We start from the raw sequence: 230,686 nt of genomic DNA, 5'->3' as shown, positions 1-230,686 counted from the left end.
CGGTGGCCAGCGCAAGCAGACCAGCCGGCACATCGGCACCGAGTTCAACCGCCCGGACGGCACCCCGTACAGCCCCGACTTCAAGGCACTCGGCCAGTCGTTCGGACTCGAATCGTTCCGGGTGGAGGACCCGGCCGACCTCGAGAGCACGTACCGGAAGGCCTTCGACTCGAAAGCGCCTGCGCTGATCGAAATCCCGACCGATCGTGATGCGGCGGGACCCTGGGTTCCCGGCTGGTGGGACTTCCCCGTTCCCGCGTACATCGAGGACGAGCGTCAGGACGAGTACTGGGCGACCCGAGCCAAGGAACAGCACCTGTGAGAACGTCCGGACACGATCAGATCGACGCGTATTCACCGCTGCGCGAGGGCGCGGTGGTCGATGTGGGCGACTCCGACACGGTCACGGCCGATGTCGTGGTCGTCGGATCCGGGATGGGTGGTTCGACGCTGGCGTGGGCGCTCCGCGATCGGGACGTCGATGTCCTGGTCGTCGAGCGCGGACGATTCCTCCCCCGCGAGGTGGAGAACTCACAGGCCGCGGAAATGTTCCTCGAGGGCCGGTACAAGACCGCGGAACCGTGGTTCGACGGCAGAAACGGTGAACCGTTCCAGCCGGGCGTGTACTACTGGGTGGGAGGCAACACCAAGTTCTACGGCGGCAGCCTCCCCCGCTTCCGAGTCACGGATTTCGAGGAGACACAGCACTGCGACGGCATCTCACCGAGGTGGCCGTTCAGCTACGCCGATCTCGAACCGTTCTACGCCGAGGCGGAGCGTCTCTATCAGGTGCACGGCATCGACGGCGAGGATCCGACGGAACCGCCGCGGTCGTCTCCGTACCCGTTGCCACCGCTGCCGCACGAGCAGACGATCGAGCGTTTCGCGTCCTCGCTTCGCCAGCAGGGCCTGCACCCGTTCCACACGCCGAACGGCATGAACCTGACCACACAGGAGCATCGCCGGCAGTCGACGGCGTCGGACGGCACCCCGTCGCAGACCGATCACAAGAGTGAGGCGGAGAACCGGGCGTTGCGGCCCGCTCTCCAGTCGGAGCGGGTGCGTCTGCTCACCGAAGCGAAGGTGACGCGTCTGCTCACGGACGCGAAGGGCACGCGAATCATCGCCGCGGAGGCCGAGTTCCGTGGTCGCACGATCCGGATCACGGCCAACCAGTTCGTGGTCTCGGCAGGGGCGGTCAACACCGCGGCGCTGTTGCTCCGCTCGGCCGACGAACGGAATCCGGACGGACTCGGCAACTCGTCGGGGCTGCTGGGCCGGAACTACATGGTGCACAACAGCACGTTCTTCATGGGCGTCAACCCCTTCCGGACGAATACGACTGCGTGGCAGAAGACGCTGGGAATCAACGACTGGTACGTCGCGGGCCCGAACAACGAGTACCCGCTCGGCAATCTGCAGATGCTCGGCAAACTGCAGGCCGCGCACGTGAAGGGGGCGCGGCCCTGGGCTCCGATGTGGGCGCTGAAGGCGGTGGTGGATCGCAGCCTCGACATCTACCTCACCACCGAGGATCTGCCGACGCGGAACAACCGGGTCCGGATCGACGGCGACCGGATCATCGTCGACTGGACTCCCAACAACACTGCACCGCACAGTGAACTGGTTCGCCGCGTCTCCGCGGCGGTCCGCAAGGCGGGGTATCCGATCATCCTCACCGAACGGATGGGCATCGCGACGAATTCGCACATGTGCGGAACCGCGGTCGCGGGTACCGATCCGGCGGCGAGTGTCCTCGACCCGAACTGTCGCAGTCACGACGTCGACAATCTGTGGGTCGTGGACGGGTCGTTCTTCCCGTCGTCGGCGGCGCTCAATCCCGCGCTGACCATCGCGGCCAACGCGCTGCGAGTGGCGCCGGAGATCGCTTCTGCCGCAGTGTGATGTGATCCGATCACGGTTCGCCCGGCCTCGTTCTCAGAGGCCGGGCGATCGCGTGATCACCTCGAGCCACTCTCACCTCACGCGGGCGAGCGGAGACTCCTCGGTCGCACGGGTTTCCCCGGTCGCACTCGCGACCAGCCCGGCGAGGACGGCGCCGACGAGGACGACGTAGAAGGCCTGCAGGAGTCCGAACTGCTCCCCGAGCAGCCCGAGGAGCGGCGGCCCGACCAGAAATGCCATGTAGCCGAGCGTCGACACCGCGCTGACGCATCGCGCGGCGTCGGCACCCGAGTCGGCCGCCGCGGACAGCGCGAGCGGAAATCCGAGAGCGACACCGGCACCCCACAACACGCAGCCGAGCGCGGCGAGAACCAGGTTCCCGGCCAGGATCACGATCAGGACCCCCGCCACCGCGAGCGCCGCGGACCAGCGGACGGTCGCAGAGCGGCCGTACCGGTCGACGACGCGCCCGCCGAGCAGGCGGCCCGACGTCATCGCGGCCACGAACACGACGTAGGACGCGGCGCCGGTGGCCGATCCGACGCCGTACCCGTCGACGATTCCCAGTGGCAGCCAATCGTTGGCGCTGCCTTCCGCGAACGCCATGCCGAGCGCGATCAGGCCGAGGAGAACGATCCGGGTGTCCCGCCAGATGGTCAGGCCGGACGTGCCGGATCGTCGACGCGTGCGCCCGACCTCTCGTCCGGTAGCCGGAGGGAGTAGTGCCACGACGCTCACGCTCGACACGATGACCACGACGGCCAGCACCCCGAGATGTACCGGCACCGGAACGTCGAGCAGTTCGGCGATCGCCCCGAGGCCGGCGCCGGCGAGCGTTCCGAGACTGAACGCACCGTGCAGCGACGGCAGAAAGCTGCGTCCCATACGCTTCTCGATCGCTGCGCCCTCGACGTTGAGCGCCACCTCGCACATGCCGAATCCCGCACCGGTGAACGCGAGTCCCAGACCGACCAGGGCCGCGATCGCGACACCCGAACCGAGTCCCACCGTGAACAGGCCGAGGCTCGCGACGGTGGCCGCGGCCGTAATGACGTGACGGGCGCCGACTCGGGCGACGACGGGACCGGCGAGCAGCAGTCCCGCCATCGATCCGATCGACAGTCCGAGGATGATCAGCCCCATGTCGCCCGTGCCGACTCCGAGGGAGGAGCGAATGGCCGGAGTGCGGGTCACCCAGGACGCATAGGTGATCCCCGTCCCGACGAAGATGACGAAAGTTGCTGTTTTCCAGCCACGCTCGCCCCGCTTCAACGGCGGACTCTCGGTAGGCACAGCTGTCTCCTGTTCGTGTCGGGGGATGGTTAATCGTATCACCCGCTTATGACACGAAAGGCGGTCCGGCACCTCGGGAGAGGTACCGGACCGCAGAACCGGAAGAGCAAGACCTACCCGGTCGCGACCTCGTGCCTGGTCGTCTCCGACGACGGCTTGTGGTAGCGCGGCACCAGGCGCATCAGCGCGGGGCCGCCGATCGCGATCAGCGCGAGGAGGATGGCCGGCAGCAGCGGCATCCATTCGATACCGAGGTTGTCGACGACGACGGTGATCGCGGCAGGCCCCACGAGCATGCCCACGTAGCCGATTGCGTTGACCAGTCCGATGTTCCGCCCGGCGTTCTCGGGATCGCGTCGCCCGGCCGCCGACAGCATGAGCGGCGCCATGCACGCCAGGCCGAGTCCCAGCAGCACGAAGCCGGTGAGGGCGAGCGGAGCCGAGCCGCCCAGCATCGCGAGAAGCGCACCGGCGGCGCCGATGACACCGCTCGCACCGACGATGAGTCGCGCACCGAAGTACTCGGCCAGCTTGTCGCCGAACAACCGGCCGACGAACTGAGCTCCCGAGTAGAGCGTGACAGCCGTCGCTGCCAGGCCTGCCGTGGTGCCGACCGCGCGGCGAACGAATTCCTGACCCCAGTCCAGGACCGCGCCCTCGCTCAACATCGATCCGAGCAGAAGCACACCGAATCCGATCATCACGAGGAGCGTCGCGGTGGTGGCCGAACGCTTTCCCGGGTGCGCGGGGTCGGCGGCGCCCGGAATCTCGTCCTGTTCCGGAGGCAGCAACTCGTCGAGAGACAGAAGCCATTTGCCGAAGACGACACCGAGTACCGACAGGACCACGCCGATCGAGATGTAGGCGACGGCCGGGCTGTCGGTGAAGTGCCGGGCCAAAGCGCTGCCGACCAGGCCGAGCACGAAGCCACCTGCCGGGTAGGCGGCGTGGAACGCAGACATGATGGGTCGCCCGTAGTACCGCTCGACCTGCACACCGTGGGTGTTGAACGCCGTGTCGAAGGCACCGCGGAGCAGTCCGATGAGCACGCCGATCACCATCGCTCCGACCAGTCCGTCGAGGAACGCGAGTGGGATGTAACAGAGGGGGTAGACGACCATCGTGGGCATGGCCGTGTTTCTCGGACCGTACCGATCGATGAAGGGGCCGATGGCGAAGCAGCCGACGGCGGCGCCGATGCCGATCGACAGCGCGAGGAGGCCGAACTGGGAGTCGCCGTCGTCGCCTTCCCATCCGAGGTGACTACGCAACGAGGTGGTGCTCGTCGACCACATCAACATCACGGCGCCCAGCTGGAAGAAGCCGAAGAATGTCGCGATTCGCGCCTTACGCACGCGTGTATGGTCGAGCACGGGAGCGGTGCCTGCTCCATGTGTTGCCATGATTTCGTCCTTGCGGTAGGTCTCGGACCGCCGCGGACGCCTACGGGGGTAGGCGTCCGTTCAGCGAGTAGCGAGTGCGTGAACTTTCGATCAACGCCGACTGGATGGCCGGAATCTTGGTGAAAACACTACGAAGGTGACGCGCCGCACAACAGGTACAGACCGTGTACCTCCTGCGCGCAGACTGCACAGAATGAGAACCCGGCGACAGTGTCATGGTCGCGAGCTCCGCCGAGCCACGACCGACGACCCTTCGAGCAGATCCAGCCCCTTCACCGCGAGCAGCAGGCTTTGGCGGGTGGCGGCGTCGTCCAGGGACTTGCCCAGAATCGCGGCGATGCGGTCGAGCCGGTTGTACAAGGTCCGGCGCTGGATGAAGAGTTTCTCCGCCGCTTCGGTCTTGCGGCCGTCGACGGCGAGGAATGCTCGCAGTGTCGGCAGAAGCGGGGTCGTGGACTGCGCGTCCTTCGTGAGCAGTGGGCCGAGCTCGTCCTCGACGAAGCTGGCGAGCTCGGGCCCCTGCGCCAACGTCACGAGCAGACGTTCGACGCCGAGGTCGTCGAAATGCAGCATGGGTGAGGCAGGGAGGGAGCGCGACACCGCGGCGGCACTCTTCGCCTGCGTGACCGCGACCTGCAGCATCGATGCGGGCACCGTGCGGCTCATGCCGCCGCCGTGCTCCATTGTCCCGAGCAGGCCCGCGAGCTCGGCGCGGGTCCGGCCGGACTCCGCCGCCACGGCCACGACGTAGTCGCCCATGTCGGCGCTGATCGCACCCGTGTCGATCTGACGGCCGGCGCGCGGACCGGACGAGTCGTCGCGGGCATCCTTGTTCGCGATGACGACGACGATCTGTCCCGACCCCAGCTGGTACCCGAGTCTTCCTGCCTGGTCGACGAATTCGGCGCCGGAGAGATCGCCGATCAGCAGTCGCGTGATCAGTGCCGTGCTCCGCTGATCGTCCCTCGCTTCGCGGCTCCGGTCGGTCAGCAGCGAGATCGCGACGGACGCGGCGGCACGCTCGGTCGCGAAGCCCGCGGTGGACCGTTCGGTCGCGGGCCGGTCGGTGAAGACGTGAATCCAGCCCCACGGCTGACCGCGCATCAGCACCGGCCTGCGGACGCATCCACTGTCGTCGCTGTGGAGGCCCCGCGCGTGCCGGTCCCAGTCCTCGATGCCGGCCTCTTCGTCGAATTCGCCGACGTACGCCATCACGCGATGTGCGATGTTCTCGAGTACCACCGTGCCGTCGGTGAGTTCGGCCAGCGTCTGCACGATGGAGAGGTAGTCGGCGCCGTCCAGGAGCAGGTTCGAGAACGTGGACTCGACTTCCCGTTCGTGGGTGAGCGCCTGCAGGCGCTTGTCGGTCAGGATCTCGTGCACCTGCGACGAGACGCCGGCGAACGACACCTCGCGGGCAAGGGCGATGATCGGCAGGCCGCAGGCCTGCCCTTCGGCGACTACCGCATCCGGTACGCGGTCGAACATCCGTCCCGACTCCTCGATGACGAGAGCGGCGGCCCCGGCATGAGCGGCTGCGCGGACGAACACCTGCTGAAGGGCGTCCGTGCTGCCCATTCCGAGCCCGGCGGTCAGGAGTAATTCTCCACCCCGGAGGAAGCGGGCGATATCCGAGATCTCCGACGAATGCACCCAGCGGACCTCACGGTCGAGGCTGTCCGATCCGGTCAGGACACGGGCTCCCGCGTCTTTCAGGAGATCGATGTCGAGAGCGTCGGCGACGGTGAAGACCATGCTCAATGGTACACAGAACGTGCATGAACCGACGCAAATAGTTCCCACAATGCAACTGTCGGAAACGTGTGTGGCACCGCGATGCTGAGTGGCAACAGATCCAGCCCCTCGCTCATCCGAAGGAAGCATCCCATGTCATTCGTTCTCAAGGCCGCCGTCGGTGAACCAGCGCAGCGGGCGAGCAACCCCGCCGTGGTCGACACCGTCGCCGCCGTCATCGCCGATGTCCGCGCGAACGGCGACGAGGCCGTCCGGAAGTACTCCGAGAAGTTCGACGGCTGGTCCCCCGAATCGTTCCGGCTGAGTGAGGACAGGGTGGCGGAGATCGTGAAGTCCGTTCCCGAGACCGTCCTCGACGATCTGCGATTCGCGCAGCGCCAGATCCGCGACTTCGCCCAGGCGCAGCGGGACTCCATCCAGGACCTCGAGGTCGAGACCCTGCCGGGGGTGTTCCTCGGGCACCGCAACGTCCCGATCGACGCGGCCGCCGCCTACGTACCCGGCGGGCGCTACCCACTGACCGCGTCCGCACACATGACGGTGCTCACCGCGAAGGTCGCAGGTGTCGAACGCGTCGCCGCGACGACGCCCCCGAATGCCGGCGAGCCGCCGCAGATCAGTGTCGCGGCGATGTACCTCGCCGGCGCCGACGAGATCTTCGTTCTCGGCGGAGTACAGGCGGTCGCCGCACTCGCGCTGGGCACCGAGACCATCGACCCGGTGTCCATCCTCACCGGCCCCGGCAACGCCTACGTGGCCGAGGCGAAGCGCCAACTGTTCGGCGAGGTCGGGATCGACCTCTTCGCCGGGCCGACCGAAACGCTCATCGTCGCCGACGACCTGGCCGACCCGTTCACCATCGCCGTCGACCTGCTGAGCCAGGCCGAGCACGGCCCCGATTCGCCGTGCGTGCTGATCACCACGTCGGAGTCCGTGGGACGGGCGGTGATCGACCATATCGACGCCCTGCTCCCCGGCCTGGTCACCAACGCCATCGCCGGCCCCGCGTGGCGTGATCACGGTCAGATCCACGTGGTGGACACGCTCGACGAGGCGTACCGGCTCGCCGACGTCTTCGCGTCGGAGCACGTCCAGATCCTCACCGAGGACCCCCGTCAGGCCCTGACCTCCATGCGGAACTACGGCGCCCTGTTCCTCGGCGAAGGCACGTGTGTTCCCTACGGCGACAAGCTGATCGGAACCAACCACGTTCTCCCGACGCTCGGTGCGGCCCGCTACACGGGCGGTCTGTGGGTGGGCAAGTTCCTCAAGACGCTCACCTACCAGGAGGTGCGCGATCTCGGCAGCAGCGCGAAACTCGGCGAGGTGTGCGGCCGCCTGTCGCGGCTGGAGAAGTTCGAGGGGCACGCCCGCTCCGGCGACCTTCGCGCCGCCAAGTTCGGCAACGCCCCGCTCCCGTGGGGCGACATCCCGACCCGGGTGACGTCGGAACGATGACCCGCACCGAACACGACCTCCTCGGCGACCGCGAGGTCCCCGAGGACGCCTACTACGGCATCCACACTTTGCGGGCGACGGAGAACTTCCCGATCACCGGCATTCCGCTGGCCAGCCATCCCGACCTCGTGTCGGCGCTGGCGTCCGTCAAGCAGGCTGCGGCGCAGACCAACGCGGGCCTCGGCCTGTTGCCGCGGCGCGAGGCGGACGCCATCGTGGCGGCCTGCGAGGAGATCCGGGCCGGCGCCCTGCGCGACCAGTTCGTCGTGGACGTCATCCAGGGCGGTGCAGGCACGTCGACGAACATGAACGCGAACGAGGTGGTGGCCAACCGGGCTCTGGAATTGCTCGGTCACCGGCGCGGTCGCTACGAGTATCTCCATCCGCTCGAGCACGTGAACATGAGCCAGAGCACGAACGACGTCTACCCCACCGCGATCAAGGCCGGCCTGCAAACCGCCCTGACCAGGCTGCGGGCGGCCATGCGGGACTTGGCGGCGGAGTTCGCGGTGAAGTCGACGGAGTTCTCCGACGTCCTCAAGGTCGGCCGCACCCAGTTGCAGGATGCGGTTCCGATGACCCTGGGCCAGGAGATCGCGACGTTCGCTCTCATGATCGACGAGGATTCCCAGCGGCTCGGGGAGGCGGCGACGCTCATCTCCGAGATCAATCTGGGCGGAACGGCGATCGGGACCGGTCTCAACGCGCACCACGAGTACGCGTGGCGGGTGCGCGAACATCTTGCCGCGATCACCGGGATCGAGGTGACGACGGCGTCCGACCTGATCGAAGCCACGCAGGACGTCGGGGCGTTCGTCCAGCTGTCCGGGGTGCTCAAACGTACCGCGGTGAAGCTGTCCAAGATCTGCAACGACCTTCGGCTCCTGTCGTCGGGCCCGCGTGCCGGTTTCGGTGAGATCACGTTGCCGCCCGTGCAGGCAGGATCGTCAATCATGCCGGGCAAGGTGAACCCGGTGATCCCGGAGGTGGTGAACCAGATCGCCTTCCGGGTGGTCGGCAACGACCTGACGGTGACGATGGCGGCCGAGGGTGGGCAGCTTCAGCTCAATGCCTTCGAGCCGGTGATCGCGCACAGCCTGTTCGAGACGATCGAACTGCTCACTCGTGGATGCACCGTCCTGCGTGAACGCTGCGTGGTCGGTATCGGCGCGAACATCGACCATCTGAAGAACATGGTGGACGCGTCCATCGGCGTGGTCACGGCCCTCAACCCGCACATCGGGTACACCGCGGCCACCGCGATCGCCGCCGACGCACTCGCGACCGGGCGCACCGTCGCCGCGCTCGTGCTCGAGCGGGGTCTGCTCAGCCGCGAGCAACTCGACGACGTGCTGCGGCCGGAGAACCTCACTCGACCGCTCGTGCCCTGACGGCCGCGGGCAGCTCATCCCCCGCCGGGATGAGTTGCTCGTGCGGGGTTGACATCCCCGACACTGCCGCTAACCTCTAGTTATACGTATAACCATTCACCGACTGCCGGTTCGCGTCGACCCGCCCGGCAGATCCGTGACACCACTCTCTACGACCGAGGAGCAGGACCCATGAGAGACGCATCCGTGGGGGAGCCCACAGGCCCGAGCAAACACAGCTACGACGTCGTCGTCGTCGGCAGCGGAATGGGCGGCGGAACGCTCGCCTACGCGCTCGCGGACTCGGGAGTCGATGTGCTTCTGATCGAGCGCGGCGACTTCCTGCCGCAGGAGAAGCAGAACTGGGACCCGCAGGAAGTCTTCGAAGGTCACCGGTATGCGAACGCCGAGCAGTGGTACGACACCGAGGGCAGGCCGTTCAGCCCCGGCACGTACTACTACGTCGGCGGGAACACGAAGCTGTACGGCTCGTCGCTGGTGCGGTTCCGGCGTGAAGACTTCCAGTCGACGCAACACGAGGCCGGCGAATCTCCCGAGTGGCCCTTCTCGTACGACGACTTCGCCCCGTATTACGCACGGGCAGAACAGGTGTACCGGGTCCACGGCGATCACACCGACGACCCGACGCTCCCCCGCGACGAACCGTTCCCCTACCCGGCGATCGGACACGAGCCACCGGTGCAGGAGGCGGCCGACGCACTGCGGCGCCTCGGGTACACGCCGTCGAACATCCCACTGGGCATCGACCTGCGCGACGGCGGAGGATGTATCCGATGTCGGACCTGCGACGGGTTCCCCTGCCGGGTGCTGGCGAAGTCGGACGCGGATGTGTGCTGCGTCCGGCCTGCCATCGCGTCGGGCTCGGTGGAACTGCTGACCAACGCGTACGCCGAGCGCGTGCTCACCGACGAGACCGGGCACCGGGCGACCGGCGTGCAGATCCGGCACCGCGGCACCGAACTCGTCGTCGATGCACGCACCGTGGTGGTGTCCTGTGGCGCCGTCAACTCCGCGGCGCTGCTGCTCCGGTCGGCGAACGCCGCACACCCGGACGGTCTCGCCAACTCCTCCGGTATGGTCGGACGAAACTACATGGTGCACAACAACTCCATCATGGTGGGCGTCAACCCACTGAAGAAGAACACGTCCGAGTTCCAGAAGACGTTGTACATCAACGATTTCTACACGCACGGCACCGCCGACCACCCCTACCCGCTGGGACACGTGCAACTCATCGGCAAGTTGCAGGGCGAGATGATCAAGGGCCAACGGCCGCTGATCCCCAAGTGGGCGCTGAGCCAGGCCACGGCCCGCAGCATGGACTGGTGGCTGTTCACCGAGGATCTGCCCGATCCGGACAACCGCGTCACCCTCACCGACGACGGCAACATCCAGATCGCGTGGACCCCCAACAACACTCGCGCCCACGAGGTACTCGTCCGCGAGGTGCGCAAGATCCTCCGGAAGATCGGCTATCCGTTCGTCTTCAGCCAGGGCACCGGCATCGAGGTCAACTCCCACCAGGCCGGCACCGTGCGGGCCGGAACCGACCCCGCGACCTCCGTGCTCGACGCCGACTGCCGCGCCCACGACGTCGGCAACCTGTACGTCGTCGACTCGTCGTTCTTCCCGTCCCTGCCCGTGATGAACCCTGCCCTGTCCATCGCGGCCAACGCCTTCCGCGTCGCCGAGAGCATCGCCGACCGAGTCGGCAAGACCCGTTCCCACGACACCCCGGCCCAGTCCGCGTCCCTGTGACGCTTCGCCCCCACCACACCCAGAAAGCCTCTTCGATGACAACACAGAAACTCACCGGCGGACAGATGGTCGTCGACTTCCTCATCCGCGAGGGAGTCGAGAAGGTCTTCGCGATCCCCGGACACGGCAACACCGCCCTCCTCGACGCGTTCGTCGACCGAGCCGACGAGATCGAATTGGTGCCGGCCATGCATGAACAGGGCGCCGCCCACATGGCCGACGGCTACTACCGGGCGTCCGGCAAGATCGCCGCGATCTGTACCTCCATCGGACCGGGCGCGACCAACACCCTCACCGGGCTCGCGACCGCGTTCGCCGACTCGATGCCGATGCTCCTGATCACCGGCGCCGTGCACACCTACATGGAGAACCGCGGGGTGCTCCAGGAAATCGACCGCCCGCACGGCAACAACTTCCCCCGCATGGTGGAGCCGGTGGTCAAGCGGTGGTGGCAGCCCAGCCGCCTCGAACAGCTGCCGGTGGCGCTCGCGCAGGCGTTCAACACGATGCACGAGGGCAGGCGCGGACCCGTGCTCGTCGACATCCCGCAGGACCTGCAGGCCGAGTACGGCGACTACACCCCCGACACCGGTGCCCGCCGTCCCGCCACCCGCGCGACCGGCGACCCGGCCGTGATCGCCGAGGCCGCACGCCTGCTCGCCGGTGCGAAACGTCCCGTCATCGTGGCCGGTGGCGGCGTCATCCACGCCGAGGCCGCCGCCGAACTGATGGCCGTCGCCGAGCACCTCGGCGCGCCGGTGACCCATTCGTTCCAGGGCAAGGGCGCGTTCCCCGCCGACCACGACCTCTACGCGTGGCCGTGCGGCGACATGGGGTCGATCCCCGGCAACGGCGTCACGCGCACCGCCGACGTGATCCTCGCCGTCGGCTGCCGGTTCAGCGACCGCATCACGTCGTCGTACCGCCCCGGCGTCACGTTCGACATCCCGAACACCAAGCTCGTGCAGATCGACATCGACGGTTTCGAGATCGGCCGCAACTACCCGGTCGAGGTCGGCGTCGTCGGCGACGCGAAAACGTCCCTCGCCGCGCTGCGCGACGTGCTCGCCGACCTCGGGCCTGCCCTCGACTACCGCAGCACCGACTACTTCGCCGAACTGCAGGACCTCAAGGCGCAGTGGGAAGAGCACCTGCGGCCGATGCGGACCACCGACTACCTGCCGATGACCAACTCGCGGGCGATGGTCGAGATCCGCAAGGCCCTTCCGCGCGAAGGCATTCTGGTCACCGACTCGTCGAACCCCGCGAACCAGGCGTTCAACGAGTTCCCGATCTACGGCCCGAAGACCAACATCGTGGCCGGCGGCTTCTCCGGCATCGGATTCGGTGTGCCCGCCGCGATCGGCGCGCAGATCGGCGCCCCGGACACCCCGGTCCTGGCGATGGTCGGCGACGGCAGCTTCCTCCAGACCGGCACCGAGATCGCGACCGCCGCGATGCTCGGAGTGCCGCTGGTGATCGTCGTGCTCAACAACGGCGGCTGGGAAGCGATCAAGGACCTCCAGATCAGCCTGTTCGGCGAAGAACGCGAAATCATCTCCGGGTGGAAGAACCTCGACGGGACACCGTATTTCGCCGACATCACCCGGTTCGCCCAGTCACTCGGCTGCAGCGCCGAGCGCGTCGAGGACCCGGAGAAGCTGGCCGACGCGATCGAGCGCGCCTTCGCGACGCCGGGCCCGGTGATCATCGAGGCGATGAGCGCCCACGAGCTGCCGTGGACCGAGATGCACCCGACCGGCTGGTGGGACATCACCGTTCCCGCCTACCACGGCGAGGTCCGTGACGACTACGTCGCGCAACGCGGATTCTGATCGGAGACCGGCATGGGAGAGATCAAGCTCGGCCTGAACCTGGAGTTCGCCCGATTCGAGAACGGGTCGTTCGACTGGGCCATGGACCAGGCCGCGGAGATCGGCTACAAGTACGTGGAGCCGATGGTCTACTGGGGCCGCGAGTTGCTGAGCACGGCCGGGTACTTCCACACCCGGTCGATGCTCGACGACCCGCTCATCATGCGGGACGCCGCCGAATCACGCGGGCTGAACATCTCCTCGCTGTCCAGTCATGCGCCGCTGGCCAAGCCGGACGTGAGCGTCGACTATCTCAAGCAGTCGATCCGCTACGCGGCCGAGGTCGGTTCGCCGATGATCATGGTCGACGACGGGCCGCTGCCGACGTGGACCACCGAGGCGGAGAACTACATGCTGATGCGGTACACACTTCAGGAGGCGGCGAAGGTGGCCGAACCGCGCGGCATCAAGATTGCGATCGAAACGCACGGCGAGTACACCGCGACCCCGGAGCGGCTCGAGAAGATCACGACGCTGATCGACAGCCCGGCATTGACGATCAACCTCGATACCGGCAACAGCTATCTCAGTGAGAACGACCCGCACGAGTGGCTCGAGCAGATCATCGGCGGCGTCACGCACCTGCACGCCAAGGACATCGGGATCGAGGACGCGAAGCGGCTGCGCGGCAAGGTCCGCGGCATGCTCGGCTGCGCCTGCGGCGACGGCGTCATCGACTGGGAACGGATCGTCAACACACTGGATAAGGCCGACCACGACGTCGTCCTGTCGGTCGAGTGCGGTGGCCTCGACGCCGCGAAGAAGAGCTACACCTACCTCACCGATCTGATCACCCGCACCCAGGGCAGCTGACAACGGCGTCGCCGGTCCCGCAGGTGATCTCGCGGCACGCCGGGTCCTGAACCGACATTCGAGTCTCCGGTGCGTCGTGTCCATCGTGCCGCCCGACACCCCGTGTGTCGGGCGGCACGCTTCACCCCTACCAGTACTGCGGATGGCGATAGGCGCGATCCGGGAAGAGCGTGTGATGAATACTCCTGCCCGCACCGAGGCACGTCATCGCGTGGTGATCATCGGTTCCGGATTCGGCGGCCTGTTCGCCGCGAAGGCGTTGCGCCGCGCCGACGTCGACGTGCTCGTCGTCGACCGCACCAGCCACCACCTGTTCCAGCCGCTGCTGTACCAGGTGGCGACCGGAATCCTGTCCGAGGGAGAAATCGCACCGTCGACGCGGATGGTGCTGAAGAAGCAGTCGAACGCCTCGGTGATGCTGGGGGACGTCACCGACATCGACCTGACCGCGCGCAGGATCACCTCGACCCACCAGGGCAGAACCACCACCACCACCGAGTACGACAGTCTGATCGTCTCGGCCGGAGCCCGGCAGTCGTACTTCGGTAACGACCACTTCGCCGAACACGCCCCCGGCATGAAGACCATCGACGACGCACTCGAACTCCGCGGCCGGATCCTGGGCGCGTTCGAACGCGCCGAGCTGTCCACCGACCCCGAGGAGCGGGCCCGCCTCCTGACGTTCGTGGTGGTCGGCGCAGGACCCACCGGGGTGGAGATGGCCGGTCAGATAGCGGAACTGGCCCACCGAACCCTCGTCGGCGCGTACCGGAACATCGACACCCGCGACGCCCGGATCGTCCTGCTCGACGCCGCGTCCGCGGTGTTGCCGCCGTTCGGCGACCGGCTCGGGTCCACCGCCGCCGAACGCCTCGAGAAGATCGGTGTCGAGGTGCGGCTCGGGGCGGCCGTCACCGACGTCGACGCGGACGGCGTGACGATCAAGGACGGGCGAGGCGAGACCGTCCGCATCGAATCCGCGTGCAAGGTGTGGTCGGCGGGCGTGGAAGCCAGCCCGCTGGCCAGGCAGCTGGCCGAGCAGTCGGGGGCCGAACTCGACCGCGCCGGGCGGATCGCCGTACACGAGGACCTGACGGTGCCGGGACACCCCGAGGTATTCGTGATCGGAGACATGATGGCGCGCGACCGCCTTCCCGGGATGGCGCAGGTCGCGATCCAGGGTGGCCGCTACGCGGCAAAGCAGATCGCGGCCGGCGCCCGAGGACGTGACTCGTCACCCGACCGCGTTCCCTTCCAATACCGGGACAAGGGGGCGATGGCCACGATCTCGAGGTTCCACGCGGTCGTGAAAGTCGGGGGTATCGAACTCGCGGGACTGTTGGCGTGGATCCTGTGGCTGGCCGTCCACGTCGTCTACGTCGTCGGGTTCCGGAGCCGGCTGTCCACGCTCATGTCGTGGACGTGGACCTTCGTCGGGTCGTGGCGGGGACAGATGACCGTCACCGATCAACAGGTGGCGGCACGCAACGTCATGAGCAAACTCGTTCTCCTCGACCGGGGTGAGGACGACGATGACACCGTTGTCGCCAGAGCGAGCTGACACCCGGGGGACGCGCACGGTCCGGCCGATAAGCTGGGCTCGGTAACCGTGCGACGGAGAGGATCGGCATTCGTGACCACGATGCACGACGTCGCCCGAGCCGCAGGCGTGTCCCAGGCCGCGGTCTCGTACGCGTACAACCAGCCCCACAAACTGTCGGCAGCGCGGCGCGCCCACATATTCCAGGTGGCCGCGGAACTCGGGTATGCCGGCCCCAACCCCGCGGGACGCAATCTCCGCACAGGGCAGGTCGGTGCGCTGGGGCTGATGATCACCGACTCGTTGCGCTACGCATTCGACGACCCGGCCACCTCGCAGTTGCTCAAAGGCATATCGGAGGTCGGTGAACTCGCCGAGGTCGCGCTGACGCTGCTGCCCTGCCCACTCGAGTCGACCCGGGTGGCCGAGGGTTCCGGCGTGCTCGTGCGGGGCGCGGTGGACGGCTTCCTCGCGTATGCGATGCCGGACGGCCATCCCGGAATGCAGACGGCGATGAGCCGCCGGCTGCCGATAGTCGTGATCGACGGCCCCAACCCTGGCGGACTGCCGCGGGTCGGAATCCGGGATCGGCAGGCCGCCAAGGAGATCGCGGAGCACGTTCTGTCGCTCGGGCACCGGCGTGTCGGGTTTCTCGTCGACCGGCTCGTCCCCGACGGCAAGGGTGGGCCCGTCGACGCCGCCCGCACCCGGGCCGCACGAGACCACGTGATGAAGGAACGCCTCGCCGGATACGCGTCCGCCTGCCGCAAATACACGGTGCCGTGGTCGTCCACCGTGGTCGTCGAAGCAGGCGGGTTCGACTACGAACTGTCGCGCACCGCCGTCGAGACGCTGCTCGATGCCGGTCCCGTGACCGCCGTCATCGCCGCCTCCGACCTGCTGGCCCTCGCGGCCATCGACGTCGCACACGAACGTGGTCTCCGGGTGCCGCAGGATCTGTCGGTGGTCGGTTTCGACGACATTCCCGCGGCCCGGGCCGCCGGACTCACGACGGTCCGGCAACCACTCGTCGACAAGGGCCGCGAGGCCGCGCAACTGCTGCTCGACATCATCGGTGGCGGAGCGGGACGGGAAATCACACTCCCCACCGAGCTCGTCGTCCGCGAGAGCGCCGGACCCGTCACTGCGGACCGGTAAGTTACCCTGCTGCACCTCGCAGTTCGGGATTGCCGTCGACGATGGAGTAGAGCGCCTCGGTGATCGCCTTCACCCGCGCGAGTCGCGTCAGTTCCCGCGGTACCACCAGCCAGTAGGTGCGGTGGGCGATGAAGTCGTCGCGGAGAACCGGCACCAGATCCTCGTCCAGCGCCCCGATGTAGCTCGGCAGCGGCGCGATCCCGACTCCGTGCTTCACGGCCTGGTAGTGGCCCGCGATGTTGTTGGTCTGGATCTGGGCCTGGAAGTCGGGAATCAGCGCGTCGAGGATCCGCAGCGGCTCGACGTCCAGGAACGCATCCACGTACCAGATGAGCGTGTGGTGCCGGAGATCCTCGAGTGACGTGATGGGGTCGTGTGCGTCCAGGTAGCGCCGCGACGCGTACAGACGAAGGTCGTAGTCGGCCAGTTTGCGGACCACCACGGACCGCGGCGACGGACGCTCGAGGGTGACCGCGATGTCGAAGTCGCGCCCGGTCAGCAGGTCGTGGGTGGTGGACGTGACGAGTTCGGTGAACAGGTCGGGGTGCTCGGACCGCAGTGCGGCCAACCCCGGCACCAGCACGAACGACCCGAAACCGTCCGGAGTGATGATCCGGACGGTGCCCGTCAGCCCGCCCAGGGACGACGTTTCGTCGAGAGCGGCGAGCACCGCGGATTCCACCGCCTCCGCGTGGGGAACCAGTCGCCGGCCCGCCTCGGTGAGCTGCCACCCCGACACGCCACGATCGAAAAGTCTCGTGCCCGTGTCCTTCTCGAGCCGGGTGATTCTCCGCGAGACGGTCGTGTGATCGACACCGAGTCGCTTCGCCGCATCGGCGAGGCGGCCGGTTCTCGACAACTCCAGGAGGTAACGCATGTTGTCTGCGGTGAACATCGCTCTCATCCTCGTGCAAAAGTGCAGTCCGAAGTGCCATTTTACTCGTTGACGCAGGCATTGTTGCCCAGCAGACTCGTGGGCACCCCACCTTTCCCAGGAGTGAACCCCATGGCCGTTATCTCGCATTGGCTCAACAACAAGTCCTACCCCGGAACGCGTGCCGATACCGCTCCGGTGACGAATCCGGCGACCGGTGCCGTCACCGGTCAGGTCGCCCTGGCCAGCGTCGAGGACGCCCGCGCCGTCATCGACGCCGCCGCCGCCGCGTTCCCCGCCTGGCGCGACACCTCCCTCGCCAAGCGCACCCAGGTGATCTTCACGTTCCGGGAACTGCTCAACGCCCGCAAGGGCGAACTCGCCGAAATCATCACCGCCGAGCACGGCAAGGTCGTCTCCGACGCACTCGGTGAGGTGAGCCGCGGCCAGGAGGTCGTCGAATTCGCCTGCGGCATCGCGCACCTGCTCAAGGGCGGCATGACCGAGAACGCCTCCACCAACATCGACGTCTCCTCCCTCCGCCAACCCGTCGGCCCGGTCGGGATCATCTCCCCGTTCAACTTCCCCGCCATGGTCCCGATGTGGTTCTTCCCCATCGCCATCGCCGCCGGCAACACCGTCGTGTTGAAGCCGTCGGAGAAGGACCCGACCGCCGCGATCTGGATGGCCGAACTCTGGGCCGAAGCCGGCCTGCCCGCCGGCGTGTTCAACGTCCTGCAGGGCGACAAGACCGCCGTCGACGAACTCCTCACCAACCCCGCCATCAAGGCCATCAGCTTCGTCGGCTCCACCCCCATCGCCCAGTACGTCTACGCCACCGGCACCGCCCACGGCAAGCGCGTCCAGGCCCTCGGCGGGGCGAAGAACCACGCCATCGTCCTCCCCGACGCCGACCTGGACCTGGCCGCCGACGCCATGGTCAACGCCGGCTTCGGCTCCGCCGGGGAACGCTGCATGGCCATCAGTGCCCTGGTCGCGGTCGGCGACATCGCCGACGAACTCGTCGCCAAGATCAAGGACCGCACCGACACCCTCAAGATCGGCGACGGCACCCAGGACTCCGACATGGGACCGCTCGTGACCAAGGTGCACCGCGACAAGGTCGCCTCCTACATCGACGCCGGCGAAAACGACGGCGCCACCATCGTCGTCGACGGGCGCACCGTGCAGGCCAATGGCGGCAAGGACGGGTTCTGGCTCGGCCCGACCCTGATCGACCACGTCACCACCGACATGTCCGTCTACACCGACGAAATCTTCGGACCCGTCCTCTCCGTCATCCGCGTCGGGTCCTACGACGACGCCCTGGAACTGGTGAACTCCAGCCCGTTCGGCAACGGCACCGCCATCTTCACCAACGACGGCGGCGCCGCCCGACGATTCCAGAACGAGGTCGAGGTCGGCATGGTCGGCATCAACGTCCCCATCCCCGTCCCGATGGCGTACTACTCCTTCGGTGGCTGGAAGAACTCCCTGTTCGGCGACACCCACGCCCACGGCACCGAAGGCGTCCACTTCTTCACCCGCGGCAAGGTCGTCACCACCCGCTGGCTCGACCCCAGCCACGGCGGCCTCAACCTCGGATTCCCCCAGAACAACTAAGGAACCTCTCCCATGACCGCACACCTCTCACTCCCCCGTTTCGCCAGGATCGGGGCCGGAGCAGTCGACGAGATCGGCTCGGTTGTCGACCAACTTGGCTTGCAGAGACCGGTTCTCGTCACCGACTCCTATCTGACCGGCACCGGCGCGGCCGACCGGATCATGAGCCTCCTCAGGTCCGCGGGCAAGGAGCCGGCACTGTTCTCCGGCACCGTGCCCGACCCCACCACCGATTCTCTGGAGGAGGGGCTGAGGATCGTCGCCGAGCACAACGCGGATTCGGTGATCGGGTTCGGCGGCGGTAGTCCGATGGACACCGCGAAGGCATTGGCAGTGCTGTCCGCGAACGGCGGCGAGATGCGGTCGTACAAGGCACCTCACGTGTACGCCGGGAAGGCGCTGCCGATCATCGCGATACCGACCACCGCCGGAAGCGGCTCGGAGGCGACGCAATTCACCGTCATCAGTGACAGCGCTTCCGACGAGAAGATGCTGTGTCCGGGACTCTCCTTCCTGCCGATCGCCGCGATCGTGGATTTCGAACTCACGATGTCGATGCCGCCGCGGTTGACCGCCGACACCGGAATCGATGCGCTCACCCACGCCATCGAGGCGTACGTCAGCAAGAAGGCCCAGCCGTTCACCGACGGACTCGCGCTGTCCGCGATCCGCACCATCGGCAAGCACATCGGCACCGCGTACGCCGACGGTGAAGACCGCACCGCGAGAGAAGCGATGATGGTCGCGTCCATGCAGGCCGGTATGGCGTTCTCCAACTCGAGCGTGGCGCTGGTGCACGGGATGAGCAGGCCGATCGGTGCGCATTTTCATGTCGCACACGGACTGTCGAATGCCATGTTGCTTCCCGCGATCACGGCGTTCTCCGTGAACGGAGCGGAGAGCCGCTACGCCGACTGCGCGCGAGCGTTCGGCGCTGCACCCGAATCGGCAGGCGATTCCGTCGCCGCGCAGTTCCTCGTCGAGACCCTGAGCACGCTGTGTCACGACCTGAAGGTTCCGACGCCGCTCGCCTACGGGATCGACCGCGACGCCTGGGACGGCCTCATTCCGTTGATGGCAGAGCAGGCGCTGGCGTCCGGATCGCCCGGCAACAATCCGGTCGTCCCCACCGCCGGCCAGATCGAGACGCTGTATTCGGAGGTCTTCAGCTAGCGCTAGAACTCGACGGTGCCCCGGAGGTACCGCCGATACGCCCCGGACAGGTGGACGCGGTCGCCGCGCACCTCGCAGTGAACGGTTCCTCCCCGCGCCGACAGTTGGCGTCCGACAAGGCTGTTTCGGCCCAGGACGTCAGCCCAGTACGGTGCGATCTGCGAGTGCGCGGACCCCGTTACCGGATCCTCCTGCACGCCGGCCGCGGCGCCGAACCATCGCGACACGAAGTCGAGTCCCTCGACGTCGGATGCCGCGGTGACGACGATTCCGCGCACCTTCAGCGGGCTGAAAACGGCGAAGTCGGGTGCCATCGACGCGATGTCGTGTTCGGATTCGGCGACGAACACGAGGTCGGTTGCCTTCAGGCACTCCCGCACCGGAATGCCGAGTGCCGCGACGATCCGGGGATCGGCCGCGGTCGGCACCGGCGGCTCGGCCGGGAAATTCATCACCAGCGTCGCGTCCGGTCCACGGTCGACGTGCAGCCAACCGCTGCGCGTCCAGAACTGGATGCGGTCGGCGTCCGGGTGTACGTCCTCGAAGATCTGCGCGGCGGTCGCGAGGGTGGCATGACCGCACAGGTCCACCTCGACGGCAGGGGTGAACCACCGCAGGTGATACGCCGGATGTTCCGGGTCGTGGGGCCCCGCGTCCGCGGGAAGCCCGGCGGTGTAGAACGCCGTCTCGGACAGGTTGTTTTCTTCGGCGAGTTGCTGAAGCACCGAATCGTCCAGCCAGTCGGTCAGCGGCATGACCGCCGCCGGGTTGCCCTCGAAGGGTCCGGCGGCGAATGCGTCGATCTGATAGATGTCCAGCTTCATAGCGTCCGATGGTGGTGGACGATCCGGCGCCCGTCGAGGGCCATCGCGCACACGCTGGACCGGTCCCGACGTCAGGCTCGCGCGAAGCTCATCGTCTCGCCTTCGACGCCGCGCATCCACAGGTCGTTGCACGCGGCCGCCAGTTCCGGCAGTCCCTCCTCGATGGCGGCGAACACGTTGCCCGGCACCCAGCCGACGTCGCCGTTGAGCAGGAGGTTGTTGCGGCCGTAGAAGATCGCGAGGTCGGTGGCGCCCTGCGCGGCGTGCGCCTCGGAGCCCGGCTCGTACCCGTAGGCGGAGTTGCCGATCTCCCAGGGCTCGAAGTCGAACAGGCAGACGTCGCCGGGAATCGGTGTGACGGTGGGATTTTCCCGCCGCGGCGCCGCGGTGATCCGCGGGATCAGCGTGTATACCTCGTTGCGCGCGTACTTGGCGTGGTACGCGTCGCCGCTCTGCGGGAGCACGTTCCACACCGCGTCGCACGTGAGTGGTGCGTCCTCGTCGAGAAGCCGGGCACGGCAGGTCACGCCGCGCTTGTCCAGGCTGATGGTGATGTAGCGAGCCACGATTCCTCCTTCGGAGCCCGTGAGTACTTCTTAACCGCCCGCGGTTAATAAGTACTCACGGGTGCTTGTCACACTTCGTCGAGTACTTCGGACCAGATCTTCAGGGCGTCCTCGATCTGTTCCGCCGTCACGATGAGCGGTGGAATCATCCGTACCACGTTCATGTGGGCGCCGCAGGTCAACAGCAGCAGCCCCTTCTTCGCGGCCAGCTGCTGCGCCGCAGACGCTTTCGTGCGGTCCGCGCTGCCGTCGGCGGCCGTGAACTCGCTTCCCACGAGCAGTCCGAGACCACGGACGTCGCCGATCCCGTCGATGGCGCGGGCGCGGGCACCGTCGAGCAACTGGACTCCTCGCGCGGCGGCGTTGGCCACGAGGTCTTCCTTCTCGATCACCTCGAGCGTCGCGACCGCGGCCGCGCAGGACACGGCGTTGCCGCCGTACGTTCCCCCCTGCGACCCCGGCCAGCCCTTGGCCATGAGCGCCTCGGACGCCGCGATGCCCGACAGCGGGAAGCCGCTGGCCAGACCCTTGGCGATGGTGATGATGTCGGGCCGGACGTCGAAGTGCTGGTGCCCGAAGAACTTGCCGGTGCGGCCGAAACCGGTCTGGATCTCGTCGATGACGAGCAGGATGCCGTAGCGGTCGGCGCGCTCGCGGAGCCCCTGGAAGAACGCGGTGTTGCCGGGCACGTATCCGCCCTCGCCGAGGACGGGCTCGACGACGAACGCCGCCGTCTCGTTCGGGGCGGTGAGCGTCGCGAAGATGTAGTCGAGTTCCTTCAGCGCGAACGCGGTCGCCTCCTCCTCGGACCAGCCGTAGCGGTAGGCGTTGGGGAACGGTGCCACGTGCACACCGCCCATCAGCGGGCTGAAGCCGGCCGAGAACCGGGTGCCGGACGTGGTCATCGTCGCCGTCGCGACCGTGCGTCCGTGGAATCCGCCGTGGAAGACGATCACGTTGGGGCGGCCGGTCGCCTGCCGCGACAGTCGCAGCGACGCCTCGACGGCCTCGCTCCCCGAGTTCGCGAAGAACAGCGAGTCGAGCCCCGCGGGCAGCACCGACCCCAGCCGATCGACCAGTTCGAGCATCGGCTGGTGCATGACCGTCGTGTACTGGCCGTGGATCAGGGAGCCGATCTGCCTACGCGCGGCCTCCACGACGTGCGGGTGGCAGTGCCCGGTACTGGTGACGCCGATGCCCGCGGTGAAGTCGAGATAGCGCCTGCCGTCGGTGCCGTAGAGGTAGCACCCTTCACCGTGATCGACCGTCACGGGTGTGGCCTGTGCGAGCAGTGGAGATAGCCGAGTCACGAGAACCCTCCCACGCGTAGATGCCGGCGGATGTCGGCAAGTGCATTGTCAGATTGTTGACAATCTGTATAACATGGGGAGCGTCCCTTCGGCAACGGAGAATGGGGAAAAATCATGCTCGAGGAAGCAGCAATCGCATCGGTGCAGACCGGCCTGTTCATCGGCGGCAAGTGGCGCGACAGCGCCCGCACCATGCCGGTCCACGACCCGTCCAACGGACAGATCCTGTGCACGGTCGCCGACGCCGACGCCGCGGAGGCCCGCGAGGCGCTCGACGCGGCGGTGGCGGCGCAACCGTCGTGGGCGGCCACGACACCCCGCGAACGCAGCACCATCCTCATGAACGCACACCGACTTCTGCTCGAGAACGTCGACCGGCTCGCGCTGGTCATGACGCTCGAGATGGGCAAGCCCCTCACCGAGGCTCGGGGTGAAATCGCCTACGCCGCAGAGTTCTTCCGCTGGTTCGCGGAGGAGGCCGTCCGCATCGACGGCGGCTACATGACGGCGCCCGGCGGCGGGTCGCGGTTTCTCGTGACCCGTCAGCCCGTGGGGCCGAGCCTGCTCATCACCCCGTGGAACTTCCCGATGGCGATGGGCACCCGGAAGATCGGGCCCGCGATCGCCGCCGGGTGCACGTCCGTCATCAAGCCGGCGGCCCAGACGCCGCTGTCGATCCTGGCGCTCGCCGACATCCTCACCGAGGCCGGGCTGCCGGACGGCGTCGTCAACGTCGTCACCACGTCCAGCCCCGACGAGGTCATCACTCCCCTCATCCTCGACGGCAGGGCCCGCAAGCTGTCGTTCACCGGTTCCACCAAGGTCGGGAAACATCTGCTCGAACTGTGCGCGCGCACGGTCATGCGCACATCCATGGAACTCGGCGGCAACGCGCCGTTCCTCGTCTTCGACGACGCGAATCTCGACGACGCCGTCGACGGGGCCATGGCGGCGAAGATGCGCAACATCGGCCAGGCCTGCACAGCTGCCAACCGAATCCTCGTGCACAGTTCGGTCGCCGAAGAATTCACACGCAAACTCACACAGCGGATGGAGGCCCTGCCCGTTGGGCGCGGCACGGAGGACGGCGTCGTGGTCGGACCGCTGATCGACGAGGCGGCCGTCGCGAAGGTGAGCAGTCTCGTCGCGGACGCGGTCGAACGCGGCGCCTCGGTGCTCACCGGCGGCGAGGCACTCGACCGCCCGGGCAACTTCTACCCGGCGACAGTCCTGACTGGTGTGCCCGACGACGCGGAGATGTGCCACAACGAGATCTTCGGTCCGGTGGCCGCGATCAGCACGTTCGAGACCGAGGCCGAGGCCGTCGAGCGGGCCAACGACACCCCGTACGGGCTGGTGGCCTACGTGTACACCGACAGCCTCAAGCGCGGCATCCGCGTGTGCGAGGCGCTGGAGTCGGGCATGGTCGGCCTCAACCAGGGTGTGGTGTCGAATCCGGCCGCGCCGTTCGGCGGCGTGAAGGAATCCGGACTCGGGCGCGAAGGCGGAACCACCGGCATCGACGAATTCCTCGAGACGAAGTACATCGGCGTCGCCGTCTAGGAGCTAGAGCCAGGTGTCTTCCGACGACGTCGTGAGGAACGCCTCGAGGTCGTCGCGCCACGGCGCAGGCACCGTCTTGTCCGGTTCGATGCCGGTGTACTGCCCGCGGTAGAACAGCAGCGGTCGCTCCTCCCTGATCTCGCTCAGGGAGGAGACCCGGCCGAACGCGACCCAGTGGTCGCCGCCGTCGTGCACGCTCTCGAGCGAGCAATCGATGTGGGCCAGCGAACCGGTGAGGATCGGTGAGCCCAGCGGCGACTCCGTCCAGTCGATCCCGGCGAACTTGTCCGGGTCGCGGGAACCGAAGCGGGCGCACGTCGACTGTTGTTCTTCCGCGAGCACGTTGACGCAGAAGATGCCACTGCGCTCGATAGCCGCCCACGACCGCGACGTCTTGGTCGGGCAGAACAGCACGAGCGGGGGTTCGAGCGACAGCGCGGCGAACGACTGGCACGCGAACCCCACGGGCACGCCGTCGTCGATCGTCGTGATGATGGTGACGCCGGTGCAGAACTGGCCGAGCACCGTCCGGAACCGTCGCGGATCGATCGCCTCGGCCGCGACGGCCCCGTCCCCGGTCACCTCACTCACGGCTGCATCCCGACGCTGAAGTCGTGACCCCACAGGCTGACGGCCGTGCTCTCCCTCGCGATCCAGCTCTCGTCCTCCACCTGACGTCCCTCGCAACCGAATTCGATGTCGAACCCGCCGGGGGTCTTCATGTAGAACGACAGCATCAGGTCGTTGACGTGACGGCCGAGCGTGGCCGACATCTTGACCTTCTTGCGGAGCGCGCGGTCGAGGCACAATCCGACATCGTCGGAGTTCTCGACCTCGATCATCAGGTGCACGATGCCGCTCGGCGTCGGCATCGGCAGGAACGCGAGACTGTGATGCCGCGGGTTGCAGCCGAAGAACCGCAACCACGCCGGCTTACCGTCCGCGGGCCGCCCGACCAATTGCGGGGGCAGCCGCATCGAATCGCGCAGGCGGAAGCCGAGAACGTCGCGGTAGAAGCGCAGCGACGCCTCGTCGTCCGTGGTCGAGAGGACGACGTGCCCGAGGCCCTGCTCACCGGTGACGAACTTGTGCCCATACGGGCTGACCACGCGCCGGTGCTCCAGCGCCGCGCCGTGAAACGCCTCGAGCGTGTTGCCCGACGGGTCCTCGAACGTGATCAGCTCGTCGACCCTGCGGTCCTGCAGTTGTTCGGCCGTCCCCTCCTTGAACGCGACGCCTGCCGCCGACAGGTTGTCGCGGACCTCCTGCAGCTCCGCGGCATTGGCCGTCTCCCAGCCCGACACCGACAGCCGGTCGTGCTCCCCGGGGAAGATCACGAGGCGCGCCGGGAAGTCGTCCATCCGCAGATACAGGGCGTCCGGGTCGGAGCCCTTGCCCTCGACCATGCCGAGCACCTTGAGACCGTACTCGCGCCACGCGGACATGTCGGTGGCCTCGATGCGCATGTACGCCAGTGAACGAATACTCATCACTTACCCCCGTCCAGAAGGAAATCGGTGGCCAGACGATTGAACTCGTCGAACTTCTCCAGCTGCGCCCAGTGTCCGCACCCGCCGAAGACGTGCAACTGTGCCCGCGGAATCATCTTCAGCGCCACCAGCGCCCCGTCGAGCGGGTTGACCCGGTCTTCGCGACCCCAGATCAGCAGCACGCGCTGGCGCAGCTTGTATGCGTCGCGCCACAGCATTCCCAGCTCGAAATCGGCCGAGGAGAACGACTTTCCCATCGCCTTGGCGGCCGCGAGCGACTCGGGTGTGCTCGCGGCGGCGAAACGTTCGTCGATCAGTTCGTCGGTGATCAACTTCTGGTCGAACACCATGATGCGCAGGAACGCCTCGAGATTCTCGCGAGTGGGTTGGTAGCCGAATTTTCCGAGGTTCTTGACGCCCTCGGTCGGGTCCGGGGCGAACAGGTTGACGCTCAGTCCGCCCGGGCCCATGAGCACCAGCCGGCCCGCGCGGTCCGGGTAGTCCAGCGCGAAACGCACTGCGGCACCGCCACCGAGGGAGTTGCCGAGCAGGTGGACACGCCCGCCGACGCCGAGGGTGTCGAGCAGATCCTTCAACGCGGACGCACTGTGCACGAAGTACTGCGGGTGCTCGGTCGGCTTGTCCGACAACCCGTATCCCGGCTGATCGACTGCGAGCACGTGGAACTTCTCGGCGAGAACCGGGATGTTCCTGGCGAAGTTCGACCACGACGAAGCGCCCGGCCCGCCGCCGTGCAGCAGCACGATCGTGGTGTCGTTGCCGACTCCGGCCTCGTGGTAGTGCAACTTCAGGTGGGGCCGGACCTGGGCGAACTTCGAGGTGGACTCGAACGTGAGGGCCTCTTCGGTAGTCGTCACGTGTTCTCCTAGACCATCGTGTCGGTGATGGGCAGACCGAATTCGCCTGTGCCGTACATGACGTAGGCGCGCTCGGGATCGTTGGCCGCGTGGACGCGTCCGGCGTGCGCGTCCCGCCAGAAACGCTGCAGCGGCGTGCCGTTGGCCAGCGCGGTGGCACCCGAGCTCTCGAACAGTTTGTCGATGGACGAAATGGCGCGGCCCGTGGCGCGCACCTGGTCGCGGCGTGCCCGCAGCCGCAGCTCGAATGGGACTTCCTCACCCGCGACGAGCAGTGCGTATTCGTCGGCGACGTTTCCGGACAGCTGGCGCCAGGCGGCGTCGATGTCGCTCGAGGCCTCGGCGATGCGGACCTTGGCGAACGGGTCGTCCTTCGCTTTCTCACCGGCGAACGCGGCGCGGACCCGCTTGCCCTGATGTTCGACGTGCGCGTCGTAGGCGCCGTAGGCCATCCCGACGATCGGCGCGGAGATGGTGGTGGGATGAATTGTTCCCCAGGGCATCTTGTAGACGGGTGCGGTGTTGCGCTCGAGCCCGGGAGCGGTGAGGTTGCTCATCGCCTTGAAGCTGAGGACGCGGTGCGTCGGAACGAACACGTCCTCGACCACCACGGTGTTGCTGCCGGTTCCGCGAAGTCCCACGACATTCCACACGTCGTCGATTCGGTAGTCCTCGCGCGGGATCAGGAAGCTGACGAAGTCGACGGGGCGTCCGTCCTTGATGACGGGTCCGCCGAGCACCGCCCAGCTGGCGTGATCACAGCCGGACGACCAGGCCCAGGCGCCGTTGACCGTGTATCCGCCGTCGACGACCTGCCCGGCGCCCATCGGCGCGTACGAGGACGAGATGCGGACGTCGGTGTCGTTGCCCCACACGTCTTCCTGAGCCTGTTGCGAGAACAGGGCGAGGTGCCAGTTGTGGACACCGATGATCGACGAGACCCACCCGGTGGAACCGCAAGCGCTCGCGATCTTCCGCACCGCGGAGTAGAACAGCACCGGATCCGCCTGGTAACCACCCCACTGTTCGGGCTGGAGCAACCGGAAGAATCCGGTCTCCTGGAGCGCCTTCATGGAATCGTCGGGAATACGACGTAGATCCTCGGTCTCCTGCGCACGCTCTCGCAGCGTCGGCAGTAGTGCGTCGAGCCGCTGCATCACCTCGTGACTGTCATGGTCACCCACAGGACGCTCCTGTCTCGTTCGATGGTTCACTTATCTTCTGAGACTAGAACACGTTCCCATTTATGTCGAGGTACCGGCAAAGGTGCTGTTTGACGGCCCGGGTCTGGAAGAAAGCCCCCGAAAATCTGGCGGATCGTGTCGAAGTTCTATAACGTGTTCTACTAACAGCATGAAGGGATGTGAGGGCACAATGGCGCAGATTCGCGAGATCGATGTGGGCACGGTCCAGACCCGCTTCGCGCGTGGTTGGCACTGCCTCGGTTTGACCAAGACGTTCAAGGACGGCAAACCGCATTCGATCGAGGCATTCGGCACCAAACTCGTCGTCTTCGCCGACAGCAAGGGCGAACTGAAGGTTCTGGACGCGTATTGCCGGCACATGGGCGGCGACCTGTCGCAGGGCACCGTGAAGGGCGATTCCGTGGCCTGCCCGTTCCACGACTGGCGCTGGGGCGGCAACGGCAAGTGCACCAGCATTCCCTACGCCCGCCGGGTTCCCCCGATCGCCCGCACCCGGGCATGGCTCACCCTCGAGCAGAACGGTCAGCTGTTCGTCTGGAACGACCCGGAGGGCAATCCCCCGCCCGAGAACGTGACCATCCCCCGCATCGAGGGCGCCTACAGCGACGAGTGGACCGACTGGACCTGGAACTCCATGCTGATCGAAGGGTCCAACTGCCGCGAGATCATCGACAACGTGGTCGACATGGCGCACTTCTTCTACATCCATTACGCGTTCCCGACGTACTTCAAGAACGTCTTCGAAGGCCACATCGCGACGCAGTACCTCAACACGAAGGGTCGCCCGGACGTCGGGATGGCGACGCAGTACGGCATGGAATCGCTGCTGCGCTCCGAGGCCGCGTACTACGGGCCGTCCTACATGATCAATCCGCTGTGGAACAGCTACGGCGGGTACGAGGTCGAGAGCGTCCTCATCAACTGCCACTATCCGGTGACGAACAATTCGTTCATGCTCCAGTACGGCGTGACCGTCAAGAAGCCGACCGGCATCGACGACGAAACAGCCGACAAGCTGGCCGCGAAGTTCACCGAGGGCATCGCCGAGGGCTTCCTGCAGGACGTCGAGATCTGGAAGAACAAGACCAAGATCGACAACCCCCTGCTCTGCGACGAAGACGGTCCGGTCTATCAGCTGCGACGCTGGTACGACCAGTTCTACGTCGACGTCGCCGACGTCACCGACAAGATGACGCAGCGTTTCGAGTTCGAGGTCGACACCACCAAGGCCAACGAGGCCTGGCAGCACGAGGTGGAGGAGAACCTGGCCCGTCAGAAGGCCGAACGCGAGGCCGCGGAGCGGTCCGAGAACACGACTGCGGAGCGGTCCGAGAACACGACTGCGGAGCGGTCCGAGAACCGGGAAGCGCAGGTCTGATCATGAGTGCCTCGACCGAATGGGCCAAAGCTCCCGACTTCGCCGGGCAGCCTGCTCGGCTCGAGGCCATTCATGCGCAGACGTTGGCCGACAAGGCCAACTACCTCGACGACGGCATGAACGAAGTCGAGTGCCGTACGTGCGGAACCTGTGTGCTGGTGCGCAAGAACAGCCTCAAGCACACGAGCGTCCAGTGGACGGACGACCCTGCGAAGACGTGCCCGACGTTCCGGGACGCCGTCGGCGAGGGACAGTCCACCGCGCTCCGCGAGGGGTGCCCGCGACTGTGGGACAGCATCAACCACGCGGTGATGGAGGGGCTCATCGACGTGCGAGATCGCGTCGAATAGTCGTCGGTACCGCTGCGACGCGGATGCGTCGCCCAATGTGACATTCGTGCAGTCAGGCTGCACGAATGTCACATTGGGCGCTTAGGCTGGATGTGCCGTCGGATACGGCGGTTCCAGCCGAACCGGAGGCGTGCCATGACAGGCCGAATCGTGCACTTCGAGATCCCCTTCGACGACGGTGACCGCGCACGAGCGTTCTATCGGGACGCATTCGGGTGGGCCATCGCCGAGATCCCCGACATGGACTACAGCATGGTCACCACCGGACCCGTCGGTGAGAGCGGCATGCCCGACGAACCCGGTTACATCAACGGCGGCATGATGCAGCGCGGGGAGGTGACCACTCCCGTGGTCACCGTCGACGTCGAAAGCATCGAATCCGCCCTCGAAAGGATCGAATCCCTCGGTGGCAAAACCGTCACCGGCAGGACCCCCGTCGGGAACATGGGATTCGCCGCCTACTTCACCGACTCCGAGGGCAACGTCGTCGGGCTGTGGGAGACCGCCCGCTGACCCGTGAGTACTTATTAACCGCGGGACGTTAACAAGTACTCACAGGCGCTCGCGTTGCAGTTCGAGCGCGATGTCGATGAGCTGGTCTTCCTGGCCGCCGACGAGCTTGCGCTTCCCGGCGCGGACGAGGAGTTGGGCGGACGAGACGCCGTACCGTTCGGCCTGGCGTTCGGCGTGCTTGAGGAAGCTCGAGTAGACGCCGGCGTACCCCATCATCAGCGCCTGGCGGTCGAGGAGGCATTCGGCGGGCATCGCCGGACGCACCACGTCCTCGGCGGCATCGGCGATCGCGAAGAAGTCGATCCCCGTCTTGACTCCGATCTTGTCGCACACGCCGACGAACGCCTCGACCGGCGCGTTACCCGCACCGGCACCGAATCGTCGTGTGCTGCCGTCGATCTGCTTGGCACCTGCCCGCACGGCGGCGATCGAGTTGGCCACACCGAGTCCGAGGTTCTCGTGACCGTGGAATCCCACCTGGGCGTCCGAGCCGAGCTCCTGCACCAGCGCCTCGACGCGGTCCGACACCTGCTCGAGCACGAGCGCGCCTGCGGAGTCGACGACGTACACGCACTGGCAGCCCGCGTCGGCCATGATGCGGGCCTGCTTGGCGAGCTTTTCCGGTGCGATCGAATGTGCCATCATCAGGAAGCCGACGGTCTCGAGACCGCGGTCGCGGGCCAGCCCGAAGTGCTGGATGGACACGTCCGCCTCGGTGCAGTGCGTCGCGATGCGGCAGATCGAGGCGCCGTTGTCCTGGGCGACGATGATGTCGTCCTTGATGCCCAGCCCGGGCAGCATGAGGAAGGCGATCTTCGCGTTCTTCGCCGTGTCGACGGCGATCGAGATGAGTTCCTGCTCAGGGACCTTGGAGAACCCGTAGTTGAACGAGGACCCACCCAGTCCGTCGCCGTGCGTCACCTCGATGACCGGGACCCCGGCGTGGTCGAGCGCTCCGACGATGGCCCGGACCTCCTCACCGGTGAACTGGTGCCGCTTGTGGTGCGAACCGTCCCGCAGGGAGGTGTCGGTGACTCGAATGTCCCAGCTGCTGCGCATATTTCCCGTCGCTCCGCTCGCCCCGTCGAAATGAACCATAGTGCTCATGCCTCCACGCTCAGGAGCTTCTGGGCGATCTCCTCGCCCACCTTGGTCGCCGCTGCGGTCATGATGTCGAGGTTGCCCGCGTACGGCGGCAGGAAGTCGCCTGCGCCCTCGACCTCGACGAACGTGGTGACCGTCGCCTGCCCGCCCGACACGACGCTCGGGTCGTCGAACTGCGGTTCGTTGAGCAGCCGGTAGCCGGGGACGTACTGCTGGATGTCCGCGACGACGCGGTGGATGGAATCGGTGATGGCGGCACGGTCGGCGTCCTCGGGGATCGCGCAGAAGATCGTGTCGCGCATGATCATCGGCGGGTCGGCCGGGTTGAGGATGATGATGGCCTTGCCGCGCTGCGCTCCGCCGATGGTCTCGATGCCGCGACTGGTCGTCTTGGTGAACTCGTCGATGTTGGCGCGGGTGCCCGGGCCTGCGGAGACGGACGCCACCGACGCGACGATCTCGGCGTACGGCACGTCGACGACGCGGGAGACGGCGTACACGATCGGGATCGTGGCCTGCCCTCCGCACGTGATCATGTTGACGTTGGGGGCGCCGAGGTGTTCGCGCAGGTTCGCCGGCGGGACCACGGCCGGTCCGACGGCGGCGGGTGTCAGGTCGACGGCGCGGATGCCGGCGGCCTCGTACCGCGGTGCGGCCTCCCGGTGCACGTACGCGGACGTGGCCTCGAAGACGAGGTCGGGTTTCTCCGGCTGGTTCAGCAACCAGTCGACGCCCTCGGCCGACGTCTCCAGTCCCAACTTGCGGGCCCGTGCCAGACCTTCGCTCTCGGGGTCGATCCCGATCATCCAGCGGGGTTCGAGCCACTCGGATCGCTGCAGCTTGTAGAGCAGGTCGGTGCTGATGTTTCCGGAACCGACTATCGCCACACTTGCCTTGGTCATGAACAAACTCCTACTTGAACTGCAGGGATACGGATCCGAGCCCACTGAACTCGGCGCGGAAGTGGTCGCCCGGGTGCGCGTCGATGGCGCGGGTGCACGATCCGGGCAGCACGATGTCACCGGCTTTCAACCGGACGCCGAAGCTATCGACCTTCTGCGCGAGCCAGGCGACGGCCGTCACCGGGTTGCCGAGCACGGCGTCGCTGCGTCCCTCGGCCTTGGTCTCGCCGTTACTGGTCAGAACCGCGTCGATGGACTTGATGTCGATGTCCTCGGGCCGCACCCGGTTCTTGCCGAGCACGAACCCGGCGGACGACGCGTTGTCGGCGATCGTGTCGGGCAGCGTGATCTTCCAGTCGGTGATCCGGCTGTCGATCAGCTCGATGGACGGTGCGAACGCCACGGTGGCGTCCAGGACGTCCTGCTCGGTGCAGCCGGCGCCGGGGAGGTCGGCGCCCAGCACGAATGCGACCTCGACCTCGACGCGCGGGAAGCAGAACCGCGCCGTGTCGACGGGCTGGTCCTCGAAGACCTCCATGTCGGCGAGCAGGTGGCCGTAGTCGGGTTCGTCGACGCCCATCATCTGCTGCATGGCGAGGGACGACAGGCCGACCTTGTGCCCGACGACCTTCGCGCCGTCCTGCAGCCGGCGGCGGATGTTGATCAGCTGGATCTCGTAGGCGTCGACGACGTCGATGTCGGGATGGTCCGCGGTCAGGGGGCCGATGGGAGCGCGGCCCCGTTCCGCGGCGTCGAGCTGATTCGCCAACTCGGTGCGTAGTTGGGTCGAGAGCATGGTGTGAGGACCTTCCCTGAAGTTCGTTTGCGTGCGCACGCCCACCGGTTTCCACTGCAACGTGTTTCGTTCTTGTTTGTTGGCGTCAGTAATACTTCCTGGCAGAAAGGATGGACTGACAACCCCATCATTCTATAACGTGTTCTACATGAGCAAGCACGAATACGACATCGTGGTCGTCGGTAGCGGTGCCGGTGGAATGACCGCGGCCCTCACCGCGGCCCACAAGGGACTCAGCGTCGTCATCCTCGAAAAGGCGCCGCACTTCGGCGGCTCCACCGCGCGCTCCGGCGGTGGCGTGTGGATCCCGAACAACGAGGCGCTGATCGCCGCAGGAGTCGAGGACACCACGGACGCCGCGCGGACCTACCTGCACAGCATCATCGGCGACGTCGTCCCGAAGGACCGGATCGACGCCTACATCGACCGCGGCCCCGAGATGCTGTCGTTCGTGCTGAAGAACAGCCCACTGAAACTGCAGTGGGTGCCCGAATACTCCGACTACTACCCCGAGGCCCCCGGCGGACGGCTCGGCGGACGGTCCGTCGAGCCGACACCGTTCGACGGCAGGAAACTCGGCGCCGACCTCGCGAAGCTCGAACCCGACTACGTCAAGGCGCCGTCGAATTTCGTGATCACCCAGGCCGATTACCGCTGGCTGAATCTCCTGATGCGCAACCCACGCGGCCCGCTGCGCGCAGCCCGGGTCGGCCTCCGCTTCCTCGGCGCCAAGCTCACCGGGAAGCGCCTGCTCGTCCGCGGTCAGGCGCTCGTCGCGGGACTGCAGGCCGGACTGAAGGCCGCCGGCGTCCCGATCCTGCTCGGCACCCCGCTCACCGACCTGTATGTGGAGGACGGCGTGGTCAAGGGCGTCAACGCCACGGTCGACGGACAGCCGCAGGTGTTCCGGGCACGCCGCGGCGTGGTGATCGCGTCGGGCGGTTTCGAGCACAACGACGAGGCCCGCAAGAAGTACCAGCGGGCACCGATCGGCACCGAGTGGACCGTCGGCGCGAAGGCCAACACCGGCGACGGCATCTGGGCGGGCGAAAAGCTCGGTGCCGCGCTCGATCTGATGGAAGACGCCTGGTGGGGACCGTCCATCCCGCTCACCGGCGGCCCGTGGTTCGCGCTGTCCGAGCGGAGCCTGCCGGGCTGCATCATGATCAACGGATCCGGCAAGCGCTTCGTCAACGAATCCGCACCGTACGTCGAGGCGACGCACGCGATGTACGGCGGCACGCACGGCCAGGGCGACGGACCGGGCGAGAACGTGCCCTGCTGGCTCGTCCTCGACCAGCGTTACCGCGACCGGTACGCGTTCGCCGGAGTCACCCCGCGGTCCCCGTTCCCCGGTCGCTGGCTGAAGGCCGGTGTCATCGTCAAGGCGGGCACCGTCGCCGAGCTGGCCGGGAAGATCGGCGTGCCGGTCGACGCGCTCACCGAAACGGTCTCGCGTTTCAACACTTTCGCCCGCAACGGCAAGGACGAGGACTTCGGCCGTGGTGAGAGCGGGTACGACCACTACTACGGGGATCCCCGCAACAAGCCCAACCCGAGCCTCGGGGCGCTGGAGAAGGCGCCGTTCTTCGCCGTCAAGATGGTCCCGGGCGACCTCGGCACCAAGGGCGGTCTCCGCACCGACCGCAACGCCCGCGTGCTGCGGGCGGACGGCAGCACCATCGAGAACCTCTATGCGGTGGGCAATGCCAGCGGCCCGGTGATGGGCCACACCTACGCCGGACCCGGCGCGACCATCGGCCCGGCGATGACGTTCGGCTATCTCGCGGTTCTCGATATCCTCGACAAGTCCTCGCAGGCCGATTCCCCGACGTCACTCACCGGAGACACCACCAATGCCCATTGATCCGAACATCGCCATCGGAGCAGAACTGCCCGTTCAGGAGTTCTCCTGGACCAGTTCCGACGTGCAGCACTACCACCTCGCGCTCGGTGCCGGGTCCCGTCCGCTGGACGAGAGGGAGTTGCGGTACCTGACCGACGGGAAGCCGCAGGTGCTCCCCACGTTCGCCACGGTGGCCGCGAATTTTCACGCGACCGAGGCCCCGCGTGTGTCGTTCCCGGGCGTCGAGATCGACCTCGCCAAGGTGGTCCACGGCAGCCAGGAAGTGACCGTGCACCAGCCGATTCCCCCGGAGGGCACGGCCCGCACCACCACCCGCATAGCCGAGGTGTGGGACAAGGGCAAGGCCGCCGTCATCGTGCAGGAGTCGACGACCACCGACCTCGACGGCACTGCCCTGTGGACCGGGCGGTCGTCCATCTTCGCCCGCGGTGAAGGCGGTTTCGGCGGTGAGCGCGGGCCGTCCCAGTCCGTGGAGTTGCCCGACCGGCCTGCCGACGTCGAGGTCGACACCCCCGTCCTTCCGCAGCAGGCGCTGATGTACCGGATGTGCGGCGACCGCAACCCCCTGCATTCCGACCCGAAGTTCGCTTCCGCCGCAGGGTTTCCCGCCCCGATCCTGCACGGCCTGTGCACCTACGGGATGGTGTGCAAAGCGGCCGTCGACGCAGTACTCGACTCGGACGCATCGCAGGTCGCGGGCTTCCGAGTCCGGTTCGCGGGCGTGGTCTTTCCCGGCGAGACGCTGCACACGCGGATCTGGCGGGACGAGGGCAGGCTCCTCATCTCGGCCACGGTTCCCGAGCGTGATCATGCTCCGGCCCTGGCCGACGTGGTGCTGACCCTGGCCCAGGCGTGACAGTTACCGAAATTTGACCGAATGTGCCCAGTTCGGGCGGATATTCGCGAATATCAGGCACGATGCCGCAACACTTTGTACGCTTTCCGTGACCTCATCGAGACGTGTCAACCGATGGTCGGGGCGGTTCCACGGCTCTCCACGAGCAGTAGCGAACAAAGGGGGGACCTCGTGTCCCAGCGCAGACATCTCCGTCCCGTGCGGCGCGCTGCCGTTGCCGGTGCTCTCGCGTTCTGTGCGACCGCCCTCGTCGCTCTCCCCGCGAACGCCGCACCCGTGGCGGGCAGTTCCGACAGCGGCAGCACCGGCGGCAGTTCGATGGGTTCGTCCGTTCTCCCGACGCCCATTCCCACCCCGACCGGGCTGGCTGCGCTCGCGGCCGCGACGACCCAGACGGGCAAGCCCTATCTGTGGGGTGGGACGGGTCCGGACGCGTGGGACTGCTCGGGGCTGGTGCAGTGGGCATTCCGGCAGGCGGGGGTGAATCTGCCACGCACCACGTGGGAGCAGGCCGAGGTCGGCGCACCCATTCCACTGTGGGCGCTGGCTCCCGGCGACATCGTGGTGCTCAACCCGGACGCGTCGCACATCGGTATCTACGCGGGCTTCGGCCAGGTCTTCAATGCGTACGGACGCGGCGTGCCCGTGGGTCTGGCGCCGCTGTCGCAGTTCCACATCTACAGCATCCGCCGGTTCTGACCCTCGGTCGTGGGCGTGCGTCTGCCGACGTACGGCCACACCGCGACGAGGAACAGCACCACCACCGCCACCGGCCCGAAGAGGGACGCCCACGCCGGCCCTTCCGGCAGTGTCGCTGCCAGACCGGCGGCGGCCGCCGTGACGACCGCGCCCAGCAGTAGCGTCGAGATTCCCGGTGCGAGGCCGGCGTACGCGACGAGCAACAGTGCCGTCGCGGCGACCCCCGCGGCGGCGGCCGCGAACGCCGACGCGTCGCCCAGGACGAGCGCGATCAACGCTGCCTGCACCGCGACCACCGCGACCGATCTCATCGGAGTGCCCCCGACGGCCGGCGGGCTCGATCGGCGAGGGCCAGCGCCAGATCCAGTGCGGAATCGTCGTCCCACGCCACCACCGGAACACCGAGCACACCCATGTTCCGGTACATGTTCCGCCGCTCGAGCCGCCACATCCTGCCGGTCATCGCATCGAGTTCGTACTCGAACGGCGGGCCGCGCAGCACGTCGACGGCCACGACGACGTGACCGCGACGCCTCAACTCCAGCAACGACAGCGCGAAGTTGGTGTCCAGCATGGTGGAGAACGCGATGACCACCGCCCGCGGCGGCAACGCGACCCGCGGGACGAGTGTGCCTTCGGCGGCGGCGCCGGCGTCGGAGTCGAGGACGGTGTCGAGGATCCGGTAGAACTGCCTGCGTCCGATGTCGGCGCCGAGCCATCGCAGCCGGAGCCCATGGGCGACGACCCCGGCGCGGTCGCCGCGCTGCAGGGCCGTCTGCACCACCTGCGTGGCCCCGCGCACGGTCCGGTGCAGGCTCTCCGACGCCGGGCCCGGTGCCTGCGGGGTGGTGTCGAGTACGGCGACGACGTCCGCGGCGCGGTCCATGATCCGTTCGGTGACGTGGAGGCGGCCGCGCCGGGCACTCACCGGCCAGTTGACGCTGCGCAACGGATCCCCCGGCGCGTGCGGCCGGATGTCCCCGAACTCGACGCCCGAACCGAATCGGCGGGTGCGGTGCGCGCCGATCCGGTCCGGAAGGGTGGCGTGGGGCAACGGAGTCGGCATCGGCGGCGCCAACGGGAACACTCGCAGTTCCGCGACGGGAACCGGCAGCGAGGCCGTGAGCAGGCCGCCGCCTGCACGTGCCGTGACCGTCAGCGCCGGTTCGTACCGGCCCCACCGGTCGGCCGACACCACATAGTCGCCGTCACCGACCTGCTCGACCGTGTAGCCGTCGGACGGCGTCGGTGCCACTTCGAGTTGCGCCGCACCATCGCACGCCGTCACGTCCACCGAGAAGTGCACGGACTCGGATTCGAAACACCGCAGCATGCGTGCCGACGCCTCGACGCGGACGCCGGTGGCCGGGCGGGGCAACCACATCACCGTGCCGAGCGCTCCCAGCATCGGGGCGGCGAACACGATCAGTTCCCACCACCGCCCCACGACACCCGCCGTCAGCGCCACGGCCGCGCAGGTCGTCAGCGCGAGGGCTGCAGGCGACGCACGCCACGTCAGCCGGTGCTCCGTCATCGTGCCCTCGGCGCGGGGAGACGGCGCAACAGTTCCGCGAGGACGTCGTCGCTGCGGATGCGGCGCACCCACATCTCCGGGCGCAGGCTGATGCGATGCGCGACAGCGGGAACGGCCAGGGCCTTGATGTCCTCGGGTATGACGAAGTCGCGGCCCGAGAGGAGAGCACGCGCCCGAGCGAGCTGCACGAGGTCGAGTTCCGCGCGGGGGCTGGCCCCGACCTCGACCTGCGGGTGATGCCGGGTGGCGTTCGCGAGCGCGACGACATACCCGAGGACGTCGTGATGAACGCTGACCTGCTCGAGCGATTCGCGCATCGCCAGGAGGTCGGCCGCATCGACCACCTGCTCGACGACGACGGCGGCGGATCCCCGGTCGAGCCGTCGGCGCAGCATCTCGTGCTCGTCGGTCTCGGTGAGGTACCCCAGTCGCAGGCGGAGCGCGAACCGGTCCAGCTGCGCCTCGGGCAGCGGGTAGGTTCCCTCGTACTCGATGGGGTTGTCGGTGGCGAGCACGACGAAGGGACGCGGCAGGATCCGGGTGGTGCCGTCGACGCTGACCTGCCCCTCGGCCATCGCCTCGAGCAGTGCGGCCTGGGTCTTGGGCGGGGTGCGGTTGATCTCGTCGGCCAGGAGCAGGTTGGTGAAGATCGGGCCCGGACGAAACTCGAAGCGCCCCGACGGCATGTCGTAGATGGTGGCGCCGAGCAGGTCGGCGGGCAACAGGTCGGGGGTGAACTGGACCCGCGTGAAGTCGAGCCCGAGCGCGGCAGCGAAAGATCGTGCCACCAGGGTCTTTCCGAGTCCGGGCAGATCCTCGATGAGCACGTGCCCGCCGGCGAGTACCGCGAGCAGGATCGACGTGAGTTCGTCGTGCTTGCCGACCACCGCCCGTTCGACCTCCGCCAGCACCGCGTGGGCGCGCGCGGTGGTGACCTCGGCGGGCATCGTCACAGCTGCTCCAGCCGTTGCAGGATCCGGTCGAGCACGTCCCGGCCCGGACCGGGTGCGGCCCTGTCGGAGCGCTGCACGCACTCGGGATCGACCCACTGCCACAAGTCGCCGAAGAACACCTCACCCGCGGCCGCCGTGTCGGCGGGGTCGAGTCCCTGCCGCTGTCCGGTGGACTGCTGGAACTCGCGCGCCAGGAGCGGACGCAGATGGTGATCCCAGTCGCCGCGCGTACCGTCCGCCCAGCTGATCAATGATTCCGTCCGCGCCATCCAGCGGGCCGTCGCCTCGGCCCGTTCCGCCTCCAGGCCCGGCGGCTGGTCGTCGACTTCCCCGGGTGCCATGCGTCGTCGAATCTCGAAGAGCACCAGCGCGGTCACCGCTCCCGCGACCAGCACGGCCGCACTGTACCGGCCGGCCGCCACCAGCGGGACCTCCACGGCCAGCACTGCCCCGACACCGGCTACGGCGACGGCGAGCACGCGTCGATCCCCAGGTCGTCGAGCACGCGCCGGAGCAGATCGGCGGCCTCGTCACGGTGCTGTTCGCCCATCGGATGCAGGCTGAACCGTGCCTCGGAGAACAGCCGCACCAGCGGCGCCGCCGCCTCGAAGCGCAGCGCTCCGAATTGTACTGCGCGAGCGAGCACTTCGGACGGGGTGTCCGACTCCCGCGGTTCGGCGCCCGGCGCCTCGCGCAGCGCATTTTCCATGGCGGCGTAGCTGGCGATGATGGCCTCACGCGGCGGCAGACTCGGTGCCACGACCACGGCGAGACCTTCCTCCGCCGCCCGGGCCAGCGACTGCGAGGCAGCCGGACCGTCGGGGGAACTCGCCGCGGTCCAGCCGCCGACCCGGGCCCGGAGGGGGCGCCGGGCCACGGCGCCGAGGATCAGCACGGTCACCAGTATCGGACCGACAATCGCTGCCGCGGTCCACAATTCCGCCAGGTCCTCGCGGGATTCGTTCACCATGTCGGGCGGTGGGCGTGTGTCGGTGGGCACGGACGCGTCGGTTCGGTCGGCCCCGTCGTCGGTGGTCGGGCTCGCCGTCGACCGCTGACGGTCGAGCGGCTCGTCACCGCCGACGGACCCGAGGAGGAACGCCGCGGTCACGAGAAGCGCGGCGAACGCCGACCATCCGAGAATGTGTCGGCGCGAGACCGAGGACCCGGTGTTTCCGGTGAGCCCGACCGGCGGCGGGTCGGGTGCGGCCCTCGGCCGACCGCTGCGAAAGGCGGACGCGAGCGCCACCGCCGCGACGACGACGGCGATCGCCGAGAGGATGATGAGAGCGCGCGTCGCACCTGCGCCCGGCTCCGACGGTGTCGCGGGGGTGTCGGGCGCGGGGACCACCCGGACGGCAAGGGTGACCGTCACGACGGCCGCCAGCAGGGCGACCGTGTGGACGAGCCTGGTTCGCACGCGACGGTCCGGCATCCTCACTCCCGAGTTGCCCCTCCATCGTGACACGCGGGGACCGGGAAAATCACCCGTTCACGGCGGCGGACAGCGCAGCATGTTCGGGACGTATCCATCCACGAAGGAGAGTTACTTGACCACGTCCCCGGTAACCGGAGCCGAACTGGCGCGATCGCTGGAACCTCTGGGGGTTGCGGTCCCCTCGGCCGTGCCCACGCACTGGTACAACCTTGCAGCCGATCTTCCGGAACCCGTTCCGCCGCATCTGCATCCCGGCACTCGTGAGCCGCTCGGACCGGAAGACCTGGCACCTCTGTTCCCCGCGAGCCTGATCGAGCAGGAGGTCGCGACCGAACGGTACATCGAGATCCCCGAGACGGTCCGCGAGATCTACGGCATGTGGCGGCCGTCGCCGCTGGTGCGCGCACGCAGGCTCGAGCGAGTGCTCGGCACGCCGGCACGGATCTACTACAAGTACGAAGGTGTCAGCCCGGTCGGATCACACAAGCCGAACACGGCTGTGGCACAGGCCTATTACAACGCACTCGAGGGCACCACCAAGCTCACCACCGAGACCGGCGCGGGCCAGTGGGGCGCGTCGCTGTCGTTCGCCGGCGCCCTGCTCGGCCTCGAGGTGGAGGTCTGGCAGGTTCGCGCCTCGTTCGACGCCAAGCCGTACCGCCGACTCCAGATGGAGGCATACGGCGGCATCTGTCATCCGTCTCCGTCCGACCTGACAGAAGCCGGTCGGGCCATCCTGGCCGAGCACCCCGACACCACCGGTTCGCTGGGCATGGCGATCAGCGAGGCCGTCGAGGTGGCCGCCAACGATCCCGGCGCGCACTACTCGCTGGGCAGCGTCCTCAACCACGTCATGCTCCACCAGACCGTGATCGGCCAGGAAGCTCTGGTCCAGTTGGAGGAGGCGGGTGAGCCTGTCGCGCACACGGTATTCGGTTGCGCCGGCGGAGGTTCCAACCTCGCGGGCCTGACGTTCCCGTTCCTGGGTCGCAATCTGCGCGAGGGCACCACCACCCGCCTCGTCGCGTGTGAGCCGGCGGCCTGCCCGTCGCTGACGCAGGGCGAGTACCGCTACGACTTCGGGGACGTCGCAGGCCTGACGCCGCTGTTGAAGATGTACACCCTCGGCAACGACTTCGTTCCGCCCGCCATCCACGCGGGCGGACTGCGGTACCACGGCATGTCGCCGATGGTCTCGCACGCCGTCGCCCTCGGGCTGATGGACGCGACCGCGATCGAACAGGACGACGCACTCGCCGCGGGCCTGCTCTTCGCCCGCGCCGAAGGCATCATCCCCGCGCCGGAATCCACGCACGCCGTGGCCGCTGCCATCGAGCACGCCCGCACGGTCACCGAACCGGAGGTCGTGGTCATCGGACTGTCCGGCAACGGCCAGCTGGACCTCCCCGCGTACAGCCGGTACGTCTGATCGATTCACCGAGGCAGACCCACGTACGGGTCTGCCTCGGTGGTCACCGGCTCAGCGTCGACAGTCTGCTCACAAGCCGGTCGAAGTCGAGCGTGCCGTCGAGCCCGGCGAACACGTCGTCCCGCGACGCGTCGGCGACCAGGGTCAGCGAGGTTCCCCGGTCGTACAGCACGTCGACGACGTTCGCGAACCGCCGCACGGTCTCCGCGCCTGCCTCCCGCAGTCGGGGGACACCGGTGATCACCCAGCACCCGAACCGCTCCGACAGTTCGAGGTAGTCGGCGGGTGCGGTCGGGGTGCCGCACAGCACCGCGAACTCGAACCAGACCGTGCGGTCCCGCACCGCGGCGGCCGTCACCGTGCGGGTCCCGACGGTCAGAGCGACGCGCTCGCACAGGGCCGGGGGCTCGGTCTCGGAAACCCGGACGAAGCGTCCGGAAGCGAACCCGGCGTCCGCCGTGGCCACGGTGCGGTAGTCGACGGGACCGGCCACCCGCACGACGGTCAGATTCTGTTTCAGCACGGCGATCGCCGGCGCGAACAGGTGATGGAACAGCGGATTCGGCAACAGCCCGTCCGGTGGATAGTTCGACGTGGCGACCAGCGTGATTCCGCGGGTGAACAGGACCTTCAGCAGTCGCGCGACCAGCATCGCGTCCCCGACGTCGTGCAGGTGGAACTCGTCGAAGCACAGCAGCCGGACATCCCCGAGTGCCGCGTCGATCGCGAGGTCGATGGACCCCAGCGCGTGCGCGTCGGCGTGGAGTCGGCGGAAGAACGAGTGGAAGTGCACGCGCCGCTTCGGGACCGCGGCCGACCCGTAGAAGCGGTCCATCAACCACGTCTTGCCACGTCCGACGGGCCCCCACAGGTACACGCCGCGAACTCCGGGCCTCCCCTGCTCCAGGCCCTCGGCGGTCTCGTGCAGGACGGCCGCGGCCGCGCGCTGCGCGTCGTCCAACAGAACCTCTACATCCACAGAGGAAACACTACGAATGTAGAGTCTCGGGCGACAAGCTGATGTGAGGAGGAAGACACCGTGCCCGAGCGGCGTGAGCAGATCGCCGACGCGGCCATCGCGATCATCGCGCGCGAGGGCATGCGGGCGCTGACGCATCGGGCCGTCGACCGCGCCCTGGATCTTCCGGGCGGGTCCACGTCCTACTACTTCCGCACCCGGCGTGCCCTGATCGAATCCGCCGTCCGCCGGCTCGCCGAACGCTCGCGGCGGGAATTCGAGACCACGGCGGCCCCGCCGCTCGACCTCGCATCCCTCGCCGAGGGCGTGGCCCGGTCGCTGGACCGGCTGCTGCACACCCGCCACGACGACGTCGTCGCGCGGCACGCTCTGACCGTCGAACTGTCCGGCGATGCCGAACTGCACGCACTCCTCGCGACGTGCCTGTTCTCCCGTGCCCGCGCGACCGAATTGTTCGACGCCCTCGGCGTCACCGACCCCGAGAACGCGGGCGCGGACTTCGTCAGCGTCGTCGAAGGCCTGGTCTTCGACCGTTTCGCAGGAGCCAGGTCACTCGACGGCATCGAGCCCGGCACCGAACGCAGCGTGCGGCAGCTGGCCCGCGCCGTCGAGTCGTATCTGCGCGGTGTGACGGCCTGAACGAAGGTCACCCGGCGCGGTGTGGACGACGAGAATCCCGCATTTCTGCCAAGATCGTGGCGTGAACCCCCAGTACCTCAGCCGTCTCCCCGACAGCGGTTTCGACCGCGTCGACGCACTCCTCGACCCCGTCGACACCGACCTCGCGGACGCCTTTCCGGGTGATCGGCAGGAACCGCAGCCCGTCCACACCGTCTATGTGAGTGCGGCGGACGCCGGACCGGACACCCCGAGGGTGTGGGGCGAGCAGGCTGTCGAACTGCTGGACAGGCACACGAATGCGCTGTCCGAAATCGGAACGACCGGTGCGCTTCCCGACGTCCGCGCGATGCTCGAGCACCGTCCGGTCATGGATCTGCGGATCGATTTCGAGGACGGCTACGGCTGGCGGAGCGACGACGTCGAGGACGCGGCCGCACTGGAGGCGGGGCGCACGCTGCGACTGCTCTCGTCCGACCCGTCCGGCCCGCGGTCGCTGGGCATCCGCGCGAAGGGTCTGGCCCCGCACGAGCGCCGCCGCGGGATCCGGACGCTCGAACTCGTCCTCGAAGGCGCGGGTGGGGTTCCCGACGGCTTCGTGTTCACGGTGCCGAAACTGCGTGCGGCCCAGCAGGTCACCGCCGTCGTCGCGTTGTGCGAGGAACTCGAGCGCGCGTACGGGCTCCCCGACAGGTCGCTGCACTTCGAGTTGCAGATCGAGAGCCCGCAGGCCGTGCTCGGACCCGACGGCACCGTGACCGTCGCGAAGGCCATCCACCTCGCCGACGGACGCTGCACCGGATTGCACTACGGCACTTACGACTACAGCGCGGCCTGCGGAATCGCGTCCCGGTTCCAGTCGCTCGAGCACCCGGTGGCCGACCACGCCAAGTCCGTGATGCTGGTGGCGGCGGCCCAGACCGGGGTGTGGGTGTGCGACGGATCCACCCAGGTCATCCCGCAGGGCAGCGACGAGGAGATCCACGCCGCGCTGGCCCGGCACTACCGGCTCGTCACCCGCTCGCTCGAACGCGGGTACTACCAGGGATGGGACATGCATCCCGGGCACCTGATCACCCGCTGGCTCGCGACGTTCGACTTCTACCGCGCCGCGCTGCCCGCCGCGGCCACCCGCGTGCAGGCGTACCTCGACCGCCAGGGTGGCGGGGTGATGGACGAACCGGCGACCGCACAGGCCCTCGCGACGGTGATCCTGCGGGGACTGGCGTGCGGCGCGTTCGACGAGGACGCCGTCCGCGCGCAGGCCCCGGGATGCACGGTGGACACCCTGCGCGACCTCCTCACCCGGGCGGTGATTCCGGGGAGCTGAGCACCTCGCCGCGCACGAGGACCGCCCGCAACACCCACTTCGACGCCCTACACTTGCCCCACGCCCGATCAGGAGGTAGCCGCACCCGTGAGCCCGAACACCTTGACCCCGCCCGGCTTCCGGAGTCTGCCGGACCTGGCCGTACGCACACTCGGCGGGAAGATCGTCCCGGACAGCGGCACGGCGCGGTTGCGCCTGTGGGGTTCCGTGACCGAGGCCGGTCGGGCAGGCTTGGCATCATGACCCACGGTTTCGACTCCAGCTACCCACGCGACCTGGTCGGATACGGCCAGCACCCGCCCGATCCGCAGTGGCCGGGCGGCGCGAAGATCGCCGTCCAGTTCGTCCTCAACTACGAGGAGGGCGCCGAGAACAACGTGCTCCACGGCGACGAGGCGTCGGAAACGTTCCTGTCCGAGATGGTCGGGGCCCAGCCGTTCCCGAACCGGCACATGAGCATGGAATCGATCTACGAATACGGATCCCGCGCCGGACTGTGGCGCGTGCTCCGGGCATTCGAGCGACGAGGGCTCCCGCTCACGATCTTCGCGGTGGCGAAGGCGATGCAGCGCAACCCCGAGGCCGTCAGTGCCTTTCGCGAACTCGGACACGAGATCGCCTGCCACGGTCTGTGGTGGAAGTCGTACCAGCTCTCCGACGAGGACGCCGAGCGCAAGGACCTGGCCGAGGCGGTGGAGATACTGCGCGACCTCACCGGCGAGGCACCGCTGGGCTGGTACACCGGCCGCGACTCCCCGCTCACCCGGCAGCTGGTCGTCGAGCACGGCGGCTTCGAGTACGACTCCGATTCGTACGCCGACGACCTCCCGTACTGGGTGAAGGTCGATGCCCCCGGGAAGGGCCTCGTCGACCACCTGGTGGTGCCGTACACCCTCGACACCAACGACATGCGGTTCGCGTCGCCCGGCGGTTTCCCGAGCGGCGAGCAGTTCTTCGCGCACCTGCGGGACGCCTTCGACGTCCTGTACGCGGAGGGAACGGCCGGGGCGCCGAAGATGCTGTCCGTGGGCCTGCACTGCCGCATCGTCGGCAGGCCCGCCCGCACCGCGGCGCTGGAGCGTTTCCTCGATCACGTGCAGTCCCACGACGACGTCTGGGTCGCCCGGCGCATCGAGATCGCCCGCCACTGGCGCGACGTACACCCCGCCTGAGGACGGACCCATGCCCCCGCGACGACCGTCGATGCTGGTCACGAACCTGGCCAACCGCGATCCCGGCAGCTCTCAGACCGTGATCCTGGAGGAGTTGCGCCGGGTGATCCTCAGCGGCGGCGCCCCACCCGGCACCCCGATCCCGGTGGACGAGGTGGCCGAGCACTTCGGCGTCAGCCGTATCCCGATCCGGGAGTCGCTGAAGACGCTGATCGGCGAGGGTCTCGTCGACCACCGGGCCAACGCCGGGTACACGGTCGCCCGGCTGACCGTCGACGAACTCGAGGAGCTCTACCTGGTGCGGGGCGTCCTCGAGTCGGCGGCGCACTCCGTGGCGATCACCCTCGCCGACGACGCCGACGACACTCGGGCCAGGCAGGCGTACGCGGCACTCGACCGCTCGGTTCTCGAGGACGACCTGACCGCGTACCACCGGGAGAGCCGCAACTTCCACCTGGCCCTGGCGTCGCCCTGCCGGATGCAGCGACTGCTGCACATGTTCGAATCGGCGTGGAACATCACCGAGCCGGTGCAGCCGATGTCGCAGGTGGGAACGCCGGCGCGGCTGCAACTCCATCTCGGGCACCGGGACATGCTCGCGGCGTTCCTCGCCCGCGACGCCGCGGCGTTGAAGGCGGCCACCGACCGGCACAACGAACAACTCGACACGGTGATCGCCGCCCTCCCCACGGACACCGGAATCTTCCGGGACACGCCCGGGTAAGCCGACCAGCAAGATATATTCTCAGCTCACACCGGCGCCCGGCGAGAATATATCTTCGCCGTCACAGGCAGGAAATATCCGAAAACTACTTTTGCTCCCAGCACTTCGGTGGTGTGCTTTTCACCGAGGCACCCCTTACGTCGACGCAGTCGTGTCCGTACTGCACCAGGGAGCAAAACGATGACTCAGACAGCGCCCTCCAACGAGGGGGAAACCGTCCCCGGTGCACACCTGGCCGGCGCCGGGCTGATCAAGCCCGGCTATCACCCGAGACTCACCAACGACGATCTCGCGCCGCTGAAGACGCAGTCGTGGTCTTCGTACAACATTTTCGCGTTCTGGATGTCCGACGTGCACAGCGTCGGCGGCTACGTCACCGCGGGCAGCCTGTTCGCGCTCGGGCTGACCAGCTGGCAGGTCCTCGTCGCCCTGGTGGTCGGCATCGCGATCGTCAACGTGTTCGCGAACCTGGTGGCCAAGCCCAGCCAGGTCACCGGTGTCCCCTACCCGGTCATGTGCCGCAGCGCCTTCGGTGTTCTGGGCGCCAACGTGCCTGCCATCATCCGTGGACTCATCGCGGTGGCCTGGTACGGAATCCAGACGTACCTGGCGTCGCATGCGTTCGTGATCCTCGGCCTGAAGATCTGGCCGGGTCTGGCGCCCTGGGCGGACGTGCACGAGCACGGATTCCTCGGACTGTCGGCGCTCGGCTGGGCCGGGTTCATGACGATGTGGGTGCTGCAGGCGCTGGTCTTCTGGCGCGGCATGGAGAGCATCCGCAAGTTCATCGACTTCTGCGGTCCCGCGGTCTACGTCGTGATGCTGATGCTCGCGATCTACCTGATCAGTGAGGCCGGATGGTCGAACATCAGCCTGAACCTCGGCGAGGTCAACTACACCGGCTGGTCCGCTGTGCCCGTGGTGCTGGGCGCGATCGCCCTTGTCGTGTCGTACTTCTCGGGCCCGATGCTCAACTTCGGCGACTTCTCCCGATACGGCAAGACGTTCGGCGCGGTCAAGCGCGGCAACTTCCTCGGTCTCCCGGTGAACTTCCTGTTCTTCTCGATCCTCACCGTCGTCACCGCCTCCGCGACCCTGCCCGTGTACGGCCGCCTGATCACCGATCCCGTCGAGACGGTCGCGCAGATGGACAACCTGTTCGCCGTCGTCCTCGGCCTCCTCACCTTCATCGTCGCCACCATCGGTATCAACATCGTCGCCAACTTCGTCTCTCCTGCCTTCGACTTCTCGCACGTCAGCCCGCAGCGCATCAGCTGGCGTACGGGCGGAATGATCGCCGCCGTCGGATCCGTCCTGATCACACCGTGGAACCTGTACAACAACCCCGAGGTGATCCACTACACGCTCGAGACGCTGGGAGCGTTCATCGGACCGCTGTTCGGAATCCTCATCGCGGACTACTACCTGGTGCGCAGGCAGCGGGTGATCCTGGACGACATGTTCACCATGTCCGAGAGCGGAACATACTGGTACAAGAAGGGTTACAACCCGGCTGCGATCATCTCCACCGTCGTCGGAGCTCTGGTCGCGATGATTCCCGTGATCCTCAAAGCCCAGCCGTTCGGACTCGACGTGTGGGGCATGGCGGGTGCGGCCCAGTACTCGTGGTTCCTCGGCATGGGTGTCGGATTCGTCTGCTACCTCGGGTTGTCCGCCGGTGCCCGTCGTGCGAATCGCACGGCCCCGATCGAAGCGTAGGTCGACGAACGTGCACATCAAGATCATCAATCCCAACACCACCCAGTCGATGACCGACAAGATCGGCGACTGCGCGCGCTCCGTCGCGGGGCCTGGGACGCTCGTCGAGGCGGTGAGCCCCCAGATGGGTCCGGCTTCGATCGAGAGTCATTACGACGAAGCACTCAGCGTCCCCGGCCTTCTCGAGGAGATCGCACGTGGTGAGGCGGCCGGGGTGGACGGGTACGTGATCGCCTGCTTCGGCGACCCCGGCCTCGACGCGGCCCGTGAACTGGCCTCCGGGCCCGTCCTCGGGATCGCCGAGGCGGCCATGCACGCCGCGAGTTTCCTCGGCCGCGGGTTCAGCGTCGTCACGACGCTGGGACGAACCCGGGGCCGGGCCTGGGAACTGGCCGAACGGTATGGGATGCAACGCTTCTGCCTCGGTGTGCACGCGTGCGAGATCGCCGTCCTCGACCTCGACCGCGATCCGGATGCGGTGAAGGTGATCACCGAGGCCTGCCGCTTCGCCCTCGACCGGGACGGTTCGGACGCGATCGTGCTGGGGTGCGCGGGCATGGCGGACCTGTGCGCCGTCATCTCGGCGGAGCTGGGGGTGCCGGTGGTCGACGGCGTGGCGGCGGCCACCCTCATGGTGCAGTCCCTCGTGACGCTCGGATTGCGGACCGGCGCGCGCGGAGAATTCGCGGCTCCCCTGCCCAAGAAGTACACCGGACTGCTCGAGGGTTTCGGCCGCTGACGGTCAGAAGGACGGCGGGGTGCTCGTGATGAGGAACCTCGCCGGTTCCGCGGCGTCGTTGAACCACCGGTGCGGCACGGTGGCCGGGTAGTACAGAGTGTCTCCCTTGTCGAGCACGTAACTCTCCTCGACGCCGACTTCCACGCGGACGCTGCCGTCGATGACGTAGATGAACTCCTCGCCGGCGTGTTCGGTGTGCTCGCCGGCCTGCGAACCCGGTTGCGCCGTCACCTCGTTCGGTTCCATCGCGCGCACCCCCGTGGAACAGAACCGGAGCACGGCTCCGTCCGACAGTGCGAAGCGTCTGCCCTCGCGGCTGCGCACCAGACTCGTCGGCGTGCGCGCACCTTGTTCGAGCAGGGCGTGCGCCGTGGTTCCCAGTACCTGGGCCACCCGGTGCAGATTCATGACGCTCGGCACCGAGTGGCCGTTCTCGGCCTGACTCAGGAACGGCTGCGACAGTCCCGTTTTGGCCGCCACGTCGCGCAGCGTCAGCCCCGCGTCATGCCGGGCCGATCTGATCGCGGTGCCGATGGCGACGGCCAGCAGGTGTTGATCCTCGTCCATGAGGCGAACGCTAGCACCGTGTTTCGCGGAATCCGCGACTGATAACACGGACGAAACGAAATTGACCCTGCTTAGTAAAGATTGGCGTGCTCAATAGAACGTGAACTCGAACGCTCCCTTCACTCGGACGGAGATCGACCCATGTCCTTCCACGCAGTCGACCAGCGCCTGCCCTTGGTGCGGCAGGCGGCCTTCGGTCTGCAGCACGTGCTCATCATGTACACCGGCTGCATCACCGTTCCGCTGGTCTTCGGGGCCGCAGTAGGACTCGACAAGTCCACCGTCGCGTTACTGATCAGCGCCGACCTTCTGATCGCCGGGATCATCACGATCATCCAGAGCCTCGGGGTGGGGAAGCTTGCGGGCGCACGGCTGCCGATCGTCTGTGGCGCGACGTTCGCCGGGCTGACTCCGATGATCCTCATCGCCAAGGAATACGGGCTGCAGGCGGTGTACGGCTCGATGCTCGCAGGCGGCGTCGTCGGACTCGCCCTCGCCGTACCCTTCGCGCGGCTGATCCGGTTCTTCCCACCGCTGGTCACCGGCGTCGTCCTCACCGTCGTCGGCATCTCCCTGATCGGCGTCGCCGCCGGTCTCGTCGTCGGAAACGATCCGACGGCAGCCACTTTCGCGGATCCCGGCAACATCATGCTCGCCGGGGTCGTCGTGCTCGTCGCGATCGCATTCCTGTGCCTCGGCCGCGGGATCTGGACCCAGCTCGGCGTGCTCCTCGCCCTCGTGATCGGCACGCTCGTCGCAATTCCGATGGGCCTGATCGACCTGGGCGGCGTCTCCGGCAGCCCCTGGTTCGGCATCACCGCGCCGTTCCACTTCGGGGCACCGGAGTTCCCGATCACGGCAGTGGTGGCGATGAGCATCGTGATGGCCGTGGTGTTCGCGGAGTCGACGGCGAGCATGCTGGCCCTCGGCGAGATCACCGGCAAGCCGCTCACCAAGGGCGACGTGGCTCGCGGACTCGTCGGCGATGCGCTGTCCGGCGTACTCGGCGGCATCTTCAACGCATTCGTCGACACGATCTTCACGCAGAACGTCGGAGCCGTCGCCACCACCCGCATCCACAGCCGGTACGTGACGGCTACCAGCGGTGCCATCCTGATCGTCCTCGGACTCGTCCCGAGGATGGGCACCGTCGTCGCGGCCCTGCCCGCCCCGGTCGTCGGCGGTGTCGGCATCATCCTGTTCTCGACGGTCGCCGTGGTGGGGATGAACACGCTCCGCAAGGTGGATCTCAGCGACCGGATCAACACCACCATCGTCGCGGTGTCGGTGGGCATCGGCCTGCTCCCCGAGTTCGCCGAGGGCATGTTCGAGCATTTCAACTCGTCCGCCCAGATCCTGCTCGGCAGCGGCATCACACTCGCCGCGATCTCCGCGTTCTCCCTGAACCTGCTGTTCAATCACACCCGGATCGGCGCCGCGGCCCGCGCCGCCTCCGCACCCGTCATCGCAGCCGACCCCGTTTCCCCGACCTCCGAGGAGCCGCATGTTGCCGCCCGTGCCTGAGCCGTTCGACGTCCCCGTGATCGACATCTCCTCGTACGTGACCGGCGGGTCCGACTCGGAACGCGCCCGGGTGGCGCGCGAGATCGACTCCGCTTGCGCCACAGTCGGATTCATCCAGATCCTCGGTCACGGCATCCCCGAACCGGTGATCGAGGGACTCGCCGGCGCCGTCGACGACTTCTTCGCGCTGCCCCTGGAGACGAAGAAGACGTATCGCGTGGAGGGCGCGAACCGCGGGTACAGCCCGCCGAAGAGCGAGTCGCTCAGCCTGAGCCTGGGCGTCGAATCGGCCACCCGGATGAACGACTTCTTCGAGGCCTACAACGTCGGGACGGAGGCCCGGTCGTTCCCGGACCTGAACCTTTCCGAGGCCGACTACGGACTGAACGTGTGGCCCGAGGTGCCCTCGTTCACCGACTCCGTCCAGGAGTACTACGCGCACGGCGAGCGCGTCGCCCACACCCTGACGCGGATCTTCGCCGACGCCCTCGGGCTCGATCCGGGTTTCTTCACCGCCCTGACCGACCATTCCATCGACGTCCTCCGCATGAACAACTACGCGCTGCCGGAAGGCAGTGTCACCCTGGACGGCGAGCTGACCGGCATGGGTGAGCACACCGACTTCGGACTGGTCACGGTGCTGTGGGCCGACCGGGTGGCCGGCCTGCAGGTTCTCGGGCGCGACGAGCGCTGGCACGATGTGAGTCCCGCGGAGGGCGCACTGCTCGTCAACCTCGGCGACCTCACCGCCCGGCTCACGAACGACCGGTGGATGTCGACGCTGCACCGGGTGACTCCGCCCGTCGTCGACGGAACGATCAAGCGCCGCCGATCGGCGGCGTTCTTCCACGACGGCAACGTCGACGCGGTGATCGCGACCCTGCCGGGACTGTGCGAACACTCCGACGACGGGTACGCGCCGGTGACGGTCCGTGAGCACATCGAGGCGAAACTGGCGGGTTCCCGTCACGGCAAGAAGAACACCGCCGCGGGGCGGGAGACCGAGCGGGTCCTCGCCGCCGCGGAACGGGCGGCCGCCCGGTGAATCGTGGGCACGTCGTATTGATTCACGGCGCGTGGGCGGGCAGCTGGGTGTGGGACACACTTCTGGAGCCGTTGCGCAACAGCGGGTACGAGCCGCACCCGCTCGATCTTCCCGGCGTGGGGAGCTGGCCGGACGGCGCGCGAACCGATCTGGACGACGTCGCGGATGTGGTGGTCGCACATATCGATTCGCTGGACGGGCCCGTGTTCGTGGTCGGCCACTCCGGAGGCGGCATCGTGGCCACCCAGGTGGCCGAACGCCTTCCGCACCGGATCTCGGGTATGGCGTACGTCGCCGGAATGATGCTGCCCTCGGGAAGCACTTTCGGCGACCTCTGCGGAGACCTGGGTCTACCGGAACCGGTCGGGATCTCGGCCTGGCTGGAGTCCACCCCCGACGGGTCCGGAACCGTCGTGCCGCCGGAAGCGGCGGCCGCCGTGTTCTTTCACGAGTCGTCGGCCGGTGCTGCAATTGCTGCTGCGCGAAAGCTGCTGCCGCAACTCGAGACTGCACGTCTGATGGCCCCGGCGTGGACGCCGGAGCGGTTCGGCTCCGTCCCCCGCCTGTACGTGGAGGCGACGCTCGACCGTTCGGTGCCGCTCGTGACGCAGCGTGCGATGCAGGCCCGGGTGCCGGGCGCGCAGGTGGTGACACTGGACAGCGATCACGCCCCGCAGCTGTCGGCGCGCGCGGCCCTGCTCACGGCACTCGTCGACTTCTGCGCCTCGGTCGGTCCGAGAACTGTTTCCGCACAGGAAATCTGATGGACACACGAGCCTCCTATATTTCGGAGCACGTTGCCCATGGCTGAAACGAGCAACGGGCGAACCCGTGTCCGGCGGGCGCGAACCAGCCGCACTCCCGAGAACCCATGGAGGATGCGGATGCATGCCGATCTGATTTCCGATGTCACCGTCTACTCGAACGGCAGCTGGCTGCCGCACCGCGACGTCCTGATCGCCGACGGTCTGATCACCGAGATCCGCCCGACCGCTCCGGCGCCGTCGGGGGCCACGGCCGTCGACGGGTCGGGTGCCTACCTGATCCCCGGATTCGTCAACACCCACACCCACCTGCAGCAGTCGTTGATGCGCGGCATCGGCGAGGGGCAGCCGCTGCTCAGCTGGCTGCTGACCGTGGGTGAGGAGTCCGCGGTCATCACCCCCGAGCGGGCGTATCTGGCCGCGGTCGCCGCAAGTCTCGACGCCCTGCGCAGCGGCACCACGGCGCTGGTCGAGCACATGTGGCCGCATCCGTCTCCGGACGTGCACGACGCGGTGCTGCGCGCCCTGGAGCACACCGGGGTGCGGGCGCTCCTCGGTCGCGGAGTCGCGGACCGGGCGGACGCAACGCGCAAGTGGGGCGTCGACCCGCGCCTCCTGCAGCCGCTGGCCGGGGTGCTCGAGCACACCGACCAGCTGGTCAAGCAGGCCGACGGCACACGCGTCACGGTCGGTCTGGCCGTCCCGAATCCCCGATCGCTGACGCCGGAGGGGATGGCAGCGGTGCGGCAGTTCGCCGGCGAACGCGACATGACCGTGTCGATCCACCTGCTGGAGACGCCCACCGACGACGTGATGTGCCGTGAGCATGCCGGCGCCGGCGCGGTCGACTATCTCGACACGAACGGGTTCCTGTGGGACCGGTTGCTCGCCGTGCACTGCTGCGAACTCGACGCCCACGGGCGCGAGGTGCTGGCCCGCTGCGGTGTGGCCGTCTCGTACAACCCGATGAGCAACATGCGACTCGGAAGCGGTGTCGCCCCCGTCCCGGAGATGCTCGCGGCGGGGATCGCGGTCGGGCTCGGCGTCGACGGCGCCGCCAGCAACGACACCCAGGACATGCTCGAAACGCTGCGCATGGGCGCCTACGTGCAGCGGGCCCACCGCAAGACGGCCGACCTGTTCGGATTCGACGCCATGATGGACCTCGCGACGAACGGCGCGAACGGGAATCTCGGTTTCGCGTCCCGCCCAGACGGTGTTTCCGTCGGTGGCCCAGCCGACCTGACCGTGATCCGCTTCGAGCGCGACTTCGGTTGCCTGCCGGTCCGCGATCCGGGCGCGACGCTGTTGACCACCGGGAGCCGGCAGATCGTCGACACCGTCCTGGTCGACGGCGAAGTACTGATCCGGGACGGGCACAGCACCAGGGTCGACGAAGCGGGGCTTATCGCCGAATTGACCGCCACCGGTGCGCCATAGTGGTAGCCAGAGGTACCGAAAAGGCGCACGAGCGAGGAGCCCTCATGACCGAACCGCACGGCCTGATCGCGTTCAACGCACTGAGCGACGCGCGGGCCGCCGATCTGCTCGTGCAGTGCTGCTCGTCGGCGGTGTGGGCGGAGCGGGTCGCCGCGGGCCGCCCGTTTCCGTCCGCCGACGCGCTGTACACCGCCGCCGACAACGTTCTCGGCGACCTGACGGAGTCCGAGATCGACGCGGCCCTGGCCGGCCACCCGAGGATCGGCGACCGGGCCGACAACCCGTCCTCCGCTCGCGAACAATCGGCGGTCGCCTCCGCCGACGACGACGTCCGCGCGCGCCTGCGGGCCGGGAACGAGGAGTACGAGCAGAAGTTCGGGCACGTCTACCTGGTGTGCGCGTCCGGCCGGTCGGCGCAGGAACTGCTCGACGTGCTGCGCGACCGCCTCGGCAACGACAGCGCGACGGAGCGCAAGATCCTGCGGACCGAACTGGCCGCCATCAACCGGATACGCCTCGAACGCCTTCTCGGCGAGATCGGAGACACCGAACACTGATGTCCAAGATCCTCAGCACCCATGTGCTCGACGCCACCGACGGCACACCCGCGGCCGGGATGTTCGTTCACCTGCTGTCACCTGAACGCGACGTCATCGCGAGCGCGTCGACCGATGCGGACGGCCGCATAGCCGAGATCGCTCCCGAGGGTCTGATCGCGGCCACCTATTCGCTGGTCTTCGAGACCGGCGAGTACTTCGCCGCCCGCGGCCAGGAGACGTTCTACCCGGAGGTCTCCGTCACGTTCGTCCTCGACGACCCGCAGCGCGGTTACCACGTCCCGTTGCTGTTGTCCCCCTACGCCTATTCCACCTACCGCGGGAGCTGAAGAATGACCGACCTCACCGGCGCCATCGTCCTGGGCGACCACCAGTACGGCAAAGCCGAGAACCGCATCGTGCGGATCTACCGCGACACCCCCCGGCACGAGATCCGGGACGTGAGCGTGTCGACCTGCCTGCGCGGCGACTTCTCGGCGGCGCATCTCGCCGGCGACCAGAGTTCGGTGCTGCCCACCGACACCCAGAAGCAGACGGCGTACTCCTACGCGAAGGAGAAGGGACTCGACTCCATCGAGGAGTACGGGCTCACGCTGGCACGGCACTTCGTGGACGACGTGGCCCCGGTCGAGGGCGCCCGCATCGAGATCGAGGAATACGCCTGGCAGCGCGCGGTGGTCGACGGAGCGGAGCACGACCACACCTGGGTGCGCAAGGGTGAGGAGGTGCGCACCGCGGCGATCACCGTCGACGGCGACGGCACGTGGGTGGTCGGCGGGCTGAAGGATCTGGTGATCCTCAAGTCCACGGGCAGCGAGTTCTTCGGATTCCTGAAGGACGAGTACACAATCCTCGAGGAGACCCACGACCGCGTGATGGCGACTTCGCTTGTCGTGCAATGGCGGTTCGTCACCACCGACGTGGACTGGAACGGTGTCTATGCCGGCATCAAGGAGCAGATCGTCGCGACGTTCGCGACCGTCCACTCGCTCGCACTCCAGCAGACGCTGTACGAGATCGGCAAGGCGATCCTCGAACGCTACCCCGTGCTCGCGGAAGTGCGCCTGTCCGCGCCGAACAAGCACCACTTCGCCCACGACCTCGCCCGCTTCGGTGTGGAGAACGACAACGAGGTCTTCCACGCCGCCGACCGCCCCTACGGCCTGATCCAGGCGACGGTGCAGCGGTCCGACGCTCCGGACGCCGGACCCGCCTGGTCGGCGTACGCGGGCTGGCTCAGCTGATGAACGCCGGCCCGGGCACCGTCGTCGTCTCCGGCGCGTACGTCGCCACTGTCGACGCGGCGGGCACCGAGTACCCGGACGGGTACGTCGTCGTGCGGGGCAACCGCATCGCCGACGTCGGTGCCGGCCGCGCGCCCGTGATCGACGGTGCGCGGGTGGTCGACGGGCGGGGTTGCCTGCTCACTCCCGGGCTGGTGAACACGCACCATCACCTGTACCAGTGGATCACCCGCGGGCTCGCCGCCGACGACACCCTGTTCGGCTGGCTGACCACCCTCTACCCGATCTGGGCGGGCATCGACGCCGACGCCGTCCGGACCGCCGCCACCGGCGGTCTCGCCTGGCTGGCGAAGCACGGGTGCACGACCACTACGGACCACCACTACGTCGTGCCACGCGACGGCGGCGACGTGTTCGGCGCCGAGATCGAGGCCGCGCAGACCGTCGGGCTCCGATTCCACCCCAGCCGAGGGTCGATGGACCTCGGCCACAGTCAGGGCGGGCTGCCACCGGATTCGGTGGTGGAGCGTCTCGAGGACGTTCTGAAGGGCACCCAGGACGTCATCGACCGCTGGCACGACCCGGCTCCCGACTCGATGCTGAGGATCGCGGTGGCCCCCTGCTCGCCGTTCTCCGTCACCGGCGACCTCCTGACCGAGGCCGCGGCCCTGGCCCGTTCGGCAGGCGTGCGGCTGCACACCCATCTCGCGGAAACCCTTGACGAGCAGGACTTCTGCCACGAGCGGTTCGGCTGCACCCCGGTGCAGTACATGGAGCAACTCGGCTGGGTGGGCCCCGACGTCTGGTACGCGCATGCCGTCCACCTGGACGACGTCGCGATCGCGGCGATGGCAGGCACCGGAACCGGGGCGGCCCACTGCCCCACGTCCAATGCCCGCCTCGGCGCCGGGATCGCCCGCGCCAAGGATCTCCACGCAGCGGGGGTTCCGCTGGGGCTCGGAGTCGACGGCGCCGCCAGCAACGAGGCGTGCAACATGCTCGAGGAGGCCCGGCACGCCGTGCTGTTCGCCCGGGCCCGCGGCGGCCCGGGCGAGATGACGGTGCGCACCGCCCTCGAACTCGCCACCCGCGGCGGGGCCCGGGTCCTCGGCAGGGAGGACGAACTCGGCTCCCTCGAGCCCGGCAAACTGGCCGATCTCGCACTGTGGCGGGTCGACACCCTCGCACATTCCGGCATCACCGACCCGGTGGCGGCGCTCGTACTCGGAGTCACACCGCCGCTGGAGTTGCTTCTGGTGAACGGGCGGGCCGTCGTCGAGCGTGGGAGAGTGATCACCGTGAACGAGGAGAACGTCGCCGCGGAGGTCGAGCAGGCCCACCGGGCCCTGGTGCGTAAGGCGGGGTGAGTCGATGGATCTGTCGTTCGTGACGGAACTCTCGGTGCCGCGCAGCCGTGACGACCTGCCGGCCCCGGAACCTGGAACGGCGTTCCTGGCGGGCGGAACCTGGCTGTATTCGGAACCCCAGCCGACGGTGACCCGATTGGTGGACCTGACCACCCTCGACTGGCCTGCGATCACTGTCCACGACGACGGACTCGAGCTCGCCGCGACGTGCACCATCGAGAACCTCTGCAACGCATCGCTTCCCGCCGAGTGGACGGCGACGAGCCTGTTCCGGCCGTGCGCCGAGTCCCTGGTCGCGTCGTGGAAGATCTGGCACACCGCGACCGTCGGCGGCAACCTCGCGCTGGCGCTCCCGGCCGGGGCCATGATCACGCTGTGCTGCGCGCTCGACGCCGAACTCCTGATCTGGACGGCCGACGGGGACGATCGCCGGGTTCCGGTCGACCGATTCGTCACCGATGCCGGTCGCACGGTGCTCGGAGCCGGTGACCTGATCCGCAGCATCCACCTCCCCGCCAGCGCGTTGCGGGGCCGCACGTCGCTGCGCAAGATCGCGTACTCGCCGCTCGGACGGTCCGGCGCGCTGCTGGCCGGACGGGTCGACGCGGACGGTTTCGCGCTGACCGTCACCGCGTCGACCGTCCGCCCGTTCGTCCTCCGCTTCCCCGCCGTTCCCGGCCCCGACGTGGTGAGCGAGTCCCTGTCGGAACGGATCTCCCCCGACGACTACCTGACCGACGCGCATGGCGCCGCGGACTGGCGGCGTCACGTCACGGGAGTACTCGCCGAGGAGATCAGGAGGGAGCTGGAATGAAGTTGACGGTCGACGGACAGTCGGTGGATGCCGACCCCCGGCCCGGTCAGTGCCTGCGCACCTTCCTGCGGGAACAGCAGCGGTTCGCGGTCAAGAAGGGCTGCGACGCCGGCGATTGCGGCGCCTGTTCCGTACTGCTCGACGGCGTCCCGGTGCACTCGTGTGTGGTGCCGGCGCACCGCGCCGAGAACCGCGAGGTGACCACTGCGGCCGGTCTCGGCAGTCCCGACCGACTCCACCCCGTGCAGCAGCAGTTCGTCGACGCGGCGGGCTTCCAGTGCGGGTTCTGTACACCCGGGATTGTCGTGACCGCGTCCGCGCTCGACTCCGGTCAACGCGCCGACCTGCCGCGCTCACTGAAGGGAAATCTGTGCCGCTGCACCGGCTATCGCGCCATTCGCGACGCTGTCGGCGGCGTGTGCACCACCGAATCGGACCGTGCCGGTGAGTCGTTCGGCCGGTCCATTCCCGCGCCCGCAGCCGCCCGGGTGGTGTGCGGCGCCGAGCCCTACACACTCGACCTGGCCCTCGAGGGTCTGACGCACATCCAGATACTCGGCAGCCCGCATGCGCACGCCCGCATCACCCGACTCGACACGTCCGCCGCGGAGAGGCTGCCCGGCGTCCACGCGGTGCTCACCCACCGCGACAGTCCCGACGTCGCCTTCTCCACGGCCCGCCACGAGTTCCGCACCGACGACCCCGACGACACCTACGTGTTCGACACGATCCTCCGGTTCCGGGGGCAACGGGTCGCGGCCGTCGTGGCCGACTCCGTCGACATCGCCCGGCGTGCAGTGGAACTGATCGACGTGGAGTACGAAGTACTGGAAGCGGTCTTCGATCCCGACCTGGCACGCCGTCCCGGTGCCCCCCTGCTGCACGGTGACAAGGGCGCCGATTCCCGGATCGCGGACCCGGCACGGAACCTGGTGGCGGAAGTCCACGGCGAAGTCGGCGACCTCGCTGCCGGGCTCGCGGCGGCGCGGGACACGGGTGCCGTGGTGGAGGGCACGTGGCAGACGCAACGCGTGCAGCACGCGCATCTCGAAACCCACTCGGCCATCGGCTGGCTCGACTCCGACGGGCGTCTCACCCTCCGCAGCAGCACCCAGGTGCCCTTCCTCGTCCGCGACGAACTCGCCCACCTGTTCTCGCGCGACCGCTCACAGGTCCGGGTGTTCACCGCCCGCATCGGGGGCGGCTTCGGCGCCAAACAGGAAATGCTGGTCGAGGATCTCGTCGCCCTCGCCGTTCTGCGTACCGGCAGACCGGTCCAGTACGAGTTCACCCGCTCCGACCAGTTCACGATCGCCCCGTGCCGGCATCCCATGCGGGTCTCGGTGAAGGTCGGCGCCGACGGCGACGGAAAGCTGACGGCGCTCGCCGTCGACGTGCTCTCGGACGCCGGTGCGTACGGCAATCATTCGGTGGGCGTGATGTTCCACGGCTGCAGCGAATCCGTTGCCCTGTACCGGTCGCCGAACAAGCGGGTGGACGCCCAGGCCGTCTACACCAACAACCTGCCGTCCGGGGCGTTCCGCGGCTACGGTCTGGGCCAGGTCATCTTCGCGGTGGAATCCGCGCTCGATCAGCTGGCGACGCAGCTGGGCATCGATCCGTTCGAACTGCGCCGCCGCAACGTGGTCGTTCCGGGTGACGATTTCGTCGACGCCGAGGTGGAGCACGGCGACCTCACATACGGCAGTTACGGACTCGATCAATGCCTCGACCTGGCGGAGGCCGCGCTGCGCCGCGGCAACGACGTGCGCCCGCCGGACGGCCCGCAGTGGCGGGTCGGTGAGGGCATGGCGGCGTCGATGATCGCGACCATTCCACCGCGGGGGCACTTCGCGGACGTGTCCTGCACTCTCGTCGAAGGTGGCCGGTACGAACTGCGGGTGGGCACCGCGGAGTTCGGCAACGGCACCACCACCGTCCACGCCCAGCTCGCCGCGTCCGCGTTGGGCACCACCGCCGACCGGATCAGCGTGCTGCAGTCCGACACCGACGTCGCCGGGCACGACACCGGCGCGTTCGGTTCGGCAGGCACGGTGGTCGCCGGGAAGGCGGTGCATCTTGCGGGAACCCGGTTACGGGAGCAGCTGTTCGAGGTTGCTCGCCGCGTCGCGGGTGCGACCGAGGACGCCGACTGCGCGCTGACACCCGAGGCCGTCGAGGTGGCTGGGCGGGTCGTCGAACTCGACAAGCTGGTGCCCGAGGGACCGATCCGCGCCGAGGGCAGGCACGATGGCACCCCCCGCTCGGTGGTGTTCAACGTGCACGCGTTCCGGGTGGCCGTCGACACCGTCACCGGGGAGGTCCGCATCCTGCAGTCCATCCAGGCGGCGGATGCGGGTACGGTCCTCAACCCGCAGCAGTGCCGCGGGCAGGTCGAGGGCGGCGTCGCGCAGGCGATCGGCAGCGCACTGTACGAGGAGATCCTGCTCGACGGCGCCGGGACGGTGCTCAACCCGCAGCTCCGGAATTATCACCTCCCGCAGCTCGTGGACGTGCCGGACACCGAGGTCTACTTCGCGGACACCTACGACGAACTGGGCCCGCACGGCGCCAAGTCGATGAGCGAGTCCCCGTACAACCCGGTGGCCCCTGCCCTGGCCAATGCGATCGCGGACGCCACCGGCGCCCGGCTCCGTCGGATCCCGATGACCCCCGCCGCCGTCTGGCGTGCGCTCCCGCGCCCGTGAGTACTTATTAACGTCCGGGGGGCTGTTTCAAATTTCCGGGTCGGGGTGTCCGCGTGCCGCGGCGCCCCGACCTGATGTTTCTTGGATAATGTGTTGGTGGCCAAGGGGTATCGACCGGTGAATCGTGATCAGCAGTTTTTGTTGCCACCGGACATGCGGGAGTGGGTGCCGCCCACGCATCCGGTGTGGACGGTGATCGAGATCGTCGACACCCATCTCGACACCAGCGCCTTTCACGGCTCTCGCCGCACCGGAGGCGCCGGGCGCGCCGGGTACGACCCGGACATGCTGGTGACCCTGCTGATCTGGGCGTGGTCGCGGGGGATGCGGTCGTCGCGGCAGATCGAGCGGGCCTGCTCGGAGGTGGTGTCCTACCGGGTGATCTGCGCCGGCGACACCCCCGATCACGTGACGATCTCACGGTTCCGCAAGGACAACCACACCGCCTGCGAGGACCTGTTCACACAGGTACTGATGCTGGCCGCACGGTTGGGTCTGGGCCGGCTCGAGACGATCGCGTTGGACGGGGTGAAGATCGCCTCGAACGCATCGAAGGACGCCAACCGCACCGAGGACGGGCTGCGCCGGGCAGCCGAGGCCGAGGCCGCGCGGATCGCCGCCGCCGCGGCGGCCGCGCACGCCGCCGGTGACGCCGCCGAGGACGACCTCTACGGCGAGGACGATCCGGGCCCGGGACAGGTGCCGGCGGAGTTGGCCGATCCCAGCACCCGCTCGGCACGCATCGCCGAGGCGTTGGCACAGCTCGACGCGCAGAAGCAGGCCGAACAGTCCGAGCGGGACGGGAAGGCACAGGACTACCTGGCCCGGCTCGACGCGGGTGAGACGGTGATGGGCCGGGTGCCGGTCGGGGCCGAGGTCGCCGCCGCCGAGCGGCGTCTGGCCGAGGCGGTCGCCGCCCAGCAGTCGGTGATCGAGCGGTTCCGGGGGCGCACCGCGTCAGGGGGCGGGGGCACCCGGTTCGCACCGAAGCCGGTCGACGAGCACCACCTGGTCCGGCGCCGGCGCACCGAACTCGACACCGCCCTCCGCAAACAGGGTGAGCGCGCCGCCGCCGCCGGGCAGCGGCGCCGCAACACCACCGACCCCGACTCGCGGTTGCAGCCGCTGCGCGGCGGCGGCTGGGTGCAGGGCTACAACTGCCAGGCCTTCACCAGCGAGGACGGGTTGATCCTGGCCACCGGGGTCGGGACCGGCCCGGCGGACTACGACTATTTCCCCGAGATGGTCGACAAGGCCGGGGCGGCCGCGCACCTGATCGACGCCACCCGACGTGGGAAGGAACCGACCGGCACGAGCCCGGAGGAGCTGATCGGGGTGATGCTCTTCGACGCCGGCTACTGCTCCCGCGAGAACCTCACCGCGCCGGGCCCGGACCGGTTGATCGCCACCGGCAAATCCCGTCACCTCGAGGCCGCCGCCACCGCTGATCCGGTCACCGGACCGCCACCGCCGCAAGCGGATCCGATCCAGGCCATGACCCACCGGCTGCGCACCGAGGCCGGTATCGCCACCTACCGCAAACGCTCACCCATCGCCGAAACCGTGTTCGGGCACGCCAAACACAACCTCGGATTCCGCCGCTTCACCAGCCGCGGCCTCGACCGCGCCCGCAGCGAATGGGCGTTCCACGCCACCGTGCACAACCTCGGCAAGATCCTCACCCACCTGACCGCAGGCACCCCGCTCCCGGCCACCCCCTGACCCGGCGGGGGCCACCCCGCACCGGCACCCACCGCGGCACGAGACACCCGCACCCGGACCGCCCTCACTCAATTCCGCAACAGCCCCCCCGCGGTTAATAAGTACTCACGGGCGGCGAAGGCGCAAGGCCTGGATTATCGGACGCTGCCCCTTGACCAGTTTCGTCTCGGCCACATCCGCCGGGAACCAGCGGGCGTCGTCGACCTCGGGGAACTGTTGACGCTTCCCCGACCGCGGCGGCCACTCCAGTTCGAACGTGTTGCTCTCGACGAACGTGACGTCCTCGCTCACCTCCGCCGCGTAGACGGTGATCAGCTTGCGTGAGGGTTGCCGGAATTCGCCGAGCAGCTCGTACTCGACGGCCGGCGGCGGCGCGCCGATCTCTTCCTCGAACTCGCGCAGTGCGGCCGCGTAGGGATCCTCGCCCTCGACGTATTCGCCCTTGGGGATCGACCACGCGGCCTCGTCCTTGCGCGCCCAGAACGGGCCACCCATGTGCACGATCCACAACTGGAGCACCCCCGCATCGTCGGTGCGATACAGGAGTACTCCAGCGCTGGTGACGGTCATGGACCCAGGCTAGGCCGCGGCGTCCTCCCGCTGCTCGCGCAGCTCGGCAGGTTCGATTTCCTGGGCGTAGTGGAAGTGCGGGCGCCGGTGTCCGAGGAACGAACCGCACCACGACATCACCGCGACGTACCGGTTGCGGAATCCGACCAGGTAGACGAGGTGCACGGCGAGCCACAGGAACCAGGCGAGCACACCGGTCAGCTCGATCTTGCCCACGCGGGTGATCGCACGGAACCGGTTGATGATCGCCATGCTGCCCTTGTCGCGGTACGTGAACGGCGTACCGAGGGCGCGTTTCCCGGTGATGATGGCCGCGACGTGCCGCCCACCCTGCATCGCGAACGGCGACTGCGCGGGCAGGTTGTTCAGCGACGCCATGTCGCCGATCGCGTAGATGTCGTCGTAGCGACCCACCGTGAGGTCCTCGTCGACCAGCAGACGGCCGCCGCGGCCGGTCTCGCAGCCGGTCCGTTCCGCGAGCACCGCAGCGAAGTCGTTGGCCTGGATGCCTGCCGACCAGATGATCGTGTCCGCCGTGAGGCGCTTCTCGAAGCCGGTGCTCGGCGACGACAGGGTGGCGCCGTGTTCGTCGATGTCGGTCACCATCGTGCCCAGCACCACCTCGACACCGGCCCGTTCGAGCGAGTCCTGGGTGTACTTGCTGAGCTTGCCGCCGAACACGGGCAGCGTCTCCCCCGCACCCTCGACGAGGGTGACGGTGACGTCTTCGGACGTGATGTCGCGGAGCGACTTCTCGAAGTAGCGGCCCGCCAGTTCCTTGATCTGACCTGCCAGTTCGACACCGGTCGGACCGGCACCGATCACGATGAAGTGCAGCAGGTCGCGGCGACGCTCCGGGTCGGAGGTGGTGTGCGCCTCCTCGAAGCAGCGGACGATCTGCCTGCGCAGCCGGTCGGCGTCGGCGACCGTCTTGAGCGCGTACGTGACCTCGGCGAACTCGTCGTGGCCGAAGTAGGCCTGCCGGGCGCCGGTCGCGGCGATCAGGCTGTCGTAGCCGATCGTGTGGCTGACCCCGCCGGCCTCGTAGACGACCTCTTTCTTGTCCGGGTCGACGTCGACGACGCGTCCGAGCCGGACGTCGCCGCTGGGGTACTTGGCGAGGATCGCGCGGATGGACGGGGCGATCTCGCCGGGCGAGATGACACCGGTGGCGACCTGGTACAGAAGGGGCTGGAACAGATGCTCGGTGGTCTCGGAAATCAGCACGAACGGCGTGCCTGCCTTGCCGAGCTTCTTCGCCGCCGCGAGGGCGCCGAATCCCGATCCCACGATGACGACCTGTGTGCGATCCACCGAAAACCTCCTACTGCTTCTGGCGTCTACTTAGCGCCGCGTATGAGCTCCACATTAGGGATCGCCCGTGGTTAATCGCCAGTAAGCTGGGGAAATCGAAATTGTGTTATCTCGATTGCTCATAAGTCTTCACCGAAGGACGTAACCTCAGGTCATGGAGTTCCGACAGCTTCGCTACTTCCTCGCGGTCGGCGAGGAGGGCAGTTTCTCGCGCGCGGCGCAACGCTGCTTCATTTCCCAGTCGGCGATCAGCCACCAGATCGCCAAGCTCGAACACGAGTTGGGCACCACCCTCCTGGAGCGGTCGACACGCGCGACGCGGCTGACCGCGGCCGGCGAACGGCTCATGCCCATCGCGGCGGAGATGATGGGCCTCGAGGCCCGCGCGCTGTCGGTGGGACTCGATCCCCGCAACCGGCTCCGCATCAGCGCGAGCATGAGCTTCGCGACACAGAGCCTCGAGGCGATATCGGCTGTCCGCGAAGACTTCCCACAACTCGACATCGAATTCGTCATCAAGGACTTCACCGACCGGATGACCGCCGTCGCGTCGGGCGACGCCGACCTCGCGCTCATCCGCGGCGGCGTCGACCGGCCGGGCCTCGAAACCGTGGAATTCGGGCTCGAGGACCTGGTGATCGTCACGTCGAGCAAACACCCGCTGGCAGGGGTCTCGACCGTCGATCTGAGCGAACTGGCGCCGTACCCCCTGCTGCTGCCGCCACGCAGCAGTCAGATCCTGATCCACACCGTGGTCGAGGACGCGTTCCGGCAGGTCGGACAGCGGGTCATGCTCGGACCGTCGATTCCCAGCGACCACACCGCCACCCTCGACGTCCTCACGACCCCGCGGTCGTGGACGGTGCTGTACGCCGACACGGCCGACGCGACTCCCCGTCGCGGACTGAGCTTTCTGCGCGAGGCGCACGACCGACTGCGCATCCCGGTGTGCGGGGTCGTCCGGAGCGGAACGGCGACGAGACCCGAACTCACCCACCTGTTCCGCGCGCTCGCACAGTCGATTGCCGGGTCCCGCGGATCGGCCGAAACCTAGGCGTCGATCAGTCCGTGCCGGTCCACCCACGTGAGCACGTGGTCGAGCATCGTGTCGGGAACCTCGAGCTGCGGGGTGTGCCCCACGTTGCCGAGAATCACGCTGTCCCACCGCGGGTTTGCCGTCGCCACCTTGCGGGCCGCCGCGACCGGGACCAGTCGGTCGCGGTCGCCGTGGAGCAGGAGAACGGGTTGTGCGATCGACCGCATGGTGTCGAGGTATCGGCGCGGGCGAGCCAGGACCCGCATGAGCGACCGGCTGGCCTGAAGGAACGCCGCATCCTCGGACGGCAGCCCGCGCCGGTATCCCGCGAGAGCCGCTGCGGCGTCGAGGGAATCTTCCGACGCCCGGCTCGGCTCGGCGAAGCACAGGTCGATCATCCGCTCGACCAACTGCCGGTCCGTCAACTTCCTGCTCGAGTACTGCAGGAACCGCTCCCCCACGAACGGCGTGAAGTACATCGCGAACTGCGCGGCGATCCGCGGGTCCGGGATTCGTTGCGCGACAGGAAGTGCGGGGTCGACGAGAACCAGCGCCGAAACCGCCTCGGGGTGCGCCGCCGTCTCGAACAGCGAGATCATGCCGCCCATCGAGTTGCCCATCAGGATCACGGGACCGCCGACGACGTCGCGGAGGAAACGATGCAGCACCTTCGCATTGGCGCCGACCCCCGTCCGGCGGCGCCCGGACGGACTGAGCCCGAATCCGGGGAGATCCACGGTCAGCACCCGGGTGCGCTCCGCGAGGGCCGGTGCGATCCGGACCCAGTTGAGATGCGAGCCGCCGAGTCCGTGAACCATCACCACGGGAGGAGATCCGGTGTCGGCACCGTATTCGACCCAGTGGACGGGACCGTCGAGGTCGACGACGCTGCCGGAGCCGCCCCACTGCTGCGCGAACTCCTGCCGGGAAGGTTCGCCGACTCTGTTCGGATCCACCATGTGTCCGTCCGTTCCGACTGTTTGGCGTGTCGAGGCCACCGGCCAGTCTACGGTGCATGCCGCGCCGGGGGTGCGAAGCATGGATTGCATGTAATTTTTGTTTGGTCCGTCGGGCCGCCGACTTAACTTATGTGCCGCTCATGCATTTAACTCGCACGTCACATCCGAGACATTCCTCGTCACGTTTACGCGCAATAGTGGGCCAAACACGCAAGATTGCATGTAATCAAGAATGGAGAGACACGATGACCGGCAGCCACACGCTGAACGAGCTCGCCAAGGAATCCCGCATGGGTGGGCTCGGGACCGAGACCACCGACCGCGAGATCCGCCGAATCGACCTCTCGGACTTCGATGCTCGACGCTCCGACATCACCGAACAGCTGTGGAACGCGGCGGTCGACGTCGGGTTCTTCCAGGTCTACAACCACGGCATCGACCTCGCCGACGTGCGCCAGGCGTTTGCGATGTCCGAGCAGTTCTTCGCCCTCGATTCAGCTGTGAAGGCGCAGTACCCGCTGAAGAAGGGCTTCAACTCCGGGTGGGAGAGCAAAACCCAGGTGCGCCCGTCCATCGGCGTCCCCGACGAGAAGGAGTCGTACCAGATCACCCGGCCGCACATGGGCGACCTGTGGCCCACCGAGGAGGAACTGGCCGGGTTCCGCAACACGATGCTCGGATTCGAGGCGCAGTGCTGGGACGTGGCCATGCGACTGCTGTCGTGCTTCGCCGACAAGCTCGGGTTCGAGCGCAACTTCTTCGCCGAGGCCCACGACCCGTCGGTGGACAGCTACCAGAGCACCCTGCGGATGCTGCACTACTTCGCCATCCCGGAGCACCTTCGCGGCGACCTCGGCCTGTGGCGCGCCGGCGCCCACACCGATTTCGACTGCCTCACGCTGCTGTTCCAGCAGGAGGGCCAGGGCGGTCTGCAGGTGCTGCCGGGCAAGGAGATGGACACCCAGGAGTGGACGCCCATCGAGCCGTCCGAGGACGCGATCACCTGCAACATCGGTGACATGCTCATGCGGTGGAGCGACGACCGGTTGCCGTCCAACTTCCACCGCGTGAAGAACCCCGGACCGGACGGCGACCACGGCGCCCGCTACAGCCTCGCGTTCTTCGCCCAGGCCAACCGCGACGTCGTCATCTCCGGACCGGCGGGCAAGTACCCCGACATCACCGCCGAGGACTACCTCTACCAGCGCGTCAACGCGAACTTCGCCAAGGAAAAGTAAGTTGAACGCATGCAGCGCGGACCGGTGAGACCACGATGACGATCGGGGGCATGCTGCTCGCGGCCGGGGCCGGTTCGCGCATGGGCATGCCCAAGTCACTCGTCGTCGGCGCGGACGGAGAACCGTGGCTCGCGCGCGGCGTGCGAGTGCTGTCGGCCGCGGGATGCGAGCCCACCGTCGTGGTGCTCGGTGCCCGCGCCGAGGAGGCCGAGGACCTACTTCCCGACGGCGCCCCCGTCACCGTCGGGATCGCGGAGGACTGGCAGTCGGGATTGTCCGCCTCCCTGCGCCGGGGGCTGGAGGTCGCGGCGACGTTCGACGACGTCGATGCCGTCGTCATCACCCTCGTCGATCTCCCCGACCTCGGTGTCGACGCAATCCGGCGGGTGGCGTCGGTGCCGCCCGGCGACGCCCGAGCGGCGCTCCGTCAGGCTCATTACGCCGGCCGTCCGGGTCACCCCGTGCTGATCGGCCGGGACCACTGGCTACCGTTGCGGCGCAGTCTCACCGGCGACTCCGGCGCACGCACGTACCTCGGCGCACACGGCGCCGAGACGGTCGACTGCTCCGACCTGGGGTCGGGACGCGACGTCGATTCGCCGCGCGAACTCCGCTAGCCCCTGAACGAACGGGACGCTCGTTCGATCTGACGCAACGAGCGTCCCGTTGGTCCGGCGGAGGTGGGTGTACGCGGCGACGCGACCGGCAGACAATGGAGACATGTCACTGGAAGCGAACAAGGAATTGATCCGGCGTTTCTACACCGAGATCGACGCAGGCAACATCGACGCACTGGACGAACTCGTCGACGAGAATTACCTCGACCATTCACCGCCGCCGTTTCCCGGCCTCGAAGCACCGGGGCGCGAGGGACTGAAGCAGGTGTTCCGGTTGTTCTGGGAGGCCACACCGGGGACGCACGTGATCGAGGATCAGGTGGCCGAGGGCGACAAGGTCGTTACCCGGCTACTGTGTGCCGGAACGCAGACGGGTGATCTGCCCGGAATTCCCGCGACGGGGAATCGCATGGAAATGACCGCCACCGTCATCCACCGCATCGAGAACGGGCGGATTGCGGAGAAGTGGTCGGACAAGGACGTCCTCGCCATGCTCCAGCAGTTGGGCGTGATCCCGGCTGCGGGGCGGTGACCGCCGCCCCTCAGCGGCTGACGGCCTTCTTGTAGCGCCGGATCGCGAACGGCACGAAGATCACCAGCAGCACCGCCGACCATGCCAGTGAGGCGATGATCGGGTGCTGCAACGGCCAAGCGTCGGGAACGGTCATGTCCGGGTTGGTGTTTCCGAACAGTTCTCGCACGGCCTGCGTCACCGCGGACACAGGATTCCATTCCGCGATCACCTTCAGCGGACCGGGCAGGTTGGTGGTCTCGACGAACGTGTTCGCGATGAACGAGAGCGGGAAGATGACGATGAAGCTGGCGTTGTTGAACACCTCCGGCGTGCGGATCCACAGGCCGACCACCGCCATCACCCACGACAGCGCGTAGGCGAACAACAGCAGGAGCAGGTAGCCGAGCAGCGCTTCGCCGAGACTCGAGTGGATGCGCCACCCGATGATCAGACCCGTCAGTGACATCACGACGAGGCTGACGATGTTGATCAGGACGTCGGTGGAGGTGCGGCCGAGGAGAACGGCGGACGGGGCCATCGGAAGCGACCGGAACCGGTCGATGATCCCCTTCTGCAGATCCTCGACCATCCCGAGACCAGTCCATGTGGCCCCGAAGATGACTGTCTGCGTGAAGATCCCGGCGATCAGGAACTCGCGGTAGGACATCCCGGGAACCTGGATGGCACTACCGAACACGTACGCGAACAGCAGCACGAACATGATCGGCGACAACGTGGTGAACACGATGAGGTCGGGGACGCGCTTGATCTTGATCATGTTGCGCTTGGCGATCGTGAGCCCGTCCGCGAGCGCGGTGTGCACGGACGCGGTCTGTGGGGCGCTCATGAGACGTGCTCCTCTTCGGCTTCGTGTCCGGTCAGGGTGAGGAACACGTCGTCCAGGGTCGGTCGGCGCAGACCGACGTCGAACACCTTCACTCCTCGATCGGAGAGGCGGCCCAGCGCCTCGACGAGGGCGTCCGCACCGCCGGTCACCGGCACCGTCACACGGCGGACGTTCTCCTCCACCAGGATGTCCCCAGCGGCGAGTGGGGCCAGTTCGTCGCGCACGACGGAGAGTTCGATGCCCTCCCGGACGCTCAACTCGATGCGCTCACCGCCCACGCGGTCCTTCAATTCGTCGGCAGTTCCGCGGGCGATGACCGAACCGTGGTCGATCACGGCGATCTGGTCGGCGAGGCGCTCGGCTTCTTCCATGTACTGGGTGGTCAGGAGAAGCGTGGTGCCCCTGGCGACGAGATTGTCGATGACATCCCAGAGCGCCAGCCGGGCGCGGGGGTCGAGCCCGGTGGTCGGTTCGTCCAGGAACAACACTTCCGGCTCGGCGACGAGTGCTCCCGCGAGGTCGAGACGACGACGCATGCCACCCGAGTAGCCCTTGACGGGGCGATCTCCTGCCTCGACCAGGTCGAACTGTTCGAGCAGTTCGCGGGCGCGCGCCTTACTGCGCTTGCCCCCGAGGTGGTAGAGCCGCCCCACCATCTCGAGGTTCTCGAAACCGGTGAGGTACTCGTCGACGGCGGCGTACTGACCCGACGCCCCGATCCGGGATCGAAGCACCCGCGCATCGTGGACGACGTCGAGACCGGCCACCTCCGCCCGGCCGGCATCCGGGACGAGAAGGGTGGTGAAGACCCGCACCGCCGTCGTCTTGCCGGCGCCGTTCGGGCCGAGCAGCGCCATCACCGTTCCCGACGGGACCGCGAGGTCGACCCCGTCCAGTGCCGTGACCTTGCCGTACTTCTTGACCAGACCCTCTGCCGTTATCGCATCGACCATCAGAAGTTCCCATCCGTTGGCGTCTGGACCCAGTGTGACTCGAGGCACCGACAGGTTGCAGGAAATATTCGACGTTCCCGGCGGGCCCGGTGCGGCGGTAGTCTGAAATCCGAGCAGGTCAGCGCGCAGATCTTCGGCAGGAGACAGTGATGTCCGACGCGGCGTCGGAACTCCGGACGGGCCGTGCGGCCTTCGAACGACGAGACTGGCGCGACGCCTACGCCCGACTGTCGGGCGCCGACCGGCAGGACCCGCTGTCCGGTGACGACCTCGAACTGGTCGCCACCGCCGCCTACCTGCTCGGTGAGGACGACGCCAGCACCGAATGGTGGGAACGGGCGGTGCACGAGTGGGCCCGCGCGGGTCGGCCGGTGCGCTCCGCGCGGTGCGCGTTCTGGCTCTCGTTCGTTTTGATCATGCGGGGCGAGCAGGCGCGCGGCGGCGGCTGGCTGAGCAAGGCCCAGCGACTGCTGGACACCGCGGGGGTGGACTGCGCCGAACGCGGCTACCTACTGGTGCCGCAGGGACTGAGGCGGATCGACGCCGGTGACGGCACCGCCGCGCGCGACATCTTCCGTGCGATCACGGAGACGGGCACCCGGTTCGCCGACCCGGACCTGACGACGCTGGGGGTGCTGGGCACCGGTCATTCGCTCGTCCTGCTGGGGGAGGTCGCCGACGCGGTGTCCGCGTTCGACGAGGCGATGGTCGGGGTGACGTCCGACGAGGTGTCCCCGGTGGTGGCGGGGATCGTGTACTGCGCCGTGATCGAGCAGTGCCAGAACATGTGCGATCTCCGCCGGTCCAGGGAATGGACTGTGGCGCTGGAGGAGTGGTGCTCTTCGCAACCCGACCTCGTCCCCTACCGCGGTCAGTGCCTCGTCCACCGCGCCGAGATCCTGCAACTGCAGGGCGAGTGGCCCACGGCGATGGACTCGGCGCGGCGGGCGCACGAGCGGCTCGCCTCGCACGCCGCGGCCGGGTCCGCCGCCTACGTGATGGCCGACCTCCATCGCCTGCGCGGCGAGGTAGCCCAGGCCGAGAAGCTGTTTCTGGAGGCGAACCGCTGGGGCAGGCGGCCGCAGCCCGGACTCGCGCTGATGCGGATGGCGCAGGGGCGGGTCGGCAGCGCGGTCGCTTCGATCCGCTGTGCGGTGGACGAGTCCACCGGCGCCGTGGAACGCGCCCGGCTGCTGCCCGCCTGCGTGGACATCCTGCTCGCTGCCGGCGACGTCCCGGCGGCTCGCGCCGCAGCCGACGAACTCGACTCGATTGCAACACGATTCGCGATCCCCTACCTGTGCGCACTGTCCGCTCAGGTGTCGGGGTCGGTGCTGCACGCCGAAGGTCGGGGCAGCGACGCGCTGACCGTTCTGCGGGACGCGTGGCGACGCTGGCAGGACATCGGCGCTCCCTACGAGTGCGCGCGGGTCCGGGAGTCGGTCGCGCTGGTGTGCCGCGACCTGGGGGACGACGACACCGCGCAGATGGAGCACGACCTCGCGTCCGCCACCTATCGGCAACTGGGCGCGGTCCCGGATCTCGAGCGACTCCGGGCGGAGTTCCGCCCCGACCCGGCGGTCAGCACTCCCCTGACCCCGCGTGAGGTGTGCGTGCTCCGCCTCGTGGCGGCGGGCAAGAGCAACCGGGCGGTGGCGACGGAACTGTTCCTCAGCGAGAAGACGGTCGCGCGGCACCTGAGCAACATCTTCGTCAAGCTGGGGATCTCGTCGCGGTCCGCGGCCACGGCCTATGCGTACGAGCATCGCCTCGTCGGGCCGTCTGCATGAAAGTACCCATACGGTCGTACGTATCTGCGCCATTCTCCCGACGCGCCGAGATGGGCCCGGTCATAGCGTTGAGCATGACCACCGATCACCTCAGGGAAGAAGGCAGACGATGTCCACAGAACGCTTCGAGACGATCGTGATCGGCGCCGGACAGGCCGGCCTCGCCACCGGATACCACCTCACACGATGCGGGCAGCGATTCGTGATCCTCGACGCCCACGACCGCGTCGGAGACGTGTGGCGGGAGCGATTCGACTCGCTCCGGCTCTACAGTCCCGCCCGGTACGACGGCCTGCCCGGCTGGGGAATTCCCGCCCCGGCGTGGTCCTGGCCCGGGAAGGACGAGGTCGCCGACTACTTCGAGGCCTACGCGCAGCGATTCGCGCTCCCGATCCGGACCGGCACCACCGTCGACGGCCTGTCCCGTGACGGCGACCGTTACGTCGTCACCGCCGGGACGGACCGATTCGAGGCCGACAACGTCGTCGTCGCCTCCGGGACCTGGCAGTCCCCGGTCGTCCCGGATCTCGCCGAGCGCCTCGACCCCGGGATCCGGCAACTGCATTCGAGCGACTACCGCAATCCGTCCCAACTGCAGGACGGGCCGGTGCTGGTGGTCGGGTGCAGCCACTCCGGCGCGGACATCGCGCTGGAGGCCTCCCGTTCGCATCGCACCACGATCTGCGGGCCCGTCCGCGGGGAGGTGCCGTTCGACATCGAGGGACGCCTCGCCCACCTCGCGGTCCCGATCATGTGGTTCATGGCCAATCACGTTCTGACGGAACGCACCCCCGTCGGCCGGAAGATGCGCACCCACGTCCGCTCGGGCGGCGGACCACTCCTGCGGGTCAAGCGGGCCGACCTGGCTGCGGCCGGTGTGGAGCACTTCCCCGCGAAGGTCACCGGCGTCCACGACGGCAGACCGGTCCTCGACGACGGCACCGCATTCGACGTCCGCAACGTCATCTGGTGCACCGGGTTCCGCAAGGACACGTCGTGGATCCAGATCCCCGTCACCGGCTCCGACGGGTGGCCCGAGCAGTCCCGCGGAGTCTCACCGGACCATCCGGGACTGTATTTCGTGGGGCTGCCGTTCCTGCAGGCATTTGCGTCGATGCTCACCGGCGGCGTGGGCCGCGACGCCGCGTACGTCGCGAAACACATCGCGAAACGCGTGGTCGTCCGCTCGCCGGAGGCGGTCGCCTGACTACGTCTCGGAGGCTCGCGGCCGGCGGCGCTCGATCTCGAACGCCAGGCACAACTCGGCCACGTCCCGCGGTCGCGAGAGAGACCTGCCGGTCCGCTCCTCGATCCGGCGCAGCCGATGACGCACCGTGTTGGGGTGGCAGAAGATCGCGGTCGCGGTGTCGTTCGCCGAGCCGCCGGTGTCGAGCCAGGCCTCGAAGGTGGTCACCAGGATCTGACGCTCCGCGTCCGGCAGCTCGTCGAGGGGGCCGAGGATGGACGTCCGGATGCGGGTCATCGTGTCGGGTGCGCTCGCGGCGGCGAACGCGAGCGGGGAATCGTCGAACAGCGCGACCAGTGACTTCGACGAGGGTTCACCCGCGATGGCCAGCCGGGCGAGACGCAGCCCCTCACCCGTCTCGGCGAGATTGTCGAACCGCGGGCTGATCCCGACACGCGACGATGCGACGCCCTCGAGAACCTCGACGACGGTACCGAGCACCGCCGGCGCCCGGAGGTAGACGATCCCGACCTGTAGGTCGGGAAGCAATCGCCACGCCGAGCGGATGTCGCGCACGTCCAATTTGCTCGCGATCTCGGGGAGCCCCAGTCGTCCGATCTCTGGAACCTCGGCTGCTACAACGACATAGGGACCCGAAGTGGGCAGGCGCAGGGTGTCGGCGATCTCCCACAGATTGTGCCGGTCGGTGATCCGCCGGAACAGAAGCGCTTCCACCAACGCGGACCGCTCCTCCTCGTGGCTGAGGATCTGAATGGTGAGCTGCTTCCGGTAGGCGGTGGTCATCGCCTGGGTGAAGGTGTCCTGGGCGAGCAGTATCTGCGACGTCGCATCCAGGATCGAGTCGATCGACAGGTCGCCGTTCCGGCGTGCCTCCGCGATTGTCGCCTCCCACATGAATCGGAACCCCACACGGTATGCGTCCATGACGGCCGGCAACGGAACACCGGCGCGGGCTCGCGCGGTACCGGTCTCCGCCGCCGCGGGAATGTCCGGGTCGGCGTCGCCGGACAGTTGCCGGAAGACGAAAGCGATGTTGGCGGCGCAACTTTGCCGGAGCTCGTCCTTCGCGACGACGGCACTCGAACCGTAGAAATCGACTTGCACCCGGATCAGATCGGCGAGCTCCGCACCCAGTTCGTCGGCGTGGCCGAGCATCACCCTGCCCATCGCTGCGACAGAGGGGTCGGGGGACGCAGCCATACCGGACACGATAGTCGGCGGGACCCGGGCACTGTGGCCGGGCACATTCTGGGGGCCGTCATGTTGTTCCCGCCACCATCGCACTTCGCTACGTGCGAGGTCACGATGGAAAGCAATCGACAACCGGTACCGAGTGGAGACCCATCTTGCCGAATCTGAGCATGAATCTCACAGCGTCCGCCCGAGACGTTCCCGGGAACGTCGCCCTCCGGTGCGACGACCTGCAGCTCACCTTCACCGAGTTCGACGACGCTGCCGCCCGGCTCGCCACCGTCCTCGAACGCGCCGGCATCGCACCGGGCGACCGGGTCGGGTTGATGCTGCCCAACACCCCCGCGTTCGCGATCGTCTTGTACGGCATCCTGCGGCGCGGCGCGATCGCCGTCCCCATGAATCCGCTGCTGAAATCGCGGGAGGTGGCGTTCTTTCTGTCCAACACGGGCGCGACGGCACTGTTCGGGTCGCCGGGGTTCGCGGATGCGGCCACCGCCGCCGCGGCGGCGACGGGCGCGCGGTGCTGGCTGGTGGACGACGCGGGTCTCGACGACCTGATGGCCGACGTTCCGCCGCAGCCGCGTCCGGTCGATCGCACGGACACCGACACCGCCGTCGTGCTCCACACGTCCGGGACGACCGGCAAGCCCAAGGGCGCGGAACTAACCCACGGCGGACTCGCGCGGAACGCCGAGGTCACCGCGCGCACCCTGCTCGAGATCGGGCCCGCCGACGTGGTGATGGGATGTCTGCCGCTCTTCCACGTGTTCGGCCTGACCTGCGGGCTGAACGCCGCCGTGTCGGTCGGTGCGACCCTCACGTTGATCCCGCGGTTCGAGCCACGCAAGGCGCTCGAGGTGGTCGAACGTGACGGTGTCACCGTCTTCGAGGGTGTCCCGACGATGTACTCGGCGCTGCTCGGCGTGGCGTCCGAGTTTCCGGAGTCGGCCACAGCGACACTCCGCGTCTGCGTATCCGGCGGCTCGGCGCTGCCGGTGCAGGTGCTCACCGACTTCGAGGAGGCCGTCGGGGCCGTGATCCTCGAAGGGTACGGACTGTCGGAGACCTCCCCCGTCGCCTCGTTCAACCACCCGGGCCGCGAACGCAAACCCGGCACGATCGGCACTCCCATCGAGGGCGTCGAGATGCGCGTGGTCGACGACGCGGGCGCCGAGGTGGCGCAAGGCGAACCCGGCGAGATTCAGATCCGCGGCGGCAACGTGATGAAGGGCTACTGGAACCTGCCCGACGCCACCGCGGCGGCCGTCTCCCCGGACGGCTGGTTCGCCACCGGCGACATCGGAAAGGTCGACGAGGACGGGTATTTCGTCATCGTCGACCGGAAAAAGGACCTGATCATCCGTGGTGGTTTCAACGTCTACCCCCGCGAGGTCGAGGAAGTGCTCTACGAGCACCCCGCGGTGGCCGAGGCGGCCGTCGTCGGTGTTCCGCACGAGTCCCTCGGCGAGGAGATCGGCGCCGCGATCGCGCTCAAAGCGGGTGCGCACGCCGACCCCGCCGAGCTGTGTGACTTCGTCAGGACCCGGGTCGCCGCCTACAAGTACCCGCGCAAGATCTGGCTCGTCGACACCCTTCCCAAGGGCCCGACCGGCAAGATCGTCCGCCGCGAGATCACCGTCCCCGCTTCCACCACCGAAAGCACCGCACCGTGACCACTGCACCCTCGTTCACCAGTCCCGACGAACTCGCCGTCCCCCTCGACCTCCTGCTCACGAAGCCGACGCGCGGGCTCCCGGCGAGAATGCAGCCGAACAGTTCGTGGACGCGTTTCGGGTTCGAACTCGCCAAGCAACCGCGCACGCTCGCCTCCCGGGGCGGGGCCCTCGCGCGTGAGCTCGGCGCGATCGCCGCCGGCCGGTCCGATCGTGCCCCGGCCAAGGCCGACAAGCGTTTCAGTGATGTCGCGTGGCAGCAGAATCCGCTGCTCCGTCGCACCATGCAGGCCTATCTCGCGGCATCGCACACGAGCGAGGCCCTGCTCGCCGACGCCGGCCTGGACTGGCGGGACACCGAGAAGATCCGGTTCGTCCTCGACAACATCGTCGAGGGCCTGTCCCCGACCAACAGCCCGCTCCTCAGCCCGCTCGGGTGGAAGGCACTGATCGACACCGGAGGTCTCAGCGCCGTCCGGGGACTGCGTGCCTTCGCCCGGGACATGAGTTCCCAGCCGCGGGTACCCGCCATGGTCGAGCCCGACGCGTTCGCGGTCGGCGAGACCGTCGCCACCACCAAGGGCGCGGTGGTGCTCCAGACCCGGGCCTTCGAGCTGATCCACTACACACCGCAGACGCCGACCGTCCGCTCGACCCCGCTGCTGATCGTGCCCCCGGTGATCAACAAGTACTACATTCTCGACATCGCTCCGGGACGGAGCCTGATCGAGTACCTGCTGCAGCAGGGCCAGCAGGTGTTCACGATCTCGTGGCGCAACCCTCTCGCCCGTCATCGCAGTTGGGACGCCGACACCTACGGCCAGGCGATCATCGACGCGCTCGACGCGGTGGAGCAGATCACCGGCGCCGATCGAACGCACCTGCTGGCCACCTGCTCGGGCGGCATCCTCGCCGCCATGACGGCCGCCCATCTCACCGAGATCGGTGAGGGCGACCGGATCGCCGGGCTGGCGCTCGCCGTCACCGTGCTGGACCAGAACCGGGCCGGATTCGCCTCGGCCGCGCTGAGCGAACGCGCCGCGAGCGCCGCGATCCGGGCGTCGTCCGCGCAGGGATACCTCGACGGCCGTACCCTGGCCGAGGTGTTCGCCTGGCTGCGCCCGACCGACCTGGTCTGGCGGTACTGGGTCAACAACTACGTGCAGGGACGTCGCCCGGCGGCCTTCGACGTGCTGTTCTGGAACTCCGACACCACCCGGATGACGGCCGCCCTCCACCGCGACCTCGTGATGATGGCCTTGCGGAACGCACTCACCACGCCCGGCGCGGTGAGCATGCTGGGCACCCCCGTGGACCTGTCGACGGTCACCGCCGACGCGTACGTGATCGGCGGTATCGCCGACCACATCAGCCCGTGGCAGTCCGCGTACCGTAGCGCCCGCCTGCTCGGCAGCAAGGACAACCGATTCGTCCTCTCGTCGAGCGGCCACATCGCCTCTATGGTCAACCCGCCGAACAACCCGCGCGCGTCGTTTCGCTTCGCCCAGGCCGACCACGAGACCCCCGAACAGTGGCTGGACACAGCCCAGACGGCGACGGATTCGTGGTGGCCAGACTACGCGCAGTGGCTCGGTGAGCGCAGCGGCCCCGAGATCGACGCGCCACAGAGCCTCGGCACCGGCGAGTATCCACCCGTGGCCCCGGCACCGGGCACCTACGTGCACCAGAACTGATACCCGACACACCCGAGGACAACCATGACCCTTCACCTTGCACAGCCGTCCGACCTTCTCGGATTGGTCGGGCAGACCGTCGGCACGACCGGTCCGCTCGGCACCACCGTCACCGCGGCGCAACGGAAACCGGCCGGTATCGAGGTGGCGTTCGGGTTCACCTACGACATCGAGGGGGCACAACGGCCCCCGTGCATCGCCGGGGGCGCGGTGTTGTACCGATGAGCGTGACCGAATTGTTCGCGGACCGCGGCGGGGACGACACCTACATCGTCCCCGTCGGCGGCCAGCGGATCCGGGTGAAGGTCCGTCGCGGAACCGGGGTGCCCCTGGTGTTGTGCAACGGGATCGGCGCCGGATTCGAGGTACTCGAACCCCTGGTGCAGAAGCTGGATCCGGAACGGCCGATCGTGCGGTTCGACGTTCCGGGGACCGGTGGGTCGCCCACCTCGCCCCTGCCGTACGGGTTCCCCTACCTCGCGTGGGTGCTGGGCCGGTTGCTCACCACACTGGGTATGGGCGTCGTGGACGTCCTCGGGCTGTCCTGGGGCGGCGCCCTCGCCCAGCAGTTCGCCCTGCAGAACCCGTCCCGGTGCCGTCGGTTGGTCCTCGTCGCGACCGGGACCGGGGTACTCATGGTTCCGGGTAGTCCCCGGGTACTGGGGAAGATGCTGACGCCGCGCCGGTTCACCGACCCCGGTTATGCTGCCTCGATCGCCGGCGACCTGTACGGCGGGAGCGCACACCGCAAGGGTGACGACGTCGCGAAATTGTTCCTGCAGCAACTCCATGCCGGTTCCCTCGTCGGCTACCTCCACCAACTGCTGGCCGGATCGGTATGGACCAGTCTGCCGGTGCTGCCCCTGATCCGGCAGCAGACGCTGATCGTCGCGGGAACCGACGACCCCATCATCCCGGTCGTCAACGCGCACATCATGAATCGACTCCTGCCGCATGCGACGCTGCATCTGCACTCCGGCGGGCACATCGACATCGTCACCAACGCAGGCGCTCTCGCGCCGGTGATCGGTACCTTCCTGCGCTGATCGGACTCAGGCCGTCAGCACCAGACCCGACGTCGGAACGCCTGTCCCTGCGGTGACGAGAACGTTCTGCACGCCGGAGACCTGGTTCACGGACGTGCCGCGGATCTGTCGCACGCCCTCGGCGATGCCGTTCATCCCGTGGATGTAGGCCTCGCCGAGCTGGCCTCCGTGGGTGTTGAGCGGCAGGCTGCCGTCGAGGTCGATGGCGCCGTCGGCGATGAAGTCCTTGGCCTCACCGCGGCCACAGAAGCCGAGTTCTTCGAGCTGCATCAATACGTATGGGGTGAAGTGGTCGTAGAGGACGGCCAGATCCATGTCCTGCGGTCCGAGCCCGGCCTGATCCCACAGCTGCGTGCCGACCAGCTCCATCTCAGGCAGTCCCGCGAGCTCCGGGCGGTAGTAGCTGGTCATGATGTACTGGTCGCTGCCGCTCCCCTGGGCCGCCGCCGCGATCACGGCCGGTTTCTGCTTCAGGTTCTTCGCCCGCTCCGGTGACGTGACCACGATCGCGATGCCGCCGTCCGACTCCTGGCAGCAGTCGAGCAGGTGCAGGGGCTCGGCGATGAAGCGGGAGTTCTGGTGGTCGTCGAGCGTGATCGGTTTGCCGTAGAAGAAGGCGTTCGGATTGGTGGCGGCATGCTTGCGGTCGGTGACCGCGACCCGACCGAAATCCTCACTCGTAGCGCCGTATTCGTGCATGTACCGCTGGGCGACCATCGCGACGAACGCCGCCGGCGTCGACAGGCCGTGCGGGTAGGAGAACGCGTTGTCGGTACCCGACGAGTTCACCTGCTGCACCAGACCGGAGTTCACCTGCCCGAAGCGCATCCCCGACCGCTCGTTGAACGCCCGGTACGCCACCACCACGTCGGCGACACCGGTGGCCACCGCCATCGCCGCCTGCTGCACGGTCGCGCACGCCGCACCGCCGCCGTAGTGGATGCGGCTGAAGAACTTCAGATCCGGAATCCCGACCGAACGGGCCACGGCCGCTTCGGTGTTGGTGTCCATCGTGAAAGATGTCAGGCCGTCGACGTCCGCGGGGGTCAGCCCGGCGTCGTCGAGCGCCGCCGTGACCGCCTCTGCCGCCAGCCGTAATTCGCTGCGGCCCGAATTCTTCGAGAAGTCCGTGGCGCCGATACCGGCGATGACAGCCTTGCCCGACAGCCCGCTCATGCACCCGCTCCGTTCGTGCGTCCGTCCAGGACGAGGGTCACCTTCGACGTGATGTGGTCGCCGAGAGCGTTCTTCCCGACGACGTCCAGCGTGACGACGCCGTCGCCCACCGACGCCACCGTGCCGCTCAGGGTGAGGGTGTCGTACGCGTACCACGGAACGCCGAGGCGCAACGCGATCGACTTGATCACCGCGTTCGGCCCCGCCCAGTCGGTGACGAACCGCTGCACCAGACCCGTGTCGGTGAGGATGTTGACGAAGATGTCCTTCGACCCACGTTGCTGCGCGAGGTCGCGGTCGTGGTGGACGTCCTGGAAGTCGCGTGTCGCCAGTGCGGCCGAGACGACGAACGTCGGGTCGCCGGTGACGGTCAATTCCGGAAGCGTCGTTCCCACCGCGACATCGAGAGTGGACGTCATGACTGCTCCTTCGCTCCGCGCTGCCACGCGTACAGGGTCCACGGCGTGCCGCCCGTCTCGTCGTCGCCCGGGAAGTCGAGGTAGATCGCTTCCACCGGCATCCCGACCGTCACCTCGGCGGGGTCGACGCCGCGCAGCTCACCGAGCATGCGGACGCCTTCCTCCAGTTCGACCAGCGCCACTACGAACGGCAGCGAGCGTCCCGGCACCTTCGGCGCGTGGTGGACCACGTAACTGAACACGGTGCCGCGGCCCGACGCGACGACGTAGTCCGTCGTCTCCGTCTTGTCCTTCCACAGCGCGGGCACCGGTGGGTGCTGCAGCGATCCGTCCTCACGCTGCTGGATCCGCAACTCGTGCGCGGCCACCCCGTCCCAGAAGAACTGGGTGTCCTGCGAGGCGCTGGGCCGCATCAGCTTGGTGGGGTCCAGATCGTCGAAAGATGCACCCTGCCCGTTCGCCGACGGTGACACCGGTTCGGCGGGTTTGGGCGCGAACTTCAGGATGCGGAACAGCATCTCGGCGACGACCTCGTCGGTGCCGTCGTCGCCGGCGACCCGCCACAGGCTGCGGGTGGTGAAGAACCACCCCTCACCGAGGCCCGTCTTCTTCGGACCCACGAGGTCCTCGAGGGTCGTGGTGATGGTGACCTCCTCACCGACCCTCAGGTAGCGGTGGTAGATCTGATCGCAGTTGGTGGCGACGACGGACGTGAACCCGGCCTCGTCGAGGATCGTCGTCATGCGGCCGAGCGGGTCGTCGGGTTGCCGGACGGCGTTCAGCCCCTGCATCGTCCACACCTGCGCCATCGCGGGCGGGGCCACGATGCCGTCGTGTCCCGCTGCCCGCGCCGCCGCCTCGTCGACGTAGATCGGATTCCGGTCGCCGATCGCCTCCACCCAGTTGCGGATCATCGGCAAGTTGATCGGGTCACGTCCGGGGCGAGGGGCGCTCGGACCCGCCGACCGGACCTCGTCCGCGGCAGCGAGAATCTGTTCGGAACTCATTTCGCGCGGCGCTCCTATCGCGGGACTCGGGGAAGTTTCAGGCCGGCTGTCGCGATCAGCTCACGCATCACCTCGTTGACACCGCCACCGAACGTGATGACGAGGTTGCGCTTCACCTGCATGTCGAGCCACCTCATGAGATCGGCGGTCTCCGGCTCGGACGGGTCGCCGTAGCGTCCGACGATCTCTTCGACGAGCCGGCCGATCCGCTGAATACGTTCGGTGGCGAACACTTTCGTCGCGGACGCGTCGGCGATGTCGACGGCGTCCGCCTCACTCGACGCCACCTGCCAGTTGAGTAGTTCGTTGAGGCGGAACGTCGCGTGGATCTCGCCGAGCGCGCGCCGCACGTCCGGCTCGTCGAGCAGGTCGTGCGCGACCGCCCAGTTGCGGATGCGGTCGTAGAGACCGCCGACCCGGCCCGCCGGCCCGAGCATGACGCGTTCGTGGTTGAGCTGGGTGGTGATGAGTCGCCAGCCCTGATTCTCCTCACCGACCAGCATGTCGGCGGGAACCCGGACGTCGGAGTAGTAGGTGGCGTTGACGTGATGCGCACCGTCGCACGTGATGATCGGCGTCCAGCTGTAGCCCGGGTCCTCGGTGTCCATGATCAGGATGGAGATGCCGCGGTGACGCGAATCCGCCGAGCCCGTCCGGACGGCGAGCCACAGGTAGTCGGCGTCGTGACCGCCGGTGGTGAAGATCTTCTGCCCGTTGACGATGTACTCGTCACCCACGCGCACGGCAGTGGTCCGCAGCGCCGCGAGGTCGGTGCCCGCTTCCGGTTCGGTGTAGCCGATCGCGAAGTGCACCTCGCCGGCGAGGATCGCGGGCAGGAACTTGCGCTTCTGCTCCTCCGTCCCGTACTTCTGCAGCGTCGGACCCACCGTTTGCAGCGTGACCGCGGGCAGCGGAACGTCGGCGCGGGTCGCCTCGTTGACGAAGATCTGCTGCTCGATCTCGCCGAAGCCGCGGCCCCCGAACTCCACCGGCCAGCCCACCCCGAGCCAGCCGTCCTTGCCCATCCGGCGGATGACCTCGCGGTAGGTGCTGCCGTGGCGTTCCGTGCGCATCACCTCGGCCTCGGCAGGCGAGATCAGCCCGGAGAAGTAGCGCCGCAGTTCCGCTTGCAGCTCACGCTGCTCGTCGGTCAGATCGATGAACACCGGGCCCCCACGAGGTCGAGTCGGTACGAGGCGCCGCCCACGAGGCGGGCCAGGTCTTTGGCGGTCGAGTAGTAGCGGTGCAGCGGGTACGTGACATCGACGCCGATCCCGCCGTGCAGGTGGTGCAGAACCTGCATGGCGGCAGGCACTTCGGCGGCGATCCAGTACGCCATCACGTCCAGATCGTCCTGGGCGTCCAGGCCTTCGGACACCCGCCACGACGCCGCGAGCGCCGACACGTGGAGGGTGCGGGACGTGACGTAGACGTCGGCGATCTGCTGCGAGACGGCCTGGAACGTGGCGAGCGGCTTGCCGAACTGGTGGCGCGTCGCGAGGTGTTCTCCTGCCAGAACCGTTGCCCCCGACAGCAGTCCGTCCGCGACCGCTCCGATGGACGCCAGGGCGATGCGGTACAGCGTCTGCACCGCGTCGTCGCCGGCCGCGAGCAGTTCACCGAGCGCGCCGTCGAACATGATCGCGAATTCCGGGCTACCCGACGCCGAGGGGGTCGGCGTGAGCGTGACGCCCTCCGCGCCCGGGTCCACCAGCACCACCCCGGTGTCCGTGGGCACGAGGATCCGGTGTGCCCGCTCGGCGAAGGGAACCGCGAGCACGCGCCCGGTGACGGAGTAGCCGTTCCCGTCCGCGACCGCGGTCACCGAGGGCCGGGCCGGGAACTGCGCCCCGGGTTCGGCGAGCGCCGCGGTGAACGTGCGGCCGTCGGCGAGACCGGTGAGCAGTGCGTCCTGTTGGGCGTCGTCGCCCAGCGCGACGATGGGCAGCACACCTAATCCGAGCGTTGCGAGGGCCGGGACCCGAGCCGCCTTCCGCCCGACCTCGGTGAGCAGCGCACCGACGTCGGTGACCGAGAGCCCTTCACCGCCGAGACGTTCCGGCAGTGCGAGGGTCAGCAGGTCGGCGTCGGCGAACGCGGCCCAGAGGGCGTCGTCGTCGAGGTCGCGGGCCAGCAGTCCGGCCGCGACCTGGGCCACGGCCTCCTGGGTTTCGTCTCGAGTGAAGTCCACGCTGACAATCCCACTTTCAATTTAGAACGTGTTCTAGTTGTATCACCATCCCGGACCTCGCGAAAGACCATCGCGACGCGGCTCAGCCCCGCGGCAGCCCGAGAATCCGCTCGGCCGCGACCGTCAGCAGGATCTGCGTCGTTCCGCCCGCAATGGACAGGCAGCGCGTATTGAGGAACTCCCGCGCCAGCGGCCCCTCCACCCAGCCGTCCACGCCACCGAGTTCCATCGCGAATTCCGCGACCGCCTGCCGCTGGCGGACCCCGACCAGCTTGCGGACACTCGATTCCGGTCCCGGGTCCTGACCGTCCAGCTGCCGGAGGGTGGTGCGCAGTTCGAGCTGCGAGCCGACGAGCGCGTTGCCGATGAGATGCCCGAGCCTGTCGTCGGTCACGGGGTCGCCGACCCCCGCGAGCGCGAGCAGTTCCTCCATCGCCGCACCGAGCGAGGAGCCTCCGCCCATCGCGACCCGCTCGTTGGCCAGCGTGGTGCGGGCCAGCTTCCAGCCGTCGCCGAGATTCCCGACCACCAGCTCGTCCGGCACGAACACGTCCTCGAGATACACCTCGTTGAACAGGGCGTCGCCGGTGATCTCGCGCAGCGGCGAGATGGTGATGCCGGGGCTCGTCATGTCGACGAGGAAGTAGCTGATGCCCCTGTGTTTGGGCGCGTCCCGGTCGGTGCGGGCCAGGCAGATCGCCCAGTCCGCTTCCTGCGCCCTCGACGTCCACACCTTCTGACCGTTCAGCCGCCACCCGCCGTCCACCTTCTCCGCGGACGTCCGCAGCGCCGCGAGGTCGGAGCCGGCGCCGGGTTCGCTGAACAGCTGGCACCAGATGAGCTCGCCGCGCAGCGTCGGGGTGGCGAAGCGTTCGATCTGCTCGGCGCTGCCGTGCTCGAGGATCGTCGGCACGGCCCACCAGCCGATCACGAGGTCGGGCCTGCCGACCCCGGCGGCCGCCAGCTCCTCCTCGATCAGGATCTGTTCGGCGGCGCGCGCACCCCGTCCGTAGGGTGCGGGCCAGTGCGGGGCCAGGTAACCCGACTCCGCGAGGGCCGCGCGTCGCTCCGACTCCGGCCGCGCCACCAGGTCGGCGATCTCGGCGCGGATCTGCGCCCGCTCGTCGTCGAGCCCGGACAGGTCGATCGACAGGTGCCTGCGAGCACCGGCCCGCGTCAGTTCCGTGACCCGCGCCCGCCAGCGGGCGGAGCCGCCGAGCAGCTGCCGCAGCGACGTCGCCCGGCGCAGGTAGAAGTGCGCGTCGTGTTCCCAGGTGAAGCCGATCCCGCCGAGCACCTGGATGCAGTCCTTGGCGGTCTCGACGGCGGCGTCGAGCGTGAGCGACGCCGCGACCGCGGCCGCGATCGGCAGCTCGCCGCCGTCCGCGTCCCACGCGTCCTCCGCCGCCACGGCCGCATCCCACGCCGCTGCACCGGACTGTTCGACGCGGCACAGCATCTCCGCGCACAGATGCTTGATCGCCTGGAACGATCCGATCGGTTTGCCGAACTGCTCGCGAATCTTGGCGTACTCCACCGCCGTTCGCAGACACCAGGCCGCGATCCCGGATGCCTCCACGGCGGCGAGGGTCGCGGCGAGGTCGGCCACGAGCCCGTCCCGCACGCCGGTGACCACCCGGTCGGCCGCCACCGCCACACGATCGCAGCGCACCCGCGCGAGCGGGCGGCTCTTGTCGATCGTGTCGGCGACCGTGACGTCCAGGCCGTCGGCTTCGCCGTCGATCAGACACCACACGACGCCGTCGCCCGCGTCGGCGGACAGCAGCACGGACACCCCCGTGTCACCGCCGATCGCGAAGCCCGCGTCGCCGGTGACGGTCAACCCGCCGTCGGCCCCGAGCGTCGCGTTCACCGGGGAGTTGCTGCCGAGAGCCACCGCGCACGGCATCGCGCCGTCGGCGAGGTCCTCGGACCACCGTTTCGCGGCGGCGCCGGAGCTGCGGCCGACGACGAGCGCGGCGAGAGCGGTCGAGAGAACAGGGCCCGGGACGAGTTCAGTCGCGGCCTGTTCGAGCATCGCGGCGAGATCGACGATCTCCGCTCCCGACCCCCCGACCTCTTCGGGCACGGCGACCGAGAAAATTCCGAGCGAGGCGAAGGACGGCCACGACGTCCGCCACGAATCTGCTGGTCCTTGCCGTACTGTGACCAGCGGGTCCGTGGACCGCGCCCAAGCCTGGATCGAACCCGCTGCAGCCCTCTGTTCCTCGGTGGTGGCGATTGTCACAACGGGTATCCGCCTCTCCTGAATGACACATTCGTCTAGAACGTGTTCTAATATGACACCTGGCCATGAGTCAAGGCGCGAAGGAAAACAGGTAATGACGACCAGCTCTCGATCACGGTCCTCGACGGTCGCTGCGGCGACGCTGGGCGAGGACGATCTCAGTTCCAACGCGCAGAAGGAACGGCGCAAGCGGATCCTCGACGCGACCCTGGCCCTGGCCTCCAAGGGCGGATACGAAGCCGTGCAGATGCGGGCCGTCGCCGAACGCGCCGACGTCGCCGTGGGGACGCTGTACCGCTACTTCCCGTCCAAGGTGCACCTGCTGGTGTCGGCGCTCGCCCGCGAGTTCGAGCGAATCGACTCGCGGGGAAAGAACCCGCCGGGCCGGAACCCGCTCGAGCGGATGCAGCTCATCCTCAGCCAGATCACCCGGGCCATGCAGCGCGACCCACTGCTGACCGAGGCCATGACGCGCGCCTTCATGTTCGCCGACGCCTCCGCCGCCGCCGAGGTCGATCAGGTGGGCAAGCTGATGGACCGCCTGTTCGCCCGCGCGATGACGGACACCGAGCCCACCGAAGACCAGTTGGCCGTCGCCCGCGTCATCTCCGACGTGTGGCTGTCGAACCTGGTGGCCTGGCTCACACGCCGCTCGTCCGCGACCGATGTCGCGAATCGGCTCGAACTCACCGTCGAACTGCTGCTCGGTGACGGAAGCCGCAGACCCGAGTAGGACGCGATCGGGGCACAGCCCCGGCCGAGAACGCGCTCACAGCCGTCACATCCCCTAGATTTGAACATGTGAGCGCCCATGATCTGTCCATCGAACTTCGTCGTGCCCTCTCGAGGGTTGCGCGGACCCCTCGCCTGCTCGTCGCTTCCGACTACGACGGCACGATGGCCCCCATCGTCTCCGACCCCGAGAAGGCGTTCCCCCACGCCGAATCGGTGCGCGCTCTCCGCGCCCTGGCCAGCCTCGCCGGAACGACGGCGGCCGTGATCTCGGGCCGGGCACTCAAGGACCTCGCCGCGCTGTCGCGGCTGCCCGCCGAGGTTCAGCTGGTCGGCAGCCACGGCTCGGAATTCGACATCGGGTTCATCCATGCGATCGACGCCGACGCCAAGAAACTTCTCGGTGAGATCACCGAGGAACTCACCCGGATCGCCACGCTGCACGCCGGTACGTCGGTGGAGGCAAAGCCGGCGAGCGTCGCCCTCCACGTCCGCAACGCCGACGCCGAGGAAGGTGCCCTGGCCCTGGCCGCCGTGCGCGCCGACGCCGGACAGCGCGTCGGCGTGCAGGTCACCGAGGGCAAGTCCGTCATCGAACTGGCCGTCGTCGCCACCGACAAGGGCCATGCGCTCGACCTGATCCGTCACCAGGACGGTGCGACGGCAGCCGTCTTCGTCGGCGACGACGTCACCGACGAGAAGGCGTTCGCGCGTCTCCAGGGCCCCGACCTCGGCGTGAAGGTGGGCCCCGGCGAGAGTCTCGCCGAATTCCGGGTGTCGACCACCGAAGACGTGGCCGCGGCCCTCGCGTTCCTGCTCGAGGAGCGCCGCACCTGGCTGTCCGGGGCACACGCCCCGCCGATCGAGCGCCTCACCATGCTCGCCAGCCCGCGGACCGTCGCACTCGTCACCCCCGACGCGACCCTCACCTGGCTGTGTCATCCCGAACCCGACTCGGCGTCCGTGTTCGCGCATCTGCTCGGCGGACCGGAGGCCGGCCATTTCAGTGTCGGCCCGCACCGCAGCGCGCTGCCGCTGAGCCAGCGGTACATCGACAGCACCATGACCGTGCAGACACGGTGGGCCAGCCTCTCCGTCACCGACTACCTGCCGCACGACGTCCGCCAGGGCCGCACCGACCTGACCCGGGTGATCAGCGGGCAGGCCGCCGCCGTCGTGACGTTCGCACCGCGGCCCGAGTTCGGGCAGGGCCAGGTCATCCTCGAGGCGGTCTCCGAGGGACTGCGGGTGCACGGGACCAACGAGCCGATCGTGCTGCGGTCCCCCGGCGTGCAGTGGAACGTGACGTCCGACGGCAACCAGCAGACCGCGCATGCCGTCGTCGACCCGTCCGGTGGTGACGTCGTCCTGGAATTGCGGTGCGGCACCGAAGAACTCGGACCGTCGGAGACGCCCGAGGAGGAGCGTCGCGCGCTGGCCGAATCGTATTGGTCGGACTGGGCGAAGAGCCTCACCCTGCCCACGCTCAAACCCGACCTGATGAAGCGTTCCGCGCTCACCCTTCGCGGTCTGGTGCACGTCGACTCCGGAGCGATCATGGCGGCCGCCACCACCTCGCTGCCCGAGGAGATCGGCGGCGTCCGCAACTGGGACTACCGCTACTGCTGGCTGCGCGACGCGGCGCTCACCGCGTCCGCACTCGTCAGCCTCGGGTCCCTCAGCGAGGCCGAGGGCTACCTCGACTGGGTGCACGACGTCCTCGAGACGCTGCCCGGCCCCGAACGCCTGCACCCCCTCTACACGCTGCACGGTGGCGGTCTGCCGCCTGAGGCCGTCATCGACTCGCTCCCCGGCTACGCGGGCTCGCGGCCGGTCCGCATCGGCAACGCGGCCAACCAGCAGGTGCAACTCGACGTGTTCGGGCCCATCGTCGAACTCATCCACGACCTGTCCCACGCCCGCGAGAAGCAGGGCGTCGAAGTGGCGCTCAACGACCGCGACTGGGAACTGGTCTGCGCCATGGTCGAGGCCGTGGAACGTCGCTGGTTCGAACCCGACCACGGCATCTGGGAGATCCGCGACAACCCGCGTCACCACGTGTACTCGAAGGTGATGGGCTGGGTCACCGTCGACCGTGCGGTGGCGCTGGCCGAGCACTTCGGCCGCGACGTCGAGCCCGGCTGGACGTCGTTGCGCGACAAGATCGCCGAGGAGGTGCGCGAGAAGGGCTGGAAGGACGAGGTCCGCTCGTACACCGCCGCCTACGACGGCACCGACCTCGACGCCGCCACCCTGTACATCGGACTGTCCGGGCTGATCGACCCGTCGGACGAGAAGTTCGCCGCCACGGTCACGGCCACCGAGGCGGAACTGCGCAGCGGCTCGACCGTGTACCGGTACCACCACGACGACGGGCTGCCCGGCACCGAGGGCGGGTTCCACCTCTGCGCGGCCTGGCTGGTCGAGGCGTACCTGCTGATCGGTCAGCGGTCGCAGGCGGAGGCGTTGTTCGCGCAACTGGTCGACGCCGCCGGACCGACCGGGCTTCTCAGCGAGGAGTACGACCCCGTCGCCGAGCGGTCGCTGGGCAACCACCCCCAGGCGTACAGCCACCTGGGATTGCTGCGTTGCGCTCAGCTCCTGGCCTGAACGGGAGGCCGGGTCAGCGCTTGGCGGGCCCGGCCGTCGAACCCCGCAGCAGTTCGGTCTCGAGCATCTCGACGATCGCGACGCCGGAGTGCGACGGGGACATGAGCAGTGCACCCGCCCGGCGACCCTTCTCCTCCTGGGGTTGCCGCACGGTGGTCAGGCCCTCACGCAGTGCGTCGTCGACTCCGTCGAATCCGGTGATCGACAGCCGGCCGGGCACGTCGATGCCCTGCCAGCGCGCCCAGTCCAGCGCGCCGAGCGCGAGGACGTCGGTGGTGCACACGAGTGCGGTGATTCTCGGATTCACGCCGAGCGCCTGCGCGGCAGCGGCGTGCCCCGACTTCCCGGTGTGCTCGAACCGCTCGACGACGGTCAGCGTCCGAGGGTCCAGGCCGGCGTCCGACATGGCGTCGCGCACTCCCTCGATGCGTTCGCGCTGCACGTGGAAGTTCGGTGACCGCAGACGCTCGGCGTCGGCGACCCCGTCCGAGCGGTCGCGCCCCAGCCTCATGCTCAGCACACCGATGTCGCGGTGGCCGAGCCCGATCAGATAGTCGGCGAGGCCCCGCATCGCGCCGCGATCGTCGATCCCGATGAGCGACGCACCCGGGATCTCGCGCGGCTGATCGCACACGACCATCGGCAGGTGACGTTCGCACACCGCCGCGAGGTACGGGTCGTCGTCCGCCACCGAGTACACGACGAACCCGTCGACGCCCGCCTGCTGCACGACCGCGGCGGCGTCCGCCTCCTCGCGTCCCGGGCCGGCCGGAATCAGCAGCAGACCCTGCCCGGCGGCCTCGCACGACTCGGCCAGTCCGGACAGAAAGCTCATCGCGGCGGGGTCGCGGAAGGAGTAGCTGAGGGCCTCGGTGAGCAGCAGTCCGACGGCACCGGCCCTGCGGGTGCGCAGGGATCGGGCCACCGGGTCGGGGCCGGGGTAGCCGCGGCGCTTGGCCGCCTGCAACACCCGGTCGCGCAGTTCCGCGGAGAGTTGATCCGGCCGGTTGTACGCGTTGGACACCGTCGTGCGCGAAATATTGAGCTCGGCCGCGAGCGACGCCAGCGTGGCTTGGCGACGAGGCTGTCGAGACCTGGGCATAGGGGGACGTTAGTACCTGGCCCCCGTTCGGGCGCGTCGGGGCTGCGCCGAAAGTGCACTACCAGGACCTATCCGCTAAAGTGCAACGGTAACGGTTTCCAATAGCGTTTAGCGTTCGTCTTCGGTCAGGAGTTTTCTGTGCGCGCTTCCTCAGGTTTTCGTGCCGCCACGGCGGCCGTCGGGCTGTCGTTCGCCGCGGCCCTCACCCTCACCGCGTGCGGCTCCGACACGACCGGTGACGGCACGCTGACCGTCGTCGCGTCGACGAACGTGTGGGGCAGCGTCGCGCAGGCCGTCGCCGGCGACAAGGTGGACGTCACCTCGATCATCACCGAACCGTCGTCCGACCCGCACTCGTTCGAGGCGAGCCCCACCGACGCCGCCAAGCTCACCGACGCCTCCCTGATCGTCTACAACGGCGGCGGGTACGACCACTTCGTCGACGACATCATCGGCACCGGCAACAGCGACCAGCTCACCGTCAATGCATTCGACCTCCTCGAGGGCGGCGCGCACGCGGGCGAGGACGAGCACTCCGGCGGCGACTCGGACGGCGGCGACTCGCACGAGGGCCACGACCACGGCGACGTCAACGAGCACGTCTGGTTCGACGTCGACACCGTCGACGCCACCGCGCAGTCCATCGCGGACAAGCTCGGCCAACTCGACCCCGACAACGCCGACGCCTACAAGGCCAACGCCGCCACCTTCCACGGTCAACTCGAGCAGATCTCCGCGATCACCGACGGCATCGCGGCAGCGCACAAGGACACACCCGTCGCCCAGACCGAACCGATCGCCTACTACCTGCTGCAGTCCGCGGGCCTGAAGGACGTCACCCCGCCCGACTTCACGAGCGCCATCGAGAACGGCAACGACCCCGCACCCGCCGCCATCGCCGCGACGCGACAGCTGCTCACCGGCAAGCAGGTGCAGGCCCTCGTCTACAACGTGCAGACGCAGGACCGGGTCACCCAGGACGTGCGGGCCACGGCCGAGTCGGCGGGAATCCCCGTCGTCGAGGTGACCGAAACCCTGCCCGAAGGCCTGGACTACATTCAGTGGCAGACCAACACCGCCGAGTCGCTTGCCGCGGCTCTGCAATAGAACTGATCGGCTTGTGACAGAACCCACTTCGAAGAACGCCGGCGCCGGTCGCGTCCCCGCACTGGAACTGACGGGGGCGCGACTGTCCTTCGGCGAACGCACACTCTGGCAGGACCTCGACCTCACCGTGGAACCCGGCGAATTCGTCGCCGTCCTCGGACCCAACGGGTCGGGCAAGACGTCGCTGCTGAAGGTGCTACTCGGCCAGCTCGCCCTCAGCTCCGGCACCGCGCGCATCGCCGGATCACCGGCGCGGAAGGGCAATTCGCACGTCGGGTACATCCCCCAGCAGAAGTCGCTCGACGACGGACTGCCGCTGCGGGGCCGCGACCTCGTCGGCCTCGGCGTCGACGGCCACCAGTGGGGAACCGGTCTCCTCCGGCGAGGCCGACGCCGTGCGATCGTCGACGCGGCAATCACCGAAGTCGGCGCCGAGAACTACGCGGACGCACCGATCGGTTCCATGTCCGGCGGTGAGCAGCAACGACTGCGGATCGCGCAGGCCCTCGTCGGCAACCCCCAGATCCTGCTGTGCGACGAACCGCTGCTCAGCCTCGACCTGGCCAACCAGAATCTCGTGTCGGGCCTCATCGACCGACGGCGCCGCACCCACGACACCGCGGTGCTGTTCGTCACCCACGAGATCAACCCGATCCTCCCCCTCGTCGACCGCGTGCTCTACCTCGTCGACGGACAGTTCCGCATCGGCAAACCCGAAGAGGTCATGACGTCGGAGGTGCTGTCCGAGCTGTACCGCACCGACGTGGAGGTGCTGCACGTACGCGGCCGCCTCGTCGTCATCGGCACCGGCGACGCCATCGACGCGCTCGGCAGCGCGGGCGGCCTCCGCCCCGGTGAGGGTGTGCACCACACGGACGAGGGACACGCATGAGCAACAAGTTCACCGACGCGATGTCGCGCATGTTCGACGTCTCGGCCACCGTCGACCTGCTCCAGTACGACTTCGTCCAGCAAGCGCTGATCGCAGGCGCCATCCTCGGCCTGCTGGCAGGAGCCATCGGCCCCCTCATCGTCAGCAGGCAGATGTCGTTCGCCGTGCACGGCACGAGCGAGCTGTCGCTGACCGGTGCGTCGGCGGCCCTGCTCATCGGTGTCAGCGTCGGGGCCGGCGCCATCGCCGGGTCGGTGGTCGCGGCGGTCCTGTTCGGACTACTCGGCGCGAAGGCCCGCGACCGTGACTCGGTCATCGGCGTGATCATGGCATTCGGGCTCGGCCTGTCGGTGCTGTTCATCTGGTCGTACCAAGGGCGCACCGGCACCAGTTTCTCGCTGCTGATCGGCCAGATCGTGGCACCCGGAGACAGCGGCCTCCAGCTGCTGCTGCTCTGCGCCGTGCTGGTCATCGGGGTCCTCGGCCTGATCTACCGCCCCCTCCTGTTCGCGAGCACCGATCCCGACGTCGCCGAGGCCCGCGGAGTCCCGGTGCGTGCGCTGTCGATCGTGTTCGCCGTGCTCGTCGGCATCACGGCCGCGCTCGGCGTCCAGATCGTCGGGGCACTGCTGGTGATGGCACTGCTCATCACCCCCGCCGCGGCCGCCGCCTACGTCACCGCCAGCCCACTCAAGGCCACGATCCTGTCGATCGTGTTCGCCGAACTCGCCGCCGTCGGCGGCATCCTGCTGTCCCTCGCACCGGGAGTGCCCGTATCGAGCTTCGTCACCACGATCTCGTTCGTCATCTACCTCGTCTGCCGGCTCAGCGGATCCTCACGACGCAAGAACGCGGGACGCATCACCCCCACCCACGCACACACGCACTGAGCCGCCACTCTCGGCAATCCGAAGGCCGAACCGGCCCTCACACGCCGAAGAGTGGAGGCTCAGTACAAGATCTGCCCTACAGGTGGTCGGGGAAATAGGGCGCCAACGTCGTCGCCACCTTCGTCGCCTGATCGCACGCCGCGTCGACGGTCGTAAAATCCTCCAACTCGCTGTACCCGATCATGAACTCCAGAATCCCCGGCTCGATCGCCACCGACACCGTGCACGCACTCCCGCCACGGAAATCCGACACCAGAGCACGCCGCCCGCCGATCTCCGTCTCACTCAGGACGTGGAAGCGGTCGCTCGACTCGATATCGTCAAGTGTCTCGGTACGCGCGGCGACGGTGATGCCGTAATTAGGATCGTTCGACAAATACCCACAGCCGAGAGCTTGGGGATTGTCGGTGTCGTCGCGCTCCGGCGGCCTCACATCCAGACCGACAGCGCGGATCGCGTCTGGTGGGAGACCGTCGCACGGGTGGAACATAATCTCAGGTTTCGGCTGCGGGACCGGCGGACCCGCTACTTCTTGGTTGCACCCACTGAGTGCGAAGACAGCCGAGAAGATGCAGACGGACACGAGGAACTTGCGATCATGGGTCACAGTTCCTGTCCCGCCTGATTCAGGTTCCCGGTGAGCGCCGCGTCTTGCTCCCGATACCGTGTGAGTGTCGCCTCGAACATCGACTTCATGTCGAGTGCATATGCCTCATGGGCGAGGAATAACCCAACTGCGGTGTTACCGGAATCAATTTTCTCGCTGCCGCCGATTGCCTTCTCGTCGAATTTCCGAGCAAGGTCCTTCGCTGATTCGATGTCCTTTTCGCCGATACCGAGGTCCAGGGCTCGAAGGTCATTTCGCGCGCGGCGGGCGAAGGCGCGCATATCCTCCGCATGCTCTTGGCACAGCGTGATGCACTGCTCTATGCCTGCGGGGTCGAGTTCGAGCCTGCCTCCCCCGGTGATGTTCTCGGTGAAAGCCTTCCATCCGGCTTCCGGTGCTTCTGGCCCCGCCATGTCGGTGTCCCCTCCGTGTGTCGTGCTGTGTCCCCACCTGTGCCTTCGCCGGCGCGTGGCAATCTACCAACTGCGGGCACCGACCGACCTCGCTCGAGGAGTGGTACCGACCCTGATCAGGGTGTCGAGCGAGGATACGAGTTGTTCGGGGCCTGCCGGGTGCGCAGCGGATGGGTCGTGCGGTCCGATCGCGTAGCGTCCGTCGCCGGCGATGTCGATCCAGTGCATGATGCCGACGTCCCTGCCGGTGCCGTAGCGGGGGCCGCGGTAGACGCGGATCTTCCCACGGCCCGCGTAGCCCTTCTGTACGGCGGATTCGAGTCGCGGGGCGGGGGCCGCCCGATTGACCTCCTGCAGGATTCCCTGAGAGAAGTGGGTGTCCTGTTCGTCGCGCCGCTGGAATCGGCGTCGGCCGGCGGCGTTCTGCGGGATCAGCCCGATCAGTTGGGCGCCCAGACGCCCGGCTGCACCGGCGCCGATGACCACGTCGCCACCGATCTGGGGTGCCCGGCCGGGGAGTTGCGACGCGATCACCACCCGTTGCCCCTGTTGTGCACCGACGATTCGGATCGGGGTCTCGTCGGCGGTCGAACCGGAGATCTCGACATACACGTCGGGCTCGGCGAGCACACCCAACGCCGACCTCACATCGTCGTGCTCGGCTCCCGCGAAGGCTTCGCGTATCCGGTTCTGCTCGGCGACATAGGCATTGAGCCCGGGATGCGCACTCACGATCCGGAACGGATACGGGATGCGGTCCTGCCCGGTGCCGGCCCACAGGGCGTCGAACAGTTCGGGACGCAGCCGCCAGTTTCGCATGTTCATGCGCCGATCACCGGTGGCGAGACGAGGGGCAGTTTGCCGATCAACTCGTTGCCGTTGTCGAGGGTGATCAGGTAGTCGGGCGTCTTGTGTTCGTTGTCCTCGCCGCCGCCCTTGGCAGCTCCTCCGCCTCCCATCATTCCCCCACCCATCGGGCCGGTGCCCCGCATCCCGGCTCCCGCGCGACCTCCGGCGTTGGCCCCCGGAACCCCGGGTGCGGTGCCGGGCCGGGCCATGGCCCCCGGCCGATTTCCGGCGCCGACACCACCGCCAAGGGGGCCGACTCCCAGTCCGCCTCCACCGGAACCCCCACCCGCACCCGCGGAGCGCGAGCCGGCACCCGAGGACGAATCGGCGCCGGAAGGTATGCCCGACCGGTTCTGCGCCTGATCCCCCGTCGCCGAGGCCGGGGCCGTCGTCGCCGGTGTGGTGGCCGCCGACGGCGCGGTGGCCGCATTCCGCTGCGTGCTGTCCGCAGCGAGTGCGCCGTCCACATCGGACGGGTCGCTGACGGGCACGTCGCCGGAAGTCGGCTGCCCGCCGCTCGGTCCACCGAACCGGTCGCTCGAACTCGGGCTGCCGCTCGCGTAGTCGACACCGGGCCCGACCGGACCCGAAGGAACGTCGACGATGCTCTCCGGTTTCGTGAACGACGGGACGTTTCCGTCCGACGTCGCGAGTCCGGGGTTGTAGATCGTGGCCATCTTCTCGCGCGCTTCGCCCTCGCGCCGGTAGTACTCGTCTTCGGTGTCCGTGTCCCAGGGCGTCAGCTTGTCCCATAGGCCGGTGCCGATGGTTTCGGGAACCTGCGATCGAAGCGACGCGACCGTCTCCGCCAGAGGCGTCAGCGCGTCCGCCACTCCGTGAAGTTGCTGCTGCGCCAGCGGCGCGGAGGTCGAGTACCGTTCGGTCTCGCCGTAGGCCGCCGACGAGGCAGCACCGTGCCAGCTCTCGCTGATCGTCTTCTTGATCGCATCGCTGAACTCGACGATCGCGTCGTGGGCCGTCGTCCCCAGTTCGGCCCAGGCTCTTGCGATGCCGCTGACGTTCTCGACATTCATGCCGGCGACGGCGCTCGCGATCCGCGCGTGATCCCACTGGTCCGAGTGAAAGTTCTCGGGATCCTTGATGTATGCCGGGTCGGTCATGTGTCCCCCTCCGATGGCGCAGTCCACCACGCACGGTCAATTGTTCTGACGCAGCAGGGCCCTCACCGGTTCCGCCCGCCCCCGCGAGAGAATCTACAAGACTGCACTCGGAACCCTAGTATCGAATATGTGCCGGCAATCGATCTGAACAGCGACCTCGGCGAGAGCTACGGCGCCTGGACCCTCGGCGACGACCTGGCGATGCTGAAGCTCGTGACCAGTGCCAATGTGGCCTGCGGCTTTCATGCGGGCGATCCCACAACCCTGTCGGCCACCTGTTCGGCGGCGTCCGAGCTGACGGTCCGGATCGGCGCGCAGGTCGGCTACCACGACCTCGCCGGGTTCGGGCGCCGGTTCATCGACGTCGCGCCGCGTGACCTGACGGCCGACGTCGTCTATCAGATCGGTGCTCTCGACGGTCTCGCCCAGGTTTCCGGCTCCGCGGTGGCGTACGTGAAACCCCACGGCGCGCTGTACAACGCGATCGTCCACCATCGTGAGCAGGCCCGCGCGGTGGTCGCGGCGGTCAGCGCGTACGACGAGACGCTGCCCGTCCTCGGCCTGCCCGGTTCGGTGTTCCTCGAGGAGGCCGAGAAGGCCGGACTGCGGACGGTCACCGAGGCGTTCGCCGACCGCGCGTACACACCCGAGGGGACGCTGGTGCCACGCACGACGGACGGGGCCGTACTGCACGATCCCGCGGTGGTGGCCGAACGGGTCCGCAGGCTCGTCGTCGATCACACCCTCGAAGCGGTCGACGGCACGGTCCTCGCGGTCACCGCCGAATCCGTCTGCGTCCACGGCGATACGCCCGCGGCCGTCGAGATGGCCACCGCCATCCGGTCGTTGCTCGACGCCGAGGGCATCACGGTGGAGCCGTTCGTGTGATGCGCATCCTCGACGTCGGAGAAAGCGCGGTCCTCGCCGAGTTCGAGGACCTCGACACCGTGCTCGCGCATTTTCGTGCGCTGGACGACTCCCGGCCACCCGGGGTCGTGGAGGTGATCCCCGCGGCGCGCACCGTCCTGGTGCGGTTCGACCACGGCGCGACCAGTCGTGACCGCGTCGCGAAGTGGGTGCGGACCACGGAACCGGAGGCGACTGTCGCCGAGGATCCCCCGGACGAGATCCGGATAGCGGTGCGCTACGACGGTCCCGACCTCGAGGACGTGGCCGAGCTGACCGGTCTCGGTGTCGACGGCGTCGTCGCCGCACACAGCGGAACACCGTGGACGGTGGCGTTCTGCGGCTTCGCCCCGGGTTTCGGTTACCTCACCGGCGGCGCACCCGAGCTGCACGTGCCGCGCCGTGCGACGCCTCGGACCTCCGTCCCCGCCGGGACCGTGGCACTGGGCGGGGAGTTCACGGGAATCTACCCCCGCAGCTCGCCCGGCGGATGGCAACTCATCGGCACCACCGACGAACCGATCTGGGATGCCGAACGCACTCCCCCCGCCCTGCTCCGCCCCGGCGTCGTCGTGCGCTTCGCGCCCGTGAGTACTTATTAACCGCCCGAGGTTAATAAGTACTCACAGGTCCAGGACCAGGCGGTCACCCCTAACGCGAGAGACGCAGATCATCATGCTGTTGCACTGCGCGCGTTCGGTATCGGTGAGGAGGTCGTCACGGTGGTCGACATCGCCGCCGAGGACCTTCACCTCGCAGGACCCGCAGATTCCCATCTCGCACGACGAGGGATGGTCGATGCCGGCGGCGCGGACGGCCTCGAGCACGGTCTGATTGGGACGCACCGGGACGACCTTCTCGCTGCGAGCCAGTTCGACCTCGAACTCGCCGCTCGACCCGATTGCGGGGGCCGCCGCCGCGAACCGCTCCAGGTGAAGTTCCTCGGTTCGGTCCGCCCGGGTCATGTGCTCGATCAACGAGTCCATGAGCGGGGTCGGCCCGCAGCAGTAGACCGCCGCCCCCGCGGAGGACGCCACGATGGCCTCCAGGTCCAGGTGACCGCTCGTGTCCTGCGGCACCAACTTCACCGCGGACGCGTCGAGCTCGTTCACGAATGCGAAGTGCTCGGCTGTGCGCGCGCCGTACACCAGTTCCCAGGTTTCGCCGCGGCGCTGCACTTCCCGGATCATCGGCAGCATCGGGGTGATGCCGATTCCGCCGGCGACGAACACGTACCGGTCCGCCTCCGTCAATGCGAAATTGGAGCGGGGACGGCCGACCTCGATCAGCCGGCCCGGACGCAACTCGCGGTGGACCTCCACCGAACCGCCCCGGCCTGCGGGCAGTTCGAGGACCGCAATGCGGTAGCGGGCCGAGTCGGCCGGGTCACCACACAGCGAGTACTGCCGGACTGTCCCCGACGGCAGGTGCACGTCGACGTGAGCACCCGGTTCCCAGGCTGGTAGCTCGCCGCCGTCGGCGCGGGTGAACTCGTACGAGGTAATTGACTCGGCCTCCCAGCGGGCGGCGACGACGCGAAGCGAAAGAGTCTGATTGTCAGAGGAACTCGTTGACATGCCTGCCATCCTTGACGCGGTTCATCAGCTCGCTGAACGAGCGCCGGTAGTTGAGGGTGAACAGGTCGGCGGGTACGGAGAATTCCTGGAATTCGGAATCCCAGGGGATCTCGCGAGGTTCGATGAATTCGACGATCGGGATGTCCTCGAGGTACACCATCTCCTCGACGCGCAGGCACTCCTCGAGGTCTGCGCCACGGTAGCCGACCTCGTTGGCGACGCCCCAGAAGATCTTGACGTGCTCGTAGTCGATGGGTGACGGAAACCCGGCGACGACGCGGCGTCCCAGCTTCTCGTAGTGGTACGTGATGGAGGCGAGACCCGGTGCGGAGCAGCGGTACCGCATCATGCAGTCGCCGTCGTTGGCCCAGTCGCCGGAGCCGGCGTCGAGCGGGCGGTCCATCCAGACGTCGAGTCCGTCCCGGTTGACGTTCAGCGGTTCGACAACCTCCGGGGTCGGGCCCATCGACACCTTGTGGACGAAGGGGAAGTGCGCAACGTCGCGGAAGTTCTCGATCGTCACGCCGACTCCGACCGACGAGTCGATGGGGTCGGCGGCAAGCCATTCGAGGTCGAGGCCCTGCCACTCCTCGATCTCGTACATGTCGCGAATCGGATCCTCGAGCACCGTCCAGACATGTCCGAACCGCTCGACCGCGGGGTAGGTGGCGATCGACGCGCGCGGCGGGATCTTGCCCTGATCGGCCAGGGACGGGATGCGGCTGCAACTGCCGTCGGTGCTGGAGAACTCCCAGCCGTGGTAGGGGCAGCCGATCGAACTCTGGTGCACTTCGCCCATCGACAAGTCGCCGCCGCGGTGCGGGCAGCGCCGCGACTGCACCGAGACCCGTCCCTCGCCGTCGCGATAGATCACCAGGCTGACGCCGAGAAGGGTGGCCGTCTGGGGCTTGTCGAGGTCGCAGAGGCGCGCGACCGGGAACCAGGATCGGCGCATCGACGCTTCGGCCAGTTCACGTTTGGTGGGAGTGTGGATCGAGGTGGTCACGATGGTCCTTTCGGGAGGTCAGGCTCCGACGACGAGCGCTCCACCGTTGACCGCGAGGGTCTGACCGGTGATGAATGCGGCTCCGTCGGAGGCGAGGAAGGCAACGGCCGCGGCGATTTCGTGGGCATCGCCGAGACGGCCGAGGGGTACGGCTGCGAGTTCTTCGGCAAAGACGTCGTCGGGAACCATGCGGGTGTGTATCGCGCCCGGTGCGACGGCGTTGACGAGGATCCTCTGCGAGACGAGTTCGGACGACAGCGCCTTCATCAGCCCGAGCTGCGCGGTCTTGGACACCATGTAGCCGTAGGAGTGCCCGCCGGGGACCTGCCCCCACTGCGAGGAGATAAAGATGACGCGTGGTGCCTCGCTTCGCGCGAGGAGCGGCGCGGCGACGCGGGTGATGGTGTACGGCCCGAGGACGTTGACGTCGAGGTAGGGCCGGAGATTCTCGACGGGTGTCTCGTCGAGGGTCTTCCAGTCGTGCATGATGCCGGCGTTGTGGACGAGGATGTCGAGGCGACCCCAGTTGTCGGTCGCGACGGCGACGACCCGCTCGCCGGCGTCCGGGGCGGTGACGTCCAGTTCGAGGCATTCGACGCGGCGACCGGTGCTGTCGCGGATCTCCTTGGCGACCGCCGACAGTTCCGCGACGTCCAGATCGGCGACGATCAGGTCGGCTCCGCGGGACGCGAGGGTCCGCGCGTGCGCGGCGCCCATGCCCCGTGCCGCGCCGGTGATCAGCGCGACGCGGTCATCCAGCCGAACACTCGGAATGGCGGCCGGACTCATGCTCCCGCTCCCACGATGTGCGGCTCGGTGACGTACAGCATGTTGCCGTCGGGGTCGAAGAACGGACGGTACTGATACCAGGTGCCGCTGGGATGCTTCCACTGGATCCGCTCATCGACCCAATCGACATGTCCATCCAGCGCGGCCTCGGCCGCGTCGAGACTGTCGACCTCGAACGCGATCGAGTCATAGCCGGGTGCGTTGTCGGGGTTGACCGCGGTGCGGCGCGGAGCATGTTCGCCCACTTCGGATTTGAAGATGTAAAGCGTCACGTTGCCCATGTCGATCGCCGCCCACTCCTCATCCTTCTCGTACGGGAGGTGAAAGGGCAGACCGAGGACGCCGTGGTAGAACTCCACGAGTGCGTCGACATCGCGCGTGAGGATGTCCATGTTGTCGATGCGCTTCAGTTTCAGCACGGTGTTCTCCTTGGTCGGTGCCGCGAAATCGGCAGGAATGGTGCAGGGCCCACCGGAATGGGCGGTCAGAGTTCCGTTCTCGACGTCGAGCGAAACGGTGGCGAGGGTTTCGAAGCGTGCCGACGCGGGCAGGGCCGGGTCGACGTGGCAGCACGTCGCTCCGCCGCCGAGCAGGTGCGACGTCATCGCCTCGAGGACTGCCGGGGCATCGACGTCCGGCCTGCCGGACAGTCGACGGTGGAGCATGTCGAACCGGATCACGGTGTCCGGTCCGTGGCGGAGTTCCGTGTCGTGCAGGTTCGCCGGGCTGCTGAGGAAGTGGTTGGTGTGGACGAGTAGGCCGTCGTGGTCCGGCAGGGCGTATCCGATCCCGCCGGGGTTGAGTTCGACGCTCACTGCGGCTGATTCACCACCGGAGCTTGCGACGAGTGTCAGTGACGTCGACGCCGATACCTTCGCCTGCGCGAGCCGGACGAGAGCGTGGTTGAGGTCGCGCGACTCGTCGAGCACGGCGCGGGCCAGCACGTGCACCGGGACGCCGATCCCGTTGCCGTCCTCGGTGTGGTGGAGGATGTTGAAGTGCACGCCGAGGCCGCGGTCGTTGACGCCGATCTTGCCGACGACGCCGTACTCGGTGACGGTGGTGGTCAGATGTCCGGTCTCGTGCGGGATTTCCCAGACGAACCACAGGTCGGCGAGCTCGGCGAACCAGTCCCACGCCTGGACGGAGACCGGTGCGTTCCCGTTCCGGAGCCGGACGACCGTCGAACACTCGCTCGGCGTGACTCCGCCGACCGCGGCCAGCACCTCGGTGCGTGCGTTGATCGCCGCGACCGCGGTCACCGGAAGACCGGCGCCGTCGGCGATGCCGGCGATCTCGTCGGCGAGCGCGGGCGCGGCAGCCGTGATCCGCTCGAGGGCGGCGGTCCCCCAGTGATCCAGGTCGACGGCCGCGCCGGCAGCACGGTCGAACAACTGCTGGTACGCGGCCACGGAGGCGCCGACCTGTTCCGCATGGGCACTGCCGAACTCGCAGCCGCGGTCCCACGGTCGGGTCTGCGTGGAGCGGAACCGGCGGGTCACGACGCCACCTTCAGCCGCGACGCCACCAACTCGGCGACCTCGTCGAGGCGGGCGAACCACACGTCACCGGACTCGGCCATGTGCGCCACCACCCGCTCGAACTGGGCGAGCCGGTAGGGGCGTCCGATGACCTCGGGATGCATGGTGAAGCTCGTGTGCCTGCGTTCGGCACGGGCCGACTCGAATTCGGCTGTCCAGCAACGTCGCAACTCTTCCGCGTCGGCGACGTTGCCGCCACCGTCGATGTTCCAGCCGAAGCGCGGCCAGTCGTCGAGCGACCAGTGCACGGGCAGTTCGAGGATCTCGCGGCCGTCCCAGGACTCGATGTACGGGCGGTCGTCGCCCATACAGCTGGAGTCGTAGAGGAATCCGCGCTCGACGAGCAGAGCGAACGTCTCGGGGGTGAGTTCCCAGGACGTGGAGCGGTAACCCTTCGGCCGCGGGACGCCGAGCATCTCGAGTGCCTCGAGGCCTTTGTCGATCTCGTCGATCTGCTGCTGCTCGCTCACCTTGTCGCTGCGCAGGTGCAGGTGTCCGTGGTGACCGATCTCGTGCCCGGCGTCGAGCAGGCTCTCCACCATTGCGGGATGATGCTCTGCGGTGTGACCGGGGACGAAGAACGTGGCCGAGATGTCGTATCGGGCAAGCAGGTCGAGGATGCGCGGCACTCCGCGCGTGACGCCGTAGCGGCCCTCGGACAGGATGGTCAGGCGACGCGCGTACTCGTCGCCCTCGCCGAGCCAGCCGGCCTCCGCGTCGACGTCGAAGGTCAACGACACCGCGGCCGCCTTGCTGCCCGGCCACTCGGCAGTGGGAAGGTCCTGAATCGTCAAGACGTGCTCCTCGTCGATTGTGCCGCCCCCGGCGGCTGAGAGAACTCGATGCTGCGCATTCCGGCATCCAGTGGGCGAATTTGCAACGCTTTGCGTGTTACAACCACACTAACAGCGCGCAAACCGCCGCACAACCCCGAAATTTCTTCGACTTTGCGCCACTCCAGTTAGCTCGACTGCGCAATGCGCAGCCTGCTGCCGATGCGCGCGTTCGGGCGCTCCGGAAAACACGAAGGCGGCACCCCGACGCCGTTGCCGGGGTGCCGCCTTCGCGTGGGACCGGTTGCGTTACAGCAGGGTCCAGGCTTCGGTGAGGACGCTGCGGAGGATGTGTTCGATCTCGTCGAATTCGGCCTGCCCGCAGATCAGGGGTGGGGCGAGTTGGATGACCGGGTCGCCGCGGTCGTCGGCCCGGCAGTACAGGCCGGCGTCGAACAGGGCGGTGGAGAGGAATCCGTGCAGGATCCGTTCGGCCTCGTCGTCGGTGAACGACTCCTTGGTGGTCTTGTCCTTGACCAGCTCGATGCCGTAGAAGAAGCCCTCGCCGCGCACGTCGCCGACCATCGGCAGGTCGGTGAGCTTGTCGAGGGTGGCCCGGAACGCCGGGGCCTGCTCGGTGACGTGGGCGTTGAGGCCCTCGCGTTCGAAGATGTCCAGGTTCGCCAATGCGACCGCCGCCGAGACGGGGTGTCCGCCGAAGGTGTAGCCGTGCGCGAACATCGAGTTCCCGTCGGAGAACGGTTCGAAGAGCCGGTCCGAGGCGATCATCGCCCCGATCGGCGAGTATCCCGAGGTCAGGCCCTTGGCGCAGGTGATGATGTCGGGCACGTATCCGAAGTCGTCGCACGCGAACATCGACCCGATCCGGCCGAACGCGCAGATCACCTCGTCCGAGACCAGCAGCACGTCGTAGTCGTCGCAGATCTGCCGGACCCGCTCGAAGTAGCCGGGCGGCGGTGGGAAGCAGCCGCCGGCGTTCTGCACCGGTTCGAGGAAGACGGCGGCGACGGTGTCCGGGCCCTCGAATTCGATGGCCTCGGCGATCCGGTCGGCGGCCCAGATCCCGAATGCCTTCGGGTCGGAGCCGAGGGGTTCGGGGGCGCGGTAGATGTTGGTGTTGGGGACCCGGAACGCGCCGGGGGTGAGCGGTTCGAACGGGGCCTTCAGGGCGGGGATGCCGGTGATGGCCAGGGCCCCCTGCGGGGTGCCGTGGTAGGCGATGGAGCGGGAGATGACCTTGTGTTTGCCGGGTTTGCCGACCTTCTTGAAGTACTGTTTGGCCAGTTTCCAGGCGCTTTCGACGGCCTCGCCGCCGCCGGTGGTGAAGAAGACCCGGTTCAGATCGCCGGGGGCGTAGCCGGCGAGGCGTTCGGCGAGTTCGATCGCGGGTTCGGTGGCGTAGGACCAGAGTGGGAAGAACGCGAGCTGTTCGGCCTGTGTGGCGGCGGCCTCGGCGAGTTCGGTGCGGCCGTGTCCGGCCTGGACGACGAACAATCCGGACAGCCCGTCGAGGTAGCTCTTGCCGGCGGTGTCCCAGATCCGGGCACCCTCACCGCGGGTGATGATCGGCGGGGTGATGTTCTGCCCGTGGCGGGAGAAATGCCCCCACAGATGGCGCGCAGCCGAGCGTTCGAGTCCGGTCGTGGTTCTTTCGGTGACAGCACTCATCGTTATCCTCAATTACGTTTCGGTTCAGTCGATTTCGGTATGGCTCGGGTTCCGTCGGCCGAACCCGGGATGATCACCTCGGTGGATCGCCGAACGCCGAGGTCCGATCCGGCATGCGTCAATCCTGACCGCATTAGTCTGCGAAATCAAGTAGTTTAGCCAGGAAACTTGACGCAATACGCAGCTTTAGCCTGATTTGTCGACTTAATTCGCGGAGACGGGTAGCCAACACGGGATCGCTCTTCTACTGTGAGGAAATCTTTCGTCGCCCCCGTCTTGGAGTGATCTCATGACCGTCTCGGCCCCCTACCCGCCTTCTCCCTCGATCGGCCTGCCGACCACCGTTCCCGGCTGCTGGATCTCCGGATCCCCCGCCCAGGGATCCGGCGACACCCACCGCATCATCGATCCGGCGACGGGCGCACTCGTCACGACGCTGACGCTGGCGACCGCGTCGGACGTCGACGCCGCCGTCCGGTCGGCACGCTCCGCCCTCCCGGCCTGGTCGGGTGCGGTCCCGGCCGAGCGCGCAGCCGTTCTCACCGTCCTCGCACGCGCACTCGAACGCGACGCGGAACTGTTCGCCCGCGAAGAAGTCGCGCAGGCCGGCAAGGCAATCCGGCTCGCTCGCGAGTTCGACGTCCCGGGCAGCATCGACAACATCAACTTCTTCGCCGGAGCCTCCCGCAATCTCGAGGGCAAGGCCTCCGCCGAGTACTCCCCCGACCACACCTCGAGCATCCGGCGTGAAGCCGTCGGCATCGTCGGGTCGATCACGCCGTGGAACTATCCGCTACAGATGGCGGTGTGGAAGGTGATTTCGGCGCTGGCCGCCGGGTGTACGGTCGTGCTCAAGCCGAGTGAACTCACTCCCCTCACCACGTTGCGTCTCGCCCGGCTGGCCACCGAATCCGGTCTGCCCGACGGCGTGTTCAACGTGGTGACGGGCACGGGTGCCGAGGTCGGGGCCGCGCTCGCCGGACATCGCGGTATCGACGTCCTGACCTTCACCGGCTCGACCGCCGTGGGCCGAACAGTGATGGCGCAGGCGTCCGCGAACGGCACCCGTGTGCAGCTCGAGCTGGGCGGCAAGGCCCCGTTCGTCGTGTTCGACAACGCCGATCTCGATGCGGCCGTGCACGGCGCGGTGGCGGCGTCACTCATCAACGGCGGCCAGGACTGCACCGCGGCGACCCGCGCGATCGTCGCGGACTCGTTGTACGACGACTTCGTCGCCCGCGTGGCCGAACTGATGAAACGGGTGGTCGTGGGTGATCCCTGGGACCCGGACACCGATCTCGGGTCGCTGATCACGCTCGCTCATCGCGACCGGGTGGACGGCATGGTGCAACGCGCCCGCGCGGCAGGCTTCCGGATCGTGACGGGCGGATCCTCCCCGACCTGCCCGGAGCGTTCTACCTTCCGACCCTGATCGCCGACGTCACCGAGGACGCCGAGATCTACCGCGACGAAGTGTTCGGACCCGTGCTCACCGTGAGCCGCCACTCGGGTGACGACGACGCGATCCGCCGCGCCAACGACACCGACTACGGTCTCGCCGCGTCGGCCTGGACGACGAACCTGTACCGCGCGCAGCGCGCATCACGGAACATCGACGCGGGGTGTGTGTGGATCAACGATCACATCCCGATCATCAGCGAGATGCCGCACGGCGGGGTCGGCGCGTCCGGCTTCGGCAAGGACATGTCGACGTACTCGTTCGAGGAGTACCTGACCGTCAAGCACGTCATGAGCGACATCACCGGGGTCTCCCGGAAAGCCTGGCACCGCACGGTGTTCAGCGACGGACGGTAGGACTACTCCTTCGAGGGCGTGCCGTACCGCAGCTTGTGCACTTTGAGGATCGAGATGGTCTCCGTGGTACGCACGCCCTCGATGGTGCTGACGTGCTGATTCAGGAAAGCCCACAGCTCGGCATTGTTGGCGCTGCCGACCTCGACGCAGATATCGCTGCGCCCCAGCAGTGTCGAGACGTACGTGATCTCCGGCATCTCGGTCAGTGCGTCGACGACCTGCTGGTGCCGGGCCGGGTCGACCGTCAGGAACATGAGAGCCAGTTGCGAGTTGCCAAGCCGCTCGGGATCGGCGAACGCGACGATGCGCAGGATGTTCAGATCCTGCAGACGCTTCACGCGCGCCCGTACCGTCGCCTCGGAGGACCCCAGGTTTCGGGCGATTTCCCGAAACGCTCGCCGCCCATCGTCTTCGAGTTGCCGCAGGATCGCGCGGTCCAGTTCGTCCAGAGTGTGCTGAGACATGGACCGACTCTATCCAGAACGACGAGATCAGTGGCGTTGTGGGGCCACAGGGCTGCATTTCGTGAATGTAAACAATCATTCACTGCGCATTGCGGGATAGATTTGATCTTGTGCGACGCATTGCGCGATGTTAGTGTCTTGAATCACATACTTGCGGCGGTCCATCGGCCTCCACCCCACTCGACTCGAGTCGCCGAGGGCCGCATTCTGAATACACACACTGCGCCGACAAGGCCCAGAACTGGAGAATCCCGTGAGCCTGCACGATTCCTTCGCCGACGACCACACCTATGAGAAGAACCTGAGGTGGTGGGACGGCTTCACCATCAGCCTCTCGATCCCCGCCGCACTCTTCGTCGGCATGGGATACGCAATCGGCCTGATCGGCGCGTGGACGACGCTCGTCCTCCTCGGCGCCGTCGCGGTCCTGGCATGCCTGCAGAACTTCATCTACTCCGAGATGGCCAGCATGTTCGTCGACAAGGTCGGCGGCATCTCGATGTACGCCCACCAGGGCTGGCGGACCCGGTCGACCCTCGTCGGTCCGCTCGCGACGTACGGCTACTGGTTCTCCTGGTCCAGTTCACTCGCCATCTACGGTCTGCAGATCGGAAAGCTGGTCCAGGCCGAGTGGTTCCCCGAAGAGACGTGGACGTTCTCCACGGGCCTGGCCACCATCGGACTCCCCCACGTCATCGCACTCGGTGTCCTGGTCATGGGCTGGGGCCTGAACGTCCTGGGCATGCGACCCGCGATGTGGTTGATGTACGCGACCGGCGCGCTCGTCCTCGTCCCTATCGTCGTCTTCGCGGCCGCTCCTCTCCTGTCCGACAACTGGTCGATGAGCAATCTGCACTGGGACATCGCCGCCAGCGGTGAAGCCGGCTGGCGCACTGCGATCGCCTGGATGTTCGTCCTCGCCTGGTCGGTGTACGGCATCGAGGCCGTCGCCTCCTTCGTACCGGAGTTCCGCGACACCATCCGCGACAGCCGAATTGCATTGCGACTGGCCGGTTTCTTCGTCATCGCCGTCTACATCCTCGTCCCGTTCGGCGTCGGCGGACTCGTCGACCAGGCGGATGTCGCGGAAAACCCCGTCTCCTTCTACCTGACCGTGTTCGAAAGCCTCTTCCCCGGTGGCGACATCGTGATGGCGATTTGCCTCATCGCCGGCCTCGTCCTCCTGATGGTCATGACCACCGCCGACGGCGGACGTGTGCTCCACGGCAGCGCCCGGGAGGGCCTCACCATCAAGCAACTCGGTGAGCTCAACCGTTTCAAGGTCCCGGGGCGTGCCATGTCGCTGGACCTGCTCGTCAACGTCATCCTGATCCTGTTCGTCGGCGAGGCCCTCGCTGTCATCGTCGCATACCTCATCTGCCACATCCTGTCGCTGACCGGCTTTCTCAACCTGCGCCGCGACGAACCGGACGCCCATCGCCCCATCAAGCTCGGCAAGAAGTGGGTGTACATTGCCGGCCTCCTCGTGGTGATCGACACGATCATGGTCGTCGTCGGCGCGCTCAGCGCCTCCATAACGGGATACGGCAGCACGAAGGAACTCATCGTCGGCGTCGTCGTCTTGTCGCTGTCGATCGTGCTGTACGCCTACCGGCGCGTCGTCCAGGACGGTCAGCCCTGGGTCTGGAAGGAACCGGCCTCCGCCGTCGAAGCCGACTTCGTACCCGACGACGAGGACGACGCACCCACCATCGATCCTGCACGCACCCTGTAGCTTCGCCTGTGAGTACTTATTAACCGCCCGACGTTAATAAGTACTCACAGGCGCGAAGCGCATTATGCCATCGATCGCACGTGGCGCGCCGCGACCGACAACGACGCGAGATCGTGGGTGGACGCGGCGTCGATCTCCGACAGCGTCCGGCGAGCACGCTCGATTCTCGCTCGATTCGTACTCTCCCACAGCAGAATCCGGGAGTCCGGTTCGTCACCGGGCTCCCCCGACGACAGTACGTCCCGGGTCAGGAGGCGGACGGAGCGGTACAGGTCGTCCCGCAGCGCCACCCGGGCGAGGGTGTGCCACCGCTCGCCCCGCGGAAGCGCCGACACCTTGATCAGCCATCGATCCACGCCGAGGTGATCGGAGAGCGCGAAGTAGAGCGGCGCCACCTCGGCGACGTCGTGCTCCAGTTCGCGGGCGACGTCCACGATGTCGAGCAGGCTGAACCGGTAGAGGCCGTCCGCGATACGACGGGCGATGGACGTCTCGACGCCCGCCTCGTCGTAGGAGCGACGCGTGTCCTCCATCGCCAGCACCTCCGCGCCGCGGAGCCATCCGCCGACGTCACCGGAATGGATGTGGACGTGGCGTCGGAAATCGTCGATCTCGGCGTCCACCGACAGCGGCTGACGACGGTTGGCGAGGAACCACCGCGCCGCCCGGTCGAGCAGCCTGCGGGCCTCGACGACCAGTTCGTACTCCGTCGCCGGCGGCAGCTTCGCCGCGGCGATGTCGGACCAGAGTTCCGCAAGCCCGAACACCTCCGACGTGATGACGAACGCGCGCACCACATCCGCGGGTCCGGCCCCCGTCTCCTCGCGCAGCCGGTACGCGTACGTGAGCCCGCCGCGGGCGAAGATGTCGTTCACGATCTCGGTGGCGAGGATCTCCTGGCGGAGGGGGTGCGCGTCGACGGGGAGGACGGAGCGCAGCGCGGCGGGGAAGTACGCGCCGAGCCGTTCGGAGAAGTACCCGTCGGAGAAGACGTCCGTATCCTCGAGTTCCGCTTTCAGATCCAGCTTGGCGTGGGCGAGGAGGGTCGCCAGTTCCGGCGAGGTCAGTCCGACCCCTGCCTCCGACAGTTCGGCGAAGCCGTCGGGGTTCGGAAGCGCCTCCAGGTCGCAGTCCAGGCCGCGCTTTTCGACCAGGTCGTTCACCATCCTCGCGTGCACGTCCACCATCCGGTGGGCATTCGACCGGGCGTCGCCGAGTACCCGGTTCTGCGCGCGATTGTTCGCGAGCACGAGTTCCGACACGTCGTCGGTGAGCGAACCGAGCAGGTCCGAGCGCCGCACCGGGTCCAGCCGCCGGTCGACGGGCAGCGAGTCGAGCAGGATCTTGATGTTGACCTCGTGGTCGGAACAGTCCACTCCGGCCGAATTGTCCAGTGCGTCGGTGTTGACGAGCCCACCCGTGCGGGCGAATTCGATGCGAGCGAGCGGCGTCATACCCAGGTTGCCGCCCTCGGCGACAGCGCGTGCACGCAGCCGGCCCGCATCGATCCGGACGGTGTCGTTCGCTTTGTCACCCGCGTCCGTGTGCGACTCCGACGAGGCCTTGACGTACGTCCCGACGCCGCCGTTGAACAGGAGATCCACCGGGGCGGCGAGGATGGCGCGGATCATCTCCGGCGGCGTCAGCGTCGTCACCGACGAGGCGAGACCGAGCGCCGTCCGCATCTGGCTGCTCACCGGAATCGATTTGCTCTCACGCGACCAGACGCCACCGCCTTCACTGATGAGAGTCCGGTCGTAGTCGGCCCACGACGACCTCGGCAGCTCGAACAACCGGCGGCGTTCCTGCCAGGCCTGCTCCCGGCCGGGAGTGGGGTCGACGAAGATGTGGCGGTGGTCGAACGCGGCGACCAGCCCGATGCCGGCACTCGCCAGCATGGCGTTCCCGAAGACGTCGCCGCTCATGTCGCCGATCCCCGTCACCGTGAAACTGTCACGGTCGACGTCGATTCCGAGTTCGGCCAGATGCCGGGTGACGCTCACCCACGCACCCTTCGCGGTGATGCCCATCTTCTTGTGGTCGTAGCCGACCGAACCACCGGACGCGAACGCGTCACCGAGCCAGAAGTCGTACGTCCGGGCCACATCGTTGGCGGTGTCGGAGAACGTGGCAGTGCCCTTGTCCGCCGCCACCACGAGGTAGGGGTCGTCGCCGTCCCGGCAGACGACACCGTCCGGATGAACCGATTCGGCTGTGTCCGAACGGTTGTCGGTGACGTCGAGCAGCCCGGAGATGAGCTGCCGGTAGCAGACCTGGCCGGTGGACGACGGGTTGCGCACGACGAAACCGCCCTTGGCGCCCGCGGGCACGATGACGGCGTTCTTCACTGCCTGCGCCTTGACGAGACCGAGGATCTCGGTGCGGTAGTCGTCGAGGCGGTCGGACCAGCGGAGCCCGCCGCGCGCGACGGGTCCGTATCGCAGGTGCACGCCCTCCATGTCCGGCGAATACACGAAGACCTCGTAGAACGGCCGCGGCCGCGGAAGTTCGTCGATCTCGCCGGAGCGGAACTTCAGCGACAACTGGGGACGAGCCGGACCGAGCGCGCCGTCCCGATAGAAGTTGGTGCGGGTCGTCGCCGCGACGAGGCCCGAGTATGCGCGCAGGATACGGTCGGCGTCGAGGCCCTCCACGTCGGCGAGCAGCGATTCGACCCGGCGCGCACACTGTTCGACGTCGTCGTCGCGGGACGTGCCGCCACCGGGACGGGATGGATCGAAATGCGCATGGAACAGCTCGACGAGCGCCGACGCGAACTCGGGACGCGACAGCAGGACCGCCTCGATCCGGCCCTGGTCGTACGGCAGAGCACTCTGCCGCAGGAAGCGTGCGTACGCGCGCAGGAGCACCACCTCCCGCCAGTCCAGGCCGGCGGCGAGCACCAGCACGTTGAACCGATCCGCCTCCGCGCGGCCCGACCACATCGCACGAAACGTCTCCAGGACGGACTCGGGTTCGACGGATCCCGAGGCCACCGCGGACGCGACGAGCGGTCCCGCGGACACCCGGAAGTCGTAGAGCCGGCACACCAGTCCGTCGGCGCGGCGGAACACCGACGTCCGCTGACCCTCGACCTCGAGGTCGAGGCTCCCGAGAAGTCGCAGCACCCGTTCGAGCGACACGGTCGAGTCTCCGCTGTAGAGCGTGACCCGCAGTTGCCGGTTCTCGTTCGGTCCGACGGTGTCGACGTGCAGGTCGAATGCGTCGGCGGTCAGGCGGTCGAGGATCGCGACGTCGGGAACGGGCGGCCGATCCCGTTCTTCGACATAGCCTTCCGGCAGGGACAGTGCGAGCGTGGACGTGGTCGAGCTCATAGATTCTCTCCGTTGAGATCCGGGCGCCGTGTGTTGTCGTGGAAAACGAGAAAGATCCGTCCCGCGGGCGCCATTGACCGCGGGACGGATCGAGTGTCAGGACACGGATGTGTCGGCAGACGGGTGTCAGGAGTTGCGGTGTGCGTCCGCGATGTCGAGAACCGTGTCGAGGATCGCGAGCCCCTCACGGGCCTCGGCCTCGGTGACGGTGCACGGCGGCACGGCGTGAATGCGATTGAAGTTGGCGAACGGCAGCAATCCTCCTGCCTTGCACGCCGCGATCACCTCGTTCATCGCCGGGCTGGAGGCGCCGTACGGAGCCAGCGGTTCCTTCGTGGTACGGTCGGCGACGAGTTCGATCGCCCAGAACACGCCGAGTCCGCGGACTTCACCGATCGACGGGTGCCGGTCGGCGAGGCCCCGCAGTCCGGGGCCGAGGATCTCGCTGCCGATCCGGGCCGCGTTCTCGACGATCCGCTCGTCCTCCATCGCGTTGATCGTCGCGACGGCGGCCGCGGTGGCGAGCGGGTGTCCCGAGTAGGTGAGCCCGCCGGGGTACGGCCGGTCGGCGAACGTCGCCGCGATCTTCTCGCTGATCGCGACACCACCGAGCGGCACGTAGCCGGAGTTGACCCCCTTCGCGAACGTGATCAGGTCGGGAACGACACCGACATGGTCGATCGCGAACCACTTTCCGGTCCGGCCGAACCCGGACATCACCTCGTCGGCGATGAACACGATGCCGTAGCGGTCGCAGATCTCGCGCACACCGGCCATGTAGCCGGGCGGGGGCACCATGATCCCCGCGGTCCCGGGAACCGATTCGAGCACGATCGCAGCGATCGAGTTCGGCCCCTCGAGGCGGATCAGCTGGTCGAGGTGCTCGAGCGCGCGCTCGGTTTCCTGCTGCTCGTTCTCCGAGTGGAACTGCGACCGGTACAGGAACGGCCCGTGGAAGTGGACGACTCCGCTGTTGCCGTAGTCGTTGGGCCACCGGCGCGGGTCGCCGGTGAGGTTGATCGCGGTGTCCGTGCCGCCGTGGTACGAGCGGTACCGCGACAGCACCTTGTAGCGGCCGGTGTGCAACCGGGCCATGCGCACGGCGTGCTCGTTGGCGTCGGCGCCGCCGTTGGTGAAGAACACCTTGTTCAGGTCACCCGGGGTCCGCTCGGCGATCAGCCGGGCGGCCTCGGAGCGGGCGTCGTTCGCGTACTGCGGTGCGATGGTACACAGCTTCGCGGCCTGATCCTGGATGGCGGCAACGACTTTGGGGTGCTGGTGCCCGATGTTCGTGTTGACGAGCTGGGACGAGAAGTCGAGCATGCGGTTCCCGGCGCCGTCCCACACGTACGAACCCTCCGACGCGAGGATCGTCATCGGGGTGATCTGCTCCTGCGCGGACCACGAGTGGAACACGTGCGCACGGTCGAGGGCATACGCGCGCTCCCCTTCGACGCGCGCCGCATCGAGGGACTGACCGGTGGGCAGGAGTTCCTGGGAGACTGTCGTCGTCATGACCGTAGGTCCTTTCCGGCTCAGTTGTTCTGGGGGAATCCGAGGTTGAGGCCGCCGTGGCTGGGGTCGAGCCAGCGGGTGGTGACGACCTTGCCGCGGGTGAAGAAGTGCACGCCTTCGGTGCCGTGGGCGTGGGTGTCGCCGAACAGGGAGTTCTTCCAGCCACCGAAGGAGTAATACGCGGTGGGGACGGGGATGGGGACGTTGATGCCGACCATGCCGACCTCGACCTCGTTCTGGAATCGTCGGGCGGCGCCGCCGTCGTTGGTGAAGATGGCGGTGCCGTTGCCGAACGGGCTCGAGTTCACCAATTCCAGGGCCTCGTCGTAGGAGCCGACCCGGATGACGGAGAGGACGGGTCCGAAGATTTCGTCGGTGTACACGCTCATGTCGGTGGTGACGTGGTCGATCAGGGTCGGTCCGAGCCAGAACCCGTCCTTGCCGCCATTGGCCTGCACGGTGCGCCCGTCGACGACGATGGTGGCGCCGTCGTTTTCGCCGGCGTCGATGTAGGAGGCGACCTTGTCGCGGTGCACCTTGGTCACCAGTGGTCCCATGTCGGAGTCCCGGGTGCCGTCGCCGATCTTGAGCGTGTCGGTGCGGTCCTTGATCTTGGCGACGAGTTCGTCGGCGATGTCGCCGACCGCGACCAGGGCACTGATGGCCATGCAGCGTTCGCCGGCGGAGCCGAAGCCGGCGTTGACCATGGCGTCGGCGGCCAGGTCCAGGTCGGCGTCGGGGAGGACGATGGCGTGGTTCTTCGCCCCGCCGAGGGCTTGGACGCGTTTGCCGTGGGCGGTGCCGGTGGCGTAGACGTACTGGGCGATGGGGGTGGAGCCGACGAAGCTGATGGCCTTGATGGCGGGGTTGGTGAGCAGTTCGTCGACGGCGGTCTTGTCGCCCTGCAGCACGTTGAAGACCCCGGCGGGCAGGCCGGCCTCGGCCCAGAGTTCGGCCATCCAGATCGCGGCGGTCGGGTCCTTCTCGCTGGGTTTGAGGACGACGGTGTTGCCGGCGGCGATGGCGATGGGGAAGAACCACATCGGGACCATGGCGGGGAAGTTGAACGGGGAGATGATCCCGACCGGGCCGACGGGTTGGCGGAGGGAGGAGACGTCGATGTTGGTGGAGGCGTTTTCGGTCATGCCGCCCTTGAGCAGGTGCGCGATGCCGCAGGCGAATTCGACGACCTCCTGGCCGCGGGACACCTCACCGAGGGCGTCGGAGACGACCTTGCCGTGCTCGGCGGTGATGATCTCGGCGAGTTCGCCCTTGCGGGCGTTGAGCAGTTCCCGGAACGTGAAGATCACCTGGGTGCGCTTGGCGAGGGAGGTGTCGCGCCAGGCGGGGAACGCGGCGGCGGCGGCGTCGATGACGGCGCGGGCGTCCTCGACGCTGGCGAGGGCGACCTGACCGGTGACGGCACCGGTCGCCGGATTCGTCACCGCAGCGGTGTTGCCACTCGTACCCGTGAAGCTCTTGTTGTCGAACCAGTGCGTGATGGTCCGGGTCTGCGCTGCGCCATCGCTGTGTGTCATGGGTGTCCTTACCGAGAGAGCCGATACGCGGAACCTCCGCGCGAAGTGCGATGTCTTCACTCTGGTCCCTGAACCAAGCACTGGAGCCCGACGATCTGTAAGGAAATTCGACGTCTGATTTACACTACGTAAATGCAGCCCACCATCGTCGACATCCTGGCGCTCCCGGTCGTGCAGGCGGGAACACCCGAGGTGATCGGCGGCGGACCGCTCGACAGACCGGTCCGATGGGTGCACGTCAGCGATCTACCCGACCTGTCGAACCTTCTCCAGGGTGGCGAACTCGTCCTCACCACCGGCCAGCCCCTCGCAGACGCCTCGTCGAGCGTGGCGTACCTCGAGGGACTGGCCGCGGCGGGCGCAGCCGGACTCGTCGTCGAACTCGGCGTGCACGTCGACACGGTGCCGGACGGGGTGGCGCGCGCCGCCGACAGACTGTCGTTTCCGGTCGTCGCACTGCACCGTCAGGTCCGGTTCGTCGAGGTCACCGAGGAAGTGCACCGCTCGATCGTCGCGGAGCAGTACGACGAGGTCGCCTTCGCTCGGCACGCGCACGAGGTCTTCACCGACCTGAGCATGAAGCGGGCGTCACTCGGTGAGATCGTCGACGCCGCAGCCGGCATGCTCGGCGCCCCGATCGTCCTCGAGGACCTCAACCGGCAGGTACTGGCGTTCGCGGCGCAGGGAACCACGGCGGCGGACCTCCTCGCCGAGTGGGAACGTCGATCGCGGCTGACGCCCGTGTCGCACCAGACCGCGGTCGACGGCCCGGAGTCGTGGACGACGACGCCCGTCGGCGCACATCGGCAGGAATGGGGACGACTCGTCGCCCCCCGACCCGTCGCCGCCGAAGGTCGGGCGCGGATGACCCTCGAACGTGCCGCGCAGGCGCTCGCACTGAACCGCATGGTCGAGCAGGACCGGACCGCACTCGAGCAGCAGGCCCAGAGCGGACTCGTCGACGAACTCCGCCGCGGACGCATCCAGGACGAGGCCGAAGCGACCGCGCGTGCCCATGCGCTCGGCCTCCGGCCGGCGCTGACCTACCTGCCGATGACCGTCCGGGTCAGCGAAACCGCCAGCGCTGACCAGGTTCTCGCGCAGCGACGCCGAGTGAACATGCTGGACGCCGTCCGCCACGCGGTCCGGACGTCGCGGCAAACCGCACTCACCGCGAACACCCGCGCCGGGCAGATCGACCTGCTCCTGTCCCATCCACCGGCGTCCACACCCGACGCGCTGCCCGAACTCGGCGCGGCGATCCGTGCCGCACTCACCCGGCTGGACGGCGTCCTGCAGTGCACGATCGGCGTCGGTCCCGAATCGACCCGGCTCCTGGACGCCGCAGGCGGCCTGACGGAATCCGCTCACATCGCCGAGGTCGCGCTGTCGTTGCCACCGGGCGACAAGGTCTTTCACCGAGCAGCCGACATCCGGTTGCGCGGTCTCCTCGCCCTCATCCGGACCGATCCGCGTGTGCAGGCTTTCGCCGAGACCGAACTCCGCGGCCTGCTGGAGCATCAGGCGCGGCACGGCGGCGACAGCGTCGACGTCCTGCGCAGCTTCCTCGAACTCGGTGGCAACAAGACGGAACTCGCGAAACAGCTCCATCTCTCCCGCCCCACGCTCTACGCGAAACTGGCCACGATCCAGCGACTGCTCGGTGTCGGCCTCGACGACGCCGAGTCCCGGACGTCGCTGCACGCGGCCATGCTGATCCTGCGGCTCCGCCACCCGTGAGTACTTATTAACGTCGGGCGGTTAATAAGTACTCACGGGGCGAAGCCATTCTCGAACATCGTTCGACGACGACCGGCTCAGGGTGCCCGTATTCGAATAGTCGCGAGCCAGCACCAACATGTTGAGAATTATCTTCACAACTCTTGGCATGAATGGTTGCTTTCTTCACTATTGGCACCTACCAATCGAATTTTCGACAGCACGGAGCTCTCATGAAGATCGGCATCCCCCGCGAAATCAAGAACCACGAGTACCGCGTGGCCATCAGCCCCGCCGGTGTCCACGAACTCAGCGAACGCGGCCACGAGGTCGTCATCGAATCCGGCGCAGGCATCGGCTCGTCCTTCGCCGACGAAGACTTCAAAGCCGCAGGCGCCCAGATCCTCCAGGCCGCCGACCAGGTATGGGACACCGCCGACCTGCTCCTGAAGGTCAAGGAACCCATCGCCGAGGAATACGCCCGCCTGCGCCAGGACCAGGTGCTGTTCACCTACCTGCACCTCGCCGCATCGAAGGAGTGCACCGACGCACTGCTCGCGTCGAAGACCACCTCCATCGCCTACGAAACCGTCGTCGGCGCCGACGGTTCCCTCCCCCTGCTCGCCCCGATGAGCGAGGTCGCCGGACGCCTCGCCCCACAGGCCGGCGCCTACCACCTCATGCGCCACGGCGGCGGCCGCGGCGTCCTGATGGGCGGCGTCCCCGGCGTGCGCCCCGCCAAGGTCGTCGTCATCGGCGCCGGCGTCTCCGGCAAGAACGCGATCGCGATCGCCTACGGCATGCAGGCCGACGTCACCGTCCTGGACCTGTCCATCGCCCGCCTCCGAGAGATCGACGCCCTCTACCACGGCCAGGTCAAGACCATCGCTTCCAACAGCCTCGAACTCGAACAGGCCGTCCAGGGCGCCGACCTCGTCATCGGCGCCGTCCTCGTCCCCGGCGCCAAGGCCCCCACCCTCGTCTCCAACAACCTCGTCTCACGGATGAAGCCCGGCTCGGTGCTCGTCGACATCGCCATCGACCAGGGCGGCTGCTTCGAGGACTCACGACCCACCACCCACGCCGAGCCCACCTACCAGGTCCACGACTCCGTCTTCTACTGCGTCGCCAACATGCCCGGCGCCGTCCCCCGCACCTCCACCTACGCCCTCACCAACGCCACCCTCCCCTACGTCGCCGCGCTCGCCGACAAGGGCTGGAAGGAAGCCACCGCGACCGTCCCCGGACTCGCCGCGGGACTGTCCACCCACGACGGACAGCTGCTGTCCGCCGAAGTCGCTGCCGCGCACGGCTACACCGCAGTCTCCTGAGCGACTGATCCGACGAGAGCGTATCCAGCAGACGTGTGGATGCGGGACAATCGAACGATGGCTTGGCTCGAGGTCGTGCGCACCGGACCCTTCACCACCGTGCAGGATCGGGGCCGCCCCGGTTACGCGTCGATCGGCGTCGGCGAGTCGGGTGCCGCCGACCGAGACGCGCACGATAGCGCAAACAGGTTGGTGGGCAACCACTCCGGCGCAGCTACGCTGGAGGTCACGCTGGGTGGGCTCGCGGTGCGTGCGGCCGGGACCGTCTCCGTCGCCGTCACTGGCGCCCGCAACCCCGTCACCGTCAACTCCGAACCCCGGCCCGACTACACGATGCTGCACCTGACGACCGGCGACCTGCTGGAGATCGCGTTCGCGTCGGAGGGACTTCGCAGCTACGTCGCGGTGCGCGGAGGTTTCGACGTGCCCGCGGTGATGGGGAGCCGGTCCACCGACACTCTGTCGGGGATCGGCCCCGATCCTGTCGCCGAGGGTGATCGGCTGCTGGTCGGTGCGGATGCCGGCGACTGGCCTGCGGACGAGATCATCCCCCCACCCGTCGCTCCCGAGGATCCCCTGATGATGCGCGTTCGGCTCGGACCGCGGGACGACTGGTTCACGCCAGCGTCCGTCGAGGCCCTTCTCCGCGAGACGTGGACGGTCAGCTCCGACACCAATCGCGTGGGGGCGCGGCTCGAAGGTCCGGGACCGTTGCACCGCGCCGTGACGGAAGAGATGCCGAGCGAGGCGATGGTGGCGGGGGCGTTGCAGGTGCCGCCCAACGGTCGGCCCATCCTGTTCCTGGCCGATCATCCGGTGACCGGCGGCTATCCGGTGATCGCCGTGGTGGCCGAGGCCGATCTGCCGGTGGCCGCGCAATTGCGTCCCGGGCACCGGGTCCGCTTCCATCGAACGGTAGCGTCGACCATCCCGCGGTGACGGTCTACCTCGCGGCCAGGGCGGTCCGGAGCCCGCGAAGGCGTCCGGTCACGGGATCGGCGCCGAGCGCCGACCGCCCGCGGAACTTCACTTCCGACGCCGTCTCCGGCGCGTCGTCGGACGTCGCCCGGAGGAACCGGTTGGGCAGCGCCAGTTTGTGAATGGTGCGCAGCGTCAGAAGGTACTGCCGCGCAAGCGAACCGGTGGTGTACGGCAAGTCGTACTTCTCGCACAAGCCGCGCACCGCGGTCGAGATCTCGGCGTACCGATTGCTGGGAAGGTCGGGGAAGAGGTGGTGCTCGATCTGATAGCACAGGTTGCCGCTCATGAAGGCCATGACGGCGCCGGCCCGGAAGTTCGCGGTGCCGAGCATCTGGCGGAGATACCACTCGGCCCGGTTTTCGTGCTCGAGCTCCGCGAGCGTGAACTTCTCCGCTCCGTCGGGGAAGTGCCCGCAGAAGATCACGACGTACGACCACACGTTCCGCAGGAGGTTGGCGACGAGATTCGCCTTCAGCGTTCGCCGCCACCGCCGCCCACTGAGAACGGGGAACAGCACGTAGTCCTTGCCCATCTGCCGCGCGATCTTGCCGAGCAGATCTCGCACCGGTGGACGCAGACGCCGACTCGCCTTGTCTTCGGCACTGGGCGGAAGCAGATCGTGGAGCGCGATGCCCCATTCGAACGACGCCGCGAGCAGCAGATTTTGAATCGGCTGCAGCAGGTGGATCGGACGCCATTCCTGATCACGAGTGACCCGCATGACGCCGAACCCGACGTCCTCGTCCATTCCGAGCACGTTGGTGTACTTGTGGTGACGGAAGTTGTGCGCATACTTCCACTGCGACGACGGCCCTACCTGATCCCACTCCCAGGTACTCGAGTGGATCTCGGGATCGTTCATCCAGTCCCACTGGCCGTGCGAGACGTTGTGGCTGATCTCCATGTTCTCGATGCTCTTGGCCGCACCCAGTGCGGTCGTACCGAGAACCACGCCCGTGGTCGTCCGGCTGCCGTGGATGACCAGTCGCGCGAGTCCGTCGAGCACGCGCTGGAACGCGATGGTGCGGCGGATGTACGTCGCGTCCTTCTCCCCGAGGGACTCCGCGACGTCGCGGCGAAGTGCGTCGAGTTCGAATCCGAGCGCCTCGACGTCCTGCTGGGTGAGGTGCGCGTATTCCTTGATATCGGTGATTGCCATGACCGGCCTCCAACCTCGCGGCCACTGATGATCTCAGTGAACGCCGCTGGTAGCAGCCTGTCAACACTGTAGGTCTACGGTAGGTGCCGACAGCGTTGACAGCGACGCCCTCGGATCACTACCGGCTGTGCGGGCCAAGCGGCCCCGAGGACGCCCTGCTGTTCGCGGATCCGCAGCTTAGCCGCGGCGACGGCGAGCGATGTCGGCGAGCACGACACCCGCGGCGACGGACGCGTTGAGCGATTCGACGGGGCCTGCCATCGGGATGCTGAGGATGGCGTCGCAGTTCTCGCGGACGAGACGCGACAGTCCCTTGCCCTCGGAGCCGACCACGACCACCACGGGGCCGCTGCCGTCGAACTCGTCGAGTGTGGTGTCGCCACCCGCATCGAGACCGACCACCTGAACGCCCTTGGACGCCCAATCCTTCAGCGTGCGAGTGAGATTGGTAGCGCGGGCGATCGGCAGGCGGGCTGCCGCGCCGGCACTCGTCCGCCACGCGACCGCGGTGACCGACGCACTGCGGCGCTCCGGGATCACCACACCGTGACCGCCGAACGCGGCCACCGACCGCACGACGGCACCGAGGTTGCGGGGATCGGTGATGTTGTCGAGGGCCACGAGTAGCGGCGCCTCCTGGTGCTTGCGCGCTTCCGCGATCAGGTCGTCGGGGTGCGCGTAGCGGTACGGCGGCACCTGCAACGCGATGCCCTGATGCATGCCGTTGGCGCTGAGCCGGTCGAGATCGGTCCGGGGAACCTCGAGGATGGAGATGCCCGCGTCGGCCGCCCGCTGAACGGATTCCTTCAGGCGATCGTCGCTCTCGGTCCCGACCGCGACGTACAGCGCGGTCGCGGGGACACCGGCGCGCAGGCACTCGACGACGGGGTTGCGGCCCAGCACGTTCTCGGGGCCGTCGAGCACCTTGCGTCCGGCGGTCTGACGACCGCGGCCGGGCTGCTTGTCGGCTTCCCTGGCTGCGCGGGCGGCGCGCTTGGCGGCGGGGTGTTTGGTGCGGGCCTCCGCGGGCGGGGTGGCGCCGCGGCCTTCCAGCCCCTTGCGGCGCTGGCCACCGGAACCGGCGACCTGCCCCTTCTTGGTACCGGTCTTGCGGATGGCTCCACGCCTACTCGAATTTCCAGCCATTACTACTGTCCTGCCTTGAGAGACCACTCGGGCCCGTTGGGGGTATCGGTGACCTCGATGCCCGCCCGGATGAGACGGTCACGCACCTCGTCGGCCACAGCCCAGTTCTTCTCGGCGCGGGCACTCTGCCTGCGCTCGAGTTCGGCCCGGACCAGAACGTCCAGGGCATCGGTTGCCGCGGACGCGTCCGCGGTCTCCTGAGTCCAGTGCTCGTCCAGCGGGTCGACGCCGAGGATTCCGAGCATGGCCCGGACCTGCGACGCGATCCCGCGCGCACCCTCGAGATCTCCGCCGTCGAGGGCGATGTTGCCCTCGCGGACCTTTCCATGCACCTCGGCGAGCGCGGCGGGGACGGCGAGGTCGTCGTCGAGCGCGCGAGCGAACGCCTCGGTCCACAGGCCGACCGGAACCTCACCGGCACGTTCCTGCGTGCGCAGGACGAACGACTCGATCCGACGGAACGCCGCAGCCCCCTCGTCGAGCGCGGTGTCGGAGTATTCGAGCATCGACCGGTAGTGGGCACTGCCCAGGTAGTACCGAAGCTCTTGCGGGCGAACCTTTTTCAGCACGTTCGGCACCGAGAGAACGTTGCCGAGCGACTTCGACATCTTCTCGCCACCCATGGTGACCCAGCCGTTGTGCAGCCAGTACTGCGCAAAGTCGTCGCCGGCGCACTTGGCCTGCGCGATCTCGTTCTCGTGGTGCGGGAACACCAGGTCCAGACCACCGCAGTGGATGTCGAACGCGGCGCCGAGGTAGAACTCGGCCATCGCGGAGCATTCGAGGTGCCAGCCGGGACGGCCCCGGCCCCACGGCGTCGGCCACGACGGCTCTCCCGGCTTCTCCGCCTTCCACAGCGTGAAGTCGCGGGGATCGCGCTTGCATTCGCCTGCGCTCTCGCCCTGGTGGACGTCGTCGAGCTTGTGCCCGGACAGGCTGCCGTACCGGGGGTAGCTGCGGACGTCGAAGTAGACGTCCCCGCCCGCCGCGTACGCATGGCCGTTGTCGATGAGGCGCTGCATCATCTCGACCATCTGCGTGATGTGGCCGGTGGCTCGCGGCTCGACGGACGGCGGCAGCACACCCAGCTGCTGGTAGGCCCAGGTGAAGGACCGCTCGAACGTGGCGGCCCACTCCCACCACGGCCTGCCCGCCTCCGCGGCCTTGTTCAGGATCTTGTCTTCGATGTCCGTGACGTTGCGGACGAACGCCACGTCGTAGTCGTGGGCGAGCAGCCACCGCCGCAGCACGTCGAATGCGACGCCGCTGCGTACGTGGCCGATATGGGGGTCGCCCTGCACCGTGGCGCCGCACAGGTACACCGATGCGTGTCCAGGGGCCAGCGGAACGAAGTCACGCAAGGCCCGCGTCTCGGTGTCGAATAGGCGCAGGGTCACGACCAGCGATCCTACCTGGCGCTTCGACCGGGAATGACCAACGCGGTGGCCATGGCGGCGATCCCCTCGCCGCGCCCGGTGAGGCCGAGCCCGTCCGTGGTGGTCGCGGACACCGAAACCGGCGCGCCCAGAATGTCGCTCAGCACCTTCTGTGCCTCGTTTCGGCGCGGGCCGATCTTCGGCCGGTTCCCGATCACCTGGACCGCGGCGTTGGCGACGTCGAAGTCGTCCTCTTCGAGGAGACGGCGTACCTCGGCGAGCATCGCGGCACCGCTCACCCCGGACCACTCGGGCCGCCCGGTTCCGAAGACGGAGCCGAGGTCGCCGAGTCCGGCGGCGGAGAGCAGGGCGTCGCAGAGTGCGTGAACGGCGACGTCGCCGTCGGAGTGACCCGCGCAGCCGTTCTCGTCCTCGAACAGCAGGCCGGCCATCCAGCACGGCCGCCCCTGCTCGATCGGGTGGACGTCCGTCCCGATTCCGACTCGCACTAGTGCGCTCCCTCTTCCACCAGCGCGCGGGCCAGCACGAGGTCCAGCGGCGTGGTGATCTTGAATGCTGTGGGTTCTCCGACGATGCTGCGGACCCGTTCCCCGAGGCGCTCCACCAGGCCGGCGTCGTCCGTGGCGATGCCGTCGGCGGCAGCGTAGGCGCGCCGGAGCAGTTCCGCGGTGAAACCCTGCGGCGTCTGTACGGCCCGCAGTTCGGACCGTTCGGGGGTGCCGGTGACCGCGCCGAGAACGTCGACGGTCTTGATGGTGTCCGTCACCGGCAGGACGGGGATGACCGCATTGCGGCCGCATCGCAGCTCCTCGACCACCCGCGCGATGAGCGACGGTGGCGTGAGCGCGCGGGCGGCGTCGTGCACGAGCACATAGTCGGCGTCATCCGCGACGGCCAGTCCGGCGCGAACCGAATCGGTCCGCTCACTTCCGCCGGCCACGACGGTGACCTCGCCGGGAAGGAGGGTTCGCGTCGACTCGACGAGCTCCTCCGGAACGATCACGACGACGCGGTCGACAGCCCCCGACTGCAGGAGCCCGTCGACCGCGCGTGTCAGCATGGTCGTCCCACCCAGATCAACGAATGCCTTGGGCTTGTTCTCGCCCAAACGTACTCCCTGACCTGCGGCGGGAACCAGCGCGACTACAGGACCTTTTCCGTCGGCCACTGTGTGTATCGCGACTGTCTAGGACGCGGCCGCGAGGACCTCGTCGAGGATGGTCTCGGCCTTGTCGCTGTCGGTGCCTTCGGCCAGTGCGAGCTCGCCGACAAGAATCTGCCGCGCCTTCGCGAGCATGCGCTTCTCTCCTGCGGACAGGCCGCGATCCTGCTCACGACGCCACAGGTCCCGAACGACCTCGGCAACCTTGTTGACGTCACCAGACGCGAGCTTTTCGAGATTCGCCTTGTAGCGGCGTGACCAGTTGGTGGGTTCTTCGGTGTGCGGTGCCCGCAGTACCTGGAAGACCTTGTCGAGACCTTCCTGGCCGACGACGTCGCGTACGCCCACGTACTCTGCGTTGTCTGCGGGAACCCGTACGGTGAGATCGCCCTGAGCAACCTTGAGAACGAGATATTCCTTCTGCTCACCCTTGATGGTGCGGGTTTCAATTGCTTCGATCAGCGCCGCACCGTGATGGGGGTATACGACGGTGTCTCCGACCTTAAAAATCATCTGTCCCGTGCCCCTTTCGATCATTCGAGTTTAACACGTGTCCGGAAGCTGGTCGCATCAACGGTGCAGGTCAGGGGCATCATGGCCTGACCGTAGGGGTTGACAGGGTCCCCGATACGTGCATTCCGGACACCCCGATCGGGCGGTTCTCCAGCGCCGAAACCGCACGCAGACAACCATTGTGAGTACCCAGCGAGCAGGCCACGCGGGCGAACTACTACTCTGCCTAGTTGAAGTGCGAACCTGACACCGGAGGACAACTCGTGACTGCTCTCGACAAGTCGACTCGCCGAGTCGCTACCGCCGTCGCTCTCGCTGCCGGCGCAGCACTCGTGCTGTCCGCCTGCAGCGCGGGCCAGATCACTCAGACGTCGAGTCAGGTCGCCGCGGTCAACGGCAACAGCGCGAACGTCGGCTCGATCGCCCTGCGCAACGTGCACGTGGTCTACCCCAACTCCGCCGAGTACAGCCTCGAGCCGGGCGGCAACGCCGTCCTCTCGTTCATCGCGATCAACAACAACGAGGACACCCCGGACAAGCTGACCCGGATCAGCACCGACTTCGCGCAGTCCGTCACCCTCGGCGACAAGGCGGGCGGGCTGGAGATCGCGCCGCAGACCGCTCTCGTCGCCGGCCAGCCGGGCGAGGACGCCGAAGCGAGCGCCGAGGCCGCCGGTCAGACGGACGAGAGCGCCGACGCACCGGTCGACGTCGTCCTCGTCACCCTGGACGGCCTGAAGGAGGGCGTCCGCCCGGGCCTCACCTTCCCCGTCACGTTCGCGTTCGAGAAGGCCGGCGACGTCACCGTGTCCGTTCCCGTCGACGCGGGCCACGAGACCGAGCGCCACGTCTCCGACACGTCGCCCGGATCCGAAGCCGAGGGCGGCGGACACTAGAAGCCGAGGGCGGCGGACACTAGCAGCCGTATCGGGTCCGCTGTCGGACCCGATACCTAGGCTGGCCCGGTGGCCAAACTCAAAACCAGCTTCCGCTGCTCGTCGTGCCAGTGCACGGTTCCCAAATGGGTCGGCCGGTGCCCCGAGTGCGGTAGCTGGGGATCGATGGACGAGGCCCCGATCGTCGCGTCCGTCGCGAGCCGCCCCGGCGCCTCGCTCGCGAAAGCCGGCGCCGGAGCGGTACTTCCGTCCACCCCGGCCACTCCGATCACGCGGATCGACAGCACGTCCACCCGCGCCAAGCCCACGGGCATCGACGAACTGGACCGTGTTCTCGGCGGCGGCGTGGTGCCCGGTTCCGTCGTTCTCCTCGCCGGCGAACCCGGCGTCGGCAAGTCCACCCTCCTCCTCGAGGTGGTCCACCAGTGGGCCCGCCGCGGCCCGGACGACCGTTCCCTCTACGTCACCGGTGAGGAATCCGCCGGGCAGGTGCGACTGCGCGCCGACCGCACCGGCGCCGTCCACGAGCGGGTCTACCTCGCCGCCGAATCCGACCTCGCGACCATCCTCGGCCACGTCGAGCAGGTGCGTCCCACCCTGCTGATCGTCGACTCGGTGCAGACCATGCTGGCCGCAGACGTCGACGGCGTGGTCGGCGGAGTCACCCAGGTGAAGGCAGTCACCAGCGCCCTCACCTCCCTCGCGAAGGCAAGCGGCGTGCCGGTGCTCCTCATCGGCCACGTCACCAAGGACGGTGCGGTCGCCGGACCACGGTCGCTCGAGCATCTCGTCGACGTGGTGCTGCACTTCGAGGGCGACAAGCACTCCACGCTGCGGATGGTGCGCGGCGTCAAGAACCGTTTCGGCGCCGCCGACGAGGTCGGTTGCTTCGAACTGCGGGAAGACGGCATCGCCGGCATCAGCGACCCGTCCGGACTGTTCCTCCACCACCGCGCCGAGGCCGTTCCCGGTACCGCCGTCACCGTCATGATGGACGGCAAACGGCCCCTCCTCGGCGAGGTGCAGGCGCTTGTGGCGGCCACGTCCATGCCCGCACCCCGGCGCGCCGTGAGCGGGCTCGACAGCGCCCGCGTGGCCATGGTCCTGGCCGTGCTCGACCGCCGGTGCGGGGTGCCGATCGCGAAGAACGACGTCTACGCGGCCACCGTCGGCGGAATGCGGATGACCGAACCGTCCGCCGATCTCGCGCTGGCCCTCGCCGTCGCGTCCGCGGTGAAGGACAAGCCGGTTCCGGACGGACTGGTGATCCTCGGCGAGGTGGGACTGGCCGGCGAGGTCCGCCGGGTACCCGGCGTCGGGCGCAGGCTCGCGGAGGCCCACCGCCTCGGATTCACCCGCGCCATCGTTCCCCTCGACTCCGGGGCGGCCCCGAAGGGCATGAAGGTCACCGAGGTCGGGAACCTGGGGGCAGCCATCGCGTCACTGCGGTGACGGTCGGATCGAGATGTCGCTCAGATCGACGACGTGCCGAACGGGCGCTCCGGCACGCCGTCCACGAAATCCTTGGTCTTCTCGAAGTGCTCGGCGGTGACGGTGAGAAACAGTCCCCGCGACGTCGCCACCACCACGTCGGGGTCGGCCGTCGGCCCCTCGACGATGCGCGCCTCGGCGCTCGCATACACCTTGCGGCGGACCGATCCGTCGATGCGTGCGTGGAATTCGAGGACGGAACCCAGCGGGATGGGCCTGGCGAAGTCGATCTCCAGATGACCCGTGACCACCGGACCGTCGACGATCGATCGGCACACCATGCCCAGCGCCTCGTCGAACGCGGTCGAGAGGATGCCCCCGTGGATCACTCCCGGACCGCCCTGGTAGCGGGGTGCCACCTCGAGTCGGCCCCACACGTCGAGCCCCTCCCCGGCCGTGAAGCTCATCGACATCCCGGCAGGCGACTGGTCGCCGCACCCGAAGCACCGTGACCAGTGCTGCGGCACGGGCTGACCTGCGGCGGGGAAGCTGCCGACCGGTGCGGGCAGGGTCAGGTCGTCGGGCAAAGTCCAGGTACTACTCATGGATAGGTAATCTAAACGCGGGTCCGGACGTGTTTACGCGGCGGTCCCCGACAAGTGACGTCTACCTCAGCGGGAGTATTGCGCGATGAACGATGCCGAGTCGTCGGCTGCGCTGCGCGAAACGATAGCCCGGCTGGCTCCCGGTACGGCACTTCGCGACGGCCTGGAGCGCATTCTGCGCGGTCGCACGGGCGCGCTGATCGTCCTCGGCTATGACGAGCAGATGGAAGAGATCTGCGACGGCGGCTTCGAGCTCGACGTCGAGTTCGCGCCGACCCGTCTGCGTGAGCTGTCGAAGATGGACGGCGCCGTGGTCCTGTCCACCGACGGGTCCCGCATCGTGCGCGCCAACGTCCAGCTGGTCCCCGACCACAAGATCCCGACCGTCGAGTCCGGCACGCGTCACCGCGCCGCCGAGCGGACGGCCATGCAGACCGGGTACCCCGTGGTGTCGGTCAGTCAGTCGATGAGCATCGTCAGCGTGTACGTCGGCGGCATCCGGCACGTCATCGACGGGTCCGCGACGATCCTGTCGCGTGCCAATCAGGCGGTGGCCACCCTCGAGCGGTACAAGGCACGGCTCGACGAGGTGACCCGTCAGCTGTCGGTGGTCGAGATCGAGGATTTCGTGACACTCCGCGACGCCCTGACCGTGGTGCAGCGCCTGGAGATGGTGCGCCGCGTGTCCGTCGAGATCGAGCAGGACGTCCTCGAACTCGGCACGGACGGGCGTCAGCTCGCACTGCAGCTCGAGGAACTCGTCGGCGACAACGACGTGGCGAGGGAACTCATCGTGCGCGACTACCTGGCCGGCACCGGCCCGGCACCGGCCGCGGATGTCGCGAAATCGCTCTCTGCGCTCGACCGGATCACGGACGCAGACCTTCTCGACCTCACGACGCTGGCCCGGGCGTTCGGCTATCCGGGCACCATCGAAGCGCTCGAGGCGCCGATGAGTCCTCGCGGCTACCGCGTCCTCACCCGCGTTCCCCGACTGCAGTTCAACCAGATTCACCGGCTCGTCGGCTCGTTCGGGACGCTGCAGTCGCTGCTCGCCGCGACCGCCGCCGACCTGCAGTCGGTGGAGGGAATCGGCGGGCTGTGGGCCCGGCACATCCGCGAGGGCCTGTCCCGGCTCGCCGAGACGTCGATCTCCGGCCCGTACGACTAGGGCCTGTTCTCGTCCTTACTGCCGGCGGTCGGGGCCTGCTTCTCCGACCACGGATTCCAGTGCGACCCGGACCGCGTCCAGGTGTTCGGCCATGGCGCGGGCGGCCTTGTCGTAGCTTCCGGAGGCGATGCCCTCCACGATCCGGTCGTGCTCGTCGTTCGACTTCTGCTGCCGCCCCGCAACGAGATTCAGCGTTTCGGACTGCCGGGTGAGCGCCTCGCGGATGTCGACGATCACGGATTCGAACACGCGGTTCCGGCTCGTCCGGGCGATGAACGCATGGAACTGCGCATCCAGGGACACCCACACGAGGGGATCGTCCTCGTCCCGCATCTGGTCCACCAGGCCGCGCAGGGCGGCCAGGTCTTCGGCGGTGTGCCGCTGCGCCGCCCATCCGGCGGCGGGAATCTCCACGTGCGGGCGCGCCTCGACGAGTTCGTTGGCCGCGTAGTTCCCGAAGTCGAGGTCTCGGGCGATCGAATCGCTGACGACGAACGTGCCGAGGCCCGACTTCGTCTCCGTGAGTCCGAGCGCATGGCACGACCGCAGTGCCTCCCGGATCACCGACCGGCTGACCCCGTGCCGCGCCGCGAGGGATGCTTCGGACGGAAGTCGTTCACCGACCGACAGCTCACCCGACGTGATCGCGTCACGAAGATCCGCGAGGACCGCCTCCGCGGCGCTGACCCGCGCCGTGACAGGACGCCTGGCTGCCCAGCTGTCTGACAGGTTCATGGGGATATTCTGCTCACGCCCCGCCCGCAGCGTCAATACGGAACACCCCCCGGGGTTGACGCCTGCAAGTGAGCGAGGTAACAATTGCACCTGTCTGACAGCCTGGCAGGTGGATAGCCGGGTGGCTCGACCGAGAAATCTACCTCTTCGAGCAGCAGACTCCGTCCACCGCATCCGTGCAGAGCAGCAGCTCGCGCGAATCCCCGTGAGGAATGATCAAGTGCTCGAAACGCGAACAGAACACGATCTGCTCGGCGACCGCCAAGTGCCTGCGGATTCCTACTGGGGAATCCACACGCTGCGGGCCGTGGAGAACTTCCCCATCACCGGCCGGCCGATCTCCACCAACCCGTATCTGATCCGCGGGCTCGCCTACGTCAAATGGGCCGCGGCAACCGCCAACGAGAAACTCGGGATCCTCGACCACCGCCGGGCCGACGCCATCGGGCAGGCGTGCCGGGAGATCGTCGACGGCCGCTGGCACGAGCAGTTCGTCGTCGACGTCATCCAGGGCGGCGCCGGGACGTCGACGAACATGAACGCCAACGAGGTGATCGCCAACCGGGCACTCGAGATCCTCGGACACGGGCGCGGGGAGTACGCGGAGCTCCATCCCAACGAGCACGTGAACCTCAGCCAGTCGACCAACGACGTCTACCCCACCGCGGTCAACATCGCGACGATCTTCGCGATCGACGACCTGCTGGACGCGATGCGCGTCCTGCAGGAGGCCTTCGCGACCAAGGCGGTCGAGTTCACCGACACCGTGAAGATGGGGCGCACCCAACTCCAGGACGCGGTGCCGATGACACTCGGCCAGGAATTCGCCACCTACTCGGTGATGATCGACGAGGACCGCACCCGCCTCGACGAGGCCGCTCTCCTCGTCCACGAGATCAACCTCGGCGCCACCGCGATCGGCACGGGCCTGAACGCACCCGCCGGCTACGCCGAGGCAGCCTGCGACACGCTGCGGGAACTCACCGGATTCCCCCTCGTCCTGGCCACAGACCTGGTCGAGGCAACCCAGGACGTCGGTCAGTTCGTCCACCTCTCGGGCGTGCTCAAGCGGATCGCGGTCAAGTTGTCGAAGGTGTGCAACGACCTCCGCCTGCTGTCGTCGGGGCCGCGCGCGGGCCTGAACGAGATCAATCTCCCACCGGTACAGGCCGGTTCGTCGATCATGCCCGGCAAGGTCAATCCGGTGATCCCGGAAGTCCTCAACCAGGTGGCCTACGAGGTCATCGGCAACGACGTCACCATCACGATGGCCGCCGAATCCGGGCAGCTCCAGCTCAATGCGTTCGAGCCGATCATCGTGCACTCCCTGTCCGAGGGGATGCGCCACCTCGGCGCCGCCTGCCGGATCCTGGCGGACCGCTGCGTACTCGGCATCACGGCCAACACCGATCTGCTGCGTGCCCGGGTCGAGGACTCCATCGGACTCGTCACCGCGCTCAACCCCTACATCGGCTACACCGCCTCGACTCGGATCGCGCAGGAAGCGCTGGTCTCCGGCCGCAGGGTCGCCGACCTCGTGATCGAGGCGGGTCTGCTCGACCGCGAGGAACTCGACCGCCTCCTCAGCCCCGAGCACCTCGCCAACTTGAGAGCGTCCGGTTCGCCACGGCAGACACCCGTCGCCGCTGCCGCGGAGGTGGTCTCGTGACGATCGAGAAGGACGACACCTCCGGCGTAGACATCTTCGTCGAGGAAGACCTCGGCTACCGGAAAGCGCTCGGCCCCAGACAGATCCAGATGATCGCGATCGGCGGAGCGATCGGCACCGGCCTGTTCATGGGCGCGGGCGGGCGCCTCCAGCAAGCCGGCCCCGCACTCGTGCTCGTCTACGCCCTCTGCGGGTTCTTCGCATTCCTGATCCTGCGGGCCCTGGGGGAACTCGTGATGCACCGACCCACCTCCGGGTCGTTCGTGTCGTACTCGCGCGAATTCTTCGGCGAGAAGATGGCCTTCGCCGCAGGCTGGCTGTACTGGATGAACTGGGCGATGACGGCCGTCGTCGACGTCACCGCCGTCGCGCTGTACATGAACTTCTTCAAGAAGTACTGGGCACCGCTCGGGAACGTCGACCAATGGGTCTTCGCCCTCGCCGCGGTCGTACTGGTCCTCGGACTGAATCTCGTCTCCGTCAAAGTGTTCGGTGAACTGGAGTTCTGGTTCGCCCTCATCAAGGTCGTCGCCCTCGCCGCGTTCCTCGGCTTCGGCATCTACTTCGTACTGTTCGGAACGCCGATCGAAGGACATTCGTCGGGCTTCAGCATGATCACCGACAACGGCGGACTCTTCCCCAACGGAATCCTGCCCGCCGTCGTGGTGATCCAGGGCGTCGTCTTCGCCTACGCCTCGATCGAACTCGTGGGAACCACTGCGGGCGAGACGAAGAACCCACAGAAGGTCATCCCCAAGGCGATCAACACGGTCATCATCCGGATCCTGGTCTTCTACGTCGGGTCCGTCCTGCTGCTGTCGCTGCTGCTCCCCTACACCGAGTACCACGCCGGCGAGAGCCCGTTCGTCACGTTCTTCGGCTCCATCAACGTGCAGGGCGCCGACGCGATCATGAACCTCGTGGTGCTCACGGCCGCGCTCTCCTCACTCAATGCGGGCCTGTACTCCACCGGCCGAATACTGCACTCCATGGCCATGGCCGGATCGGCGCCCTCGTTCGCCGCCCGGATGAACAAATCCGGAGTGCCGTACGGCGGCATCGCCCTCACCGGATTCGTCATCCTGCTCGGCGTCGGACTCAACGCCGTCGTCCCCGCACAGGCGTTCGAGATCGTGCTGAACCTCGCCGCGCTCGGGATCATCAGCGCTTGGGCCGTGATCGTGCTGTGCCAGCTGAAACTGTGGAAATTCGCCAAAGAAGGGAAACTCACCCGGCCCGGTTTCCGGATGTTCGGCGCCCCCTACACCGGGCTCCTGACGCTGGTCTTCCTCGGATGCGTCGTCATACTGATGGCGTTCGATCACCCCGTCGGAACCTGGACCGTCGGGTCCATCGCGATCATCGCCCCACTGTTGGTGATCGGCTGGTTCGGCGCGCGGAACCGCATCCGCAGCCTGGCCTCGGACCGCCCGACCGGATAGCGAGAGAGGACAACAGTGCCGAAAGTCGCCATCGTCACCACCGGAGGCACCATCGCCAGCATGCGGGACGGGCAGGGTGTCAGCAGGCCGGTGGTCGCAGGCCCGGACCTGCTGGGCAATGCGTGGACCGGGACGGAACTCCGTGTCGTCGACGTGATGTCGAAGGACAGTTCGAGCATCACGTTCGCCGATATGGACCGGGTGCGCGACGCCGTCACCGCGGAACTTCGCGATCCCGATCTCGACGCGGTAGTCGTGCTCCACGGAACCGACACCATGGAGGAGACGGCATTCCTGGTCGACCTCCACCACGCCGACCCGCGGCCGGTGGTGTTCACGGGTGCGCAACGCACGTTCGACCACCCGGAATCCGATGCCCAGACCAATCTGGCCGACGCGGTCGCCGCGGGATCGGACCCCGCTCTGCGCGGAGCAGGTGTGCTCATCGCGTTCGGAGGCGCCCTGCACCCGGCGTCGGGTACGCGGAAGGTCGACACGACGTCACTCGACGCGTTCCGATCCGTCCACCCCGCCGGTGTCACCCCGCGGCGACGTCTCGATCCACTGGCGTGGCATCCGATCTCCGGAACCCGCGTCGACATCGTCGCCGCCTATCCGGGGGCCGACCGCGTCCAGATCGACGCGTGCCGGGCCGCCGGGGCCCAGGGGCTGGTGCTCGACGGGCTCGGATCCGGAAATGCGAACCCGGCGATCGTCGAGGCGGTGCGGGACTGCGCGTCCGCCGGGATCCCGGTCGTGGTCACCACCCGGGTGCCGAACGGCCCGACCTCCGCCACGTACGGCGGTGGGGGCGGCGGGCACGACCTCGTCTCGGCGGGTGCACTGTTCTCCACCGACCTCAGAGCAGGTCAGGCCCGCATCCTCCTCGCGGCGCTGCTCGCCGACCCCGAGCACACCGACCTCGACAAGGAATTCGATCGACGCTCACGCATCGACCCCGCACCGAGGATCAGCTGAGGTTGAACGGCTCCGGCGCGCTGCGGAGCAGACCGAGCTGGCCGACCACGGTGTACGCACCGGGCCCCACCGGATCGCGCTGGGGTTCCGGTTGCGTCAGGCAGTCGGGAGCGGACGTCTTGGCCGACCACTTCACGGTGAACTGAGCCTGCTCGCCGGGCGCGAGGGTCCGCACGTCGGCAGCGGACTGCGGGAAGCAGTCGATGTTGGACCACAGCCGCACGGCGCCGTCGATCGTGTAGACGAGCACCTGCTGGAGGCTGCTGCCCAGATCACGTTCGCACGGTGTGGTGCCGATGTTGGTGACGACCGTGGTGAAGCTCGGCTCCTCACCTGCCAGGTACGTCGGCTTGTCGGCGGCCACCTTGATGGCCAGCGACTGGTCCGGGCACTGTCCCGCCGCGACCGGCTGACCGCTCGGAGCAGCGCTGCTCGAGGCACCGCTGCTCGACGCCCCGGACGAACCGGACGTGCCCGAGGCGGCCTCCCCGCCGGCGGCAGCGGCGCCACCGCCGCCGCCACCGGAACCGCCCGATCCGCCACTGGACGTGGACGAACCCGAGGCTGTCGGGGAAATCGACACAGGAGTGGTCAACGAGGAACTCGCTGCCGCCGGATCCGTCTCGGAGTCACCGCCACCACGAAGTGAGTTGATCAACCACACCACGAGCAGCAACACGACGATGGCGCCGCCGATCGCCAGCGCCCTGCGGCGCCAGTAAATCTCGGGGGGCAACGGTCCATTCGGTTCCAGCACGACGTCAACGGTAGTTCGGCGTCGCGCGGCAACGGCTCAGCGGGTGCGGCGTGTCGCGGTCAGTCCGTGAGCTCACCGATGTCACCGACAGCGCCCTGCAGGTGGGTGCGGCCGTCGGACAGCTTGTAGGTGACACCCGCGATGGCGCACGCGCCGCTCTCCACCTTCTCCGCGATGATGCGCGACCGCTGCATGAGCAGGGCACCGGTCTCCACCACGTGGCGGCCCTCGAGTTCGTCGACGGTGCTGAGGCCCTCGCGGCGTCCCATGAGGATCGACGGCGCGACCCGTTCCACGATGCTGCGGATGAATCCGGGCGGCACGTTGCCGTCGTCGAGGGCGTCGAGCGTCGCCTTGACGGCCCCGCAGCTGTCGTGACCGAGCACGACGATGAGCGGCACGTTCAGCACGCCGACGGCATACTCGATGGACCCGAGCACGGCGTCGTCGATCACGTGACCGGCGGTGCGGACGACGAACATGTCGCCCAGACCCTGGTCGAAGATGATCTCGGCGGCGACGCGGGAGTCTCCGCATCCGAACAGGACGGCCGTGGGGTGCTGGCCGCCGACGAGCTTCGCGCGATCGGCGATGCCCTGGCTGGGATGGAGCGAGGTACCGCTCACGAATCTGTCGTTACCCTGACGCAGGGCCTTCCACGCGGACACGGGGTTGGAATTAGGCATGGGATCATTGTGCACCGGGCGTGACGCACCGTCGCGACGGGAATGTGACAACCGCGGAAAATCTGTTTCCCCCGTGAACGAAGGGACTTGTGAGGACGAAGTGGCCGTTGACTCCGCCGCGCTGATCAACTGGTACGACGTACAGGCCCGGGATTTGCCGTGGCGCCGCGACGGCGTCACCGCCTGGCACATCCTGATGAGCGAGATCATGCTGCAGCAGACGCCCGTCGTCCGAGTGGCCCCGATCTGGGAGGAATGGGTGCGGCGCTGGCCCGTCCCGTCCCGCATGGCCGCGTCGAGCCAGGCCGACGTACTGCGCGCATGGGACAAGCTGGGTTACCCGCGTCGCGCGCTGAGGCTCCACGAGTGCGCCGGCGTGCTGGCCGCCGAACACGGCGACGTGGTTCCGAGCGACGTCGACACTCTCCTCGGCCTGCCGGGTATCGGTGCCTACACTGCGCGCGCCGTCGCCTGCTTCGCCTATGGACAGCGGGTCCCCGTCGTCGACACGAACGTCCGGCGAGTGGTGGCCAGGGCCGTGCACGGAAGCGCCGAGACGGGAAATCCGTCGACGACGCGTGACCTCGCCGACGTGTCCGCGCTGCTACCCCGCACCCGCGCGCGGGCCGCCACGTTCTCCGCGGCCCTGATGGAACTCGGGGCCACCGTGTGCACCGCACGCTCCCCCGAATGCGCCCGCTGCCCGCTCCCCAGCTGCGCCTGGGTGGATGCCGGACGTCCCGCGCACACCGGTGAGCGCCGGAAGGTCCAAAAATTCGCCGGAACCGACCGTCAGGTGCGCGGCAAGCTCATGGCCGTACTCCGTGAGAGCTCCTCCCCGGTCGAACGCGTGCGGCTCGACCAGGTGTGGCCGGGCGATCCGGGCCAACGCGACCGCGCCCTCCACTCCCTGCTGATCGACGGCCTCGTCGAACAGACCGACGACGGACTCTTCGCCCTCGCGGGCGAGGGCAGCTAGCTCACACCGGAACCGCTTCGATGACGGATGACCGGGGACCTTGCGTGATCGAATCCAGCGTGAATCCGTGGTCGGTCAACAGTCGGCGCCATTCGGTGATCGTGCGCTCGCGACCTCCCAGGAGAACCAGCATGTGGAGATCCAGCAGAGCCATGGGGTGGGTTGTCGCCGATTCCGGCAGGACCTGCTCGACAATCATCAATCGTCCACCTGGCGGGATCGCTTGCCGGCAACTGCCGAGGATCTTGCCGGCGGACGCGTCATCCCAGTCGTGGAGAATCTGAGACAGCACGTACACGTCACCATCGCCTGGGACGTCGTCGAAGAAGCTTCCGCCCACGACTGTCGTTCGTTCACCGATGCCCGCCGAACCAAACGTCGACGGCGCTTCCGCGACCACATGAGGCAGATCGAACAAAACTCCGCGTAGATGCGCGTGCCGATCGAGCAACCGGGTGATCAGCGCGCCGGTCCCGCCACCGACGTCGACGACCGTTCCCACGTCAGACCAGTCGTGGTCGAGCAAAGGCAGCAAACGCAACTCGACCAGCCCTGCTTGGCCCCGTGCGAACTCATCGGCTGCCGACGGATTCTCGGACAACCATTCGAAGTACGGCTTTCCGAACGCCGTTGAAAACGACTCCTTCCCCGTCCGGATCGAATGCGCTGCGTGCCCCCACACGAGGTAGGCCTCGTTCGACATCAAGCCGACCAAGTGACGAAGCGAGCCCGGAGCGTCTGCCCGCAGAAGCTCACCGGCCTCCGTCAACGCAAATCGCCCTCCACCGACTTCCGCAAACAAGCCTTCCGCGACGAGGACCCGCAGGAATCGACCGAGTGCGTCGGCGTCGGCGCCCACGCTCGCCGCGAGATCGCCGAGCAAGCACGCACCGTCCGCCAATCGGTCGGGCACACCCAGTTCGCAGACGGCTGAAATAGATTGGGACACGATGTATCCCATGATTTGCTTTCTCACTCGGTGGTTGACATCGCTCATGTTCACGCCACCTCGGACAGCCGCGGGAAGAGTGACATCATCGCAGCATCTTTCAAATATGACGCGCCTGCCGTACCGCCGGTGCCAGGTACCGTTCCGATGACTTTCAGGGTGATGCCCCAGTGGCCGCGCTTCATCGCAACCCACGCACGGTCCAGGCGCCGCATCGCCTCCTCGAGAACGTGTGCATCCGGATGCGTCTTCCGCATCGAGAGATACACGTCCTGCAACGTAGTGTCCCCGACATCGATCTTCCCAATATGCTCGAAGTCACGGGGATCGATTGGAGCGCAGGCGAACTCCACTTCACGAAACGCGCGCGACTGCACCGCGCTCCGCCCATGGGTGAAGCCGCGAATAATCGAGAAGGCGTCAACCGGCATCGTCGTGAGAACCCGGAAGAGCGCAGGCACCGCTTCGAGGCGGATCGACGCCCGGTCGAGGCGACTCTTTGCCACTGCGGTTAGACCATGACCCAGGTCACGGATCGCCCTCGAAATCGCTGTCGCGACTTGCCGATACAGACCTTCGAAGATCTGGATGCAGCGGATGAACATCTGCTCGTCGTGCAGGCGCGTCGTCGGCAACAACGTCAGCCGAACTGCACTTCCGATCTCTTCGGGGACACCGTTCAGCGCCGGCGCGGCGTGTGAAGCAAACGAACTGTAGTCGGCGCCCGGCTGAGCCAGCGCCGCAAGACCGGCCGCAGCGACGGAAGGATCGAGCGAGAAATCGGGTGCGAGCCTGTCGAGTTGGGTCACGACCCGTGTCACTGCGCGCGTCCGGACCACCTGGGGGGCGTGTGCCGACCTCCCGAGTGCTCGCGCCTCCAACAACGCGAGGTCCATGGCCGCGGCAGCAACGAATGCGTCCACGCGCTGCGCGTCATCGGACCGGACGACCTGGTCGAAATAGTCGAGCCCGACATATGACAGATAGTCGCCATTCTGAGCATCGAACGTCATCGGTAGCCAGGCACCGAGAACAGGATGCGCACGGTTGTTGTCATGGAAGTTTTGCAGCATGGCGACCAGGTGGGGCCGGACCCCGTTACGCCCGACCGTCTGATAATGGGCCGCGACAGCCGCATGGGGAAACTCCGCGTGTCCCGCCTCCCATTGTCGGAGCGCATTCTCGATATTGCGTCCAGACAATTCATCGGTCGTCGCTTCAGCAGCCTGAAGGCACGCGCCTCCGACGCCGATCACGCCGGAACGAACAAATTTCTGCTCGGCTTCGAGCAGCGTTTCGGAAATCAATGCGAAACTCGCCTCTCATCCGTACTGCGGTGTTCAGCTAGCTTCGACGACGCGTGGCGAATGCGGATAGACACCCTAGGGAGACTTCTCGACACCCTTTCCGCTGGGGGGGTGACGTTTTCAACCCTGGGGTGCCTGTTCCGCCCGCAGGCACGTGCCCAGGATTGGGAGCGATACAGAACTCGAGGCAGGTCGATCCCACAGAAGGAAGAAATCTATGCACATAATCGCCAGAAGCGCACTCGAGACGATCAACGAAGCCGTTGTCGGCGGGAGCGTCCACAACCTGGGTGTCGTCAAGATATTCAGCCAACACCCTCAGTTGGCGCAATTCATTCCTGCCTCCAGCAATTTGGCGATCAGCTGGGTCAGGTTGGAGTGCGGTGAGGTGCTGGCGGTGCACAAGCACCCGGAGCCCAGTCTGATCCTGATCTGCGAGGGTTCCGGACGAACGATGGGCAGTGCTGAGCGGGAGGTCGGTGCGGGAGACATGATCCTCGTCCCCGGCGACTCCTGGCACGGCTTCGAAGGAACCCGGGACGGTTTCTGGGCGCTCTCGATCCAGTTCAACGGCAAGGCACTCTACGAGGACGCCGAGAAGCCCAACGCGGTGTTTGCAGGCGAGGTACCGAATCGGGCGGCTGTGCTCCTGGCGGACAACGAGAAGTACCTGCAGCAATTTGGTACCAGCAGCCTGTTGCGGCTGATCGATGACCCCTCGTTCGACGACCCCCACGTTCGGGAACGGCTGCTCGACTGCCAGCAGACCTGGTCGGACGTGTTTCAGGACCTGCTGCACCTGCGTGTCGCGATGACCACCGATACGGCGCACAAGCAGGTGGCGCTCGACCATCTGGTCGAGGAACTGGGCCATAACGACAACCTGCGCAACCAACGGGGATCAGCGCACGCGCCGGTCACCGATGAGACGTTCGTATCGACAATGGAGTGGTTCAGGCATCAAATGCTGTACCGGAGCGACATGGTGCGCACTCTGCTGATGCATGTGGTGCTTGAAGGTAGTGGCGAAATCTGGCACCGGGAAGCGGCGCGAGCGTTTCCGGCAATTCCGCACTTCCAAGAACACGGAGAAGACGACGGCCAGCACGTGAGTATGGGGATCGATCTGCTCGATCGCGCAACGCCGGCCGAGATTCGAGAACTCCGCGAAGCACTCGCCGAGGGATGGAAGATGATCACGCAATTGTGCGACAGAATCGCGTCGATCGCCCTGGCAGACACGGCGGTCCCCACGTACTCCACATGCTGAGCGTCCTCAGGAAAGTCGTCTGGTTCGAGGTTCCCAAACCCCGAACTCGACTCGACCCTGTGCCCAACGCCTCGCACCTTGCCAGATGGCAGCGGTGGTGTGACGCGGCGCAGCGGGACAGCGTGAACGCGCTCCGAGGCGAGCGACTGAGCAGATCCGTCTTCGGCGGACTTCGTCGTGACATCATGCTCGGGCTCGTGGCCATCGCGGTCAATGCAGGATGCGCCTTCGGTGCTGCGATCACGCTGAAATCGCTTATCCAGCACCTCGTCACCGGCGATTCAGCACTCACGACGAACCTCACGCTTGGTATCACCTGCATCGTGCTGACCTACTTGGCGTGGCTTGCATTGAATCACACCTTCATGCAAGCCGACGTGGTAGGCATCGGAGCCCGGACATACATCGAACAAAGGCTGCTGCACAAGAAACGCAGCATTGCCCCTTCCGACCAACCGGCCGACCTGGTCACCCTTCTGGACCGGGAGGCAGCACGCGTCGAAAATGCTTGGTCGGGAATCATTTTCATCATTCTAGCACTCGCAACCATCACCTTTACCTCCGCGTACTTCTTCGTGGCGTTGGGACTGAGCGCTCTGGCGGCCCTGTCGGTGATTCTCGTCAGTTCCGCGGTGATCTACTGGAACGCCAAACAATTGAATGCCGCGCACGCTGCACTGTCGGCGACGGCGGCAGATCGCATCGAAGTCGGCCTGTTTTCGCTGAACAATCGCCTGCTCGCGTGGCTCAAGAACTGGAACGACGAACTCTTTCGGCGCTATGCCGACAAGCGAGATGGCGAGGAGCGCGCGCTCCTGAAAGCGGCGCGTCTCATCGCGCGGATCAACCTCATATCGACACTCACTCCGATCGTTGCCATGCTTGCCGCGGTGTTTACCCAGCTGGCCCACGTTGGTTACGTCGATCCAGCAGGCCTGTTGTCCACAATGGCGCTGGTCGGAGGCTTGAAATCCGTCGCCAACAATATCCCCTTCATTGTTCAGAGTCTGTCCCAGGGCATTGTCGGGCACACCAACGTTGCGAAGTATCTATCCAGTCCGCACTCGCTGGACACCGATGCGACCGCAACGCGCCTACCGGCAACAACGGCGAAGCACATCGCCGTCGTCGGCGTCGCAGGCAGTGGCAAGACGTCCGTTCTGAAAATCGGTGCACGCCACAGCAGCCAGGTGAACAGCAAAACGTTCTTCGTACCGGATGAACCGTGGATATTCCCTGGCGGGCTCTACGAGAATTTGTGTCTCTATCGAAGCGAATTCACCGACGACGAGGCCCGTCGAGCCCTGGCACTGTCCCGACTTCCCGGAACCTTCTACGGCGACTACCTCTCGAGCAAGTCACGCGACCGGACCGAGGGCTGGAACGTGTCCCGCGGGCAGGGGAAGCGGCTGGAACTGGCACGGGCAATACTGGCCGAACCGAAGTTCGTTTACCTGGATCAGCCCACAGCAGGGCTGGACGACGACCTGGCGAATGGGCTGTTGGCCTCCCTTCTGCGCGGGCCGTGGCACGACACCACGGTCATTTATGCAACGGACAAGCCCGATGAAAAAGATGCTGCAGACGAGATATGGGTAGTGGCCGGAGGCGAAGTCGTGGAGGTGATGCGAAACCTCACACCACGTGCGGCGAATCCTGCTCGAGAACGCAAAAGGCTTCTCGCTCGAGAGGATCGGTCGGTCGCTCGCCGTCCCCAGGGCGTGGACCGAGCGGAACTCTCGACTTCGTCACGCCGCAGTCTGATGAGCCTGGGCGTCGCGAAGGTCGCGGTTGTCGCATGCGTCCTGTTTGCGTGCCGCGACGTTCTGACGATTGTCGGTGACTACACAGCTGCCAGCGGAATTTCGACCACGAATGCGCGGACAGCAGCGACAACCCTCATCGCCGCACTGTCCGCCGGGGCCCTCCTGTCGATTTTCACCTCCCTGTTCATAGTCAAACGCAGCATCGTGGCGGCATCCCGCAAATGTCGGAATTACTTCTCGACCGTCATGAGTCCAAAGCCCAGGCCGGCCTTCGACGAGGTCGATCAGGACTATCAGAGCAAACTGACCTGGGATCAACGACGTATCGACGAACTTCTGCCAGAAGTACTTCTGAATACGCTGGGTGCGGTTACATTGCTGCTCACGACCGCCGCGTTCGTATTGAGCAAGAACATTTTCGTCCTGCTGCCCCTTGTCGGGATGTGCTTCGCCTACTGGCACAGTTCGAAGCGATCGGGAAGGCGACTGCAGGACTTCAACGATAGAGAGATCGGTACGACGTCGACCGTGTTGGAGCGGGTCGAGGCCATTACCTGGAGCTCAGCGAGATTCGACTTGGCACGCGACAACTCGGCCCTCGTCAATTGGCTGAACAAGAGTTTGATGAATCGCGCCTTCGCTTCGATGGACAATGCGGGCGCGCGCCGCTGGTTCAATTACAAGCTCGATTTGATGGGTGTGCTCTTCCTGTCGGTCGTCGTCGGTTCAACCGTGTTTGTCCAGGCCGGCGGCGGATCCGGTCTCAGCGGTGTTCTCGCGCTCAGTCTCTCGTACAGCCTCATCGCTGTCTTCGCCCGAGTGGGCCGTTGCCTGGTGGACCTCAGACAGGTTCTCGACAGCGCGGATCGTCTCCTCACGCCTCCGACCGGCCCGGCGCAGTGCTGGACCGGCTCAGCAGTTGAAGACGCAGCGCTCGTATCGTTTTCGGAGGTAACGTACGTCGCGCCGCACACCGGGGCGGTGCTACTGGAAGAGCTTTCCGAGTCCTTTGCCAGCCGAGACGTCGTGGTCGTCATGGGCCCGAGCGGGGTCGGTAAGTCGACATTTGCGAAGTTGGTTGTGGGCAGTCTGCAGCCGACAACAGGCGTCCTCTCGACATTGGGCCGGACGACGGGATACGTCTCGAATTCCCACGCCGAAGACATCCTCCTCCTGACGTCGAGTCCGATCTTCAAGCCGGGCAGATTGATCGAACACTTCAACAGCCCGTTACCGCTCGAATTGGCTCGCGTCGTCGACTATCTCGACGTGGCAGACGTCGTCGGGCGACTACCGTCCGGATTCGACGAGCCCGTCCCTGCCACCGGTCAGTTGAATCTGAGCAAGACGGAACTGCAGCGGCTGGCGCTCCTCGACCTGTTGATCAATCGCCCGGCGGTCGCAATTCTCGACGAAGCGACTTCCGAGTTGAGTACAACAGCGGAGCTCTCGATATTGCAGGCCGTGATCTCTGCCTTGCCGGACACGCTCTTCTTCATCATCACGCACAATCCCGAGCTGACCGAACTTGCCAACCGAGTCTTCCACTTCAACGGCCAGCGACGCCTCCTCGAGGATTCTGGCCAGTCGCACACGACAGCCGATCGGAACTGGAATGGACAGGAGGAAGACCATGGAATGGCTGCCCCAACGCGATGCGTTCTGTAACAGTCACAACGTTCCACGGCCACAACTTCCGCTGAGGAACATCGCGCACTGGAACGCGGTACTCCAGGGCAGCGTGAGGAGCAATGACGCCCTGCATCACGAGCGAGCGTACGTCGCACCCGGATACTTCTACATGCCCGTGTGCGACGAGCCCGACGATCGGACATTGGCGGAGTTGTCGAGCCTGGCGTCAACCGCCGACTGGTTGTTGGTCCCTTCCCTTCGCAGATCCGATCGCTGTCGGCGCGCCGACGTCATTGCAGTTCCATTCATGAAGGCGGCATTCTTCCGGTCTTCGCGAAGTGTGGACCTCGCCCTGCGAACCGCGGTAGGAGCCAGCCAATACAAATCAATCGTCAGGCTCACGAGGAAGGCCGAAGCGGCGTGCACAACCGAGATACACCGTCTCTCGGACGTGGCAGAAGACAATCGGGTCCTGCGCGATTTCGCCTGCCTTCAGGCCTTGAATGTGGCCAAGTACGGACACGCCAAGAACCTCTATACGAGCGATGTGCTGCGTATGCTGGCACGCTCGTCCGAAGGTGAGAAATACTTCGTGAAGCTGGACTACGACAAGTATTCGAATACTCCGTTGGCCGGATCACTGAGCTACGCCGACGATCACCGTGGCGTGTTTACGAAACTCGTTCGGGGACTGGACCATGACCGAATTCCGCGTGGGTTGAATCTGTATATCGCCGACTACTACCAAATGTATCATTTCGCGGATCGGCTGGGTTTCGCGGACGTCTGTCTCGGCCGAGGCGCCATCGACGCGAAGGTCCGGGTGGGCGCAATTCACATTGTCGACCTGGACAACTGGCTGATTCCGGTCAACACACAGCGTACACAGGCGATGCAAGACTACGCGAGATCGCGACATGGAGACTGAGATGATCAGCGAAATAGCTTGGGCAGATGGAAGATGCGTGCGATTCGACGAGGTGATCCTGTCACCTGCCACCCATGGGTTGTCGTATGCCACCTCGGTGTTCGACGGTATCCGCACATACGGCGGCAGCATCTTCAAATGCGACGACCACATAGCGAGGTTGCGACGGTCCGCCGAGTTGTTCGGGCACACCGTGCACTATTCGAATGCGGACTTGGCCGACGCGTGCCACGAATTGGTGAGGGCCAACGATCTGGCCGATGCGTACATCAAGTGCTTGGTCTTCTATGACGACACCGATGTGAGTTTCAAGGCGCAGGGCTCTTCCAGCAAGGTGGTCCTGTTCGCCCTGCCCTTTCCTTCGAATTCGGCCGCGGAGCAATATCGGCTCTCGACGGCAACGTGGCGGCGTGCACCCGCCTCGTGCCACCCGTATCAGGCGAAAACGTCGTCTACCTACGCGTTGAGCTACTTGAGCCACCGCGGGCGGGCCGACGGCTACGATGATGTGCTCTTCCTCTCGACAGCCGACGCTGTGTGCGAGTCGAGCGGCTCGAACGTGTTCTTCGTCAAGGGAAACGCATTGTTCACGCCGACTGCCGAATTGGCCCTCGACGGAATTACCCGAAGGGTGATAATCGATGAGCTGTGTCCGCGACTGAAGCTCTCGGTAACGGAACGCGACATCGCCTACGACGAGATCGGATCGTTCGACGCCGCGTTTCTGTGCGGGACTGCGATCGAAATCATGGAGGTTTCCGGCATCGACGAGATCCGGTATGCGAAGTCCGCAGTGGTCGATGCGATTGCAACCGAGTATCGGCACTTGACCAACGGCCGGTCCGCGATCCGATGACGACCAAGCAAGGTGGGTCATCCTTCCCCCCAGGGTTCCTAGTTTCACGGCCGTCGGCCCGGGATAGTACTGGAAGGTGAAAGTCCATTTCGCCGAACGATATTCCATCCAGTGGGGTCTTCTGAATGAAACTGCTCATTCTCCATCGCGTTCCGTATTCCTTCATCGAATACCATCGTGTAATCGATCATGGAATTCACGATGTCGTCTACGTGGGCTCGAGTGCGCAACTTGCGACCGTGCCGCCCGAACTTCCTTGCACGAGGGTTGAACGCCCGGGTCGAGCGGGTCTGGCCGAGGAAGTTCGCACCCTGTTCTCCCCCGACGATGCCTTCGGCCGAGTCATCAGCGTCTCCCAGTACGAGATGATGGAGGCAGCGCAGATAAGACGGAGCCTCGGAGTAGAAGGAGTATCACCGGAGCAGGTCCACATCGTGAACGACAAGGTAGCGATGAAAGCCGCAGTCGCAGGATGCGGACTTCGCGTGCCCAGATTTGTTCGCTGCGATGAGGCGCTCACCGCTTCCTCCGCCGATGTCACTCCCTGGGCTGGGAAGACGGTGCTCAAACCACTCGATGGAACCGCCAGCAAGGATGTTTTCGTTTTCGCCACCTACGCTGACGCCGGCACTGCGATTCTCAACCACCCTACGGGTCTGGAGGACTGGGATCCGGAACGCTTCCAGCTCGAAGAATATGTGGAGGGGCCGATCTTCCACTTCGATGGCGTGATGCTTGCCGGTGCGCCGGTGGCGATCGTCGCCAGCAGATATCTGGGCACTTGCCTCGAGTTTGCCCAGGGAGTTCCGCAGGGATCGATTCAAGTCGACGACGACGGTGGGCGTTGCAAGGTAGCGGTCGAGTACCTTCGGGCCGTGGGTATCGACAATGGCCCATTCCATCTCGAAATGATCGAGGCCGCAGATGGAATGGTTTTCCTGGAGGTCGGCGCCCGCCCTGGCGGCGGACATATCAAGGAGACATTCAGGCTTGCCACAGGCATCGACTTGGTCGCGGCCGGTTTGGCCTGCAACCTCGATTGGTCACCTCTCGAAATCAATCCACTGAAACGGTGGTTCGAAAGTACGGCGAGCAGTACGGTCTACGGGGATTTCATGTTCCCGGGTCACCTGCTTCCGTCGCGGTACTGCGCGATATCGGGTGGGGAACGGTTTCAGGCCCACCCAGACGTTGTTCGATGGAAGGAACTGGAGGCGGGCGCTTCTCTTCCGGAGACCGTAAGCTATTTCGATTTCGAATTGCCCGTCAGCGGCATCGTCGCCGGCCGGTCGAGCTCTGAAGTGACCTCACTCATTCGCGAAATCCTGACGACCGTGCAAGTCGTACCGATTGAGCAGCCCACGCAACGCCCCACACCTGGCTGACCGGACAGAACGTGAATCTGCCCGGTCAGTGCGGGAGAGGGCTGTCAGCTGTTGTCAATTTATCTAAAGCTATCTATCGGATTCTCGTATTTGTCGCCGGGTCCGCCGCAGCCTCCGCACCGTGACACCGCGGGCGGGGGTGACTCCGACACAGCATGTTCCTGCACCACAAGCGTCGGTGTGGGACACGGTCCAACCCACACCACCACACGGTGATGCGGGTAGCCGCGACACACGTACATCTCAACCATCAGCCACACCAGTGGCAGATAGTGCGAGATCTACGTAGACGCTCGTCTCCACCCGAATCCGAGCCTGCGCCTCAGCCAACCGGCGCTCGGCGTCCACGAGATCAGTGCCGACCGCGACTATGACACCTTGACGATCCGCAGAGGACCGGAGCGGACCGAGGTGTTGCCCTGGTTCGAGAGAACACTGCAACCGGATGACCCCCTCGACCTGACGCGCGGCTTCGATGCCCTGCACGCGTTCGATCACCACATTCTCGTAACCAAAGAATGCGACGCAGCCTGCACCGCGCCCGGGTGCTCGCGATTGCGGCGGCAGCCCGGCAAGATGACAGATCGACTCCCGGACCAGATCGCGACCCATCGCACGGTGCACCAGCTCCCAAATGAAATCGCCTCCAGGACGGGTATTGCCCTCGATGATCCGGGGCCCGGCCGAACCGATACGCACTTCGGTATGAGCCGGCCCGAAGGAATGACCGATCGAACTGAGGAAATCGGTGACGAGACGGCGGAGCTCGGCAAGGGCCGATGCCGCGAGCGCGGCCGGCATCAGATGACCGGTTTCGATATACCGTGGCGGGCCGGTGGTGGTTTTTGCGGTCACCGCGATGATGTCGTGCCGGCCATCCGTGGTGAAGGATTCGACGCTGTATTCGGGGCCGTCGATGAACTCTTCGACGAGGGTCGGCCCGGGGCACTCGCCGCGAGAGCAGGCGAATGCGGATTCGACCTGGTCAAGGCTGGAGACGCGAAAAACACCGGAGCTGCCGGCGCCTTCAGCCGGCTTGACGATGATCGGGCCGCCCACTGACCGAAGAAAGCTCCGTACCTCGGAGGCCGAATCGCAGCTTCGGGTCAGCACAGCTCCGAGATCACGGCCGGCCAGGTGCTCGCGCATGGCGATCTTGTCGCGGGTCAACCGGACGGCTTCCCGCGCATTGCCCTTGATGCCCAATGCCTCTTTGATCACGGCGGCCGGCATGAGGCCGTGCTCGGTGAATGACACGACGGCATCGACGGGTTCAACCTCGTGCAGCTCCTGCGCCATGCTGAGCGCCTCTGCCTGGTTGCGGTAATCGAATACGCACAGCCGGTGGGCGCGCCTGGCCTGCCGCGCGGTGACCGATTCGGAATTCTGAAACACAGACAGCTCGACCGGTAGATCTTCGATCCTTCGGAAAGTCTCGTCATGTCCGCCGACGATCAAAATGTGAGCCATGCCGACCCAGCTCCTCGAGGTCCGCTGATTCCCGGAGGTTGCGCTCGTCCGGCCGGTCTCACTTCCGGCCCTCGATTACGCTGAAGCCGCAGGGCAGGAGCGTACTGCCGGTGAGTTCGAGGCCTGCGCGCTCGTATAGGCGCGCGTAGTCCTGAATCGTTCGCTCCCGGCCGCCCGTCATGACCAGCATGGCGACGTCTACCACATTTCCCCAGACGTATCCGCCGTCCCCGCTGATCACCCGCTCCAGGACCAGGATCCTGCCGCCGGGCTCGAGTGCGTTCGCGCAATTGATGAGGACGCGTACCGAGTCGTCGTCGTTCATCGTGTGAAGAACGCTCTTGAGCAGGTGGACGTCGCCCCCGCCAGGCACCTCTGTGAAACCGTCGCCGGGCACAATGCCACACCGCTCATCGACGCCATATTCCCGCAACGTGTGACCGGCCCTGGCCAGCGAGAACTCCAAGTCGTAAATCGTGCCCCGCAGATGATCGTGTTTGCGCAACAGCTGGGCGGTCACGATGCCATAGCCACCGCCGACATCGACGACGTGCCGATTGTCCGTGAAATCGATCGCTTCCGCGGTCTCGAGACCGGCGCGGATCGAGATCTCGTGCCAGCCCAGATGGAAGCGCTGGGCGGAGTCGGGGTGCTCGGCCAGGTACTCGAAGAGGGATTTGCCGAAGAACTGGCCGAATCCTGTCTGTCCCGTACGTGCGCATTGGAGCAGCTCGCTCCAGGCCAGGTACGTTTCTGCGCCGGCAAAGAGCTCCACCTCGCTTGCGATCGATTCCGGATTATCCCTGCGCAAGAATTCGGCTCGCGGCGTGAGTGCGCATCTGTCCTGCTCGTCCACGGAGAAGATCCCCGCGCTCATGAGTAGGCGGAGGATCCGCTTCAGCGCATCGGGATCAGTGCCGCTTCGTTGGGCGAGGTCGGCAAGCGCCATTGGGCCCGCCGCCAGCAGATCGGCGAGCTCCAGCTCGACGGCTACGAACAAGCAGCTGGATATGTTGTAGCCATGAACCATTTCTTTGACACAGAGACGGTCGGGCTTGTCACGGAAGTCGAAATACATTGTGCGCCTTCGAATAGGTCGTGGAGTACAGCAATACGTGGAACTCCCGGACTGCCGGGCGTTCAACCAGCGTGAGGTTTCACCGCATCGCGCGATAGATACCCAGGGGCTGGCAACCATCCACCCCCGCCCGCACCGACGTAGGTTCAGGTGGTACTCGCAGGGTCCGACTCCGACCCCGGATTTCGCACCAGCCAACGCCCGTCGACGAGATGCACGAGGACCGGGCACACGTACCGGGGATCGTTCGGCTGCCACAGACCGCCCTCCAGCGCCGAGGCGTCGAGTACGTAGAGCGCCTCGACCTATGGGGCGACCATCCTGGTCGAAATGCACCCACAGAGGATGAGCCGGCACCGGCCCGGCAAGGGCGGCCTCAACCGCCTCACTTTCCCAACCGTCAACAGTCAACAGTCATCTGACAGTGGTTGTCACGCACCCACTTCTGCGCCAGTACCGCCCGGAAGTCGGGATCCACATTCGGCCATGCCGACAGCAGATCCCCGTCCACACACACCGGCATCAGGAATGCCCACGCCGCATTCACCAGATCGGTATGCCCGAGAAACCGCACCAGTTCGGCCGGATCCACCGCACGAAGCTGCCGGTACGTCTGCCGCACCTCGGGCGGCAACGAGTCGATCTGCTCGTCGGCCAGCTGCGGAAGCCGGACGCACGCGTCGAGAACCACCCGACAGGCAGCCACGGTTGCTCTGCCCCCGATCCAGAGCCGTGACCGCTGCGACGAGCAGCCTCCGGACACTGTCCGGCAACGGCGCCGAACCCTCCGGAGTCGAGATCGTCACATCATCCTGACCAGCGATAACATACTTCAACGCGGGTGAGACGGTCCCGATCGTCGGCGCCCGGCGGCAACACCGTGTGGTTCATCCGAGCGGCCATACCTCAACCATGAAGCGAAAAAAACGAACACAATCTCCTGCGCAGCGGACGAGGTGGCTCTCAGCCCAGCCCGTGGAGGAACTCCTCGACCACTTTCCGGTACTGCTCCGGCTGGTCGTCGTGGACGAGGTGCCCGGCGTCCTCGATGCGGACGTACTCGGCGCCGGGATGCCGCTCCGCCATGGTCCGCATCTGACCGTCGGGGGTGATCGTGAACTCCCCCTCGATCAGCAGGGCAGGAACGGTGATCGACGCCCACTGGTCCCAGAAGTGCCTGCCGCCCCACTCCTCGGAGATGTCGCGGAACGTGTCGACGTCCCCGTGCAGGTACCAGCCGTCGGCGCGCTGCTCGAACGAGTCCAGGAAGTACTGTCCGGCAACCGGACCGAAGAACTCGAAAAGGTCTTCCCGTGTCGCGAACGGCTGCGGCCAGTTCGAGATCATCGCCGCCCAGTCCGCGGCGGTCCGGCCCCGGAAGTCGGGGGCCATGTCTTCGAGCACGAGCGCCGACACCTTCTCGGGGTGTTCGGCCGCCAGGCACCACGCGTGCAGGGCGCCCATCGAATGACCGATCACCACCCACGGCTCGGCGAAGGGCGCGAGTGCGGCGGCCAGATCTGCCACGAACGCTTCCGTCGTCAACCGCGACGGTGCGGGCCTGCCGTGACCTGCGGCGTCGAACGTGAAGACGTGGCCGTGCTCGCGCAACCACGGCACGTGCCGACCCCAGGTCCGCGCGCTGCCCATCAGCCCGTGCAACAGCAGAATCTGCTGCCCCGTCCCACCCTCGTCGTGCAACGCACTCTCACCTGCCACCCCTCCGACGCTAGCGGAGTAATCTCGCCCGCATGGCAGTGGTAAAGATCAACGCAATCGAAATCCCCGAGGGCTCAGGCCCCGAACTCGAGAAGCGCTTCGCAGCGCGCGCGCACGCCGTGGAGAACTCCCCCGGCTTCCTCGGATTCCAGCTTCTGCGCCCCGTCAAGGGCGAGAACCGCTACTTCGTCGTCACCCAGTGGGAGAGCGAAGAGGCATTCGCGGCGTGGCGCGACGGTCCGGCCCGGGAAGCACACGCGGGTGAGCAGAAGAAGCCGGTGGCGTCCGGAGCGTCGCTGCTGGAGTTCGAGGTCGTTCTCGACGTCGCGGCAGCGAACAAGGGCTGAGAGACGGGGCCGAGCGGGAGGATTGACACGACGGCCCGCCGGGTGCAAAAGTTCGCAGGACAAAGCGATGGTTCGGCAGGAATCCGGTGCAATCCCGGAGCGGTCGCGCCACTGTAAATCGGAGTAGTCCTTCACGGGAGCCACCTCGACAGCCAGATACTGCGGCCATCGCCTGGACCTAGGGGACGCGAAATCCCAGGAGGAACTATGGCACTCGCCTACGCACCCGGCTCGTCGGTCGACACGACCCGTCTCGCCGTCATCTCTTTCGCGATCGTTCTGTTCGCGATGCTCGCTCTCTACCTCGTTGGTTTCGACCAGGGCGCGATTTCGCGCAGTGGCATGTACATGCATGAACTGATGCACGACGGCCGCCACCTCCTGGGTCTGCCATGCCACTGACCGATTCCTTCGCAAAACTCCTCATCCGCGGCCTGCTGGCCGGCCTGATCGCAGGCATCCTGGCCGGTGGCGTCGCGTTCGTCCTCGGTGAGTCGCACATCGATGCGGCCATCGCGATCGAAGAGTCGAACAGCGCCGCCGAAGCCGAAGTCCACTCGCACGATGCCACTCAGGCGGCCGAGCCGTCCGGGCACTCGCACGACGAGGAAGAGGCACTGGTCAGCCGTGACGGACAGCGCTTCGGGCTGTTCCTCGCCACGTCCCTTGCGGGCCTGGCTCTGGGGGCGATCTTCGCCGTCGTCGCGAATTACGCACGTCGAGTGACGACGCTGTCCGGGCCGTTGCTCGGTCTGACATTGGCCACATTGGGCTGGTTGGCAATCGAGGCGGTGCCGTTCTTCAAGTACCCCGCCAACCCGCCGGCTGTCGGAGACCCCGAAACGATCACCCAGCGCACCTGGCTGTGGCTCGCCGCAGTCGTGCTGGGTCTGCTCGCGGTGGTGGCCTCCGTCTTCGCGGCGAAGGCCGTCGCGGCGCAGGAATTCCTGTCGCTGCGAATCGCGGCGCCGGTTCTCGCCTTCCTCGTGGTGGTGACCATCGGCTACCTCGTGCTGCCCACCGTCGACGAAGTGGGCGACGACTTCCCCGCAGTGCTGCTGTGGCAGTTCCGGCTGTCGTCCCTCGCGACGCAGGCCACGTTGTGGCTGGTTCTCGGACTGGCATTCGCGTTCCTCACGGAGCGCGCCACCCGGGCCACGGCGCCCGCGCCGGCGAACGCCGCCTGACCCACAGGGCGTCAGCGGGATTTGTCCCATCGGGCCGGGTCCGCCTCCAGGGCGGCCCGGTCCCAGGCACCCCGCTCGGCGGCCGCGTCATACGTGCTGTGCAGGAACTTCAGCAGTGCGGCATCGGGATCGTCTGCGGTGCGGACGGTCTCGTACGGCAGCAGGAACTGGCCGTTCTCCTTGCTGTAGAAGGCTCCGTCGGGCCCGACCGGGTAGTCGGCGAACCCGTCCGGCTCCGGGTAGGCGTACGCGTAGAACGCGCCTTCGACGCCACCACCGGGCCAGAAACCGCAGCTGCTCAGCTCATGCGAGTACCCCTCGACCATCACCCAGTCGCCGCAGTTCGGTGCTCCCCCAGGATGAGTCGGTGCTGTTCTTCCGGAGAACCGCGTACAGGCCAGGTCGAGCGCACCCCAGAAGAAGTGCACGGGACTGACCTTCCCGATGAAATGGGAACGGAACTCGTGCAGGACGCGGTCGGCCTGCACGAGCTGCCGCCAGAACTGGTGTACCGACTCACCGTCGTACGAACAGTGCTGCGTGTCCTCCGCGAACGGGACGGCGGGGTCCACCTCGTTGGGCCGGGCCAGAATGGTCGTCGCCACACCCAGTTCGGCCAGCGTGTCCATCGTCTCCGCATAGAAATCGGCCACCGACTTCGGTTCGAGGGCGACCGTCCCGGTGCCGCCCGTGCTGGTGCGGATCACCAGTCGATGGTCGGCGAAGTCGAATTCGATGTCGAAACAGTCGGTGCCGTACGGAATCGTCGACGTCGTGAGACCGCGGGGGCTCACGTACAGCGGGACCTGCCACCAGTGGTTGATCAGCGGTGCGTGGGCCAAGCGGATCTTCCCGACGATCTGCGTCCACATGTGCAGGGTGTTCCGCGTCGACGTCCAGTCGTCCACCTTCAACGCCGGCCACGCATCTCCGGACCGTGTCTGCTCGCGCACAGTGCCTCCCTGCCGACGACGTGCATTTCAATGTGCCCCTCGTACGGGGTGATGGCAAGCGTGTCGCACCGATACCCGGGTAGGGGTGGCCTCCACTCCCCGGAGTGATGTGCCGCGACGTCGCCGATACCAGCATTGGGACATGACCACTCGCACTGCACCCTCGGTCCCGCAGCCGGTCGAGCGCGCGTACTGGCTGCTCGGACTCGCCCTGTTCGCCGGCGTGGTCGAGGCCATCGCGCACACGTCGCCGGCATTGGAGGGCCCGGCCGCCGACGTCGCCAGCCTCGCCCGGCAACTCGTGGTCCGCATCGTCGTCTACGGCGCGGTGCTGTTCGTCATGACCCGTTTCCGCAGTGGCAGGGCATGGGCGCGGAACACCCTCGCGATCGGTCTCGGCGTGTTCGGTGTCGCTTCGCTCGTGATGGAACCGATCACCTGGATGTGGGCCGGCAACGACCCGATGTCCGCCGTCTCCGGCCTGACCCTCGACGCCGCGGTGATCGCGACCGCCCGGCTCACCCATCTCGTGGCGGTGATCGCGGCGGTGGCACTCATGTTCCGGCCCGACGCCAACCGGTACTTCACGCGCCGCTAGTTCACCGGCACCGCGCTCGCCTGGGTCAGAAGCTGCAGGAACACGTCCTTCGGTTGCGCGCCGGACACGGCGACGCGGCGGTTGGCGACGAAGAACGGCACCGCCGACACCTGTAGTCGACGGGCGGTCTCGAGGTCGGCGCGGACCGCGTCCGCACCGGCATCGGACTCGAGTTCGGCGCGCACGGTGTCGGCGTCGAGGCCGGCGCGCGACGCGATGTCGACGAGCACCTCGCGGTCGTCGATCACGGCCCCCTCACCGAAGTGGGCACGGAACAGTGCCTCCACCACGGCATCTCGCTCATCGCCCGCCAAGTGGATCAACCGGTGGGCGTCGAAGGTGTTGGCGGCGATCACGGTGTCGAAGTCGAGACTCAGCCCCTCGTCGGCCGCCGTGCGCGCAACGTGACCGAACATCTGACGGACCTGCTCGGCGGGCATACCCTTGCTCTCCACCAGGGCGTCGAGTTCACTGCGCCGTTCCCCCACCGGTGTCTCCGGCGACAGCTGATACGACCGCCACACCACGTTCACCCGGTCGCGCCCCTCGAACTCCGCGAGGGCCGACAGGAAACGGTGCTTGCCGATGTAGCACCAGGGGCAGGCGACGTCGGACCAGATCTCGATCTCGATGTCGCTGTCGGTGTTCTGCTGTGTCTTCACAGTTCAGTGGAACGAATCGATGGTGCATTCTGTTCCGCCAGGTTCGACGCGGTGTTTGTCTTGGTTCGCCGCGCTGCATTTCCGCACGCCGGATTCGACCGAACGGTACGGTGAGGGGATCGACACGGCGAGAGTAACGTCGTATCGATCGTGCCGCTGAGTGAGGGGCGCTCGTCGCGATGCCCGGACAATCGGCGGCTCGATGATCGTTGAACCCGAAGATCGTGGAATCCGAACTCCTCCAGGAGTAGCCATGGTTTACGTCTCCTCACCGAGCAAGTCCGTCGAGTCACTCGGAATCGTGTTGATCGCCGTCGGAGTCGTCCTGCTCGCTCTGCTCACCCTCTACCTGGTCGGATTCGACCAGGGTGCGATCTCCCGAAGTGGCATGTACCTGCACGAATTGATGCACGACGGCCGCCACCTCCTGGGAGTTCCCTGTCACTAGTTCCACCACGACGGAGCACGCGATGAACTCTCCAGCAGATTTCGAGGCACAGGCGAACAGGGTCGCGGAGTACGGCCCGATCCATCACGTCGAGATGGATTCGCCGTATTACCTGTCCAATTCCGCGTTCGACGCGTTGCGGCACGTTCTCCACGACGTCGGCGGCCAGGCCGCCCTTCCCGTCAAGTACGAGGAGAAGGTCGAAGAGGACTGGGAGATGAGCACATACGTCACGTGCGAATGCCTCGGGTGGCGCGGTGTGTGGAACTCCGAGGAGCGCCGCCGCGCCGAGAACGACCTGGGCGCCACGCTCTACTTCGGGCTGCCGTACTACGCGCGGTGGATCACGGTGGCCGCCAAGACGCTCATCAACAAGGGCCTGATCACGCCCGACGAACTGTCCGCCAAGATCGACGAGGTCCGCGCCCGGTCGGGTGGCGGGAACGCGACTGGAGGCCAGTCATGACGAAGTTCGAGATCGGCGACCGGGTCACCGTCAAGGACGCGACGTCGATGTTCCACACCCGGACTCAGGCATTCATCCGCGGGCACACCGGCGTGGTCGTCGAACATCGCCCGGAGTGGGTGATTCCCGAGGACGAGGCGTGGGGACGCGTGGAGGACGGCCGGACCGAGCCGTTCTACGTCGTCCGCTTCCGGCAGACCGACCTCTGGCCCCGCTACACCGGATTCGAGATCGACACGTTGGAAACCGAGTGCTCCGAGCGCTGGCTCGAGCCGGCAGGAGAGGCGGACCCATGACGCATTCGCACGACGATCACGCCCCCATCCAGGCCTCGGAGGAGGTCAGCGAGTTCGAGATCCTGGAGACCGCCATTCGGGAACTGTCCATCGAGCACGGACTGTTCTCCCGCGAGGATCACCGCCGTTTCTCCGAATGGGCCGAATCGGTAGGGCCGTCGGGTGGTTCGAAATTGGTCGCGAAGGCGTGGGTCGACCCGGAGTTCAAGAAGCGACTGCTGGCCGACGGCACCGAAACGTGCAAGGAAGTGGGGATCGACTGGCGCGACCCGACCGGATCGGGCACGCCGAGCGACTACACGTACTTCTACGTGCTGGAGAACACCCCGAAAGTCCACAACGTCATCGTCTGCACGCTGTGTTCGTGCTATCCGCGGCCCGTCCTCGGTATGTCTCCGGACTGGTACCGCACCCCCAACTATCGCCGCCGGTTGGTGCGCTGGCCCCGCGAGGTGATCGCCGAATTCGGCTTACACTTCCCACCGGATGTCGAAGTGCGCGTGCATGATTCGAACCAGAAATCGCGGTTCATGGTGATGCCGATGCGCCCCGAGGGCACCGACGGGTGGAGTGAGGAGCAACTGGCGTCGATCGTCACCCGCGACACCATGATCGGTGTCGCCGTACCGCAGGTCGACTGGACCGCGACCACACCACCCTCGGACAACGGAGGAACCGCGCGATGATGACGGACAAGGCCTACGACGTCATCCTGAACACGCTGACGCCGGAGACGACCCGCGACGACGTCACGCTACCGGACCTCGACCGCAAGCCCGACCCGTGGGAATCGAGCATGCAAGCCACCGCGGAATGCCTGTCCTGGCGTGGCGCCTGGGACAATCTCGACAGGCGCCACACCGAGGACCAACTGGGCGAAACCATCTACCGCGACTTCCCCGTCCGCTCCCGGTCCGTCGTCGCCACCGCTCACGCGTTGATGGACAAGGGCGTCATCAGCCCGGACGAACTCCAAGCGAAGATGGAGGAAGTGCGCGCACGGTTCAACCGTCAGTAGCCGACTGCACTCAGGACTCGAGTGCGGCGTCCAGCGTGATCTCGACTCCGGTGAGCGCCTTGCTCACCGGGCACGACTCCTTCGCGGCCTGAGCGGCCTTCGCGAATCCGTCGGCGTCGAGACCGTCAACCTCGCCGCGGACCGTCAGCTTGATGCCGGTGAGCTTGAAACCCGGATTGTCCGGTCCGAGTGAGACATCCGCCTTCACCTCGAGGCTCTGCGGGGTGCCGCCTGCCTCCGCGATGAGCGCGGACAACTGCATCGCATAGCAGGAGGAATGCGCCGCGGCGATCAGCTCCTCCGGGCTGGTGGTTCCACCAGCCTCCTCGGCCGCCCGCTTCGGGAACGAGACGTCGAAGGTCGCGACACCGGAACTGGTGAGTTCCACCTGACCGCTTCCCTGTTCGAGCGATCCGTTCCAAGCGGTCCGTGCGGTACGTGTCGGCATGCCACATCCTCTCGTGGTTCTTCGGTTTACGTGTCGAACCTACTCGTACCGGGCGGACATGCGCAGCGCGCGGGAACGCAGGGCGGCCCGCAGAGCGTCCGGTGCCAGCACTTCCGCGGCCTCGCCGAACGCCCACAGAACCCCGCGTGCGTGGGAGTCGTCGCCGAACACCGCTTCCAGCCGCACCCGGTCGTCGCCGACCGACCGCTCGGAGCGGACGGCGTAGGCACGCTCCACCAGGTCGTCGCGGCGCTCACGGTCCACGAGAACGTCGGCGACCACCGGCGTCCCGCGCGCCCGGAACGCCGAACGGCGACGCTCCCAGATCGCGGCGAGGTCGATGTCGGCAGATCGCTGCGCCGGCTCGTCGAGTTCACGGACGGCCTCGATGCGCTCGAGCCGGTACGTCCGGTCGCGGCCGGCGTCCGTCGCCACCAGATACCACCGTCCCGCCGCGTGGATGAGCCCCTGCGGGTCGATGACGCGCCACACCGCGTCGTTGCCCCGCGACGGGTACAGGATGCTCAGCCGCCGGCCCACGAACACCGCCTGCTGGATGAGCCCGAGGTGATCGTCCACCGGTTCCGGATCGGTCAGCCACGATCCCTGGGTGACGTACACCCGCTCCGCCACCTTCGTCGCCGCCGCCCGGTGTGCGTCGGGCATCGCCGCCACCACCTTGCGCATCGCCGACGCGAACGCCGGCGCCATGCCCAGCGATTCCGACGTCATCGCCGAGCCTGCCGCCAGCAGGGCCTTGGCCTCGTCGACGGTCAGGCCCGTGAGGTCGGTGGTGAATCCCGGAAGCAACTCGAAGCCGCCATCACGACCGCGTTCGGCGTACACCGGTATTCCCGCCGTCGACAGTGCGTCGATGTCCCGCAACACGGTGCGCGGGGACACCTCGAGTTCGCGGGCCAGCGCCGACGCCGACATACGCCCGCGGTTACGGAGCAGGAGGACGAGCGAGAGCAGACGGTCGGCGCGCATGCGGAAAGTCTGGCAGAAATACATGACAGGAGATGTCATGTTTCACGGCGATAGTTGCCTCATGACAAACAACACGACAGACCCCCGGCCCCTGTACCGCGAAGCCCTCGCCTGGACCACCGCCCTCGTCGAGAAAGTCCGCGACGACCAGCTGACGGCAGCCACTCCCTGCGCCGACTTCGACGTCCGCACCCTGCTCGGCCACCTCGTCGCCACCGTGGAGCGTGCCCACGTGATCGGTGAGGGCGGCGACCCGGGCACCGTTCCGCTCGTCGTCACCGACATCCCCGACGATGGCTACCCAGACACCTACCGGTCCGCAACGGACCGCATGTGGCCCGTCTGGGCCGACGACAGCCGGCTCGACGCGACGGTGACCGCACCGTGGGGCACCGTCCCCGGCCGGGCCGCGATCTGGGGCTACATCAACGAGACTCTCGTGCACGGCTGGGACCTGGCCGTCGCCACCGGCCAGCCCTCCGAAACCCGCCCTGAGCTCGCCGAGGCCATGCTCGCCGTCGCACGGCACGCGATCCCGGCGGAGACACGCGGCGGCCACGTGCCGTTCGCGGACGTAGTCGAACCGCACCCCGCCGCCGGACCCACCGAGCGACTCGCCAACTGGTCGGGACGCAAGAGCATCTGACCCGCACACACGAACGGGCCGCCGGTGGAAAACCACCGGCGGCCCGTTGTCGTTCGACTACTGCCTGTCTACTCCGAGTCGGCTGCGCCGGACTTGGCCAGGTCGACCGGAACCTCGTCGGGAACCGTGACCGGCTTCGTCTCGCCGCGGAACGTGAACTTCGCGTCCTCGCCCGCGCCTTCGCCGTCCCAGTTCTCGACGTCGACGTACACGATCTGGCCGGGGCCGACCTCGCCGAAGAGGATCTTCTCCGACAGCTGGTCCTCGATCTCGCGCTGGATGGTGCGACGCAGCGGCCGCGCACCCAGGACCGGATCGAAGCCACGCTTGGCCAGCAGCGACTTGGCCTTGTCGGTGACCTCCATCGTCATGTCCTTGTTCTTCAAGGCCACCTCGACACGCGCCACCATCAGGTCCACCATCTGAACGATCTGCTCGGTGGTGAGCTGGTGGAACACGACGATGTCGTCGATGCGGTTGAGGAACTCGGGACGGAAGTGCTTCTTCAGCTCGTCGTGCACCTTGAGCTTCATCCGCTCGTAGTTCGACTCGTCGCCCTTACCGGACGTGAAGCCGAGACCCACAGCCTTGGAGATGTCCGAGGTACCGAGGTTCGAGGTGAAGATGAGCACCGTGTTCTTGAAGTCCACGGTCCGGCCCTGACCGTCGGTGAGACGGCCGTCCTCGAGCACCTGCAGGAGCGTGTTGTAGATCTCCTGGTGTGCCTTCTCGATCTCGTCGAACAGCACCACGCTGAACGGCTTGCGGCGCACCTTCTCGGTGAGCTGGCCGCCCTCTTCGTAGCCGACGTAGCCGGGAGGGGCACCGAACAGCCGCGACGCGGTGAAGCGGTCGTGGAACTCACCCATGTCGATCTGGATGAGAGCGTCGTCCTCACCGAACAGGAAGTTGGCAAGCGACTTGGCCAGCTCGGTCTTACCGACACCGGACGGGCCGGCGAAGATGAACGAACCGGACGGACGCTTCGGGTCCTTCAGGCCGGCACGGGTACGACGGATGGCCTTGGCGACAGCCTTGACCGCGTCTTCCTGACCGATGATCCGCTTGTGCAGCTCCTCCTCCATGCGGAGCAGACGCGTGGTCTCCTCCTCGGTGAGCTTGAACACGGGGATGCCGGTCCAGTTACCCAGGACCTCGGCGATCTGCTCGTCGTCGACCTCGGCGATGACGTCCAGGTCGCCGGAACGCCACTGCTTCTCCCGCTCCGCACGCTGGGCGACGAGGGTCTTCTCCTTGTCGCGCAGGTTCGCGGCCTTCTCGAAGTCCTGCGCGTCGATCGCGGACTCCTTCTCGCGGCGGGCGTCGGCGATCTTGTCGTCGAACTCGCGGAGGTCCGGCGGTGCGGTCATCCGGCGGATGCGCATCCGGGCTCCGGCCTCGTCGATGAGGTCGATGGCCTTGTCCGGCAGGAAGCGGTCGTTGATGTAGCGATCGGCCAGGGTGGCCGCGGCGACGAGTGCACCGTCCGTGATGGACACGCGGTGGTGCGCCTCGTAACGGTCGCGAAGACCCTTGAGGATCTCGATGGTGTGTTCCACCGTCGGCTCGCCGACCTGCACCGGCTGGAAGCGGCGCTCCAGTGCGGCGTCCTTCTCGATGTACTTGCGGTACTCGTCGAGGGTGGTGGCACCGATGGTCTGCAGCTCACCGCGGGCGAGCTTCGGCTTGAGGATCGAGGCCGCGTCGATGGCGCCCTCGGCCGCGCCTGCACCCACGAGGGTGTGCAGCTCGTCGATGAACAGGATGATGTCGCCGCGGGTGTTGATCTCCTTGAGGACCTTCTTCAGGCGCTCTTCGAAGTCACCGCGGTAGCGGCTGCCTGCCACGAGCGACCCGAGGTCGAGCGTGTACAGCTGCTTGTCCTTGAGCGTCTCGGGGACCTCGCCGTTGACGATGGCCTGAGCGAGACCCTCGACGACGGCGGTCTTACCGACACCGGGCTCGCCGATCAGGACCGGGTTGTTCTTGGTACGGCGCGACAGCACCTGCATGACGCGCTCGATTTCCTTCGAGCGGCCGATGACGGGGTCGAGCTTGCCTTCGAGGGCGGCCTGGGTGAGGTTGCGACCGAACTGGTCGAGCACCAGCGACGTGGACGGGGTGCCCGCCTCGCCGCGAGTGCCGCCGGCCTCGGCCGGCTCCTTGCCCTGGTAGCCGGAGAGCAGCTGGATGACCTGCTGACGCACCCGGTTGAGGTCGGCACCGAGCTTGACCAGCACCTGCGCCGCGACGCCTTCACCCTCGCGGATGAGGCCGAGCAGGATGTGCTCCGTACCGATGTAGTTGTGTCCGAGCTGCAGTGCCTCGCGCAGGCTGAGCTCCAGGACTTTTTTGGCACGCGGGGTGAAGGGGATGTGGCCGGACGGGGCCTGCTGGCCCTGGCCGATGATCTCCTCGACCTGGCTGCGCACTCCTTCGAGGGAGATGCCCAACGACTCCAGCGACTTGGCAGCGACACCTTCGCCCTCGTGAATGAGGCCGAGCAGGATGTGCTCCGTACCGATGTAGTTGTGGTTGAGCATCCTGGCTTCTTCTTGAGCCAGGACAACAACGCGCCGTGCGCGATCGGTGAACCTCTCGAACATCGCTCTCCCTCACACTTTCCGACGTGCAGTCACGAGACCGGGTGTCTCGTTCCTGTTCGCCGCGTTTCGCTCCGGCACTACAAGCAGATCGCCAGCGCCTGCTGCGAGGGCCGAAGCCCCGAACCGACGAAGGTTCCACGACCCCAGCTATTACTCTAGTTGGCTGCCGATCGACCTGCTGCCCCTCCACCCCTTTAGATGGAAGTGCAGGCCTGCTTACCCGTATTTAACGCCCCAGCTCCGGCAATCGTTTCCCCTTCGCTGTACGCCTGGAGCGAACAGGTTCCGCGATGCCGATGCGGACCACCATGTCGTAGCCGCCGGGACCGGCTCGAATGGACACTTCTTTCCAGTTGTTCCCCATCCAGACGGTCCTGGACGGGATCCTCCGGGCACGTCCTGGCCGTGGTGTCACAGAAATGCGACAACCGCTTGCCCGCGAAGTTCGCGGCCCGCTTTTCGAAGGAAGCCAGACCTGCGTGTCCGGACAGGGTATGTCGATGAGCTGTGAGTTCGCCACCCTTACGTTTCCGCCGGCGGCGACCGCGATACCCAGCGGGTTGCTCAGGACTCTCCCGGTAACCGGCGACGAGGCCAGAAAGGGTTACCCCGCGATGGGGGCGACGAACCGGCAGGGCACGTCGCGCGGGTGCGCGGGATCCAGCGCGTTCAGCACGAATCCCGCGGCCCGCGCAGAACCGGCGACGGCGACGTGGTCGGAGTAGTCCTGCTCACAACCGTCCTGGACGACGATGTTCGTCGTGTCGGGGCCCGGCTCGATGCCGCTCGTGTACGGGACGACCAGTTCGTCGTAGCGGGTGGCGATGTTCGTGTACTCGACGCCGGGGACGTAGACCCCGTCCGCCCGCATGCGGTCGATGAACGCGGAACCCTGCAGCATCTCGGGGCAGGCCCGGCAGACGGGGAAACCTGCCGCCACCTCGTCGTCGATGCCGAGCGACCGCATGTACCGCCCGACGCTGACCTGATCGGTGCCGTACGTGCCGTGCCACGGCGGTGCCAGTGACACGACCTTCGCGACCTTGTCTGCTCCGCCGAAGAACTTCACGTAGTTGTTCGCCTGCAGAGTGCCCTGGGAATGTCCCACCAGGTCGACTTTCGAGGCGCCTGTGCTCGACAGCACCTGATCGACGAATACGGCGATCTGAGCGGTGCCCGTGTCGATGGGAGTCATCCCGCCGATCGCATCGAGCGGCCACGGCAGGTCGGGGAAGTTGCCGTAGGTGAGGGAATACACGCAGTAGCCCTCGTTGGCGATGAGCGGTGCGTACACCGCCCAGTTGGTCTGGCGTGCGCCTCCCGTGCCGTGGACGAGGACCACCGGTTCGGGATGCGCGTCACTCGGTCGGCAGGACCAGTCGTTCGAACCCGGGGCCGAACCGCCCGGATTTCGCAATTCGAGAGGCACGCCGGCGAGGAACGAATCCGGCACCGGATAGGTCGGCGCCGCGGACGCCACCCCGGCCCACATCACGAACGCCAGGAACAGAATCCCTGAAACGGTCACGCAGCGCCGCACAGCTACCCCCCGACTTCCCGATTAACGAATCAGTGCGGGACGGTAACAGTGCAGGTCACCTCGCGGAGCGAATCAGCAAATTCTGTCCCCAGCTAACTTTCAGTTCGCCTTGTTGTAGGCGTCGATAATTTCCGCGGAGATACGTCCGCGCGCAGAAACCTTTTTGTTGTTCTTGCGCGCCCATTCCCGGATAGCGGCGCTCTGTTCCCGATCGACCGAAACTCGGGACTTGGTGGCGGCCGGAGCCGCCACGGCCTTGCCGCGCTTGCGCGAGCTCACCTTGCGCGCGTGGGAAACCCACACGTCGAGTTGCTCGCGCAATTTCGCCGCATTCTCCGAGGAAAGGTCGATCTCGTACTGAACACCGTCGAGGCCGAACTCGACCGTCTCGTCGGCAGACGCCTCTTGATCGACATCGTCGATCAGGGTGACAGTGACCTTCTTAGCCATGGGATGAAATTCCTCTCGAATGAAGCGACGTCTCATCGTCAACGTGAGCTACGACCCGGAGGTAACCATACCCCTGTTCTTCCGATTCGGAATACGAGGAATGGATCGAATTTATCCGCGCGAATTCACCCTGGTGAATCAGCGAGAAGAAGGGCGAACAATGGGAAAGAGGATTGTTTCGCGGATTCCCAATCCCGTCAAAGCCATCAGCAGACGGTCGATTCCCATTCCGGTGCCGGTGGTCGGCGGCATTCCCTGCTCCATAGCGGCGAGGAATTCTTCGTCGAGGGCCATCGCCTCGTCGTCACCAGCCGACGCGAGACGCGCCTGATCGACGAACCGCTCACGCTGGATGACCGGATCGACCAATTCCGAATAGCCCGTGGCCAACTCGAACCCGCGGATGTAGAGGTCCCACTTCTCGGTGACCCCGGCCTTGCTGCGGTGGTCACGAGTCAGCGGCGACGTCTCGACCGGGAAATCACGGACGAACGTCGGCTCGAACAGCTGGTCGCCGCACTGGTGCTCCCACAGTTCCTCGACGAGCTTCCCGTGCCCGTAACCCTTGTCCTTGGGGACCTCGAGGCCCACCTTCTCGGCGAGCGCCAGCAATTCCTCGACGGTGGTATCCGGAGTGACCTCGACACCGATCGCCTGCGACAGCGACGGGTACATCTCGAGGGTCTTCCATTCACCACTGAGGTCGTATTCGGTGCCGTCGGCGAGTGTGACGACCTGCGAACCGAAAGCGGCCTGCGCCACTTCCTGGACGAGTTCGCGGATCATCACGGCGGAATCGTCGTACGTGCCGTACGCCTCGTATGTCTCGAGCATCGCGAATTCCGGCGAGTGCGTCGAATCGACACCCTCGTTGCGGAAATTCCGGTTGATCTCGAAGACCTTCTCGATACCGCCGACGACGCACCGCTTCAGGAACAGTTCGGGAGCGATACGGAGATAGAGGTCGATATCCAGGGCATTGGAATGAGTGATGAACGGGCGGGCCGCGGCGCCACCCGCCACCGTCTGCAGCATCGGCGTCTCGACCTCGAGGAACCCGCGCAGCTCGAGCGCGTTCCGGAGCTCACGGACGACAGCCACCCGCTTACGCGCATTCTCCCGCGCCTCGGAGCGCACGATCAGATCGGCGTAACGCTGCCGGACCCGCGACTCCTCGTTCATCTCCTTGTGCGCAACCGGCAGGGGCCGGAGCGACTTGGACGCGATCTGCCACGAATCGGCCATCACGCTCAGCTCACCGCGACGGGAACTGATCACCTCGCCGTGCACGAACACGAAGTCACCGAGGTCGACATCGGCCTTCCACAACGCGAGAGCATCCTCACCGACAGCGGCGAGACTGATCATCGCCTGCAGCTGGGTGCCGTCGCCTTCCTGCAGCGTCGCGAAACACAACTTGCCCGTGTTGCGCACGAAGATCACCCGGCCGACGACACCGACCTGGTCGCCGGTGGCCGTGTCGGGCTCGAGTTCCGGGTACTTGGCCCGGATCTCCGCCAGCGAGTGGGTGCGCGCCACCGACACCGGGTACGCCTCGCGTCCCTCCGCGAGGATGCGCTCACGCTTCTCCTGGCGGATGCGAAGCTGCTCGGGGGTGTCGTCGACTGGCTGGGCTGCTACTTCACTCACGGGTCACCAGCCTAATCGACGCCCGCGCGTGCCCCTATTCAGAGGTCAGCACCAACTCGACGGCTCGCCGTCGGCGTCATGCGACGGCTCGCCGTTAGTGAGCCGAGACGGTGGCCAGCTCCCGCACGCAGTGCTGCGTGGCGATGAGCGAGCCCAGCAACCCCGCAGCCTTGATCGCCTTGTACCCGCCGACGAGATCGGTCGCCTTGTGCAGACCCAGTTGCTGCAGCGCCGCCGCGGCGAGACTCGACGTGTAGCCCTCGGAGCAGACGATGATCCACTCGACGTCGTGGTCCACCGCGAGCGCCAGGTGCGCCGAGCTGGTGGGATCGCAACGCCACTCGAGGACGTTGCGTTCGATGGCGAGTGCGCCGGGGAGCGTTCCCTCGATCGCCCGCTGCGCCTGCGGGCGGATGTCCACGACGATCGCGCCACGCGCCACGGCCTCGGGCAGCTCGAATGCGTACATGCGGTCGATCTGGGCGCGGGCCTCTTCGAGCATCTGGTCGATGTTCACTTCGAACCACCCTCGGGGAGATCGGTGAGCTCGGTCCGGGTACGGCGCAGCGTGCCGTGGTCGGTGACCTCGTAATAGGACATGGCCGATAGTGGCGGTGAGTAGGCGTGCACGCTCAGCGTCGGCGTCACCACCTCCGCCCCGGGCGCGTCCGGCGCCCGCACCACGTCGTGGACCCAGCCGAGCGGGAACGAGGCCTGATCGCCTGCCTCGAGAGTGCGGTGACGCAGTCGGTCACCCGCCCAACGGAACTCGGACAGTGCGCCGCTGAGAACGGTGAGCGCGCCGAAAGAGCCTGCGTGGTCGTGCAATTCGGTGTTCCGGTCGGGAACCCAGCTGATCAGCCAGACGTCGACGTCGTCGTCCGAGTAGAGCCGGGTCGACCAGCGCTCGTCGGTGGGCCAGCTCTGCGGCAGCAGGACGTCGTGGCGGCCGTCGAGGACCTCGGATGCACCCTGATCGGTGATGCGCAGCAGGTCAGCCGGGCGAAGACGGGTGGGTACAGATGCAGAAGAATACGTTGCGAGCACGAGAGAGACTCCCAGAAGTGTGAATTGGTCAAGGCAGCGTTCAGCCTCGACAACACTCCTGAGCACTCGTGCAGAGATTCACGGGGACCATTCTGACATAACTTCCGCGAAGAGGGAACCCGTCACTCGAGCGGGCTGCGACGCGCACCCCGGCGAGCCTGATTCCGCTCGTAGACCAGGCGCAGCCCTTCGAGCGTGAGATCCGGTTCGTGCTCGTCGACGGTTTCCGTCTCGGGCATGATCAGCGGCGCGCGGTCACCTGTCGCGATCACCACCACGTCGGAACCGGAGAAGGCGGGCAGTTCCTTGCGCACGCGGCGGACCAACCCGTCGACGAGGCCGGCGAAACCGAACACCGCACCGGACTGCATGCACTCGACGGTGTTCTTGCCGACGACGGAGCGGGGCCGCACCAGTTCGACCTTGCGCAGCGCCGCCGACTGCGACGCGAGTGCGTCCGAGGAGATCTCGAGGCCGGGCGCGATGGCGCCGCCGAGAAACTCGCCCTTGGCGGACACGACGTCGACACATGTGGACGTCCCGAAGTCGACCACGATGCACGGTGCGTCGTAGAGGTGATGCGCCGCAAGACTGTTCACGATCCGGTCGGCGCCCACCTCCTTGGGGTTGTCGACGAGCAGCGGAACACCGGTTCGCACCCCGGGTTCCACCAGCACGTGCGGGACGTGCCCCCAGTACCGCGTCAGCATCACGCGGATCTCCCGCAGCACCGACGGCACCGTCGACAGCGCGGACACACCGGTGATCTGATCCGTGTGCGCGCCGAGGAGGCCCCGGAAGATGAGGGCCAGCTCGTCCGCCGTCATCCTCGCGTCGGTGCGCATCCGCCAGTCCTGCACCAACTTCGAGTGTTCGCCGGACCCGGTGAACAGTCCGAGAACGATGTTCGTGTTCCGGACGTCGACGGTGAGGAGCATGGGTTACACCAAACTGGATTCGCGCTCGGCGTCGAGCGTCGACAGCATGCGCGGGGTGATGAGACCGGAGCCCTCCGGCGCGTGCGCGGGGTCGGCGCCGAGCTCGATCGGTGAGTTGGCGGCGTCGACGAACACGACACGCGGCTCGTAGTCGCGCACCTCCTGCTCGTTCATGACGCCGTACGCGATGAGGATGACGAGGTCGCCGGGCTTGACCAGATGCGCTGCCGCACCGTTGATCCCGATGACACCACTTCCCCGCTCGCCGGCGATCACATACGTTTCGAGCCGCGCGCCGTTGTCGATGTCGACGATGCACACCTGCTCGCCCTCGAGAAGGTCGGCGGCGTCCATCAGATCCTGGTCGACCGTCACCGAGCCCACGTAGTGCAGGTCGGCGTGCGTGACGGTGGCGCGATGGATCTTCGACTTCATCATGGTGCGAAACATGTTCCGGTCCTTACTCTTCTAGCGGGAAAGAAGTTCGTCTGCGGCCGACGCGTCCGACGGTGGTTCGGCGTCGCGTTCGAGGAATCCGGTGCCGACGGCGACACCGACGTTGTCGATCAGGCGGGTGGTCCCGACCTTGGCTGCGACGAGCAGCCTGCCGTCGCCCCGCTCGGGGGCGGGGCCGAGATCGACGCCCCGCACCTCGAGGTAGTCGACCTCCACCTCAGGGACGGACGCCAGCACCTCGCGCGCGGTGGCGAGGATCGCCTCGGCGCCCCCGGCCGCGGCGTGGGCGCCGGCGATCAGGGCCGCGGACAGTGCCGTCGCCGCGCTGCGCTGCGCCTCGTCGAGGTAGCGATTGCGCGAAGACAGTGCCAGTCCGTCGTGCTCACGCACCGTGGGCACGCCGAAGATCCGGACGTCGAAGTTCAGGTCGGTCACCATCTGCCGGATCAACGTCAGCTGCTGGTAGTCCTTCTCACCGAAGTACGCGACGTTCGGCGCGGCGATCTGCAGCAGCTTGGCGACGACGGTGAGCATGCCCGCGAAGTGCGTCGGCCTGGACACGCCTTCCAGCTCGGCGCCCAGCGGTCCGGGATGGATCGTGGTCCGCGGTCCTGCCGGGTACATGGTGGCTGCGGTGGGCACGAACGCCAGCTCGACTCCGGCCTCCCGCAGCAGTTCGAGATCGGCGTCGAGGGTGCGCGGGTAGGCGTCGAGGTCTTCGCCGGCGCCGAACTGCAACGGGTTGACGAAGATCGAGACGATCACCACCGCGCCGGTGAGCTTGGCCTGCCGCACCAGCTCCAGATGGCCCGTGTGGAGGGCCCCCATCGTCGGCACGAGCGCGACCTGGCGGCCGACACCGCGCAGCGCCTTCGAGACCCGGGTCAGCACGCTCGGGTCGTGGTGCACGGTCAGTTCGCCGCGCTTGTATCCGCCCTGCAGATCGCTCACGGAACTCACCTCCGGTCTTCCAGGATTTCCAGCAGTTCGGGTGTCGCACCGGCGCGTTGCGCCGACCTCAGGGACAGGGCGCGGTAGCCGGCCGCGATCCGCGGATCGACCTCTTCGAGTACCCGCAGATGCGTGGCGACCGCTTCCGAATCGCCCCGCGCGACCGGCCCCGTCAGCGCCGACGGCCCGCGCCGCAGGGCGTTGTCGAGCGCCGCGGACAGTAGCGGCTGGAGAACTCGTTCGGCCAGGCCGTTCGGATCGTCGCCGATCAACTCCTGGCCGAGCAGTTCCTGGCCTTCGAGGGCGACGCGCAGCGCGGCCACGGCGTCGACGACGAGCGTCACCAGGTGGTTGCTGCCGTGGGCGAGAGCGGCGTGGTACAGCGGTCGCATGTCCTCGCGGACCCGGACGGGCTCGCCGCCGATCTCGAGGACCAGCGACTGCGCGATCGCGTAACCGATATCGTCGGCGGCGGTGATGCCGAAACAGGCGGACGCGAGACGGACGGTGTCCTCGTCGTGCCCGGTGAACGTCATCGCGGGGTGAATCGCGAGCGGAACGACGCCCTGCTCGGTAAGGGGGTCGAGGATCCCGATGCCGTTCGCGCCGGACGTGTGGGCCACGATCGCGCGACTCGGCACCGCACGGGTGGAGGCCAGCCCCGCGATCAGCGACGGCAGTTCGGCGTCGGGGACGGCGAGAACGAGCAGTTCGGAACGGGCCGCGACCTCTGCCACCGGCAGAATCTCGGTCTCGGGAAGCCGGGTCCGGGCTCGGTGACGTGAAGCGTCGGAGACGGCCGAGCAAGCGACGACGACGTGACCTGCCCGCTCCAACGCGGCACCGATTGCTGTACCGACCCGGCCGGCGGAGACGATTCCTACCGTCAACCTCGCAGGCGCAGGGCCATTAGTGATCCCGAAAGAGGTCACCTTCGTCCTCTCGTTCGTTCCAGTCCCGCTCGGCGGGTACCAGACGTTCCAGGGTGAGGATAGCCCGGCTCTAACGCGGCCCGCCATGCGCAGGCAGAGTGATATATGCCTCACACGATGCGGGTTGATCCTCGGGCGCGTCCGGCCTTATTCGGCCCGGCGACGCCTGCCGCCGGTGCTCTGGGCGGCCCCGGATGCCGACTGCATGTTGGCCATGATCTCGGCGACCGACAGCCCGTTGGCGTGCGCACCCGACGGTTCGTCGTCCTCGGGCGCGCGTCGGCGGCCCGGCCGCGCTTCGGGCTCGGCCTCTGCCCCTGCCGCTGCCTCTGAGTCGGGCTCCGGCTCGGGCTTCGCGACAGGTTCGGGCTCGACCTCCGCGACCGGCTCCGGCTCGGGAGCCTGCCGAGTCTCGGCAACCTGCTCGGGCTCCGGTTCCGGCTCGACCTCGATCTCGATCTCGGGTTCGGTGTGTCCGGCATAGGCGGGCTCGACGATGGACGTCTCGGCGGTGACCGGATCGTCGTCCGGATTCGCGAAGTGGTGCGACGACTGGGCGGAACCACTCTGATGCCCCGCCCCGGCGGCATGTCCCGCCCCTGGGATGTACAGGCCCGACGCAGCAGGCTGGTAACTGCTGTACGACCCGCCTGCAAGTTCCTGCACACGCGTCGAATCCGCCCGCAGCGCGATCCGTTCGGTCGGCATCGCGCCGTCGAACAGGGCCTCGAGATTCTTGCGGAGCGACGAGAGTTCGGCACGCAGCGCGGCAAGTTCTTCGGCGTCGGCGCGCACCTCGCTGCGCACCCGCTTCTCGACGGTGAGCTCGTATTCGCGCCGTGCCGAGATCTCCCGCTCGAGCTGCAACTCGTAGACGGTCTGCAGGTCGTTGACCTTCGCCTTGTCGAGCGCCGACTCGCGCCGGTACTTCGTCATGGCGATGGCACCGACCGTGGCGGCCCACAGTGCGGCCACCAGGCCCACCCGCAGGAGTTGGACGCTGTCGCTGAAGATCAGGAAGAGGGACGCGATCACCGCGAGGGCGAGCAACCCCGCAACGATCATCTGGCTCGCGCTGCGCCTGTTGCGGCGCGCAGACTTGAGGCGACCAGGATTCGTCATGGTGCCAGGGTACTTGGCCGCGAAGGGTGCGCCGCGCATTCCATCGGACCTGCGGCGATCCCCTGTGCCCTAGTGCGCCGGCTCGTCCGAGGGGTCGTCGGGAGTGCGGCAGCAATGTTCCAACCACAGCGCCGCGCCGACGAGGGCAAGCGCGGCGACGAGACCCACCCACGCGCCGGGAGTGTCCGAGACCGCAGCCCGGAGCACCGACCGCTGCGGAAGCAGGTACAGCAGGAAACCGCCCCACACCCCCGCCGTCGCGGCACCGACGAGCGCGGACGCCTTGGCGAGCGCCGCCACCCGGGCGGCGGTGATCGGGTGCAGCTGACGCGGTCCGTCGCCCACCTGATGATTGCTGACCCGGGATCGCACCATGAACGCGAGCACGACCTCGATCAGCGCGACCGGGTACAGCGACGCCCCGGCGTACACGGGAATCGGCGGAAACGAGCCGTAGAACACCCGGACCAGGATCCAGGTGGCGGCGACGGCGATAGCGGCCAGGAACAGCAGATCCCAGATCCGGGTGGGTTTCATCGTGCCCGTCGGTTCCGGCTTCATCGCGACCGCCGGTCCAGAACGAGTTGCGTCCGGTGCACGCCGGCCCGTTCGTCGTCGTCCAGCAGTGGCAGCAGCGCATCCACCCGGGTCGTCGTCCCGTCGACCCGCAGGACGGCCTCGGGTTCGACGTCCAGCCACGGAATCAGCACGAACGCACGCTCGTGTGCTCTCGGGTGCGGCAACGTCAGTTCCGGGTCGTCGCTGCGGACGTCGTCGCACGTGACGACGTCGACGTCGAGCGTGCGGGGGCCCCACCGTTCGATCCGCACCCGGTCGGCGGCGGCCTCGAGTTCCTGCCCGCGTCGCAGCCAGCCGTAACCGTCGAGTGCGGGATCGTCGACGACGAGAACCGCGTTGAGGAAGTCCTGCTGCTCCACACCGCCCCACGGCGCCGTCGAATACACCGGAGAGACCGCCACGACCGCGTCACCCAGCCCGTCGAGAACGGACTGCAGATGGGCAAGACTGTCGCCGACGTTCGATCCGATCGACAACACCGCGCGACTCATGGCCGCGACCTGTGCGCGACCACCGCGACGTCCGCGAACGTCAGCGGAATCGGCGCGGACGGCTTGTGCAACACCACCTCCGTGCTCCGGACGCGAGGGTCGGTCATCACCCCGTCCGCGATCTCCGCGGCGACGGTCTCGATGAGGTCCCGTGGGGGCCCCGCGACGATCGCGGCCGCGCGCTCGGCCAGTCCGCCGTAGTCGAGGGTGTCGTCGAGGTCGTCCGATGCGGCCGCCGGGGCGAGGTCCATCCACACGGTGATGTCGACGTAGAAGTCCTGACCGTCCCGCTTCTCGTGTTCGAAGACGCCGTGATTTCCACGAACCTTCAAGCCGCGCAACTCGATTCGATCACTCACGTCCGGCTGCACCCTTTGCCCAGGCCTCGGCGACCGCGATGGCGTCGAGGGAACCCTGCGCATCGTGCACGCGCACTCCCCACGCCCCGTGGGTCGCGGCGAGCGCCGAAACGACGGCGGTCGCGATCTCCCGTCCGGCGGGCGGCCGCGGCTCCCCGTCCGCATCCGCCAACAGCGAACCCAGGAACCGCTTGCGCGACGCGCCGATCAGGACGGGGAATCCCAGCTCGTTGAACTCGGGCAGCGCCTTCAGCAGCGCCCAGTTGTGGTCGGCGTTCTTCGCGAAACCCAGACCCGGATCCAGCACCAGGGAACCCGGATCCACCCCGGCCTTCACGGCCAGGTCGACCTGGGTCATCAGCTCGTCCCGAACCTCCCGGACCACGTCGTCGTAGTGATCGGCGGTGCCGCGGTGCACGTAGTCGGCAGCCGAACGCCAGTGCATCAGGATCCACGGCACTCCGGCGTCCGCGACCACCGAGGCCATCGCGGCATCCGCGCGGCCACCGGCGACGTCGTTGATGATCGACGCACCCGCCTCGATCGCGGCCTCCGCGACGGACGCCCGCATCGTGTCGACACTGACGCAGATGCCCTCGCCCACCAGATCCGCGATCACGGGTGCGACGCGACCGGCTTCGACGTCGGGATCGACCCGCGCCGCGCCCGGGCGGGTGGACTCGCCACCGACGTCGACGATGTCGACGCCGAGACGCTTCAGCTCGAGACCGCGCGCGAGTGCGGCGTCACGATCGAGGAAGCGTCCGCCGTCGGAGAAGGAATCGGTGGTGACGTTCAGGACGCCCATCACCACGGTTCGGCCTGGCGAGGGCAGCTCGATCACGGTCACTTCCGCAGAATAAGGTCCAGAGCCTCGGAACGTGAGGCCGCGCTGGACTGGAGCAGACCACGCACCGCGGAGGTGGTGGTACTCGCACCAGGCTTGCGGATGCCCCGCATCGCCATGCACAGGTGCTCGGCCTCGATGACCACGATCGCACCGCGCGGGTCGAGCTTGCGCATGACGGCGTCGGCGATCTGGCTGGTCAGACGCTCCTGGACCTGCGGACGCTTGGCGTACAGGTCGACGACGCGCGCCAGCTTCGACAGCCCGGTCACCTTGCCCGTCTTACCGGGGATGTACCCGACGTGGGCAACCCCGTGGAACGACACGAGATGGTGCTCACACGTGGAGTACAGCGGAATGTCGCGAACGAGCACCAGCTCCTGGTGCCCCTCGTCGAACGTCGTGTTCAGCACCGTGTCCGGGTCGGTGTAGAGGCCCGCGAAGACCTCGCGGTACGACCGCGCCACGCGGGAGGGCGTATCCCGGAGTCCGGGACGGTCCGGATCTTCACCGATCGCGATCAGCAGTTCGCGCACCGCAGCTTCGGCACGCGGCTGATCGAACACCCGGCCCGTCTCGAGTGCCACGGGCTCACTACCGAGATGATTCACCGACAACCGAAACTCCTCCAGTACCGGGACCGATCGTCCCGAAGCAACAGCCTAGTGTCGGGCGGATCAGTTGGATCCGTCCGGTCCTTTCCAGGCCCTCGTCTGCGCATCGTCGTCGCCGGTGCCACGCTGCTCGTGCGGCGGGTTCCACTGGTTCCCCGGACCCTGGTTCCCGGGGTACTGCCCCTCCGGGTTCTGGTTGCCCGGATCGCGAGGCGGCCAGCCCGGAGCCGACCAACCCGCGGGGGCGCCGTAGTCCGGACGCGGCTGCGTCATCCCACCCTGCGGCCGGGCCGGTGCCGGCTGCGAGTAACCGTTGGCGGGTGCCGGCTGCGGGTACTGCTGCTGCGGCGGAGCCTGCTGCGACTGCTGCTGGGCGAAGACCGGCTCGGGCTGCTGAGGCCACGGCTCGCCGCGCTCGACCGCGAGTTCCCGCGGCGTCTTGACCGGCGGCTTGTCGGACGGCGTCCGGTGACCGAAGTCGTTGAACGCGGTGATACGCGGGCGCTTCTCGACGCTGTGGAAGATCTTCTCGAGATCCTTGCGGGTGAGCGTCTCGCGTTCGAGCAGTTCGGTGGCCAGGATGTCCAGCACGTCGCGGTACTCGTTGAGGATCGCCCACGCCTCGGTGTGCGCGGCCTCGATGAGGTTGCGGACCTCTTCGTCGATCTCGCGCGCGACCTCGTGCGAGTAGTCGGACTGCTGACCCATCGACCGGCCCAGGAACGGGTCTCCACCCTCCTGGCCGTACCGCACCGCACCCAGCTTGGCGCTCATGCCGTACTCGGTGACCATCGACCGGGCGATCTTCGTCGCCATGTCGATGTCGGAGGACGCACCGGTGGTCGGCTCGTGGAACACGAGTTCCTCAGCCGCGCGGCCACCCATCGCCATGACGAGTCGAGCGATCATCTCGGACCGCGTCATCAGGCCCTTGTCGTCCTCGGGCACCGTCATCGCGTGACCGCCGGTGCGGCCGCGGGCGAGGATGGTGACCTTGTAGACGGGCTCGATGTCGGGCATCGCCCACGCGGCGAGCGTGTGCCCGCCCTCGTGGTACGCGGTGATCTTCTTTTCGTGCTCGCTGATGATGCGGCTCTTGCGGCGGGGACCGCCGACGACACGGTCGACGGACTCCTCGAGCGCGGCCTCCGTGATGACGGTGCCGTTCTCGCGGGCCGTGAGCAGCGCGGCCTCGTTGATGACGTTGGCCAGATCGGCACCCGACATTCCGACGGTGCGCTTGGCCAGGCCCTCGAGGTCGGCGTGCTGATCGATCGGCTTGCCCTGCGAGTGGACCTTCAGGATGGCGCGACGACCGGCGAGGTCGGGGGCGCCGACCGGGATCTGCCGGTCGAAGCGGCCCGGGCGCAGCAACGCCGGGTCGAGGATGTCGGGGCGGTTGGTGGCGGCGATGAGGATGACGCCGGTGCGGTCACCGAAACCGTCCATCTCGACCAGCAACTGGTTGAGGGTCTGCTCGCGCTCGTCGTGACCGCCGCCGAGGCCGGCGCCACGCTGGCGTCCGACGGCGTCGATCTCGTCGACGAAGATGATGCAGGGGCTGTTCTGTTTGGCCTGGTCGAACATGTCGCGCACGCGGGACGCACCCACACCGACGAACATCTCAACGAAGTCCGAACCGGAGATTGTGAAGAACGGGACGCCGGCCTCACCTGCCACCGCGCGGGCGAGCAGGGTCTTACCGGTTCCGGGCGGCCCGTACAGCAGCACACCGCGCGGGATCTTCGCGCCCAGCGACTGGTAGCGCATGGGGTTCTGCAGGAAGTCCTTGATCTCGTACAGCTCTTCGACGGCCTCGTCCGCACCCGCGACGTCGGCGAACGTGGTCTTCGGCATGTCCTTGTTGAGCTGCTTGGCCTTCGACTTGCCGAAGCCCATGACGCCGCCACGACCGCCGCCCTGCATGCGACTCATCACGAAGAAGAAGATGCCGAGCAGAATCACCATCGGCAGGACGAACAGCAGGATGGACGTGAGCCAGCTCTCCTGCGTGACCGTGGTGTTGTAGCTCTGCAGGCCCTTGTCGGAGATCTTGTTGAAGATCTGCTCGGACGCCGACGCCGGATACTTCGCGAGGATCTCGGTCTTGCCGTCGGTGGCGTCGTTGCCGTCCTTCAGCCACAGGCGCACCTGCTGCTCCCGGTCGTCGATCTGCGCCTTGTCGACGTTGTTCGCGTCGAGCTGCGCGATCGCCACGGAGGTGTCGACACCCTGGAATCCGCGCGTGTCGTTGCCGAAGTAGCTGAAGGCGTAGATCACCAGCAGGATGCCGGCAACTATCGCCAGGTTTCGAAACACAGTCTTACGGTTCATACAGGTCGGCCGATATGGCCGGTCCTTTCGAGAGTGCGGGTCTTCCGGGTGCGCCTTCCGGCTGCCAACCGGACAAACCAGGTTACCGCGAAGGCACCCCGGCGACTCCAGGTAGCAGCCAACCGCCGTTGGGAGCGGTCTCTTTTCTTTCAACGCATGCGGTTGCCCATCGGTTCCCTCGGACTCGATCCGGGTCCGAATGTGCGGGAGTTCACCGCGCGGGCGCGACCCTCGGCCAGCCGCCGCCCACCCGCTCGATGTGAGCGGCCAGGGCCAGGATCCTGGCCTCACCCCCGGGCGGCGCCGCGATCTGCACGGCCAGCGGGGTGCCCGAATGCGAGTGCGTGCCGACGGGGACACTCGCCGCAGGCCACCCGACGAGATTCCACAGCGCGCTGAGCGGGGCGTATCGCACGTTGGCCACGATGTTCGACAGCCACGACCGCTCGCTCCACGTCGTCGCCGCGAGCGGCGGCTGCGCGAGAGCGGGTGTGATCACCACGTCGTAGTTTTCGAAGAATGCGCGTAGCGACTCTTCGAGCCTGCCCACCTGCTCCGGGCGGACGAACCGGCCCAGCGCGCGGCCCAGCGCGACGTGCCTGCGGGTCCGCGGCTGCAGTCGCCGCAGATCGAGTCCCTTCGCGTCGGCGGCCGTTCCCGCGGTCCAGCGGGCGAGCACGGGGAGCAGGTTGACCGGGTAGGGCAACGTCGCGGGCTCGACGTCGTGACCCGAGCCGGTCAGTTCCGTGCCGGCGCGCACGGCCGCGTCCCGCCACTGCGGATCGACCGTGGCAAGGAACGTCGGCGACCCTGCCGCCACCGCGATCCGCAACGGTTCCGATGCGCCGATCCGCGCGAGTTCGGGTCGATCGGCGAGGACGGACAGCATGAGGGCAGCGTCGTCGACGGTCGTGGCGATGGGCCCGTTCTCGGCCATGCCGAACCACGAGGTGGCGCCGAGTTCGGACGGCACGACTCCCCTGCCCGGTTTGATACCGAACACTCCGCAGTTCGCCGACGGGATGCGGATCGACCCCAGACCGTCGGTCCCGTGGGCCAGGGGCACCATCCCCGCGGCGACGGCGGCGGCCGCTCCCCCGGACGAACCCCCACAGGTCAGGGACGGATTCCACGGATTGCGGGTGATGTGGCCGGGCGCGTCGGTGGTTCCCCACACCGCCAGTTCGGGGAGGGTGGTCAGGCCCACGACCACCGCTCCCGCCGCCCGCAGTCGCGCGACGACCGGGTGATCGGCGACCTTCGGTTCGGCACTGGTCGCACCCGATCCCTCGCGCATCGGCAGCCCGGCCACCGAGATGACGTCTTTGATCGCGACGGGCACTCCTGCCAGCGGAAGTGTGGACAGATCCGGCCTGCGGGAGAGGGCGAGCGCGTCGGCTCGGGCCTGTTCGGCGAGGACGGTGACGAACGCCTGAATCTTCGGTTCACGCTGTTCGATGGCCGCGAGCGCGGCCTCGACATGCTCCATCGGGCTCGAGACGCCCGAGCGAACCTGCTCGGCGACGACGACGGCTGAGGTGAACGGGGAGTCCCCCATTACCCGAGTATATGGTGCAGCGAAGCAGGCATTTCGAGTATTCGCGCTGGATACGGTAGGTCTGTGGGGTTACCATTCGCTTGTCCCTGGATGGGACTCTTCACACCGCTCCAGACAACCTCGATGTGCCCAGAGAACCCGCCCAGTAGAACCCTCGATGTGCAATGACCAGAGGAAACGGGTCGGGCAGAGACGGATCGGCCGCTGGATCGGACTCTGCCGAACGGACCGTCGGAGTCACGAACTCCGAACACGAGAGCAGCGAAGCGACGGTTGCGGCCGGCCCGTCGACGGTGGTTGCTGCGCACACCGTGTCCGCACGGACGATGACCGCCGAGCAGACCGCCGCCGCCGAACAAACCGCCGCCGCCGAGCAGACCGCCGCGGCCGAACAAACCGCGGCCGCCGGTCCGACCGTGACCGCCAGGCAGCCGGACACGCTCATCACCAAGCCGCCGAGCAATGCGGCTCTCGACGATGTGGAGGTCGGTCAGCAGGTCGACGACTTCGACTTGCTGATGGGCCTGGGCAGCGGCGCGTTCGGCCGCGTGTTCCTGGCACGACAGCGGTCGATGCAGCGACTCGTCGCGGTGAAGATCTCGCACGACAAGGGGAACGAGCCGCAGACCCTCGCTCAGCTCGACCACAACTACATCGTGCGTGTGTTCGACCAGCGGTTGCTCGAAGACCGCCAGCTGCGCCTCCTCTACATGCAGTACCTGCCGGGTGGCACCCTGCTGCGGGTGCTGCGCCGCGTGCGTGTGACCCCGGAACAGGACCGGACGGGCAGTCTGCTGCTGGACGTGGTCGACGAGGAGATGCGGGAGAAGGGCGAGCTCAGGCCCACCGACTCGAGTGTGCGGGACGAGATCGCGTCGCTCACCTGGCCGGAGACGATCGCGTGGCTGGGGCGGCGATTGGCCGAAGCCCTCGACTACGCCGGTAAGCGCGGCGTCCTGCACCGCGACATCAAGCCCGCCAATATCCTGTTGACGGCCGAGGGTGTGCCGAAGCTAGCCGATTTCAACATCAGTTTCAGCGACACCGTCACCGGGGCGTCACCGCTCGCCTACTTCGGCGGGTCCCTGGCGTACATGTCGCCCGAGCAGCTCGAGGCGTGTCACCGCGGCATGCCGGGGACGGCGGCGGACCTCGACACCCGCAGCGACATCTTCGCCCTCGGGGTGATGCTGTGGGAGCTGATGTGCGGGCGGCGTCCGTTCGAGGACGAGGACGTGTCGAGCGAGTCGCTCGTCGCACTCGAAGCGATGCTGGACCGCCGCAGCCGCGACATCGACCCCGAATTTCTGGACCAGTTGCCCTACGACTGCCCGCCGTCGCTGCGACGGGTGCTGCTGACGTGTCTGGCACCGAAACCGGAGGACCGGTGGTCGTCCGGCGCCGAACTGGCCCAGCAATTCGACCTGTGCCTGAATCCGCGGGCCCGGGACCTCGTCGATCCGCCGCCGAACAGTTGGCGCATGCGGCTGCGCCGATTCGCCCTCCCGATTCTGGTGATCGGTATCGCGGTGCCGAATGCCCTCGCGGGCGCCTACAACTATCACCACAACAAGATGCTGATCATCAGCAATCTGACGCCGGAGGCCCAGCACTCGTTCGAATCGATCCAATTGGTGATCAATTCGATCGCGTTCCCGTTGGGCGCGATCATGCTGCTCTACTGGTGCCGATATCCGCTGCTCGTTCCGCGGGGTCTGCGCAAGGGGAAAACGTACGACCGCCAGACGCTGGCCCGGGCCCGCACCGACACGCTGCTGCTCGGCGACCGCGTCGTGCTCGTGGTGTTCGGGTTGTGGGTCATCGCGGGCATCGCCTATCCGATTTCCCTGCAACTCGCGGCGGGGAACGTGCCGCCGGGCGCGTACGTGCACTTCATCGCATCATTGATCGTGTGCGGTGCCGTGTCGGTGGCGTACCCGTTCTTCGTGGTGGCGTTCTTCGCGGTGCGCTGCATCTACCCGACCCTGCTGCCGCAGGACATCGCCAGCAGCGCCGACGCGCACAAACTGCGGGGTCTCGACCGCCGGAGCACGCTGTATCTCGCGGTGGCCGCCTCGGTTCCGCTGGCCGGTGTGGCCGGGGTGACGTTCCTGTCGCCCGACGAGATCACGCTGGTGATCATCGCGGTCCGCATCCTGTGCGTCGGCGGCATCTTCGCGTTCGTCGGCGTGTACTGGCTGTTCCGGCAACTGGAGCAGGACCTGCGGGCGCTGGAGCTCGCCGTATCCCACGAACCCGTCCGCTGACGGGCGGCGCGGAGATCAGCCGCCGTAGACGGAAGGCTCGAGGGTCCCGATGTACGGCAGGTCGCGGTAACGCTCGGCGTAGTCGAGGCCGTACCCGACGACGAATTCGTTGGGAATGTCGAAGCCGACGTTCGCGACGTTGACGTCGACCTTGATGGCGTCGGGCTTGCGCAGCAGCGTGACGACCTCGAGCGACGCGGGGTTGCGGCTCGACAGGTTGCGCATCAGCCAGGACAGCGTCAGACCGGAGTCGATGATGTCCTCGACGATCAGCACGTGCCGGCCTGCGATGTCCTTGTCGAGGTCCTTGAGGATGCGCACGACGCCCGAGGACGACGTGGACGAACCGTAGGAGCTGACGGCCATGAACTCCATCTGGGTGGGGATGGGGAGGGCCCGCGCGAAGTCGGTCATGAAGAAGATGGCGCCCTTGAGGACACCCACCAGGAGCAGATCCCCCTCCGGGGCGCCCTCCGGGTAGCGCTTGGCGATCTCCTCGGCCAGTTCGACGGTACGTCGACGGATCTCGTCCTCGGAGATCAGTACCGATGCGATGTCGCCTTCGTACACGCGATCAAACCCTTCGTCGGTCGTCCAATCCGACGTTCAGCCTGCCACGTCGTCGGCGGACCACCAACCTCGCGTCCGGTGTTCCGCCCCCGATCGCCACCTGCCCCTGTCCCCGCCACCGTGCGACGAGGTCGTCCACGGCCCGCAGCTGGGTGTCTCCGAGACCGCGCGCACCGGCCGCGAGGAGCCAGCTGCGCAGCACCCGCCGGCGGACCGGTGGCGCCGACAGAGCGAGCAGGGCGGTGTCGATTTCGCCTTCCACCACGACTTTTGCCTGGGCGTCGGCGGCCATCGCGTCGAGGACCGCACCTTCCTCGCGCAAGTGTTCCCCGGTGCGGGCGAGGGCCCCGGCGACGCCGCCGCCCAGGACGTCCTCGAGCAGCGGCAGCACCTCGGTGCGCAGCCGCACCCGCACGAAGTCGGGGGAGGCGTTGTGCGGGTCCTCGTGCGGGCTCAGTCCCAGTTCCGCGCAGGCCTGCCGGGTCACCGCGCGGCGCACGTCCAGTAGCGGACGCCCCCACGGGCTGTCGTACGCGCTCATCCCCCAGATGGATCGACCGCCGGAACCGCGCGACAGCCCCAGTAACACCGTTTCGGCCTGGTCGTCGAGGGTGTGTCCCAGGAGCACCGGACGGGTTCCGCGCGCCGAGTCGAGGGCGCGGTAACGGGCCTGCCTGGCAGCCGCCTCGAGTCCGCCCGACCCGCTCACATCGACGGGAAGCACCTCGGCGGACGCGCAGCCGAGCGCTCGGGCACGGGCGGCCGCCTCGTCGACCACGTCGGCGGAACCCGGCTGCAGCCGATGATCGACGACGAGGGCACACACCGACCGTGCCTCGGCGGCGGCCGCCGCGGTCAGTGCCAGTGAGTCGGCGCCACCCGACAACGCGACCGCGATCTCACCGTCCGGGGCGTGCGCCGCGATCCAGCGCCGCACGGCGTGACGAACCTCGAGGATCGCCGGCTCCTCGGGAAGCACCATCACCGCTCAGCCCTTCCTCGAATCAGCCCAGAACCCGGGACACCCAGGCGTCCGGCGCGTCGATCTCCGCGAGCCGCGGCAACGTGTCGGGGCCGGTCCACACGACGTTGAACCGGTCCATCCCGACCTTGTCCACGACCGCGTCGACGAATGCCTTGCCGCGCACGTACTGCGCCATCTTGGCGTCCATCCCGAGCAGTGCCCGGATGAGACGCTGCACCGGATTGCTCTTGCGGCGGCGCCGCTGATCGAACGCCGCCCGGATCGCGGCCACCGACGGCACGACCGCGGGGCCGACGGCGTCCATCACGTGGTCCGCATGTCCCTCGAGGAGGGTGCCGAGTACCAGCAGACGGTCGAGTGCTTCGCGTTGCGGCTCCGCCTGGGCCGCGCGCAGCAGTCCGACGATGCCGCCCGGTGCGCCCGACTCGTCCGGTTCCGTGCGCCCGCGGGCGCGCAGCGCGGACGACAATCGGCCGACCATGTCGGTGACGGACTCGTCCTCGGCGGATCCGAGGGTCTCCACCGACTCCTGCATGTATCCGGTGAGCCACGGTGAGGACGAGAACTGCACCCGGTGCGTCACCTCGTGGAGGCACACCCAGAGCCGGAAGTCGCTGGGCCGCACCCGCAACGTGCGCTCGACGGACACCACGTTGGGCGCCACGAGCAGCAGGGTTCCGTTGTCGCCGGTGAACGGGTCGTACTGGCCGAGGATCGCCGACGACAGGTACGCGAGCATCGCCCCGGCCTGAATGCCTGCCGGCTTGCCGACCAGCGTGCCGGGAGCGGCGTCGCCGCCCGTGAGTTGCGACATCGAGTGCGCGGCGGCGTGGATCCACCCGGCCCGGTCGAGGATCTGGGCGGTCGGCACCGGAAGTCCGTCGGCGAGGCCGGTGACTTCCCGGACGGGCAGTTCCGCGCGCATCGACGCGTCGGCCAGTTCCGCGACCACGGTTTCGGCGGTGTACCGCGACGTCACCGGTCCGCTGCGCGCGAGCTTCACCCCCGTCCTGGCTGCAAGCTTCCAGTCGACGGCACCGCTGAAGGCATTTCCCTCGGCGGCCATCACTGGCACCCGCACGTGCGGAGCGCGGCCGCCAGTGCGTCGAGCGCGGGACGGCTGACCTCCGGCGGGCGGTCGTTGGACATCAGCGCGAACGTGAGCACACGCCCGTTCTGGTCCACCACGTAGCCGGCGAGCGCGCTGGCCGTGGACAGGGTGCCGGTCTTCGCCCGCACCCATCCGGCGCCCGTGCGGTTCCCCGACGCGTACCGGTCCGACAGACTGCCCGTGGCACCGGCCACCGGCAGGTAGTCGAGCATCGGCCGCAGGGCGGGATTGCCGTCGCCCGCGGCGGCCGTGAGGACCTGGTCGAGCGTGTGCGGGGCGATGCGGTCGTCGACGGACAACCCGCTGGCATCGTGCAGGGTGAACCCCGACAGATCGAATCCGGCCGCGGTCAGCGTCTGGCCGATGGTCGCGACGGCGCCGTCGAACGATGCTTCCGCGCCGGCATTCATGGCAACCTCCCGCCCGATCGCTTCGGCAAGCACATTGTCCGAGTGTTCCATCATCTGCCGCAACCGGTCGCGCAGCGGCGCGGACTGCACGCTCGCCACGGTAGCCGCACCGGGCGCCGCGACCCCCGACGTGACCGCCGACGGGGCGACGCCGAGCGCACCGGCGAGCGTCCGCCCGGCGTCGAGCGCGGGTGTCGAACTGCGCGGCGATTCGTCCACGAGCGGGTCGGCCCGTCCGCCGTCGATCATGATCGGTTCGGTGGGGGTGATGAATCCGGCGCCGACGTCCGTCGGGAACCACCCCTGCGCCATGGTGTCGCCCGAGTAGATGCTGGTGTCGACCACGATGCTCGTGACCTGGATGCCCGCGTTCCGGATCTGATCGACCAGTTGCGAGATGTGCGCCGCACCCGGGTAGTAGCCGTTCTCCCCGACCGGTTTCGCGGTGAGAGTGGGATCACCACCGGCGACGAGGACGATCTCGCCGGGAGTCGCGCCCTGCACCACCTTCGTCGTCACACGGCGGTCGGTCGGCAACGCCAGCAACGCGGATCCCGCGGTGAGGACCTTGGTGGTCGACGCCGGGGTCATCGGGGTCTGCGGGTTGACGCTCCACAGGACCTGACCGGTGACCGCGTCGGCGACCGTTCCGCTGAACTTGCCGAGGTCGGGGTTCGCGGCGGCCGGACCGACCGCGGCGGCGATCCCCTGCGCCGTCGGCATCGGGGCGTCGTCCGGCACCGGCGTGACCTGCGGGGCCGCCGTGATCGGCGCCGGTTCGGGCGCGATCGTCAGTTCACCGCGGCCCGCCGACGCGTTGTGCGCGGTCACCGCGACCACGAGTACAGCCGCCATCGCGAGCACCACGACGACGACCGACGCGAACAGAATTCGCATGTTCCGACGGTGGCGTCCCGCCAACGAGCCCATCTTCTTCTTTCCCTGGCCCGGCAACGCGCCTCCGTCTTCACTGTGATTCGTGGGTGGTCAGACAACCAACCTTATCCTCGACCCGATATCCTCTCCCCGAATCATCATCGACACGACAGCGAGGAATCGGCGTGGAGTTCGACGTCACCATCGAGATCCCCAAGGGTCAGCGAAACAAGTACGAGGTCGACCACGTGACCGGTCGCGTGAAGCTGGACCGCTACCTCTACACCGCGTTCGGCTACCCGGCCGACTACGGCTTCATCGAGAACACGCTCGGCGAGGACGGCGACCCGCTGGACGCGCTGGTCCTGCTCCCCGAGTCCGTGTTCCCCGGCGTCATCGTCGAGGCACGTCCGGTCGGCATGTTCAAGATGGTCGACGAGGCCGGCGGCGACGACAAGGTGCTGTGTGTGCCGGCCGGCGACCCGCGCTGGGATCACATCCAGGACATCGGCGACGTCCCGCAGTTCGAACTGGATGCCATCAAGCACTTCTTCGTCCACTACAAGGACCTCGAGCCGGGCAAGCACGTCGAGGCCGCCGACTGGGTCGGGGTGGCCGAGGCGAAGGCCGAGGTCGAGGCCTCGTTCAAGCGTCTGAAGGACAACGGCGGGCACTGAGCCGGCGGCGAACCGTCTGGCACTGAGCCGGCGGCGAACCTTCTGGCACTGAGCCGGCGGCGAACCGTCTGGCACTGAGCCGGCGGCGAACCTTCTGGCACTGAGCCGGCGGCGAACCGTCTGGCACTGAGCCTCCCGATATTTGCCGCAACGGCGCCCACCCCCGCGGGGGGTGGGCGCCGTTGGCGTCTCACTCCTGCGCGTCTCCCCGCGCCGCGGCCTGGAGGCCGGACTCGCTGCGGAGCGGCACTTCCTTCCACAGCAGGGTGAGGACGAAGGCGACGACGGCGAGCATCGACACGCTGAGGAAGACGGATCCGATTGCGTCGGCGAATCCTTCCCGGAAGGGCAGGGCCAGCACGTCGTCGAGTTTTCCGATCACCGAGCTGTCCGTGAGGACTCCGCTGACGCCGGTGTGGTCGGGGCTGAGCATGCCCTGGCCCATGGCGGCCTCCGCGGGGTCGTTGCTCTGTGCGGCCGCGGCCACGGCTCGACGGAAGTCGGCTGTGCCGGCGGCGGCTGTCACCCGCTCGCCGATGGCCGGGGTGAGGCGGGAGAAGAGGATCGACAGGAAGATTGCGACGCCTGCGGTGCCGCCGATCTGCCGGAAGAACGTGGCCGCTCCGGTCGATACCCCCATGTCCTGCGGGGGCAGTGCGTTCTGAATGGCGAGGGTGAGGGGCTGCATCAGGTTTCCGAGACCGAGTCCGAGGATCAGCATGAACACCATCACGACGGGCATCGGGGTGTCCGCGGCCAGCGTGTGCAGCAGGAACGCGCCGATCCCGATCAGGGCGGTGCCCAGGATCGGGAAGTACCGGTACCGCCCGGTCCGCGAGATCATCTGACCGCTGACCACCGAGCCGGCCATGAGGCCGAGGACCATCGGCAGGATCTGGAACCCGGCCAGGGTGGGGCTCGAGCCCTTCACCACCTGTAGGTACTGCGGTAGCAGGGTGATGCCGCCGAACATGACGGCGCCAACGACGAGGCTGATCACGACACCGAGCGCGAAGGTGCTGTTGCGGAAGAAGCGCATCGGGATGAGTGCGTCGTCCTTCATCGCCAGTTCCACCGACACGAAGGCGAGCACACCGATGACGCCGATCACGTAGCACGCCAACGACTTCGAGCTGCCCCATCCCCAGCTGTGCCCCTGTTCGGCGACCACGAGCAGCGGCACCACACCCACTGCGAGGGCGATCGCGCCCCACCAGTCGATCCGCCGGCTTCCGCTCGGTCGTCGCGGCAGGTGCAGCACGCGGGAGACGACCGTGAGCGCGACCAGTCCCACCGGCACGTTGACGAGGAAAACCCAACGCCAGCCATCGATTCCGAGGATCACGTCCTGCCCGGCGAACACTCCGCCGAGGACGGGGCCGAGGACGCTGGAGGTGCCGAACAAGGCCAGGAAGTAGCCCTGGTATTTGGCCCGTTCACGCGGGGAGACGATGTCGCCGATGATGGTGAGCGCCAACGAGAACAGACCGCCTGCGCCGAGTCCCTGCACTGCGCGGAAGGCCGCGAGCATGTACATCGACGTCGAGAACGTGCACATCACCGAGCCGATCACGAACACCGTGATCGCGAACATGAAGAACGGCTTGCGGCCGTAGATGTCGGACAGTTTGCCGTAGAGCGGCGTCGCCAGGGTGGCGGTGACGAGGTACGCGGTGGTGGCCCACGCCTGCAGCGAATACCCGTCGAGGTCGTCGGCGATGGTCCGGATCGCCGTCGCCACGATCGTCTGGTCGAGCGCGGCGAGGAACATGCCGAGCATCAACCCACTGAGTACAGCCAGGATCTGCCGGTGGGTGTAGGCCACCGGCGTTTCGACCGAATTCGACACTGTTTCCTCGCTGCGCTGTCGTTTACTTGTAGTCCGCAAGTATGCGAGGGCGTCGAGGTTTCGGGCAACTGATGAACTGGGCTTTACCTGCGGATAAGCGTCTGCGACACAGCCGCACCCCGTCCCGGAGGTGCGGCCGCGTCGGCGGACCGATTATTCGCCCGTGAATTCGGGGGCGCGCTTCTCGAAGACGGCGGTGATCGCCTCGGTCAGGTCCTGCGACGGCAGGAACGCGGCGTTCCACGCGGCGACGTAGCGGAGACTGTCGTCGACGGCGGCCGCGCGGGAGTGGTCGAGGACGTCCTTGATGCCGTGCACGACGAGCGGCGGGTTCGCCGCGATCTCGGCCGCGGTCGCGTGCGCGGCGGCGAGGACGGCGTCGGCGTCCGCGAAGACGTCGTTGACGAGACCGATCTTCTCGGCGCGCCCGGAGTCGATGTCCTTGCCGGTGAGCGCGAGTTCCCGCAGGTGGCCGTCGCCGATGATGGCGGGCAGCCTGGCGAAGCTGCCCATGTCGGCGACGATCGCGACCTTCACCTCACGGATGCTGAACGTCGCGTCGGTGCTCGCGTAGCGGATGTCGCACGCGGAGATCAGGTCGACGCCGCCGCCGATGCACCAGCCCTGGACGGCCGCGACTACCGGCTTGCGGCAGTCGGCGACCGCGTTGATGCCGGACTGCATCCGCTTGATCATGTCGTGGAACGTGGTACGCGGGCCGGCCTGCGCCTTGTCGGCGAGGACGGACCCGAAGCTGCCGCTCATGGCGGGCAGGTCGAGACCGAAGGAGAAGTTCTTGCCGGAGCCGGCGATCACCACGGCCCGCACGTCCGGATCGGTGTCGAGTTCCCCGAAGATCTCGGGAAGCTCGCTCCAGAAATCCGGGCCCATCGCGTTGCCCTTTCCGGGTCCGATGAGCGTCACCTGCGCGACGTGATCCTTGCGCTCGACGGTGAACGCATTCCAGGTCTTCTGTTCGGTCATTACTCCAGAGTAACCACCGCTCTCCGAGGTCAGGCGAAATACCCTGGAGGTCTCTGCACCGTCTTGTGAACGGACAGCCGCCATGACGCACCGGACGACCCCGGCCGGCAACGCCGTAGTCGTCGGCGCCGGAATGGGGGGACTGCTTGCCGCGGCGGCTCTCGCCGGCTCGTTCCGGAGCGTCGTCGTCCTCGACCGCGACATCCTGCCCGACACGGCCGTCCCGCGCAGGTGCGTGCCGCAGGCCCGGCACGTGCACGCGCTTCTCGCAGGCGGGCAGGCCGCGATGGAGGACCTCCTGCCGGGGTTCGTGTCCGAGCTCCTGGCCCTCGGCGCCACCGCGGGCGACGCACTGGGCAACATCCGGTGGATCGTCGACGGGCATCGGATGGCGCGCGAGATCAGTGGCGTCCCCGGCATTCTCGCGAGCAGGCCGCTCGTGGAGTGGCAGATGCGCAGCCGGGTCGAGGCCCTGCCGAACGTGCGGATACGGGACCGTTCCGACGTCACGGGTGTCACCGTCGACGGCGGCCGGGTGACCGGCGTGACCATGCAGCACCGGGGCGGCGTCCCGCCGGAGGTCGTCGAGACCGATCTCGTCGTGGACTCGTCCGGCCGCAGTTCGCAGACTGTCGCCCGGCTCGGCGAGCTGGGGTTCGCGCCGCCGGCCGAGACGCAGCTGGCCGTGGACGTCAGCTACGCGACGAGGCACTTCCGGCTCGACCCGCCGCATCTGGACGGGGATTCCGGCATCGGGATGGCGCCGGGACCGTCGAGTCCGCGCAGCGGATTCATGGGCGTGCAGGAGGACGGCACCTGGATCGTCACTCTCGCCGGGTACGGGGACGACGTGCCGCCACTGGACCCGGACGGTTTCCTCGACTTCGTGAAGTCGTTTCCCGCCCCCGACATGTACGACGCACTGCGCACGGCCGAGCCGGTGGACGCCGGAGTGCGGTACCGGATCCCGACGACCGTCCGGCGGCACTATTCCGCGGACGATCTGCCGTCGAACTATCTACCGTTCGCGGACGCCATCTGCTCGTTCAACCCGATCTACGGCCAGGGCATGAGCGTGGCCGCGGTGGAGGCGACGATCCTGCGGGACTGCCTGCGGTCGGGGCGGACGCATCTCGGTCGCCGGTTCCTCCGTGGGGCGAACCGGTGTATCGATGCCGCGTGGACGCTTACCGTCGACAACGACCTGCGGATCCCGGCCGTGCCCGGTCGGCGGTCGGCGCGGGTCCGGTTGGTCAATGCGTACACGTCACGGCTCGATCGGGCGGCGTCCGTCGACCCGGCCGTGGGGTCGGCGTTCCTCCGGGTGACGCATCTTCTGGACCGTCCGGGGGCGCTGCTCCGGCCGGCGACGGTGTTGCGGGTTCTGCTCGCCTCCCGCTGACGGGCGACCGCGAGATTACCTGTATATTGAAGTCACAGATACCTCAACGATCTGCGCCGCCACGAGAGGAAATCCGTGCTCGACATCGCCTGGAACCCGACGCTGAACACGCTGACCCGCAACGCCTGGCGACTGTCCTTCGGCGGCGGAATCGCGCCGGTCCAGCGAACCCCGTCGACGCGCATCCACGAGGCGCCCCATCAGGACCTCTACCGGTTCGACGCCACCGAGACCGACGGCGGCCGGCCCATCCTACTCGTCCCCCCGCTCGCGGCGCCCGCACACTGCTTCGACCTCCGGCCGGGCCAGAGCCTGGCCGCGCACCTGGCCGGTTCGGGCAAGGCGGCGTATCTCGTCGACTACGGCACCATGGGCTACTCCGACCGCGGCCTCGGGTTCGAGGACTGGATAGACGACTTCATCCCGGCGGCGGTCGAGCGTGTGTCCCGACTCCACGACGGTGCACCCGTCGACCTCATCGGCTGGAGCCTCGGGGGAACGATGTCGCTGCTCACGGCTGCGTGCCGGAACTATCTGCCGATCGGTTCCGTGACGGCGATCGGCACGCCGATCGATTACGAGTCGGTGACCATGATCGCGCCGCTGCGGATGGTCGGCCGGTTCACCGGCGATCGCCCCCTTACCACCGCGACTCAGGCGATGGGCGGGCTGCCTGCCCCGCTGGTCCAGGCGAGCTACCGCTTCACCGCGCTTCAGCGCGAGCTCACCAAGCCGTGGTTCATCGCCCGGAACCTGCACGACACCGAGACCCTCGCGCGCATGGAGTCCATCGACCGGTTCATGGCCGACATGCCGGGTTATCCCGCACGGTTCTTCCGCCAGGTCTGCACCCAGCTGATCCTCGGGAACGCGCTCGCCGCGGGGAGTTTCGAGACCCGGAACGGCGCGATCGCGCTGGCCGATCTCGCGGTGCCGGTTCTCGCGATCGGCGGCACCGAGGACGTCATCGCCCCGATCCCGTCGGTCCGGGCGGCGACGGACGTGTTCACCGGTTCTCCGTCGGTGCGGTTCGAGTCCGCGCCGGGCAGCCACCTGGGACTCGTCGCGGGCCCGAAGGCGAGGGACTCCACGTGGGCGCACATCGACGGCTTCCTCGACGGGGTCGTCGCGCACACCGCCTGAGATCAGGTCAGCCCGGCCCTCGCGACGGCACCCGCGAACAGGGCGGTGACTGCGGCGCCCATCGTCGATTGATCCACTTCCTCGGGGTCTACGGAGTGCTCGAGCACGAGACCGGAGATGAGGGCCATCAGCGAGATGGCCGTGGTGCGGACGTCGAACGTGTCGTCGACCCCCCATTCCTGCGCGCGTTCACCGATCAGTTCGACGAGCTTTCCCCGCAGTTGCCGCCGCTCCCGCAGGTAGGCCTGCGCGATCTGCGGGTCACGTGCCGCGAGCACGCCGAATTCGAGAACCAGCAGCGACCATCCCGGCTCGCGCACCATCCACGACGCGATCGCCTCGCCGCCTTTGCCCGCGGCGTCCGAGGGGTTCATGCCGGCGATCTCGGCGAGGACCCGTCCCGCCAGTTCGAGTGAGCGCGCGGCGAAGAGTTCGGCGAACAGGTCCTGCTTCGACTCGAAGTTCGAGTAGACCGCCCCCTTGGTGAATCCGGCCCGGCGTGCCACCTCGGCGAGCCTGGCCGCGCTGAAGCCGCGCTCGGCGAATTCCTCCGCCGCGGCGTCGAGGAGGCGCTGACGCACGACGTCACGTCCGGGACGCGTCGTGGGCGCCCATTCGGTGTGACGACTGTCCGGTTGACGATCTTCGGTCACGATACCTAGGGTATTCAATACCCACGGTATCGACAAGGATCGAGGACGTCCGATGACCATGACCGACAGCGAACCCCCCACCCCGGCTCCCGTGCACCACGACAGTCCGGTGTCGAAGTACGGCGCACCCAAGGTGATGGTCGCGCTGGTCTTCGGCGTTCTCCTTCTCCAGCTCGGCTTCATCCTCAGCTACGTGGCCGCGTTCCATCAGCCCACGCCCCGCGACATCGAGATCGGTGTCGTCGCGGCGGAGGGACTGCCCGCAGGCACGGACCAGCAGGTCGCCGACCGGCTCGATGCGATCGACGGCAGGCCGCTGCGCGCCCGTGTCGTCTCGGACACCGCGGAAGCCCGGCGGCTCCTCCACGACCGCGAGATCCAGGGTGCGTTCGTCATGAACCCCGTCGGCCCCGACACCCTGATCACGGCGAGCGCGGGCGGCAGTTCCATCTCCAGCGCGCTCGAATCGGTCTTCGCCGAGGCGGAGAACAGCCAGGGTCGCCAGTTCACGGTCCGCAACGAAATGCCGGTCGGTGCGCACGACAACCGCGGACTGTCCGGCTTCTATCTGGCGGTCGGGTGGGTTGTCGGCGGCTACCTGCTCGCGGCGGCGATCGGCCTGTTCGTCGGCGCCCCGCGAAGCCTCCGTCAGGCGTCCGTGCACACGGCTGTCCTGTTCGGCTACGCCGTGCTGTCCGGCGCCCTCGGCGCCCTGATCACCACTCACGTGCTCGGCACGTTCGCAGGCCACTGGTTCCCGCTGTGGCTCCTCGGAACAGGTGTCGTCTTCGGCACCGCCGTGTTCACGCTGGGGTTGCGCGCCTCGGTCGGCATCCTCGCCGTCCCCCTCGCGATCGCCGTCTTCGTCATTCTCGGCAATCCCAGCGCCGGCGGTGCGTTCGGTTCGAACGTGATCCCCGCCTTCTACGCGGCCATCGGACGCTGGATCACCCCTGGCGCCGGCACCGAGGGAATTCGCAGCATCGTGTACTTCGACGACGTGGGGCTGGGGCAGCCCGCGCTCGCCCTCGCGCTCTACTCCGCGGTCGGGCTCGGACTGCTGTTCGGGTTCACCGCCCGGCGCCTCCGGAAGCCGGAATCGACTACGCCCCGTTCCGATGTCGTGTCGGACGACGCTTCTTGATGTCGTGCCGGAGGAATGGACCTACTCTTGGTTCATGCCGACGCCCCTGCACCCCCACGCCGCGCATGTCGCCGAGACTCTGATCGCGCGAGGACACCATGGGGTGATCGTGACCCAGCCCGACTCCACCCACTCCGCGGCCGAGGCGGCGGAGTCTCTGGGGGTCGATATCGGGGCCATCACCAAGTCGCTGGTCTTCCTCCTGGACGACGATCCGATCCTGCTCCTCGTGTCGGGTGCGCACGAGGTGGATCTGGCGAACACGGGCAAACGACTGCAGGGAAATCTGACCCGGGCGCCCCTCGACATGGTGCGGATCGCGACCGGACAGCCGATAGGGGGTATCGCTCCGCTCGGACATCCCACGAACCTTCCGACGTACGTCGACAACGCCCTGTCGGAGTACGCGGAACTGTGGGCGGCCGCCGGGCACCCGGACACGGTCTTCCGCACATCGTTCTCCGAGTTGGTGCGAATCACCGCGGGCCTGGCGATCGACGTCGACTGAATCCCGGGCGGTTCACGCCCCTATAGTTGACGTCAGATCTCGTGAACGAGAGTGACGTGAACGAGAATGACACAGTGCCCACACGGGCCGATCCGGAGAATGATTTGTCCGACAGAGCCGAGAACGCCGAAACCGTCGATGGTTCGGACCTCCCCCGCGACCCTCACCTCGCGCCCGGAATCGGCGCCGAGGATTACCGCGCAGCCCTGCGCCGTCACCCGGCGGGCGTCACCATCGTGACCCTCGATTCGGGGTCCGGCCCGGTCGGCTTCACCGCGTCCTCGTTCTCCTCGGTCTCGCTGGACCCACCGTTGGTGTCGTTCAACATCGCGAACACGTCGTCCAGTATCGATGCACTTCATTCCGCGGATTCGCTGGTGATCCACCTCCTCGGGGAGCACCAGCAGCACCTGGCTCAGCGATTCTCCCGAAGCGCCGACCAGCGGTTCGCCGACGAGTCGCTCTGGGCGCGACTCGACACCGGCGAACCGGTCCTCCACGGAACTCCCAGCTGGTTGCGGGTCATCGTGGACCAGCTGATCCCCGTCGGCGATCACACGCTCGTCATCGGCCTCGTCACCCGCGTCCATGCCGAGGCAGACGACGACTCCGCTTCGGCTCCCCTGCTGTATCACGAGGGCCGGTATTACCGGCCCACTCCTCTCGGTTCAGCGAACGACGGCAACTGACCTGGTCAGGATGCCAGTACCCGCTCGCGGAGCGGGAGGTCGAAGCGGCGCAGCGCTTCGTCGACGGCGTCGGCGGAGGTGACGAGACCTCGCTCCTCCAGCCACGGAAGGGTGCCGTCGACGAGCTGCTCCAGAACTCTGGGCAGCGACAGCGGCAGCACGGTCACACCGTCGGCGACGCCGGCCGCCTGGATGTCGGCGATGAGCCCGGCGAGGCCGACCGGAGTTCCGATGTACTGCAACGACACCGGAGCACGCGGCGCCTCCAGGGCGCTGTCGAGGAGGGCCAGCTCCTTGCGGGCGGCGCGGGCCTCTCCGGCGATGAGCACCTCGAGGTCCACCAGGACGGTGACGCTGTCGGGGTCGCGACCGTCGGCGACGAGTTCGGCGCGGATCCGCGCGCGTTCCTGCTGCGCCTCACGCAGATCGGACGCCCGGATCCGGACGACGTTCGGCGGGAACGACGTGAGGTCGAGCTGATCCGTCGAGTCGGCGGTCAGGTCCACCCAGTAGTCCGCGCCGTTGATCGGCCGCGTGCCGGTGGCACCCTCGGCCGCCGGGTGGTGGCCGGAGCCGGTCAGTTCGACGGCGACGCGAAGGGGACGGGATACGAAGGCAATGTCTCGAGACATAGGGGTTCCTCGGGAATGACGTGTGAATGAAACGGAGCTGGAAGAACGGTCAGCTCGAACACATACCCGAGGCGGTTCGGCACAGATCGACATGCCGACGGCACCAGTGAGCAATCATTGTGCTCCCAGCCTGCGATGCCATGCCGTCATACTAGCGCGTCCCGCGAAAAACGCGTCTCCGGCACCGGATTCCACTGGCCGCTCTCCTTGGCGTAGGTCCAGCTCCGGCGGCCCGCCACCAGGGTGCGCACCGCGTCGACCAGCCGATCCACGTCCTCTGAGCAGCTTCCGAGACCCACACTCACCCGCACGGCGCCGTCGGGCCTGCCGAGGCGCCCCAGCAGCGGATGGGCGCAGAACCGCCCGTCGCGAACTCCGATTCCGTGTTCGGCGGAGAGGTAGGCGGCGATCTCTCCCGGCTCGAACCCGTCGATCGTGAACGTCACGATCCCCACGGTGTCGGGGGCGTCCGACCACAGCCGCAGGAATTCCAGGCCGTCGACGGAGCCGAGGCCGTCGAGGAGCCGGCCGGTGAGCGCGGCCTCGTGTGCGGCCACCGTGCCGAAGTCCAGCTCGGACAGTGCATCGCACGCGGCGGCGAGCGCCGCCGCGCCGAGCACGTTGGGGGTTCCCGCCTCGTGCCGGGCAGGGGCGGGCGCCCACTGGGTCGATTCGACGGTCACGTTCCGGACCGCCCCGCCGCCTGCGAGATAGGGCTCGGCGGCGTCCAGCCAGTCCCGGCGGCCCACCAGCACACCGGCACCGAAGGGGGCATACAGCTTGTGCCCGGAGAACGCGAGGTAGTCGACGCCCCACTCCTCGACGTCGATGCGCCGGTGCGGCGCGAGCTGAGCGGCGTCGACGAGAATCCGTGCGCCGCAACGATGCGCCACCTCGGCGAGGGCGGCGATCGGCAGAACCTCGCCGGTCACGTTGGATGCACCCGTCACCGCGAGCAGGGCGGTGGGCTTGGAGCACAGTTCGGCGACGAGCAGGCGGATAGTCTCCTCCAGCGCGTCCGCCGCCCTCACGACGCGAGAGTTCTTCCACGGCAGCAGGTTCGCGTGGTGCTCGATGTCGAGGACCACGGTGCTGCCGGGGACGCAGCCGGCGAGCAGATTCAGCGAGTCGGTCGTGTTCCGGGTGAAGACCACCACCTGGTCCTCACTCGCTCCGACGAATCGGGCGACCGAGTCGCGGGCCTTCTCGTAGCACTCGGTCGAGACCCGCGACGCGTAGCCGGCGCCGCGGTGCACGCTGGAGTACGTCGGGAGCAGTGCCCCGATCCGGTCGGTCACCTGCGCCAACGCCGGCGCACTGGCGGCGTAGTCGAAGTTGACGTAGGCACAGTCGCCTCCCTGAACGAGCGGAACCCGCAGGTCGGAGCCCGAAACCTGGGCTAGGGGGGCAACACACACGTCAGCGGTCAGTACAGCAGTCATCACGACATCCCTCGTAGTCAGGGACTCGTCGCAGGGTCGGTGCCCTCTCGGAGTCCGCGCTTGCCGGGTCCGGTATGGACCTCAGCCTGGTCGTCACCCGGAGCACCCCGCCGCGGTGGAGGGTTGCCGACCAGCTAGCCGGGGCTTGACGCTGGTACTCGTGACCTGTTTCGAAGATTGCAGGATCGACGCGCAGTTGTCAACCCGAAACCGGGAGGGCCGGGATCCGGGCCGCGGAACTCGCGTCAGTTGGGGGTCACCCCGAGGAGCGGGGCGAGCTGATTCGCAATCGGGTTGAGGTCCAGCTTGTTCGGGTCCTTCTTGGGCGTGGAGTCCCACGGCTGAACGGTGGCGGGGTCGCCGAACACGATCCGGTTCGCACTGCGGACGCCGGTGAGACTGCCCTGTGGGGCTTCGCAGGACGCGGCGGTGTTCTGCGGGAAGTCCTGCTGCGTGTCGTCGAAGTTCGGGTCGTTCCGCCTCATCTCCTGGAGGATCGCCTGGGTGCCCTCGTAGCCGACGGTGCACGACGGCGGATTGTTTGTCTCGGCCACCAGGCCCAGGTGCACGGTTCCGTCGTCGGGCGCAATGGTCGACGACGCCGCCGCCACCCCCGGCAGGTACACGAACAGGGTCTGCAGAGCCGTGGCCTGCACCGCGATCGTCTTCGCCGTGGCGGACAGGTTGGCGAGGTTCGTCGTGGCACCCGGTCCGGCCTCCGAGACGAGTTGTCCCACTTGATCGCTCGCCGGATTTCCGTTGTCGATCAGCCGCCGGACGTCCGGGTCGCTGCTGCGCAGCCGATCCGCGAGCGAGTCCAGGTCGGCACTGAAATCCTTGATCGCCGAGGACTGTTCGGACTGCGTGTCCAGCACGGTGCGACCGTTGCGCACCAGAGCCAACGTCCGGTCGAGCGATTCCGCGCCCGACGCCGACAGCCCCGACAACGAGTCCGCGAGCGACTGAAGGTCTTCGCCCTTGCCGTCGAACGCCGCGCCGAGTTCCGTCACGACGGTGTGGAGCGCGTCGATCGGCACGGATTCCGCCAATCCCTGTGTGCTGGCGAGCAATTCTTCGACGGGTACCGGCGTCGACGTGTCGGCGACGGCGATACGGGATCCGTCCGCGAGGAAGGGCTCGCGATCGGCGGCGGGCCGAAGGTCGACGTACTGCTCGCCGATCGCCGACCTGTTGGCCACGACGGCTTTCGCAGACGCGGGAATGTCGGGCGCGCTCGTGTCGATCCGCAGTTCGACGACGACGCCGTCCGGGGTCAGGGACAAGTCCCCGACGCGGCCGACCGGCACGCCGCGGTACGTGACTTCCGCATTGGTGAAGATGCCGCCCGACGTCTCCAATTCGAGGTTCACGGTGTATTCGCCGAACCCGAGGAGATTGCCCAGGCGCACGTAGTTGGCACCCACGTAGACGAGGCCCATGAGGGCCACGAGAACGAAGCCGATCAGCTGCCACCGGACGAGCGGCGACCTCACCGTCCACCCTCGATGTCGCGTCGACCGAACGTCGTCCCCACTTCGGGGAGCCGGCACCGGTTCGCGAGACGACTGGTGATGGTGGCGACAGGCACAGGCACTCCGATGACAGAGGGATACATGAGACGAGAAGTCACACATATATCTAGTCCGGTCGCCGTAGCAGCGCAAACTCCGCACCGCCCTCGGTGGCACACGTCACTCCCCGGCCTTGACTGAATTTTCAGTTTGGAATACGTTCGTTTCCCAACAGGACGTGATGACTGTCACCTCCGCCCCAGAATGTGAGGTCCGCAGTGTCCACGAATCTCGATCCGACGACGCCCGTCGACGACACCGCTCCCTCCCCGCCGGAGGACCGCTTCGGACACGTCGAGACGATCGGCGTGGAGTACATCCCCGAATCGGAACGCGATTCGCGACCGCTCAACATGCTCGCCGTGTTCTTCGGCGGCAATCTGGCGTTCTCGGTGATCGTGTTCGGATGGCTCCCCATCACGTTCGGACTCGGCTTCGGCAGTGCGGTCGCGGCCAGCGCGGTCGGCATCGGACTCGGCACGCTCCTCATCGCTCCCCTGTCACTCCTCGGCCCGCGCACCGGCACGAACAACACCGTGTCGAGTGGTGCGCACTTCGGAGTGAGCGGACGGATGATCGGCTCGGGGCTCACCCTGCTCTTCGCCCTCGCGTACGCCGCGATCGCGGTCTGGACCTCGGGTGACGCGCTGATCGCCGCCGCCCACCGCCTGCTCGGCACACCGGTCGACAACGGCATGCTCGCCCTCGGCTACGGCATCATCGCCGCCGAGATCGTGGCCGTCGCGCTGTTCGGCCACGGCACGGTGGTCGCGCTCCAGAAGTTCGTGCTGCCCGTCGTCGCCGCGCTGCTCCTGCTCGGTGTGTTCGCGTTCGGGGGTCGCTTCGACGGCGGAGCGGGCAGCGGCGACTATCTCCTCGGCGGGTTCTGGCCCACCTGGATTCTGGCCGTGGTCCTCGCCGTCGGCGGTCCGCTGTCGTACGCCCCGACGCTCGGCGACTACAGCAGGCGGATCTCCCGGGTGCGGTTCAGCGACCGTGCGATCGTCGCGGCCACCATGGCAGGCATCTTCTTCGGGCTGTTCCTGACCGCGGCTTTCGGATCGTTCACCGCGTCGACGTTCACCACGCTGAGCGACTCCTACGTTGCCGACCTGGTGGCCGAGGCGCCCGGTTGGTACGTGCTGCCGATCGTCCTCGTCGCCCTCGCAGGAGGACTCGGCCAGGGCGTCCTCAACGTCTACGCCAGCGGCCTCGACCTGGAAGCGCTGATCCCCCGGTTGCGTCGCGTCCACACCACGCTGATCACGTCGGCGCTCGCGGTGGCCCTGCTCTACATCGGCGTGTTCGTCGTCGACGCCGTCGATTCGATCACCGCAATGACCTTGGTGCTCAACGGTTTCGCCGCGCCGTGGGTGGCGATCAACGTCGCCGGCTTCCTGGTTGCGCGGCGAGGGCAGTACGACGCGGTCGACCTCCAGGTCTTCAACCTGGGCCGCAAGGGTGGACGCTACTGGTTCACCCGGGGCTGGAACCTGCGCGCCGTCATCCCGTGGGCGGCCGGATCCGTGTTCGGCGTCCTCGCCGTCGACACGTCGCTGTACTCCGGGCCCCTTGCCGACATCGCGCACGGTGTCGATGTCAGTCTTGTCGGATCGTCGGCCATCGCCGTGGCCGGCTACCTCGTCGCGCTGCGACTGTGGCCCGAACACGTGGCCCCGGTCGAGGCGCCGAGGCCCTAGGACGGCACGAACCGAAGGAGATTCACCGATGAGCGAGCGACGCGATGCGATTCTGAAGGCCAGCGCGACGGCCATTGCCCAACGAGGTATCCGCGGGCTTCGCGTCAACGATGTCGCGGAGGTCGCGGGTGTGTCGCCGGGACTGCTGTACTACCACTTCAAGGATCGCATCGGCCTCCTCGAGGCCGCCCTGAACTACATCAACGACCGTGCCCGCGCGTACCGCAGCGAGGGTGAGGGATCCGGCGACTCCGCTCGCGACCGCCTCACCCGCTCCCTCCTCGGGGAGATCCAGGACCGTCCCGAGGTCGTGGAGAACTCGTTGGCCTGGAACGAGTTACGCGCCTCCGCCGTGTACGAGGAGGCGCTGCGGGATCCCCTCGCGCGGACCACCGCGGCGTGGGTGTCGGAGATCGCCGACGCGATCGTGCAGGCGCAGGCCACCGGCGAGATCTCCCGCTCGCTCGACCCCCAGCCCACCGCGGTCACGATGACCGCCCTCGTCGAGGGCCTGTCCGGGCGGTGGCTCTGCAAGGAGATCTCCACCGAGGACGCCCGCTCCCATCTGCTCGGCGCGATCGACGTCGTGATGTCCGAGCCCACCCACCACACTGCCGACACTCCCGTCACACCCACACCGAAGGAATAACGATGACCATTCGCACGATCACCGCACTGCCCGCACCGTCCTCACCGGCGCGCTTCACCGAATCCGCCCGCACACCGCTGCGGGCCGGGCTGGTGCAGCACCGCTGGCGACCGGACGCGAACGCACTGCGCACCGCGTTGACCGACGCGATCGGCGAGGCCGCCGCACTCGGCGCCGCGGTGGTGTTCCTGCCGGAACTCACGTTGTCGAAGTACCCCGCCGACACCCGCGCGACCGGGACCCCCGGCCGCGACGCCGAGGACCTCACGACCGGCCCCACGTACAGTTTCGCGGCCGCCGCCGCCGCCCGGCACGGGGTCTGCGTCCACGCTTCCCTCTACGAACGAGCCGACGGCCCGGACGGTCTCGGCTTCAACACGGCCATCCTCGTCGCCCCGTCCGGTGAACTGCTCTCCCGGACCCGCAAGCTGCACATCCCCGTCAGCGCCGGCTATTACGAGGACACCTACTTCCGCGGCGGTCCCGCCGACGACGCCTACCCCGTCCACCGCCCGGTCGAACTGGACGGTGCGGCCATCGGTTTGCCGACGTGCTGGGACGAGTGGTTCCCCGAAGTCGCGCGGATGTATTCGCTCGGCGGCGCCGAGATCCTCGTCTACCCCACCGCGATCGGGTCGGAGCCGAGCGTCCCGTCCTTCGACACCCAGCCGATCTGGCAGCACGTGATCGTCGGAAACGGCATCACCAGCGGCACATTCATGGTGGTCCCGAACCGCTGCGGCAACGAGGGCGGCATCGACTTCTACGGTTCCTCGTTCATCTCCGACCCGTACGGCCGCGTGCTCGTGTCGGCTCCCCGCGACGAGGAGGCGGTCCTGGTGGCCGATCTCGACCTCGATCAGCGCAAGGACTGGCTCGATCTCTTCCCGTTCCTGACCACCCGCAGGCCGGACACGTACACCCGACTGACGGATCCCGTGGACCACGCGCACCCCTACGGACTTCCGACGACGGTATCGGCCGCGGAGGCCCGGTCGTGACCTGGCGGATGCCCAGTGAGACCGAACCGCAGGAACGGGTGTGGATGGCGTTCCCGCCCCTCGGGGCCTCGATGACCGCGACCGAGGACGACGCGCACGAGGCGCGGACCGCGTGGACGGCCGTCGCCCACGCGATCGTCGAATTCGAACCGGTCACGATGGTGGTCGATCCGGCGGACCGGGACGTCGCCCGGCAGTACCTGTCCGCGGACGTCGACGTGGTCGAGGCTCCCCTCGACGACGCCTGGATGCGCGACATCGGGCCCACGTTCGTCCTCGACGAGGACGACCGCCTCGGCGCCGTCGACTGGACGTTCAACGGCTGGGGGCAACAGGAGTGGGCCACCTGGGATCGCGACCGGTCGATCGGCGGGGCCGTCACCCGGTGGTCCGGTGCGCAGCCGGTCCCGTCGTCGATGGTCAACGAGGGCGGCGGGATCCAGGCCGACGGTCGCGGAACCGTGCTCGTCACCGAGACCGTGCAACTCGACCCGCTGCGCAACCCCGGCCTGGACGCGGCGGGAGTCGAGGCGGAACTCGCGCGCACGATCGGCGCCGAGCACGTGGTCTGGCTCCCCCGCGGCCTCACGCGGGATTCCGAGAAGTTCGGCACCAAGGGGCACGTCGACATTGTCGCGGCGCTGCCCGCACCCGGGGTGGCCCTCGTGCACTCCCAGCGCGACCGATCCCACCCCGACCACGAGGTGTCCGCCGAGATCCTGAAAGTACTGTCCGACAGCCGTGACCGTTCCGGTGCACCGTGGCGGATCGTCGAGGTACCTGCCCCGACTGTCCTGCGTGACGAGGAGGGCTGGGTCGACTACAGCTACATCAATCATCTCGTCGTCAACGGCGGCGTCATTGCGTGCGGCTTCGACGACCCTCACGATGCCCTCGCCCGCGACATCCTGTCGAGCGTCTACCCCGGTCGCCGTGTCGTCACGGTCGATGCCCGGCAGATCTTCGCGCGGGGCGGCGGCATCCACTGCATCACCCAGCACCAGCCTCGCGGGCGGATCTAGCGGGCACTGTTCTCGCTGTCCACTTCCGCGAGCCGCCTCGCCAGGAATCGCCGGGTCGGTTCGTTCGCCGCCAGACCGATCGCGGCGCGGTACTCCGCGCTCGCCTCGGCGGGCCTGCCCGCTCGGCGCAGCAGGTCGGCGCGGGTCGCGTGCACGGTGTGCGTCCGCGCCAGCCTCGGCTCCCCGGCGAGTGCGTCCACCTCGGCGAGGCCGGCGTGGGGGCCGTCCCGGAAGCTCACTGCGACAGCGCGATTGAGCCGAGCGGCGGGCGAGTCACCGTACGTGCCGAGTTCGTCGTAACCGGCGACGACGGCGTTCCAGTCGGTGGCCGCCCAGTCCGGCGCCGTCGCGTGGGCGGCCGCGATCGTGGCCTGCGCGCTGTACGGACCGCCTCCCCGGCGCCGTGCGGCCCGCAGGCACACGACGCCTTCCTCGATCTTCGCCCGGTCCCAGCGCCGCCGGTCCTGCTCCTCGAGGGGGATGAGATCGCCCACGCCGTCCGTTCGCTGAGCGCGTCTGCTGTCGTGAAACAGCATGAGCGCCATCAGCGCCCACGCCTCACCCTCGTCCGGCATCAGCTCGCACAGCAAACGGCCGAGCCGCAGCGCCTCCTCGCAGAGTTCGTCGCGGATCGCCGTGTCGCCCGACGTGGCCGAATAGCCCTCGGTGAACACCAGATAGATGCACGCGAGTACCTGCGGGGTCCGCTCGGGCAGCAGATGGTCGGGCGGGACCCGGAACGGGATACCGGCGGTCCGGATCTTCGACTTCGCGCGGCTGAGCCGTTGGGACACGGTCGGTTCCGGGGCAAGGAACAACCGGGCGATCTCCGCCGGCCTCAGCCCGGCCACCAGGCGGAGAGTCAACGCGACCTGCGACTCCGGGGACAGCGCGGGATGGCAGCACGTGAACATGAGCCGCAACTGGTCGTCACGCACCGGCCACACCTCTTCCTCGTCCGGAGGTGGAACGAGCCGCGCCGCATCGTGCTCCTTGTCGCCGCGCAACGATTCCCGTCGCAACCGGTCCAGTGCCCGGTTGCGGGCGACGGTCGTGATCCAGGCTCCCGGGTTCTCGGGCAGTCCCGCCTCCGGCCAGCTGCGGATCGCCTCGGCGAACGCCTCCTGCACCGCATCTTCCGCGAGGGACAGGTCGCCGACCATCCGTGCCACGGTCGCCAGCGCCCGACCGGACTCCTCCCGGAAGACGCGGCTCAGTGTGTCGCCGTCCATTACTCGGCGTAGGCGACGATCTGCCGGAGCTCGATGCAGCCCTTCGGCGTCACCGGGATCTTCGCCGACAACGCGATCGCACTCTCCCGGTCCTCGGCTGCGAGCACGTACAGGCCGTTCGCGACCTCGGCTGTCTCGGCGAAGGGCCCGTCGGTGAGAAGGAGTTCCCCGTCGCGAACGCGGATCGTCGTCGCGGAGTCCGGCGGATAGAGGGCCCCGCCGCCACGCACCGCGGACCCGGCGAGGCGACCGAACTTCTCGTGCTCGGCCATTCCCTCGTCCCACTGGGGTGTGCCCGGCGCCACCGCCGCCGCCACCGGTTCGCGGAGCAGCGCCATCCAGCAGCCTGTCTGATCGGTCACGGGCATCCACTCGAACATCGGCCACAACTCGATGATCGCCTCGGGGATGTGCCGCGCCACATTCAGCACCTCGTCCAGGTTCGGTCCCTCGAGGACGTAGAAACCACCGATCACCTCCGCGGTCTCCGCGAACGGACCGTCCGTGATCAGCGCGCGGCCGCCGTCGTTCCGGATGGTCGCCGCCTCCGCGCTCGGATACAAGGCACCACCTCCGACGATCGCGGAGCCCGCTCTCTCCGTGAACGCCTGGTGGCGCGCAACGGCCACCGCGAACTCCGGACTGTCCGGTGGCCATTCGGTGGCGTTCTTCTCGTCCGCCAGCAATGCCAGGTAGTACATGAGGTCATCCTTCCTCGAAAAGAAGGAACTCGGGTGCTCCTTCTGACCAGACGACGAAGTAGCGGGGGAAACTTCGACATGTGAGGTGAGAGAACCGGCAACTGCGGGTGAAGAATGGTCGAAGAAGCCCTACCGACCACCAACTGTTCACCATCTGGCCACCTGATCGTGAGATAACGAGCCGTACGCACCACCACCCGCTCAGAGAAGGAATTCTGGATTGTCTCTCCAGTCGCCGACGGATTCGGACCTGTCGCTCCGTATACCCCGGGAATTCCTCCGCCGTGAATTCGCACCGGCGCCGCGCACACTCGTCGACATCCTGTTCGCGACGGCCGAGGCGAACCCCGAAGCCCCGGCGATCGACGACGGCTCGACGTCGCTCACCTACCAGGAACTGCTCGAGGAGATCCGGCAGACCGCGGAGGTCCTGGCCGAATCGGGAGTCGGGGCCGGCGATCGCGTCGGAATCCGAATGCCGTCCGGATCCTGCTCGCTCTACGTCGCGATCCTGGCGACGCTCGCCGTCGGCGCCGCCTACGTGCCGGTCGACGCGGACGACCCCGAGGAACGCGCCGAACTCGTGTTCGGTGAGGCGCAGGTCCGGTGCGTGATGACCGGCACCGGGATCACCGCGGGCACCGCCCCCGACAGGGCCGAGTCGCCGAGCGCCCGTCCGCCGACCGTCGACGACGACGCCTGGATCATCTTCACCTCCGGTTCCACCGGCACCCCCAAGGGGGTCGCGGTGAACCATCGCAACGCGGCGGCGTTCGTGGATGCCGAAGCCCGGATATTCCTGCAGGAAGACCCGATCCGGCCCGGCGATCGGGTGCTGGCCGGACTGTCGGTCGCGTTCGACGCGTCCTGCGAGGAGATGTGGCTCGCGTGGCGTCACGGCGCCTGCCTCGTGCCCGCGCCCCGGTCCCTGGTGCGCAGCGGCATGGACCTCGGCCCGTGGCTCGTCGCGCGCGACGTCAGCATCGTCTCGACGGTGCCGACGCTCGCGTCGCTGTGGCCTGCCGAGGCCCTCGAGGCCGTGCGCCTGCTGATCTTCGGCGGCGAGGCCTGCCCGCCCGAACTGGCGGAGCGACTCGCCGTCGACGGACGCGAGGTATGGAACACGTACGGGCCCACCGAGGCGACAGTCGTGGCGTGCGGCGCCCTGATGGACGGCAAGAGTCCGGTCAGTATCGGCCTCCCGCTGGACGGCTGGGACCTCGCAGTGGTCGACGCAACCGGTGAACCCGTCCCCGAGGGCGAGGTGGGCGAACTGGTCATCGGCGGTGTCGGTCTGGCCCGGTACCTCGACCCGCAGAAGGACGCCGAGAAGTACGCACCGATGCCGACACTCGGCTGGGATCGCGCGTACCGCAGTGGCGACCTCGTCCGCCTCGACCGCCGCGGACTTCTGTTCCAGGGTCGCGCGGACGATCAGGTGAAACTCGGTGGCAGGCGGATCGAACTGGGCGAGGTCGACAACGCCCTGCAGAACCTTCCCGGCGTCGGCGGCGCGGCGGCGGCCGTCCGCAGGACCGGTGCCGGTCACCAGGTCCTCGTCGGCTATCTGGCCAGCACCAACCCCGACTTCGACCTCAAGGCGGCGCACACCGCGCTCACCGAGCAACTCCCGGCGGCGCTGGTTCCCCGGCTGGTGCTGGTCGACGAACTGCCCACCCGCACGTCCGGCAAGGTCGACCGGAACGCCCTGCCCTGGCCTCCGCCGGGTGTCGACGACGCCGCGGAGAAACTGGGTCTCGAGGGCACGCAGGCCTGGGTCGCGGGGCTGTGGACGGCGATTCTCGGTGCCGAGATCACGGGCCCCGACGACGACTTCTTCGAGCTCGGCGGTGGATCGCTCTCGGCGGCCCAGCTGGTCACGGCGCTGCGCGAACGGTTCCCCGAGGTGACGGTCGCGCAACTCTACGACCACCCGCGGCTCGGTTCGCTCGCGGAATACCTCGACGAGCTGGCGCCGATCGACGCCGCCGAACCCCGCCTCGTCACGCCGACTCCGCGTCGGAGCCAGCTCGCGCAGATCGCGGCGACCGTTCCCCTGACCACGCTCACGGGCCTGCAGTGGGTCACGTGGCTGGCCATCGCGAACAACGTCTTCTCCTGGTTCACGACGGTGCCGTGGGCGCCCACGGTGTCGTGGTGGTGGATTCTGCTCGCGTTCTTCGCGTTCATCAGCCCGGTCGGCCGGATGGCGATCTCGGTGATCGGTTCGCGGATCCTGCTGCGCGGACTCGAGCCGGGAACGTATCCCCGAGGCGGCAGCGAACACCTGCGGCTGTGGGTGGCGCTGCGCCTGACCGAGGCCAGCGGTGCCGCGAACCTGTCGGGCGCGCCGTGGATGCTCTACTACGCGCGGGCGCTCGGCGCGAAGGTCGGCAAGGGCGTCGACCTGCACACGCTCCCACCGGTCACCGGCATGCTCGAGCTCGGCGACGGATGCTCCATCGAACCCGAGGTCGACCTGTCCGGACACTGGGTGGACGGCGACGTCGTCCACATCGGTGCCATCAAGATCGGTCCGGGTGCGTCGGTGGGCGCCCGGTCCACGCTGGTTCCCGGCGCCACCATCGGGCGCAACGCCGAGGTCGAGGCGGGTTCCGCCGTATTCGGACGCGTCAAGGCCAATCAGCACTGGGCCGGCTCACCGGCGGTCAAGGTCGGCAAGGCCGTCCACCCGTGGCCCGAGGAGACCCCGCGCCGCGCGGCCTACTGGGTTCCCGCGTTCGGCGTGACGTCGATGCTCATCGCCGGACTGCCGATCTTCGCCCTCGTCGCCGGCATCGTGGTCATCGGGTGGTGGATCCGCGACGCAGGCACGATCGGATCCGCCGTACTCCAGTCGCTGGTGATCCTTCCCGCCGCGACCCTCGTCAGCCTCGCCGTGTTCGCGGTCCTCACGGTCGTGTCCGTCCGGCTGCTGTCGATCGGGTTGCGTGAGGGGTACCACCCGGTCCGCAGTCGCATCGGCTGGCAGGTGTGGGCCACCGAACGCCTCATGGACTCCGCCCGCACGTTCCTGTTCCCGCTGTACGCGAGCCTCCTGACGCCGGGATGGCTGCGGTTGCTCGGCGCCCGGATCGGCAAGAACGTGGAAGCGTCGACCGTGCTCATGCTGCCGAAGTTCACCACCGTGGCGGACGGCGCATTCCTCGCCGACGACACGATGATCGCGAGTTACGAACTCGGCGGCGGGTGGATGCACATCGAACACGCGAAGGTCGGCAAGCGCGCCTTCCTCGGCAACTCGGGGATGACCGGTCCGGGTCGGCGCGTGCCCAAGAACGGTCTCGTCGCGGTGCTGTCGGCCACGCCGTCGAAGGCGAAGTCCGGTTCGTCCTGGCTGGGCAGTCCCCCGGTCCGCCTCCGCAGGGCGCCCGGCGACACCGACGCCTCCCGCACGTTCCGTCCCCCGGTCCGGCTCAAGGTGGCCCGCGCGGTCGTGGAGACGTGCCGCCTCATCCCGGTGACGGTGACGTTCGGAATCGGCCTCGGCGTGCTGTTCGCGCTGCAGGCGATGGCTCACCACATCGGCTTCTGGCTCGCGGCACTGGCCAGCGGCGTCGTCCTCCTCGTCGCGGGTGCGGTCGCGGGGTTGATCTCCGTGATCGCGAAGTGGCTGGTGGTCGGCCGGATCGGGAAGATCGAGCACCCGTTGTGGAGTTCGTTCGTGTGGCGGAACGAGGTGTCGGACGCCTTCGTGGAAACGGTCGCCGCACCCTGGTTCGCCCGTGCCGCGACGGGCACCGCCGTCCTCAACGTCTGGTTGCGGGGCCTCGGAGCCACCATCGGCAAGGGTGTGTGGTGTGAAACCTATTGGCTGCCCGAGGCGGATCTCGTGACGCTGGGCGACGGCGCGACCGTGGAACGGGGGTGTGTCGTGCAGACTCACCTGTTCCATGATCGGATCATGTCCATGGACACCGTCATCCTCGGAGCCGGCGCCACCCTCGGCCCGCACTGTGTCGCGCTGCCCGCCGCCCGGATCGGCGAAGGCGCCACGGTCGGCCCGGCCTCGCTCGTCATGCGCGGCGACACCGTGCCGCCGTCCACGCGGTGGCAGGGAAATCCGATCGCCCCCTGGGCGGCCACGTGAAGGCTGACAAGGGGATCGACGAGCCGGTCGACCCGTATCTCCCCCAGAACGGAAACCGCGGATACCGGGTGTCCCGGTACGAACTCGACCTCACCTACAAGGTGCACAGCAACCGGCTGGCAGGCAAGGCGACGATCACCGCGGTCACCACCGAGGCCCGCTCCCGGTTCGCCCTGGATCTGGCGTCCAATCTGCACGTCACGAAGGTCGCCACCAACGGTTCCCGCAACACGAAGTGGTTGCACCGGAACGGCAAGCTGATCGTCACGCCCGCGCAGGCGATCCCCGCGGGCGGCGCCCTCGTGCTCACCGTCCAGTACGGGGGTTCGCCGAAACCGATCCGCAGTGTGTGGGGTGAGGTCGGCTGGGAGGAGCTGTCCGAGGGCGCGCTGGTTGCCAGCCAGCCCAACGGGGCGGCGTCCTGGTTCCCGTGCGACGACCACCCGAGTTCGAAGGCCAGTTACCGCATCGCGATCACGACCGATTCGCCGTATTACACGGTCGCCAACGGTGCGCTGGTGAGCAGGCAGACGCGAGCCAGCCAGACGACGTGGGTGTACGAGCAGACCGAGCCGATGGCGAGTTATCTGGCCACCATCCAGATCGGGCCGTACGAACGCCGAAGCCTCGGTTCCGGGGGTGTCCCCATGTTCGCCGTCCACCCACCGCGGCTGCGTTCGACGTTCGACGTGGACTTCGGCCGGCAGCCTCAGATGATGGACGTGTTCTCCCGACTGTTCGGCCCGTACCCCTTCGCCGACTACACGGTGGTCGTGACGGACGACGAGCTGGAGATCCCGCTCGAGGCGCAGGGACTGTCGATTTTCGGTGCCAACCATTGCACGGGCCGGCGCGGATACGAACGTCTGGTGGCGCACGAACTCGCCCACCAGTGGTTCGGCAACAGTCTGACACTCGGCCAGTGGCGGGACATCTGGCTGCACGAAGGTTTCGCCTGTTACGCCGAGTGGATCTGGTCGGAGAACTCCGGCGGGCCTTCGGCGCACCAGCTCGCGCAGCAGGCGCATCAGGGCCTGGCCCGCAAACCGCAGGACCTGGTGATCGCCGATCCGGGACCGCAGCTGATGTTCGACGACCGCGTCTACAAGCGCGGCGCGCTGACACTCCACGCGTTGCGACGCCGGCTCGGCGACGACAAGTTCTTCGGGCTGCTGCGGCAGTGGACGCTGGCCCATCGCCACTCCACCGTCACGAGCGAGCAGTTCACCGACCTGGCCACCCACTACACCGACGAGCCGCTGCGCCTGCTGTGGGATTCCTGGCTCGGCGAGAAGACTCTGCCGCCGATGTGAGCTGCGGTCACTCCGGGTTGGGCAGGTGCGCGCGCCACTTGGTGAGTGCGAGCGCGAGACAGCCGGCGGCCGCGATCGCGCCGAAGAGGAACATTCTCGGGTACGTCACCGCCGGGAACGTCTCGGACAGATAGGCCATCACGGCCGGCGTCCCGAATCCCAGGTACGTGAGCGAGTAGAAGACAGCGGTCAGTCCGGCCAGGTCGTCCGGGCCCGCGATCCGCTGAATCTCCTGCAGTCCCGACACCATGGCCATGCCGTATCCGCAGCCGAGCACGACGGCGGCGGCGAGCGCGAGCGGAACGGTCAGCGCCGACGCGGCGACGGCGGCAACGCCCATTCCGACGAGGACGACGACCAGCGACACCACGACGGCACGCGCGTTGCGGGGGGTGTCGATCTTGCGGCCGAGCGCCTGGATCGCGAATCCCGCCCCGAGGCCGACCATGCACATGAGCGCCGAGAACGCGAGCGGCAGCCCACCGGTGTGCCCGGACATCAGCGACGGCAGCACCGCGTAGGCGGCGGCCGCCGTGCCGAACACCCAGGGTGCGAGCGGCGCGATCACGAACAGGAATCGCTTGTGTGCGGCGGAGGGGATCGCGAGGTCGCGGGCGAGCGAGACTCGTTCGGAGACCGGCTGGGCCGCGCGGGTCTCGGGGGCCCGCCACAGTGCGACGGCAGCGGCGAGGGCGATCGCGCTGTGCACGACGTACGACAGGACACTCGGCAGCGGCGCCCACTGCGCGAGGACGCCGGCGACGCCCGCACCGAGGCCGAATCCGCCGGTCAGGCTCATCGCTGCCCGACGCGCACCGGCACCGTCCGTGGCCGCGGGATCCCACGGCGCGGTCGACAGTTCCTTCACCCAGCTGCCGCCGACGGCCATGCCGAGGCCGAGCGCGACACCGCACAGGACGCGGCCGACGATGAGCATGGCGGCGGAGTCGGCGCCGAGGGCCAGGAGCGCGGAGCCGGCGACCGTCAGGAACGGTGCCGGGAGCAGGATCGGCCGTCTGCCCAGCCGGTCGGACAGTGGTCCCCCGAGGAGGAGGGCGGGCACGATCCCGACGACGTAGGCGAACAGGAACAGATCGACCGTGACCGGCGAGAAACCGTGATCGGCGCGGTACATGCCGAGGAGCGGCGTGAATTCGTTGCCGCCCCACGCCACCGCGAACATGGTCGCGGCCACCAGCAGCCAGGCGCGCGGCGACGCGAGCGTCTCCGGCACCTCGATCGGGGATTCGCGGACGACGGTCATCGCGCAACTCCTCTCGGGTTGAGGGCGTGGACCCGGCGCATGTGGACGAGCACCGCGGCGTCGAACCCGGCGGCGTCACCCGCCTCGACGAGTTCCGTCAACTGCTCGTGGTCGGCGATGATCCGGGGCAGCTGTCCCGGGTCACGGGTGATCGAGTGTGCGGTCATGCGGCGCTGACGCTCGCGGATGCTGGAGTAGAACGTCGCGAGCAGCGGATTCTCGCCCGCTTCGACGATCATCCGATGGAAGTCGGCGTCCGCGGCGCTGAAGGCGGCGACGTCGCCTCGCTCGGCGATCTCCCGCTGCTCCACGAGGTTTTCGCGCAGGCGGGCGACGAGGAGTTCGCGGGCGTGTGGCTGGTCGGCCAGCACCCGCACGCCGTGCGTCTCGACGAGTTGCCGGGCGTCGACCACGTGCTCTGCCTCGCCGTCGGCGACGGGCACGACGAGCGCGCCCCGCTTCGGGTACAGCCGCATCCAGCCCTCGGACTCGAGCCGGAGGAAGGCTTCGCGCACCGGGGTGCGGCTGAGCCCCATGCGTCCGGCGATCTCGCCCTCGCTGATCAGCTCACCGCCGGGCAGACCGCCCGACAGGATGAGCTCCTTGACCTCGCGATAGGCCTGCTCCGCGGCGGAATACAACATAGACACAAGATGTATTTATACTCCGGAGCCGGGTGCAGGTCTATGCACGGACAGCCACTGTGAGCTCTATCTCCACGGGGGCGCCGGACGGCAGGGCGTACACGCCGATCGCGCTGCGCACCGGCAGCGCGTCGAGTCCCAGGCATTCGACCAGCACGTCCGACGCGCCGTCGGCCACCGCGGACAGTTCGCGAAATTCCGGGGCACACGCGACGAAGACGCTCATGCGCAGGCACCGGGAGATGGCCGCCGTGCCGCCGACGGCCGCGGCTATCGCAGCGACCGCGTTCCTCGCCGCCACCCCGGCCGCCTCCCGGGCCCGCGGGATGTCCAGGTCCCGTCCGACGACGCCGGTAACCGTGAGCACACCGTCGCGGCGTGGCGTCATCCCGGCGCTGTACGCGATCCCGTCGTGCACGACCGCGGGAATGTAGCGGCCCTGGGGTCGTGGGGCGGCGGCGACGGATTCCTGCTCAGACACCGAGTGCTATCCCTTCCTGGCGGGGGTCGGCGGCGCCGGACAGCAGGCCGCGCGCCGCGTCGAGGGAGATGATCTGCGCGCTTCCACCGGCGGCCCACGGACCCTGCAGTGCGACGTCGTGCCCCAGGCGCTCCAACTCCGTGCGCACCTCCTCCGGAATGCGGGACTCGCACCGCAGTTCCGCCGGGCGGCCGACCACATCGGCATCGCTGCCGGGGAAGACGGTGAAGCGGGGTGCCGCGACGGCCTCCGCCGGGTCGAGTCCGTGATCGAGGAGGTGCGAGATCAGTTGCATGTTCCACTGCACCTGCCCGTCCCCGCCCGGGGTGTTCCCGACGTGCAGGAGATTCCCGGACGTATCGGTGATCACCCACGCGTTCAGGGTGTGGAGCGGTTTACGCCGCGGCGCCGCGGCGTTGGGATGTCCCGGGATCAGATAGGCTCCGCGGCCGAATCGGTTGTTCAGCACCACTCCGGTGCCGGGGACGGTCGTCTTGGCCCCGAACGTGAAGGCGAGCGAGTGGATGAAACTGACCGCGCGGCCGTCGGAATCCACCGCGACGGTCGAGGTGGTGTCACCGGCGCTCACGCTGAAGGCGCCCGACGACGCCCGACGGCCGTCCAGCCGGTCTCTCGCCGCCCCGATCGCGGCCGGCTCGAGCACGGCCCTCCACCCGTCGTTGCCGGCGCCGCAGGTCGCGAACCGATCCTCGAAGGCCAGACGGGCCGCTCGCGCCATGCGATCGACTGCCGGAGCGGTGAGCCACGGCGAGAAGCCGATGACGCCGTCGTTCAGCGCCGCCTGCTGGAGCACCATCCATCCGGGGGTGGGCAGGGGCGTCTGGTGAACGACCGCGCCGGCGTAGTGCCCGCTGATCGCCGACTCCGGTCGCACGTCGGCGCCTGCCGCCCACTCGTCCCCGCCGAACGGCGCCCCACCGGCGCGGAGCGCCTCGACCGCCTGCTGAGCGAAGGAACCGGTGTAGAAACCGTGCACGTCGCGCGCCAGTGCCTCGATGGTCAGGGCCAGGTCGCGCTGCGGCAGCCGCTCCCCGACCTGCGGCAATCGGCCGTCCGGGAGGTACACCGCACGCAGTCCGGGGTCGGCGGCGATCGCGGTCTGCGCTTCTCGCACGTCGTCGCGGGTCTTGGCCGAGCAGGGAAGCCCCTTCTCCGCCGCGCGCACCGCCGGTGCCCAGAGGTCCGTCAGCGAGCGGGTGGCGCCACCCGCGTGCAACGCGCCGAGGGCGGCCGGCGCCCCGGGAACCGCCACCGCCAGCGCCCCGTCGAGGGGAATCGACCGCAGCCCGCGTTCGGTATAGAAGTCCACGTCACCGCCGTCCGGCCCGAAGCCGCTGCCCCCGACCGTCCACACCGATCCGTCCGGTTCGCGGACGACGGCGAACGCGTCGCCGCCGATCCCGCATTGCCCCGGCAACGTCACCCAGGTCATCGCGGCCATGGCCAGAGTCGCGTCGATGGCGTTGCCTCCGTCGGCCAGAACGCGGGCACCTACCGTGCTCGCCGCGGGATGACTGGACGAGACCATGCCGTCGGCGGAGAGAGTGGACGGTCGAGGGTTCACTTCATGCACCCCCGCGCGGCCCGCCGGCGCGGGATGGAACTGGTGTCGTCGGGGTCGATGCCGACGAAGATCTCGCCGTCACGTTCCTCGACCGGGTAGGTCTTGATGGCCACCGTCGCCGGCGGGCACACGGGTTCCCCGGTCTCGAGATCGAATACGCTTCCATGGCAGGAGCATCCGATGCCGTCGTCGACGAGTTTCCCGGACGAGAGCAGGCAGTCCAGGTGTGTGCAGTAGTTGGATGTGGCGTAGGCCTTCCCGTTGAGGCGGGCCACGGCGAACTCGTGTTCGCCGGCGAAGAAGCGGCGCACGATGCCTTCGGAAACCTGTCCGGAGCGCGCAACGCGAGTGAATTCCATGGTCTTCTCCCTCTGTCGACAGGTAGTTCTCAGGCCGAAGGGCTGAGGTAGACGGTCTTTTCAGCTTGGTAGAACTGCATCATCGAGTCGCCGGCCTGTTCCTTGTGGGTCTGCGTGCTCGAGGCCTTGTATCCGCCGAACGGCGCGTTCATGCTCATGCCGGTGGTGGGCTGGTTGATCTTCACCAGACCCGATTCGGAACGGCCCGCGAATGCGAGAGCCTTCGTCACGTCGTTGGTGACGATTCCCGCACTGAGCCCGAATTCGGTGTCGTTCGCGAGCGCGACGGCCTCGTCGAAGCCGGACGCCCGCAGGAAGACCAGCAGTGGTCCGAACACTTCGTCCGTGACCACCCGCATGTCGGGGCTGCCACCGGCGAACACGGTCGGGACGGCGAAATAGCCGTTCCCCCTGTCGAGACTTGCTCCGCCGCAGACTAGTTCGGCTCCTTCGTCGCGGCCGATCTGGACGTACTCGAGGAACTTGGCGAGCTGCGCCTTGCTCGCGAGAGCCCCCATGCCCACACCCGGGTCGGCGCCCGGGCCGACGGTGATCCCTTCGGCGAGTTCGACCACGCGGTCCAGCAACCGGTCGTGGATCGCGTCCACCGCGATCACCCGGCTGGTGCCCGTGCACGCCTGCCCGGACAATCCGAAGGCGCCCTTGACGATCAGTGCGGCCGCCTTGTCCACGTCGGCGTCGCCCAGGACCACGACGGGGTTCTTGCCGCCCATCTCGAGCTGACTGCGGCGAGACGGACCCACCGCCGCGTGGATCGCACGGCCCACCTGGGTGGAGCCGGTGAACGTCACGGCATCGACGCGCTCGTCCGCCGCGACCGCGCCGCCGGCGCGACCGGAACCCTGGACCAGGGCGAGGGCTCCGGCCGGAAGTCCCCCGGCCAGCAGCGCCTCGACCAGCCGCTGCCCCATCAGCGGGGTGAGTTCGGACGGTTTGAACACCACGACGTTTCCGGCGGCCAGCGCCGGCCCGAGTTTGCGCGACGGAATGTTGAGCGGGAAATTCCAGGGGGTGATCGCCCCGACGATTCCGACAGGTTCACGCAGGGTGATGACGAGTCCCTCCCCCGGGGTGGGATACGTGCTGCCGGTGGTGCGGAGCGCCTCGCCCGCGTAGAAGCGCAGGTTCATCGGAGTCCGACCGACTTCCATGGTCGCCTCGGCCCGGGTCTTGCCCTCCTCGCGGACGAGTTCTTCGACGAGGTCGCCTGTCCGTGCCTCGAGGTGCCCGGCCGCGGCTTCCAGGATTGCCGCGCGGCGTTCCGGGGGCGTCGCGGCCCACTGCGGCGCCGCCTTGGCCACCGCGCTGACGGCGGCATCCACGTCGGCCTCGGTGGAATCCGGGAACACGCCGATCACGTCGTCGTGATCGGCGGGGTTACGCCGCTCGAACGTCGCTCCGGAAGACGACGGGGCCCACTGCCCGTCAATGAGATTGAGTCCCTCGATCATGACACCGTCACCAATTCCTCGTCATCGTCCATCAGGTCGAACAGGTCGACGTCCTCGTCCGCCAACCGGGCAGGCGCGATCGACCGGCCGATCAGTTCTCTGGCCGCGCTGATCTCGTCGCCGCGGTCGAGCGTGAAGGCGCCGCGCACGACACCGCTGTCCAGATAGAAGGCGGTGAACTCGCCGCCGTCGGCGCTGCCCCGGAACACCAGGTCGGTGTAGCGGGCGGTGCCGGTGAACTGGATGTTCTTGCCGAACTGATCGGACCAGAACCAGTGCGCGGGGTCCACCACTCCGACCCGTCCGAGCATGAGGTTCGCGGTCGCCGCCCCCTGCTTGCTCGCGTTGTCGAAGTGTTCGACGCGAACGTGCCTGCCTGCCGCGTCGGAGAAGCGCGCTGCCACGTCGCCGGCGGCGTAGACGTGTGGAATCGAGGTCCGCCCCTGCGCGTCCACGAGGATTCCGCCGTCGACGGCCAGGCCGGAGGCCTGCGCGACTTCGACGTTGGGAACGATCCCGATGCCCACCACCACGACGTCGGCCGAAATCACCTCTCCGCCGTCGAGCGCGATGAGCACGCCGTCCGGCCTGGTCGTCACGGTGTCGACCCGGACGCCGCCGCGGACGGTGACTCCGTTTTCCCGTTGCAATCGAGTGCAGACCTCGCCCATCTCGGGCCCGAGGATTCGGGCGAGTGGCACCTGGTCGGCTTCGAGGACGGTCACCTCGGCTCCCAGGGCTGTTGCGGTGGCGGCAATTTCGAGTCCGACGAAGCCTCCGCCGATCAGCACCAGACCGACGCCTGGACGAAGGTGGGCGGCGAGCCGTTCGGCGTCGTCGATCGTCCTCAGGTAGTGCACCCGTTCGGGCGCAGGACCGTTCACCGGCATCGTGCGCGGTCTGCCGCCGGTCGCGACGAGTACCGCGTCGGCCGCGATGCTTCGCCCGTCGGACAGTTGGACCGATCCGCTGCTCGCGTCGATCCGGGTCACCGTCGTGTCTGTGAGGAGTTCGACGTTCTGCTTGTCGCGCCACGCGTCGGGAAGCAGCATCAACGATTCGCGATCCTCCTGCCCGGCAAGGAATTCCTTGGACAGCGGTGGCCGCTGATACGGCGCGTGCGACTCGTCGCCGACGAGGAGGATCCTGCCGTCGAATCCTCGGCGCCGCAGGGTGCGCGCCGCGACGGCAGCGGTCTGGCCGGCGCCGATGGTGACGATGGTGTTCAACGTCATGGGGTCACTCGCTCTCTCAGTCGACTTCGGCCGGCGAAGTCGCGGTCTCGGCGTAATCGGGGCTGCGGGTGAGATCCACGTAGACGATGTCGTCCTCGACCTTCACCGCGTAGGTCGGCTGGCACAGGTCCTGGTCTTCCTCGTAGCCGGTGTCGAGGTCGAACGCCCATTGGTGACCTGGGCAGATGACCCGCCCGTGCAGCAGGGTGCCTTTCGCCAGTGACCGATCCTGATGGATGCACAGATCACGAAAGGCGTAGATCCGGTCGTCCGCCTGGAACAGGGCGACCGCGGTGTCCCCGACCTCGACGCGAAGTTTCCGGCGGCGGCCGAGCTCACGGACGGTGACCAGCCGGGTCCAGTTCGTCTCCATCGTTCTCTCCTGTCGGGCGAGATGCCTGCGTCGGGAGGGGCCCGATGCGGGCCCCTCCCTGCGCACGGTCAGGCGGTCGCGAGCTCGAGGTCGGTTGCCACGTACGTGTCGTAGAGCCCCTTCGTGTACGAGAAGCGCATCTCGGCTCCCCACTGCACGAGTTGCAGGCAACGCTGCTGCAGCTGCGGGGTATCGGCGTGGTCGAGCACGATCTGGTATCCACGCTCACCGTGCACGACGTCCGACGTGATGTGCAGGTCGAAGAATTCGATCTCGTCCTCGGTGAACCCGTATACCTCACGCAGCGGGACGATCTGCTTCTTGTAGATACTCGGTACCTGAGACTCGAGTCCGACGACGAGCGCGGCTGTGGCCACGACGAAGTGCTCACGCTGCGACACCGCGTAGCACCAGGACTGCAGACCGCGGGTGATCGCGTTCATGTTCGACGGGTCCTCGACGCGTTCCTTCGTGGTGCCGCACGCCTCGGCGAACTTGATGAGGAGGTCGGTGTGCCGGATGTCGGCCAGTTCCTCCTCGTACATGTTCTGGAGGGTGAAATCCTTTGCGTTGGTGAAGGTGTCGGGGGTGTTCGAGTAGATGTTCGCGAGGTAGTCGGCGAAGGGGCCGACGTAGTGGTAGTGGTTCTCCGCCCACCGCGCGAAATGGTGCTTCTCGAGCTTGCCCTCGGCCCACGCCTTGCTGAACGACGCATTCTTCGCCTCGCGGCCCTTGATGGCGTTCTCCAGAGCTGCGCGGAAATCGTCCCTGCCTAGAAGTTCGGTCATGATGTGCCTCGTCTTCCTCGAGTATGAGAATGGTTGGGGATGCTCCGACTGGAGTGAATTCGACGTTATCGACTCGCGGTCTGCCCGGCCACGGTCGAAGTGACTGCGTTGGAAAGGTTTCGATGTGCACGTTGTCGGCACATCGTGAGCATTCAGCTGGGTACTGCGGCGAGGGCTTCGAACTCGGCCAGCATCGCAGCTCCGACTGCTTTGTCCTGCTTGCCGTTTCCGCCGCTGATGCCTATGCCGCCGACGATCTGGCCGTCGAAGACGAGGGGAAATCCGCCGACGAACACCGCGAACTTGCCCGGCAGCATCTGGCTGATGCCGAATGCCTCGTTCCCGGGCAACGCCGGGCCGTCGGGAGCCTCGTTGAACAGGTGTGTTGCCCGCTCGTGGCCGGCAGCGGTGAACGCTTTGGCGATCGCGATGTCGACGCCGGTGAGGCGCGCTCCCGGCAGTCGGTGCAGGGCCAGTACGTTGCCGCCGTCGTCGCAGACGCACAGGGTCTGCTTGACGCCGATTTCCTCGGCTTTCGCGCGTCCCGCGGCGAGCAGTGGGAGTGCGTCGTCGAGGGTGATTCGGTGAACCTGATGCATTGTCTTCTCCGTTGCGTATTCGGGAGGAAGTGATGCACCGATTTCTATCACCGGCATCGCCGGAGGAACCATGGTCAAACTATCCGGCAATCTCGGCGAAATCAGGGCATAGTGCATAAGCAGTGCAGGTGTGCGCTCCGCCATACTGCACTTTTCGACCACCCGAGGAGGGTCCGCAGTGGACGACACCACGACACCGGCCGCAGAGGACGAGCGACTGTCGTTACGCGGCCTGCTGGAAGAGCCTTTGCTCGCGTCGGCCCGGCTGCTGTCCGGTACGGACGCCCTGAGCGGTCCGGTGACGTGGTGCCTGCCGTGGGGCGAGGTGATGAGCAGGCCCGACTCCCTCGCCGAGGTCGCTGTGTACACCCGGCCCGAAACGCTGCCCGCGCACGGACGTGAACTCGAATCGCTGGTGGCGCGGGGAGCCGGGGTCCTTCTCGTCGACGGGTCGGCGCCCGCGGGCACGGTCTGGCCGACCGGGCTGACGGTCGTGGAGCTGGGTTTTCCCGTCGGGTTCACCGCACTCAACCGGCTCCTCGCCGAGCGCGCTCTCACCCAGGAAGCGCACGTGATGCGCTACGCCCTCACCGTGCACCAGTCGCTCGCGGGCTTGCTGCACCGCGGCGCGGGCCTGCCGATGCTGATCCGCGAGGTCGCGACGCTGACCTCGGACGTCGCCGTCGCCCTGGACGTCCGGGGACGCCTCCTCGCGCACGCGGGACTTCCGGATGTCGAGGACGCGGGCACCGTCGCCCTGCTGGAGGCTCTCGCGGACGCCCTGCCGCGCCTCGAGGAATCACCACCGGCACGGATGCACAACGTTCACGTGTTCCGCCTGGAGCATCCGGAGGGACTGTTCGCGCCCACGACGGCAGTCGCCGGGGCCATGCAACTCGCCGGCCGCTACGAGGGCTGGATCGTGGTCGTCGTGCCCGGGGCGAACCCCCGCAGACACGATATCGCGCAGCACCGGGTGGTCGTCGAACAGGCCGGGACGATCATCGGCACCGAGATGCTCCGGCAGCGGAGCGTGGACGAGGCCGAGGAGCGGGCACGCGGCGACTTCGTCCAGGCCCTCGTGCACGGCAACTTCGCCAACGACCACGACCTGCGCACCCGGGCCGCGCTGCACGAAATCGATCTGGACCTGCACTACATCGTGTTCGTCGCTCCCGGTCTCGTCGACCGCGCGTCGGGACGGCCCGGCGCGAGCATGGTCCGGCTGGCACGTTACGCCGCCGGCGTCCTGCCGCGTCCGGGCGTACGGTCGCACGTCACCGTCATCGGCGACGTGCTCGTGGTGATCCGATCGTTGAGCTCCGTCGACACGCCTGGTGTCGAATCCGAGATCAGCGAGTACGCGCACGCCATGTCGCTCGATCTCGAAACCCGTTTGGGTCAGCGGATTCCGGTGGCCCACGGACGTCCCGCGGCGGGCGCCCGCGATATCGGGGACAGCTACCGCGAGGCCCGCATCACCCTGGGCATCGCCCAGCGGCTCGGGCTGTCCGGTTCGGTGGCCTACAACGACCTGCGCGGGTTCAGTGTGCTCGCCCGCGCCACCGACACCGACGAGAGCCGACGGCTCATCCGTGACGTCCTGGGTCCCCTTCGGGCGTCGAGTTCGCACGCCGACACCGAGGAGTTGCTGTTCGCCTACCTCGAGGAGGGCGGCAACATCAATGCCGCCGCGCGGCGCCTCCGGATCCACCGGAACACGATGATCGCCAAGCTCGATCGCACGTCACGGCTCATCGGCATGGACATCCGGGAACCCGAGAACCAGTTCACGCTGTGGCTGGCCCTCCGTCTCGATCTGCTCTCCCAGGTGCAGGACACCGTCAACCACGAGATCGTGACCCGCTAGTCCTCAGCCGGCCACCGGGTTCTCGCCGGCGAACGTCCCGGCCAATCCGGCGAGCACGACGAGTGCCGCCACTGCGAACAGCAGTCCGTACGGATCGGCCGACAGGTGTGCGGCCACGCCCACCCAGGCGGCGCCCACGGCCGAGCCGCCGAAGCGGATGAGGTTGAACAGTCCCAGGCCGGTTCCGACGGCCCCGGCGGGCGATCGGGTCGAACCGGCCGCGGCGGGTGTCTGGACCATGCCGATCCCCACTCCGGCGACGAGGAGCACGGCGCCGACGGCGACCGGGTTCCGGACGTCCGCGGACAACGTGATCGCCAGTGCCACTTGACTACTGATCAAGACGGCCAGCCCGGTTCGCATCACCACCCGGGCCCCGATCCTGTCGACGAGACGCCCGACGACGGGTGCCACGCATGTCATGACGACCGGTAGCACGAAGAGCATCAGCCCCGCCTGTGTGGTCGAACTGCCCGAGCCCGTCAGGTAGAGCGGAAGCGCGAGCAGCAGGGCCCCCAGCGCGAACATCTGGGTGAAGGCAGCGAGCGCACTGCGCAGGAACCGCGATTCGATCACCAGGTCGATGGGCACGAACGGGTTCGCCGCCCGCCGGCAGTGGAGCACGAACCCGGCCGTGACGACGACTCCGCCGCCGATGGTCGCGATGCTGACCCAGGCGGGCACCTGCTCCATCGAGACGGTCGTGAGGCCGAGGATCAGCAGGACGGCGCCGAGCGTGACGGTGGACGCTCCGATCACGTCGAGTCGCATCTTCTTGCCGGGGTAGCGCGGGATGTAGCGGAGGGTTGCGGCGAACCCGATCAGGGCGACCGGCACCAATGGCACGAACGCCCACCGCCAGCCCCACCAGTCGCTGACGATTCCGCCCATGGACGGGCCCACGGCCTGCCCGATCCCGTTCACCGCAGCCCAGGCGCCGACGGCGCGCGCCCGCCGTGCGGGCCCGAACAGCCACGCGATCAGGCCCATGACCGCGGGCGCGAACGCGGCCGCGGCGATCCCGCCGAGCGACCGCCAGATCACGAGCACGGGCAGGGACGGTGCGAGCGCCGCGCCGAGCGAACAGACCGCGGTTCCCAGTAGGGCCGCGCAGTACACGCGCCTGCGCCCGAACCGGTCTCCGATCCACCCGGCCAGCGGCATCGTCGCCGCGAAGGTGAGGAGAAATCCGACGACGACGAAGATGCCGCTGCCGAGACCGGCGTCGAAGTCGGTGAGGATCGCGTTCAACGGAACGTTGACGATGTTGTTGCTGACCGTGCCGACGAACGTTCCGGCGAGCAGCGCCGCCAGCGCGGGCGACGTGCCGGGTCCGAGTTCGTCACCCGCGGTTGCACTCTGAGCCTGACCGACCGCCGTGTTCATAGAGTCCACTTTCATCCGAGAATTCGCGTTCCGGCGATGCCCGTTCTCGCCGGAAACCCCTGCCGCACCCCGCTCGCCACATTTGGTTAGGCAAGCCTGATTATGAACACAGGATTCCGTGAAACGGGTTCTGCCGAGCATTCCTTTACTTGCGCGTGACAACAAGCAATCCCGGCGAAAAATGCCGGGCACAATGCACAAATACGCTGGTTATCGATGTGCACTCTGGACGTTGACCCTGGAAAACGCCCCGCGCAGTATCACTGCACTGTGACTAGTGCCACTAGTCTGTACCTATTTCGAAGGGGCGCACCGTGGATGTAAGTCTCACCGCCGCACATTGGGTGTATCTCGGAGGAATCATCGTCATCCTCGGGACGATGCTCATGCGGAAGAACATCGTCGTCCCCGCCGTCATCGGCACGTTCCTGACCGCCTTCGTGTTCTCGGACAGCCTCGTCACCGGCCTCGCGTCGATTTTCAATGCGAGCCTCGTCGCCGCCCGCGAGCTGTTCAACATCTTCCTCATCATCTCGCTGGTGACGGCGATGCTCGGCGCACTCCGGCAGATGGGGGCCGACCGGTTGATGGTCGCCCCGTTCCGGCGCGTCATGCGCGGCGGCACCAGCAGCTTCATCGTCCTGGCCGTCGTCACCTACACGATCTCGCTGTTCTTCTGGCCCACCCCTGCGGTTCCGTTGATCGGAGCCGTCCTCATCCCCGTCGCCATCCGCGCCGGCCTTCCCCCGATGGCGGTCGGCATGGCGATCGCGATCTGCGGACAGGGCATGGCGCTGTCGTCCGACTACATCATCAAGGTGGCGCCGGGCCTGTCGGCGAAGTCGGCAGGAGTCGATCCGGACGTCGTCGCGGACCGCGCCCTGGTGATGTCCCTGATCGTCGGTCTCACCGCACTCCTCATCGCCTACTTCACGCAGCGCAGGCACATGCGCCGCCCCGCGCCGGAACTGCTCACCGACTGGGAGTCACGCGCGGAGAGCGACTTCGGCAAGCCCGGCGGCGACGCCCCCGACGGCGATGCGACCCCCACCGGCGGCGCCGCGATCAATCGCACACCGGCCACAGCGGCGACGAGTGCCACTCCCCCGACGTCGACGGCGGTCCTCGCCGAACCCGTCACGGCCTCCGCGCGGCAGGTCATCGACGACACGTTCAAGAGCATCCGCGCCGCAAAGACTTTCGCAGTACTCGTGCCCACGGCGTATCTGGCGTTCATCGTCTACCTCATGGTCGGCAAGTTCACCGACCTGGTGCCCGACCTCAAGGGCGGCGACGCGGCGGCGATGGTCGGCGGCATCGCCGCGCTCATCCTGTTCGCCGCGGCCGCGACCAACGACAAGAAGGGCTTCCTCGAGACGACGTCCGAGCACCTGATCGACGGCCTGGTCTTCGCATTCAAGGCCATGGGCATCGTGATCCCGATCGCCGGATTCTTCTTCATCGGCAACGGTGACTTCTCCGCCGCCATTCTCGGACTTCCCGCGGACGCGACCGGTCCGACGCTGCTCTTCGACCTGGTCAACGCCGCGCAGTCCCACCTGCCGCAGAACGCGTTCGTCACGTCGTTCGGCATTCTCGCCATCGGCATGATCGCGGGCCTCGAGGGCTCCGGATTCACCGGGCTGCCGCTCACCGGTTCACTCGCGGGCGCGCTCGGGCCTGCCGTCGGGATGGACCCCGCAACCCTGGCGGCGATCGGTCAGATGGGGAACATCTGGTCCGGCGGTGGAACGCTCGTCGCCTGGTCGTCGTTGATCGCGGTGGCCGGCTTCGCCCGTGTGCCCGTCCTCGAACTCGCCAGGAAGTGTTTCGTGCCCGTGGTGTCCGGCCTGGTGCTGTCCACCGCGCTGTCGGTGCTCATCTTCTGACAGTTCGACGACCTCGGCGGGGCGGTTTCCCCGCCGAGGTCACGCGCGCAGTCGATCCGCGTTCTCGAGGATGGCGGCGCGCAGCGCCTGCTCCGGTTCGCTGAGAACACTCCGGCGGGCCTCCAGCACGAATTCGACGTCGACGGCGGGCCCCCACTCGTCGCACGAGCGCATCCGCACCGGCGCCAGTCCCGCGGGCGGCAGCGTCTCCGCATGGAACACGACGCCGAGCCCCGCGAGACACGCGGCCCGCAACCCGTTCAAACTGTCCGTCACACAGGCCACCCGCGCGCCGCGCCCGGATTTCTCCAGGACGTCGAGCGCCGCTTCCCTCGTGATCGACGGCGGCGGATACGTCACCAGCGGCACCGGTCCCTCGGTATCCGGAACGAAGTCGGGGGCCGCGAAGAACGCCAACCGGTCGGACCACACCAGTTCGCCGTGCCGGTCTCCTCTGCGACGCTTCCCGAAGACCAGGTCCAGCCGGCCTTCGTGCAGTTGCCGGAACAACACTTCGCTCAACGCCACCGTGAGTTCGAGATCGACGAGCGGATGGCTGCGGCGGAACTCGCCCAGAATATGAGGTAGCTCGTGCAGAACCAGATCTTCGGACGCCCCGAACCGGACGCGTCCCCGCACACCGGACTGGGTGAAGTAGCGCTCGGCGTCCGAGTGCCGCTCGAGAATCGACGTCGCGAAACCCACCATCACCGAGCCGTCCGCGGTCAAATCGACCGAATGCGTGTCCCGCAGAAACAGGCGGCGCCCGGCGGCCAGTTCCAGCTTTCCCACGTGCTGGCTGACCGTCGACTGCCGCAGGTTCAGTCGCCGGGCCGCGGCGGTGAAACTGCGGGTGCGCGCGACCGCGAGAAAGCTCCGCAGATGAACGGGATCGAACATCACCCATTGTTATCACGGTTCGGCATTACAGTAAACGCGACTATCGTCTTTCGAAATATCCGCGCATTCCTTACGGTCGAACCATGCTGACGAAGATCCCGCTGCTCAGAAGACTCGATCCGTTCATTCTCGGCATCCTGATCACCGTCGGGATCGCCAGCCTGATCCCCGCGGACGGCACGGCCCTGACCGCGTTCACGTGGGCCACGAAGGTTGCCGTCGGAATTCTGTTCTTCCTCTACGGCGCCCGACTGTCCACGCAGGAGGCGCTGCACGGCCTGCGTCACTGGCGTCTGCACGTCACCATCCTCGCGGCGACGTTCGTGATCTTCCCGCTACTCGGAATCGCTGCGCGCGTGCTGGTTCCGACGATCCTGACCCAACCGCTGTACCTGGGCCTCCTCTACGTCTGCCTGCTGCCGTCGACCGTCCAGTCGTCGATCGCCTTCGTGTCGATCGCCCGGGGCAACGTGCCCGGCGCCATCGTCAGCGCCTCGTTCTCCAACATCCTCGGCATCTTCGTGACACCACTGCTCGTGGCATTGCTGATGACGAGCGAGGGGGCAGGATTCGACGCGTCCTCCGCGATCGGCATTCTCGTCATGCTCCTGCTCCCGTTCATCGCCGGCCAGGCGGTGCGACGGTGGATCGGTCCCTGGGTGAAGAAGCACGGCGCACCGCTCAAGCTCGTCGACCGGGGATCGATCCTGCTGGTCGTCTACGTCGCATTCAGTGAGGGAATGAACGAGGGCATCTGGGGCACACTGTCCGTCGGCCGGCTCCTGGCTCTGCTCGCGGTGTGCGCGGTGCTGCTCGGCGTGGTCCTGTCCGTCACGTGGTTCGGGTCGAAGCGACTCGGCTTCGACCGGGCCGACCAGATCACGATCACGTTCTGCGGGTCGAAGAAGAGCCTCGCCACCGGGCTTCCGATGGCCACCGTCCTGTTCGCGAGCCAGCCGATCGGCCTGATCGTCCTGCCGCTCATGCTGTTCCACCAACTGCAGTTGCTGGTGTGCGCGTGGATGGCGGGCCGGCTGGCCCGACGCGCCGCCACCGAGGAGACGGAACTCGCGACCAGTTCGAGCTAGCCGGGAATCATTCGGCCAATACGGCCTTCAGGAAGGTCTTGGTGCGCTCGTTCTTCGGCGCGGTGAAGATCGTCGCCGGGTCGCCTTCTTCCACGACCCGCCCGGCGTCGAACATCATCACCCGGTTCGACACGTCCCGCGCGAACTGCATCTCGTGCGTGACGATCAGCATCGTGATGTCGGTGGTGCGCGCGACGTTCCTCAGCACGTCGAGGACGTCCGCCACCAACTCCGGATCCAGCGCCGACGTGACCTCGTCGAGCAGCAGAATGTCGGGGTCCATGGCGAGTGCTCTCGCGATCGCGACCCGCTGCTGCTGGCCACCGGACAGTTGCGTCGGGTGCGCGGTCTCCTTGTCCGACAGACCGACCGTCTCGAGCAACTCGCGTGCCCTCGTCACGGCCGCGGCCTTGTCCAGACCGAGCACGTGGATCGGCGCTTCGGTGATGTTCTCGATCACGTTCATGTTGGGGAACAGGTTGAACTGCTGGAAGACCATGCCGATCCGGCGTCGTATCCGGCGCACGTACTTCTCCGACGCCGGCACGAGTTTGCTTCCCTTCTCCTCGTGCGTCAGCGGTACCCCGTCCACCCAGATGACGCCCTCGTTCACCTTCTCGAGGGTCATCAGTAGCCGCAGGATGGTCGTCTTCCCCGATCCACTCGGACCGATCAGGGTCACCCGGTCACCGCGCGCGACCTGGAAGTCCAGGTGGTCGAGCACGACGTGGTCGCCGAACTGCTTCACGACATCGTCGAATCGGATCATCGGGGTTGCTGCGCTCGCGTCATCGGGCAAGACGTCTCTCCAATCGCCGTATGAGCAGGGACGTCGGGTAGCTGGCGACCAGGAAGATCACACCCGCCAGCGTCAACGGTTCGAGGTACTGGAAATGCCGGGCGCCGAACTGCTGCGCGGCCGTCACCATCTCCACCACCGTGATGGCGAACAGGAACGGGGTGTCTTTGAACATCGACACCGCGTAGTTGCCCAGCGCCGGGACGACGCGCCGGATGGCCTGCGGCAGGATGATCGCACGCCACGTCCGGGTGGGCGCGATGGACAACGCCCGCGCCGCCTCCCACTGGCCGACGGGCACCGCTTCAATACCCGCCCGGTACACCTCGGCCATGTATGTCGAATAGTGGATTCCGAGTACGACGACACCGATCTGCAGCGGCGACAGTCCCGTGAACGTGTAGTACACGAACAGCAGTTGCACGACGAGCGGGGTCAGCCGGATGAACTCGCTGACGGCGCGGACCGGGACACTCACCCACCGCGGCGCCGCCTGCCGGATCAATGCGATGACGAGACCGAGAACGACGGAGATCAGGAACCCGAGAACGGTAGCGATGAGGGTGATCTTGAAACCCTCGAGCAGCACGGGCAGTGCCTCGAACGCTCGATCCCAACTCCACTGGACGCTCATTGCTTCGCCGCCTCCAGTCCCCGTGGATCGGAGGGTGCGAGGCTGAAGATCTCACGCAGGGACGGACCTGTGCCGAGGCGATTCTTCGCCCGCACCTCAAGCGCGTTCATCACCAGTGTCAGCACGTAGCCGATGACGAAGTAGATGACGAGCCCGACGCCGAAGGCGAAGAGCGTGTTTCCGGTTGTCTGCCGGAGTTGGTCGATCTCGAAGGTCAAGTCCTGCAGAAGGATATAGCTCGCGAGCGCCGTGCCCTTGAGGAGTTGGATCAGGAGATTGGTCAACGGAGGAATCATCTCCGCCCAGGCCTGCGGGAAGACCACCCGGCGCAACCGCTGCCAGTGACTGAAGTCCAGGGCTGTCGCCGCCTCCCATTGCGACTGCGGTACCGAGTTGATCGCGCCCCGCACCACCTCGGCTCCGTAGGCGCCGTAGTTCAGCCCGAGCGCGAGGATCCCGCAAAGCACCGGGTCGAGGAGGTAGCCGAACAACGGAACCACGTAGAACAACCAGAACAGCTGCACCAACAGCGAAGTACCTCGGAAGAATTCGATGAACGCGCGCGCCGATCCCCTGATCACGATGTTGTGCGCACGCGCAGCCAGTCCGAGCGCGAGCGCGAGGACGAACGCGAGGAGGGCGCCTCCCGCAGTCAGTTGGAGCGTGACGACGATGCCTTCCTGGATGCTCGGCCACGCATCGAGGAAGGCATCGATGTTCTCCTTCACAGGCAGCAGACCTCTACGACGATCAGCCGGCCCCGCCGCAGAGTTTGGCGGTGGTCAGGTTCGGATCGGGCAGTTCCTCCGCGGTGAATCCGAACGGTCCGACGATGGACAGGTACTTGTCCTTGTCGGAGGTGATCTTGGCCAGCTCGGCGTTGTAGGCGTCTCGCAACTCGGTGTCTTCCTTGCGGAAGACCGTGCCCCCGGCACCGACCTGGGGTACCCCGTCGATCTCGGCGACGAACGAGTTCGTCACCTCCACCGGGGCCTGCGGGTTGTTCTGCGCCAGCCAGTTCAGTGAGATTCCGGTGAGCGCAAAGACATCCGCGCGCCCGTTGGCGACGGCGTCCATTCCGTCCTGCGGCGACGCCACCTGCATCGCATCGATCCCGAGTTGCTGCGCGTAGTCTGATTCGATCGCCCCGGTCATCGCGGCCATCCGCACCCCGCTCTGCTGCACCGACTGCATATCGGTGAGCTTCGCGGGATTACCCTTGGGCACCATCAGCGCGGTCGTGTAATTGAACTCCGGTTCACTGAACGCTGCCTGCTCGCACCGCTGCGGCAGGATCGACATGCCGGCGCTGACGACGTCGAAGCGACGGGCCTGCAGTCCGGGAATGAGCGCTCCGAAGTCGGTACTCACGCCCTCGACGTTGTCGATGCCCAGGTTCTTGAAGATCTCGCGGTGCAGGGCCACGGTGGCGCCGGTCAGCTGGCCGTCCTGCTCGAAGCTGTACGGGGCCTCGCCGGCGAAGCCGACGGTCACCGTTCCGCTGTCCTGCAGCTGCTGGAGGAGTGATCCGCCGCTGGTCGTGTCGGTCTTCGTGCACCCCGCCAGGGAGCCGGCGGCCACCATCATGCCTGCGAAGGCGACAGCCGCCCTGACTGCCGGACGTTGTTTCGACATCGTGCTCGTCACCACAGATTCCCTTCGTCACCTCGGGTGATCCGGGAGGACGCGCACCGCACGGCACGATCCCAACGGATCTGCCCGGGCCACGTTACGCAGGCGAACGATCCGCCATAGGGGAACCGGGGGGACGTTACCGCAGCGTTATCAAATAGCGGTCGGCGAATGTCCCCGGGAATGCCGAAAGCCCCCCAACAAGGTTGGGGGGCTTTCGGTAACGGATGTTCGGCGGTGTCCTACTCTCCCACACCCTGTCGGGTGCAGTACCATCGGCGCTGGAGGGCTTAGCTTCCGGGTTCGGAATGGGACCGGGCGTTTCCCCTCCGCTATGGCCGCCGTAACTCTATGAAACTGTCACACGGAACATCAGCGAAGACACACATCACCATTGGTGGTGGGGGTGTGCTTCTTTCTTCTGTTCTGAAACGTGTGTGTTGTTTCAGATACTGCACAGTGGACGCGTAGCTTCTTTGTGGTAAGTCCTCGGCCTATTAGTACCAGTCACCTGCATCCGTTACCGGACTTCCAGTTCTGGCCTATCAACCCGGTGGTCTGCCGGGGGCCTTACCCCCTCGAGGGGGTGAGAAACCTCATCTTGGAACAGGCTTCCCGCTTAGATGCTTTCAGCGGTTATCCCTTCCGAACGTAGCTAACCAGCGGTGCTCCTGGTGGAACAACTGGCACACCAGAGGTTCGTCCGTCCCGGTCCTCTCGTACTAGGGACAGCCTTCCTCAAGTTTCTAACGCGCGCGGCGGATAGAGACCGAACTGTCTCACGACGTTCTAAACCCAGCTCGCGTGCCGCTTTAATGGGCGAACAGCCCAACCCTTGGGACCTACTCCAGCCCCAGGATGCGACGAGCCGACATCGAGGTGCCAAACCATCCCGTCGATATGGACTCTTGGGGAAGATCAGCCTGTTATCCCCGGGGTACCTTTTATCCGTTGAGCGACACCGCTTCCACTTGCCGGTGCCGGATCACTAGTCCCGACTTTCGTCCCTGCTCGACCTGTCAGTCTCACAGTCAAGCTCCCTTGTGCACTTGCACTCGACACCTGATTGCCAACCAGGCTGAGGGAACCTTTGGGCGCCTCCGTTACATTTTGGGAGGCAACCGCCCCAGTTAAACTACCCACCAGGCACTGTCCCTGAACCAGATCATGGTCCGAGGTTAGAGGTCCAATACGATCAGAGTGGTATTTCAACAACGACTCCACACTCACTGGCGTGAGCGCTTCACAGTCTCCCACCTATCCTACACAAACCGAACCGAACACCAATACCAAGCTGTAGTGAAGGTCCCGGGGTCTTTTCGTCCTGCCGCGCGTAACGAGCATCTTTACTCGTAATGCAATTTCGCCGAGTCTATGGTTGAGACAGCTGAGAAGTCGTTACGCCATTCGTGCAGGTCGGAACTTACCCGACAAGGAATTTCGCTACCTTAGGATGGTTATAGTTACCACCGCCGTTTACTGGGGCTTAAATTCTCAGCTTCGCCACCGAAGTGGCTAACCGGTCCTCTTAACCTTCCAGCACCGGGCAGGCGTCAGTCCGTATACATCGTCTTACGACTTCGCACGGACCTGTGTTTTTAGTAAACAGTCGCTTCTCACTGGTCTCTGCGGCCCCACCCAGCTCACACTGCAAGAGTGATCACCGGACGAGGCCCCCCTTCTCCCGAAGTTACGGGGGCATTTTGCCGAGTTCCTTAACCATAGTTATCTCGATCGCCTTAGTATTCTCTACCTGACCACCTGTGTCGGTTTGGGGTACGGGCCGTGTGAAAGCTCGCTAGAGGCTTTTCTCGGCAGCATAGGATCACTGAATTCGCCTCATTCGGCTATGCGTCACCTCTCAGGCTTGATGAACGGCGGATTTGCCTACCATTCGCCCTACAGGCTTACACCAGTATTACCACTGACTGGCTCAGCTACCTTCCTGCGTCACCCCATCGCTTGGCTACTACCAGATCAGGTCCCATGCATCCACATCCAGGGCCCCCGAAGGGGCGTAAGGACGCTTCAGGATGGTTAGTATCACTGATTCACCAGGGGCGCGTTCACACGGGTACGGGAATATCAACCCGTTGTCCATCGGCTACGCCTGTCGGCCTCGTCTTAGGTCCCGACTCACCCTGGGCGGATTAACCTGGCCCAGGAACCCTTGGTCATTCGGCGGACGAGTTTCTCACTCGTCTTTCGCTACTCATGCCTGCATTCTCACTCGTGTGGCCTCCACGGCTGGGTCACCCCGCCGCTTCCATGGCCACACGACGCTCCCCTACCCATCCACACCACTGCCCAAGACTCCGCAGAATCAAGGGGGTGCATTGTGTGAATGCCGCAGCTTCGGTGGTGTACTTGAGCCCCGCTACATTGTCGGCGCAGGATCACTTGACCAGTGAGCTATTACGCACTCTTTCAAGGGTGGCTGCTTCTAAGCCAACCTCCTGGTTGTCTTCGCGACCCCACATCCTTTTCCACTTAGTACACGCTTAGGGACCTTAGCTGGCGATCTGGGCTGTTTCCCTCTCGACTACGAACCTTATCGCCCGCAGTCTCACTGCCGCGCTCTCACTCACCGGCATTCGGAGTTTGGCTGATTTCGGTAAGCTTGTGGGCCCCCTAGACCATCCAGTAGCTCTACCTCCGGTGAGAAACACGCGACGCTGCACCTAAATGCATTTCGGGGAGAACCAGCTATCACGGAGTTTGATTGGCCTTTCACCCCTACCCACAGCTCATCCCCTCAGTTTTCAACCTAAGTGGGTTCGGTCCTCCACGACGTCTTACCGTCGCTTCAACCTGGCCATGGGTAGATCACTCCGCTTCGGGTCTAGAACATGCCACTACGGACGCCCTATTCGGACTCGCTTTCGCTACGGCTACCCCACACGGGTTAACCTCGCGACATGCCACTAACTCGCAGGCTCATTCTTCAAAAGGCACGCCATCACCCCCCACACCGAAGTGTGCAAAGGCTTTGACGGATTGTAAGCGCACGGTTTCAGGTACTATTTCACTCCCCTCCCGGGGTACTTTTCACCTTTCCCTCACGGTACTAGTCCGCTATCGGTCACCAGGGAGTATTCAGGCTTATCGGGTGGTCCCGACAGATTCACACCAGATTTCACGGGCCCGGTGCTACTTGGGTTTCCATCACGACAGTCATCATGTTTTCGTGTACGGGACTCTCACCCTCTACGACAGGCCGTTCCAGACCACTTCCACTAACACAATGATTTCTTACTGTCGGCCAACACGGCAGCATTGACAAGATGAACCCCACAACCCCACGAATGCAACACCTGCCGGCTATCACACATCCATGGTTTAGCCTCTTCCGCTTTCGCTCGCCACTACTCACGGAATCACTATTGTTTTCTCTTCCTGTGGGTACTGAGATGTTTCACTTCCCCACGTTCCCTCCACACACCCTATATATTCAGGTGCGGGTAACACGACATCACTCGTGCTGGGTTTCCCCATTCGGACATCCTCGGATCTCAGCTCGGTTGACAGCTCCCCGAGGCTTATCGCAGCCTCCTACGTCCTTCATCGGCTCCTGGTGCCAAGGCATCCACCGTACGCTCTTCATTACTTACAACAAAGATGCTCGCGTCCACTGTGCAGTTCTCAAACAACACACAACCAACCATGTCCTCGTCGCCACCGAACACCAGAAAAACCCGGCCGGTATGACCACCATGATCACTTGTAAGTTCTTGCCTAGAAAAAACACTCGCGTGTTCCCTCAGGACCCAACAGTGCATCGATATAACTCTTCTCCCACCGGCACTCGGGCCGGCAGTAGTGAAAAGAATGTTTGTCAGTGTTCCACCCATGAGCGTCCGCAGCCCTACTGATGAGGACTAAACGGTCTCTGCCAAGCCGCTGTACACCTGTGTGACAACAACATTGGAGATGTGCTCCTTAGAAAGGAGGTGATCCAGCCGCACCTTCCGGTACGGCTACCTTGTTACGA

211 protein-coding genes, 3 rRNA genes, 4 pseudogenes and 2 riboswitches (2 of these 220 cut by a window edge) are annotated in these 230,686 nt (G+C 67.3%); of the genes and pseudogenes, 99 read left to right on the top strand and 119 right to left on the bottom strand.

Annotated features, from left to right (window positions below):
* Window positions 1-322, top strand: partial view of a thiamine pyrophosphate-binding protein gene (locus tag PSR88_RS23240; protein ID WP_016884070.1) — the end only. It extends 1,466 nt beyond the left edge of the window; 322 of the gene's 1,788 nt are visible here — the last part of the coding sequence; its start codon lies beyond the left edge, outside the window; its stop codon occupies window positions 320-322.
* A complete protein-coding gene (locus tag PSR88_RS23235) occupies window positions 319-1,905 on the top strand; it encodes a GMC oxidoreductase (protein WP_016884071.1) in 1,587 nt (528 codons plus the stop codon). Before PSR88_RS23240 ends, PSR88_RS23235 begins: the two co-directional genes overlap by 4 nt.
* Before the next feature lie 72 nt (window positions 1,906-1,977).
* On the opposite strand, the gene PSR88_RS23230 is transcribed toward PSR88_RS23235, so the two are convergent.
* From PSR88_RS23230 to PSR88_RS23220, 3 genes and pseudogenes are all read right to left on the bottom strand, one after another.
* The gene (locus tag PSR88_RS23230; RefSeq protein WP_037197710.1) at window positions 1,978-3,198 is read right to left on the bottom strand and encodes an MFS transporter; all 1,221 of its coding nucleotides are present in this window, start codon (window positions 3,196-3,198) and stop codon (window positions 1,978-1,980) included.
* Window positions 3,199-3,311: 113 nt separating this feature from the next.
* Window positions 3,312-4,628: pseudogene (locus tag PSR88_RS23225) on the bottom strand (MFS transporter); the annotation flags it as partial.
* 186 nt (window positions 4,629-4,814) lie between these two features.
* The gene (locus PSR88_RS23220) at window positions 4,815-6,356 is read right to left on the bottom strand and encodes a PucR family transcriptional regulator (protein ID WP_029539624.1); all 1,542 of its coding nucleotides are present in this window, start codon (window positions 6,354-6,356) and stop codon (window positions 4,815-4,817) included.
* 132 nt (window positions 6,357-6,488) lie between these two features.
* Here PSR88_RS23220 and hisD point away from each other — a divergent pair, with 132 nt between their 5' ends.
* The 7 genes from hisD to PSR88_RS23185 all read left to right on the top strand — a co-directional run bounded on the left by hisD (window position 6,489) and on the right by PSR88_RS23185 (window position 16,348).
* A complete protein-coding gene (gene hisD, locus PSR88_RS23215; protein WP_016884074.1) occupies window positions 6,489-7,814 on the top strand; it encodes a histidinol dehydrogenase in 1,326 nt (441 codons plus the stop codon).
* Window positions 7,811-9,205, top strand: coding sequence for an aspartate ammonia-lyase (locus PSR88_RS23210; RefSeq protein ID WP_009477616.1), 1,395 nt, complete (start codon window positions 7,811-7,813; stop codon window positions 9,203-9,205). Before hisD ends, PSR88_RS23210 begins: the two co-directional genes overlap by 4 nt.
* Window positions 9,206-9,376: 171 nt before the next feature.
* Window positions 9,377-10,963: a GMC family oxidoreductase N-terminal domain-containing protein gene (locus PSR88_RS23205; RefSeq protein WP_016884075.1), complete on the top strand. Its 1,587-nt coding sequence runs from the start codon at window positions 9,377-9,379 to the stop codon at window positions 10,961-10,963.
* A 35-nt stretch (window positions 10,964-10,998) separates the two neighbouring features.
* Window positions 10,999-12,798 carry a thiamine pyrophosphate-binding protein gene (locus tag PSR88_RS23200; RefSeq protein WP_009477613.1) on the top strand — a complete coding sequence of 600 codons (1,800 nt, stop codon included), beginning with the start codon at window positions 10,999-11,001 and terminating at the stop codon, window positions 12,796-12,798.
* 12 nt (window positions 12,799-12,810) lie between these two features.
* The gene (locus PSR88_RS23195) at window positions 12,811-13,650 is read left to right on the top strand and encodes a sugar phosphate isomerase/epimerase family protein (RefSeq protein WP_016884076.1); all 840 of its coding nucleotides are present in this window, start codon (window positions 12,811-12,813) and stop codon (window positions 13,648-13,650) included.
* A 175-nt stretch (window positions 13,651-13,825) separates the two neighbouring features.
* Window positions 13,826-15,211, top strand: a complete 1,386-nt coding sequence (locus PSR88_RS23190) for an NAD(P)/FAD-dependent oxidoreductase (protein WP_016884077.1) — start codon at window positions 13,826-13,828, stop codon at window positions 15,209-15,211.
* A 72-nt stretch (window positions 15,212-15,283) separates the two neighbouring features.
* Entirely contained in the window at window positions 15,284-16,348 is a 1,065-nt protein-coding gene (locus PSR88_RS23185) for a LacI family DNA-binding transcriptional regulator (protein ID WP_009477610.1), read from the top strand.
* A gap of 1 nt (window position 16,349) precedes the next feature.
* On the opposite strand, the gene PSR88_RS23180 is transcribed toward PSR88_RS23185, so the two are convergent.
* A complete protein-coding gene (locus PSR88_RS23180; protein ID WP_016884078.1) occupies window positions 16,350-17,243 on the bottom strand; it encodes a LysR family transcriptional regulator in 894 nt (297 codons plus the stop codon).
* A gap of 111 nt (window positions 17,244-17,354) precedes the next feature.
* On the opposite strand from PSR88_RS23180, the gene PSR88_RS23175 reads away from it, so the two are divergent.
* Both PSR88_RS23175 and PSR88_RS23170 read left to right on the top strand, forming a co-directional pair.
* Complete coding sequence (locus tag PSR88_RS23175; RefSeq protein ID WP_342338470.1) at window positions 17,355-18,845, top strand: CoA-acylating methylmalonate-semialdehyde dehydrogenase; 1,491 nt, start codon at window positions 17,355-17,357, stop codon at window positions 18,843-18,845.
* Window positions 18,846-18,857: 12 nt separating this feature from the next.
* Window positions 18,858-20,018, top strand: a complete 1,161-nt coding sequence (locus PSR88_RS23170) for an iron-containing alcohol dehydrogenase (RefSeq protein ID WP_011596923.1) — start codon at window positions 18,858-18,860, stop codon at window positions 20,016-20,018.
* A gap of 2 nt (window positions 20,019-20,020) precedes the next feature.
* Here PSR88_RS23170 and PSR88_RS23165 read toward each other — a convergent pair whose 3' ends face one another.
* The 3 genes from PSR88_RS23165 to PSR88_RS23155 form a co-directional block, all read right to left on the bottom strand.
* Window positions 20,021-20,842: a PhzF family phenazine biosynthesis protein gene (locus tag PSR88_RS23165; RefSeq protein WP_016884080.1), complete on the bottom strand. Its 822-nt coding sequence runs from the start codon at window positions 20,840-20,842 to the stop codon at window positions 20,021-20,023.
* Between the two features lie 71 nt (window positions 20,843-20,913).
* Window positions 20,914-21,408, bottom strand: a complete 495-nt coding sequence (locus PSR88_RS23160; protein ID WP_009477605.1) for a DUF3830 family protein — start codon at window positions 21,406-21,408, stop codon at window positions 20,914-20,916.
* Between the two features lie 68 nt (window positions 21,409-21,476).
* Window positions 21,477-22,718 carry an aspartate aminotransferase family protein gene (locus tag PSR88_RS23155; protein ID WP_016884081.1) on the bottom strand — a complete coding sequence of 414 codons (1,242 nt, stop codon included), beginning with the start codon at window positions 22,716-22,718 and terminating at the stop codon, window positions 21,477-21,479.
* A gap of 114 nt (window positions 22,719-22,832) precedes the next feature.
* Between PSR88_RS23155 and PSR88_RS23150 the strand changes: the two genes are divergently transcribed.
* A complete protein-coding gene (locus tag PSR88_RS23150; protein ID WP_011596920.1) occupies window positions 22,833-24,281 on the top strand; it encodes an NAD-dependent succinate-semialdehyde dehydrogenase in 1,449 nt (482 codons plus the stop codon).
* A gap of 3 nt (window positions 24,282-24,284) precedes the next feature.
* Here the strand turns inward: PSR88_RS23150 and hsaB are convergent, their stop codons facing one another.
* From hsaB to hsaA, 4 genes are read right to left on the bottom strand one after another with little or no spacing between them, the layout of a single operon-like run.
* Complete coding sequence (gene hsaB, locus PSR88_RS23145; RefSeq protein ID WP_005244804.1) at window positions 24,285-24,872, bottom strand: 3-hydroxy-9,10-secoandrosta-1,3,5(10)-triene-9,17-dione monooxygenase reductase subunit; 588 nt, start codon at window positions 24,870-24,872, stop codon at window positions 24,285-24,287.
* Window positions 24,869-25,771, bottom strand: a complete 903-nt coding sequence (gene hsaC / locus PSR88_RS23140) for an iron-dependent extradiol dioxygenase HsaC (RefSeq protein ID WP_011596919.1) — start codon at window positions 25,769-25,771, stop codon at window positions 24,869-24,871. Before hsaC ends, hsaB begins: the two co-directional genes overlap by 4 nt.
* Entirely contained in the window at window positions 25,771-26,649 is an 879-nt protein-coding gene (gene hsaD, locus PSR88_RS23135) for a 4,5:9,10-diseco-3-hydroxy-5,9,17-trioxoandrosta-1(10),2-diene-4-oate hydrolase (RefSeq protein ID WP_011596918.1), read from the bottom strand. Before hsaD ends, hsaC begins: the two co-directional genes overlap by 1 nt.
* Before the next feature lie 8 nt (window positions 26,650-26,657).
* Window positions 26,658-27,833 carry a 3-hydroxy-9,10-secoandrosta-1,3,5(10)-triene-9,17-dione monooxygenase oxygenase subunit gene (gene hsaA / locus PSR88_RS23130; RefSeq protein ID WP_005244809.1) on the bottom strand — a complete coding sequence of 392 codons (1,176 nt, stop codon included), beginning with the start codon at window positions 27,831-27,833 and terminating at the stop codon, window positions 26,658-26,660.
* Window positions 27,834-28,023: 190 nt separating this feature from the next.
* On the opposite strand from hsaA, the gene PSR88_RS23125 reads away from it, so the two are divergent.
* From PSR88_RS23125 to PSR88_RS23115, 3 genes are all read left to right on the top strand, one after another.
* On the top strand, window positions 28,024-29,232 hold the full coding sequence (locus PSR88_RS23125) for a Rieske 2Fe-2S domain-containing protein (protein WP_016884082.1): 1,209 nt from the start codon (window positions 28,024-28,026) through the stop codon (window positions 29,230-29,232).
* Window positions 29,233-29,234: 2 nt separating this feature from the next.
* Window positions 29,235-29,582: a hypothetical protein gene (locus PSR88_RS23120; protein ID WP_016884083.1), complete on the top strand. Its 348-nt coding sequence runs from the start codon at window positions 29,235-29,237 to the stop codon at window positions 29,580-29,582.
* Window positions 29,583-29,717: 135 nt separating this feature from the next.
* Window positions 29,718-30,095 carry a VOC family protein gene (locus tag PSR88_RS23115; RefSeq protein ID WP_009477597.1) on the top strand — a complete coding sequence of 126 codons (378 nt, stop codon included), beginning with the start codon at window positions 29,718-29,720 and terminating at the stop codon, window positions 30,093-30,095.
* A gap of 39 nt (window positions 30,096-30,134) precedes the next feature.
* Here PSR88_RS23115 and dmpG read toward each other — a convergent pair whose 3' ends face one another.
* The 3 genes from dmpG to PSR88_RS23100 are packed head-to-tail and all read right to left on the bottom strand — an operon-like array spanning window position 30,135 to window position 32,897.
* The gene (gene dmpG / locus PSR88_RS23110) at window positions 30,135-31,154 is read right to left on the bottom strand and encodes a 4-hydroxy-2-oxovalerate aldolase (protein ID WP_016884084.1); all 1,020 of its coding nucleotides are present in this window, start codon (window positions 31,152-31,154) and stop codon (window positions 30,135-30,137) included.
* Between the two features lie 44 nt (window positions 31,155-31,198).
* The gene (locus tag PSR88_RS23105) at window positions 31,199-32,101 is read right to left on the bottom strand and encodes an acetaldehyde dehydrogenase (acetylating) (RefSeq protein ID WP_009477595.1); all 903 of its coding nucleotides are present in this window, start codon (window positions 32,099-32,101) and stop codon (window positions 31,199-31,201) included.
* Between the two features lie 10 nt (window positions 32,102-32,111).
* Window positions 32,112-32,897, bottom strand: coding sequence for a 2-keto-4-pentenoate hydratase (locus PSR88_RS23100; RefSeq protein WP_016884085.1), 786 nt, complete (start codon window positions 32,895-32,897; stop codon window positions 32,112-32,114).
* 148 nt (window positions 32,898-33,045) lie between these two features.
* Here PSR88_RS23100 and kstD point away from each other — a divergent pair, with 148 nt between their 5' ends.
* The 3 genes from kstD (at window position 33,046) to PSR88_RS23085 (ending at window position 36,319) form a co-directional block, all read left to right on the top strand.
* Window positions 33,046-34,764, top strand: coding sequence for a 3-oxosteroid 1-dehydrogenase (gene kstD / locus PSR88_RS23095; RefSeq protein ID WP_083853128.1), 1,719 nt, complete (start codon window positions 33,046-33,048; stop codon window positions 34,762-34,764).
* Complete coding sequence (locus PSR88_RS23090) at window positions 34,754-35,620, top strand: MaoC/PaaZ C-terminal domain-containing protein (RefSeq protein ID WP_011596913.1); 867 nt, start codon at window positions 34,754-34,756, stop codon at window positions 35,618-35,620. The genes kstD and PSR88_RS23090 overlap by 11 nt, the downstream gene beginning before the upstream one ends.
* Window positions 35,621-35,791: 171 nt before the next feature.
* Window positions 35,792-36,319: an NlpC/P60 family protein gene (locus tag PSR88_RS23085; RefSeq protein ID WP_005244825.1), complete on the top strand. Its 528-nt coding sequence runs from the start codon at window positions 35,792-35,794 to the stop codon at window positions 36,317-36,319.
* On the opposite strand, the gene PSR88_RS23080 is transcribed toward PSR88_RS23085, so the two are convergent.
* From PSR88_RS23080 to PSR88_RS23060, 5 genes are read right to left on the bottom strand one after another with little or no spacing between them, the layout of a single operon-like run.
* A complete protein-coding gene (locus PSR88_RS23080) occupies window positions 36,298-36,630 on the bottom strand; it encodes a hypothetical protein (protein WP_016884087.1) in 333 nt (110 codons plus the stop codon). The genes PSR88_RS23085 and PSR88_RS23080 overlap by 22 nt on opposite strands.
* Complete coding sequence (locus PSR88_RS23075; RefSeq protein ID WP_016884088.1) at window positions 36,627-37,853, bottom strand: DUF58 domain-containing protein; 1,227 nt, start codon at window positions 37,851-37,853, stop codon at window positions 36,627-36,629. The genes PSR88_RS23080 and PSR88_RS23075 overlap by 4 nt, the downstream gene beginning before the upstream one ends.
* Window positions 37,850-38,806 (bottom strand): AAA family ATPase, encoded by a 957-nt coding sequence (locus tag PSR88_RS23070; protein WP_009477589.1) that lies wholly within the window; start codon window positions 38,804-38,806, stop codon window positions 37,850-37,852. The genes PSR88_RS23075 and PSR88_RS23070 overlap by 4 nt, the downstream gene beginning before the upstream one ends.
* Entirely contained in the window at window positions 38,803-39,285 is a 483-nt protein-coding gene (locus PSR88_RS23065; protein ID WP_011596909.1) for a hypothetical protein, read from the bottom strand. Before PSR88_RS23065 ends, PSR88_RS23070 begins: the two co-directional genes overlap by 4 nt.
* Window positions 39,267-40,241 (bottom strand): DUF4129 domain-containing protein, encoded by a 975-nt coding sequence (locus tag PSR88_RS23060; protein WP_011596908.1) that lies wholly within the window; start codon window positions 40,239-40,241, stop codon window positions 39,267-39,269. The genes PSR88_RS23065 and PSR88_RS23060 overlap by 19 nt, the downstream gene beginning before the upstream one ends.
* A gap of 115 nt (window positions 40,242-40,356) precedes the next feature.
* Between PSR88_RS23060 and PSR88_RS23055 the strand changes: the two genes are divergently transcribed.
* Complete coding sequence (locus PSR88_RS23055) at window positions 40,357-41,673, top strand: TrpB-like pyridoxal phosphate-dependent enzyme (RefSeq protein WP_029539625.1); 1,317 nt, start codon at window positions 40,357-40,359, stop codon at window positions 41,671-41,673.
* Window positions 41,674-41,716: 43 nt separating this feature from the next.
* Here the strand turns inward: PSR88_RS23055 and zapE are convergent, their stop codons facing one another.
* Complete coding sequence (gene zapE / locus PSR88_RS23050) at window positions 41,717-42,634, bottom strand: cell division protein ZapE (protein ID WP_016884090.1); 918 nt, start codon at window positions 42,632-42,634, stop codon at window positions 41,717-41,719.
* A gap of 78 nt (window positions 42,635-42,712) precedes the next feature.
* Here zapE and PSR88_RS23045 point away from each other — a divergent pair, with 78 nt between their 5' ends.
* From PSR88_RS23045 to PSR88_RS23015, 7 genes are all read left to right on the top strand, one after another.
* Window positions 42,713-43,291 carry a TetR/AcrR family transcriptional regulator gene (locus PSR88_RS23045; protein WP_009477584.1) on the top strand — a complete coding sequence of 193 codons (579 nt, stop codon included), beginning with the start codon at window positions 42,713-42,715 and terminating at the stop codon, window positions 43,289-43,291.
* Between the two features lie 61 nt (window positions 43,292-43,352).
* Window positions 43,353-44,600, top strand: a complete 1,248-nt coding sequence (locus PSR88_RS23040) for a DUF6986 family protein (protein ID WP_029539626.1) — start codon at window positions 43,353-43,355, stop codon at window positions 44,598-44,600.
* An 87-nt stretch (window positions 44,601-44,687) separates the two neighbouring features.
* Complete coding sequence (locus PSR88_RS23035) at window positions 44,688-44,843, top strand: hypothetical protein (protein ID WP_016884092.1); 156 nt, start codon at window positions 44,688-44,690, stop codon at window positions 44,841-44,843.
* Complete coding sequence (puuE, locus tag PSR88_RS23030) at window positions 44,840-45,772, top strand: allantoinase PuuE (protein WP_011596903.1); 933 nt, start codon at window positions 44,840-44,842, stop codon at window positions 45,770-45,772. The genes PSR88_RS23035 and puuE overlap by 4 nt, the downstream gene beginning before the upstream one ends.
* 10 nt (window positions 45,773-45,782) lie before the next feature.
* The gene (locus tag PSR88_RS23025; RefSeq protein WP_009477579.1) at window positions 45,783-46,496 is read left to right on the top strand and encodes a GntR family transcriptional regulator; all 714 of its coding nucleotides are present in this window, start codon (window positions 45,783-45,785) and stop codon (window positions 46,494-46,496) included.
* A gap of 180 nt (window positions 46,497-46,676) precedes the next feature.
* Window positions 46,677-48,215: an NCS1 family nucleobase:cation symporter-1 gene (locus PSR88_RS23020; RefSeq protein ID WP_011596902.1), complete on the top strand. Its 1,539-nt coding sequence runs from the start codon at window positions 46,677-46,679 to the stop codon at window positions 48,213-48,215.
* A gap of 10 nt (window positions 48,216-48,225) precedes the next feature.
* The gene (locus tag PSR88_RS23015; RefSeq protein WP_011596901.1) at window positions 48,226-48,954 is read left to right on the top strand and encodes an aspartate/glutamate racemase family protein; all 729 of its coding nucleotides are present in this window, start codon (window positions 48,226-48,228) and stop codon (window positions 48,952-48,954) included.
* Window positions 48,955-48,957: 3 nt separating this feature from the next.
* Here PSR88_RS23015 and PSR88_RS23010 read toward each other — a convergent pair whose 3' ends face one another.
* Window positions 48,958-49,521 carry a helix-turn-helix domain-containing protein gene (locus tag PSR88_RS23010; RefSeq protein ID WP_009477576.1) on the bottom strand — a complete coding sequence of 188 codons (564 nt, stop codon included), beginning with the start codon at window positions 49,519-49,521 and terminating at the stop codon, window positions 48,958-48,960.
* 141 nt (window positions 49,522-49,662) lie between these two features.
* On the opposite strand from PSR88_RS23010, the gene PSR88_RS23005 reads away from it, so the two are divergent.
* From PSR88_RS23005 to PSR88_RS22955, 11 genes are all read left to right on the top strand, one after another.
* Window positions 49,663-51,045, top strand: coding sequence for a nucleobase:cation symporter-2 family protein (locus PSR88_RS23005; RefSeq protein WP_016884093.1), 1,383 nt, complete (start codon window positions 49,663-49,665; stop codon window positions 51,043-51,045).
* Window positions 51,026-52,090, top strand: a complete 1,065-nt coding sequence (locus PSR88_RS23000; protein ID WP_016884094.1) for an isopenicillin N synthase family dioxygenase — start codon at window positions 51,026-51,028, stop codon at window positions 52,088-52,090. The genes PSR88_RS23005 and PSR88_RS23000 overlap by 20 nt, the downstream gene beginning before the upstream one ends.
* Complete coding sequence (locus PSR88_RS22995; RefSeq protein WP_011596898.1) at window positions 52,087-52,854, top strand: alpha/beta fold hydrolase; 768 nt, start codon at window positions 52,087-52,089, stop codon at window positions 52,852-52,854. Before PSR88_RS23000 ends, PSR88_RS22995 begins: the two co-directional genes overlap by 4 nt.
* A gap of 120 nt (window positions 52,855-52,974) precedes the next feature.
* Window positions 52,975-54,294 (top strand): amidohydrolase family protein, encoded by a 1,320-nt coding sequence (locus PSR88_RS22990; protein ID WP_016884095.1) that lies wholly within the window; start codon window positions 52,975-52,977, stop codon window positions 54,292-54,294.
* Window positions 54,295-54,338: 44 nt separating this feature from the next.
* On the top strand, window positions 54,339-54,851 hold the full coding sequence (gene uraD, locus PSR88_RS22985; protein WP_016884096.1) for a 2-oxo-4-hydroxy-4-carboxy-5-ureidoimidazoline decarboxylase: 513 nt from the start codon (window positions 54,339-54,341) through the stop codon (window positions 54,849-54,851).
* Window positions 54,851-55,180: a hydroxyisourate hydrolase gene (gene uraH / locus PSR88_RS22980; RefSeq protein WP_009477569.1), complete on the top strand. Its 330-nt coding sequence runs from the start codon at window positions 54,851-54,853 to the stop codon at window positions 55,178-55,180. The genes uraD and uraH overlap by 1 nt, the downstream gene beginning before the upstream one ends.
* A 3-nt stretch (window positions 55,181-55,183) precedes the next feature.
* Complete coding sequence (pucL, locus tag PSR88_RS22975) at window positions 55,184-56,095, top strand: factor-independent urate hydroxylase (protein WP_016884097.1); 912 nt, start codon at window positions 55,184-55,186, stop codon at window positions 56,093-56,095.
* Entirely contained in the window at window positions 56,095-57,462 is a 1,368-nt protein-coding gene (locus PSR88_RS22970) for an 8-oxoguanine deaminase (protein ID WP_016884098.1), read from the top strand. Before pucL ends, PSR88_RS22970 begins: the two co-directional genes overlap by 1 nt.
* 4 nt (window positions 57,463-57,466) lie before the next feature.
* On the top strand, window positions 57,467-58,276 hold the full coding sequence (locus PSR88_RS22965) for an FAD binding domain-containing protein (protein ID WP_016884099.1): 810 nt from the start codon (window positions 57,467-57,469) through the stop codon (window positions 58,274-58,276).
* On the top strand, window positions 58,273-60,984 hold the full coding sequence (locus tag PSR88_RS22960; protein WP_016884100.1) for a molybdopterin-dependent oxidoreductase: 2,712 nt from the start codon (window positions 58,273-58,275) through the stop codon (window positions 60,982-60,984). Before PSR88_RS22965 ends, PSR88_RS22960 begins: the two co-directional genes overlap by 4 nt.
* A gap of 117 nt (window positions 60,985-61,101) precedes the next feature.
* Window positions 61,102-62,706 (top strand): transposase, encoded by a 1,605-nt coding sequence (locus tag PSR88_RS22955; protein WP_342338459.1) that lies wholly within the window; start codon window positions 61,102-61,104, stop codon window positions 62,704-62,706.
* A gap of 105 nt (window positions 62,707-62,811) precedes the next feature.
* Here the strand turns inward: PSR88_RS22955 and PSR88_RS22950 are convergent, their stop codons facing one another.
* Both PSR88_RS22950 and PSR88_RS22945 read right to left on the bottom strand, forming a co-directional pair.
* Entirely contained in the window at window positions 62,812-63,276 is a 465-nt protein-coding gene (locus PSR88_RS22950) for an NUDIX domain-containing protein (protein WP_011596890.1), read from the bottom strand.
* Between the two features lie 9 nt (window positions 63,277-63,285).
* Window positions 63,286-64,590 (bottom strand): NAD(P)/FAD-dependent oxidoreductase, encoded by a 1,305-nt coding sequence (locus PSR88_RS22945; RefSeq protein WP_009477563.1) that lies wholly within the window; start codon window positions 64,588-64,590, stop codon window positions 63,286-63,288.
* Window positions 64,591-64,744: 154 nt separating this feature from the next.
* Here PSR88_RS22945 and PSR88_RS22940 point away from each other — a divergent pair, with 154 nt between their 5' ends.
* Entirely contained in the window at window positions 64,745-65,644 is a 900-nt protein-coding gene (locus PSR88_RS22940; RefSeq protein ID WP_009477562.1) for a LysR family transcriptional regulator, read from the top strand.
* Here the strand turns inward: PSR88_RS22940 and PSR88_RS22935 are convergent.
* Window positions 65,641-66,585, bottom strand: coding sequence for an alpha/beta fold hydrolase (locus PSR88_RS22935; protein WP_029539628.1), 945 nt, complete (start codon window positions 66,583-66,585; stop codon window positions 65,641-65,643). The two genes, PSR88_RS22940 and PSR88_RS22935, sit on opposite strands and share 4 nt — an antisense overlap.
* A 245-nt stretch (window positions 66,586-66,830) precedes the next feature.
* Between PSR88_RS22935 and PSR88_RS22930 the strand changes: the two genes are divergently transcribed.
* The 3 genes from PSR88_RS22930 (at window position 66,831) to PSR88_RS22920 (ending at window position 68,972) form a co-directional block, all read left to right on the top strand.
* On the top strand, window positions 66,831-67,823 hold the full coding sequence (locus PSR88_RS22930; protein WP_016884102.1) for an isopenicillin N synthase family dioxygenase: 993 nt from the start codon (window positions 66,831-66,833) through the stop codon (window positions 67,821-67,823).
* A 35-nt stretch (window positions 67,824-67,858) separates the two neighbouring features.
* Window positions 67,859-68,440, top strand: a complete 582-nt coding sequence (locus tag PSR88_RS22925; protein WP_016884103.1) for an NTP transferase domain-containing protein — start codon at window positions 67,859-67,861, stop codon at window positions 68,438-68,440.
* A 103-nt stretch (window positions 68,441-68,543) separates the two neighbouring features.
* Window positions 68,544-68,972, top strand: coding sequence for an ester cyclase (locus PSR88_RS22920; protein WP_011596886.1), 429 nt, complete (start codon window positions 68,544-68,546; stop codon window positions 68,970-68,972).
* Between the two features lie 10 nt (window positions 68,973-68,982).
* On the opposite strand, the gene PSR88_RS22915 is transcribed toward PSR88_RS22920, so the two are convergent.
* Together PSR88_RS22915 and PSR88_RS22910 are read right to left on the bottom strand one after the other, a co-directional pair.
* Window positions 68,983-69,801, bottom strand: coding sequence for an ABC transporter permease (locus PSR88_RS22915; protein ID WP_007295540.1), 819 nt, complete (start codon window positions 69,799-69,801; stop codon window positions 68,983-68,985).
* A complete protein-coding gene (locus PSR88_RS22910; protein WP_009477556.1) occupies window positions 69,798-70,754 on the bottom strand; it encodes a daunorubicin resistance protein DrrA family ABC transporter ATP-binding protein in 957 nt (318 codons plus the stop codon). The genes PSR88_RS22915 and PSR88_RS22910 overlap by 4 nt, the downstream gene beginning before the upstream one ends.
* A gap of 149 nt (window positions 70,755-70,903) precedes the next feature.
* Between PSR88_RS22910 and PSR88_RS22905 the strand changes: the two genes are divergently transcribed.
* Together PSR88_RS22905 and PSR88_RS22900 are read left to right on the top strand one after the other, a co-directional pair.
* Complete coding sequence (locus tag PSR88_RS22905; RefSeq protein WP_016884104.1) at window positions 70,904-72,544, top strand: helix-turn-helix transcriptional regulator; 1,641 nt, start codon at window positions 70,904-70,906, stop codon at window positions 72,542-72,544.
* A gap of 109 nt (window positions 72,545-72,653) precedes the next feature.
* The gene (locus PSR88_RS22900) at window positions 72,654-73,751 is read left to right on the top strand and encodes a flavin-containing monooxygenase (RefSeq protein ID WP_016884105.1); all 1,098 of its coding nucleotides are present in this window, start codon (window positions 72,654-72,656) and stop codon (window positions 73,749-73,751) included.
* On the opposite strand, the gene PSR88_RS22895 is transcribed toward PSR88_RS22900, so the two are convergent.
* Window positions 73,752-74,951 carry a PucR family transcriptional regulator gene (locus PSR88_RS22895; RefSeq protein WP_011596883.1) on the bottom strand — a complete coding sequence of 400 codons (1,200 nt, stop codon included), beginning with the start codon at window positions 74,949-74,951 and terminating at the stop codon, window positions 73,752-73,754.
* A gap of 146 nt (window positions 74,952-75,097) precedes the next feature.
* Here PSR88_RS22895 and PSR88_RS22890 point away from each other — a divergent pair, with 146 nt between their 5' ends.
* The 4 genes from PSR88_RS22890 to PSR88_RS22875 are packed head-to-tail and all read left to right on the top strand — an operon-like array spanning window position 75,098 to window position 79,358.
* Window positions 75,098-76,618: a long-chain-fatty-acid--CoA ligase gene (locus PSR88_RS22890; RefSeq protein ID WP_029539629.1), complete on the top strand. Its 1,521-nt coding sequence runs from the start codon at window positions 75,098-75,100 to the stop codon at window positions 76,616-76,618.
* The gene (locus tag PSR88_RS22885) at window positions 76,615-78,312 is read left to right on the top strand and encodes a PHA/PHB synthase family protein (protein WP_011596881.1); all 1,698 of its coding nucleotides are present in this window, start codon (window positions 76,615-76,617) and stop codon (window positions 78,310-78,312) included. Before PSR88_RS22890 ends, PSR88_RS22885 begins: the two co-directional genes overlap by 4 nt.
* 24 nt (window positions 78,313-78,336) lie before the next feature.
* Window positions 78,337-78,537 carry a hypothetical protein gene (locus tag PSR88_RS22880; RefSeq protein ID WP_011596880.1) on the top strand — a complete coding sequence of 67 codons (201 nt, stop codon included), beginning with the start codon at window positions 78,337-78,339 and terminating at the stop codon, window positions 78,535-78,537.
* Entirely contained in the window at window positions 78,534-79,358 is an 825-nt protein-coding gene (locus PSR88_RS22875; RefSeq protein WP_011596879.1) for an alpha/beta fold hydrolase, read from the top strand. The genes PSR88_RS22880 and PSR88_RS22875 overlap by 4 nt, the downstream gene beginning before the upstream one ends.
* Before the next feature lie 6 nt (window positions 79,359-79,364).
* On the opposite strand, the gene PSR88_RS22870 is transcribed toward PSR88_RS22875, so the two are convergent.
* From PSR88_RS22870 to PSR88_RS22845, 6 genes are all read right to left on the bottom strand, one after another.
* Window positions 79,365-80,534 carry a lipid-transfer protein gene (locus tag PSR88_RS22870; RefSeq protein WP_016884108.1) on the bottom strand — a complete coding sequence of 390 codons (1,170 nt, stop codon included), beginning with the start codon at window positions 80,532-80,534 and terminating at the stop codon, window positions 79,365-79,367.
* Window positions 80,531-80,953 carry a MaoC family dehydratase gene (locus tag PSR88_RS22865; protein WP_011596877.1) on the bottom strand — a complete coding sequence of 141 codons (423 nt, stop codon included), beginning with the start codon at window positions 80,951-80,953 and terminating at the stop codon, window positions 80,531-80,533. Before PSR88_RS22865 ends, PSR88_RS22870 begins: the two co-directional genes overlap by 4 nt.
* On the bottom strand, window positions 80,950-81,960 hold the full coding sequence (locus PSR88_RS22860; protein WP_011596876.1) for a bifunctional MaoC family dehydratase N-terminal/OB-fold nucleic acid binding domain-containing protein: 1,011 nt from the start codon (window positions 81,958-81,960) through the stop codon (window positions 80,950-80,952). The genes PSR88_RS22865 and PSR88_RS22860 overlap by 4 nt, the downstream gene beginning before the upstream one ends.
* A gap of 14 nt (window positions 81,961-81,974) precedes the next feature.
* Window positions 81,975-83,126, bottom strand: coding sequence for an acyl-CoA dehydrogenase family protein (locus tag PSR88_RS22855; RefSeq protein ID WP_016884109.1), 1,152 nt, complete (start codon window positions 83,124-83,126; stop codon window positions 81,975-81,977).
* Window positions 83,111-84,151 (bottom strand): acyl-CoA dehydrogenase family protein, encoded by a 1,041-nt coding sequence (locus PSR88_RS22850; protein WP_016884110.1) that lies wholly within the window; start codon window positions 84,149-84,151, stop codon window positions 83,111-83,113. Before PSR88_RS22850 ends, PSR88_RS22855 begins: the two co-directional genes overlap by 16 nt.
* A gap of 82 nt (window positions 84,152-84,233) precedes the next feature.
* Window positions 84,234-86,399 (bottom strand): acyl-CoA dehydrogenase, encoded by a 2,166-nt coding sequence (locus PSR88_RS22845; RefSeq protein WP_016884111.1) that lies wholly within the window; start codon window positions 86,397-86,399, stop codon window positions 84,234-84,236.
* Between the two features lie 94 nt (window positions 86,400-86,493).
* On the opposite strand from PSR88_RS22845, the gene kstR reads away from it, so the two are divergent.
* Both kstR and otsB read left to right on the top strand, forming a co-directional pair.
* Window positions 86,494-87,132, top strand: coding sequence for a cholesterol catabolism transcriptional regulator KstR (kstR, locus tag PSR88_RS22840; RefSeq protein WP_009477547.1), 639 nt, complete (start codon window positions 86,494-86,496; stop codon window positions 87,130-87,132).
* Window positions 87,133-87,200: 68 nt separating this feature from the next.
* Window positions 87,201-89,741, top strand: coding sequence for a trehalose-phosphatase (gene otsB, locus PSR88_RS22835; protein ID WP_009477546.1), 2,541 nt, complete (start codon window positions 87,201-87,203; stop codon window positions 89,739-89,741).
* A 13-nt stretch (window positions 89,742-89,754) separates the two neighbouring features.
* Here the strand turns inward: otsB and PSR88_RS22830 are convergent, their stop codons facing one another.
* Window positions 89,755-90,843 (bottom strand): substrate-binding domain-containing protein, encoded by a 1,089-nt coding sequence (locus tag PSR88_RS22830; RefSeq protein WP_011596873.1) that lies wholly within the window; start codon window positions 90,841-90,843, stop codon window positions 89,755-89,757.
* Between the two features lie 138 nt (window positions 90,844-90,981).
* On the opposite strand from PSR88_RS22830, the gene PSR88_RS22825 reads away from it, so the two are divergent.
* Genes PSR88_RS22825 through PSR88_RS22815 form a run of 3 tightly spaced genes read left to right on the top strand, consistent with a single transcriptional unit; the run spans window position 90,982 to window position 93,732 of the window.
* Window positions 90,982-91,950, top strand: a complete 969-nt coding sequence (locus PSR88_RS22825; protein WP_016884112.1) for a metal ABC transporter solute-binding protein, Zn/Mn family — start codon at window positions 90,982-90,984, stop codon at window positions 91,948-91,950.
* A gap of 13 nt (window positions 91,951-91,963) precedes the next feature.
* Window positions 91,964-92,842 carry a metal ABC transporter ATP-binding protein gene (locus tag PSR88_RS22820; RefSeq protein ID WP_016884113.1) on the top strand — a complete coding sequence of 293 codons (879 nt, stop codon included), beginning with the start codon at window positions 91,964-91,966 and terminating at the stop codon, window positions 92,840-92,842.
* Window positions 92,839-93,732 (top strand): metal ABC transporter permease, encoded by an 894-nt coding sequence (locus tag PSR88_RS22815; protein ID WP_005265172.1) that lies wholly within the window; start codon window positions 92,839-92,841, stop codon window positions 93,730-93,732. Before PSR88_RS22820 ends, PSR88_RS22815 begins: the two co-directional genes overlap by 4 nt.
* Before the next feature lie 76 nt (window positions 93,733-93,808).
* Here the strand turns inward: PSR88_RS22815 and PSR88_RS22810 are convergent, their stop codons facing one another.
* The 4 genes from PSR88_RS22810 to PSR88_RS22795 form a co-directional block, all read right to left on the bottom strand.
* Window positions 93,809-94,339 (bottom strand): DUF3558 domain-containing protein, encoded by a 531-nt coding sequence (locus PSR88_RS22810; protein WP_016884114.1) that lies wholly within the window; start codon window positions 94,337-94,339, stop codon window positions 93,809-93,811.
* On the bottom strand, window positions 94,336-94,752 hold the full coding sequence (locus tag PSR88_RS22805; RefSeq protein ID WP_016884115.1) for a hypothetical protein: 417 nt from the start codon (window positions 94,750-94,752) through the stop codon (window positions 94,336-94,338). Before PSR88_RS22805 ends, PSR88_RS22810 begins: the two co-directional genes overlap by 4 nt.
* A gap of 63 nt (window positions 94,753-94,815) precedes the next feature.
* The gene (locus PSR88_RS22800; RefSeq protein WP_011596868.1) at window positions 94,816-95,577 is read right to left on the bottom strand and encodes an ESX secretion-associated protein EspG; all 762 of its coding nucleotides are present in this window, start codon (window positions 95,575-95,577) and stop codon (window positions 94,816-94,818) included.
* A complete protein-coding gene (locus tag PSR88_RS22795) occupies window positions 95,574-96,722 on the bottom strand; it encodes a hypothetical protein (protein ID WP_016884116.1) in 1,149 nt (382 codons plus the stop codon). Before PSR88_RS22795 ends, PSR88_RS22800 begins: the two co-directional genes overlap by 4 nt.
* 129 nt (window positions 96,723-96,851) lie before the next feature.
* Here PSR88_RS22795 and PSR88_RS22790 point away from each other — a divergent pair, with 129 nt between their 5' ends.
* Window positions 96,852-97,610 carry a LamB/YcsF family protein gene (locus PSR88_RS22790; RefSeq protein WP_009477537.1) on the top strand — a complete coding sequence of 253 codons (759 nt, stop codon included), beginning with the start codon at window positions 96,852-96,854 and terminating at the stop codon, window positions 97,608-97,610.
* Complete coding sequence (locus tag PSR88_RS22785; RefSeq protein WP_016884117.1) at window positions 97,610-98,230, top strand: 5-oxoprolinase subunit B family protein; 621 nt, start codon at window positions 97,610-97,612, stop codon at window positions 98,228-98,230. The genes PSR88_RS22790 and PSR88_RS22785 overlap by 1 nt, the downstream gene beginning before the upstream one ends.
* Before the next feature lie 21 nt (window positions 98,231-98,251).
* Here the strand turns inward: PSR88_RS22785 and PSR88_RS22780 are convergent, their stop codons facing one another.
* The 6 genes from PSR88_RS22780 to PSR88_RS22755 all read right to left on the bottom strand — a co-directional run bounded on the left by PSR88_RS22780 (window position 98,252) and on the right by PSR88_RS22755 (window position 105,003).
* Window positions 98,252-99,205, bottom strand: coding sequence for a PDR/VanB family oxidoreductase (locus PSR88_RS22780; protein WP_016884118.1), 954 nt, complete (start codon window positions 99,203-99,205; stop codon window positions 98,252-98,254).
* Entirely contained in the window at window positions 99,186-100,211 is a 1,026-nt protein-coding gene (locus PSR88_RS22775; protein ID WP_016884119.1) for an aromatic ring-hydroxylating oxygenase subunit alpha, read from the bottom strand. Before PSR88_RS22775 ends, PSR88_RS22780 begins: the two co-directional genes overlap by 20 nt.
* Before the next feature lie 18 nt (window positions 100,212-100,229).
* The gene (locus PSR88_RS22770) at window positions 100,230-101,000 is read right to left on the bottom strand and encodes an SDR family NAD(P)-dependent oxidoreductase (protein WP_016884120.1); all 771 of its coding nucleotides are present in this window, start codon (window positions 100,998-101,000) and stop codon (window positions 100,230-100,232) included.
* Entirely contained in the window at window positions 100,997-102,502 is a 1,506-nt protein-coding gene (locus PSR88_RS22765) for a C45 family autoproteolytic acyltransferase/hydolase (protein WP_016884122.1), read from the bottom strand. Before PSR88_RS22765 ends, PSR88_RS22770 begins: the two co-directional genes overlap by 4 nt.
* Window positions 102,499-103,335, bottom strand: coding sequence for a polysaccharide deacetylase family protein (locus PSR88_RS22760; protein ID WP_016884124.1), 837 nt, complete (start codon window positions 103,333-103,335; stop codon window positions 102,499-102,501). Before PSR88_RS22760 ends, PSR88_RS22765 begins: the two co-directional genes overlap by 4 nt.
* Before the next feature lie 288 nt (window positions 103,336-103,623).
* Entirely contained in the window at window positions 103,624-105,003 is a 1,380-nt protein-coding gene (locus tag PSR88_RS22755) for an aspartate aminotransferase family protein (RefSeq protein WP_342338456.1), read from the bottom strand.
* A gap of 289 nt (window positions 105,004-105,292) precedes the next feature.
* Here PSR88_RS22755 and PSR88_RS22750 point away from each other — a divergent pair.
* Window positions 105,293-106,818: pseudogene (locus tag PSR88_RS22750) on the top strand (gamma-aminobutyraldehyde dehydrogenase).
* Between the two features lie 2 nt (window positions 106,819-106,820).
* On the opposite strand, the gene PSR88_RS22745 reads toward PSR88_RS22750, so the two are convergent.
* Complete coding sequence (locus PSR88_RS22745) at window positions 106,821-107,282, bottom strand: Lrp/AsnC family transcriptional regulator (RefSeq protein WP_016884125.1); 462 nt, start codon at window positions 107,280-107,282, stop codon at window positions 106,821-106,823.
* A gap of 253 nt (window positions 107,283-107,535) precedes the next feature.
* Here PSR88_RS22745 and PSR88_RS22740 point away from each other — a divergent pair, with 253 nt between their 5' ends.
* Entirely contained in the window at window positions 107,536-109,017 is a 1,482-nt protein-coding gene (locus PSR88_RS22740) for an APC family permease (RefSeq protein ID WP_016884126.1), read from the top strand.
* Window positions 109,018-109,079: 62 nt separating this feature from the next.
* On the opposite strand, the gene PSR88_RS22735 is transcribed toward PSR88_RS22740, so the two are convergent.
* The 3 genes from PSR88_RS22735 to PSR88_RS22725 form a co-directional block, all read right to left on the bottom strand.
* Window positions 109,080-112,352, bottom strand: coding sequence for an NAD-glutamate dehydrogenase domain-containing protein (locus PSR88_RS22735; RefSeq protein ID WP_016884127.1), 3,273 nt, complete (start codon window positions 112,350-112,352; stop codon window positions 109,080-109,082).
* A 126-nt stretch (window positions 112,353-112,478) separates the two neighbouring features.
* Window positions 112,479-113,867, bottom strand: a complete 1,389-nt coding sequence (locus PSR88_RS22730) for an aspartate aminotransferase family protein (RefSeq protein WP_016884128.1) — start codon at window positions 113,865-113,867, stop codon at window positions 112,479-112,481.
* A gap of 20 nt (window positions 113,868-113,887) precedes the next feature.
* The gene (locus tag PSR88_RS22725; protein ID WP_342338455.1) at window positions 113,888-115,405 is read right to left on the bottom strand and encodes a CoA-acylating methylmalonate-semialdehyde dehydrogenase; all 1,518 of its coding nucleotides are present in this window, start codon (window positions 115,403-115,405) and stop codon (window positions 113,888-113,890) included.
* Window positions 115,406-115,537: 132 nt separating this feature from the next.
* Here PSR88_RS22725 and PSR88_RS22720 point away from each other — a divergent pair, with 132 nt between their 5' ends.
* The 3 genes from PSR88_RS22720 (at window position 115,538) to PSR88_RS22710 (ending at window position 119,394) form a co-directional block, all read left to right on the top strand.
* Window positions 115,538-117,145, top strand: coding sequence for a PucR family transcriptional regulator (locus PSR88_RS22720; RefSeq protein ID WP_016884132.1), 1,608 nt, complete (start codon window positions 115,538-115,540; stop codon window positions 117,143-117,145).
* Window positions 117,146-117,357: 212 nt separating this feature from the next.
* Window positions 117,358-118,455: an alanine dehydrogenase gene (ald, locus tag PSR88_RS22715; protein WP_016884133.1), complete on the top strand. Its 1,098-nt coding sequence runs from the start codon at window positions 117,358-117,360 to the stop codon at window positions 118,453-118,455.
* Window positions 118,456-118,512: 57 nt separating this feature from the next.
* Window positions 118,513-119,394 (top strand): biotin-dependent carboxyltransferase family protein, encoded by an 882-nt coding sequence (locus tag PSR88_RS22710; protein WP_011596859.1) that lies wholly within the window; start codon window positions 118,513-118,515, stop codon window positions 119,392-119,394.
* Between the two features lie 4 nt (window positions 119,395-119,398).
* Here the strand turns inward: PSR88_RS22710 and PSR88_RS22705 are convergent, their stop codons facing one another.
* The 6 genes from PSR88_RS22705 to carD form a co-directional block, all read right to left on the bottom strand.
* Window positions 119,399-120,595, bottom strand: coding sequence for a fatty acid desaturase family protein (locus tag PSR88_RS22705; RefSeq protein ID WP_016884134.1), 1,197 nt, complete (start codon window positions 120,593-120,595; stop codon window positions 119,399-119,401).
* 177 nt (window positions 120,596-120,772) lie between these two features.
* Window positions 120,773-121,741, bottom strand: coding sequence for a 23S rRNA (guanosine(2251)-2'-O)-methyltransferase RlmB (gene rlmB, locus PSR88_RS22700; RefSeq protein ID WP_009477528.1), 969 nt, complete (start codon window positions 121,739-121,741; stop codon window positions 120,773-120,775).
* A gap of 2 nt (window positions 121,742-121,743) precedes the next feature.
* Entirely contained in the window at window positions 121,744-123,138 is a 1,395-nt protein-coding gene (gene cysS, locus PSR88_RS22695) for a cysteine--tRNA ligase (RefSeq protein ID WP_011596856.1), read from the bottom strand.
* A gap of 11 nt (window positions 123,139-123,149) precedes the next feature.
* On the bottom strand, window positions 123,150-123,626 hold the full coding sequence (gene ispF / locus PSR88_RS22690) for a 2-C-methyl-D-erythritol 2,4-cyclodiphosphate synthase (protein ID WP_009477526.1): 477 nt from the start codon (window positions 123,624-123,626) through the stop codon (window positions 123,150-123,152).
* Window positions 123,626-124,306, bottom strand: coding sequence for a 2-C-methyl-D-erythritol 4-phosphate cytidylyltransferase (gene ispD / locus PSR88_RS22685; RefSeq protein WP_016884135.1), 681 nt, complete (start codon window positions 124,304-124,306; stop codon window positions 123,626-123,628). Before ispD ends, ispF begins: the two co-directional genes overlap by 1 nt.
* A gap of 18 nt (window positions 124,307-124,324) precedes the next feature.
* The gene (gene carD, locus PSR88_RS22680; protein ID WP_005262216.1) at window positions 124,325-124,813 is read right to left on the bottom strand and encodes an RNA polymerase-binding transcription factor CarD; all 489 of its coding nucleotides are present in this window, start codon (window positions 124,811-124,813) and stop codon (window positions 124,325-124,327) included.
* Between the two features lie 263 nt (window positions 124,814-125,076).
* Between carD and PSR88_RS22675 the strand changes: the two genes are divergently transcribed.
* Window positions 125,077-125,709 carry a hypothetical protein gene (locus PSR88_RS22675; protein WP_011596854.1) on the top strand — a complete coding sequence of 211 codons (633 nt, stop codon included), beginning with the start codon at window positions 125,077-125,079 and terminating at the stop codon, window positions 125,707-125,709.
* 69 nt (window positions 125,710-125,778) lie between these two features.
* Entirely contained in the window at window positions 125,779-127,161 is a 1,383-nt protein-coding gene (radA, locus tag PSR88_RS22670) for a DNA repair protein RadA (RefSeq protein WP_037197752.1), read from the top strand.
* Window positions 127,162-127,181: 20 nt separating this feature from the next.
* Here the strand turns inward: radA and PSR88_RS22665 are convergent, their stop codons facing one another.
* Window positions 127,182-127,745 (bottom strand): PaaI family thioesterase, encoded by a 564-nt coding sequence (locus PSR88_RS22665; RefSeq protein WP_037197754.1) that lies wholly within the window; start codon window positions 127,743-127,745, stop codon window positions 127,182-127,184.
* Window positions 127,746-127,830: 85 nt separating this feature from the next.
* Between PSR88_RS22665 and disA the strand changes: the two genes are divergently transcribed.
* Window positions 127,831-128,916 (top strand): DNA integrity scanning diadenylate cyclase DisA, encoded by a 1,086-nt coding sequence (gene disA / locus PSR88_RS22660; protein WP_016884137.1) that lies wholly within the window; start codon window positions 127,831-127,833, stop codon window positions 128,914-128,916.
* 15 nt (window positions 128,917-128,931) lie between these two features.
* On the opposite strand, the gene PSR88_RS22655 is transcribed toward disA, so the two are convergent.
* On the bottom strand, window positions 128,932-129,651 hold the full coding sequence (locus PSR88_RS22655) for a FadR/GntR family transcriptional regulator (RefSeq protein ID WP_009477521.1): 720 nt from the start codon (window positions 129,649-129,651) through the stop codon (window positions 128,932-128,934).
* 220 nt (window positions 129,652-129,871) lie between these two features.
* Here PSR88_RS22655 and PSR88_RS22650 point away from each other — a divergent pair, with 220 nt between their 5' ends.
* The 3 genes from PSR88_RS22650 to PSR88_RS22640 are packed head-to-tail and all read left to right on the top strand — an operon-like array spanning window position 129,872 to window position 133,740.
* Window positions 129,872-131,320, top strand: coding sequence for an aspartate ammonia-lyase (locus PSR88_RS22650; RefSeq protein ID WP_009477520.1), 1,449 nt, complete (start codon window positions 129,872-129,874; stop codon window positions 131,318-131,320).
* Window positions 131,317-132,762 (top strand): amino acid permease, encoded by a 1,446-nt coding sequence (locus PSR88_RS22645; RefSeq protein ID WP_016884138.1) that lies wholly within the window; start codon window positions 131,317-131,319, stop codon window positions 132,760-132,762. The genes PSR88_RS22650 and PSR88_RS22645 overlap by 4 nt, the downstream gene beginning before the upstream one ends.
* 15 nt (window positions 132,763-132,777) lie before the next feature.
* Window positions 132,778-133,740, top strand: a complete 963-nt coding sequence (locus PSR88_RS22640; RefSeq protein ID WP_016884139.1) for an asparaginase — start codon at window positions 132,778-132,780, stop codon at window positions 133,738-133,740.
* On the opposite strand, the gene PSR88_RS22635 is transcribed toward PSR88_RS22640, so the two are convergent.
* Together PSR88_RS22635 and PSR88_RS22630 are read right to left on the bottom strand one after the other, a co-directional pair.
* Window positions 133,733-134,497 (bottom strand): hypothetical protein, encoded by a 765-nt coding sequence (locus tag PSR88_RS22635; RefSeq protein WP_016884140.1) that lies wholly within the window; start codon window positions 134,495-134,497, stop codon window positions 133,733-133,735. The genes PSR88_RS22640 and PSR88_RS22635 overlap by 8 nt on opposite strands.
* A 59-nt stretch (window positions 134,498-134,556) precedes the next feature.
* Window positions 134,557-135,183, bottom strand: coding sequence for a carbonic anhydrase (locus PSR88_RS22630; RefSeq protein WP_005244926.1), 627 nt, complete (start codon window positions 135,181-135,183; stop codon window positions 134,557-134,559).
* A gap of 100 nt (window positions 135,184-135,283) precedes the next feature.
* Between PSR88_RS22630 and PSR88_RS22625 the strand changes: the two genes are divergently transcribed.
* Window positions 135,284-136,162, top strand: a complete 879-nt coding sequence (locus PSR88_RS22625) for an A/G-specific adenine glycosylase (protein WP_029539632.1) — start codon at window positions 135,284-135,286, stop codon at window positions 136,160-136,162.
* Between the two features lies 1 nt (window position 136,163).
* Here the strand turns inward: PSR88_RS22625 and PSR88_RS22620 are convergent, their stop codons facing one another.
* Complete coding sequence (locus tag PSR88_RS22620; protein WP_237724172.1) at window positions 136,164-136,865, bottom strand: methyltransferase; 702 nt, start codon at window positions 136,863-136,865, stop codon at window positions 136,164-136,166.
* 12 nt (window positions 136,866-136,877) lie between these two features.
* On the opposite strand from PSR88_RS22620, the gene PSR88_RS22615 reads away from it, so the two are divergent.
* Window positions 136,878-137,096: a hypothetical protein gene (locus PSR88_RS22615; RefSeq protein ID WP_237724173.1), complete on the top strand. Its 219-nt coding sequence runs from the start codon at window positions 136,878-136,880 to the stop codon at window positions 137,094-137,096.
* Window positions 137,097-137,161: 65 nt separating this feature from the next.
* Here the strand turns inward: PSR88_RS22615 and PSR88_RS22610 are convergent, their stop codons facing one another.
* Window positions 137,162-138,418, bottom strand: a complete 1,257-nt coding sequence (locus PSR88_RS22610; protein ID WP_016884143.1) for a hypothetical protein — start codon at window positions 138,416-138,418, stop codon at window positions 137,162-137,164.
* 217 nt (window positions 138,419-138,635) lie between these two features.
* Here PSR88_RS22610 and PSR88_RS22605 point away from each other — a divergent pair, with 217 nt between their 5' ends.
* From PSR88_RS22605 to PSR88_RS22580, 6 genes and pseudogenes are all read left to right on the top strand, one after another.
* On the top strand, window positions 138,636-139,688 hold the full coding sequence (locus PSR88_RS22605; RefSeq protein WP_016884144.1) for a cupin domain-containing protein: 1,053 nt from the start codon (window positions 138,636-138,638) through the stop codon (window positions 139,686-139,688).
* The gene (locus PSR88_RS22600) at window positions 139,682-143,122 is read left to right on the top strand and encodes an ATP-binding cassette domain-containing protein (protein ID WP_016884145.1); all 3,441 of its coding nucleotides are present in this window, start codon (window positions 139,682-139,684) and stop codon (window positions 143,120-143,122) included. The genes PSR88_RS22605 and PSR88_RS22600 overlap by 7 nt, the downstream gene beginning before the upstream one ends.
* Window positions 143,088-144,014, top strand: a complete 927-nt coding sequence (locus tag PSR88_RS22595; RefSeq protein WP_029539634.1) for a hypothetical protein — start codon at window positions 143,088-143,090, stop codon at window positions 144,012-144,014. Before PSR88_RS22600 ends, PSR88_RS22595 begins: the two co-directional genes overlap by 35 nt.
* A 37-nt stretch (window positions 144,015-144,051) precedes the next feature.
* The gene (locus PSR88_RS22590; RefSeq protein ID WP_411755670.1) at window positions 144,052-144,870 is read left to right on the top strand and encodes an aminotransferase class IV; all 819 of its coding nucleotides are present in this window, start codon (window positions 144,052-144,054) and stop codon (window positions 144,868-144,870) included.
* A 125-nt stretch (window positions 144,871-144,995) separates the two neighbouring features.
* Window positions 144,996-146,255, top strand: a complete 1,260-nt coding sequence (locus tag PSR88_RS22585; protein WP_016884147.1) for an acetyl-CoA carboxylase biotin carboxylase subunit family protein — start codon at window positions 144,996-144,998, stop codon at window positions 146,253-146,255.
* Between the two features lie 94 nt (window positions 146,256-146,349).
* Window positions 146,350-146,544 (top strand): annotated as a pseudogene (locus PSR88_RS22580) (transposase); the annotation flags it as partial.
* Here PSR88_RS22580 and PSR88_RS22575 read toward each other — a convergent pair.
* The 5 genes and pseudogenes from PSR88_RS22575 to PSR88_RS22555 all read right to left on the bottom strand — a co-directional run bounded on the left by PSR88_RS22575 (window position 146,499) and on the right by PSR88_RS22555 (window position 150,522).
* The gene (locus PSR88_RS22575) at window positions 146,499-147,725 is read right to left on the bottom strand and encodes an ATP-grasp domain-containing protein (RefSeq protein WP_016884148.1); all 1,227 of its coding nucleotides are present in this window, start codon (window positions 147,723-147,725) and stop codon (window positions 146,499-146,501) included. The pseudogene PSR88_RS22580 and the gene PSR88_RS22575 overlap by 46 nt on opposite strands.
* Window positions 147,726-147,783: 58 nt before the next feature.
* On the bottom strand, window positions 147,784-148,803 hold the full coding sequence (locus tag PSR88_RS22570) for a methyltransferase (RefSeq protein ID WP_016884149.1): 1,020 nt from the start codon (window positions 148,801-148,803) through the stop codon (window positions 147,784-147,786).
* Between the two features lie 400 nt (window positions 148,804-149,203).
* Window positions 149,204-149,509, bottom strand: a complete 306-nt coding sequence (locus PSR88_RS22565; protein WP_157180194.1) for a hypothetical protein — start codon at window positions 149,507-149,509, stop codon at window positions 149,204-149,206.
* Window positions 149,510-149,513: 4 nt separating this feature from the next.
* Window positions 149,514-149,706 (bottom strand): annotated as a pseudogene (locus PSR88_RS22560) (DNA-binding protein); the annotation flags it as partial.
* Window positions 149,707-149,766: 60 nt separating this feature from the next.
* The gene (locus PSR88_RS22555; protein WP_016884150.1) at window positions 149,767-150,522 is read right to left on the bottom strand and encodes an alpha/beta fold hydrolase; all 756 of its coding nucleotides are present in this window, start codon (window positions 150,520-150,522) and stop codon (window positions 149,767-149,769) included.
* A 32-nt stretch (window positions 150,523-150,554) separates the two neighbouring features.
* Between PSR88_RS22555 and PSR88_RS22550 the strand changes: the two genes are divergently transcribed.
* The 3 genes from PSR88_RS22550 (at window position 150,555) to PSR88_RS22540 (ending at window position 152,056) form a co-directional block, all read left to right on the top strand.
* A complete protein-coding gene (locus PSR88_RS22550) occupies window positions 150,555-150,869 on the top strand; it encodes an antibiotic biosynthesis monooxygenase family protein (protein ID WP_009477502.1) in 315 nt (104 codons plus the stop codon).
* 51 nt (window positions 150,870-150,920) lie between these two features.
* Window positions 150,921-151,054: riboswitch (cobalamin riboswitch) on the top strand.
* 22 nt (window positions 151,055-151,076) lie between these two features.
* Window positions 151,077-151,271, top strand: coding sequence for a CbtB domain-containing protein (locus PSR88_RS22545; RefSeq protein WP_005244930.1), 195 nt, complete (start codon window positions 151,077-151,079; stop codon window positions 151,269-151,271).
* Window positions 151,262-152,056: a CbtA family protein gene (locus PSR88_RS22540; protein ID WP_016884151.1), complete on the top strand. Its 795-nt coding sequence runs from the start codon at window positions 151,262-151,264 to the stop codon at window positions 152,054-152,056. Before PSR88_RS22545 ends, PSR88_RS22540 begins: the two co-directional genes overlap by 10 nt.
* Before the next feature lie 11 nt (window positions 152,057-152,067).
* Here PSR88_RS22540 and PSR88_RS22535 read toward each other — a convergent pair whose 3' ends face one another.
* On the bottom strand, window positions 152,068-153,009 hold the full coding sequence (locus tag PSR88_RS22535; protein WP_016884152.1) for a DUF5996 family protein: 942 nt from the start codon (window positions 153,007-153,009) through the stop codon (window positions 152,068-152,070).
* 142 nt (window positions 153,010-153,151) lie between these two features.
* On the opposite strand from PSR88_RS22535, the gene PSR88_RS22530 reads away from it, so the two are divergent.
* Window positions 153,152-153,607: a hypothetical protein gene (locus PSR88_RS22530; protein ID WP_016884153.1), complete on the top strand. Its 456-nt coding sequence runs from the start codon at window positions 153,152-153,154 to the stop codon at window positions 153,605-153,607.
* On the opposite strand, the gene PSR88_RS22525 is transcribed toward PSR88_RS22530, so the two are convergent.
* The gene (locus PSR88_RS22525; RefSeq protein WP_016884154.1) at window positions 153,604-154,269 is read right to left on the bottom strand and encodes a DsbA family protein; all 666 of its coding nucleotides are present in this window, start codon (window positions 154,267-154,269) and stop codon (window positions 153,604-153,606) included. The genes PSR88_RS22530 and PSR88_RS22525 overlap by 4 nt on opposite strands.
* A 253-nt stretch (window positions 154,270-154,522) precedes the next feature.
* On the opposite strand from PSR88_RS22525, the gene PSR88_RS22520 reads away from it, so the two are divergent.
* From PSR88_RS22520 to PSR88_RS22500, 5 genes are read left to right on the top strand one after another with little or no spacing between them, the layout of a single operon-like run.
* Window positions 154,523-154,717, top strand: a complete 195-nt coding sequence (locus PSR88_RS22520; protein ID WP_005244942.1) for a CbtB domain-containing protein — start codon at window positions 154,523-154,525, stop codon at window positions 154,715-154,717.
* 22 nt (window positions 154,718-154,739) lie between these two features.
* The gene (locus PSR88_RS22515; RefSeq protein WP_009477496.1) at window positions 154,740-155,183 is read left to right on the top strand and encodes an SH3-like domain-containing protein; all 444 of its coding nucleotides are present in this window, start codon (window positions 154,740-154,742) and stop codon (window positions 155,181-155,183) included.
* Window positions 155,180-155,479, top strand: coding sequence for an SH3-like domain-containing protein (locus PSR88_RS22510; RefSeq protein WP_016884156.1), 300 nt, complete (start codon window positions 155,180-155,182; stop codon window positions 155,477-155,479). The genes PSR88_RS22515 and PSR88_RS22510 overlap by 4 nt, the downstream gene beginning before the upstream one ends.
* Window positions 155,476-156,165 carry a thiocyanate hydrolase subunit gamma gene (gene scnC, locus PSR88_RS22505; RefSeq protein WP_009477494.1) on the top strand — a complete coding sequence of 230 codons (690 nt, stop codon included), beginning with the start codon at window positions 155,476-155,478 and terminating at the stop codon, window positions 156,163-156,165. Before PSR88_RS22510 ends, scnC begins: the two co-directional genes overlap by 4 nt.
* Window positions 156,162-156,497, top strand: coding sequence for an SH3-like domain-containing protein (locus tag PSR88_RS22500; RefSeq protein ID WP_009477493.1), 336 nt, complete (start codon window positions 156,162-156,164; stop codon window positions 156,495-156,497). The genes scnC and PSR88_RS22500 overlap by 4 nt, the downstream gene beginning before the upstream one ends.
* 10 nt (window positions 156,498-156,507) lie before the next feature.
* Here the strand turns inward: PSR88_RS22500 and PSR88_RS22495 are convergent, their stop codons facing one another.
* Window positions 156,508-156,945: an OsmC family protein gene (locus PSR88_RS22495; RefSeq protein WP_005244949.1), complete on the bottom strand. Its 438-nt coding sequence runs from the start codon at window positions 156,943-156,945 to the stop codon at window positions 156,508-156,510.
* A 39-nt stretch (window positions 156,946-156,984) separates the two neighbouring features.
* Entirely contained in the window at window positions 156,985-157,935 is a 951-nt protein-coding gene (locus PSR88_RS22490) for a helix-turn-helix transcriptional regulator (protein WP_029539635.1), read from the bottom strand.
* A 37-nt stretch (window positions 157,936-157,972) separates the two neighbouring features.
* Here PSR88_RS22490 and PSR88_RS22485 point away from each other — a divergent pair, with 37 nt between their 5' ends.
* The gene (locus PSR88_RS22485) at window positions 157,973-158,581 is read left to right on the top strand and encodes a TIGR03086 family metal-binding protein (protein ID WP_016884158.1); all 609 of its coding nucleotides are present in this window, start codon (window positions 157,973-157,975) and stop codon (window positions 158,579-158,581) included.
* 68 nt (window positions 158,582-158,649) lie between these two features.
* Here PSR88_RS22485 and PSR88_RS22480 read toward each other — a convergent pair whose 3' ends face one another.
* From PSR88_RS22480 to PSR88_RS22395, 18 genes are all read right to left on the bottom strand, one after another.
* Window positions 158,650-161,187 (bottom strand): ATP-dependent Clp protease ATP-binding subunit, encoded by a 2,538-nt coding sequence (locus tag PSR88_RS22480; RefSeq protein WP_005244954.1) that lies wholly within the window; start codon window positions 161,185-161,187, stop codon window positions 158,650-158,652.
* Between the two features lie 604 nt (window positions 161,188-161,791).
* The gene (locus PSR88_RS22475) at window positions 161,792-162,727 is read right to left on the bottom strand and encodes an esterase/lipase family protein (RefSeq protein ID WP_011596828.1); all 936 of its coding nucleotides are present in this window, start codon (window positions 162,725-162,727) and stop codon (window positions 161,792-161,794) included.
* 99 nt (window positions 162,728-162,826) lie between these two features.
* Window positions 162,827-163,177, bottom strand: a complete 351-nt coding sequence (locus PSR88_RS22470) for a histone-like nucleoid-structuring protein Lsr2 (protein WP_005244957.1) — start codon at window positions 163,175-163,177, stop codon at window positions 162,827-162,829.
* Between the two features lie 138 nt (window positions 163,178-163,315).
* Window positions 163,316-164,827, bottom strand: a complete 1,512-nt coding sequence (lysS, locus tag PSR88_RS22465) for a lysine--tRNA ligase (RefSeq protein ID WP_009477486.1) — start codon at window positions 164,825-164,827, stop codon at window positions 163,316-163,318.
* Between the two features lie 94 nt (window positions 164,828-164,921).
* Window positions 164,922-165,344: a rhodanese-like domain-containing protein gene (locus tag PSR88_RS22460; RefSeq protein WP_016884159.1), complete on the bottom strand. Its 423-nt coding sequence runs from the start codon at window positions 165,342-165,344 to the stop codon at window positions 164,922-164,924.
* Window positions 165,341-165,874, bottom strand: a complete 534-nt coding sequence (locus tag PSR88_RS22455) for a cysteine dioxygenase (RefSeq protein WP_005244961.1) — start codon at window positions 165,872-165,874, stop codon at window positions 165,341-165,343. The genes PSR88_RS22460 and PSR88_RS22455 overlap by 4 nt, the downstream gene beginning before the upstream one ends.
* Window positions 165,875-165,996: 122 nt before the next feature.
* A complete protein-coding gene (locus PSR88_RS22450; protein ID WP_011596827.1) occupies window positions 165,997-166,812 on the bottom strand; it encodes a type III pantothenate kinase in 816 nt (271 codons plus the stop codon).
* Window positions 166,813-166,815: 3 nt separating this feature from the next.
* Entirely contained in the window at window positions 166,816-167,262 is a 447-nt protein-coding gene (panD, locus tag PSR88_RS22445; RefSeq protein ID WP_005262154.1) for an aspartate 1-decarboxylase, read from the bottom strand.
* Between the two features lie 18 nt (window positions 167,263-167,280).
* A complete protein-coding gene (gene panC / locus PSR88_RS22440) occupies window positions 167,281-168,219 on the bottom strand; it encodes a pantoate--beta-alanine ligase (protein ID WP_011596826.1) in 939 nt (312 codons plus the stop codon).
* A 5-nt stretch (window positions 168,220-168,224) separates the two neighbouring features.
* A complete protein-coding gene (locus PSR88_RS22435; RefSeq protein WP_011596825.1) occupies window positions 168,225-169,151 on the bottom strand; it encodes a Rossmann-like and DUF2520 domain-containing protein in 927 nt (308 codons plus the stop codon).
* Window positions 169,152-169,298: 147 nt separating this feature from the next.
* Window positions 169,299-170,273: a DUF6779 domain-containing protein gene (locus tag PSR88_RS22430; RefSeq protein WP_192815093.1), complete on the bottom strand. Its 975-nt coding sequence runs from the start codon at window positions 170,271-170,273 to the stop codon at window positions 169,299-169,301.
* A gap of 69 nt (window positions 170,274-170,342) precedes the next feature.
* Window positions 170,343-170,810 carry a DUF3180 domain-containing protein gene (locus PSR88_RS22425; protein ID WP_192815094.1) on the bottom strand — a complete coding sequence of 156 codons (468 nt, stop codon included), beginning with the start codon at window positions 170,808-170,810 and terminating at the stop codon, window positions 170,343-170,345.
* 20 nt (window positions 170,811-170,830) lie between these two features.
* Window positions 170,831-171,343 (bottom strand): 2-amino-4-hydroxy-6-hydroxymethyldihydropteridine diphosphokinase, encoded by a 513-nt coding sequence (gene folK / locus PSR88_RS22420; protein ID WP_011596823.1) that lies wholly within the window; start codon window positions 171,341-171,343, stop codon window positions 170,831-170,833.
* Complete coding sequence (folB, locus tag PSR88_RS22415; RefSeq protein WP_009477479.1) at window positions 171,340-171,702, bottom strand: dihydroneopterin aldolase; 363 nt, start codon at window positions 171,700-171,702, stop codon at window positions 171,340-171,342. Before folB ends, folK begins: the two co-directional genes overlap by 4 nt.
* Window positions 171,695-172,552 (bottom strand): dihydropteroate synthase, encoded by an 858-nt coding sequence (gene folP / locus PSR88_RS22410; RefSeq protein ID WP_011596822.1) that lies wholly within the window; start codon window positions 172,550-172,552, stop codon window positions 171,695-171,697. The genes folB and folP overlap by 8 nt, the downstream gene beginning before the upstream one ends.
* On the bottom strand, window positions 172,549-173,166 hold the full coding sequence (gene folE, locus PSR88_RS22405; RefSeq protein WP_009477477.1) for a GTP cyclohydrolase I FolE: 618 nt from the start codon (window positions 173,164-173,166) through the stop codon (window positions 172,549-172,551). Before folE ends, folP begins: the two co-directional genes overlap by 4 nt.
* 60 nt (window positions 173,167-173,226) lie before the next feature.
* Window positions 173,227-175,497: an ATP-dependent zinc metalloprotease FtsH gene (gene ftsH / locus PSR88_RS22400; RefSeq protein WP_016884163.1), complete on the bottom strand. Its 2,271-nt coding sequence runs from the start codon at window positions 175,495-175,497 to the stop codon at window positions 173,227-173,229.
* A gap of 211 nt (window positions 175,498-175,708) precedes the next feature.
* Window positions 175,709-177,055, bottom strand: a complete 1,347-nt coding sequence (locus tag PSR88_RS22395) for an amidase (protein WP_016884164.1) — start codon at window positions 177,053-177,055, stop codon at window positions 175,709-175,711.
* Window positions 177,056-177,219: 164 nt separating this feature from the next.
* On the opposite strand from PSR88_RS22395, the gene PSR88_RS22390 reads away from it, so the two are divergent.
* Window positions 177,220-179,322 carry a serine/threonine-protein kinase gene (locus tag PSR88_RS22390; protein ID WP_009477474.1) on the top strand — a complete coding sequence of 701 codons (2,103 nt, stop codon included), beginning with the start codon at window positions 177,220-177,222 and terminating at the stop codon, window positions 179,320-179,322.
* A 15-nt stretch (window positions 179,323-179,337) separates the two neighbouring features.
* Here PSR88_RS22390 and hpt read toward each other — a convergent pair whose 3' ends face one another.
* From hpt to dacB, 4 genes are read right to left on the bottom strand one after another with little or no spacing between them, the layout of a single operon-like run.
* Window positions 179,338-179,892: a hypoxanthine phosphoribosyltransferase gene (gene hpt, locus PSR88_RS22385; RefSeq protein ID WP_005244976.1), complete on the bottom strand. Its 555-nt coding sequence runs from the start codon at window positions 179,890-179,892 to the stop codon at window positions 179,338-179,340.
* Between the two features lie 4 nt (window positions 179,893-179,896).
* The gene (gene tilS, locus PSR88_RS22380) at window positions 179,897-180,874 is read right to left on the bottom strand and encodes a tRNA lysidine(34) synthetase TilS (protein ID WP_016884165.1); all 978 of its coding nucleotides are present in this window, start codon (window positions 180,872-180,874) and stop codon (window positions 179,897-179,899) included.
* A gap of 22 nt (window positions 180,875-180,896) precedes the next feature.
* A complete protein-coding gene (locus tag PSR88_RS22375; protein WP_016884166.1) occupies window positions 180,897-181,943 on the bottom strand; it encodes a zinc-dependent metalloprotease in 1,047 nt (348 codons plus the stop codon).
* Window positions 181,943-183,328 carry a D-alanyl-D-alanine carboxypeptidase/D-alanyl-D-alanine-endopeptidase gene (gene dacB / locus PSR88_RS22370; protein WP_016884167.1) on the bottom strand — a complete coding sequence of 462 codons (1,386 nt, stop codon included), beginning with the start codon at window positions 183,326-183,328 and terminating at the stop codon, window positions 181,943-181,945. The genes PSR88_RS22375 and dacB overlap by 1 nt, the downstream gene beginning before the upstream one ends.
* A gap of 131 nt (window positions 183,329-183,459) precedes the next feature.
* On the opposite strand from dacB, the gene PSR88_RS22365 reads away from it, so the two are divergent.
* The gene (locus PSR88_RS22365; protein WP_009477470.1) at window positions 183,460-183,951 is read left to right on the top strand and encodes an inorganic diphosphatase; all 492 of its coding nucleotides are present in this window, start codon (window positions 183,460-183,462) and stop codon (window positions 183,949-183,951) included.
* Window positions 183,952-184,141: 190 nt separating this feature from the next.
* On the opposite strand, the gene PSR88_RS22360 is transcribed toward PSR88_RS22365, so the two are convergent.
* On the bottom strand, window positions 184,142-185,839 hold the full coding sequence (locus PSR88_RS22360; RefSeq protein WP_157180195.1) for a DHA2 family efflux MFS transporter permease subunit: 1,698 nt from the start codon (window positions 185,837-185,839) through the stop codon (window positions 184,142-184,144).
* 114 nt (window positions 185,840-185,953) lie between these two features.
* Window positions 185,954-186,784: a crotonase/enoyl-CoA hydratase family protein gene (locus PSR88_RS22355; RefSeq protein WP_016884169.1), complete on the bottom strand. Its 831-nt coding sequence runs from the start codon at window positions 186,782-186,784 to the stop codon at window positions 185,954-185,956.
* Between the two features lie 82 nt (window positions 186,785-186,866).
* Between PSR88_RS22355 and PSR88_RS22350 the strand changes: the two genes are divergently transcribed.
* Window positions 186,867-188,186 (top strand): hypothetical protein, encoded by a 1,320-nt coding sequence (locus PSR88_RS22350; RefSeq protein ID WP_016884170.1) that lies wholly within the window; start codon window positions 186,867-186,869, stop codon window positions 188,184-188,186.
* Window positions 188,187-188,261: 75 nt separating this feature from the next.
* Complete coding sequence (locus PSR88_RS22345; protein ID WP_016884171.1) at window positions 188,262-189,329, top strand: alpha/beta fold hydrolase; 1,068 nt, start codon at window positions 188,262-188,264, stop codon at window positions 189,327-189,329.
* Window positions 189,330-189,331: 2 nt separating this feature from the next.
* Here PSR88_RS22345 and PSR88_RS22340 read toward each other — a convergent pair whose 3' ends face one another.
* Window positions 189,332-190,042 carry a TetR/AcrR family transcriptional regulator gene (locus tag PSR88_RS22340; RefSeq protein ID WP_011596813.1) on the bottom strand — a complete coding sequence of 237 codons (711 nt, stop codon included), beginning with the start codon at window positions 190,040-190,042 and terminating at the stop codon, window positions 189,332-189,334.
* Here PSR88_RS22340 and PSR88_RS22335 point away from each other — a divergent pair.
* The 3 genes from PSR88_RS22335 to PSR88_RS22325 all read left to right on the top strand — a co-directional run bounded on the left by PSR88_RS22335 (window position 190,035) and on the right by PSR88_RS22325 (window position 192,323).
* Window positions 190,035-191,126, top strand: a complete 1,092-nt coding sequence (locus PSR88_RS22335; protein WP_016884172.1) for a membrane protein — start codon at window positions 190,035-190,037, stop codon at window positions 191,124-191,126. The two genes, PSR88_RS22340 and PSR88_RS22335, sit on opposite strands and share 8 nt — an antisense overlap.
* A gap of 34 nt (window positions 191,127-191,160) precedes the next feature.
* Window positions 191,161-191,634 carry a YbaK/EbsC family protein gene (locus tag PSR88_RS22330; RefSeq protein WP_005244991.1) on the top strand — a complete coding sequence of 158 codons (474 nt, stop codon included), beginning with the start codon at window positions 191,161-191,163 and terminating at the stop codon, window positions 191,632-191,634.
* A 179-nt stretch (window positions 191,635-191,813) separates the two neighbouring features.
* Entirely contained in the window at window positions 191,814-192,323 is a 510-nt protein-coding gene (locus PSR88_RS22325) for a flavin reductase family protein (protein ID WP_337460725.1), read from the top strand.
* Between the two features lie 5 nt (window positions 192,324-192,328).
* On the opposite strand, the gene PSR88_RS22320 is transcribed toward PSR88_RS22325, so the two are convergent.
* The 4 genes from PSR88_RS22320 to PSR88_RS22305 form a co-directional block, all read right to left on the bottom strand.
* Complete coding sequence (locus PSR88_RS22320; protein ID WP_016884173.1) at window positions 192,329-192,955, bottom strand: hypothetical protein; 627 nt, start codon at window positions 192,953-192,955, stop codon at window positions 192,329-192,331.
* A gap of 49 nt (window positions 192,956-193,004) precedes the next feature.
* Complete coding sequence (locus PSR88_RS22315) at window positions 193,005-193,073, bottom strand: putative leader peptide (RefSeq protein WP_369325290.1); 69 nt, start codon at window positions 193,071-193,073, stop codon at window positions 193,005-193,007.
* Window positions 193,074-193,101: 28 nt separating this feature from the next.
* The gene (locus tag PSR88_RS22310) at window positions 193,102-194,397 is read right to left on the bottom strand and encodes an aminotransferase class V-fold PLP-dependent enzyme (protein WP_011596811.1); all 1,296 of its coding nucleotides are present in this window, start codon (window positions 194,395-194,397) and stop codon (window positions 193,102-193,104) included.
* Window positions 194,398-194,448: 51 nt separating this feature from the next.
* Window positions 194,449-194,563: riboswitch (SAM riboswitch) on the bottom strand.
* A gap of 79 nt (window positions 194,564-194,642) precedes the next feature.
* Window positions 194,643-195,890, bottom strand: coding sequence for an MCE family protein (locus PSR88_RS22305; protein ID WP_016884174.1), 1,248 nt, complete (start codon window positions 195,888-195,890; stop codon window positions 194,643-194,645).
* A gap of 296 nt (window positions 195,891-196,186) precedes the next feature.
* Between PSR88_RS22305 and PSR88_RS22300 the strand changes: the two genes are divergently transcribed.
* Genes PSR88_RS22300 through PSR88_RS22285 form a run of 4 tightly spaced genes read left to right on the top strand, consistent with a single transcriptional unit; the run spans window position 196,187 to window position 200,340 of the window.
* Window positions 196,187-197,668 (top strand): purine-cytosine permease family protein, encoded by a 1,482-nt coding sequence (locus PSR88_RS22300; RefSeq protein ID WP_011596809.1) that lies wholly within the window; start codon window positions 196,187-196,189, stop codon window positions 197,666-197,668.
* Between the two features lie 28 nt (window positions 197,669-197,696).
* Window positions 197,697-198,317 carry a TetR/AcrR family transcriptional regulator gene (locus tag PSR88_RS22295; RefSeq protein ID WP_009477455.1) on the top strand — a complete coding sequence of 207 codons (621 nt, stop codon included), beginning with the start codon at window positions 197,697-197,699 and terminating at the stop codon, window positions 198,315-198,317.
* Window positions 198,318-198,319: 2 nt separating this feature from the next.
* Window positions 198,320-199,318: a nitrilase-related carbon-nitrogen hydrolase gene (locus PSR88_RS22290; protein ID WP_016884176.1), complete on the top strand. Its 999-nt coding sequence runs from the start codon at window positions 198,320-198,322 to the stop codon at window positions 199,316-199,318.
* Entirely contained in the window at window positions 199,315-200,340 is a 1,026-nt protein-coding gene (locus PSR88_RS22285) for an agmatine/peptidylarginine deiminase (protein ID WP_016884177.1), read from the top strand. The genes PSR88_RS22290 and PSR88_RS22285 overlap by 4 nt, the downstream gene beginning before the upstream one ends.
* On the opposite strand, the gene PSR88_RS22280 is transcribed toward PSR88_RS22285, so the two are convergent.
* The gene (locus PSR88_RS22280; RefSeq protein WP_016884178.1) at window positions 200,337-201,572 is read right to left on the bottom strand and encodes an RNA polymerase sigma factor; all 1,236 of its coding nucleotides are present in this window, start codon (window positions 201,570-201,572) and stop codon (window positions 200,337-200,339) included. The genes PSR88_RS22285 and PSR88_RS22280 overlap by 4 nt on opposite strands.
* A complete protein-coding gene (locus PSR88_RS22275; RefSeq protein WP_009477451.1) occupies window positions 201,572-202,273 on the bottom strand; it encodes a YciI family protein in 702 nt (233 codons plus the stop codon). Before PSR88_RS22275 ends, PSR88_RS22280 begins: the two co-directional genes overlap by 1 nt.
* Before the next feature lie 220 nt (window positions 202,274-202,493).
* Here PSR88_RS22275 and PSR88_RS22270 point away from each other — a divergent pair, with 220 nt between their 5' ends.
* Together PSR88_RS22270 and PSR88_RS22265 are read left to right on the top strand one after the other, a co-directional pair.
* Window positions 202,494-206,384, top strand: a complete 3,891-nt coding sequence (locus PSR88_RS22270) for a Pls/PosA family non-ribosomal peptide synthetase (RefSeq protein ID WP_011596803.1) — start codon at window positions 202,494-202,496, stop codon at window positions 206,382-206,384.
* Window positions 206,381-207,697 carry a M1 family metallopeptidase gene (locus tag PSR88_RS22265; RefSeq protein ID WP_009477448.1) on the top strand — a complete coding sequence of 439 codons (1,317 nt, stop codon included), beginning with the start codon at window positions 206,381-206,383 and terminating at the stop codon, window positions 207,695-207,697. The genes PSR88_RS22270 and PSR88_RS22265 overlap by 4 nt, the downstream gene beginning before the upstream one ends.
* Window positions 207,698-207,704: 7 nt before the next feature.
* On the opposite strand, the gene PSR88_RS22260 is transcribed toward PSR88_RS22265, so the two are convergent.
* From PSR88_RS22260 to PSR88_RS22215, 10 genes are all read right to left on the bottom strand, one after another.
* Window positions 207,705-208,961 carry an MFS transporter gene (locus tag PSR88_RS22260; protein WP_016884179.1) on the bottom strand — a complete coding sequence of 419 codons (1,257 nt, stop codon included), beginning with the start codon at window positions 208,959-208,961 and terminating at the stop codon, window positions 207,705-207,707.
* The gene (locus PSR88_RS22255; protein WP_016884180.1) at window positions 208,958-209,605 is read right to left on the bottom strand and encodes a GntR family transcriptional regulator; all 648 of its coding nucleotides are present in this window, start codon (window positions 209,603-209,605) and stop codon (window positions 208,958-208,960) included. The genes PSR88_RS22260 and PSR88_RS22255 overlap by 4 nt, the downstream gene beginning before the upstream one ends.
* A 40-nt stretch (window positions 209,606-209,645) precedes the next feature.
* Window positions 209,646-210,086, bottom strand: coding sequence for a RidA family protein (locus PSR88_RS22250; protein ID WP_011596799.1), 441 nt, complete (start codon window positions 210,084-210,086; stop codon window positions 209,646-209,648).
* On the bottom strand, window positions 210,079-211,671 hold the full coding sequence (locus tag PSR88_RS22245) for a gamma-glutamyltransferase family protein (RefSeq protein WP_016884181.1): 1,593 nt from the start codon (window positions 211,669-211,671) through the stop codon (window positions 210,079-210,081). The genes PSR88_RS22250 and PSR88_RS22245 overlap by 8 nt, the downstream gene beginning before the upstream one ends.
* Complete coding sequence (locus PSR88_RS22240) at window positions 211,668-212,030, bottom strand: Rieske (2Fe-2S) protein (protein ID WP_005245019.1); 363 nt, start codon at window positions 212,028-212,030, stop codon at window positions 211,668-211,670. The genes PSR88_RS22245 and PSR88_RS22240 overlap by 4 nt, the downstream gene beginning before the upstream one ends.
* Window positions 212,031-212,059: 29 nt before the next feature.
* Entirely contained in the window at window positions 212,060-213,502 is a 1,443-nt protein-coding gene (locus PSR88_RS22235) for an aldehyde dehydrogenase family protein (RefSeq protein ID WP_016884182.1), read from the bottom strand.
* Complete coding sequence (locus PSR88_RS22230) at window positions 213,499-214,737, bottom strand: NAD(P)/FAD-dependent oxidoreductase (RefSeq protein WP_016884183.1); 1,239 nt, start codon at window positions 214,735-214,737, stop codon at window positions 213,499-213,501. The genes PSR88_RS22235 and PSR88_RS22230 overlap by 4 nt, the downstream gene beginning before the upstream one ends.
* 16 nt (window positions 214,738-214,753) lie before the next feature.
* Entirely contained in the window at window positions 214,754-215,110 is a 357-nt protein-coding gene (locus PSR88_RS22225) for a Rieske (2Fe-2S) protein (protein ID WP_009477441.1), read from the bottom strand.
* A 68-nt stretch (window positions 215,111-215,178) separates the two neighbouring features.
* On the bottom strand, window positions 215,179-215,898 hold the full coding sequence (locus PSR88_RS22220; protein WP_009477440.1) for a TenA family transcriptional regulator: 720 nt from the start codon (window positions 215,896-215,898) through the stop codon (window positions 215,179-215,181).
* A 152-nt stretch (window positions 215,899-216,050) separates the two neighbouring features.
* On the bottom strand, window positions 216,051-216,497 hold the full coding sequence (locus PSR88_RS22215) for a GlcG/HbpS family heme-binding protein (protein ID WP_005262083.1): 447 nt from the start codon (window positions 216,495-216,497) through the stop codon (window positions 216,051-216,053).
* A 178-nt stretch (window positions 216,498-216,675) separates the two neighbouring features.
* Between PSR88_RS22215 and PSR88_RS22210 the strand changes: the two genes are divergently transcribed.
* Window positions 216,676-218,367, top strand: coding sequence for a PucR family transcriptional regulator (locus PSR88_RS22210; protein WP_009477439.1), 1,692 nt, complete (start codon window positions 216,676-216,678; stop codon window positions 218,365-218,367).
* 3 nt (window positions 218,368-218,370) lie between these two features.
* On the opposite strand, the gene PSR88_RS22205 is transcribed toward PSR88_RS22210, so the two are convergent.
* Window positions 218,371-219,753, bottom strand: a complete 1,383-nt coding sequence (locus tag PSR88_RS22205; protein WP_020476852.1) for an MFS transporter — start codon at window positions 219,751-219,753, stop codon at window positions 218,371-218,373.
* A gap of 314 nt (window positions 219,754-220,067) precedes the next feature.
* Here PSR88_RS22205 and PSR88_RS22200 point away from each other — a divergent pair, with 314 nt between their 5' ends.
* Complete coding sequence (locus PSR88_RS22200) at window positions 220,068-221,642, top strand: hypothetical protein (protein WP_016884185.1); 1,575 nt, start codon at window positions 220,068-220,070, stop codon at window positions 221,640-221,642.
* A 39-nt stretch (window positions 221,643-221,681) separates the two neighbouring features.
* Here PSR88_RS22200 and PSR88_RS22195 read toward each other — a convergent pair whose 3' ends face one another.
* Complete coding sequence (locus PSR88_RS22195) at window positions 221,682-222,542, bottom strand: LysR family transcriptional regulator (protein WP_011596792.1); 861 nt, start codon at window positions 222,540-222,542, stop codon at window positions 221,682-221,684.
* Between the two features lie 83 nt (window positions 222,543-222,625).
* Between PSR88_RS22195 and PSR88_RS22190 the strand changes: the two genes are divergently transcribed.
* The gene (locus PSR88_RS22190; RefSeq protein ID WP_009477435.1) at window positions 222,626-223,630 is read left to right on the top strand and encodes a bile acid:sodium symporter family protein; all 1,005 of its coding nucleotides are present in this window, start codon (window positions 222,626-222,628) and stop codon (window positions 223,628-223,630) included.
* Window positions 223,631-223,637: 7 nt separating this feature from the next.
* On the opposite strand, the gene ehuA is transcribed toward PSR88_RS22190, so the two are convergent.
* The 7 genes from ehuA to PSR88_RS22155 all read right to left on the bottom strand — a co-directional run.
* Entirely contained in the window at window positions 223,638-224,399 is a 762-nt protein-coding gene (gene ehuA, locus PSR88_RS22185) for an ectoine/hydroxyectoine ABC transporter ATP-binding protein EhuA (RefSeq protein WP_011596790.1), read from the bottom strand.
* A 19-nt stretch (window positions 224,400-224,418) separates the two neighbouring features.
* Window positions 224,419-225,063, bottom strand: coding sequence for an ectoine/hydroxyectoine ABC transporter permease subunit EhuD (gene ehuD / locus PSR88_RS22180; RefSeq protein ID WP_009477433.1), 645 nt, complete (start codon window positions 225,061-225,063; stop codon window positions 224,419-224,421).
* Complete coding sequence (gene ehuC / locus PSR88_RS22175; protein ID WP_009477432.1) at window positions 225,060-225,791, bottom strand: ectoine/hydroxyectoine ABC transporter permease subunit EhuC; 732 nt, start codon at window positions 225,789-225,791, stop codon at window positions 225,060-225,062. Before ehuC ends, ehuD begins: the two co-directional genes overlap by 4 nt.
* 22 nt (window positions 225,792-225,813) lie before the next feature.
* Window positions 225,814-226,698, bottom strand: coding sequence for an ectoine/hydroxyectoine ABC transporter substrate-binding protein EhuB (ehuB, locus tag PSR88_RS22170; RefSeq protein WP_011596789.1), 885 nt, complete (start codon window positions 226,696-226,698; stop codon window positions 225,814-225,816).
* A 226-nt stretch (window positions 226,699-226,924) separates the two neighbouring features.
* Window positions 226,925-227,041, bottom strand: a 5S ribosomal RNA gene (rrf, locus tag PSR88_RS22165).
* A 131-nt stretch (window positions 227,042-227,172) separates the two neighbouring features.
* Window positions 227,173-230,308: ribosomal RNA gene (locus PSR88_RS22160) — 23S ribosomal RNA — on the bottom strand.
* Window positions 230,309-230,638: 330 nt separating this feature from the next.
* Window positions 230,639-230,686: ribosomal RNA gene (locus PSR88_RS22155) — 16S ribosomal RNA — on the bottom strand; it runs 1,470 nt beyond the window's last position.
* Together the 16S, 23S and 5S rRNA genes form the textbook arrangement of a ribosomal RNA operon.

Origin of the sequence: Rhodococcus sp. DK176 (assembly GCF_038447315.2) — a bacterium.
Lineage (GTDB): Bacteria > Actinomycetota > Actinomycetes > Mycobacteriales > Mycobacteriaceae > Rhodococcus_F > Rhodococcus_F jostii_A.
This window is presented reverse-complemented; position numbering and strand designations above follow the sequence as displayed.

Coding starts and splice junctions, on each gene's coding strand:
- PSR88_RS23220 (WP_029539624.1), bottom strand. CDS start 6,356: ATGGTCTTCACCGTCGCCGACGCTCTCGACATCGATCTCCTGAAAGAC.
- hisD (WP_016884074.1), top strand. CDS start 6,489: ATGTCATTCGTTCTCAAGGCCGCCGTCGGTGAACCAGCGCAGCGGGCG.
- PSR88_RS23210 (WP_009477616.1), top strand. CDS start 7,811: ATGACCCGCACCGAACACGACCTCCTCGGCGACCGCGAGGTCCCCGAG.
- PSR88_RS23205 (WP_016884075.1), top strand. CDS start 9,377: ATGAGAGACGCATCCGTGGGGGAGCCCACAGGCCCGAGCAAACACAGC.
- PSR88_RS23200 (WP_009477613.1), top strand. CDS start 10,999: ATGACAACACAGAAACTCACCGGCGGACAGATGGTCGTCGACTTCCTC.
- PSR88_RS23195 (WP_016884076.1), top strand. CDS start 12,811: ATGGGAGAGATCAAGCTCGGCCTGAACCTGGAGTTCGCCCGATTCGAG.
- PSR88_RS23190 (WP_016884077.1), top strand. CDS start 13,826: ATGAATACTCCTGCCCGCACCGAGGCACGTCATCGCGTGGTGATCATC.
- PSR88_RS23180 (WP_016884078.1), bottom strand. CDS start 17,243: ATGTTCACCGCAGACAACATGCGTTACCTCCTGGAGTTGTCGAGAACC.
- PSR88_RS23175 (WP_342338470.1), top strand. CDS start 17,355: ATGGCCGTTATCTCGCATTGGCTCAACAACAAGTCCTACCCCGGAACG.
- PSR88_RS23170 (WP_011596923.1), top strand. CDS start 18,858: ATGACCGCACACCTCTCACTCCCCCGTTTCGCCAGGATCGGGGCCGGA.
- PSR88_RS23165 (WP_016884080.1), bottom strand. CDS start 20,842: ATGAAGCTGGACATCTATCAGATCGACGCATTCGCCGCCGGACCCTTC.
- PSR88_RS23150 (WP_011596920.1), top strand. CDS start 22,833: ATGCTCGAGGAAGCAGCAATCGCATCGGTGCAGACCGGCCTGTTCATC.
- hsaC (WP_011596919.1), bottom strand. CDS start 25,771: ATGAGTATTCGTTCACTGGCGTACATGCGCATCGAGGCCACCGACATG.
- PSR88_RS23125 (WP_016884082.1), top strand. CDS start 28,024: ATGGCGCAGATTCGCGAGATCGATGTGGGCACGGTCCAGACCCGCTTC.
- PSR88_RS23120 (WP_016884083.1), top strand. CDS start 29,235: ATGAGTGCCTCGACCGAATGGGCCAAAGCTCCCGACTTCGCCGGGCAG.
- PSR88_RS23115 (WP_009477597.1), top strand. CDS start 29,718: ATGACAGGCCGAATCGTGCACTTCGAGATCCCCTTCGACGACGGTGAC.
- dmpG (WP_016884084.1), bottom strand. CDS start 31,154: ATGCGCAGCAGCTGGGACATTCGAGTCACCGACACCTCCCTGCGGGAC.
- PSR88_RS23105 (WP_009477595.1), bottom strand. CDS start 32,101: ATGACCAAGGCAAGTGTGGCGATAGTCGGTTCCGGAAACATCAGCACC.
- PSR88_RS23100 (WP_016884085.1), bottom strand. CDS start 32,897: ATGCTCTCGACCCAACTACGCACCGAGTTGGCGAATCAGCTCGACGCC.
- kstD (WP_083853128.1), top strand. CDS start 33,046: ATGAGCAAGCACGAATACGACATCGTGGTCGTCGGTAGCGGTGCCGGT.
- PSR88_RS23090 (WP_011596913.1), top strand. CDS start 34,754: ATGCCCATTGATCCGAACATCGCCATCGGAGCAGAACTGCCCGTTCAG.
- PSR88_RS23080 (WP_016884087.1), bottom strand. CDS start 36,630: ATGAGATCGGTCGCGGTGGTCGCGGTGCAGGCAGCGTTGATCGCGCTC.
- PSR88_RS23075 (WP_016884088.1), bottom strand. CDS start 37,853: ATGACGGAGCACCGGCTGACGTGGCGTGCGTCGCCTGCAGCCCTCGCG.
- PSR88_RS23060 (WP_011596908.1), bottom strand. CDS start 40,241: ATGCCGGACCGTCGCGTGCGAACCAGGCTCGTCCACACGGTCGCCCTG.
- puuE (WP_011596903.1), top strand. CDS start 44,840: ATGACCCACGGTTTCGACTCCAGCTACCCACGCGACCTGGTCGGATAC.
- PSR88_RS23025 (WP_009477579.1), top strand. CDS start 45,783: ATGCCCCCGCGACGACCGTCGATGCTGGTCACGAACCTGGCCAACCGC.
- PSR88_RS23020 (WP_011596902.1), top strand. CDS start 46,677: ATGACTCAGACAGCGCCCTCCAACGAGGGGGAAACCGTCCCCGGTGCA.
- PSR88_RS23010 (WP_009477576.1), bottom strand. CDS start 49,521: ATGGACGAGGATCAACACCTGCTGGCCGTCGCCATCGGCACCGCGATC.
- PSR88_RS23005 (WP_016884093.1), top strand. CDS start 49,663: ATGTCCTTCCACGCAGTCGACCAGCGCCTGCCCTTGGTGCGGCAGGCG.
- PSR88_RS23000 (WP_016884094.1), top strand. CDS start 51,026: ATGTTGCCGCCCGTGCCTGAGCCGTTCGACGTCCCCGTGATCGACATC.
- PSR88_RS22990 (WP_016884095.1), top strand. CDS start 52,975: ATGCATGCCGATCTGATTTCCGATGTCACCGTCTACTCGAACGGCAGC.
- uraD (WP_016884096.1), top strand. CDS start 54,339: ATGACCGAACCGCACGGCCTGATCGCGTTCAACGCACTGAGCGACGCG.
- uraH (WP_009477569.1), top strand. CDS start 54,851: ATGTCCAAGATCCTCAGCACCCATGTGCTCGACGCCACCGACGGCACA.
- pucL (WP_016884097.1), top strand. CDS start 55,184: ATGACCGACCTCACCGGCGCCATCGTCCTGGGCGACCACCAGTACGGC.
- PSR88_RS22970 (WP_016884098.1), top strand. CDS start 56,095: ATGAACGCCGGCCCGGGCACCGTCGTCGTCTCCGGCGCGTACGTCGCC.
- PSR88_RS22965 (WP_016884099.1), top strand. CDS start 57,467: ATGGATCTGTCGTTCGTGACGGAACTCTCGGTGCCGCGCAGCCGTGAC.
- PSR88_RS22960 (WP_016884100.1), top strand. CDS start 58,273: ATGAAGTTGACGGTCGACGGACAGTCGGTGGATGCCGACCCCCGGCCC.
- PSR88_RS22950 (WP_011596890.1), bottom strand. CDS start 63,276: ATGACCGTCACCAGCGCTGGAGTACTCCTGTATCGCACCGACGATGCG.
- PSR88_RS22940 (WP_009477562.1), top strand. CDS start 64,745: ATGGAGTTCCGACAGCTTCGCTACTTCCTCGCGGTCGGCGAGGAGGGC.
- PSR88_RS22935 (WP_029539628.1), bottom strand. CDS start 66,585: ATGGTGGATCCGAACAGAGTCGGCGAACCTTCCCGGCAGGAGTTCGCG.
- PSR88_RS22930 (WP_016884102.1), top strand. CDS start 66,831: ATGACCGGCAGCCACACGCTGAACGAGCTCGCCAAGGAATCCCGCATG.
- PSR88_RS22925 (WP_016884103.1), top strand. CDS start 67,859: ATGACGATCGGGGGCATGCTGCTCGCGGCCGGGGCCGGTTCGCGCATG.
- PSR88_RS22920 (WP_011596886.1), top strand. CDS start 68,544: ATGTCACTGGAAGCGAACAAGGAATTGATCCGGCGTTTCTACACCGAG.
- PSR88_RS22915 (WP_007295540.1), bottom strand. CDS start 69,801: ATGAGCGCCCCACAGACCGCGTCCGTGCACACCGCGCTCGCGGACGGG.
- PSR88_RS22910 (WP_009477556.1), bottom strand. CDS start 70,754: ATGGTCGATGCGATAACGGCAGAGGGTCTGGTCAAGAAGTACGGCAAG.
- PSR88_RS22905 (WP_016884104.1), top strand. CDS start 70,904: ATGTCCGACGCGGCGTCGGAACTCCGGACGGGCCGTGCGGCCTTCGAA.
- PSR88_RS22900 (WP_016884105.1), top strand. CDS start 72,654: ATGTCCACAGAACGCTTCGAGACGATCGTGATCGGCGCCGGACAGGCC.
- PSR88_RS22895 (WP_011596883.1), bottom strand. CDS start 74,951: ATGGCTGCGTCCCCCGACCCCTCTGTCGCAGCGATGGGCAGGGTGATG.
- PSR88_RS22880 (WP_011596880.1), top strand. CDS start 78,337: ATGACCCTTCACCTTGCACAGCCGTCCGACCTTCTCGGATTGGTCGGG.
- PSR88_RS22875 (WP_011596879.1), top strand. CDS start 78,534: ATGAGCGTGACCGAATTGTTCGCGGACCGCGGCGGGGACGACACCTAC.
- PSR88_RS22870 (WP_016884108.1), bottom strand. CDS start 80,534: ATGAGCGGGCTGTCGGGCAAGGCTGTCATCGCCGGTATCGGCGCCACG.
- PSR88_RS22865 (WP_011596877.1), bottom strand. CDS start 80,953: ATGACGTCCACTCTCGATGTCGCGGTGGGAACGACGCTTCCGGAATTG.
- PSR88_RS22860 (WP_011596876.1), bottom strand. CDS start 81,960: ATGAGTTCCGAACAGATTCTCGCTGCCGCGGACGAGGTCCGGTCGGCG.
- kstR (WP_009477547.1), top strand. CDS start 86,494: ATGACGACCAGCTCTCGATCACGGTCCTCGACGGTCGCTGCGGCGACG.
- PSR88_RS22830 (WP_011596873.1), bottom strand. CDS start 90,843: ATGCCCAGGTCTCGACAGCCTCGTCGCCAAGCCACGCTGGCGTCGCTC.
- PSR88_RS22815 (WP_005265172.1), top strand. CDS start 92,839: ATGAGCAACAAGTTCACCGACGCGATGTCGCGCATGTTCGACGTCTCG.
- PSR88_RS22805 (WP_016884115.1), bottom strand. CDS start 94,752: ATGGCGGGGCCAGAAGCACCGGAAGCCGGATGGAAGGCTTTCACCGAG.
- PSR88_RS22800 (WP_011596868.1), bottom strand. CDS start 95,577: ATGAACATGCGAAACTGGCGGCTGCGTCCCGAACTGTTCGACGCCCTG.
- PSR88_RS22795 (WP_016884116.1), bottom strand. CDS start 96,722: ATGACCGACCCGGCATACATCAAGGATCCCGAGAACTTTCACTCGGAC.
- PSR88_RS22785 (WP_016884117.1), top strand. CDS start 97,610: ATGCGCATCCTCGACGTCGGAGAAAGCGCGGTCCTCGCCGAGTTCGAG.
- PSR88_RS22780 (WP_016884118.1), bottom strand. CDS start 99,205: ATGTCAACGAGTTCCTCTGACAATCAGACTCTTTCGCTTCGCGTCGTC.
- PSR88_RS22770 (WP_016884120.1), bottom strand. CDS start 101,000: ATGAGTCCGGCCGCCATTCCGAGTGTTCGGCTGGATGACCGCGTCGCG.
- PSR88_RS22755 (WP_342338456.1), bottom strand. CDS start 105,003: ATGAGTGCTGTCACCGAAAGAACCACGACCGGACTCGAACGCTCGGCT.
- PSR88_RS22745 (WP_016884125.1), bottom strand. CDS start 107,282: ATGTCTCAGCACACTCTGGACGAACTGGACCGCGCGATCCTGCGGCAA.
- PSR88_RS22735 (WP_016884127.1), bottom strand. CDS start 112,352: ATGAGCTCGACCACGTCCACGCTCGCACTGTCCCTGCCGGAAGGCTAT.
- PSR88_RS22730 (WP_016884128.1), bottom strand. CDS start 113,867: ATGACGACGACAGTCTCCCAGGAACTCCTGCCCACCGGTCAGTCCCTC.
- PSR88_RS22725 (WP_342338455.1), bottom strand. CDS start 115,405: ATGACACACAGCGATGGCGCAGCGCAGACCCGGACCATCACGCACTGG.
- PSR88_RS22720 (WP_016884132.1), top strand. CDS start 115,538: ATGCAGCCCACCATCGTCGACATCCTGGCGCTCCCGGTCGTGCAGGCG.
- ald (WP_016884133.1), top strand. CDS start 117,358: ATGAAGATCGGCATCCCCCGCGAAATCAAGAACCACGAGTACCGCGTG.
- PSR88_RS22710 (WP_011596859.1), top strand. CDS start 118,513: ATGGCTTGGCTCGAGGTCGTGCGCACCGGACCCTTCACCACCGTGCAG.
- PSR88_RS22705 (WP_016884134.1), bottom strand. CDS start 120,595: ATGGCAATCACCGATATCAAGGAATACGCGCACCTCACCCAGCAGGAC.
- rlmB (WP_009477528.1), bottom strand. CDS start 121,741: ATGGCTGGAAATTCGAGTAGGCGTGGAGCCATCCGCAAGACCGGTACC.
- carD (WP_005262216.1), bottom strand. CDS start 124,813: ATGATTTTTAAGGTCGGAGACACCGTCGTATACCCCCATCACGGTGCG.
- PSR88_RS22665 (WP_037197754.1), bottom strand. CDS start 127,745: ATGAGTAGTACCTGGACTTTGCCCGACGACCTGACCCTGCCCGCACCG.
- disA (WP_016884137.1), top strand. CDS start 127,831: ATGAACGATGCCGAGTCGTCGGCTGCGCTGCGCGAAACGATAGCCCGG.
- PSR88_RS22655 (WP_009477521.1), bottom strand. CDS start 129,651: ATGAACCTGTCAGACAGCTGGGCAGCCAGGCGTCCTGTCACGGCGCGG.
- PSR88_RS22630 (WP_005244926.1), bottom strand. CDS start 135,183: ATGCCTAATTCCAACCCCGTGTCCGCGTGGAAGGCCCTGCGTCAGGGT.
- PSR88_RS22620 (WP_237724172.1), bottom strand. CDS start 136,865: ATGTCGAACGAGGCCTACCTCGTGTGGGGGCACGCAGCGCATTCGATC.
- PSR88_RS22605 (WP_016884144.1), top strand. CDS start 138,636: ATGCACATAATCGCCAGAAGCGCACTCGAGACGATCAACGAAGCCGTT.
- PSR88_RS22600 (WP_016884145.1), top strand. CDS start 139,682: ATGCTGAGCGTCCTCAGGAAAGTCGTCTGGTTCGAGGTTCCCAAACCC.
- PSR88_RS22595 (WP_029539634.1), top strand. CDS start 143,088: ATGGAATGGCTGCCCCAACGCGATGCGTTCTGTAACAGTCACAACGTT.
- PSR88_RS22585 (WP_016884147.1), top strand. CDS start 144,996: ATGAAACTGCTCATTCTCCATCGCGTTCCGTATTCCTTCATCGAATAC.
- PSR88_RS22575 (WP_016884148.1), bottom strand. CDS start 147,725: ATGGCTCACATTTTGATCGTCGGCGGACATGACGAGACTTTCCGAAGG.
- PSR88_RS22570 (WP_016884149.1), bottom strand. CDS start 148,803: ATGTATTTCGACTTCCGTGACAAGCCCGACCGTCTCTGTGTCAAAGAA.
- PSR88_RS22550 (WP_009477502.1), top strand. CDS start 150,555: ATGGCAGTGGTAAAGATCAACGCAATCGAAATCCCCGAGGGCTCAGGC.
- PSR88_RS22545 (WP_005244930.1), top strand. CDS start 151,077: ATGGCACTCGCCTACGCACCCGGCTCGTCGGTCGACACGACCCGTCTC.
- PSR88_RS22540 (WP_016884151.1), top strand. CDS start 151,262: ATGCCACTGACCGATTCCTTCGCAAAACTCCTCATCCGCGGCCTGCTG.
- PSR88_RS22530 (WP_016884153.1), top strand. CDS start 153,152: ATGACCACTCGCACTGCACCCTCGGTCCCGCAGCCGGTCGAGCGCGCG.
- PSR88_RS22520 (WP_005244942.1), top strand. CDS start 154,523: ATGGTTTACGTCTCCTCACCGAGCAAGTCCGTCGAGTCACTCGGAATC.
- PSR88_RS22515 (WP_009477496.1), top strand. CDS start 154,740: ATGAACTCTCCAGCAGATTTCGAGGCACAGGCGAACAGGGTCGCGGAG.
- PSR88_RS22510 (WP_016884156.1), top strand. CDS start 155,180: ATGACGAAGTTCGAGATCGGCGACCGGGTCACCGTCAAGGACGCGACG.
- scnC (WP_009477494.1), top strand. CDS start 155,476: ATGACGCATTCGCACGACGATCACGCCCCCATCCAGGCCTCGGAGGAG.
- PSR88_RS22500 (WP_009477493.1), top strand. CDS start 156,162: ATGATGACGGACAAGGCCTACGACGTCATCCTGAACACGCTGACGCCG.
- PSR88_RS22495 (WP_005244949.1), bottom strand. CDS start 156,945: ATGCCGACACGTACCGCACGGACCGCTTGGAACGGATCGCTCGAACAG.
- PSR88_RS22490 (WP_029539635.1), bottom strand. CDS start 157,935: ATGCGCGCCGACCGTCTGCTCTCGCTCGTCCTCCTGCTCCGTAACCGC.
- PSR88_RS22485 (WP_016884158.1), top strand. CDS start 157,973: ATGTTTCACGGCGATAGTTGCCTCATGACAAACAACACGACAGACCCC.
- PSR88_RS22480 (WP_005244954.1), bottom strand. CDS start 161,187: ATGTTCGAGAGGTTCACCGATCGCGCACGGCGCGTTGTTGTCCTGGCT.
- PSR88_RS22470 (WP_005244957.1), bottom strand. CDS start 163,177: ATGGCTAAGAAGGTCACTGTCACCCTGATCGACGATGTCGATCAAGAG.
- PSR88_RS22450 (WP_011596827.1), bottom strand. CDS start 166,812: ATGCTCCTCACCGTCGACGTCCGGAACACGAACATCGTTCTCGGACTG.
- panD (WP_005262154.1), bottom strand. CDS start 167,262: ATGTTTCGCACCATGATGAAGTCGAAGATCCATCGCGCCACCGTCACG.
- PSR88_RS22430 (WP_192815093.1), bottom strand. CDS start 170,273: ATGACGAATCCTGGTCGCCTCAAGTCTGCGCGCCGCAACAGGCGCAGC.
- PSR88_RS22425 (WP_192815094.1), bottom strand. CDS start 170,810: ATGAAACCCACCCGGATCTGGGATCTGCTGTTCCTGGCCGCTATCGCC.
- folK (WP_011596823.1), bottom strand. CDS start 171,343: ATGAGTCGCGCGGTGTTGTCGATCGGATCGAACGTCGGCGACAGTCTT.
- ftsH (WP_016884163.1), bottom strand. CDS start 175,497: ATGAACCGTAAGACTGTGTTTCGAAACCTGGCGATAGTTGCCGGCATC.
- PSR88_RS22395 (WP_016884164.1), bottom strand. CDS start 177,055: ATGGGGGACTCCCCGTTCACCTCAGCCGTCGTCGTCGCCGAGCAGGTT.
- PSR88_RS22390 (WP_009477474.1), top strand. CDS start 177,220: ATGACCAGAGGAAACGGGTCGGGCAGAGACGGATCGGCCGCTGGATCG.
- tilS (WP_016884165.1), bottom strand. CDS start 180,874: ATGGTGCTTCCCGAGGAGCCGGCGATCCTCGAGGTTCGTCACGCCGTG.
- PSR88_RS22375 (WP_016884166.1), bottom strand. CDS start 181,943: ATGGCCGCCGAGGGAAATGCCTTCAGCGGTGCCGTCGACTGGAAGCTT.
- dacB (WP_016884167.1), bottom strand. CDS start 183,328: ATGGGCTCGTTGGCGGGACGCCACCGTCGGAACATGCGAATTCTGTTC.
- PSR88_RS22355 (WP_016884169.1), bottom strand. CDS start 186,784: ATGACCGAACAGAAGACCTGGAATGCGTTCACCGTCGAGCGCAAGGAT.
- PSR88_RS22350 (WP_016884170.1), top strand. CDS start 186,867: ATGACGCACCGGACGACCCCGGCCGGCAACGCCGTAGTCGTCGGCGCC.
- PSR88_RS22335 (WP_016884172.1), top strand. CDS start 190,035: ATGACCATGACCGACAGCGAACCCCCCACCCCGGCTCCCGTGCACCAC.
- PSR88_RS22340 (WP_011596813.1), bottom strand. CDS start 190,042: ATGGTCATCGGACGTCCTCGATCCTTGTCGATACCGTGGGTATTGAAT.
- PSR88_RS22330 (WP_005244991.1), top strand. CDS start 191,161: ATGCCGACGCCCCTGCACCCCCACGCCGCGCATGTCGCCGAGACTCTG.
- PSR88_RS22320 (WP_016884173.1), bottom strand. CDS start 192,955: ATGTCTCGAGACATTGCCTTCGTATCCCGTCCCCTTCGCGTCGCCGTC.
- PSR88_RS22310 (WP_011596811.1), bottom strand. CDS start 194,397: ATGACTGCTGTACTGACCGCTGACGTGTGTGTTGCCCCCCTAGCCCAG.
- PSR88_RS22295 (WP_009477455.1), top strand. CDS start 197,697: ATGAGCGAGCGACGCGATGCGATTCTGAAGGCCAGCGCGACGGCCATT.
- PSR88_RS22290 (WP_016884176.1), top strand. CDS start 198,320: ATGACCATTCGCACGATCACCGCACTGCCCGCACCGTCCTCACCGGCG.
- PSR88_RS22280 (WP_016884178.1), bottom strand. CDS start 201,572: ATGGACGGCGACACACTGAGCCGCGTCTTCCGGGAGGAGTCCGGTCGG.
- PSR88_RS22275 (WP_009477451.1), bottom strand. CDS start 202,273: ATGTACTACCTGGCATTGCTGGCGGACGAGAAGAACGCCACCGAATGG.
- PSR88_RS22260 (WP_016884179.1), bottom strand. CDS start 208,961: ATGACCGTCGTCCGCGAATCCCCGATCGAGGTGCCGGAGACGCTCGCG.
- PSR88_RS22255 (WP_016884180.1), bottom strand. CDS start 209,605: ATGTTGTATTCCGCCGCGGAGCAGGCCTATCGCGAGGTCAAGGAGCTC.
- PSR88_RS22240 (WP_005245019.1), bottom strand. CDS start 212,030: ATGGAATTCACTCGCGTTGCGCGCTCCGGACAGGTTTCCGAAGGCATC.
- PSR88_RS22235 (WP_016884182.1), bottom strand. CDS start 213,502: ATGATCGAGGGACTCAATCTCATTGACGGGCAGTGGGCCCCGTCGTCT.
- PSR88_RS22230 (WP_016884183.1), bottom strand. CDS start 214,737: ATGACGTTGAACACCATCGTCACCATCGGCGCCGGCCAGACCGCTGCC.
- PSR88_RS22225 (WP_009477441.1), bottom strand. CDS start 215,110: ATGGAGACGAACTGGACCCGGCTGGTCACCGTCCGTGAGCTCGGCCGC.
- PSR88_RS22220 (WP_009477440.1), bottom strand. CDS start 215,898: ATGACCGAACTTCTAGGCAGGGACGATTTCCGCGCAGCTCTGGAGAAC.
- PSR88_RS22215 (WP_005262083.1), bottom strand. CDS start 216,497: ATGCATCAGGTTCACCGAATCACCCTCGACGACGCACTCCCACTGCTC.
- PSR88_RS22205 (WP_020476852.1), bottom strand. CDS start 219,753: ATGAACACGGCGGTCGGTCAGGCTCAGAGTGCAACCGCGGGTGACGAA.
- PSR88_RS22195 (WP_011596792.1), bottom strand. CDS start 222,542: ATGTTCGATCCCGTTCATCTGCGGAGCTTTCTCGCGGTCGCGCGCACC.
- PSR88_RS22190 (WP_009477435.1), top strand. CDS start 222,626: ATGCTGACGAAGATCCCGCTGCTCAGAAGACTCGATCCGTTCATTCTC.
- ehuA (WP_011596790.1), bottom strand. CDS start 224,399: ATGATCCGATTCGACGATGTCGTGAAGCAGTTCGGCGACCACGTCGTG.
- ehuD (WP_009477433.1), bottom strand. CDS start 225,063: ATGAGCGTCCAGTGGAGTTGGGATCGAGCGTTCGAGGCACTGCCCGTG.
- ehuB (WP_011596789.1), bottom strand. CDS start 226,698: ATGTCGAAACAACGTCCGGCAGTCAGGGCGGCTGTCGCCTTCGCAGGC.